A 226,178-nucleotide genomic window follows, 5' to 3' on the forward strand; every position below is an offset into this window, starting at 1 on the left:
GCGCTTCGCCATCCGCGAAGGCGGCCGCACCGTCGGCGCCGGCGTCGTGGCCAAGATCGTCGAGTAATCGACCTTCTTCAGCACACGCTGATCTGAACTAAGCGAAGGCCCCGGAGGAAACTCCGGGGCCTTTTGCTTGGGCGTTATGTCGGCTGGCGGCTTGACGGCGACGCTGTAAGGGCTCAGCACCGACAGACGGTGGGAGCGTACAATTTGGACTGGCGCCGCAAGATCAGAGGCAGTCACGGCGCGCGCTACGGCCTGGCGTTGCTGGCGGCCGTCCTGTCTGTGCTGCTGCGGTTCGGGCTGACGGATCTTTTCCCTCCCGGCTTTCCCTACGTGACCTTCTTCCCGGCCGTGGTGGTCTGCGCCTATTTCCTGGGGCTGGGTCCGGCGATCGTGTGCGCGGGCCTGTGCGGCGTCGCGGCCTGGTACTGGTTCATCCCGCCGTTCGGCGCCTTCGACCTGGGCATGCCGGTCGTCATGACCCTGGTCTTCTACGTCTTCGTGGTCTGGATCGACCTGTTCTTCATCCACGGCATGCGTAAGGCCCTGGACGCGCTGGAGGTCGAACGCGAGCGCTATGCGGCCCTGGCCGACAGCCGCGACCTGCTCTATCGCGAACTGCACCACCGGGTGAGCAACAACCTGCAGGTCGTCGGCGCCCTGCTGCGCCTGCAGGGGCAAGGGGTGACCGACGGCGACGCCAAGCGCGCCCTGGCCGAGGCCGGCGGCCGCATCGAGGTGATCGCCCAGATCCAGCGCGAGCTGCACAATCGCACCGGCGAGCCCGTGCCGTTCCGCGTCTTCGCCGACGCGATCCTGTCGGGCGCGGCCTCGGCCGCCGGCGCCCGCGTGCGCCTGACCCTGGAAGGCGGCGAGCAGCCCCTGCACGCCGACCAGGCCACGCCGGTCACCCTGGTCATGCTGGAAAGCTTCAACAACGCCCTGGAACACGGCTTCGGCGAGGCCGGCTCGGGCCAGGTGTTCGTGCATCTGGACCAGACCGGCGACACCCACGTCCTGACCGTCCGCGACGACGGGGCGGGGCCGCCCGAAGGCTTCGATCCGGCGACATCCAAGAGCCTGGGCCTACGCATCGTCCGCGCCATGGCCCAGCAGCTGAACGGCAAGTTCGAGATGGCGCGGGAAGGGGACTGGACGGTCTGTCGGCTGAGGTACGCGCCGAAGGTGGATTAGATGCTCCCCCGCGGCGCGGGGGAGCATCTCTGTTCCGCTACAGACGATCCACCGGCACCGCTTCGCCGGAACCCTGCGCCTCGCGCGGCGTGGTCAGGCGACCCAGCTTCGGCTTCAGCCACATCTCGATGTCGTCGATGATCTCGTAGACCACCGGCACCAGCACCAGCGACAGCACGGTCGAGGTGATCAGGCCGCCGATCACGGCCACGGCCATCGGCTGGCGGAACTCCGAACCCGTGCCGATGCCCATGGCGGTCGGCAGCATGCCGGCCATCATGGCCAGGGTGGTCATGACGATCGGGCGGGCCCGTTCGTGGCAGGCGTCGATGATCGCCTCGCGCTGGCTCATGCCGTCGCGCTCCTGCTCGATGGCGTATTCGACCAGCAGGATCGAGTTCTTGGCCGCCAGGCCCATCAGCATCAGGAAGCCGATCAGCGACGGCATCGACAGCGACTGGCCGGTGATCAGCAGGGCGAAGAACGCGCCGCCGATCGCCAGGGGCAGGGCCGAGAGGATGGTGATCGGCTTGAAGAAGCTGCGGAACAGCAGGATCAGCACGCCGAACACCAGGCCGACCGCCGAGAGCAGGGCCACCGCGAAGCCCGTGAACAGCTCGACGAAGGCCTCCTGGTCGCCGGCCGTGGCGGGGCCGACGCCGGCGGGCAGCTTCTTCATCGTGGGCAGGTTGCCGACGTCGGTCATGGCCTGACCGAGCTGCGCGCCGTTGTTGAGGTCGGCCTCGATGGTCACCTGCCGCTTGCGGGCGAAGCGGTCGATCTTGGCCGGGCCGGCCTGGAACGACAGGTCGGCCACGGTGTCGAGCCGGGTCGTGCCGCCGCTGGCCGTGGGGACGCGCAGGGCGCCCAGGGCCTCGAGGTCGCGACGGCTGTCGGCCGGCAGGCGCACGCGGATCGGAATCCGGCGCTCGCCTTGCGTCATCTTGGCGACGTTGGCGTCGATGTCGCCGACCGTGGCCACGCGGGCGATGGCGGCGATGTCGGCCGAGTTGACGCCCAGGCGGGCAGCCTCGTCGGCCTTGGGCCGGATCAGGATCTCAGGACCGCTGGGCGGCGAGGACGGACGCGGATCGGCGACGGTCGAGAGCTTCTGCATCTCCTTCTCGATCTGGGCGGCCGTGCGTTCCAGCAGCGGGCCGTCCTCGGCGATCAGGATGGTCTGGACCTCCGAGGTGCCCCAGTCGCCCAGCAGGTTGACGCGGGCGTCGGGGATGTCATGCAGGCCGTTGCGGACCGCTTGCTTGATCTCGGTGACCGTCATGTCGCGATCGCCGTTCAGGACGATGGTGACCGTGGCGTCGCGGATGTCGGCGCCGCTCTGGCCGCCCCAGCCGCTGCCGATGTTCGAGCCGACCTGGGCGAAGACGTGGGCCACTTCCGGGCGCTTGCGGAACATGGTGGTCACCGACTGGACGGTGCGCTCCATGTCGGCCGTGGTCGCGCCGGGCGGGCCCTGGACCTTGAGGTAGTAGTAGTTGTTGTTGGCCGCCGGCTGGAACGCGGTCGGCAGGAAGCCGGCCAGCATGATCGAGCCGACGAAGATCAGGCCGCCGATGATGCAGGCCAGAATCCGGTGGTCCAGCGACCAGTCCAGGACGTTGCGGTAGAAGCCCTTGAACTCCTTGCGCGGGTGTGGGTCCTTGGCGGGCTTCAGGAAATAGGCGGCCAGCAGCGGGGTCAGCAGGCGAGCCACGACCAGCGAGAACAGCACCGCCACGGCGACGGTCAGGCCGAATTCCTTGAAGAACTGGCCAGGCGTGCCGGGCATGTAGGACACCGGCACGAACACCGCGACGATGGTGAAGGTGGTGGCCACGACGGCGAGACCGATGGCGTCGGCGCCCTCGATCGCGGCCTGGAACGGACGTTGTCCGCGCGCCACGCGTTTCTCGATGTTCTCGATCTCGACCACGGCGTCGTCGACCAGGATGCCGATGACCAGGGTCAGGGCCAGCAGGGTCACGACGTTCAGCGAGAAGCCCATGATCGCCATGAAGGCGAAGGTCGGCACCAGCGATACCGGCATGGCGATGGCGGTGATCAGGGTGGCGCGCCACTCGCGCAGGAACAGGAACACCACCAGCGAGGCCAGCAGCATGCCTTCCAGCAGGGTGTGCTCGGTGGCCGCGAAGCTGGCGCGGGTCTCGTCGACGGTCGAGAAGATCTTCACGAACGACACGCCGGCCTGCTTCTGGGCCAGGCCGTCGATGGCCTTCTTGACGTTGTCCTCGACGGCGACGTCGCTCGAGTCGCGGGTCTTCATCACCTGGAAGGCGACGACGGACTTGCCGTCCAGGCGGGCGAAGCCGCGCTGCTCCTCGGCGCCCTGGCCGACCTGGGCGACGTCGGTCAGCTTCACATAGCGGCCGCCGGCGATCGGGATGGTCAGCTGGCGCAGTTGCTCGACCGTGGTCGCCGCGCCCAGCACGCGCAGGGTCTGTTCGCGACCGCCGACATTGGCGCGGCCGCCGGGGGCGTCGACGCTGAAGCTGGCCAGGGCCGTGTTCAACTGCGGCGCCGTCACGCCGAACGACGCCATGCGGTCCGGGTCGATGATGACGTTGATCTCGCGATCGACGCCGCCGACGCGGGCCACCTGGGCCACGCCCTTTTCGCCTTGGAGGGCGCGGGTGACGGTGTCGTCGATGAACCACGACAGCTCGGTCGCGCTCATGTTCGGGGCCGAGACGGCGTAGGTGATGATCGGGGCGCTGGTGATCTCCAGGCGCTGGACGATCGGCTCATCCACCTCGCGGGGGAGGACGGCGCGGGTCTGGTCGACCTTGGAGCGCACCTCGTCGGTGACCTTCTGCAGGTCCTCGCCGAGATTGAACTCGATCGTCGTGGTCGAGGCGCCCTGGACCACCGACGAGCGGATGGTCTTGACGTTGGAGATGCTGGCCACCGCGTCCTCGATCGGACGCGTGACCTGGGTCTCCATCTCGCCGGGCGCGGCGCCGCTCTGGGTGACCGTCACGGTCACGGCGGGGAACTCGACGTTCGGGAACTGCTTGATCGGCAGGGTCAGGTAGCAGCCGATGCCGGCGATCATCAGGGCGATGAACAGCACCGCGACGGGGATCGGGTTCTTGATCGCCCAGGCGGAGATCTTCAGTTCGCCGGTCTTGTGACCGGCATTGTGGGTGTCAGCCATCAGCGGGCCGCCTGCGGGTTCGGGCGCACGACGTCGCCGTCGGTGACGAAGGACGCGCCGCCTAGGACGATGCGCGTGCCGGCCGGCGGGCCCTGGACCAGCTGAGCCCAGCCGCCGCCCTTCTGGCCGACCTTCACCCCGACCATGTGGGCGCGGTTGTTGCTGTCGACGGTCATCACGAACAGGCCGTCGGCCTCGTAGCGGATCGCCGATTCCGGGATGGCGGTGACCGCCGCGCCCGAGGCGCCGAAGCTGGCGCGGCCGAAGCCGCCCGGACGCAGGTCGGGACGCACGGGCAGGCGCACGCGCACCTTGCCCAGGCGATTGGCGCTGTCGACGCGCGGGCTGACCAGGCGCACGACGCCCGAGATCGACTGGCCGCCGGGCAGGCTGACCTGCGCCGCCTGGCCTTCGCGGATGCCGGCCAGGTCGGCCTCGTTGACCTCGGCGTCCAGTTCGACCAGGCCGTCGCGGGCGATGGTGAACCACGGGGTCGTGCCGCCGCCGGCGATCTGGCCGGGCTGCACGCCGCGCGACAGCACCCGGCCGCTGACCGGCGAGGTGATGGTCATGCGCGAGACGCGGGTGCGCAGCTCCTTCAGCGCCGCCTCCTGGGCCTTGGCCTGGTAGCGGCGGGTCTCGATCTGCTCCTGGGACAGGATGCCCTGGCCGTCGAGGCCGTCGACGCGCTTGGCCTCGGCCTGGGACTGGGCGGTGACGGCGGCCTGCTGCTCGACCTGGGCCCGCAGCAGGGTGTCGTCCAGCTGGACCAGCGGCTGGCCGGCGCGGACCCAGTCGCCTTCGTCGGCATAGAGCCGCGCGACGCGGTAGCCGGTCAGCTCCGAGCCGACGGCGGCTTCCTCGCGGGAGACCAGCTGGCCCGAGGCCTCGACCCCGCCGCCCAGCGGCCGGGTCTCGACGCTGCCGATGCTGACCGTGCGCGCTTGCGAGGCGGCGGTCTTGGCGGGGGCGGCTTCCTTGTCCTTCTTGCCGCCACAGGCGGTGAGGCCCACGGCGCTGCAGACCAGGGCGGTGGCGATCAGGTAACGGGTCGTCATCGGGGCGGGTCTCATTGGGCGGAAGGCTTGCCAAGATCGGCAGGCTTGGAGGGGATGCTTTGCGGGGACCAGCCCCCGCCGAGCGCCTTGTAGGTCTGGACGGCGCGTTGCAGCGCCTGGGTCTGGGCCCCGGTCAGGGCCGTGCGGGCCCCGCGCCAGGACTGTTCGGCCTGCAGGGTCGTGGTCAGGTCGGTCAGGCCCATGGCGTAGCCCTTGCGGCTGGCCTCGTAGGCCACGGCCGCGCGACGCTCGCCGGCGGCCAGCAGGGTGACGCGGCGCTCATCGGCGTCCTGTTGCACCAGAGCGCTCTCGGTCTCGCCGAAGGCCTTTTGGACGGTCTGTTCGTAGGTCACGGCGGCCTGCTCGACCTGGGCGCCGCTGACCTTGATGTCGGACATCAGCTTGGGGATGTTCAGCACCGGGATCGACAGGTTGGCGCCCAGGGTCCAGGCCGAGCTGGTGGTCGAGACCGCCGAGCCGGCTTGCAGGAAGCTGGGATTGATCGACTTGGAGATCCCGACGCCGGGCGTCAGGGTCAGGGTCGGGAACAGGGCCAGCTCGCTGATGTTCAGATTGCCCGAGGCCGAGGCCAGTCGGGCGGCGGCCTCGCGGACGTCGGGACGGCGGGCCAGCAGTTCGGCGGGTGCGGCGGCCGGGACCGGCGGCGCCTTGATCAGGATGGGCTCGACCGGCAGGCTGGCCAGCGGATCGACGCCCTTGCCGACCAGGATCAGCAGGCTGCGGCGCGAGGCCTGCAGCTGGGCTTCCAGCTGGGCGACTTGCGCTTGCGCTTGGGCGAGGTCGGCGGCCGTGCGGTCGCCTTCGGAGGTCGGCGACAGGCCCCGGCGGCCCTTCTCGTCGGAGACCTTGAACAGGTTCTCGGCGATCGTGGCGTTGGCCTTGGCGTCTTCCAGCTGCACGGCATAGCCGCGCGCTTCGAAATAGGACTGGGCGACATTCGCGGCGAGCGCGGCGCGGGCGCCTTCGTAACTGAAGCGGGCGGCGGCCAGGTCATTGTCGACCACCCGGCGGGCGGCGCCGCGACGGCCGATCAGGTCCAGCTCCCACGAGACGTCGAAATTAGCGGAGTAGGTCTTGCTGACCCCGCCTTGGGTGAAGCCACCGGCCCCAGTCTGGTCGATGATGTGGGTGTCGGTCCGCTTGGCCGAGCCGGTCAGCGGTGTCTGCGGGATGTAGATCTGGCGGATCTGGCCTTCGCGGACGGCGCGGGCCTCCTCCAGGCGGGCGGCGGCCAGGCGGGCGTCAGGAGCCTGGGCCAGGGCCGTCGTGACCAGATCGTTCAGGACCGGATCGTTGAAGGCGGTCCACCACTGGTCCAGAGCTTGGGAAGCCAGCGGCGTGCCCGCCGGAGCCTCAAAGGCCGAGGGCAGCTTGGCGTCGACCTGACGCGCGGGCGTGGTGCAGGCCCCCAGGCTGAGGCCAGCCAAGGCCAGAAGGGCGAGGCCCGAGGTCGGAAGACGGCGCGGCGGGTGCTGAGGAGGCATCGGGCTCAAGGGTTTTCCGGGGACGCGGGGGGCGGGGTCGTCGCATTGCGGTAGACGGCGATGACCTGGTCCAGGAAGGTCTCGACGACGTCTCGTTCGGCCTGGGTCATGCGGGCGAGGGTCTCGTCCATGGCGTTGATCACCGGCGCGAACTGTTCGAAGGCGCGTTCGATCGAAGCTTCCGTGGGAACGACGAAGATCTTGCGACGGTCGTCGTCCAGGCGCTGCCGCGAGACGTGTCCCGCGCGCTCCAGGCGGTCGACGATCTGGGTGGCGGCGGCGGTCGAGACCTTGAGGCAGCCGGCCAGCTGGCTGGGCGTCAGCGGACCGTCTTTGACCAGGTGCTCCAGGGCCGCCATGTCGGTGACGTTCACGCCCAGGGCCTCGCCGATCTTCTTGCCGATCTCGCGATTCAGCATGGCGATCGCCTTCAGGCGCTGAGCGATGGGATCGCTCGGCACATGGGCGGGTCCCCAGCGTGCATCGGTCAAGGGCGGATCGCAGGTCACGGTCAGAGCGATATTATTAAGCTGCTTAGCAGTCAATCTGCTTAAGTAGTTTTGAGGGGAGGCCTTCCCGGCGCGTGCGCGGCCTGGCGTCCGGCGCGGCGACGAACTCGCGTATCGCCGTTCATCTAGGCGGGTTCGGCGGCGATGAAAGGGGCAGGGCTGCATTCTGTTCCTGGGGAGCGTGGTCCCTGGAACGACGAATGGCGAACCGGTTTTCCGACATCGCCTTGGCGAAATATTCGGTCCGGGGCTCGAAACGCGTGCCGGCGTTGCAGTTTGTTGCGACGGTTGACGCGACGGCAAAACATACCGCATCATCGAAACAGATGTTCGACATATCTTGTCTGCATCCGCCTCGGTTGCGAAACCCAGGCAGTATGCGTGGCTTTTCAAGCGTCCGGCTCCGGGGGAACCAAGGCTTGTCGGCTCCAGAAGGCGCATTACCAGGTTTCGAAAATGAACGCTCCTCGCGGCGCGCCGGCTTCGGCGTGGTCGAGGTCGCGCGCGCCAACGTCGGGAGAACACCGCCCAGCTGAACGAACTCCTGGCCCCGCGCAGACGAGCGGCCAGTCAAAAAAGCAAACCGAGGGAGGGAAATCATGAAACGAACCAGCTTCCTGCGCGGAGGCTCCTGTCTCGCGCTGGCTATCGCGATGAGCAGCGGAGCCGCGCACGCGCAGCAGAAATCCAATGAAGGCTCGACCCAGGTCGAGGAAGTCGTCGTCACGGGCTCGTTCATCCGGGGGACGCCCGAGGATGCCGCGCTGCCGGTCGACGTCGTCAGCGCCGAGGAGCTGCAGAAGCGCGGCTCGCCCTCGACCGTCGAACTCCTGAAGGCGCTGTCGATCTCGAACGGCGTGCTGGGCGACACCAACCAGTTCGACAGCCGCGCCCAGGGCTCGGAAGGCTCGGGCTCGGTCAACCTGCGCGGCCTGGGCTCGCAGCGCACCCTGGTGCTGCTGAACGGCCGCCGCCTGGCGATCAACCCGTTCGGCGCGGCCGGGGCGGGCATCGTCGACACCAACATCATCCCCGCCGCCGCCATCGGCCGGCTGGAAGTGTTGAAGGACGGCGCGGCGGCGACCTATGGCTCGGACGCCATCGCCGGCGTCGTCAACTTCATCACCAAGAAGAACTTCGAAGGCCTGGAAGCGGCCGCCGACTACCGCCACATCGACGGCTCGAAGGGCGACTACGGCGGCAGCGTCACCTGGGGCCAGACCTGGGAGAACGGCAACGTCCTGGCCAGCGTCGGCTGGCAGCATCGCTCCAAGCTCTCGGTCGCCGACCGTGACTGGGCCAACAAGTCGTACCTGAGCAACCCCGAGGCCGGCTGGTCGGCGGCGGGCAACCCCTCGACCTTCATCCCGCTGGCCAACACGACCGCCGGCATGCGCGACCCGGCCTGCGCGGGCCTGGGCGGCTTCCCCGGCTTCAGCGGCCTGACCCCGGTCTGCTACTGGCACTACACGCCGTTCGACAACCTGGTGGAAAAGTCCAACGCGGTTCAGGCCTATGCCGAGGTCAACGCCAACCTGTCGGCCAAGACCAAGTTCCACGCCGAGGTGCTGTATTCCCACACCGACGTGCCCGAGTGGAACACCTCGCCGTCCTACGCCGCCCTGGCCGTGCCGACGGCGGAGGTCGCGCCGATCGCGGCCCTGACCGGCCGCTACTTCGTGCCGGCGACCAACCCGGGCCTGGCGGCCTTCATCGCCGCCAATCCGACCGTGCAGCTGACCAACCTGGCGACGGGGGCGGTGACCACCTCGCCCGGCGCGATCTTCGGCGGCGGGGCGCTGAACGCGGCCAACCGGCCGTTCGGCATCGGCGGCAACCCGCTGTTCGGCTACGGCCCCTCGATCGGCTCGCGCTCGTTCGACGCCTTCCGCGTCTCGGGCGACCTGTCGGGTGAGTTCGAGAACGGCATCGGCTGGGACATCGCCCTGACCTATTCGCAGGAAGTGGGCATCCGCACCGGCTACGACACCCTGGTCAACCGCTTCGCTCTGGCCCTGCAAGGCCTGGGCGGTCCGACTTGCGACACCAACCCGACCACGCCAGGCATCCAGGGCACGCCGGGTGTCGGCGGCTGCATGTATTACAACCCCTTCGCCAGCGCGATCCCGTCCAACGTGATCACCGGCGTGGCCAACCCCGTCTACAATTCGGCGCTGCAGAACAACAAAGACCTGGTCGACTGGTTCTTCAAGAAGCTGTCGACCAAGCAGTCCTCGCGCCTGTTCGTCGGCGAGGCGGTGCTGAACGGCAAGACCAACATCACCTTGCCCGGCGGCGACGTCGCCTGGGCCGCCGGCGTCCAGTACCGCCGCACCTACTTCAAGGCCGACTACAACGACATCAGCAACGCCGCGATCAATCCGTGCGTGAACACCCCCGACTTCGGGGTGACCACCTGCACCGGCTCGCAGCGCAACGGCCCCTTCATGTTCCTCGGCGTCGGCAACGAGGCCGATAACCAGAGCGACGTGATGGCCGGCTTCGGCGAGCTGTCGGTGCCGATCTCCGACGACCTGCAGGCCCAGTTCGCGGCCCGCTACGAAAAGTACGGCAACGGCATCGGCTCGACCTTCAACCCCAAGGCCTCGCTGCGCTGGCAGGCCCTGCCGTGGCTGGCGTTCCGCGGCTCGGCCGGCTCGACCTTCCGCGGTCCGCCGGACCCGCAGACCACCACCACCTCGGTGACCTCGCTGCAAGGCATCCTCGGCGTGTTCCGCGCCGTCGACATCTTCGGCAATCCGAACCTGAAGCCGGAAAAGGCCAGGACCTACAACTTCGGCACGCTGTTCAACGCCGGCGAGTTCAAGGCCAGCATCGACTACTTCTACTTCGACTTCAAAAACCCGATCGTCGCCGAGCCGGTGGCGGGCATGGTCGCCTCGCTCTATCCGAACGGCGCGGCCGGGGCCAACAACTGCGCCGATCCGGCCTATGCGGGCCTGGTGTCACGCTTCACCTTCAACGGCGCCTGCGGCACCCCGACCACCAGCATCGCCCGCCTGCGCACCAACTACATCAACGGCGCGCCGGTGAAGAACGCCGGCTTCGACTTCTCGGCCGAGTACCGGTTCCGTGAGGTGGCCGGCGGCGACCTGACCTTCGGCGGCAACGCCACCTACATCCAGAAGTACAAGGTCGGCGCCACCGTCGTGGAGGGCATCACGGTCGAGAAGGCCTTCGACGCCGTGGGCCTGCTGAACTACCAGACCACGGTCGTGCCGATCCCGAAGTGGAAGGGCGATGTCTTCGCCGAGTGGAACATGGGCCCGCATAACCTGCGCCTCTCGGTCCACTACATCGGCGGCTACACCGACCAGCGCACGGCGCCGTTCGCGGCCAATGCCTATAAGGACACGACGGGCGCGGGCGTCACGGTCAGCGCCGGCAAGAAGATCGAGAAGCAGGTCCTCACCGATCTGGCCTATCGCGTCTTCCTGCCCTGGGACACGACGGCGACCCTGGCGATCACCAACCTGTTCGACAAGGACCCGTCCTACGCCCGCCTCGACCTGGGCTACGACCCCTTCACCGGCGACCCGCTGGGCCGCACCTACAAGGTGGGCCTGCGCAAGAAGTTCTAGGTCCCTCTAGGACGTGAGCAACTGCGGCGCGCTTCCGGAGGAGGAGGCGCGCCGATTTCTTTTGGGCTCAGAAGTCGGTCGCGAGCCGCGCGGCGATGTAGTCGATGAAGGCCCGCCCGGCCATGCGCGCGGCGCGGCCTTGCGGGAAATAGGCGTGGACGGGGATGTCGGCCAGCTTCCAGTCGGGCAGCAGCTCGACCAGGGCGCCGCTCTCCAGCTCCTGGCGGCAGGCCCAGGCGGTCGTCGAGGTGACGCCCAGGCCGCCGGTCACCGCGGCCACCGCACCGGCGGTGTCGTTGGTCGAGATCGACGGCTTCACCTCGGCGACGACGGTTCGCGTCCCGCGCTGGAATTTCCAGGACGAGGCCTGGGCGGCCGCCGGTCCGCCGACGATGCGATGTCGGCCAAGATCGGCCGGGTCCTCCGGCGCGCCGTGCCGAGCCAGATAGTCGGGCGAGGCGACCAGCACCCGACGGATCGTCCCGATCCGACGGGCCGTGCCCGACGCGTCCGGCATGGCCCCGACCCGGATGCCGACATCGACCGCATCGCGCACCATGTCCTGCCAGCGGTCGTCCAAAACGAGGTCGATGCGCAGGTCGGGATGCTGCTCGGCGAAGGTTGAAAGGCGCGGGATGACCACGCGGATGCCCATGGTCGATGGCATGGCCACGCGCAGCAGGCCGCGCAGTTCGCCGGTCTCCCGGATGCTGTTCTCGGCGTCCTCCAGCGCGGCGAGGATGGGCTCGATCCGGGCCAGGAACTCCAGGCCCGCCTCGGTCGGAACCACCGCGCGGGTCGTTCGCGACAGCAGCCGCGCGCCCAGGCCCGCCTCCAGCTCGGCGACCATCCGCGAGACCTGCGACTGCGCCAAGCCGTGCTCGCGCGCTGCCGCCGAGAAGCTGCCCAGCCGCGCCACGCGGGCGTAGAGGCGCAATGTTTGGATATCTTTCATGCTGGATCAGCATAGCTGATAACCAGATATGCCGGCTACTGGCATGGGGCGATCTCGCCCATCTTCATCGCATCGGCGGTTCGAATCCGCCTTCCTAAGAACGATGGAGGCCGTGATGGACTTTCTGGAAACCCTCGCCGGGCGCAACGCCGACTACGCCGAGCACGACTTCGCCGCTGGCCTCAAAATGCTGCCGTCGCGGAAGACGATGATCATCGGCTGCGTCGACCCGCGCGTCGATCCGATGGACATTCTGAAGCTGGAAGCCGGCGAGGCCGCCGTGATCCGTAACATCGGCGGCCGCATCAATCCGGCGGTGTTCGAGACCATGGCGATCCTGGGCGTGGTCTCGCGCGCGGCCGGCCAGCCGGCGGGCGCGGGCTGGAACCTGATCGTCCTGCACCACACCGACTGCGGCATCGTCGGGTGCCATCATCACGCGCCGGGCCTGCTGGCCAAGTACATGTGCGTGGCGGAGGATCAGCTGGAGACCCTGGCCATAGCCGATCCCTATCGGGCGGTGGCCATCGACGTTGCGGCGCTGAAGGGCAATCCGAACCTGCCGGGCGGCTTTACGGTGACGGGCATGGTCTATGACGTCGCCACGGGACGGATCGAGACGGTCGTGCCGCCCGCGCTTCTGCGGCCTTCCTTGTGAGCGGACCTGCGATCGGGCTACCAATCGTCAGCAAACGATCGAAGGTCCGTCCATGTCCAAAGCCGCTCTTCTCGCCCTGGCTTCGAGCCTGATCCTCGCCAGCGCCGCAGCCGCTCAGGACAGTGGGCCGATCGATCCGCAGCGGCTGTCGGAGATCACCAAGGAGCTGGCCTCCGATCGCTTCGCCGGCCGCGCGCCGGGCGGTGAGGGCGAGGCGCCGACGATCGAATATATCAGCGGCCAGTTCAAGGCGCTGGGCCTGGAGCCGGCCGGCGACAACGGTGGTTGGGTCCAGAAGGTGGCGCTGGTCCGTACACGCATCAATGGTCCGGCGACCCTGACGGTGGCCACCAAGACCGGTCCCGTAACCCTGGCCCAGGGCGAGCAGTCGCAGGTCATGACTCTGCGCCCCGTCGACAAGGTCAAGATCGACAAGGCCCCGCTGGTCTTCGTCGGCTACGGCGTCGCCGCGCCGGAGCGGAAGTGGGACGACTTCAAGGGCGTCGACCTGAAGGGCAAGATCGCCGTCTTCCTGATCGGCGACCCGGACCTGGAGGCCGCGCCCGGCGAGCCCGTGGCCGGCAAGTTCGGCGGCTCGGCCGCCACCTACTACGCCCGCTGGACCTACAAGTACGAGGAGGCCGTGCGGCGCGGGGCGATCGGCGCGCTGATCGTCCACGAGAGCCTGGGGGCCGGCTATGGCTGGACGACGGTGAAGGCCTCGAACGGCGAGGGCTACGACATCGTCCGGACCGATCCCGCGAAGGACAAGCTCTTGATGCAGGGCTGGATCCAGCGCGACGTGGCGGTCGATCTCTTCAAGCGTTCGGGCCTGGATTTCGAAGCCTTGAAACGTTCTGCCCGCACCGCCGCCTTCAAGCCGGTGGCCCTGGCGGGCGCCAACCTGTCGGCCGACTACGCCGTCAGCCACCAGGCGATGGACAGCGCCAACGTTCTGGCCCGCCTGCCGGGGGCCAAACATCCGGACGAGACCGTAGTCTATGCCGCCCACTGGGACGCCTACGGCGTCGGTGCGCCGGACGCTCAGGGCGCCACCATCCGTCGCGGCGCCGCCGACGACGCCATCGGCGTGGCCGCGGTGATCGAGGCCGCCCGCGCCTTCACCCAGGGCCCGCGCCCGGAGCGCTCGATCCTGTTCGCCGCCTGGACCGCCGAGGAGCGCGGCCTGCTGGGCTCGGAATACTACGCCAACCATCCCTCCGCCTCGCTGGGCAAGACGGTGGCCAACTACACCTTCGACGTGCTGCAGACCGTGGGGCCGGCGCGCGACGTGGTGCTGGTCGGGGCGGGCCAGAACGTGCTGGAGGACGGCCTGGCCGCTCAGGCCGCCAAGCAGGGCCGGACCATCACCCCGGACGCCAAGCCCGAGCGGGCGCTGTTCTACCGGGCCGACCACTTCTCGCTGGCCCGTCGCGGCGTGCCCGTGCTGCTGCTGATGGGCCTGGGCGGCGGGGCCGACCTGATCAAGGGCGGCCGCGCCGCCGGCGACGCCTGGGTCGCCGACTACACCAGCCGCTGCTACCACCAGCCCTGCGACGCCTGGAGCCCCGACTGGGACCTGCGCGGCGCCGCCCAGGACGTCGCCCTGACCTATGAGGCCGGCAAGGCCTTGGCCAATTCCCGCGACTGGCCGGACTGGAAGGCCGGCTCGGAGTTCAAGGCGATCCGCGCCGAGACGGCGGCGGAGCGGAAGTAGGGGCGTCGTTCACCGCTGGGAGACGGTGTTTCGCCGATAGCCCGTTGGCCGCCTCGTGGCGCGGCTCTAGGGGCTGAGGCGTTCATCGAGGATTTCATGCGTCCCATCATCGCCGCCGTCGCCCTTTCCTGCCTGCTTGTTAGCCCGCTCGCTCACGCCCAGTCCGCCCCCAGGCTCGACCTCGACGCGGCGCTGGCTTCGATCGATCCGAGCGGCGCGGGCTGTGTCGCGGGCGTGGCCCTGCCCGGCGCGGCGCCGGTGATCGTCGCGCGCGGTCAAGCCGATCTGGAGCATGCCGCGCCCCTGACGCCGGCGACGATCCTCGAGACCGGGTCCCTGGCCAAGCAGTTCACCGCCGCCGCCATCGTGCTGCTGGCCCAGGACGGCAAGCTGAGCCTCGACGACGACATCCGCCGCTTCCTGCCCGAGATGCCGGACTACGGCGCGCCGATCACGATCCGGCATCTGCTGAACCACACCAGCGGCCTGCGCGAGCAGTGGAGCCTGCTGGCCCTGACCGGCAACGGTCCCGGCGCCCAGGCCCACACCAACGCCATGATCCTGGACCTGGCCTCACGCCAGAAGGGCCTCAACTTCACGCCGGGCGCGGAGTTCCTCTACACCAACACCAACTACGCCCTGGCGGCGATGATCGTCGAACGGGCCAGCGGGACCAGCCTGGAGGCCTTCACCCACCAGCGCCTGTTCCAGCCGCTGGGCATGGGCCATACGCAGTGGCGCGAGGACTTCCGCACCGTGGTCCCCGGCCGGGCCAGCGCCTATTCGCCCACCGAGACGGGCTTTGTCGCCAACATGCCGTTCACCAGCGTCTACGGAAACGGCGGCCTGCTGACCACGGTCGGCGACCTGCTGCTGTGGAACGCCTTCCTGGACAGGCCCTCGGCCCTGGTCGCGGCCCTGCAGACGCCCGGGCGGCTGAACAACGGCGCGCTCCTGGACTATGGCCTGGGCCTGGAGATCACCCGCGACCACGGCCGCCGGCTGGTGTCGCACAGCGGCTCGACAGCCGGCTACAAGAGCTGGCTGGGACGCTATCCCGACGAGGGCGTGTCCATCGCCCTGATGTGCAACAACGGCGGCGTCGACCCCGTGGCGCTGGGCGAGCGGATCGCCGCCCAGGCCCTGCTGGCCGCCGGTCATGCCCCGGCCGCCGTCTCCGCGCCCAAGGCCGTCGCGGCGGTCCAGGCCCCGAAGGACCTCACGCCCTATCAGGGCCTCTTCCGCGATCCGGTAAGCGGCGACCTGGTCCGGCTGGCGGCGGTCGGCGGGCAGCTGACCCTGACGCGCGGCGCGTCTCAGGCCCTGAAGCCGCTGGGCGAGAACCGCTTCGGGACCGTCGACGGCGGCGTCATCGTTTTCACCGGCAACGGCTTCAGCCTGACAAGGGCTGGCGCTGCCCAGGCCTTCGCCGCCGTGCGTCCCGCCGCCACCGACGCGGCCGTCCTGGCCGACTATGTTGGGACCTATTACAGCCCCGAGCTCGACACCCGGATCATCGTGGAGCGGCAAGGCGACGCCCTGGTCATGCGCCAGCGGTTCGCGGTGGAGTGGCCTCTGACGCCCAGCTTCGCCGACGCCTTCACCACGCGCCTGCGGGGCGTCACGACCTTCGTGTTCGCGCGAGACGCGGAGGGGAAGGTGACGGGCTTCGGCGCCTGGGCTGGCGGGGCGCGGAACGTCGCCTTCGTCAGGCAGTGAGGCCTACAGGAAGTCCAGCATGCTCGGCGGTCCCGCCGTCGAGCCGTCGGCGTTGAACATCTGGGCCAGCTTGTCGCTGGCGGCCTGCAGTTCGACCATCTTGCTGTAGACGGCCGGGGTCCAGCCGGAGGCGTCGCGCTCTTCCGTGGTCATGCCGGCATAGCGGGTGATCATCGCCTTGCCGAAGCCGCCGTCCGCGTCCGAGGCCGACTGGTAGCTGGACTTGATGGCGTCGCTGTCGCGCTGGCGGATCTCGGCCTTGGCCTGGGCGACCTCGTGGCCTGAGAACTGCTCGTCCTTGTTCAGGGCCACGGCTGACAGCGAGCGGTCGTCGAAGCGGCGGAAGTCGATCGCGCCGCTGGTCCCATCCTTGGCGGCGTCGGGCGAGACGGCCAGTTCGTACTGCTTGTCCAGCGCGGTGCGGACGTCAGTAGCCACCTTGCCGAAGTCGCGGGTCTTGGCCCCGGCGACGATGCTGCCGGCCTCCTTCATATAGGCGGCGACGCTGTCGTTCTGGATGCCGGCGGGGGCCAGGCCCGGGCGGGCGATGGCCTGCTTGCGGCCCTCGACCAGGGCGGCGCGCTGGGTGGTCCAGGCGGTGGAGCCCTTCTCCTCGGGGCCGGCGGCGTCCATCTGGTCGAGGGCGGCCTGGTAGAGGCTGGCATAGTCGCCGGTCAGCCGGGCCTGGGCGGCGGGGCTGGCCAGGGCGGTGTCGTGCTGGTCCTTCAAGGCGAGGGCCGCGACGACCTGCTGGTCGATCGGGAACTGGCCGCCCTGGTTGCTGGCCACGGCGTAGAGCGTGCGGCGGTCCATGCTGGAGACGTCGATGGCGGGGTCGCCGTTGTCGAGCGCGTTCTTGGTCCCGGCCGCCTTCAGCAGCGTGGCGATCTGGCTGCGGGCGTCGGAGACCACCGCGTCGGTGGTCCGCGAGTCGGTCTGGGCCTTCAGCGCGGCCTGGGCGGCGGCTGACAGCGTGACGTTGACGGCCGGCGTGTTGATCGTCGGGCTCTGGTCGCGAGGCGTACCGTTACCGGTCGCCTGCTGGGCCCGCTGCGCGGCCGTCTGGCCGGCGGTGAGGCCAGGGGCGTAGTTCGACGAATACGGATTGATCGTCGTCATGGCGGCGGAACTCGAAGCGACTCAGTCACTTGCAGGATACCAGCCGGCCCTAGGGTGCGACCACCCTATGGTTAATAGGTCGCAACCTTTAGGCCTCCCTCGCCCTTGGGCGAGGGTTTCACTAAGCGAGCACGCCCGTCAGCAGCGGCTTGGCGAACAGGTCGGCCGCCTCTTCGCGCTCCAGCCCCGGCACCCAGGCGCCCAGGTTCGCCGCCGCGTTCAGCATCGAGTTGATCATGTGGGCGGCGATGGCGGGATCGATCGGGCGGATCGAGCCGTCGGCGATGCCGTCGGAGATGATCGAGGCGAAGCGCTGCCAGCCGCGCATGTAGCCGTCGGCCATGTCGTTGCGCAGGGTGTCGGGCAGGGCGCCCAGCGACGAGGCCCGCAGCAGCGGCCCGTGCTCGGACAGCTGGTAGCTGGTCAGGCCGGCGGCGGTCGAGACCAGTCGCGTCCAGTTGTCGGCGGGCAGGTCGCGGGCGTCCAGCTGCGAGCGGCGGGTGACGGTGAAGGTGCGCTCGAAGCACTCGGCGACCAGGGCGTCCTTGTCGTCGTGGTGGTGGTAGAACGAGCCCTTGGTCACGTTCAGCGCCGCCGAGATGTCCTCGACCGAGGCGCCGCGATAGCCGCGCTGGTTGATCAGGCGGGTGGCGGCCACGAGGAAGGTCTCGCGCCACTCCAGGCCTTCCGGCGACACGGGGGTCGGGTCGGGCAGGACCTGCGGGGCCCAGCTCTGACCGGCGGCGGGCAGGCCGTTCAGCAGGATGTCGCCCATCCGGTCGCGCACGCGGCCGTAGTCGTCGACGTCGTACCGGCGCAGCCAGCGGCCCGACCAGAACACCTGCTCCATGAGGAGGTGCGTGCGGGCGGTGCGCTGGCGCTTGTCCAGGTGCGCCAGGCTGGGATCGTCGAAGAAGCCGCGCACCCGGCGGAAGAGATCGTTGAAGGCGTTGACCACCGAGGCGCGCAGGGGCTCCTTCAGCGCCTTGATCTCGGCGAAGCTGGTAAGGGGCGTGGCCTCGCCCAGGCGCACCCGGCGGTTCAGGTCGAGATAGAGGTCGAGGAACTTCAGGATGCGGGCGGCGGGCGTGGCTTCGGCGGCGGCCTCGCCGACCATGGCCTCGAAGCGCTCCAGGCCGCGCATGAAGCAGGCGGCGGCCAGGTCGTCCTTCTTGCGGTAATAGTAGGTGACGCTGGTGGTGTTGAGGCCGACCTGGGCGGCGACGTCGGCCAGGGTCATGCCGCGCACGCCCTGGCGGTTCAGGATCGTCGTGGCCGCCGCCAGGATGGTCTCCTTCTTGCGGGCATAGCGTGCTGTCGCCGCCCCCGCGACCCGACCGTCGTCCATGGCAAAAACCCTCAAGTCCACTCGCCTCGGCGGCCGCGCCAGGAACTGGACTATCCAGTCCAATTTAGGCGCGCGGAGGGCCGGCTGAAAGGGCGCTCCGTCCGTCGAGGGACAATTGGCGCTCACGTAGCGTCAGGTTTTGTCAGGAATGTTTCAGGCCGGCGTCTTGTTGCGCTGTTCGCGAGCCATTTCCGCTTCGATCAGCTCAAGAAACCGGCGCCCGACCAGACCGCCGGTCTGGCTCTCGACCTGTTCCAGCACCACCACGTCCGAGGCGATCAGGTCGTTGCGCACGATTTCAGGCGTCGCGGTCAGGGGATAGGCGACGCCGTCGCGGTACTCGATCGGGGCCAGGGTGACGTAGCCGTAGTTGCGCGCCCGGCTGGCCAGGCGCGCCTGGGTGAGGAACAGGGCCAGCGGGTCGAAGAAGCTGTCATTGACGGCGGTGACCGTGAACGCGCCCGAGCCGGGCGGGCCGACCGGATGGGCGGTGACCGCCGGGGCCTTCCAGCCCTTGGGTGGGGTTTGCAGGTTCAGCAGGCTGGAGAGGTCGCGGTCGAGACCCGCCTCGTCCGGGGCTTGGGCGAGGTCCCAGTCCAGGGCGGGCGTTTCGAGCCCCTGACGGTTCAACTCGCCGACGAAGGCCTTGGCCGCCAGCGCGACGCCCAGCTGGTTCCAGTGGATGCCGTTGCGGGGAAACATCTCGTAGCCGAGCTTGCCGCGTTGGGCCTCCAGCGCCGCCCGGCCATCGACCCAGTGGACGCCGGCGGCGGTCAGGGCCTGCCTGGCGGCCGGATAGACGCTGTCGCGCTTGGCCGAGCATGGATAGCTGGCCGGGACCAGGTCCGGGAACCAGGTCGTCTTGATCGGGGCCAGGACGTAGACGAACTTCTGGCCGCGCGCCTCGAACCAGTCCTGGGCGCGGCGCAGGCGGCGGGCGTAGTCGGGCATGGCCGCGACATCGACCTTCAGCTTCAGCCCGCAATGGGCCTCGATATAGCTCTCCTCGAACAGCGCGCCCTTAGCTCCCCGGATGATCGTGCCCGAGGCCATGGACGAGGTCCCGAAGGCGTTCCACTGGGCTTGGTTGTAGGCGCGGACGATGGCCGGACGCTCTGGCAGGGACGCGGCGGCGCGGGCTTCGGCGGCCTTCTGATAGTCGCCCTGCCACAGGGCGGCGGGCGAGAGGGCGACCTTCTCCGGCGGGAGCTGCATGCCCAGCAGGGTGGTGTCGGCCGGACGCTCTTTCAGCGCCGAGGCGCCGATCGCGCCGAGGCCGGCCAGCACGGCCAGGGCCAGGATCCGGGGCGTCCAGGTGAGCAGAGCGCGCATGGCCTAGAACCGGAAATAGAGGAACGGGTTGAACGTCGTCGTCACGGCCTTGGCGATGGCCAGCAGGCCCAGCAGGACGATGAAGACCGACGCGGCGGCGCGGGCGGCGGGAATCGCGGCGGCGCGCTCGGTGAGCTTGCGCACCTGCGGCGTCGCGGCGACCAGGGCGCCCAGCAGGCCGATGGCCAGGGCCGTGGCCTCGTGGCTGCGCACCGCGATGAACTGGCCGTCGAGGCCCGGCTGCGCCATGGCGCCGAGCACGGCGCCCAACTGCGGCAAGCCGTGGCTGCGGAAGATCGCCCAGCCGATCATCACCAGCACCAGCGTGCCGGCGACCCGCATCGGCGGGGGCAGCTTCTCGGTCCATTTCCACCAGCTCTGGCGGTCCAGCACCATGAACGCCCCGTGCCAGGCGCCCCACAGCACGAAGGTCCAGGCCGCGCCGTGCCACAGGCCCGACAGCAGGAAGCAGAGCCACAGGTTCAGATAGGTCCGCGCCGCCCCGTGCCGGTTGCCGCCCAGCGGGATGTACAGATAGCTGCGGATCCAGGTGGTCAGCGAGATGTGCCAACGCTTCCAGAACTCGGTGAAGCTCACCGCGCCATAGGGGTGGGCGAAATTCTCGCGCAGGCGGAAGCCGAACATCCGCGCCAGGCCCAGCGCCATGTCGGAATAGCCGGCGAAGTCGAAATAGATCTGCACGGTGAAGGCCAGCACGCCGATCCAGGCGCCAGCGAAGCCGATGGGGCCGTTGGCCGGATCGAAGGCGCGGTCGGCGACCTGGCCGCAGACGTCGGCGATCAGCACCTTGCGGGCCAGGCCCCACAGGAAGCGCAGGAAGCCCCAGGTGCGATCGTCCCAGTCCGCGCGGCGGTCGCGCAGGGCGTCGTCGATCTCGTGATACTTGATGATCGGCCCGGCCAGGACCTTGGGGAAGAAGAACACGAACAGCAGGTAGTCGTGCAAGCTGCGCGCCCGCTGGCTCTCGCCCCGGCGCAGGTCGACCAGATAGGTGATCTTCTCGAAGACGATGAACGACACGCCCAGCGGCAGGGCCAGGTTCAGGTGTGGGATCGGCGGCAGGACCGGCTGCACCGTGTCGATCAGGAAGTCGGCGTACTTGTAGACGAACAGCAGCAGGATGTTGGCGCTGACGCCCAGGGCCAGCCAGCGGCCGCCCTCCGGTCCGGGCTTGGTGACCAGGTGGCCCAGGCCGTAATCCAGCAGCGCCGAGGCCAGCACCACCAGCACCGCGACCGGCTCGCCCCAGGCGTAGAACAGCACGCTGGCGGCCAGCAGGACGGCGTTCTTCAGGACCTTGGGCGCGATGAAATACAGCAGCAGCGCTGGCGGCAGCACGAAGAACAGGAACAGCGGCGACGAAAAGAGCATGGATCCCCAGGAGTCGCGCTTGCTCGACTTCCCGGCGAGGGTTAGCGGCGCGGCGATGCTTTGGCTAGCGCGGGCGAGCGCCCCCTCCATCTCGCTGCGTATTCGCAGCGATCCACCTCCCCGCTACGCAGGGGAGGAGAAGAGCTCCTCACCCGTGAAACGGGGGAGGTGGCGCGGCGCCGATAGGCGACGTGACGGAGGGGGCGCTCTCCCCGCGCCACACTGTCGAAAAACGGTGTTTCGACCTGGGCGCGAACCGTGCTGTAGATAGCCCATCGGGGCGGGCTCTTCTCAAACAGAGGGAGCGTTCGCGAAAATGTCGGTGATTGAGAACGGATCGGCTGGGACCGGTCTGGCAGCCTGCGTGAAGGGCATCCTGCTGACGCCCTCGGCGGAGTGGGAACGGATCGAGCGGGAGCCCGCCACGATCGGCGGCCTGTATACGGGCTATGTCTGCATCCTGGCGGCGATCCCGGCGGTGGCCGGGCTGATCGGCGGCCAGCTGTTCGGCGTCGGGGCCTTCGGGATCTCGTACAAGCCGCCCATCGTCTTCGGGATCACCACGGCGGTGATGGGCTATGTCGGCTCGCTGCTGGCGGTGTTCGTCCTGGGCTCGGTGATCGACGCCCTGGCCCCCAGCTTCGGAGCCGAGAAGAACCGCGTGCAGGCCTTCAAGGTCGCCGCCTATTCCTACACCGCCAGCTGGGTCGCGGGCATCCTGGGCCTGGTTCCGGCGCTTGGGATTCTGATGCTGCTGGCGGCGCTGTACGGCTGCTGGCTGGTTTATCTGGGCCTGCCGCGCGTGATGAAGGCTCCGGCCGACAAGGCGGCGGGCTACGCCATCGTGACGATCATCGTGGCGGTGGTGATCTCGATCATCATCGGCATGGCGATCGGGGCGGTCACCGCCATGGCCAATCTGGGTGGCGGCCTGGCCGGCATGGCGGCGACGAACAAGGCCGCCAGCAGCCTGGGCGGCACGGTCGAGATCAATGGCCACAAGGTCGACATGGGCCAGATGCAGGCGGCCGCCAACCGCGCCGAGCAGCTGTCCAAGCAGCCGCAGAAGCCCGTCGCCGTCGACGACCTCAAGGCTCTGATGCCCGGCGACACGGCCGGCTATGCGCGGACCAATCTGGAGACCAGCTCCAGCGGCACGGGCGAGGTCCAGATCGGCGTGGCCAAGGCCGACTACAAGAAGGGCGACGCCTCGTTCCAGCTGTCGGTCATGGACCTGGGGCCGATGGGCGCGATGGCGGCCCTGGCCTCGGGCATGGGCGCGCAACAGACCAAGGAGACGGCCGACAGCTACGAGAAGGTCGCCACCATCGACGGCCGTCTGGTCTCCGAGGAATGGAACCGCACCTCGAAGTTCGGCAAGTACTCGGTGGTCGTCGCCGACCGCTTCGCCGTCGCGGCCGAAGGCACGGCCGACAATGTCGACGACCTGAAGCGCGCGGTGCGGGCGGTCGATACCGGCCGGCTGGAAGCCCTGGCCCGCTAGGCCCTAATCGGCCGGGGTCAGCGAGATGTCGACCATGATCTCGGCCGAGATGTCCTCCAGCGCCGTCTTGACCGCCTCGGCCTGAAGGGGCGGCGGCAGGCGCAGGCGGGCGTCCAGGTGGAACAGCGGCGCGCCGGAGTGGGGCTCGACGCTGAGACGGGTGTCGAGGGCCTCGATATTGGCGCCCAGGCCGCTCAGCACGGCGGTGACCTGGTGGACGATGCCGGGCTGGTCCTGGCCGACCAGGCTGAAGGCGACGAGCTGGCCCTCGGGACCGGGCGTCTCGACGGCCGGCGCGATCCGCACCTCGAGCCCTTGGGCGTCCACCGCGCTGACGGCGGCGCGCAGGGCGTCGACGTCGCCAGCCTCGACCAGCACCGAGCCGACATAGAGGCCGCCCAGTTGGCTGAGATGGCTTTCCAGCCAGTTGCCGCCGGCCGACAGCACCGCGCTGGCGATGGCCTGGGTCAGGCCGGGCCGGTCGCTGCCGACAACACTCAGGATCAACAGGGCCATCGGGCGTCTCCGGAAAAGGTGGCCGCAACCAAGCGCATCACGCCTGCTACGGCAATCCCGATCAGGAGGCTTTCAGCGCGGCCGACGGCTCGGCCGTCAGGGCCCGGACGATGGCTTGGGTCAGGGCCAGCGGCGACAGCGGCTTGGCGATCGCCCCATCCATGCCGGCGGCCAGGTAGCTGGCCTGCTGGTGGGCCAGGGCGTTGGCGGTCATGGCCAGGATCGGCATGGCGCCGGCGGGGCCGGGCAGGGCGCGGATGCGTTGGGTGGCCTCGATCCCGTCCATGACCGGCATCTGGATGTCCATCAGGATCAGGTCGTAGCCCTCGCGGGCCGCCGCCACGCCCTGGACGCCGTCCTCGGCGGTGGTCACCCGCGCGCCCATGGCCTCCAGCATGCGGCTGGCGATCAGGCGATTGGTGGCGTTGTCCTCGACCAGCAGCACGCGCAGGCCTTCGAACAGCGGGGTGTCGGCTTCGTCGATATGGGCGGCGGGTGCGGCGCAGGCGTCGGCCTCGACCTCCAGCCAGAACGTCGAGCCCTGGCCCAGTTCGCTCTCGAAGCCGATCTCGCCGCCCATCAGCTCGGCCAGGCGGCGGCTGATCGACAGGCCCAGGCCCGAGCCGCCGAACCGGCGGGTGGTCGAGCCATCGCCCTGCCGGAAGCGCTCGAACAGGCTCTTGCCGGCTTCTTCGTCGATGCCGACGCCGGTGTCGGTGATCTCGAACCGCAGGCGCAGCTTGTCGTCTGTCCGCACGCCCGAGAGCCGCGCCACAACGCCGCCCTGCAGGGTGAACTTCACCGCGTTGCCCAGCAGGTTGAACAGGGCCTGGCGCAGGCGCAGCGGGTCGGTGGCCGCCCAGCCCAGGTCGCCCGGCGCCTCGACACGCAGATAGAGACCCTTGGCCTCCGCCTGCGGCCGCAGCATGTCGGCGACGCCGGCCAGTAGGTCGGCGGGATCGACGGGTTCGGCGGCCAGCTCCAGCTTGCCGGCCTCGATCTTCGAGAAGTCGATGATGTCGTTCAGCAGCTCCGACAGCATCTCGCCGCAGCCCAGGGCCTCGTTCAGCAGGCGGCGGCCGTCGTCGGTCAGCTTCTCGTTCTTCAGCAGGTGCAGCACGCCCAGCACGCCGTTCATCGGGGTGCGGATCTCGTGGCTCATATTGGCCAGGAACTGGCTCTTGGTTTCGGCGGCCGAGAGGGCCGCGTCGCGGGCCTCGACCAGCTCGGTGACGTTCTGGCTGATGCCGATCACGTCCCAGGCGTCGGGGCTGGAGCCGCGCACGCCGCGCCAGCCGCAGTGCATGTGGGCCCACTGGTTGCTGGCCGGATCCAGGTAGCGGTAGTCGATCACCCGATGCTCGCCGGTGCGCAGGGTGTGGGAGAACGCCTCCCAGACCCGCTCGCGATCCTCGGCGTGGATCGACATCGTCATCTCGCTGACCGTCATGATCCGCACCCCGCCCTGCGGCGAGCTGGGCGTGGGGATGTCCTGCTCGAAGACGTAGACGCCCTTGCGCGGGTTGAAGCGCCAGACATAGACGCCGGCCTCGGTGCGGATCAGCTCGTTGGAGCGCTCGGCCTGCTGGCGGGAAATCTCGCGAGCCCGGTCCTCGCTGTGGTCCTTGAAGACGATCAGCAGGCCATCGTCGCCCTCGGCCCCCGGCAGGGTCTTGGACTGCGACCGCACCCACAGCCAGCCGCCGCCCTTGCGGGCCAGGCGGTGCTCGGCGCGGGCATGGCCGACCGTGCGCAGGGACGCGGCGATGCCCTGGATGACCTCGGTGTCGTGCAGGTGGAAGAAGTCGCGGATCGGCCGGCCCAGGGTCTCTTCGGCCGTCCAGCCGGTCAGGTCGGTCCAGGCCGGATTGACGCGGACGATGGCGTCGTTCCGCAGGACGACGAACAGGTCGAGGCTGCTCTGGAAGAACCAGTCAGCGGCCGCGGCTTCGATTGTGGAGGCTGCCTCGCTGTCCAAGGTCTTGCCCATCCCCATTTCCTCGTCTTCAATCGATACTCGCAGGATCGGGTAAAGTTTACGTTGCGGCAAAATGGCCGGCTTCCGAATTCGATCCAACGGTACGCAAGCACGACCGCAAAAGGTCGGAAGGGGAGGCCAGGATTTTGAGTACGCCAGAAGCCGTGGGACTGTCGAGTGATCGACTGAAGCGCATCGATAGCTTCATCCAGTCCAAGTATATCGACACCGGAAAACTGCCCTGCGCCCTGACTCAAGTCTGGCGGCGGGGGCAGCTGGCCTATAGCTCGGTGCTGGGGAGCGCCGATGTCGAGCGGGCAAAACCGCTGCAGGCCGACAGCCTGTTCCGAATCTACTCGATGACCAAGCCGGTCACGAGCGTGGCCTTCATGATGCTGGTCGAGGACGGGCTGGTGTCGCTGGACGATCCGGTGCACCGCTTCATCCCGGCCTGGCGCGATCTGGGCGTGTTCGCCGCCGGGGTCGAGGGCGCGTTCCAGTCCTCGCGCACGGCCGAGCCGATGCGGACGATCGACCTGTTGCGGCACACGTCGGGCCTGACCTACGGCTTCCAGCAGCGGACCAATGTCGATGCGGCCTATCGCAAGCTGAAGCTGGACGGCGTCGACAGCGAGGGCGGCCTGCAGGCCTTCGTCGACACCCTGGGGGCCGTGCCGCTGGAGTTCTCGCCGGGCACGGCCTGGAACTATTCGGTCTCGACCGACGTGCTGGGCTATCTGGTCGAGAAGATCTCGGGGATGCCGTTCGACGTCTTCCTGAAGACCCGCATCTTCGATCCGCTGAAGATGATCGACACCGGCTTCTTCGTCCCGGAAGGCCAGCGCGACCGCTTCACCGCCTGCTACGCCCTGACGCCGTCGGGCCGGATCGTGCTGCAGGACGATCCGGAGAAGAGCAGGTTCCTCAAGGACCCGTCGGTGAAGTCCGGCGGCGGCGGTCTGGTCTCGACCGCCGACGACTACATGCGCTTCTGCCGCATGCTGCTGAACGGCGGCGAGCTGGACGGCGCGCGGCTGCTCAGCCCCAAGACCATCAAGCTGATGACCATGAACCACCTGCCGGGCGGCCAGGAGCTGGTGCAGGCGTCGAAGTCGCTGTTCAGCGAGGCGGTGTTCGAGGGGCTGGGCTTCGGCCTCGGCTTCGCCATGACCGTCGACCAGGCCCGGACCAAGAACCTGGGCTCGCACGGCGAATACTTCTGGGGCGGCATGGCCTCGACGGCGTTCTGGATCGACCCGGTCGAGGACCTGGCGGTGGTGTTCATGACCCAGCTGATGCCGTCTACGTCGTATCCGATCCGGCGGGAACTGCGGACGCTGGTGTATTCCAGCTTCACGGACGCGGCGGGCTAAGACGCAAGAAAACGGCGCGGGAGGCGGCTCCCGCGCCGAGTTGCGCTTTACCAAAGTCCGACGCATTGCGAGCAATACGTCACGCTCGCGGATTTCACCGACTTCGAAACGTCAGGACGCGTGCAAGGCGCGTCCAAAGCCCATGACTTCTCGCGAACGCCCTCCCCAGCGCGGATCATTCTCTCTGGAATTGTAGGTAAATGCGGCGTCGAGCAGCCCCTCGACACCGCATCCACCCCCACGGATGATCTCGGCTGAAACCGTGATTTCGAATTTGTAGTATGCAGCGAAATCCGTCAACGGGCCGTGCTCGATCCGCAGGCGCCGTCACGGAGGTCTGGACATCTTGGCCTGGGCGCAGCAGGCTGCTTCAAACAACCGTTCAAACTACAAAAACAGGGGTGGAAGCCGCATGGCCGCGATCAACGCCGTCACCGATCTTACCGTCGAAGGCGACATCGGCGTCGTCACGCTGAACTCGCCTCCCGTCAACGCGCTGTCGGCCGCCGTCCGCGAGGGCCTGAAGGGCGCGTTCGACGCGGCCATCGCCGATCCGGCCGTGCAGGCGATCGTGCTGATCTGCGAGGGCAAGACCTTCATCGCCGGCGCCGACATCACCGAGTTCGGCAAGGCCATGACCGGCCCCAGCCTGCAGGACGTCCAGAACGTCATCGAGAATTCGCCGAAACCCGTGGTCGCCGCGATCCATGGCACGGTGCTGGGCGGTGGCTTGGAAGTGGCGTTGGTCGCCCACTACCGCGTCGCCGTGCCGTCCGCGAAAGCCGGATTGCCCGAAGTGAACATCGGCCTGCTGCCGGGCGCCGGCGGCACTCAGCGCCTGCCGCGCATCGTCGGTGTCGAGAAAGCGCTGGAGATGGTGACCAGCGGCCAGCACGTGCCGGCCAAGGCGGCGCTGGCCATGGGCCTGTTCGACTCGCTGGTCGAGGAAGGCGCGCTGCGCGACGGGGCCATCGCCTTCGCCCGCGTGGTGCTGGCCGAGGACCGCCCGCTGAACAAGGTCCGCGAGCTGAACGACAAGGTCGAGGCCGCGCGCGGCAAGCCCGAGATCTTCGCCGACTTCCGCAAGGCCAACGCCAAGAAGTTCCGCGGCTTCATGGCCCCGGAGAACAACATCAAGTGCATCGAGGCGGCGGTGAACCTGCCCTTCGAGGAAGGCCTCAAGGAAGAGCGGCGCCTGTTCATGGAGCTGATGACCGGCACGCAGTCGGCCGCCCAGCGCTACGTGTTCTTCGCCGAGCGCCAGGCCGCCAAGATCCCCGACGTGCCGGATGACACCGCCATCATCCCCGTCAAGAAGGTCGGCGTCATCGGCGCCGGCACCATGGGCGGCGGCATCTCGATGAACTTCCTCAACGCCGGCATCCCGGTGACGATCATCGAGGCCAAACAGGAGAACCTGGAGCGCGGCGTCGGGATCATCCGCAAGAACTACGAGAACACCGCCAAGAAGGGCCGCCTGACCCAGGACGACGTCGAAAAGCGCATGGGCCTGCTGACGCCGTCGATGAACCTGGAGGACCTGGCCGACTGCGACCTGATCATCGAGGCCGTGTTCGAGCTGATGGAGATCAAGAAGGAAGTCTTCGGCAAGCTGGACAAGATCGCCAAGCCGGGCGCGATCCTGGCCTCGAACACCTCGTATCTCGACATCGACGTGATCGCCGCCTCGACCTCGCGGCCGGAGAGCGTGATCGGCCTGCACTTCTTCTCGCCGGCCAATGTCATGCGCCTGCTGGAGATCGTCCGGGGCGCCAAGACCGACAAGTCGGTGATCGCCACCTCGATGCAAATCGGCAAGAAGATCGGCAAGGTCGCGGTGCTGGTCGGCAACTGCCACGGCTTCGTCGGCAACCGCATGCTGGCCCAGCGCCAGCGCGAGGCCCAGAAGCTGATCCTGGAAGGCGCCATGCCCTGGGACGTCGACCGCGTGCTGTACGACTTCGGCCTGCCGATGGGCCCGTTCGCGATGAGCGACCTGGCCGGCCTCGACATCGGTTGGGACCCGGCCAAGACCTCGTCCTCGACCGTCCGTGAGGTGCTGTGCGAGATGGACCGTCGCGGCCAGAAGAACGGCAAGGGCTTCTACGACTACGACGAGAACCGCAACGCCAAGCCCAGCGCCGAAGTCGAGCAGGTGATCCGCGACTTCGCCGAGAAGCGCCAGATCCAGCGCCGCGAGATCAGCGACCAGGAGATCCTGGAGCGCTGCCTGTATCCGATGGTCAACGAAGGCGCGAAGATCCTGGAAGAGGGCAAGGCCATCCGGGCGTCCGACATCGATATCGTCTGGATCAACGGCTACGGCTGGCCGGTCTATCGCGGCGGCCCGATGTTCTGGGGCGAACTGGTCGGCCTGGATAAGGTGCTGGCGGGGATGAAGGCGTTCCAGGAGAAGCACGGCGACGACTTCAAGCCGTCGGCGCTGCTGGAGCGGCTGGTGGCCGAGGGCAAGGGGTTCAAGGACGCTTAGCGTCGCCGTTTGATCTCAAAATAGCTTGTCATCCCGGCCGCAGCGAAGCGGAGAGCCGGGACCCAGGGGCCGCCGCACTGGGCTTGGCCCCTGGGTCCCGGACAGCCTCTGCGAGGCTTCCGGGATGACAAGCGTTGTTGCGTTTGAGGAAGTAGACATGACCACCATCGCCGCCATGATCTCCGCCGACTACGGCGTGATGGGCGACATCCTCCGCGCTCGCGCGGAAGAAGCCCCCGACCATCCGGCCGTGATCATGGAGACCGGCGAGGCGGTGACCTACGCCCAGCTCGACGCCCTGACCGATCGCGTCGCCGCCGCCCTCCAGCGTGACGGCGTCAACCCCGGTGAAGCGGTCGCCGTCTGCGCCCTGTCGTCGATCCCCTACGCGGCGCTGTTCCTCGGCGGCCTCCGCGCCGGCGTCGCCGTCGCCCCGATCGCCCCGTCCTCGACGCCCGACGCCATCGCCGGCATGGTCGCCGACTGTGGGGCCAAGCTGTTCTTCCTCGACGCCGGCGTCGAAGAGGCCCAGAAGCCCGCGCCGATCCCGGTCCGCCACATCCGCTTCGACACCGACGCCTTCGACGCCTGGCTGGCCCCCGAGGGCGCCAAGCCCGCGCCCGTCGCCATCGGTCCTGAGCACCCGTTCAACATCATCTATTCCAGCGGCACGACCGGCACACCCAAGGGCATCGTCCAGTCGCACGGCATGCGCTGGAAGCACGTCTTCCGCGGCGACGCGGTCGGCTACGGCCAGACGGCGGTGTCCGTCCTGTCGACCCCGCTCTATTCCAACACCACCCTGGTCTGCTTCTTCCCCACGCTCGCGGGCGGCGGCACGGTCGTGCTGATGAAGAAGTTCGACGCCGGCAAATATCTGGAGCTGGCCCAGAAACACCGCATGACCCACACCATGCTGGTGCCGGTGCAGTACCGCCGCCTGATGGAGCGGCCGGACTTCGACAGCTACGACCTGTCGTCCACGCACCTGAAGTTCTGCACCAGCGCCCCGTTCTCGGCCGAGCTGAAGGCCCAGGTGCTGCAGCGCTGGCCCGGCGGCCTGGTCGAGTATTTCGGCATGACCGAAGGCGGCGGCACCTGCATCCTCATCGCCCACGAGCATCCGGACAAGCTGCACACGGTCGGCCAGCCCGCGCCGGGCCACGACATCCGCCTGATCGACGAGGACGGCGTCCAGGTCGGCCCCGGCGTGGTCGGCGAGATCGTCGGCCGCTCGGCCGGCATGATGAACGGCTATCACGGCCGCCCGGACAAGACCGCCGAGGCCACTTGGACCTCGCCCGAGGGCTGGAGCTTCATCCGCACGGGCGATGTCGGCCGCTTCGACGAAGAGGGGTTCCTGACCCTGATGGATCGCAAGAAGGACATGATCATCAGCGGCGGCTTCAACATCTATCCGTCCGACCTCGAAGCGGTGCTGGTCCAGCATCCGGCCGTGGTTGAGGCGGCGGTGGTCGGGGTGCCGTCGGACGCCTGGGGCGAGACCCCGGTGGCCTTCGTGGCCGTGAAGGGCGGCGCCGACGCCGAGGCGATCAAGACCTTCGTCAACGGCCAGGTCGGCAAGACCCAAAGACTGGCCGATGTGCGGATCGTCGAGAGCCTGCCGCGCAGCCACATCGGCAAGGTCCTGAAGCGCGAACTGCGGGATCAGTGGCAAAAAGAGCCTACCGCCTAGACTTTTTTGCCGCGACGGCGCGCCACATTAGGCCAAGTGGAATCGATGAATACGGTTGCTTAACCATATGGTGCGGCCATGGAGGTCGCCCGGTTCGTCGTGGAATGCGTCCGAAATGCTCCCGAAGCCCGCCGCTGCTCCGATCATCGCTTCCCAGGGGAAGACGTTCGTCCGCGCCTCCGGTGCGCCGATCGACTTCGACGCCGTGGCTGCCGCCCTGGGCGTCGCTGGCCATAGCGCGGACCTCGACCAGCGTCTTGCCGCCCGCTTCGCCCGCCCTGTCGCCATTCGTAGTTTCGCGGACCGTGTCGAGGCCACCGCCGCCGCGCTGAAGGCGCTGGGCGTCCGCGAAGGCGGCGTCTGCGTCGTCTCCGCCCTGGCCGATCCCGAGACCCTGGCCGGCGTCGCCGCGGCCGGCCTCAAGGCCTGGCTGGTCGATGTCGACCCGTTCAGCGCCATGTTCGACACCGGCCACCTGCGCGCCCGCCTGCCCGAGGCGCCCGGTCCGCTGGAAGCCATCGTCCCCGCCGCCGCCCACGGCCGCGCCCCCGACATGAGGGCCTGGGCCGCCTTCCGCGCCGAGACCGGCCTGCCGATCCTGGTCGACGCCGCCAGCGCCTTTGACGTGGTCATGGAGGCTCCAGTTCCGGTCCTGGTCGGCCTGCCGAGCGGGCAGGGCGTGTTCGTCGCCTGCGAGGACGCCACCGCCATCAACGCCATCGAAGCCGCGCCCTTCGCCGGTGAAGACGGCCTGGCCGCCTGGCCGGGCCTGCGCCAGCGCCTGTGCGGCACCGCCCAGCAACTGCGCGTCCTGCTGCTGGACAGCGGCGTCGGCTTCCAGCCGGGCTGGGGCATGAGCTGGATCTCGCAGACCTGCGCCCTGTCCCTGCCGACCGACGACGCCGGCGCCGTGGCTTGGAAGCTCCAGGCGGCGGGCGTGCCCGCCAGCTGCTCGGTGCGCGATCGCTCGCTGGTCGCCGACGACACCCCGACCGCCGACCACCTGGCGGCCTCGACCGTGGTCATCACCCTCGATCCCAACCTCGACATCGAGAGCCTGGATCGCCTGTGCGACGCCCTGCGCGACGCGGTGGCCTAAGGCCACGCAATCGCCTAGTCATTCGGCGCTGATCCTCACGCCGAAGGTTGCGATGGCCGACGAGTCTCAAGAGCTGTCCCTGGACTGGGGCTTCGAGTTGCCCGACGAGGTCTGGGCGCTGCCCGAGGCCGACCAGGACGAGCAGGTCCGCTACAGCGACGACCTCTGCCAATGGGGCGACCGCTTCTTCATCCGCTGCATCCTGCCGGTGCCCCTGAAGGGGACCGACGACTATTTCGGCTGGGGTGCCTGGGCCGAGGTCGAGGCCGAGGTCTTCGAGCGCTATCTCGACCTCTATGACGCCGACGGCCGCGAGGAGCCGCCGCACCCGGCCAAGCTGGCCAACAAGCTCGCGCCCTATCCCGGAAGCACGCTGGGCACCCGCTTGCTGATCCAGTTTCAGGACCCCGACGAACGCCCGACCCTGACCCTGTCGGAAACCGACAAGAGCCGCCTGGCCCAGGAACAACGCGACGGCATCGACGCCGCCCGGCATCGGGAGATCCTGGAAGTCTGCGAGGGCTAGAGCCAGCCCGTCTTCTTGAACCGCCGGTACAGCAGTCCGCAGACCACCACGATCACCGCCAGCACGCCGTAGTAGCCGTACTGCCACTTCAGCTCGGGCATGTGCTCGAAGTTCATGCCGTAGATGCCGGCCACCGCCGTCGGCACGGCCAGGATGGCGGCCCAGGCGGCCAGCTGGCGGGTGATGACGCCCTGGCGCTGCTGTTCCAGCAGGCTGCTGATCTCGAACACGAAGGTCAGCACCTCGCGCAGGCTATCGACCAGGATCTCGGTGCGCTGGATGTGGTCGCGGACGTCGCGGAAATAGGGCCGCACTTCGCTGTCGATGCAGGGCAGCTCGTGGTGCTCCAGGGCGCTGACCACCTGGGTCATGGGCCCCAGCAGCTTCTTGAACTTCATCAGCGCCCGGCGAAGGGTGAAGATGCGGGCGATCTCGGCGCGGGTCAGGAAGGCGTCCAGCGCCCGGCGCTCGAAGCCGATCAGGTCTTCTTCGATCTGGTCGACGATCGGCATGTAGCCGTCGACGATGAAGTCCAGCACCGCGTGCAGCACATAGTCGACGCCGTGGCCCAGCAGGGCCGGGGCGGCTTCCAGCTGGGCGCGCAGCTCGGTGTGGGCGCGGGCCGAGCCGTGGCGGACGGTGATCAGGTGGCGACGGCCGACGAAGAAGTCGGTCTCGCCATATTCGATGCGGTCGTTGTCCAGGTGCGCGGTCTTGGCCACCACGAACAGCTGGTCGCCATAGACGTCGACCTTGGGCGTCTGGCGAGCGTTGAGCGCGTCCTCGATCGCCAGCGGGTGCAGGTGGAAGGCCTGCTGCAGCACGCGCAGCTCGGCCTCGTCGGGTTCCACCAGGCCGATCCAGACGAACTCGCCGTCGCGCGCGACCAGGCTGTCCGGATCGTCCAGGCTGAGCGCGCGGACGGCTTTGCCGGCGATATAGGCGCTGGCGGCGACGACGCTCACAGGGCTAGTGAGCCGCCGCGTAGGCTTCGACCTTGGCCACCCGTTCGGCTTTCTCGGCCTCGGTCAGGAACGAGCCGGTGAAGCTGTTCCTGGCCAGGGTGACGATCTCGTCGCGCGTCAGGCCCACGGCGCCGGCGGTGGCCATGTAGTTCTCCAGCAGGTAGCCGCCGAAATAGGCCGGGTCGTCGGAGTTCACGGTCGCCTTCAGGCCCAGGCTCAGCATCTTCTTCAACGGGTGCACGTCCAGGCTGGGCACGCCGCACAGCTTCAGGTTCGACAGCGGGCAGACCGTCAGGGTGGTTCCGTCGGCGATCAGGCGCTGGGTCAGGGCCTCGTCTTCCAGGGCGCGGTTGCCGTGGTCGATGCGGTCGACCTTCACCAGGTCGATGGCTTCCCAGACATATCCCGGCGGGCCTTCCTCACCGGCGTGGGCGACGATCTTGAGGCCCAGGTCACGCGAGGCCTGGAAAACCCGGGCGAACTTGGCCGGCGGGTGGCCGACCTCCGAGCTGTCGAGGCCGACACCGACGATCTTGTTCAGCCACGGCTTGGCCAGTTCGAGCGTCTCGAAGGCGGCCTCTTCCGACAGGTGGCGCAGGAAGCAGAGGATCAGCTTGGAGGTGACGCCTAGGGTCTTCTCGGCCTCGTCCATGCCGGCCAGCAGACCTTCCATCACGACGCTGAAGGCGATGCCGCGATCGGTGTGGGTCTGGGGGTCGAAGAAAATCTCGGCGTGGGTCCCGCCGTCGGCCGCCAAGCGCTTGAAATAGGCCAGGGCCAGGTCCTTGAAGTCCTCGGCGGTCTGGAGGACGCCCGCGCCCTGGTAATAGATGTCCAGGAAGTCCTGCAGGTTCGAGAAGTCGTAGGCCGCGCGGATCTCCTCGACCGAGGCGAAGGGCAGGGTGATGCCGTTGCGCTGGGCCAGCTCGAACATCAGTTCGGGCTCAAGGCTGCCCTCGATGTGCATGTGAAGCTCGGCCTTCGGGAGGCCGCGGACGAAGTCGATGGAGGCGGTGTCGGTCATGGAGGCTGTTATGAGCCTTCGCCGCTGACGGTTTCAACCGTCTCCTTCTCCCCTTGCGGGAGAAGGTGTCAGCGAAGCTGACGGATGAGGGGTTTCTGGGCGGCGCCGTGCGACCCCTCACCCGACCCGCTGCGCGGGCCACCCTCTCCCGCAAGGGGAGAGGGAAGCTTTGAAGAGTTAGTGCGCGGCGTCCTTGGCCTTTTCGCCGGCCTTCTTGGCTTCGTCGCCGGCCTTTTCGGCGGCGGCGCCCGCGGAGGCGGCGGCGTCGCCGGCGGCTTCCTTCGAAGCCTCGGTCGGGGCGGCGGCCGCGTCAGCCGTGGCGTTGGCGGCGTCGGTGGCGGCTTGCGAGGCGGCGGCGGCCGAGTTGGCGGCGGCGGCGCTTTCGGTGGTGGCTTCCTGGGCCTTTTCGGCCTTGTTCTCGCAAGCCATGACCGTCAGGCCCAGAGCGGCCACGGCCGCGATCGTCACGATACGCATGAGCGTCTTCTCCCAAGTCCGGCCTTGGCGCCGGGTCTGAGAATAATCCGGATGCGCCAGATCGGTTGCGCTTGCCTACATCGGCTGCGGCGCTTTGGGCGGGGCTTCCGGAAAGGGGATGAATTCGTCGTGGTCCAGGTCGGGTAGCTTCATGCGGCCGGCCTTCCAGTCGGCCTTGGCTTGCTCCAGGCGGTCCTTGGACGAGGAGACGAAGTTCCACTCCATGAAGCGCGGGCCGATCGGCTCGCCGCCCAGCAGCATGACGGTCGAGCGTTCCAGGGCCTTGAAGACCACGGTGTCGCCCGGCGCGAAGACGGCCATCTGCAGGGCCGAGAGCTCGCGGCCGTCGACCTCGACCCGGCCGTCGGCGACATAGGCCGCGCGCTCGGAATATTCGGCCGGCAGGGACGCGATCGTGCCTGGCTCCAGCTCCCAGTGGACATAGAACAGTGGCGAGAACACCGGCACGCTGGCCTTGGCGCCGAACGCCTCGCCGGCGATCAGCCGCGCCTTCAGCCCGCCGCTCTCGTAGGACGGCAGCTCGGCCGGGCCTTCGTGGTGGCTGAAGCTGGGGTCGACCTCTTCATATTCCTTGGGCAGGGCGATCCAGGCCTGCATGCCGTCCATGCGGCCGCCCTGACGACGCAGGGTCTCGAAGCGTTCGGAGTGGGTGATGCCCGAGCCGGCGGTCATCCAGTTGACCTCGCCCGGCTTGATCACGGCCAGCGAGCCGACGCTGTCGCGGTGGGTGATCTCGCCCTGGAACAGGTAGGACAGGGTCGACAGGCCGATGTGCGGGTGCGGGCGGACGTCGGCGCTCTTGGGGAAGCCCGGCGCGAACTCGGCGGGACCCATGTGGTCCAGGAAGGTGAACGGGCCGACCATTCGCTTGGCGTGGAAGGGCAGCACGCGGCCGACCTCGAAGTTTCCGATGTCGTGGCGGCGGGCTTCGATGACGAGGTCGATCATGGGTCGGCTCCGGGAAGGAATGAAAGGAGCTTAGCCGGGACCAGACCGCCTCGTCTTGTTCAAAGGCGGCAATGCAAGGTTCGCGTTTTTGAACCCTACAGCGTGTCGGCGGCCTTCTTCAGCGGCAGCAGGGCGACCAGGCTGATCGCGCCGGCGCCGGCGAGATACAGGCCCACGAGCTTCAACCCGCCGTGGGTGGCCAGGGCCTGGGCGATGGCGGGGGTCATGCCGCCCCCGATGACGCCGCCGACATTGAAGGCGATCGAGGCGCCGGTGTAGCGCACCCGGGCCGGGAACAGGCTGGGCAGCCAGGCGCCCAGCGGTCCGTAGACCAGGCCCATGACCACCAGGGCCGCCGACAGGAAGGCGCCGATCAGCCACAGCGAGCCGGCGCCCATCATCGGGGCCAGGGCCGCGCCGGCGACGATGGTCAGCACCGAGCCGGTCATCAGCACCCGGCGCGGGCTGGTCGCGTCCGACCAGTAGCCGGCCCAGACGATGCCGGCGGCCATGAACAGGATGGCGAAGAGCAGCACGCCCAGGAACACCTGCCGCCCATAGCCCAGGGTCGTGACGCCATAGCCCAGCGAGAAGGCGGTGGTCAGGTAGAAGAGCGCGAAGCAGGCCACCACGGCGAAGGTGCCGCCGATGACTTCACGGGCATGGGTGCGCATCAGCTCGGCGACCGGAACGTGGGCCGGCGGGGCTTCTTGCGCGGCGGCCTGGAAGGCGGCGGTCTCGGTCAGCTTCAGGCGGATCCACAGGCCCACGCCCACCAGCGCGGCGCTGCCCAGGAACGGCAGCCGCCAGCCCCAGGCCTGGAACTGCTCGGGGCTCAGGATCGCGCCGAGGATCAGGAACAGGCCGTTGGCGGCGATGAAGCCGACGGGCGCGCCCAGTTGCGGGAACATGCCGAAGCGCGCGCGCCAGCCGGGCGGGGCGTTCTCGACCGCCAGCAGCGCAGCCCCGCCCCACTCTCCGCCCAGGCCGAAGCCCTGGCCAAAGCGCAGCAGGCACAGCAGGAAGGGCGCGATCCAGCCGGCCATGGCGTAGGTCGGCAGGAAGGCGACGGCCAGGGTCGAGCCGCCCATGATCAGCAGCGAGGCGACCAAGGTCGACTTGCGGCCGATCCGATCGCCGAAGTGGCCGAACACCAGCGAGCCCAGCGGCCGGGCGATGAAGGCGACGCTGAGGCTGGCATAGGAGGCCAGCAGTTGCGCGGCCGGCGAGCTGGACGGGAAGAACAGCGGCCCGAACACCAGCGAGGCGGCGGTGGCGTAGATATAGAAGTCGTAGAACTCCACCGCCGTGCCGATCAGGCTAGCGGCCAGCACGCGTCGCGTCGACGCGCCGTTGGCGCTCGATCCGGCCATCTTGGCCTCTCCTCTCGATGTCGGATGTTAAGCGCGCGGCCCCCCGACCGCGCGCCTAGGGTCTCAGCTCAGCGGGCTGACGTACGGGCTGACCAGGCCCAGCGGCACGGCCGTCGAGTTCTTGACGCCGCGGATGACGATGCGGCTCTCGATGTTGGACACCAGGCCCAGCGACAGCAGCTTCTCGCGCAGGAATTCGTCGAAGGCGTGCATGTCGCGGGTGACGATGCGCATCTCGTAGTCGGCGGCGCCGGTGACGGTGGCGCACTGCACGACCTCGGCCCACTTGCCGACCGCCTGTTCGAACGTGTCCAGATTATCCTTGGTCGGAAGGGACAGCTTGACGGTGCAATAGACTTCGAAGCCCAGGCCCAGCTTCTCGCGGTCCAGGATGGTCACGCGACGCTGGATGACGCCGGCGTCTTCAAGGCGCTTGATCCGGCGCCAGCACGGGCTGGACGAGAGGCCGACTCGTTCGGCGATCTCGGCGACAGACAGTCCGGCGTCGTGTTGGATGAGATCGAGGATCTTGGCATCCACGGCGTCGAGTTGTTCGGACAAGAAATTCCTCCCCCAAGTGGGCGTTGACGCTCCAATTTTGCGCAAAGAGGGCCTGAGTCGGGCACGCCTTGGGCAAACAATTTCCGCGCTTCTATAAGATATTGCGTAACGGGCGGGAAGACCCAGGAGGAAAATTTTTGCCATGCGGCACTCGGAAGTCACTCTAGACGACAAATATGTGCTCGAAGATGGCCGCGCCTTCATCACTGGCGTGCAAGCTCTCCTCCGGGTTTTGCTGGATCGTAAGCGTCTCGATCGCCTGGCCGGGCTGAACACCGGCGGCTACCTGTCGGGCTATCGCGGCTCGCCGCTGGGCGGTCTCGACCAGCAGGCCGCGCGCATCAAGAAACTGCTGACCGCGCACGATGTGGTCTTCCAGGAAGGCCTCAACGAGGACCTCGCCGCCACCGCCGTGTGGGGCAGCCAGCAGGCAAATCTGTTCCCCGGCGCGCTTTATGATGGCGTGTTCGGCATGTGGTACGGCAAGGCGCCCGGCGTCGACCGCACCGGCGACGTCTTCAAGCACGCCAATTTCGCCGGGACCTTCCCGACCGGCGGCGTGCTGGCGGTGGCCGGCGACGACCACAGCTGCAAGTCCTCGACCCTGCCGTCGCAATCGGAATTCGCCTTCCAGGACTTCGAGATGCCGGTGCTGTCGCCGGCCGACGTCCAGGAGGTGCTGGACTACGGCATTCTCGGCATCGCCATGTCGCGGTTCTCGGGCCTGTGGACGGGCATGATCGCCCTGGCCGACACCATGGACTCGGGCGTGACCATCGACGTGTCGCTGGACCGCCACCATGCGGTGACCCCCGACTTCCCGTTCCCGCCCGGCGGTCTGGGCATCCGGCAAAAGGACCAGCCGATGGAGAAGGAGCGGCGCATGCGGCTCCACAAGCTCCCGGCGGCCCTGGCCTTCGCCCGCGCCAACAACATCGACCGCGTGGTGCTGGGCGCCTCGCACATCCGTGTCGGCAAGGCCCGCCTGGGCATCGTCTGCCAGGGCCAGGCCTATAAGGACGTGCTGGAGGCCTTCACGGCCATGGGCATGACCTTGCAGGAAGCCGCCGACCTGGGCGTCTCCATCTATAAGGTCGGCATGCCGTGGCCGCTGGAGCCGCTGGGCCTGCGCGCCTTCGCCGCCGGCCTCGAGACCCTGATGGTCATCGAGCACAAGCGCGGCCTGATCGAGCCCCAGGCTCGCGCCGCGCTTTATGATCTGCCCGCACAAGCTCGGCCCCGCATCATCGGCAAGATCGACGAACGCGGCGCGCCGCTGCTGTCGGAACTGGGCGCCCTGTCGGTGGCCGAGATCGCGCTGGCCATCTACGACCGTCTGCCCGACGGCCCGCACATGGAGCGGGCCCGCGCCTATCTGGACCGCGTCTCGGCCGCCGGCGTCGCCGCCGTCAGCCTGGCCGCCGACCAGGCCCGCAAGCCGTTCTTCTGCTCGGGCTGCCCGCACAACACCTCGACCAAGCTGCCCGAGGGCTCGCGGGCTCTGGCCGGCATCGGCTGCCACTACATGGCCGGGTTCAACGACCCGATGACCGACCTCAACACCCACATGGGCGGCGAGGGGCTGACCTGGGTCGGCGCGGCGCCGTTCACGTCGGAGAAGCACGTCTTCCAGAACCTGGGCGACGGCACCTACAATCACTCCGGTTCGCTGGCGATCCGGGGCGCGGTCGCGGCCAAGACCAACATCACCTACAAGCTGCTCTATAACGACGCCGTCGCCATGACCGGCGGCCAGCGCGCCGAGAGCGGCTTCACCCCCGCCCAGATCACCCGCCAACTGGCGGCCGAAGGCGTGACCAAGACCGTCATCGTCGTCGATGAACTGGAGCGCTATCAGGGCGTCACGGATCTCGCCCCCGGCGTCGAGGTCTTCCCGCGCTCGGACCTGATGCGCGTGCAGGAGATGCTGCGCGAGACGCCCGGCACGACCGTGCTGCTCTACGACCAGACCTGCGCCACTGAAAAGCGCCGTCGCCGCAAGCGCGGCTCGATGCCCAAGGCGACCAAGCGCGTCTTCATCAACCCGCTGGTCTGCGAAGGCTGCGGCGACTGCTCGGTGAAGTCCAACTGCGTCTCGGTCGAGCCGCTGGCCACCGAGTTTGGCCGCAAGCGCAAGATCAACCAGTCGTCCTGTAACCAGGACTATTCTTGCGTCGAGGGCTACTGCCCCTCGTTCATCACCCTGGAAGGGGCCGAGAGCGCCCAGTCCAAGAAGACCCCGGCGGCCCTGACCGCCGAGTCGACGCCGCTGCCCGAGTTCGAGCCGCTGACCGGCGTGCGCAAGATCCTGTTCACGGGCGTCGGCGGCACCGGCGTCACCACCGTGGCCTCGATCCTGGCCATGGCCGCCCACATCGACGGCCGCGCCGGCAGCGTGGTGGACATGACGGGCCTCGCCCAGAAGGGCGGCTCGGTGTTCAGCCACGTCAAGATCGGCGAGACCGAGGAGACCATCGTCGGCGGCCGCGTGCCGGCCGCTAGCGCCGACGTGCTGATCGCCTGCGACCTGCTGGTGGCCGCTTCGCCGGAAGGCCTGTCGCTGTACGCCAAGGACCGCACGCGGGCTTTCGGCAACAGTGACTTCGCGCCGACGGCCGACTTCGTCACCAGCCGCGATGTGAAGTTCGACAGCAACGCCATGGCCCGCCGCGTCGCCGGCGCCACGAACACCTTCGACGCCTGCCCGGCCCAACGCCTGGCGGAAACCGAGTTCGGCGACGCCATCTACGCCAACATGATCATGGTCGGCTTCGCCTGGCAGCGCGGGGTGATCCCGGTCTCCAGCCGCGCCCTCTATCGCGCCATCAAGCTGAACGGCGTCGACGCCGAGGCCAACCTTCAGGCCTTCGAACTGGGCCGCCGCGTCGCCCACGACCCCAGCACGATCGCGGTCAAGGAAGACAAGACCCCGACGCCCGAGACCATGCCGCTGGACGAGCTGATCGCCCATCGCATCGGCGAGCTCACGGCTTACCAGAACGCCGCCTACGCCCAGCGCTACGCCGACAAGGTGGCCAAGGTGCGCGCGGCTGAAGCCGCGCTCGGCGGTGAAGCGCTTACCCGCGCGGCGGCGGTCAACCTCTACAAGCTGATGGCTTACAAGGACGAGTACGAGGTCGCGCGCCTCTACACCGACGGCCGCTTCAAGGCCGAGCTGGCCGGGACCTTCAAGGGCGGCCAGGCCAAGGTCTGGCTCTCCCCGCCGCTGCTGGCCCCCAAGGGCCCGGACGGCAAGCCCAAGAAGATCGCCTTCGGCGGCTGGATGCTCGATCTCGCCTTCCCGATGATGGCCAAGATGAAGGGCCTGCGCGGCGGCGCCCTTGACCTCTTCGGCCACACCGAGGAGCGCAGGATGGAGCGCGGCCTGATGGCGTCCTACGAGACGACCCTGGACCGCCTGGCCGCCGGCCTCTCCAAGGAGAGCCTGCCGCTCGCGGTGAAGATCGCCGAGATCCCGCAGCAGATCCGCGGCTACGGCCACGTCAAGGACGCCTCGGTCGTTACCGCCAAGGCGGCCGAGGACAAGCTGTGGGCCCAGTGGGGCGCGGCTTAGGGCTCGAAGGCCTCGTCGTACGCGACGAGGCCCTGCGCCCGTGAGCCTGTCCGCAGGGTGAGGCTCTGGAAGTACTTGGCCGGCGGCCCTGGGTAGACCAGCTCGGGGCCGCTGCGGAACCCGAAGCGGCCGTAATAGGCCGGATGGCCGAGCAGGACGCAGCCCTCGGCGCCGAGGGCGCGCAGGGCCTCCAGCCCGCGCTCGACGAGCTGTCGACCGACGCCGCTTCCCTGGAAGGCAGGCAGGACGGCGACCGGACCCAGGCCGTACCAGTCCTTCGCTTCACCATCGATCGTGACCGGCGAGAAGGCGATATGGCCGATGACCTCGCCGGCCTCCTCGGCCACGAGCGAGACGGTCAGCCGGCGCCTGGTCCGCAGGCGCTCAACGATGGCGGCCTCGGTCCCGCTGGCGTGGGCGGCGCTGGCGAAGGCGGTCTCGAGCACCCGCGTGATGGCGTCATGGTCGGCGGCGGTCTCGGTCCGGATATCCATGCCACCTTGTTAGCCGGTCCGCGGCGCGTCGTCTTGCTGGCGCGCCCTAAGGCTGCTGCGGCGTCGTCAACGCGCTGGCCTCAACCGCGCGCTTCAGCGACGCCCAGTTGAACTGGACGAGGGCGAAGCCGCCCTGGGTCGGGACCTTGTCGTCGGTCTGGGTCGGCGCGGTGAACAGCGGGATCAGCCCGGTCATCGCTGTGATCTGGCTGGGATCGGCGGGGCCGGTCAGCGTGCAGCCGGTCAGCTTCAAGGTCTCGCCGAGCGGGCAGAGTACGGTGGTGCTGGCTGGCGTGGCCGCCGCGCCGCGCACCAGGGCGGCGGTCTCGGCGATGCGCGGCCGCGTGGCCCAGGTGAACTTGTGGACGCCGCAGGTCTGAGCTGGTTCGGCCTTGGTGGGGCAGGGCGCGACGCCCTTGGTGGCCGGCGTCAGCATGACCGACGGATCGCCGGCCAGGGCGTCGAACGGCGGCACGGGCGCGCCCGTCGGGGTCAGCAGCACGATCGGAATGGCCACCACACCGCCCGCCAGCTCGGCCGGATCGTTCTTCTTGGGATCCAGCTTGAACTTCGAGGTCAGCTTCAACGCCGCGGCGCCGAACCCGTAGTCCGCCGGGGCCTCGCCCAGCAGCCGGCAGTCCTTCAGGTCGCCGCTCGCCTGGCTCTGGCACTCGACGATCGCCCAGCCGGCCTTCTCCTCGTGCTGGGCCTTCTGAGGATAGATCGCGGCGATGTCGGCGCCGTTGGGCTTCATGCGCCAGGCTAGGGCGCCCTTTGGGTCGCTGGGAATCGGGTGCAGCGCCTGCGCGTTCGCCGCGCCGCCGAGCAACGCCGTCGCCACGGCGATCAAAACCCAGGATTTCATGACTTCGACACGCCCCCGCGACTCTCAATCTCAGGGTGAGCAGCCACGCATGCGTTTGGCAAGCCGTCTGGCGCGGATGGAGGTTCGTGCTAGGTTCCTCGCCATGAACAAGCCGCCCGTGACCGTGACCCTCACCGCCGAGGACGCCGCCGACCTGCAGGCGCGAGTCGAGCGGGGCGAATTCGCGTCCCTGGACGAGGGCGTCGCGGCCGAACTGGCCGAGCTGAACTACCGCCGCGCGGCCGAGATCGTCGGCGGCCCGGACAAGCTCGAGGCCTTGCTGGACAAGCTCGAAGTGGTCGAGACGCAGGACCCCGCCGACTGGGTCGGCGGCAAGCGCTCGCTGTCCGACATGCTGGCGGACCTGAAGGCGCGGTCTTAAGCCCGCTCATGACCGAGTTCGACTTCGACGCGGTGGTCGTCGGCGCGGGCGCCGTAGGCCTGGCCTGCGGCTACGCGCTGGCCAAGCGGGGCTTGAGCGTCGTCGTGCTGGAGGCCGAGGCGCACATCGGCCAGGGCGTGTCGTCGCGCAATTCCGAGGTCATCCACGGCGGGCTCTACTATCCGACCGGATCGCTGAAGGCGAAGCTGTGCGTACAGGGACGGCGGCTGCTGTATCCGTTCCTCGACGCGCACGGCGTTCCCTACAAGCGCTGCGGCAAGCTGGTGGTGGCGACGTCCGAGGATGAGATCGCCCGCCTCGACGACATCTGGGACCAGGCCCTGGCCAACGATGTCGAGGGCATGGAGCGGCTGACCGGCGCCCAGGCTCGCGCGATGGAGCCCGGCCTCAACGCCCACAGGGCGCTGCTGTCGCCGGAGAGCGGCGTGTTCGCCAGCCACGACTACATGCTGGCCCTGCACGGTGAGATCGAGGCCGCCGGCGGGGCGGTGGTGCTGTCGACGCCGTTCGAGGGCGCGGAGGCGCTGGCGGGCGGCGGTTTCACGGTGCGCGCCGGCGGGGCCGATCCGACCGGCCTGACCTGCCGCCTGCTGGTCACCGCGCCGGGCCTGTCGTCGCAGGACGTCGCCGGCCGCATCGGGGGCTATCCGGCTGACCACATCCCCAAGGCCCACTACGGCAAGGGCGTCTATTTCCGGCTGACCGGCAAGGCGCCGTTCCAGCGCTTGATTTATCCGCCGCCGATCCACGGGGCGCTGGGCACTCACTACCGCAACGACATGGGCGGCCAGGCGGTGTTCGGGCCGGACCTGGAATATGTCCCTGCGCCGAACTATGCGATCGACCCGACCAAGGCCGGCGAGTTCGCGGGCTATATCCGCAAGTTCTGGCCGGGCCTGCCCGAAGGCGCGCTACAGCCCGACTATGCCGGCGTGCGGCCCAAGATCCATGGTCCCGACGAGCCACAGCCGGATTTCCAGCTGCGTGGGGCCGAGGACCACGGGTTCGAGGGCCTGATGGCCCTGTTCGGCATCGAAAGCCCGGGCCTGACCAGCTCGTTGGCGATCGGCGAAGAGGTCGCCAGCCGGCTGCTCGCGGAGCCCGCCGCCTAGCTTCGCGTTGACACCGGATCGGCCCGCGCCGATGGTCCGCCGCGCTCGTATTGCCGCCCCTGGAGTTCGCCTTGACCAACCTGCTGCACGCCATGCTGGGCAAGGGGCTGGGCGGCCTGGAGCAGGTGTTCCTCGACTACCAGCCGATCCTGGAGGCCTGGGCCGCCAAGCGCGGTGGTCGCTGCATCGGCGTGGTGCGCAAGGGCGGCAAGATGGCGACGGCGCAGGCCGGGCGGACCCCGCCGCTGACCGTCATGCCGGCCTTCACGGACTGGGATCCGATCACGCTGGGCGCGGCCCGGGTGGTGGTCCGCTCGGCCAGGCCGGCGATCATCCTCAGCCACGGCCAGCGCCCCGCGCGGCTGTTCGCCAAGGCCGCCCCGGCCGACGTCATCCAGGCCGTCTGCGTGCACAAGCCCAGCTTCGACGTCACGCCCGGGACCCACTATCTCTGCGTCGGCCAGCACCTGGCCAACCTGGCCCTGGAGCGCGGCGCGCCGGCCGATCACGTCCACGTCGTCCAGAACGCTGTCCAGCCGCCCAAGGTCCAGGCCAGCCCCTTCGCCCAAGAGGGCAAGCCGGTGAAGATCGTCGCCGCCGGCCGGCTGCATTCCAAGAAGGGCTTCGACGTCCTGATCCGCGCGGTCGGCAAGCTGCGCGCCTGGGACTTCGACGTCACCTGCGAGATCGCCGGCGAGGGCGACGAGCGCGCCGACCTGGAGGCGCTGATCAAGGAGCTGGACCTCGATCCGTGCGTGAAGCTGGTCGGTTGGAAAGATGACGTCGCCGCGTTCCTGGCGACCGGCGACCTCTTCGCCTTCCCGTCGCACCAGGAGGGCTTCCCGCTGACCCTGCTGGAGGCGATGGCGGTCGGCCTGCCAGTGGTGGCCACCGAGATCGACGGCCCGGTCGAGATCCTCAAGGAAGGCGTCACCGGTCGCCTGGTGCCCGACGACGACCCCGACCGCCTGGGCGAGGCCCTGGGCGAACTGATCAGCGACCGCGACACAGCCAAGCGCCTGGGCGCGGCGGCGCGCGCGTTGGTACTGAGCGAATATGGCCCCGACGAACTGGCGCGGCGCTTGGAAGCAGCTTTGGACGGAATGCTTTCGTAAAGTGCGTCAGGCGAAAGTGTGTTCGGTTTCGCCGCCGGACGCGCGTCAACTCTAAGGCTTGATGCGAAGCGCGCCTGGGAGTATGACCCCCGTCCGTCCTGGCTATGGCTGGGTAGCTCAGATGGTTAGAGCGGTGGATTCATAACCCACAGGTCGGCGGTTCGATCCCGCCCCCCGCCACCAGGACGGAATACTTTCTCCTTACAATTCAACGTCTCGGAACGTCGCTTCAGCGTCGCTCGTTCACGCCCCATGGCTCGTGCGCTGAAAGTCTTCACGTGGTCCGACGGGTTCCACCGCTACACGGTGGCGGCGACGTCGCGGGCTAAGGCTTTGGCGGCTTGGGAGACGGATCGGGATCTGTTCAAGGAGGGCGTGGCCGAGGAGGCGCTAGATGCGCCCGACGCCAAGGCGGCGTTGGCTGCGCCCGGTGCGGTGATCCGGCGGGCCGAGGGTGGGTTGAAGTCGGCGGTGGAGAAACTGCCGAAGCCCAAGCCCAAGGCGAACGATCAAGCCGAGGCTAAGCGGAAGAAGGCGCTGGCCGAAGCCGAAGCGGCGCTCAAGGCGGCCGAGGCCGAGCAGCGTGACGCCGAGGCCGAGCTGGAACGTCGGCGCCGCGACCTCGACGCCGAGGCCGCTACGCTCAACGACTCCTGGGCGAAGCGGCGAGCGGTTCTGGAGAAGACGATCGCGCGTCTGCGACGGTGAGCGTCGCGGCGCCCCGCAAGCCTTGGCCGTTCAGGTAGTCGAGCAACGCCGCCGGATGGTCGGTCTGGACGACGCTGACGCCCTCGGCGATCAGGCCGCCCCAGGCCTTGCCGGGATCGCTCAGGGCATGGCTGTCGCCGGCCGCGTCGCGCAGACCCTTCAGGCCCTTGCCGTTCAGGCTGTTGGTCCAGACGCGGACGTGGGCGGCGCGGGCCGCGTCGCGCACGGCGGTGAAGCCGTCCTTCTTCAGGGCGTCCAGCTCGATGGCGGGGATCGTCCGCGCGCCGGAGGCCTGGGCGGTGGTGATCGCGCGCAGCTGATCCGCGGATCCGCCGCCGACGATCGGCATGAAGGCCAGGTTCTTGTAGAGCGGCTGGTCGGCGATCGGCGCTTCGCCCAGATCGGCTCGAGCCTTGAACAGCACCCAGTCGTCGGCGCCGACGTCGTGCACCACGCGGGCGACCTGGCTGGGCAGCGGGCCGTCTTCCTTCAGGTCGAGATTGACCAGGATGCGGCCCCGCGCGGCCTTCAAGAAGGCGACCAGGGTCGGGGGCGGGGCGTTGGTGGCCTGGCCATCGGCCTTCAGACGCAGGGCCTGGAGCTCGCCCAGGGTCAGGTCCGAGACCTTGCCCTTGCCGGTGGTGGTGCGGTCGACCTTGGCGTCGTGCATGACGACCAGGGCCCCGTCCTGGGTGCGGCGCACATCGATCTCGACGACGTCGACGCCCAGGGCGATGCAGCGCTCCAGGGCGGCGATGGAGTTCTCGGGAACGACGGTCTCCAGACCGCGCGACGGGGCGGCGGCGTGGCAGGCGCGGTGGGCCACCACCATGACGCCGTCGGCTGGATCATAGAGCCGCTGCCGAAGGTCGGCGGCGTGCGCCGAACCGGCCAGAACCGTCAGAGACAGTGCAAACGCGTACGTGGGAAGTCGCATGATCCAATCCCCCGAGCCGAGTGCTGCATCGCTGATTCACGCAACAGGCGTGCGGCAGTTCGGACTCAATGGGATGACGTCGCGGGACGGCGCCCGCCCCACGCTTTCAGGTGCGACAACTTGTCCGGGCGGCCGGGCCTAAACCTTGCGGAAACCGCGCAGCACATTGGCCTCGGTGGAGAGCTGCAGCTTGGCGTAGTCGATGCGCGGCGTTTCCGAGAAGATCAGGTAGTAGTACTTCATCTGCTCGGACCACCAGTAGCCGGGGCAGTTGTCGCCCTGGGTCATCGGCTTGGTGGTGATGTCCTTCAGCGCCGTGTAGCCGTAGGCCGCCTTGCTGGTGGCCTTCATCTCCCGATAGTGGATCGCCGTCAGCGCGCGATAGCGGTCGTCGCGGTCCAGCAGCCACAGGTTCAGGCAGGCGTCGGCATATTCGGGACGCAGGCCGGTGGCCTTGCGGCGCGGCTGGCGAGTGGCGACGTCGATCGACTCCGGGACGACGCCGAAGGTCGCCTGCATCTCGGTGAAGGAGGCGAGGTAGTCGTCGCCTTCCTTCTTGAAGCCGACCTGGGCCAGCAGGCCGGCATAGTAGGCGGCCAGCTCGCTCTGGGACGTGTTCAGCACCGCGCCGGTCTCGTAGTCGACCATGGGGAACCACAGGCGGCCGTCATAGCGCTTGGCCTGGTGGGCCAGCTGGGCGGCGGTGCACTCCTGGGCCCAGCGTTTGCAGTCCTCGTCGCCGAACAGCTCCCAGGCGTCCCACAGATATTCGTAGAAGCTGTCGGCATAGATATCGATGCTGGCGGCGCGGCTGGTCCATTCGCCGGTGCGGGCGTCGATATTGGCGGCCATCAGGCCGATCTTCGAGCGCTTGTCGAGCGCGTGCTTCATCGCCTTCTTGGCGACCTTGAAGTAGCGGTCGTCGCCGGTCAGCTGGCTGAGCACGCCGAACTCGGTGATGTAGGTGCCGATCTCGGCGAGGTTGGTCTCGGGATCGCGGACCGCGCCGGTCTTCAGGTTCACATAGCGCCAGGGCAGGCCGTAGGGCGAGGCGTCGAAGGCCTTCAGCAGGCGGTCGGCCAGGTCCTTGGCTTTCGCCAGCAGCACGGGATCGCCGCAGGCCAGGTGGGCCGAGATCAGGCCGCCGACCAGGCGGATATTGGTCTCGAAGACCTGGGCCTCGCCATTGATGTCGAAGCTGAGCGAGGTCTTCACCCAGTCGACGCCGGCCTGGAACTCGGCGTCCAGGCCCATGATCCACAGGGTGTCCAGCGCCTCGACCAGCGACAGGCCCAGGTCATTGCCCTCGATGAAGAAGCTGCTGGCCGTGCCGCTGACGGGGTTGATCTCGTCCTTGCCCCAGGCCTTGGCGACATAGCCCTGCCAGGCCCACTGGAATTCCTTGCGGACGTCGGCGGCCAGCGCCTTCCAGTCCTCCTTGGAAGCCTTGGCGGCAGCGGCGGCCAGGCCGGGCGCGAGGCCGGCGGCGGCGAGGGTGGCGAAGGCGGTGCGGCGGGTGAGTCGGGCGAGCGTCATGGCGCCAGCCTACCGGCGGTCGAGAATTTCAGCGAGAGGGGGAGAGAGAGCCGGCCGGGATCACGACATCCCGACCGGCGAAGAGTCTAGCGTGTGGGATCCGCGAGAGACTTCTCAAGAACAACGACGTCGCCGTGGGCGAACACCCGCCATAAGCTTGACTAGGCGCGTGCGGTTTCTTCGGGCAGGCGGGCGCGCAGGATGCAGCTGAGGCCCTCGGGCCGGTAGTCCATGGCCGCCGCGCCCTTCAGTTCGCCGCCCAGGCTGCGCTCGATCAGGCGCGAGCCGAAGCCCCGGCGCGTGGGTGCGGTCACCGGCGGGCCACCGGTCTCGGTCCAGGCGACCTCCAGGGCGCGGTCGACCGGCTTGTAGGTCCAGGATAGCGCCACGCGGCCCTCGGCGTTCGACAGCGCCCCATATTTCAGGGCGTTGGTGGCCATCTCGTGCAGGATCAGCGCCATGGTCAGGGCCCCGCCCGGTTGCAGGCGCACGGCCGGGCCGTCGATGGTGAAGCGCGCGCCGGCCTGGTCGAAGGGGCGCAAGGCCCGCTCGACCACTTCCTGCAGCTCCGCGCCGTGCCAGCTCTCGCGGGTCAGGATGTCGTGTACGCCCGACAGGCCCAGCAGGCGCGCCTCGAACTTCTCGAACGCCACCACCGGGTCGGGCTCGTTGCGCAGGGTCTGGGCGGCCATCGACTGGACGGTGGCCAGGGTGTTCTTCACCCGGTGGTTCAGCTCGTTGATCAGCAGGCGCAGCTGGCTCTGGTGGCGAGCCTGGGCGTCCTCTGCCTCCTTGCGGGCGCTGATGTCGCTGATGATCGCCAGGATGTAGGCCGGCGCATCCTCGACGCGGACCATCGAGGCGGTCAGGTGGATCCACAGGTCGCCATTGCCGACCATGAACCGCCGCTCGGCCGAGCAGGTCTCGATCTCGCCGGTCAGCAGGGCCTCGCTGGACAGCAGGGTCTGGTCCAGGAAATCCGGATGCACCAGGCTCTGCAGCGACACGCCGAGCAGGGCGTCGCGGTCGCGCTGCAGCAGGGCGCAGAAGCTGTCATTGGCTTCCAGGATCTCGCCGATGGGGGTCAGGCGGGCCACGCCCATGGCGGCCTGGTCGAACACGGCGCGATAGCGGGCCTCGGCGGCCTCCAGCTTCAGCCGCGCCTCGATATTGGCGGTGACCACCTCGGTGTAGAGGACAAGGCCGCCGACCTCGCCGCTATCCTGGCGCCAGGGGGCCATCGACCAGCGGATCCACTCGGTGCGGCCGTCGCGGTCGATATAGGGGTCGCCCTCGTGACGCATCTCGACGCCCTCGGCGATGACCCGGGCGTGCAGGATGCGCCACTTGTCGGGGATCTCGGGGAAGACCTCGTAGTGCTTGCGGCCGATCAACGGCATGTCCGGCGGCAGGTGCTGGTCGGTCAGGTACTGCCGCGAGGCGGCCAGGTAGCGCATCTCGCTGTCGAAGATCGCGATGCCCAACGGGGCATGCTTCAGCGCCGTGGTGACGCTGGGCGACCCGGACAATGGCGGCGCTTCGTTGATCATCGTTCCTTATGGTAGCGGTCGCGGTCGGCTGACGGGCTGAAATTCCCGTGACAGGCTGTTGGACGAATTGCCGCACCCCTGTCGCACCTAGCCGGCGACCGGAAAAACTCGCGTCTGCTTGACCACGCCATAGGCGAAGCTGGTGTCGATCGAGGCGATGCCGGGGATGGCGTGCAGCTTGCGCCGCATGAAGTCCTCGTAGGCTTCCAGGCTGTCGACGATCACCCGCAGCAGATAGTCGTCGCTGCCGGCCAGCAGGAAGCAGTCCTGGATCTGGTCGATCCGCTGCACCTGGGCCTCGAAGCCGGTGATCAGGTCCTGGCTGGGACTGTTCAGGCGCACGCGGACGAAGACGGTGATCGGAAGACCATAGGCCTTTTGGTCGACCAGGGCGGTGTAGCCGGTGATCACCCCGGCGGCCTCCAGGTTGCGCACGCGGCGCAGGCAGGGGGAGGGCGACAGGTTCACCCGCTCGGCCAGGTCTTGGTTGGTCAGGCGGCCGTCCTTCTGCAGCTCGCGGATGATCTGGCGGTCCTTGGTGTCCACGTGCGGCCTCTTGAGCAGAATCTGCCAAAACAAGAGCTCATCGTGGCAGACTTCGCAATCCATGCCACTGAACTCCGCGCCACTCTCACCCCCAACAGGGAGTGAGACATGCGTAACGACCAGGGCGGTTTCTCCACGCGGGCCATCCATGCGGGCTACGATCCCGCCGACGAGCACGGGGCGCTGACGCCGCCGGTGCACCTGACCTCGACCTTCGCCTTCGAGAGCGCCGAGGCCGGCGGCGAGATGTTCGCCGGCACGCGGGAAGGGCACTTCTATTCGCGGGTCTCCAACCCGACGACGGACCTGCTGGAGCGCCGCCTGGCCAGCCTGGAGGGCGGCGAGGCCGCCGTCGCCACGGCTTCCGGCATGGGCGCGATCACCGCCACCCTGTGGAGCTTCCTGCGGGCCGGCGATGAGGTGATCACCGACCAGACGCTCTACGGCTGCACCTATGTCTTCCTGCGCGACGGCCTGACCCGGTTCGGGGTGAGCGTAAAGACGGTCGACATGACCGATCCCGCCGCGCTCGCGGAAGCGATCTCCGCCAAGACCCGGATCGTCTATTTCGAGACCCCGGCCAATCCGAACATGCGCCTGGTCGACATCGCGGCGATCAGCGCGATCGCCCACGCTCCCAGAGGAAAGGGGGGCGGGGCCAAGGTGGTGGTCGACAACACCTACGCCACGCCAGTCCTGACCCGGCCGCTGAGCCTGGGGGCCGACATCGTCGTCCATTCGGCGACCAAGTATCTGGGCGGCCATGGCGACCTGGTCGGCGGCATCGCGGTCGGCGGCGTCGAGGACATGGCGCGCGTGCGGCTGGTCGGGGTCAAGGACATGACCGGCGCGGTGATGTCGCCGTTCACCGCCTTCCTGGTCATGCGAGGCCTGAAGACCCTGCCGCTGCGCATGGCGCGGCACGGCCAGAGCGCCGATGCCGTGGCGCGCTGGCTGGAGGCGCACCCGGCCGTGGCGTGGGTGTCCTATCCGGGCTTGCCGAGCTTCCCGCAGCGGGCCCTGGCCGAGCGCCAGATGGCCGGCGGTGGCGGCATGATCGCCTTGGAACTGAAGGGCGGCCATGCGGCGGGCGTGTCGATGATGAACCGCCTGACGCTGATCCGCCGGGCGGTGTCGCTGGGGGATGCCGAGACGCTGATCCAGCACCCGGCGAGCATGACGCACTCGCCGTATTCGCTGGAGGAGCGGGCGGCGGCCGGGATCGGCGAAGGGCTGGTGCGGCTGTCGGTGGGGCTGGAGGACGTGGCGGATATCCTGGGGGATCTGGAGGGGGCGCTGGCGGCGGAGAAGGTGGCGGCGCTGGCCTAAAAGATCCTCCCCCGCGATGCGGGGGAGGTGGCCCGGAGGGCCGGAGGGGGCAAGCTGGATGCATGCCGCATTAGCCCCCTCAGTCGCTCCGCGACAGCTCCCCCGCATCGCGGGGGAGCATCTATCCTCCTCAGCAGTCCAGGAACTTCACCTCGTCCGCCGTGTATTTCATGTCGCTCGCCGAGAAGAGCCCCGACAGCCCGAGCAGCGTGCACCGCCCGCGCGTAAGGTACACCGGGATGTCCTGCAGATACCCGCTCATCCGGCCCTTGTCCTGGAACCGCCGCGCGAACGCCTCGGTGTCCAGCAGGCCGTCGATGCGCTCCATCAGCGGGCTGTTGATGTAGACCCCGCCGCGGGCGGCGAACATCAGGGCCGCGTCGCCGGCGAAAGCGCCCAGCAGGGCGCTGAAGATCGACACGGCTTCACGGGCCTTCGTGTCGCCGTCGCGGACGCGAGACAGGATCAAATCGTCGCTGCCGCTGCCACCCAGGGCGGAGTGGATGTCGACGAGGCCCGGCTGCGACAGGAAATGCTCGGCCGAGACGCGGCCGTACTTGGCTTGAAGAGCCTCGAACACCGCGACCTCGCGCGGCTCGGCGGGCGTGAAGTCGGCGTGGCCGCCCTCGCTGACCACCGGCGTCCAGCCGTCGAGACGGTGCGGCGTGAGGGCGGCGATGCCGAGGCCCAGATTGGGGCCGATCACGGCGATCTGGGCGTTCTTGGCCGGCTTGCCGTCGCGGATCAGGGTCATGGCCGAGGGCGACAGGCGCGGCGCGCCGAGCGCACAAGCCGCGAAGTCGTTGAGCAGGGCCACGCGCGGGGTCTTCAGCACCGCCCGCAGCCAGGACAGGGTCACGGTGAAGTCGCCGGCCGTGAGGGCGATGGCGCCGTCGATCTCGGGACCCGCCCCGCACACCGCCGCCCCAACCAGCTCCCCTTGGCCGTCCTCGGCCAAGGCGGCGGCCAGATGCTGCTCCAGTTCGCGCAAGGACCCGCAGGCCAGCTCCTGGTGCGCACGCGGCGGATCGCCAGGACGCACGACCGCCAAAGCCAGGTCGCGCCCGTTCACGTCGGCCAGCAAGACCGATCCCTTAGCCATGTCGTTTCCTCGTGCGGCCGGCTCTTCTGTCCGGCTTCTGATGAATTCTGTTGTACCGGTAACATGGACCAGTAAACGGAAGATATCACTGAAGAACGTCGTTATGACAAGGTTGTCACTACCGAAAGTCAAACCCGCTTCGGGCTTGGCCCCCGTTAACCTTCACTACAAAAATCCTAAATTTAGACGGGCGATTAACCGCGCCGTGCGTTTATCCCCCCATGGCGAAGTACGCGTCAGGCGGCGATCAAGATCGACGGACAGCCGTCCGTATTCAGACTCAGAGGTCCGGCAAGATCCTGTGCGGCGCCTTCGCGTGGGATTGCGTCATCCGTGACCTGTCCAGCAGCGGCGCGCGCATCCAGATGCTGTCCAGCGCCGCGCCCCCCGGAAAGGTGCAGCTGGTCGATCTGGTGGCGGGCCTGGCCCACGACGTCACCGTGGCCTGGCAGCGCGACCGCGAGGTCGGCATGCGCATCGTCCGCACCTACGATCTCAGGGGTCTGGCGCCCGCCGCCGCCGGCACGGCCAAGCGGATCTGGCTGGCCGCGCAGTCCAGCGCCTCCACCGGCTGAAGCCGGCTCCAGACATGAAAAAGACCTCGGCCCGCCGGCCGAGGTCTTCTCATTTTTCGTTCGAGGTCGGCGCGCTTGAGCGGAGCGCGCCTGGTCTCAAGTCCTAAGCGTTCTCGCGGGCAGCTTCGTCGGCCATCGCGCGCACCAGGTCCAGGACCTGGCGACGGACGCGGCCACGGCCGATGCGCGGGAACACCTCGGCCAGTTCCAGACCTTCCGGCGTGGTCAGGAATTCCTGGACCACCTTCTCGGCGTGCTGGGCGGCGTCGTCCACTTCCGCGCCGCTCATCGGGTCAGCCAGGCCGTCGAAGAAGAACGACACCGGGACCTGCAAGGTCTTCGCAATCTCATAAAGCTTACTCGCGCTGACGCGATTGGCGCCCCGCTCGTATTTCTGCACTTGTTGGAAGGTCAGCCCCAGGCTGTCGGCCAGTTGTTCTTGGCTGACACCAAGCAACTTGCGACGCATGCGGACGCGACCGCCCACGTGCAGATCGACTGGGTTGGGGCGTCGGCCTTCGGTTTCTTCGCTCATCTGTATTGCGCCTCCAACGGTTGTTCGTGGAAAATGACACGACCGTGACGTCGGTGGAAGCTGGGGCGTCCAATGCGCGGCGTTACGTCGCGATGGTTTAGCTGGCCTCCCCGATCCGAGGAGACTAGTCGCCGAATAGGCGATTCGCCGCCAACCGAAGGGTGAACCGCTGACGTCCAACGCGAGTAAACCAAAGTCAGTGTGCGATCCGCTCCCTAAAGGAACGGACCGCACGCCGCAAACCCTTATGCGTTAAGGGACGACGGACCGCCGCGACCGGTCCAGATGCGTCGCGCCTCGCCAGAGTTGTCATGCAGGCGGAACAGGGTTTCGGCCGCCAGGGTCTCGTCGCGCTCGACGCCGGCGGTCAGCTGCGGCGTCATGGCGCGGGTCACCTGGCGCTGCACGGCGATGAGGTCGCCGAACGCCATCATGTCCATGGAGTCGATTTCGTAGCCGATCGGCGACTCGCGACCGATCGCCTCCAGCACCCGGTCCAGCAGGTCCTGCGAGACCGCGATCTCGGACCCGGCCACCACGCCGTACTCGTAGGGACGCGGAATGCCGACCAGGCGGGTGTCGATCGGCGAATTGAGAATCCCCGGATAGAGCTGCATGTCGATCATGCCCACGAAGCGGGTGACGTCGTGGCGCAGGGCCAGCTCGAAGGCGGCGGCCCAGCACTCGAACACCCGCTCGCCCCGGCCCGGACCCTTGCGCTTGCGATAGGCCTCGGTGGTGAACAGGCGGCTGGCCTCCCAGACGTCGGCGCCCTTCTTGGGCGTTTCGCCGGGCGCGATCAGGTGAGCGAACTTGTCGGCCAGCATGCAGCGGTCGTCGGTGGGCCGCAGACGCAGGCCGACCTCCAGCTGCAGGGCGTCGTTGAAGCCCAGCAGGTAGATGGCGCGGTGATCGTCGTAGTCGTCGATCTCGCCGCCATCCAGCACGACCAGGTCGACCCAGCCGTTCTTCTCGACGCATTGGCGCCGGCGCTCCTCGTGCATGGCCCAGAGCTGCGGGCCATACAGATGACGGTTCTCGGATGTGATGATGTGGATCATAGGCCGGCCCCCAAAGCTGGCGGAAAAGGAACGGCCTGCATTAGGGGGCATGATCTGGCGAACGGACGATAGGCCAAACGGCCTAGCCCTTGCGCGCGGAGGGTGCTTGCGCGGGGGGCGGGGGTCTGGGTGACGTAAGGAAAACCCTCTCCCATAGGGAGAGGGAGGGGCCCGTCGCGTAGCGATGGGAGGGTGAGGGGTTACGAGGGCTGACGGCGTGCCGGCGCTCCGGCTGACGGTGTAACCCCTCACCCCAACCCTCTCCCTATGGGAGAGGGAGTCAGACCTTCTTCAACAACCCCAGCTCACCGGCCTTCAGCACGGCTTCCTGGCGCTTCACCACGCCCAGGCGCTTCTTGGCGGCCTCGATGTGGTGGTGGACCGTGCGGGGGGAGAGTTCCAGGATCGCGCCGATCTCCCAGTCGGTCTTGCCGCGGCTGGCCCAGTACAGGCACTGGGCCTGGCGCTCGGAGATGATCCCGTAATCGGGATTGTCGTCCTGCATTTCCCAGTGCTTGAGCATGATCGTGCCGAACACCGTGGCCAGGCTGTCGACGACGGCGCGCGAGGTCGGGTCGGTGTCGGGAGCCTCGGTCGACATGCGGATCAGCACTTCCTGGCCGGCGGGGCCGAAGACGCGCACGACATAGCCGTCGTTCATGCCCTGCTCGGAGGCCTCGCCCCACATGGACTGGGCGCGGCCGTCGCCCAGCGGCTTGGCGTCCGACCAGGCGAAAGAGCGGGGCGACTTGAGGAGCAGCTTCACGCACGGATCGTGGACGACGTAGCGTTCGCTCCAGTAGCGCTGGTCCCAGGCGTCGAAGTCGCGACGGCTCAGCGTCGGCGGCTCCTTGCCGTAGTGCTCGGCATTGACCAGGGTGGCGCAGAACCGGTCGTAACCGAAGGCCCCGATCGCCTGGGCGAAGTGAGTCTCCACCTCGTGGGCCGAGCCCAGATGCGGCGCTTGGCTGAGAAACGCCCAGGCCTGTTTTTCCGCCGTATTCAGCACGCACGCTGCTCCGTACTCACGCGAGAGTTCAGGCTAGGCTGGGATGCGCGTCGGCGACAAGCGCGTGCTATCCAGGGTGGCGCCTGTGCGCAGTGTCGAATTGTCGCGGGTGGGGAAGGGGCCTCAGGCGGCCGCTTCCTCGCCTTCGTCCTCGTCGTCGCCCAGCAGGGCGCTGAGCACGGTGGCCAGGCGCTCGGGCTTGATCGGCTTTTCGACCACGTCCTGCATGCCGGCGGCGACATAGGACTGGACGTCGGCCGGGTCGGCGTTGGCGGTCAGGGCCACGATCGGCACGCAGCCGACGCGGCCGCCCATCTCGCGGATGGCGCGGGTGGCGGCGATGCCGTCCATGCGCGGCATCTTGATGTCCATCAGGATCAGGTCGAAGCGGCCGCCCCTGGCCATCTCGACGGCCTCGACGCCGTCGACGGCCTGTTCCGAGGTGCACTCGAACATGTCGCAAAGCGCTTCGGCGACCATGCGGTTGGTGGCGTTGTCGTCGACGATCAGGATATGGGCCGCGCGGGTGGCGACGGCGGGTTCCTCATGGACCTCGGCCTCGGCCGAGGCGGGCGCGACGGTCAGGCCGAAGCCGACGGTCAGGCCGCAGCCGCGATTGGCGTCGGCGTGCAGCGGGCCGCCCATGGCGCGCATGATGCGGTGAGCCAGGGCCATGCCCACGCCCAGGGCCATCTCGTTGCGGTCCTGCAGGCTGGACGGGCCCAGCGGATCGTTGACCCGGGCCAGGCGCTCGTCGGCGTGGCCCTCGGCGTTGTCGCGGACCTGGCCTTCCAGGTGGATCTGATCGCCCTCGGCGCGGGCCGTCAGGCGGGTCTCGATCATGCCGCGGCCGGCGGCCAGGGCGTTCTCGATCAGGATGTCGAACACCTGCAGCAGGCGCTCGCCGTCGACCTCGACCCCGCACTCGGGATCGCCGTCGTACGAGACCAGCAGGGTGGAGCCGCCCTCCTGGGCGCGGCCGGCCCAGCGGGCCTCGACCGCGTCGGCCAGGTCGCGCAGGCGCGTCGGGGCGGGGGTGAAGGGCAGTTGGCCGCGCGTCGAGCGGTGCAGGTCGATGGCCCGGTTCACCGTCGCGCCCATGTCGCGGCTGGTGTCGCCGATGGCGCGGACGAAGGCCGAGGCGTCGGGCGTCAGGCGCTGCTGCTCGAGGCGTTCGGTGATGGCCAGGACGCCGTCCAGGTGCGCGCCGATGTCGACGGCCATGCGCTCGACCATCGCCATGGCCTCGCTGGCCTCGCGCTGGCGGCGGCGGTGGGAGTTGAGCAGCGACGAGAGGCCGCCGACGCCGACATAGCGGCCGGCGGCGTCCACGGCGACATAGGCCGTGCGATAGACCGGGGTCGTGCTGTCGGCGAGATTGACGACGAAGGCGTTGGCGTCGGTGTCGGCGGGCACCGTGCGGGGCGCGGCGTCCATCACCTCGGAGATCGGCTTGTCGGCCAGCTGCGGGCCGGCCACGCGCATCATGCCTTGCAGCACATCGCGATAGACCATGCCGATCGGCGCGCGACTGTCGTCGACGACCGCGATCCCAGGCGTGGCCGGGGCGGCGTCGAACATCGCGGCGACCTCGGCGCAAGACGTGCCGGGCGCGATCGGTTCGCTCAGGTCGATGAGACGGTTCAGCGTTTCCATGCGGCGCTTCGCTGGGACTTTGGAACGTCAACTTGCCCCGGCTCGCCTTGCGGAGTCGTTAAGTTGGGAGCGCTCACAGCGCGGTAATGGCGGGAAATCGCTCATCTTTCCGTCGGGCCGCCGACTCTCGACGAAAAAGAGGGCGGCGGATGGCCCGCCGCCCTCGATATTTCCTTGCCTAACTGGACTTACCAGGACTTGGAAATCGACACGCCGTAGAGGCGCGGCTCGGCGGTGATCACGTTGGTGAACAGACCCGAGCTGTCGTCGGTGGTGTAGGCGTCGACGATCGGCGTCTTGTTGCCGATGTTCTTGACGTAGGCGTCGATCGACACGCCCCACTCCGGCTTTTCGACCTTCAGGGTGATGTTGCCGTTGTCCCAGGACTTCAGGCGGTCGTACTCGGTGTTGTAGACCCGGGCGAACTGGCCGCTCTGGCGGTAGTAGTCGCCGCGCAGGGTCGCCGACCAGCCGCCCGACAGGTCGAAGCGGTACTGGGCGCCGACCGAGGTGGTCCAGTGCGGCGAGTTGGGCAGCTCGTTGCCCGACAGGTTCGCCGCCGTGCCTTCGATCGAGTAGCCCGCGCCGTAGGTGAACAGGCCCGTGCTGTTGGCCAGGAACGCCGCGGTGGGCGCGGGCAGGCCCGCGCCGCCGGCCGCGGCCGGGGTCGACAGGAACGCCTGGTAGGCCGCCGCCCCGGTGCAGGCCCAGGGCAGGGTGGCCCCGGCGCCGGCCGCCAGGATGGTGGCGACGCCGGTGGTGTTCAGCACGCAGTTGGCGCCGACCGACGAGGCCTGCGGACCCACCTTCACGACCGTGTAGGCCGGGTTGGACTGAGTCCGGTTCATGGTGTCGATCGAGGTGACGCCATTGCCGATCTTGGTGTGCAGGTAGCCGATGTTGGCGTTCAGCTTCAGGTCGTGGACAGGCGACCAGATGCTTTCCAGTTCGAAGCCGTAGACCTTGGCGTCGACGTTCTCGTTCACCGAGGTGCGGTTCACGATCTTGCTGATCTGGTAGCCCTTGTAGTCGTACGAGAAGCCCGTCGCGTTGAAGAGCAGGCTGCCGCCCAGCATCGTGTTCTTGGTGCCGATCTCGATGGCGTTGACGAACTCGGGACCGAAGGTCTGGCTGATGCCGATCGCGCCGGCCGGGACGCCCGGATTGATGCCGCCGCCCTTGTAGCCCTTGGAATAGAAGGCATAGAGCAGGGTGTCGTCGGTGAAGCCCAGATGGGCCTTGTAGTCGACGCCGACGCGGCCGGTGGTCTCGTTGAAGCGGGCGCGCTGGTCCGGGTTGGTCGGGTTCAGGGTCAGGCCGTAGCCGGGGGCCAGCAGCACGGTCGAGTAGTTCTTGACCGCCTTCTTGTCGCGGGTCTGGCGCAGGCCGACGGTGAACTTCAGGTCCTCGTTGATCTGGTAGTAGACCTCGCCCATGACCGCGTCCGACACCAGGTTATAGGGCGTGCGGTTGTCATAGTAGTTGTGGCCGTCGCCGGTCGGCGTCGGCTGGGTATCGATGCCGATGCAGTTGGCGGTGGTCGCCGGGTTGCAGGTCGGCGACAGGCCCTTCGACGCGTTCAGCGCCAGTGACGACAGGGTCAGCGAGTTGCCGATCACGTAGTAGTCGGTCAGCGTCCGGTAGGTGAAGTGGATGGCGCCGACCGTGAAGTTCAGCGGGCCGTCGAAGGCCGACTGCAGGCGCAGTTCCTGGCTGAACTGTTCCGACCGGCCCGACGAGACGTCGATGGTCGTGAACTTGTTGGTGTTGCCGACCTGCGGATCGTTGAAGAAGCCGCCCGGAGTGAAGGGCGTGCTGTTGAACGCGATCGGCGAGACGTTCCGGTTGTAGTCCTGCTTCGTATAGACGCTGCCCTTGCTGTAGGCGGTCATCGAGGTGACCGTCAGTTGGTCGGTCAGGTCGTAGTTCGCGGTGAACTGATAGACGTTCGAACCCGACTGGTAGAGCGGATCCAGCGCCGTCTCGATCTCGCGCAGGTTGGTCGAGGTGGTGTCGCCGGCGTTGGCGTCACCCGAGGTGAAGCCGAAGATGTTGCCCAGCAGGCCCGTCAGGGTGCCGGAGGTGTTGACCGTGCCGTAGGCGGCGGGCGCGTACAGCGAGCCGGGCAGACAGCCCTGGGTCAGGTAGCGCTGCGCCGCGCCGGTGGGCACGCCGCCGATCGAGGTCGGGCCCGGATCCTTGGTGCAGAGTTGCTTGCCGGTGCGCGCGCGGTTGTCGTTCTCGTGGAAGCGTTCCCACAGGAAGTTGGTGCGCAGCTTCTCGGTCGGATTGAACATCACCTGGACGCGGGTCGAATAGAGGTCCCGGTCGTCGACGACGTGGCCGTTGAAGGTGTTGGTGACGAAGCCGTCGCGCTTCAGCGAGGTGCCCGACAGGCGGATGGCCAGCTTGTCGCCGAAGATCGGCACGTTGAGCATGCCGCGCAGCTTGACCGAATTGTAGTTGCCGTATTCGGCGCGGAGATTGGCCTCGAACTGGTCGGTCGGCTTGGCGGTGATCACGTTGACCACGCCGCCGGTGGCGTTACGGCCGTAGAGGGTGCCCTGCGGGCCGCGCAGCACTTCGACGCGCTCCACGTCGTAGAACTCGGCCTCGAACAGGTTGCCCGACTGCATGGGGGCGTTGTTCAGGTGGACGCCGACGCCCTGGTCAGCGGAGGCGCCGACGGCCTTGGCCCCGATGCCGCGGATCTGGAAGTTGAAGCTGTTGGTGAAGTTGCTCTTGGCGAAGGTGACGTTCGGGATCGCCTGCTGCAGGTTCGGGCCGCCGTCGATCTTCTGGGCTTCAAGAGAGTCCTGGCTGAAGGCCGACACCGCGATCGGCACGTCCTGCAGCGCTTCTTCCTTCTTCTGAGCGGTGACGACCAGCTCTTCGATGACGGTGGTGTTCTGTTGCGCCGGCTTGGCGGCCTGCTGAGCGAACGCGGGGACGGCGAAGCCGGAGATCGCGACCGCCGAAGCGCCCATGACCAATAGGCTCCGCATACGCAGAGTTTGCGACATTGAATTCCCTCCCTGAACCCAGGCGGCGCCTTATGGATGGAGCCTGCGAGGGTCGATGTTTCCTCGGCGCCGTACTGTTCTCACCACGCGGGCGTACGGCGAACCCATCGCAGCATTCGCGGATTGCATACTTGCGTTTGAAAGCTGTCAACTGGCCTGGGCGTAAGTGAACAGCGATAGGTTACGCCTTTTCACTTTCCGAGAGGTGGTGTTCTCCTGACGCGGGTAAGCTTACGTCGAATTAGAAGGTCGGGTTTGGCGCTTCCGTAACGGAACTTCGTGGCCATGATCGCGAAATGGTCTCGCAATAGCGAGATATGGTCATGGTTCGCGGGCGAAAGACTTCGCCTTGGTTCGTTGTCGGAGTATCGCGCGAGTCGGGCTGTTTCCCGCCACGCTGTTCCGGCCCGGCCTTGCCTCGTGTAGAGGAGGGGCCATGTTCCCCTTCTTTCCCTCTGAGAGGCTCGCATGAGCGAAGCCGCGCTTGTTCTATTCTCCGGCGGCCAGGACAGCAGCGTCTGCCTGGCCTGGGCCCTCGAGCGCTATGAGCGCGTCGAGACGGTCGGCTTCGACTATGGCCAGCGCCACTCCATCGAGATGGAGGCCCGCCAGGACGTCCGTCGCGAAGTCGCCGCCCGCTTCCCGCAATGGGCCGGCCGCCTGGGCGAGGACCACGTGCTGGACATCAAGAGCTTCGGCCAGGTGGCCCAGTCGGCCCTGACCGCCGACCGCGCCATCGAGATGACCGAGCGCGGCCTGCCCTCGACCTTCGTGCCGGGCCGCAACCTGGTGTTCCTGATCTACGCCGCCGCCCTGGCGGATCGCCGGGGCATCGACGCCCTGGTCGGCGGCATGTGCGAGACCGACTTCTCGGGCTATCCCGACTGCCGCCGCGACACTCTGGACGCCCAGCAGCTTGCGCTGAACCTCGGCATGGACCGCAACTTCCGGGTCGAGACCCCGCTGATGTGGCTGACCAAGGCCCAGACCTGGGGCTTGGCCAAGGCGCTGGGCGGCGAGGACCTGGTCAAGCTGATCGTCGAGGAAAGCCACACCTGCTACCAGGGCGAACGCGGCGAGCTGCACGCCTGGGGCCATGGCTGCGGGACCTGCCCGGCATGCGAGCTGCGCGAGAAGGGCTATGTCGAGTGGGACGCGGCCGGCCGCGAGGCGCTGGCGCAGTGACGTACTCGGTCAAAGAGATCTTCCTGACCCTGCAGGGTGAGGGCGGCCAGGCCGGCAAGGCGGCGGTGTTCTGCCGCTTCTCGGGCTGCAACCTGTGGACCGGTCGTGAGCAGGACCGCGCCAAGGCCGTCTGCACCTTCTGCGACACCGACTTCGTCGGCACGGACGGCGAGAACGGCGGCAAGTTCGCCACGGCCGACGACCTGGCGGCGGCGGTCGAGGCCCAGTGGACCGGCGGTCCTGACGACCGCCTGGTGGTCTGCACCGGCGGCGAGCCGTTCCTGCAACTGGACGAGGCCGCCATCGCGGCCTTGCACGCGCGCGGCTTCCAGATCGCCTGCGAGAGCAACGGCACGCTGGAGGCCCCGGCCGGCATCGACTGGATCTGCATCAGCCCCAAGGCCGACGCAGCCGTCGTGCAGACCTCGGGCCAGGAGCTGAAGCTCGTTTTCCCGCAGGACAAGGCCATGCCGGAGCGCTTCGCGGACCTGGATTTCGAGCGGTTCTACCTGCAGCCGATGGACGGGCCGGACCGCGACAGGAACACGCAATTGGCCGTCGCCTATTGCCTTTCGCACCCACAATGGCGTTTAAGCGTCCAAACGCACAAATATCTCGGCCTGCCCTGACGGATAAGGCGCTCGACTTGGTGACAGGGTCGACGCGCTAGAGCCTCCCAGGCCTTAGTCAAAGAAGTCCCTATGAAGCCCGTCTTCGAGATCACGAAGGCTGCGTTCTTCGACGCCGCCCACTACATCGAGCAAGGTCCCGAGGACCATCGCTATCGCAAGCTGCACGGCCACTCGTTCAAGGTGGAAGCCAGCGTGAAGGGCGAGATGCAGGACGCCGGCTGGGTCGCCGACCTGGAGTCGCTCGATGTCGCTTTGAAGGCGGTGGCGGCGGAGCTGGATCACGGCCTGCTGAACGACAAGCCGGGGCTGGAAGTCCCGACCCTGGAGCGGCTGTGCCTCTATTTCGCCGAGCGCCTGAAGGTGCGCTTCCCGGGGCTGTCGCGCGTGGAGCTGTCGCGCCCGACGATCGGTGAGCGCTGCGCGCTGGTGCTGTAGTTTTTAGATCCTCCCTCGCGATGCGGGGGAGGTGGCCCAGAGGGCCGGAGGGGGCTAGCTGGGCCTAGGCCGTGAAGGCCCCCTCAGTCGCTTCGCGACAGCTCCCCCGTATCACGGGGGAGCAGCTATCAGTCCCGCTCCCGATCCTTCTTCCCATCCCCCGGGATCACCGCCTTGCCGGTGGCGACCACGACCTTGCCGGCCCCGCCGACGACCGCGCCGGTGACGCCGATCGCCGTGCCGGCCACGGTGCCGACGGCGGCCGCCGCGAGGCAGCCGGTCTGCGAGAGGGCGACCATCGTCAGGATGGCTGCGACAGGAGCGAGGCGGCGGATGGTCATGGTGAAGCTCACAAAACGCTGTTCACCACGTTCTAGCCGGCGAATGGTTTAAATTCTCCGCGTCGGATGGCCGCGCCCGGCGTCCGGGTCGTCGACATAGAGCGCCGGCTTGTCGTCCTCGCGCCGCCGTTCGCCCTGGTAGCGCGGGTCGTCGCGGCGGCGGCGGTCGGGGCCGAAATAGTCGCCGGCGCGGACGAACGGGCGAGGGTTCTCGATCAGCAGGGTCAGGCGATGGATGACGCCGCGCGCGGTCACCGGCTTGACCAGGAACTCGTTGACCCCGGCGTTGCGCGCCTCGTTGACCCGGCGCTCGGTCGAGTGGCCGGTGATCATCACGATCGGCACGTACGGATTGGGGCTGTCGGCCGAGTTGCGGACCAGCTGAACGAAGTCGATGCCGTCCAGGCCGTTCATCGACAGGTCGGTGAACACCACGTCGATGGCGGTGGAGCGTAAGGTCGCCAGCGCCTCGGCGCCGTCCATGGCCTCGAACACGTGACGCACGCCGATCGCCCGCAGGATCTCGATCAGCAGCATCCGCATGTGCTGGTTGTCGTCGACCAGCAGGATCTTCAGGAGATCAAACCGCACGCGCCGGGCCCCCTCGCCATCGCGTCACGTATCGCAACTTCAGCGTGTGCTCTTCGCGCGCCAAGGGATACGCTGAACGAGGCTTACGCCTGCAAACGTGTGCACGTCAACCCGAAAGCTGAGCTTAATCAGTGCTCAGAGCCCGGAAATGGGGGGTTCTGAGGCTTGACTACGCTGTCAACGACTCGCGCCAGGCGCGAACACGTGTCCGCCGGTCTGGCCGCGATGGCGCAGGAAGGCGTCGGCCAGCACGCAGGCGGTCATGGCCTCGACCACCGGCACGCCGCGGATGCCGACGCACGGATCGTGGCGGCCCTTGGTGCGCAGGTCGACCTCCTCGCCGGCCTCGTTGAGGGTCTGGCGGGGGATCAGGATCGACGAGGTCGGCTTGAAGGCGACGCGCGCCACTACCGGCTGGCCGGTCGAGATGCCGCCCAGCACGCCGCCGGCGTGGTTGGACAGGAACACGGGCTCACCGTTCTCGCCCAGGCGCATAGCGTCGGCATTGTCCTCGCCGGTCAGGGCGGCGCTGGCGAAGCCTTCGCCGATTTCGACGCCCTTGGCGGCGTTGATCGACATCAGGGCGGTGGCCAGCTCGGCGTCCAGCTTGCCGTAGAGCGGCGCGCCCCAGCCGGCCGGGACGCCGATGGCTTCCACTTCCACCACGGCGCCAGTCGAGGAGCCGGCCTTGCGGATGGTCTCCAGGTGCTCTTCCCAGACCGGGATGATGGCGGCGTCGGGCGACCAGTAGGGGTTCTGCTCGGTCTGGGCCCAGTCCCAGTTGTCGCGGTTGATGGCGTGCGGGCCGATCTGCACCAGGGCGGCGCGGATCGACACGCCGGGGATCACCAGCCGCGCCACCGCGCCGGCCGCCACGCGCGCGGCGGTCTCGCGCGCCGAGCTGCGCCCGCCGCCGCGATAGTCGCGCACGCCGTACTTGGCGAAATAGGGATAGTCGGCATGGCCCGGGCGGAAGGCCTGGGCGATCTCGCCATAGTCCTTGGACCGCTGGTCGGTGTTCTCGATCATCAGGCTGATCGGGGTGCCGGTGGTGCGCAGGCCGTCGGTGCGCTCGTCCTCGAACACGCCCGACAGGATGCGGACCGCGTCCGGCTCCTGGCGCTGGGTGACGAACTTGCCGTTGCCGGGGCGGCGCTTGTCCAGGAACGCCTGGATGGCCTCGGCGGTGATGGCGATGCCGGGCGGCACGCCGTCGACGACGCAGCCGAGCGCCGGGCCGTGGCTCTCGCCCCAGGTGGTGACGCGGAACAGGTGACCGAAGGTGTTGTGCGACATGGGCCGGCTTCTAGCGGAAACACGGCCGGGCCGCAAAACGAGGCCGGTTATTGCGCCGGCGCGGCCTCGGCGCGAAGAACCTCCCCCGCAGGGGAGGTTCCCGCGTTCGGTCCGGAACCTATTCGTCGCAGGGGAAGATTTCCTCGGTGTAGTAGGCGCTGGTCACGCCCCAGGTGGTGACCATCGCGCCCGGGGCCGGGCACGGGCGGTACATGCCGCCGACCGGGGTGCTGTGCTCGGGTTCGGCAAAGTAGGTGCGTTGCCAGGCCACCGGCGGCGCCGCCATGGACAGGGTCGGAAGGAAGCTCAGCGCGATCGAGCCGCCCAGAGCGATCGTCGTGGCAAGTTTGCGGATCATCACAGTCTCCACATGCGGCGAGAGCGGATCTCTCGCACAACTTGAGACTGTATCGACCCAAGCTCGCCGTCACGGGGTAAAATTCATAATTCTCGCAAAAGGCGATCTTCAGCTTCGCCGCTTGGCGGCGTCCGACAGGTAGAGCTCAAGATTCGTCCAGCCGTCCTTGCCGATGACGGCCCCGTCGGCCGTCTTCGGATCGAACCCGTGCGCCGTCTCCCAGGCGTCGGGCATGCCGTCGCCGTCGGTATCCTTGGCGGGCTTGCCTGTCGGCAGCACGGGCCAGCCGCCGACGTCTTCCTGGGTGTTGATCACCTTGCCGGTGCGGGTCTTCACGCCGTCCAGAATCCGCTGATCGACGGGATCGCGCCACACCGAGGCGCCGGCGTCGGCCAGCACGCGGGCATAGGCCTTGTCAGCGGGCTCGGGCGTCACCGGGGCCACATCGACCGGCGCGGCCAGGCGATAGCCGGCCGGCTCGGGAATGCTGAACGCCACCAGGCTCCACGGATCGGTCGGGACCACCCCGTCCATGCTGTTGCCGGCGAAATACGCCTTGGCCAGCGCATCGCTTTCCTTGAAGGCGAAGCGCTTCTCGGAGTTCGGGCCGGGCACATAGGCGTTGTCGACGAAGTTGTAGGCCGACAGCGTCGCGGCGTCCGCGTTGTAGCCCGCCCGGTCGTGGCCCCAATTGTAGAAGACGTTCGAGCGGAAATCGAAGAACGCCCCGACCGGGTCCTTGTCCGGCCCCTCGTAGTTCCCGGGCCTGGGCATCCGCGCCATGTGGTTGGCCCACAGATTGTGGTGGAAGCTGATCCTCGATCCGTCGCCGCCCCGGATCAGGCTGCCATAGCCGTGGTCGCCCTTGACGTGGATCGAGTGGGCCAGGCTCTCGGCGATGATCGACCACTGGACGGTGAGGTCATAGAAGCCTTGCCCCGGCTTGTCGTAGCGGGCCGAGGCCGACAGGGTCTCGTCCACCGACCAACTGGCCGAGACGTGGTCGAGGATGATCCGCCGGCCGCCGCTGATCCAGATCGCGTCGCCCTCGACCTTGCTCTCCGCGCCCAGGCGCGAGCGAATGAAGCGGATCACCACGTCGTCGGCGCTGACGATCAGGGTCTGGTCGCGCAGGGTGATCCCGCCGCCCGGCGCGGTCTGGCCGGCGAGGGTGATCTGGCCGTTGCTGATCTTCAGCGGAGTCTTGAGCTGGATGGTGCCGGCGACGTCGAACACGACCGTGCGCGGGCCCTTGGCCTCGACCGCCGCGCGCAGGGAGCCTGGACCGGAATCCTCGAGATTGGTGACCCGCAGCACCGCGCCGCCCCGGCCGCCGGCCGCGAACCGGCCCGCGCCTTCAGCGCCGGGAAAGGCCAGCATCTCCGCCGCGTGGGCGGAGCCGGCGGCGAGGGTCAGGGCGAGGGCTAGGAAACGGCTGAGCATGGCCGCGAAAATGCCGGTGGACGCGATCTCTGTCCACCGGTGTCATTATCGCTGCTGGGCGTCAGGAGCCCGACTTGGTGATGACGTTCAGCACCACGCTGGGCGCGTTGTCGCGCTGGTAGTGGGTGACCTGCAGCTCCTGGATCGAGCCCTTGGACAGGATGGTCGGATCGAAGTCCTTGGGCGGGGCCTTGCCGTCCAGCAGCACCTGGGTGCGCGGCGAGTTCAGCTTGCCCAGCACCCGGACATTGCCGTGATAGACCCAGCCCTGGCCGTCCTCCGGCTTCAGCTTGCCGTCGATCAGCTCGGCATTGGTCACGCGGACATAGTCGGAGTGGATGTCGACATACAGGCCGCGCTCGTCGGTGATCAGGCTGCGGCTGCCGGTGTGGCCGCCGCCGTCCTGATGCGCCAGGGCGATCGAGCCCGTGGCCACGACCGTCACGGCCAGCAGGCCGATCAGGCCCAGCAGCGCCTTGCGGACGAAGGTGGCGGGATCGCGCGGGTCGGTGATGGCTTTGAGGCGCATGAGCGTGGGTCTCCGCCCCTTGCCGGTGAAGGCGGGGTGCAGGGTGGGGGCGGCGCGGGTGCGCAGCACGTCGATCAGGGTCTCGGCATAGGTCCGGCGGACCTCGACGGCGGCGTTCTCCAGCGCCATGGCGTCGGCCAGCTCCTCGCGCACGGCGGCGGCGCGGGTGCGGACGGCGGCGAACGGCGGGGCCATCCAGAAGAGGCCGCCCAGCAGGTGCTCGAACAAGAGCCGCCAGTTGTCGCCGCGCTTCAGATGCGCCAGCTCGTGGGCGCAGATCGGCACGAGGCGGGCAACGTCCAGTCGCGCGACCAGGTCGGCGGGCAGCAGGATGACCGGCGTCGTCAGGCCGGCCAGCAGCGGCTGGTCGATCTCGTCGCTGACCTTCACCTCGGGGCGGCCGGTGTCCATGCGACGGGCGGCGGCGCGGACGGCCAGGGCCAGCTCCTGCGAGACCGGGCGGGCCTTGTCGACGATGCGTTTCAGCTTGGCCCGGCCCATCACCTGGCGGACGCCGGCGACGGTCAGGCCGCCCAGCGCGCTGAGGATCAACAGGCCGGCGGCCATCTCGGCGCTGCCGGCGCTGGCCATGACCCGCACCGAGGCCTCGCTGATCGCGGCCCCGGCGGTGGCCACGGCCGGCGCGGCGAGGGCGGCCTGATAGACCGGGTCGGCGGCCGCTTCGGGCAGGGCCGAGACGCCGACCATCAGCGCCAGCATGGCCGGCGGCAGGACGACCGCGCGGTTCCAGGCCTTGGCCCGGGGCAGGGGATCGCCGGTCAGCCGGTCGGCGGCCTTGCCGAGCAGCCAGCCCAGGCCGCTGGCCGGCCAGGCGGCGGCCAGGCCCAGGGCGGCGGAGGCGAAGAGCGGGTTCATGGGATCACTTCGCGTCGTTTGAGCCTACGGGGCGGTGGTCTTGAGGACGACGTTGACCGTCATCTTGCGATCGATGGAGACGTCGCGGCTGGTCACTTCCAGGCGCTCGATCGCGCCTCGGGCCAGGTCGGTCGGCGTGAAGTCCATTGGAGCCACGCGGCCGTTGAGCTTCAGATTGACCAGCACCGGGTTCAGCTTGCCGCGCACCGTAACGTCGCCGAGATAGACCGTCGCGTTCGAGGCCTGCTCCTGGCGATCGGCCCGGATCTCGATATTGGCCGTGTCACGGTCGTCGACATTGATGTTGATGTCGCGCGCCACGCGCGGGTTGGGCTGGGGATTGGGCCTCGGGTTCGGGCGCGGGTTGGGATTGGGGTGCGGGTCCGGATTGGGATGCGGATCGGGACCGACGCGCACCCGCAGCGAGGTCATCGGCGCCATCGCGGCCACCGGCGCGATCGCTTCCATCGCTGGAGCAGCCGGGAGGGCCGGGGCGGCTTCGGCGGCGGCCATGGCGGGCTCGGCCTCGGCGGCGGGCGTCGCGGCGCGGGCTTCGGCGGCCGGCGCGGCTTCAGCGGCGGGAGCGGCGTCCTCGGCGGCGACAGCGGAGACCGCCTCGGCGACCGCGACGGTCTCTGGCGAAGGCGGCGGGGCCAGGCGGCGGGCCTGCTCGGCCAGGGCCAGCGAGCCGAAGCCCGTGGCGGCGGTCAGAGCGCCGCCCAGGACCAGCACCATGCCGACGCGCAGGGCCGAGGCCCGGCCTTGCGGCTGCAGGATCGCCGACAGCCGCAGGGCGGCCAGGTTGCGGTCGCGACCGGTGAAGGCCGATTGGAACGAGGGTTGGGCGTTCATCCGCAGGGCCTCGACCAGCACGTGGGCATAGTCACGGCGGGCTTCCGGCGCGGCGCCGTCCAGGGCGGTCAGGTCGCAGACGGCCTCGCGGGCGGCCAGCATCCGGCCGCGCATGGCGGCGACCGGCGGGACCAGCCAGAACAGGCCGGCCAGGGCTTCCTCGGCCGGGATGCGCCAGTTGTCGCCGCGACGCAGGTGGGCCAGCTCGTGGCCACAGACCAGCTCCAGCCGGCGCGTATCGGCGGTCTCGGCCAAGGCCTTCGGCAGCAGGATCACCGGACGGCGGGCGCCGGCCAGGAGCGGCTCGGAGACGGCGGCGCTGATCTTCACGCGCGGGGCGTCGACCCGCAGGCGGGCGGCGCGCAGGCGGACGGCCTCGACCAGGGCGTAGTCGTGGCACGGCTCGGCGGCGGCGCGGACCTGGGCCAGGCGACGGCGGCCCCGGTTCCAGCGCCAGCCGCGCGCCAGCAGGCCGGCGGCGGACAGGCCGACCAGGCTCCAGGCCAGGCCGTTGGTCAGGGCGGGCGAGGGCTCCCAGGCCGGGGCGGCGGCGGGCGCTTGCTCGGCCGGCGCGGTCATCTCGACTATGGCCATGCGGACGGGGCCGGGAACGATCGCGGCGGTGGGCGCGGCCTTCTCGATCGGCGCGGGGGCGAAGGTCAGGGCGATGGTGGCGGCCAGGGCCCCGGCGGGCAGGGCGTAGGCCAGGCTCCAGGCGGCGGCGCGCGGACGCGGATCGTCGGTCAGGCGCTCGACCAAGCGGCCCAGGCCCAGGCCCAGGGCGCCGACGGGCCAGGCGGCGATCAGGCCCAGCGCGGTGGAGGTCAGCAGCGGATGCATCACTTGCCCTCTCCCTTCGCGGTGTTGAGCAGGGCTTCCAGTTCCTCGATCTCGGTCTCGGACAGGATCTGGCTTCCGGCGAAGGCCGAGGCCGGCAGGCGGCCGTCGATTTCCAGCAGGCCACGCAGGCGGTTCAGCACGCCGCCGATCACGTCGACCTTGCCGGTCCGGGCCTCATAGACCGCCAGGCCGTGCACCGAGCGGCGGACCAGCAGGCCCTTGGCCACCATCCGCTCCAGCACGGTGCGGGTGGTCGAGGCGCTCCAGCCCAGCTCGGGCTCGATCAGGCCCTGGGCCTCGCGGGCGCTCATCGCGCCGCCGCGCCAGAAGGCCTTCAGCACTTCCAGTTCCAGGTCGGAGGGCTCGGTCATGGGGGCGTGTACCTTGGTGATGTCGCGAGTACGCTACAAATGTCACGAGCTCGCGTCAAGCGTGGTGATCAACGTTCTTCTAGTGACAACCATGGCGATGTGAATTACGCATGTACATCAGATTTACATGCGTGAGTTCGGATATGGCGACGGACCAGGTTCGTATCAGCAAGCTCCCTCTCGAAGGCCGCGCCTCAAGCCGCTGGCGCTGGGTGGCGGTGGGCATCGGCTTCGCGGTGCTGATCGGCGTGGGCCTTGAGGTCATGGCGCGCCACGACCGCGCGGTGCAGGCCCAGCGGGACGCCTTCTGGCGCGTCGAGGGCCCGCCCTGCGCGCCGCTGGAGCCGCTGATCTTCCGCAGCCTGCGCAGGCTGCCGCAAGCCACGCCCTATGACGACACGCTGTTCCGGCGCACGGGCGGGGCCATGACCTGCACGCACCTGATCGACCGCACCGGCGGGCGCAAGGAGCGCTATCCGGTCTGCAAGTTCAACGCGCCCGACTATCTGGTCGTGTCGCTGGGTGGCCGCGACCAGTTCTACGACCTGACGGGCGGGCGCGCCGCCGCCGTCGAGGTGCGCGGCGGCCAGGTCCGCTGCGCGGTGATCCCGCCTTTCCGGATGTAGGCCACTTGCCTCCGCGCCAATCTCATAGCAAGCTATATAGCGCGCTATGAATATGGAGGCGGCGATGGAAAACGATCTGCTGGCGGGGTTTGGCGTGGGCTTCCTGGGCAGCCGGCTCAAGCGCCTGGCCGAGCGGATGCAGGCCGACGCGGCCGAGGTGGCGCGGTCCCTGAACCTGCCGGTGCAGCCGGCCCAGATGTCGCTGCTGATGACCATCCGCCTGCATGGCCCGATCGCCGTGGGGGAGCTCGCCCAGCGCCTGCAACTGGCCCAGCCGACCGTGACCCGGGCCCTGGGAGGGCTGAGCGAATTCGTCGAGGCGCGCCCGATGCCGGGCGACGCGCGCTCCAAGTCGCTGGCCCTGACGCCGGCCGGCGAGGCGCTGATGGTGCGGGTGCAGACCGAGCTCTTGCCGCGCATCGAACCGGCGGCCGCCGAGCTGGTCGAGGGGCTCGACGGCGACTTCATGCAGGGGCTGGCCAAGGTCGAGCAGCGGCTGGACGAGGCCTCGCTGCTGACCCGAATCCAGGCGGCCGGCGCGCCGAAACTGTGGGCCCGCGACTTCTCCGATGACCTGGCGGAGGCCTTCTACCGGATCAACGCCGAGTGGATTCAGGACATGTTCGTCCTGGAGGAAAACGACATCGCCCTGCTGTCAAAGCCGCGCGAGCTGATCCTCGACAAGGGCGGGGTGGTGTTGTTCGCCGAGACTGCCGAGCTGGGCGTGGTCGGCACCTGCGCCCTGATGGTCTCCAAGGACGGCTGGGTCGAGCTGACCAAGATGGGCGTCCTGGCCAGCGCCCGGGGCCTGAAGGCCGGCGAATACCTGCTGGCCAAGACCCTGGAACGCGCTGCCAGCCTCGGCATGGACAAGGTCTATCTGCTGACCAACCGCAAGTGCGCGGCGGCCATCCACCTCTATGAGAAGCTGGGCTTCGTGCACGACGCCGAGATCATGGCGATGTTCGGCGCGCGCTACGAACGGTGCGACGTGGCGATGTCGTATCAGCCGCGCGGCTAGGCTTTGGCGAGGAACCGCTTCGCCAGCCAGCGCCGCGCCGGCTCGTCGTAGAGCTTGAGGCTGGCCCAGGCGATCGTCACCGCCAGCACGAACACCCCGGCCCCGACCAGCGCGCCCTGGGCGGGGCCGATCTTCTTGTCCACGACCCAGCCGGTGTAGATGTAGATCAGCGGATAATGGGTGATGTAGAGCGGGTAGGAGAGGTCGCCGAAGAAGCGGGCGATCCGCACGCTGGGGCCGTCGACATCCTTCTCGCCCGCGCCGATGGCGACGATCAGCGGGAACAGCAGGATGATGACGGCCGCTTCGTAGAGGCCGTTGATCCACAGCCGCTCCTCGCCGCCGAAGCGCGGCAGCGACAGGCCCACGATCAGCAGCAGGCTGCACACGGCGAAGCCGTTCGGGACCTTGATCCGCTTGCCCAGCCGCATCAGCAGCACGCCGGCGAAGAACGGGAACATCACCCGCGTCAGGCCGATCTGGACGCCGGCGGGGTCCAGCGCCCAGCCGCCGATGACGTCGCCGCGCGGGCCGCGCGTCAGCAGGAAGATCAGCGCCGCCGCCGACACCGCCACCAGCGCGCCCAGCCAGCGGTTGGACAGCTTCCGCAGGCCGATCGCGTAGAGGATGTTGGCGATGTACTCATAGAACAGCGACCATTGCGGCCCGTTCAGCGGATAGATCTCGCCCCAGCCGCGCGGCTCGACCGCCGGGGTCACGGGGATCATCACGAAGCCCAGCAGCACCATGACCAGCACCTGCAAGGTCGTGATGTTGGCCAGCTTCGGGAACAGCGAATAGTGCTGGAAGGCGAGCAGGGCCGCGCCGATCAGCGTGCCGACGATGATCATCGGCTGCAGGCGCACCAGTCGCCGCTTGAAGAACGCCCCGACGCTCATCCCGCCCCAGCGGTCGTCATAGGCGTAGGCGACCACGAAGCCCGACAGCAGGAAGAAAAAGTCCACCGCCAGGTAGCCGTGGTTGATGATCTGCTTGTGCGGACTGCCGCCGTTGTGGGCCTCGAACAGGTGGAACACCACCACCATCAGCGCGGCCACCCCGCGCAGGCCGTCGAGGATGACGTAGTGGCTCTTCGCTGGAGCGGTGGCGTCGGTCGAGGTCGCGGCGGCGGAATTCGTCATGCGCAATCAGGGCCTCCCCCGCCCCTTTTCAATATTGGGCGGGAGGCTTGCTGTGTTCGCGGTCGGACGACAAGAGGCTTTCCGTATTTGTCCTAAGGACAAATGCAGCAAGGGCTTAGTCGACCTTGGCGAGCACCGCACGGATCGTCTCGACTATGCGGTCGATGTGGCTCTTCTCCAGGATCAGCGGCGGCGACAGGGCGATGATGTCGCCGGTGACGCGGATCAGCAGGCCTTCGTCGAAGCAGTTCTCGAAGGTCTCCAGCGCGCGGGCGGTCGGGGCGCCGTCGCGGGGCGCGAGCTCGATGCCGGCGACGAGGCCGAGGCCGCGGATGTCGATGACGTGGCGGGCGTCGGCCAGGCTGTGCATGGCCTCCTGCCAGTAGGCCTCCATCGACGCGGCGCGGTTGAAGAGGTCGTCCTCCTGGTAGGTCTCCAGGGTGGCCAGGCCCGCCGCGCAGGCCAGCGGATGGGCCGAATAGGTGTAGCCGTGGAAGAGCTCGATCGGGGCGTCGGCGCCCTCGAGCATCGCGTCGTAGATCTTGGTCGAGGCCGCCACGGCGCCGCACGGGACGGCGGCGTTGGTCAGGCCCTTGGCCATGCAGATCAGGTCGGGCGTGACGCCGAAGCGGTCGGCGGCGAACGGGGCCGAGAGGCGTCCGAAGCCCGTGATGACCTCGTCGAAGATCAGCAGGATATCGTGCTTGTCGCAGATCGCCCGCAGGCGTTCGAGATAGCCCTTGGGCGGCACCAGCACACCGGTGGAGCCGGCCACCGGCTCGACGATCACGGCGGCGATGTTGGAAGCGTCGTGCAGGGCGACGATCCGCTCCAGGTCGTCGGCCAGATGGGCGCCGTGCTCGGGCTGGCCCTTGGCGAACAGGTTGCCCGGCACGCCGTGGGTGTGGGGCAGGTGGTCGACGCCGGTGAGCAGCGAGCCGAAATACTTGCGGTTGGTCGGGATGCCGCCGACCGAGATGCCGCCGAACCCGACGCCGTGATAGCCGCGCTCGCGGCCGATCAGCCGCGTCTTGGTCCCCTTGCCCCGGGCGCGGTGGTAGGCCAGCGCGATCTTCAGGGCGGTGTCGACCGACTCCGAGCCGCTGTTGGTGAAGAAGATGCGGTCGAGGCCCTGCGGGGTCACCTGGGCCAGGCGCGAGGCGAACCGGAAGGCCAGCGGGTGGCCCATGTTGAAGCAGGGCGCGTAGTCCATCTCGGCCGCCTGGCGTTGGATGGCTTCGCGGATCTTGGGCCGATCATGGCCGGCGTTGACGCACCAGAGGCCGGACGTGGCGTCCAGCACTTCGCGGCCTTCGGGGGTCTTGTAGAGCATGCCGCTGGCCGACGAGAGCATGCGCGGGTTGCTCTTGAATCGCCGGTTCGGCGTGAACGGCATCCAGAAGGCGTCGAGGTCGTTGGCGCTGGACATAGGGAGCTCTCCGAGGCGCTTGCATTGTGATCGCAGTTGGGTGTGACTTGGCAAGTCACCTCAATCCGGTAGTTGGGAAAGTGCGCAAACCGCTCGCCGATCAGACAGCCGTCCACGACCAGGTGTACGAGGCGATCCGCCAGGCGCTGATCACCGGTCGCATCGCGCCAGGCAAGGGCGTGTCGTTGCGCAGTCTGGCCGCCGAGCTGGGCGTCAGTCCGATGCCGGTGCGCGACGCCGTCCGCCGGCTGGTCGCCGAGCGGGCCTTGGCGATCAATCCGGCCAACAAGCGGTTGTCCGTCCCTTCCCTGACCGCCGACCGGCTGGAGCAGCTGTCCCTGGCCCGGCTGTGGGTCGAGCCGGAGCTGGCCGCGCGGGCGGCGAAAAACGCCGATCCAGGACTGATCCGCCAGCTGCAGGCCATCGACGCCGATGTCGACGAGGCCCTGCGGCTGGGCGATGTCGACCGCTACATGACCGCCAACCACGCCTTCCACTTCGCCCTCTACGAGCGGGCGGGGGCCGACATCCTGCTGTCGATGGCCGGCGGTCTGTGGCTGCAGGTCGGGCCGTTCATGCGGGTGGTGTTCGGCCGGGTGGGCTCGGACGATCTCGCCGCCGACCGCCACGCCGAGGCGATCGACGCCCTGAAGGCCGGAGACGCCGACGGCGCCCGCCGCGCCATCGCCGCTGACCTTTCCGAAGGCATGGACAAGATGCGCGCCGCGGTAGACGCCGGCCCATAAAGTCGGATGCTTGACACTTCCGGTTCGCCGGAAAACTGTGATCACAATAAGTACGGATTTCCCGCGTGACCCTGCCCGCCGACATCACCGACCGCCTCGCCCGCCTGGAGCTGCCCAGCCGGGCGGTGATCGACGGCGCGCTGGTCGAGGCCGTGACCGGCGCGACCTTCCACAATGTCTCGCCGCGCGACGGCCAGGTGCTGAACCTGGTGACCGCCTGCCAGGCCGAGGACGTGGCGTTGGCCGTGTTCAGCGCCCGCACGGCGTTCGAGGACGGCCGCTGGCGCGACCAGGGTCCGCGCGCCAAGAAGAAGGTGCTGTTCCGCCTCGCCGAGCTGATGGAGCGCGACGCCGAGGAGCTGGCGCTGCTGGAGAGCCTGGACGTCGGCAAGCCGATCAGCGACGCGCGCAATGTCGACGTGCCGCTCGCGATCAACACCTGCCGCTGGTACGCCGAGGCGCTGGACAAGGTCTATGGCGAGGTCGGGGCCTCGCCCGCCGATCGCCTGAGCTACGCGGTCCACGAGCCGTTGGGCGTGATCGGCGCGATCGTGCCGTGGAACTTCCCGCTGCACATGGCGATGTGGAAGGTCGCGCCGGCGCTCGCCATGGGCAATTCGGTGGTTCTGAAGCCCGCCGAGCAGTCGCCGCTGACGGCGCTGAAGCTGGGCGAACTGGCGCTGGAAGCCGGCTTGCCGCCGGGCGTGCTGAACGTCGTCCCGGGTCTCGGCGGCGTCGCCGGCGAGGCGCTGGCGCTGTCCAACGACGTCGACATGATCGCCTTCACCGGCTCGGGTCCGGTGGGCCGCAAGCTGATGGAATATTCCGCCCGCTCGAACCTGAAGCGGATCAGCCTGGAGCTGGGCGGCAAGTCGCCCCAGATCGTCTTCGCCGACTGCCCGGACCTGGACGCGGCCGCCCAGGCCGCCGCCTGGGGCGTGTTCTATAATCAGGGCGAGGTCTGCACCGCCGCCTCGCGCCTGCTGGTCGAGGCCTCGATCAAGGACGAATTCCTCGAGAAGGTCGTGGCTGTGGCCAAGGGCATGGTCGTCGGCGATCCGCTGGATCCGACCACCCAGTTCGGGGCCATGGTCAGCGAGCGGCAGATGAACACCGCCCTGGACTACATCGCCACCGCCGACAGCCAGGGCGGACGGCGGGTGCTGGGCGGCCAGCGCATCCGCCAGGACAGCGGTGGCTTCTATGTCGAGCCGACGATCTTCGATCGCCTGGAGCCTGACCACACCCTGGCCCGCGAGGAAGTGTTCGGGCCGGTGCTGGGGGTGATGAGCTTCAAGTCCGAGGACGAGGCGATCCAGCTGGCCAACGACACCGTCTATGGCCTGGCCGCGGGCCTGTGGACCTCCGACATCAACCGGGCCCTGCGCGGGGCCAAGCGGCTGAAGGCCGGGCTCGTCTGGGTCAATGGCTGGGACGCCTGCGACATCACCATGCCGTTCGGGGGCTTCAAGCAGTCGGGCTTTGGCCGCGACCGCAGCCTTCATGCGTTGCACAAGTACGCCGACCTGAAGTCGGTGTCCGTGACGCTGAGGTAGCCGCATGACCCGCTTGAATCTCGTTGAAACCGAAGCCTTCATCGATGGCCTGTGGATCGAGGGTGACGCCACCTTCGAGGTGCTCAATCCGGCCGACGGGACGGTGATTGCCGAAGTCGCTGACCTGGGTCCCGGCGAGACGCGGGTAGCGATCGAGGCCGCGCATCGGGCCTTCCCGACCTGGGCCGCCAAGACCGCCAAGGAGCGCGGCGCGATCCTGCGCAAGTGGAGCGACCTGATGCTCGCCCACGCCGACGATCTCGCGCGCCTGATGACCGCCGAGCAGGGCAAGCCGCTGGCGGAGTCGAAGGGCGAGGTCAGCTACGGCGCGGCGTTCATCGACTGGTTCGCCGACGAGGCCAAGCGCGGCTACGGCCACACCATCCCGACCCCGATGCCGGGCAAGCGGCTGATGTCGATCAAGCAGCCGATCGGCGTCTGCGCCGCCATCGCGCCGTGGAACTTCCCGATCGCCATGATCACCCGCAAGGTCGGTCCGGCCCTGGCCTCGGGCTGCACCGTGGTGGTCAAGCCGGCCGCCGAGACGCCGCTGTGCGCCCTGGCTATCGCCCGCCTGGCGGTCGAGGCGGGCGTGCCGGCGGGCGTGCTGAACGTCGTCACCGGCAAGGACTCGGCCGGCATCGGCAAGGCGCTGTGCGAGGACGGCCGGGTGCGGAAGCTGTCGTTCACCGGCTCCACGCCGGTGGGCAAGGTGCTGTACCAGCAGTGCGCCGGCACGATGAAGAAGCTCAGCCTGGAGCTGGGCGGCAACGCGCCCTTCATCGTCTTCGACGACGCCGATCTGGAGGCCGCCGTCGATGGCGCGATCGCCAGCAAGTACCGCAACACCGGCCAGACCTGCGTCTGCGCCAACCGCCTGATCGTCCAGGCCGGCATCCACGACGCCTTCGTCGCGCGGTTGGCCGAGAAGGTCGCGGCCTTCAAGGTCGGACCGGGGACGGACGAGGGCGTCGTCATCGGCCCGCTGATCAACGACAAGGCCATCGCCAAGGTCGAGAGCCTGGTGCGCGACGCCGTCGCCGATGGCGCCAAGGTCGTCGTGGGCGGCGATCGCCACGACCTGGGCGGGCTGTTCTACCAGCCCACCGTGCTCAGCGGTGCGACGCCCGACATGCGTCTCTTTCAAGAAGAGATCTTCGGCCCGGTCGCCCCGATCGTGAAGTTCCACACCGAAGAGCAGGCGATTGAGCTGGCCAACGCCACGCCATTCGGCCTGGCCTCGTACTTCTACAGCAAGGACGTCGCCCGCTGCTGGCGGGTGGCCGAGGCGATCGAGGCCGGCATGGTCGGCATCAACGAAGGCCTGATCTCCACCGAGGTCGCGCCGTTTGGCGGCGTGAAGGAATCCGGCCTGGGTCGCGAGGGCTCGTCCGAGGGTCTCGATGAGTACCTGGAGACCAAGTACCTCTGTTTCGGCGGGGTGGCATGAGCGTAGCCGTCGCCGCCCGTAACGGACTGTCCGACCTGATCGCCGCCGAGCGCGCGCGGTTCACGGCCGAGCATCCGCGATCGGCGGCGATGGCCAAGGCCGCGGCCGGCGTCTGGCGCGGCGGCGCGCCGATGCACTGGATGAACGACTGGGCCAGCCCATCGCCGATCTTTGCCGCGCAGGGCGTCGGCGCGCAGGTCACCGATGTCGACGGCAAGCTCTATGACGACTTCTGCCTGGGCGACACGCCGGCGATGTTCGGCCATGGCGACGCCTCGGTGGCCGCCGCCGTCGCCGACCAGATCAAGCGCGGGGCCGGGTTCATGCTACCGACCGCCTCGGCGGTGATCGTCGGCAAGCTGCTGGCCGAGCGTTTCGGCCTGCCGCTGTGGCAGACGGCGACCACGGCCAGCGACGCCAACCGCGCGGCGATCCGCTGGGCGCGAGCGGTGACACAGCGCCCTGTCTTGCTGGTGTTCGACGGCTGCTACCACGGCATGGTCGACGACGCGTTCGTGGTGCTCAAGGACGGCGAAGGCGTGATGAAGCCGGGCCTGCTGGGCCAGGTTCATGACCTGACGAGCACCACCCGCGTCGTGCCCTTCAACGATCTTGAGGCCCTGGAAGCCGCCCTCGCACCGGGCGACGTCGCCGCCGTGCTGGCCGAGCCGGTGATGACCAACTGCGGGATGATCCTGCCCGAGCCCGGCTTCCATGACGCCCTGCGCCAGCTGACCCGCGACGCCGGGACGCTGCTGATCATCGACGAGACCCACACGATCTCGACCGGTCCCGGCGGCTACACGAAGGCCTACGCCCTGGAGCCCGACGTCTTCGTCCTGGGCAAGGCCGTCGCCGGGGGCATCCCCGCCGCCGTCTGGGGCGTCACGGCCGAGCTGTCGGCGCGGATGGACGCGGCCCAGCAGCGGATCGGTCCGGGCCAGTCCGGCATCGGCACCACGCTGTCGGGCAACGCGCTCGCCATGGCCGCCATGCGGGCGATGCTGTCGGAGGTGATGACCGACGCCGCCTACGCCAAGATGCTGGCCGGCGCCGAGCGGTTGGTCGCCGGCCTCAAGGCGGTGATCGCCGCGCGCAAGCTGCCGTGGTCCGTCGCCCACGTCGGCGCGCGGGTCGAGCTGGTCTTCGCCGATCCTCCACCGAAGAATGCCGCCACGATGCGGAAAGCGCTGGACCACCAGGCCGTGGACGCGCTCCATCTGTGGCTGATCAACCGGGGCGTCCTGATCGCGCCCTTCCACAACATGATGCTGGTCTCGCCCGTCACCGACGACGCGGCGATCGACCGGCTGGTCGCGGCCGTGGACGGCTTCGCGATCGCGATGGGGGACGCATGAGCGCCGTAGCCGACATCCAGGAATGCCGCGACTTCCTCGCCGCCCACCCGCAGGTGCGGTTCGTCGACGTGTTCTTCACCAGCATGACCGGCGTGCCGCGCGGCAAGCGGCTGCGGGTGCATGAGCTGGAGGCGATCTACGAGTACGGCCGCTTCCTGCCGGGCTCGGTGCTGGTGGTCGACACCAACGGCGCCGACTGCGAGGACACGGGTCTGGTCTGGGAAGACGGCGACGCCGACCGTCGCGCGCGGCCCGTGCCGGGCACCCTGACCCTGGCGCCGTGGCTGGGTCCCGACGTCGCCCAGGTCATGTTGTCGATGTACGAGCTGGACGGCACGGCCAACGATCTGGATCCCCGCCACGTGCTGCAACGGGTGCTGGACCGCTACGCCGCCGACGGCCTGACGCCGGTCGCGGCGTGCGAGCTGGAATACTACCTCGTCGACCTGCAACGCGGCCCGAACGGCGAGCTGCAGCCGGCCAAGTCGATGCAGACCGGCCTGCGCCCCACCGGCATCCAGGTCTATGGCCTGCCCGAGTTGGAGGCCCACGCGCCGTTCCTGCGCGAGCTGTGGGACACCGCCGACGTGATCGGCGTGCCGCTGGAAGGCGCGATCTCGGAGTTCGCCCCGGCCCAGGTCGAGCTGACCCTGAAGCACAAGCCCGATGCTTTGAGAGCTTGCGACGACGCCCTGCTGTACAAGCGCATGGCCAAGGGCGTCGCCTTGCGACACGGGGTCGAGGCGACCTTCATGGCCAAGCCCTGGGCCGACCGCGCGGGCAACGGCTTCCACGTCCATGTCAGCTTCAACGACGCGGACGGGAACAACCTTTGCGCGGCCGAAGACACCGAGGGCTCGGCGATGCTCAAGCACGCCATCGGCGGCATGAAGGCGCTGCTGGGCGACGGCATGGCGATCCTGGCGCCGAACGCCAACAGCTATCGCCGCTTCAAGGCCAACAGCTACGCGCCGGTCGCCGCCACCTGGGGCGTCAACAACCGCACCGTATCCTTGCGCGTCCCGGCCGGTCCGGCCAAGACGCGCCACGTCGAGCACCGTGTCGCGGGCGCCGACGGCAATCCGTACCTGGTCATGGCCGTGCTGCTGGCCAGCGCCCACCACGGCCTGACGAACAAGATCGATCCGGGCCCGGCGGTGGTCGGCGACGGCTATGCGGCGGCGGCCAAGGAGAAGTCGCGGCTGCCGGCCAACTGGTTCGCGGCGGTGGATCTCTTCGAGAAGTCCGAGGTGCTGCGCGACTACCTCGGCGACCGCTTCGTGGACATGTTCGTCTCGGTCAAGCGTACCGAACAGGCGCGGTTCTTCGAGGTCGTCACCGAGCTCGATTTCGACTGGTACCTGCGTAACGCCTGACAACAACTGCAACGAAACAAGAGGGAGTTTCGGATGAGCGGATACAGGAATGGCGGGGCCTCGCGGCGCTCGCTGCTGACGGCCTTCGGGGCGGCGGCGATCGGCCTCAGCTTCACGGCCTGCGGCGAGAAGCCTAAGGCCACCGGGGCGAACGGCGAAGAGCCCAAGCTGAACTTCTACAACTGGGACACCTATATCGGTGAGACCACGTTGGGCGACTTCAAGAAGGCGTCCGGCGTCGACGTGAACATGAGCCTGTTCGCGACGAACGACGAATTGTTCGCCAAGCTCAAGGCGGGCAATCCGGGCTTCGACGTGATCGTGCCGTCGAACGAGTTCGTCACCCGCATGGGCCAGGCCGGCATGCTCGAGGTGCTGGACCACGCCAAGATCCCGAACATGAAGAACCTGGATCCGTCGTTCCTGAACCCGGACTTCGACCCGGGCCGCAAGTACTCGATGCCCTACACCTGGCTGCTGCTGGGCATCGGCTATCGCAAGAGCAAGGTCCAGGGCGTGCCCGACAGCTGGAAGTGGCTGTTCGACAGCGACAAGTACAAGGGCCACATCGCCCTGCTGTCGGAAAGCGCCGACCTGGTGCGCCTGGCCGCCAAATATCTGGGCCACAGCGTCAACGACATCCCGGCCGACATGCTGCCGAAGATCGAGCAGATGCTGATCAAGCAGAAGCCGTTCGTGAAGGCCTTCCACGACGACAACGGCCAGGACCTGCTGGTCTCGGGCGAGGTCGACCTGGTGCTGGAATATAACGGCGATATCGCCCAGGTGATGAAGGACGACCCGGACCTCGATTTCGTGGTGCCCAAGGAAGGCTCGCTGATCAACAGCGACACCCTGTGCATCCCGAAGGGCGCGCCGCGTCCCAACAACGCCCACGCCTTCATCAACTACCTGCTGGACGCCCAGGCCGGGGCCGAGATCACCAAGACGATCCTCTACCCGACCCCCAACGCGGCGGCCAAGGCGCTGATGCCGGAGAGCTACCGCGAGAACAAGGTGATCTTCCCGCCGGCCGACGTGATGGCCAAGTGCGAGTACGGGGCCTTCGAAGGGGCCGAAAAGGCCAGCCTGTACGAGGAAATCATCACGCGGGTGCGGGCGGCTTAAGGGCTGACCTAGAGGCTCCGCCGCGAAGCGGCGGAGCCTCCACCACAAACGGGGGACCCGGATGGAACAATCCTGGAAACAGGCGAAAGCCGTCTTCGCCGCGGCGCTGGGACCGCCGCTGGTGTGGCTGATGCTGTTCTTCCTCGCGCCCATGGCGATCGTCTGGGCCTACAGTTTCGGCCACAACGCCGGCCTGACCGAGATCGCCATCAGCGGCACGTTCCACAACTACGCCCGGGCGATCGAGCCGCTGTACCTGAAGATCTTCCTGAAGTCGGCCTGGGTGGCGGGGCTGACGACGTTCCTGTGCCTGGTGCTGGGCTTCCCGGTGGCCCTGGCCATCACCTTCGCCTCCGACAAGGCCAAGACCTGGCTGCTGCTGCTGATCATGCTGCCGTTCTGGACGAACCTGCTGATCCGCACCTACGCCCTGATCGCCGTGCTGCGCACCGAGGGCTTCGCCAACCAGGGCCTGGAATGGCTGTGGAAGGGCGGTAGTGGGCTGGCGACGCTGGTCGGGCTCCAGCCGCTCGGCGACTTCCAGCCGCTGGAGCTGCTGCACAACAATTTCGCGGTGATCCTGGGCCTCGTCTACGTGCACCTGCCCTTCATGGTGCTGCCGCTCTATTCGGCTCTGGACCGCCTGGACAAGTCGCTGCTGGAGGCCAGCCTCGACCTCGGCGCCGGGCACATGCGGACCCTGTTCAAGGTGGTCGTGCCGCTGGCCCTGCCGGGCATCGCCTCGGGGATCCTGATCACCTTCATCCCGGCGCTGGGGGCCTATCTGACGCCAGACCTGCTGGGCGGGCCCGACAGCCAGATGATCGCCAACGTCATCGAGCGCCAGTTCAAGCGCGCCAACGACTGGCCCTTCGGCGCGGCCATGTCGTTCGTGCTGATGTACCTGACCTTCATCGCCATCGCGATCCAGGCGGTCCTGGCCAAACGCACGCCGGAGGCCAAGGGATGAGCCGCCAAATCCGAGCCATAGCGCCCCCACCGTCACGATGCGGATCCGCATCGCGCCACCTCCCCCGTTTCACGGGTGAGGAGATGCAGCTTCTCTTCTCCTGCCCCGCTTGCGGGGGAGGTGGATCGGCGCCGATAGGCGACGAGACGGAGGGGGCGCTCTGATGACCAAGAAATCGCCCCCCGGTCCCCTCGAATATCTCCGCCGCTGGCAGATGCAGGCCTGGCTGGCGGCCGTGGCCATCTTCCTCTACGCGCCGCTGATCGCGCTGATGGCGTTCAGCTTCAACGACAGCCGGCGCAACATCGTCTGGAAGGGCTTCACGCTCAAATATTACGACAAGCTGTTCAACGACTCCGCCCTGCTGGAGGCGTTCGGCAACAGCCTGACCATCGCGGCGGTCTCGACCGTGCTGAGCCTGATCCTCGGAGCCTCGGCGGCGCTCGTTTTGTGGCGCTTCCGCTTCCCCGGCAAGACGGCCCTGGACGGGGCGCTGGCCCTGCCGATCGTGGTGCCCGAGATCTGCATGGGCGTGGCCATGCTGGTGTTCTTCGCCCGGGTCATGCCCTGGCCGCAGGGCCTGGCCTGGCCGCTGAACCTGGGGGCGATCATCATCGCCCACGTGTCGTTCTCGTTCCCGTTCGTGGCGGTCGTCGTGCGCGCCCGCATGGCCAGCTTCAACCGCGAGATGGAGGAGGCGGCCCGCGACCTGGGCGCCGGCGAGTTCCGCACCATCCGCGACGTGATCCTGCCGCACATGGCCCCGTCGCTGGTGGCCGGCGCGCTGCTGGCCTTCACGCTGAGCCTGGACGACTTCGTCATCACCTTCTTCACCGCCGGTCCCGACACGGTGACCTTCCCGGTGAAGGTCTATTCGATGGTCCGCTTCTCGGTGACGCCGGAGGTCAATGCGGCCTCGACGGTGCTGATCGTGCTGACCGTGCTGCTGACCGCGGCGGCGCTGAAACTGCAGGGGGACCCGGCCGCCACAGCGGGGCATGGGGCGGGGGACGCTAAATGAGCAAGCCGATCATCACCTTCGAGAACGTCACCAAGCGCTTCGGCAAGCTGGCGGCGGTCGACAACGTCTCGCTGACCGTCGAGGAGGGTGAGTTCTTCGCCCTGCTGGGGCCGTCGGGCTGCGGCAAGACCACCCTGCTGCGGATGCTGGCCGGCTTCGAGACGCCCACCGAGGGCCGCATCCTGATCGATGGCCAGGACATCTCCAACGTGCCGCCCAACAAGCGGCCGGTGAACATGGTGTTCCAGTCGTACGCCGTGTTCCCGCACATGACCGTGGCCGACAACGTCGCCTACGGCCTGGTGGTCGACAAGGTCAGCAAGGCCGAGCGCGACCGGCGCGTCGAGGAGGCCCTGGAGCTGGTGCAACTGGGCGGCTATGGCGGCCGCAAGCCCGACCAGCTGTCGGGCGGCCAGCGGCAACGGGTGGCCCTGGCCCGAGCGCTCGTGAAGCGTCCCCGCGTGCTGCTGCTGGACGAACCGCTGTCGGCCCTGGACGCCAAGCTGCGCGAGCAGATGCGCACCGAGCTGTGCACCCTGCAGGAGAAGGTCGGCATCACCTTCATCATGGTCACCCACGACCAGGACGAGGCCCTGGCGCTCGCCACCCGCTGCGCGGTGATGAGCAAGGGCCTGCTGCAGCAGGTGGCCTCGCCCAACGACCTCTACGAGTTCCCCAACAGCCGGTTCGTGGCCGACTTCATCGGCGGCGTGAACCTGTTCGAGGGCGTGCTGGCCGTCGACGAGCCCAGCCACGCGGTGATCCGCTCGCCGGATCTGCCGGTCGACATCTTCTTGGACCACGGCGTCACCGGCGCGCGCGGCGGCACGGTCTGGGCGGCGATCCGTCCCGAGAAGATCGAGCTGCACAAGAAGGAGGGCGACACCCCGCCGAACCTCGGCGACTGCCCGCAAGGGACCAACGCCATCGCGGGTGTCATCAAGCACGAGGCCTATCTGGGAGGGTCGTCGACCTACGAGGTCGAGATCGCCGGCGGCCGCCGGATCAAGGTCCAGCGCTCGAACCTGACCCGCTGGGACCAGGAGGACTTCAAGCTGGGCGAGACCGTCTGGCTGTGCTGGCACGCCTGCTCGCCGGCGGTGTTGCTCTCGTAACTCCTAAACCGATCATCCCCGCGAAAGCGGGGACCCAAGCCGAGCTGGCGGTGAGTGCTCCAGCGAAACAACAAACACCGCTTGGGTCCCCGCTTTCGCGGGGATGAGCGGATAAGAGTGAAGCAGGGAAAGCCTCATGACCGTCCCGATCCGCAACCACGACATCGCCGAGCTCAAGCGCCTCGACCTGGCCCACCACCTGCCGGCCCAGGCCGACCACAAGGTCATCGCCGAGCTGGGCGGCAGCCGGATCATCACCCGCGCCGACGGGATCTACATCCACGATGGCGAGGGCCACCAGATCCTGGACGGCATGGCCGGCCTGTGGTGCGTCAATGTCGGTTATGGCCGCAAGGAGCTGGCCGACGCGGCCTACGAGCAGATGCTGGAGCTGCCGTACTACAACACTTTCTTCAAGACCGCGACGCCGCCGACCGTGACCCTGGCGGCCAAGATCGCCGAGAAGATGGGCGGCCAACTGAGCCACGTGTTCTTCAACTCGTCGGGATCGGAGGCCAACGACACGGTCTTCCGCCTGGTCCGCCACTATTGGAAGCTCAAGGAGCAGCCGTCGCGGACGGTCTTCATCAGCCGCTGGAACGCCTATCACGGCTCGACCGTGGCCGGCGTCTCGCTGGGCGGCATGAAGCACATGCACAAGCAGGGCGACCTGCCGATCCCGGGCGTCGAGCACGTCATGCAGCCCTATCCGTTCGGCGACGGCTTCGGCGAGGACCCGGCCGCCTTCCGCGATCGCGCGGTCAAGGAGATCGAGGACAAGATCCTGGAGGTCGGCCCCGAGAACGTCGCGGCCTTCATCGGCGAACCGGTGCAGGGTGCGGGCGGGGTGATCATCCCGCCCGACGGCTACTGGCCGGCGGTCGAGGCCCTGTGCCGCAAGTACGGCATCCTGCTGGTCTGCGACGAGGTGATCTGCGGCTTCGGGCGCCTCGGTGAGTGGTTCGGCCACCAGCACTACGGCATCAAGCCCGACCTGATCGCCATGGCCAAGGGCCTGTCGTCCGGCTACCTGCCGATCTCGGCCGTGGGCGTCGCCGACCACATCGTCGCCGAACTGCGCGAGAAGGGCGGCGACTTCATCCACGGCTTCACCTACTCCGGCCACCCGACCTGCGCGGCCGTGGCGCTGAAGAACATCGAGATCCTGGAGCGCGAGAGCCTGATCGAGCGCACCCGCGACGACACGGGGCCGTATCTCGCCAAGGCGCTCGCCTCGCTGAACGACCACCCGCTGGTCGGCGAGACCCGCTCGCTGGGTCTGATCGGCGCGGTCGAGATCGTCCGCGAGAAGGGGACCAACCATCGCTTCCTCGACAAGGAAGGCGAGGCCGGTCCGATCGTCCGCGACCTGTGCATCAAGAACGGCCTGATGGTCCGCGCCATCCGCGACAGCATCGTCTGCTGCCCGCCACTGATCATCACCCACGCCGAGATCGACAAACTTGTCGCCATCATCCGCCAGTCTCTGGACGAGGCCGAGCCCGTGCTGCGCGCCTTGAAACCGGAGGCCGCGGCATGAAGCCCAAGCACAACAAGGCCAAGCGCGAGACGACGTTGAACCGGGGCGTCTCGTCTCTGGAAGAGGCCCAGGCGTGGTTCGCGCGGCAGAGCATCGAGGAGATCGAGTGCGTGGTGCCCGATCTGGCCGGCGTGGCGCGCGGCAAGATCATGCCGGTGCGCAAGTTCCTCGGCACCCCGTCGATGAACCTGCCCCTGGCGGTGTTCTACCAGACCATCACCGGCGACTTCCCTGAGTTCGAGGGCGCGGTCAGCGCGGTGCAATCGGACACCGACATCTTCCTGACCCCGGACTTCGCCACGCTGGCGGCGGTGCCGTGGGCGCAGGACCCGACGGCCCAGGTGATCCACGACGCCTTCCACCCCGACGGCCGCCCGGTCGAGGAGGCTCCGCGCCAGGTGCTGCGGCGCGTGCTGGCGCTGTATGCCGAGAAGGGCTGGGTGCCGATCGTCGCGCCGGAGATCGAGTTCTATCTCGTCGACAAGAACACCGACCCCGACTACCCGCTGAAACCCCCGATCGGCCGTTCGGGGCGTCCGGAGACGGGCCGTCAGGGCTATTCGATCAGCGCCGTGAACGAGTTCGATGCGCTGTTCGAGGACATGTACGAATACTCCGAGCGCCAGGGCCTGGAGATCGACACCCTGATCCACGAAAGCGGCGTGGCGCAGATGGAGATCAACCTCCGCCACGGCAATCCGCTGGAGCTGGCCGACCAGGTGTTCATGTTCAAGCGCACCATCCGCGAGGTGGCGCTGGAGCACGAGATCTACGCCACCTTCATGGCCAAGCCGATGGCCAGCGAGCCCGGCAGCGCCATGCACATCCACCAGTCGATCGTCGACAAGGACGGCAAGAACCTGTTCTCGGACAAGAAGGGCGAGGAGACGGCGCTGTTCCATGGCTTCATCGGCGGGCAGCAGACCTATCTGCCGGCGATCATGGCCATACTGGCGCCGTATGTGAACTCTTATCGCCGGATCGCCAAGGACTCGGGCGCGCCGGTCAACACCCAGTGGGGCTACGACAACCGCACCTGCGGCTTGCGGGTGCCGCCGTCGGACCCGGCCAACCGCCGGCTGGAAAACCGGATTCCCTCGTCCGACGCCAATCCCTATCTGGCCATCGCGGCCTCGCTGGCGGCCGGCTATCTGGGCATGACCCAGGGGCTGACGCCTAGCGAACCGGTCGAGACCGACGCCAGCGTCGCGGGCGTGCAGCTGCCGCGCAGCCTGACGGAATCGCTGAAGCTGTTCGAGCAGTGCGAGCCGCTGGTCGAGATCCTGGGGCCGATCTTCTGCCAGGCCTATGACCGCGTGAAGCAGGCCGAGTACGAGACCTTCATGCGCACCATCAGCCCGTGGGAGCGGGAGTTCCTGCTGCTGAATGTCTGAGCCCTACGGCGCGGGGAACTGGTACGCGGCGACCGCGGCCGGGGTCCCCGCGCTGCCGCCGCTCGACGGCGACGTGACGGCCGATGTCTGCGTCATCGGCGCGGGCTTCACCGGGCTTGGCGCGGCCACGGCGTTGGCGGGGCGAGCGAGTGTCGTCGTGCTGGAGGCCGGCCGAGTCGGCTGCGCGGCGACGGGGCGCAACGGCGGGCAGGTTCATACCGGCCAGCGGCGCGACCAGGCCTGGCTGGAGAAGACTGTCGGCCGCGATGACGCCCTGGCCCTGTGGCGCCTGGCCGAGGACGCTCGGGCGCACTTCCGGACGCTGACCGACACGATCGACTGCGACTGGCGGCCGGGCATGATCCACGCCCGCCACAAGCGCGGCGGCGAGGCCGAGGACGCGGCCTATGCGGCGCTGATGGCCGACCGCTACGGCTACGACCAGCTCGCGTTGATCGACGAGAAGGACCTGGCCTGTGAGCTGGGCACGGACGTCTATCACGGCGGCCTGGTCGATCGCGGCGGCGGCCATGTGCATCCGCTGAAGCTGGCGCTCGGCATGGCGCGGGGGCTGACGATCCACGAACACACCCGCGCCGAAAGCTGGCGACGCGAGGGCTGCAAGATCGTCGTCGAGACCGCGACCGGTCTGGTCACCTGCGACCAACTGATCCTCAGCGGCGACGGCCTGCTGAACGCCATGGCCGGCAAGGCCCGCGCGCGTGTCATGCCGATCAACAACTTCATCGCCGTCACCGCGCCGCTGGACGACGTGGCCGAGACGATCATCCGCTCGAACGCGGCGGTGTCGGACAGCCGCTTCGTCGTGAACTACTTCCGCAAGACCGCCGACGGCCGGCTGCTGTTCGGCGGTGGCGAGAACTATCGACCAGGCTTCCCGTCCGACATCGCGGGGTTGGTCCGCGAGAACCTGGCCAAGGTCTATCCGCAGTTGGCCGACGTCCCGATCACCCACGCCTGGGGCGGGACGCTGGGCATCACCATGAGCCGCATGCCGTTCGTCGGCGAGATCGCGCCGGGCGTGCGCACAGCCTCCGGCTATTCGGGGCAGGGCGTGATGCTGGCGCCCTATATCGGCAAGCTGCTGGCCGACGCGGCGCTGGGCGACCCCGCCGGGGTCGAGCTCCTCTCCCGCGTCCCGACCCCGCCATTCCCCGGCGGCCGCCTGCTGCGCTGGCCGCTGACGGTGGCGGGGCTGAGTTGGTACGCGTTGAGAGATCGGTTGTGATGATCCTCCCCCGCGATGCGGGGGAGGTGGCCCAGAGGGCCGGAGGGGGCTAGCTCTGCCTAAGCCGTACTCGCCCCCTCAGTCGCTTCGCGACAGCTCCCCCGCATCGCGGGGGAGCATCTTCGCACCTGATTGACACCTCCTTCGGGTCTCGCTCTCCTCGTCGCATGGACTCCACGACCGCCCAGCCCGCCCTCAGTCTCGCCGCCGCGCTGGAGCATGCCGAGCGGCTGCTGGAGGCGGATCCGCGGATGGCGGCGGAACAGGCGCGAGCGATCCTGGAGGTCGTGCCGCGTCACGCCGACACCACCCGGGTGCTGGCCGCCGCGCTTCGTCTCTCCGGCGATCCCGAGGCCGCCGCCGCGACCGTCGCGCCGCTGGTCGCCGCCCTGCCGAACCTGCCGCTGGCCCAGCTGGAGCTGGCGCTGAGCCTGGAGCAACTGGGCCGCACGGCCGAGGCTGTCCGCGCCTTCGACCGGGCCAGCGCCCTGGAGCCGCGCCTGTCGGAGGCCTGGCGCGGCCTGTCGGAGAACCTCGACCTGCTGGGCGACAGCGTCGGGGCCGAGAAGGCCCTGGCCCGCCAGCTGCGCGCCTCGACCCGTGATCCGTTGCTGATGGAGGCGGCCACCGCGCTCTCCGACAACAAGCTGGGCGAGGCCGAGCGGCTGCTGCGGGAGCGGCTGAAGGCCGATGCTGGCGACATCGCCGCCATCCGCATGCTGGCCGAGACCGGCGCGCGCCTGGGCCGCTATGCCGACGCCGAAGGCCTGCTGACCCGCTGCGTCGAGCTGGCCCCGAACTTCGCCGCCGCCCGACACAACCTGGCGACCATGCTCTATCGCCAGAACAAGAACGAGGCGGCCCTGGCCCAGATCGAGATGCTGACGGCCAAGGACGGCCGCCATCCGGGCTATGCCAATCTCTACGCGGCGATCCTGGCGCGACTGGGCGAGTACGACCGCGCCATCGCCGTCTACGAGCGGGTGCTGAAGGACTATCCCAACCAGCCCAAGGGCTGGATGAGCTATGGCCACGCGCTGAAGACCGTGGGCCGCCAGGCCGACTGCGTCGCCGCCTATCGCCAGACCCTGGCCCTGCAGCCGACCATGGGCGAGGCCTGGTGGAGTCTGGCCAACCTCAAGACCGTCAAGTTCGGCGACGACGACCTGGCCGCCATGACCGCGGCGCTAGAGGCTCCGGGCCTCGAGGACGAAGACCGCCTGCACCTGCACTACGCCCTGGGCAAGGCGTTCGAGGACGCCGGCCGATGGGACGAGTCGTTTGCCCGCTATGCCGAAGGCGCGGCGATCCGGCGGAAACAGTTGGCCTACGACGCGCAAGAGAACGCCGCCGACACCGCGCGGACCAAGGCGGTGTTCACCCCGGCCTTCCTGGCGGCGCGGGCGGGGCAGGGGTCGCAGGCGCCCGATCCGATCTTCGTCGTCGGCCTGCCGCGTTCGGGCTCGACCCTGGTCGAGCAGATCCTGGCCAGCCACAGCCAGGTCGAGGGCACCATGGAGCTGCCCGACCTGATCGTCATGGCCCGGCGCTTAGGGGGCAAGACCGCCACCCGCGCCGAGTCGACCTATCCCGAGAGCCTGGCCGACCTCTCCGCCGACGACCTCAAGGCCCTGGGCGAGGAGTTCCTGGAGCGCACCCGTATCCAGCGGAAGACCGGCCGACCGTTCTTCATCGACAAGATGCCCAACAACTTCGCGCACGCCGGGCTGATCCATCTGATCCTGCCGAACGCCAAGATCATCGACGCCCGCCGGCACCCGCTGGGCTGCTGCTTCTCGGGCTTCAAGCAGCACTTCGCGCGGGGGCAGGCGTTCAGCTACGACCTGACCGACATCGGCCGCTACTACGCCGACTATGTGGAGTTGATGGCGCATTTCGATGCGGTGCTGCCCGGACGTGTGCACCGGGTGATCTACGAGCACATGATCGCTGATCCGGAGGCAGAAATCCGCGCCCTGCTGGCCCATTGCGGACTACCGTTCGAGGAGGCCTGCCTGTCGCCGCACGAGAACGACCGCGCCGTCCGCACCGCCAGTTCAGAACAGGTGCGCCGCCCGATCTTCAAGGACGCCGTCGAGCACTGGCAGAAATTCGAATCGCACCTGGACCCGCTCAAGCAGGCATTGGGGCCGGTCCTGGACGCTTATCCGAACGCGCCCGTTATTTGACCATCTCAACGCGACCTCCATCGCGCCTTGCCATTTGTGCAACACTTCAAGGAATTGACGCCAAACTGAAATTTCCAATCTTGCCGACGCCTTGAGCCGGGTCGAACCTCGTTCGATCAAAACCGCCAAGGGGAGCGACTGTATGTCGTCGGGTTCGGTTCGTTTGAAGAAGGTCGGCGTCTGCTCCGCCGCCTTGTTCGCCTCTACAATGTTCACTACCGCCGCGTACGCCCAGGCTCAGGCCTCGGCGCCGCAGACGACCGCGCTGGAAGAGGTGGTCGTCACCGCCCAGAAGCGATCCGAGAACCTCCAGGACGTGCCCGTCAGCATCCAGGCGATGGGCGGCGAGAAGCTGGAGCAGCTGCAGGTCGCGGCCTTCGTCGACTATGTGAAGTATCTGCCCAGCGTGTCGTTCACGACCTCGGGCCCGGGCTTTGGCCAGGTCTACATGCGCGGCGTGGCCAGCGGCGGCGACGGCAACCACTCCGGCTCGCTGCCCAGCGTCGGCGTCTATCTGGACGAACAGCCGGTCACCACCATCCAGGGCGCGCTGGACATCCACGTCTATGACGTCGCCCGGGTCGAGGCCTTGGCCGGGCCGCAGGGCACGCTGTATGGCGCGAGCTCCCAGGCCGGCACGCTGCGGATCATCACCAACAAGCCGACGACCAGCGGCTTCTCGGCCGGCGTCGACGTCGAGGGCAACAAGGTCGATCACGGCGGTTGGGGCCACACGGTCGAGGGCTTCGTCAACATCCCGCTGTCGGACAAGATCGCGGTGCGGGCGGTCGGCTGGGACGTCCGCGACGCCGGCTATATCGACAACGTGGCGGGCACGCGCACCTATGATCGCGGCGACACCGACCCGACCAACGACTACACGATCAACAACAAGAGCCGGGTGCGGGACAACTACAACCGCGTCTACACCCAAGGCGGTCGCGCGGCCCTTCGGATCGAGGTCGACGACAACTGGGTGATCACCCCCAGCGTCATGGGCCAGGTGCAGAAGTCGGGCGGCCTGTTCGCCTTCGACCCCAAGGTCGGCGACCTGAAGGTCACCCACTTCTATCCGGAAAGCGCCAAGGACAAGTGGGTCCAGGCGGCCCTGACCATCGAGGGGCAGATCGCCAATCTCGACGTCACCTATGCCGGCTCGTACCTGAAGCGGAACGACGAGACCAACCAAGACTACACCGACTACTCGTACTTCTACGACCAGATGGGCTACGGCTTCTACTGGACGGACAACGCCGGCAACCTGGTGAACCCGTCGCAGTACATCCAGGGCAAGGACCGGTACCGCAAGGAAAGCCACGAGATCCGGATCGCCTCGCCGCAGGACCAGCGGTTCCGCTTCGTGGTCGGCGGCTTCTACCAGAAGCAGAAGCACGGCATCTTCCAGAACTACAAGATCGACGGCCTGGGCAGCGACTTCTCGGTCGAGAAGAACCCGGGCACGATCTGGCTGACGGCCCAGGAGCGTGTCGATCGCGACAAGGCCGTGTTCGGCCAGGCCGAGTTCGACATCACCGACAAGCTGATGCTGACCGGCGGCATCCGCTTCTTCAAGGCCAACAACACCCTGGTCGGCTTCTTCGGCTACGGCTCGGGCTATTCCAGCACCAACGGCGTGGCGGCCTGCTTCAGGGCCGCGACGGTGGCCAACGCGCCTTGCGACAACCTCGACAAGGGCACCAAGGAAAGCGGCAACTCACCCAAGGTGACGCTGACCTACAAGCTCGACAGTTCGAAGCTGGTCTACGCCACCTATTCGAAGGGCTTCCGGCCGGGCGGCATCAACCGCCGCGCCACCCTGCCGCCGTACCATGCCGACTACCTGAAGAACTACGAGGCGGGCTGGAAGACCACCTGGCTGAACAACAGCTTCCGCTGGAACGGCGCGGTGTTCATGGAGGACTGGACCGGCTTCCAGTTCTCGATCCTGGGGGCCAACGGCCTGACCGAGATCAAGAACGCCAACCAGGCCCGGATCAAGGGCGTCGAAAGCGACATCACCTGGGTGCCGGTCCACGGCCTGACGATCAACGCCTCGGCCGCCTATACCGACGCCAAGCTCTCGGCCAACTACTGCGGGGTGACCGACTCCGCGGGCAATCCGGTCACCACCTGCGCCACGCCGCAGGCGCCGGATGGCACCCGCCTGCCGATCACGCCGAAGTTCAAGGCCAACCTGACGGCGCGCTACGACTTCAGCATCGCCGACTGGGACGCCTTCGTGCAGGGCTCGGCCGTCGGCCAGACCAGCAACTGGACCGACCTGCGGATCATCGAGCGCGGGATCATCGGCCAGCAGAAGGGCTACACGACCGCCGACTTCTCGGCCGGGATCGACAAGTCCGACCTGTCGATCTCGATCTACCTGAAGAACGCCTTCGACAAGCGGGCCAGCCTGAACCGCTACGCCGAATGCGCCGAACAGGTCTGCGGGACCCAGTACTACATCGTCCCGAACCAGCCCCGGACCATTGGGGTGAAGCTGGGGAAGAAGTTCTAGTTCAGTGCAAGACCAGGGGCGGCTCGGAAAGGGCCGCCCCTTTTCGTACGCGTTAGGGGGAAACATGGCGTCGTCGAGCGCCCGTCCGCTGGGGCTGTGGATGTGCACGGCGCTGGTCGTCGGCAACATGATCGGCTCGGGCGTCTTCATGCTGCCGGCCTCGCTGGCGCCCTATGGCTGGAACGCCGTCATCGCCTGGCTGGTGACCATCGGCGGGGCCCTGTGCCTGGCCTTCGTCTTTGCCCGGCTGGCCGAGGCCTTTCCCCGCGCCGGCGGGCCGCTGGCCTATACGCAGGAGGCGTTCGGACCGACGGCCGGCTTCATGGTCGCCTGGGCCTACTGGATCTCGATGTGGGTCGGCAACGCGGCCATCGCCACGGGCGGGGTCAGCTATCTGTCGGTGTTCTTTCCGGCCCTCGCCAAGATCCCGGGGCTGGCCGCCATCGTCACGGTCGCCATCGTCTGGGCGCTGACGGCAGTCAACTGCTGGGGCTCCAAGTCGGCCGGGCGGTTGCAGGTGGTCGCCACCATCCTGAAGCTGCTGCCGCTGATCGCCGTGGCCGGCCTGGCCGTCGTCATCCTGGCGCGCAAGGGCGGGGCGGCCGTGACGCCGTTCGAGCCCTCGCAGCTGTCGGCCGGCGGGATCACCGCCGCCGCGACCCTGACCCTGTGGGCTCTGCTGGGCCTGGAGTCGGCCACCGTGCCCGCCGACAAGGTGCACGAGCCGACCCGCACCATCCCCAAGGCCACCCTCTACGGCACGGCGTTCACGGGGCTGATCTATCTGGTCGTCTGCTCGGCGGTGGTGCTGTTGTCGCCCGCCGACCTGCTGAAGAACTCCAACGCTCCGTTCGCGGATTTCGTCGGCTATCACGGCGGCGGCGACCTGCGGCTGGTGCTGGCCGCCTTCGCCGCGATCAGCGCCTTCGGGGCCTTGAACGGCTGGGTGCTGCTGCAAGGCGAGATGCCCTACGCCATGGCCCGCGACGGGGTGTTCCCAGCCTGGCTGGCCAAGGTCGGCAAGCGCGGGACGCCGGTGCGGGCCCACGTGCTGTCCAGCGCCCTGCTGACCGTGCTGGTGCTGATGAACTACGCCAAGTCGATGGCTGACCTCTTCACCTTCATCGCCCTGCTGGCGACGTCGGCCAGCCTGTTCACCTATCTGTTCAGCGCTCTGGCGGCCCTGCGCCTGCAGCAGAAGCATCGGATGGACGCCTCGATGCTCCTGACCGTGCTGGCCATACTGGCGGCGGTCTATTCGGTCTGGACCCTCTATGGCGCCGGGACCTCGGCCACGCTGTGGGGTGTCGTGCTGCTGCTGGCTGGCTTGCCCGTCCGCTTCCTGACCGCCCGCGCGGCGCGTCCCGTTCCGGAGATCGCCTCATGATCGTCGCCCTGCTGCTGGCCGCCCAGATTTCCTACGTCCACGCCGGCAAGCTGGTCGATCCGCAGGCCGGCAAGGTGCTGACCGACCAGCTGATCCGCATCGAGGGCGAGAAGATCACGTCGGTGACGCCGTGGAAGACCACCCCCAAGGACGGCCCGGTCACCGACTGGAGCAAGCTCACCGTCCTGCCCGGCCTGATCGACATGCACACCCACCTGGTCGACCAGGAGCAGACCGAGAACATCGCAGAACCGCTGCTGACCACGGCCGCCTACCAGTCGTTCATCGCCGCCGACCATGCGCGCAAGACCCTGATGGCCGGCTTCACCAGCGTGCGCGACGTCGGCACCTGGCGGGCGTTCGGCGATGTCGCCCTGCGCGACGCGATCAACAACGGCCTGGTGCCAGGCCCGCGCATGTCGGTGGCCGGGGCCTACATCACCGTGCCCGGCGGGGGCGGCGACATCACCGGCATCTCCGACGACGTGAAACTGCCGGCCGAGATGCGGGTCGGCGTGGTCGAGGACGCCGCCGACACCCATCGCAAGGCCGCCAACATCCTGGCCCACAAGGCCGACTTCCTTAAGCTGATCGCCACCGGCGCCGTGCTGACCGTCGGCACCGAGCCGGGCCAGCTCGAACTCTCCGAGGACGAGATCCGCGCCGCCGTCGAGGAGGCCGCCAAGCGCGGCACCTACGCCACCGCCCACGCCCACGGGGCCGAGGGCATGAAGGTCGCCATGCGGGCCGGGGTGCGCTCGATCGAGCATGGCTCGCTGATGGATGACGAGGCCATCGCCATGATGAAGGCCAAGGGCGTCTTCCTGGTCGCCGACATCTATGACGGCGACTGGATCGACGAGTACGGCAAGGCTCACGGCTGGCCCGCCGAGACCCTGCGCAAGAACTACGAGACCACCGAGGCCCAGCGCGAGGGTTTCCGCAAGGCGGTGAAGGTCGGGGTCAAGATCGCCTTCGGCACCGACGCCGGCGTCTATCCGCACGGGCTGAATGGCCGCCAGCTGCCCTACATGGTCAAGTACGGCATGACGCCTATGCAGGCGATCCAGTCGGCGACGACGGTGGCGGCCGAGCTGATGATGAAGACCGGCAAGGTCGGCTGCGACGCGGCCGGCTGCTATGCCGACCTGATCGCCGTGCCGGGTGATCCGCTGGCGGACATTTCCGTGCTGACCAAGGTCGGCAAGGTGATGAAGGGCGGGGCGGTCGTGAAGGACCAATAGGCGGGCGCCGAACCTTGGCGCGGATCATGCATTGTGCATCGCAGCGCATTTTCATTGTGCGATAGCGAAACAACTGTCATGTCGACGTGGTTAGTTCTACGTTGAGTACGTCCAAGGAGGTCTCCCATGACCGAGAACCACTACTACGTCCGCCCGGTCGCCGGTGTGTGGCACGTGACCTGGAACGACTCGGCCGAACTGATCGGCAGCTACTCGTCGCAAGCCGAAGCCGAGGCCCTGGCCCAGCTGCTGGCCCGCCACATGCGCGCCCAGGACCGCAAGGCCCAGGTCCATGTCGACGAGCCGGAAGTGCGCACCCCGTCGTGGGGCCGCAACCGCGCCGCCAACCAAAACGCCGTCGCGGCCTAAGCCAGCCAGCTTCCCAGCGCGCGCGTCACGATCGCGCGCGCGTCCTGCGGGCTGAAGGTCGCCGGGTCCAGGCACAGCTCCAGCCATAGCCCATCGACGCTGGCCGTCAGGGCGATGGCGGCAAGGCGGGTGTCGCTGACACCGGCCTCGCTCAGCAGTTTCTCCAGTCGCGCGCGGAAATCCGCGTAGGACGCCGCATGGATCGCGGCGATGCGCGGCTTGGTCTTCACCAGACTCCAGAACCCGATCCAGGCAGCCAGCAGCTGCGGGTCCAGCACCGGGGCCGCGAAGCTGGCGCCGAGATAGGCCAGCAACCGCTCGCGCGGGGTCGGGCCGGCGGCCTCGATCGCCGCGTCCAGCGCCGCATCGATCCGCTGGCTGACGGCCTCGTAGGCCGCGGCGATCAGTTCGTCGACACCCTCGAAATAGTGGCGCAGCAGGCCCGGCGACACGCCGGCCTCGGCGCAGATGGCGCGGACGGAGGTGCCGCCGACGCCTTCGCGGGCGAGGACGGTCTCGGCGGCGGTCACGAGCGCTTGGCGGCGGACGTCGGCGGTCTCGCGGGTGAAGGCGGCTCGGCTCACCTTCCGCATCCCCAAAGCTTGTCATCCCGGCCGCAGCGAAGCGGAGAGCCGGGACCCAGGGGCAACCGCAGTGCGCCGACCCCTGGGTCCCGGACAGCGCTACGCGCTTCCGGGATGACAAGGATTTGGGCGGGAGTGGAAATCACCACCCCTCCGGCGGCCGGCTCATCCGCGCCTCCGGAACCAGCGCCCGCATCTTCCGGCCGAAGCTGCGCAGGCTCACCTCGCTCGTCGCCAACGGCCCCGCCGTGAACGTCCGCGAGGCCATGCCCTGCTGCACGCGCGCCACCAGCTCGGTGTCCTCGGCATTGACCTGCCGGTTGATGCGCCAGTTCAGATAGCGCGCCGCCTTCATCTCCCGCCGCTCATCGGGCAGGGCGTAGGCGATCTCGCGGATCATGGTCTTTTCGGCCGAAACCGGGATGAACTGCATGAAGTCCACCTGGTCCGGATAGATGTCGAAGGCGAAGTTCGGCCAGAGCTTGAAGTAGGTCCACAGCCGCTTGCGGTCGTCCGGCAGATGCGGGACGTCGGGCAGCAGGTCCTGGTACAGCCGCTCGGACGGGCTCTCGGACGGTTCGTCGATCAGCTGGCCCCACATCTTGTCGACGAAGGTCTTGGCCTCGACGCCGTAGCCCTTGCCGAACAGCCGCGTCAGGCCGGGGTGGGCGACCGGGATGTGCAGGCCGTCCGAATAGTTGTCGCTGATGTTCTTCCAGTTGACCTCGCGCGGCCGCAGGGTGACGCGGCCGAACGGTTGCAGCTCCTCGAAGCGGTAGTGGGCGACCTCGTCCTCGTAGGGGGCCATCATCGTGGCGACGCTGGGGCCCTCACCCTCGATCCGCACGAAGACGAAGCCGCGCCAGATCTCGGTCTCGATCCTGGCCAGGCCCTGCTTGTCCATCTCCAGCGCCGGATAGTCGTCGCGCATCGGCACGCCGATCAGCCGGCCTTCCAGGTCGTAGGTCCAGGCGTGGTAGGGGCAGACGATCCGGCCGCCGCAGCGGCCGACCGGCCCATCCAGCAGTCGCGCGCCCCGGTGGCGGCAGACATTGGCGAACGCCCGCACGCCGCCGTCCTTGCCGCGCAGCACCACCAGGCTCTCGCCCACGAAGTCGAAGGTGTGGAAGTCGCCGGCCTTGGGGATGTCGTTCAGGTGGCAGACAATCTGCCACGACGGCCGGAAGATCTTGTCCTGCTCCTCGCGGAAGAACCGCTCGGAGCCGTAGATCCAGCCGGGCAGGCCCCAGTCGGCCTGCGGGTCCTCGTTGGAGATGGCGGTCACCGCCCCACCACCGACAGCTTCAGCGCCGTGGCGAAGTCCTTGTCGCGCAGGATCTCGCGGGCGGCGTTGCGGCCGGGATTGCCCGAGACGCCGCCGCCGGGGTGCGCGCCCGCCCCGCACATGTAGAGGCCCTTGATCGGCGCGCGGTGGCTGGCGTGGCCCAGGAACGGCCGCGCCGCCCACAGCTGATCCAGCGACATGTGGCCGTGCATGATGTCGCCGCCGATCAGGCCGAACTTCCGCTCCAGGTCCAGCGGCGACAGGATCGTGCGACCCAGCACAGAGGCCTTGAAGCCCGGCGCCCACTTTTCCACGGTGTCGATGATCAGGTCGGCGGCGGCCTCGCGCTCGTCGTCCCAGCTGCGGCCGTTCGGCAGCTCGGGCGCGAACTGCTGGCAGAACAGGCTGGCCACGTGCTGTCCGGGCGGGGCCAGGGTGGTGTCGATGGTCGAGGGGATCAGCATCTCGACGATCGGGGCCTTGCTGATCCCATCGCCCTTGGCGTCGCGATAGGCGGCGTCCATGTAGTCGAGGCTTGGCGCGATCACGATGCCCGACTGGTGGTGCTCGGCGGTGTCCTTGCCGGGCAGGGACGTGAACGACGGCAGCTCCGACAGCGCCACGTTCATGCGGAAGGTGCCCGAGCCGTTCTTGTAGCCGTCGACCGTCTTGCGGAAGTCGGCGGTCAGGGCCGAGGGCGGCACCAGTTTCTTGTAGAGCAGGGACGGATTGACGTTGGCGCTGACGATCGGGGCCATGATCTGGCGACCATCGACCAGCTGCACGCCCACGGCCTTGGCGCCATCGACATGCACGCCCTCGACCGGCGCGTTCAGCAGGATCTCGACGCCCGCCGCCTCGCAGGCCTTGGCCATGGCCTGGGTGATCGAGCCCATGCCGCCGACCGCGTGGCCCCAGGCGCCCTTCTTGCCGTTCACCTCGCCGAAGGTGTGGTGCAGCAGCACATAGGCCGAGCCCGGGCTGTCGGGGCTGGCGAAGTTGCCGACCACGGCGTCGAAGCCGAAGGCGGCCTTGACCGCGTCGCTCTCGAACCAGCCGTCCAGCACGTCGCGGGCGCTCTTGGTGAAGAGATCGAGGAGGTCACGCTTGCGCTGGCGCGACAGCATGGCCAGGCGCCCGCCCTGGCGCAGGCCGCGCAGCAGACCGTGCAGGCCGTCTCCGAGGTTCGGCGGCGTTTCCTGGGCGAACTCGCGCAGCACGTCGCCGATCTCGTCCAGCATGGCGTAGTAGGCCGGCAGCACCTCGGCGTCGCGATAGCTGAACTTGCGGAACTGCTCCTGGGTGCGCTCCAGGCCCCCGCCCAGCTTCAGGTACTTGTCGTCGCTGATCGGCAGGAAGTTGGAGATCGGCCGCTCCAGGAACGTCAGGCCGTAGCCGTGCAGGCCCATGTCGGCGATGACGCGCGGGTTCAGCAGGCTGACCGTGTAGCTGGCCACGGAGTTGCGGAAACCGGGATGGAACTCCTCGGTCACCGCCGCCCCGCCGACCACGCCGCGCGCCTCGCAGACCGTGACCTTCAGCCCGGCCTTGGCCAGGTAGAAGGCGCAGACCAGGCCATTGTGGCCGCCGCCGATGATCACGGCGTCGCGGGTGGTGGTCTCGGCCATTTGGTGTCTCTCCCCAGAGTAGGTGGAGAGGTTGCTATACGATCGTACAATAGGCAAGCGGCCGCGTCTGGGACGCGGCCGCTCCGCCGTCAGGCTGCCTTGACGCTGGGCCGTTCCTGCACGCGTTGACGCCACGCGCTCAGCGCCGTGCAGTCCTCCGGCACGTCGATCTGCGCGAAGCCGGCGAAGACCAGGCCGCCCAGCACGGTGATGTCGGCCATCGAGAACGCGTCGCCGGCCACGTAGGGGCGGTCGCGCAGCACGCCGTCGAAATAGCGCATGCCGGCCACGGCCCGCTCGCCCTGCTTGCGGCCAAAGGCGTCGCGGCCGGTCCAGCCGGCCTTCTTGCCGTCCTCGATCGCCGCGCCCAGGCCCGGGGTGGCATAGTGGAAGTAGTCGGCGACCGCGTCGATCAGTTCGGCCTCGGCGCGCTTCTGCATCATGTGGATCACGGCCTTCTCGCGCGGGGTCGCGCCGGTCAGGACCGGCTTGCCGTCGAGATTGTCCACATATTCGGTGATGGCCGTGCATTCCGAGATGAACACGCCGTCGTCCAGTTCCAGCACCGGCACGGCGCCCGACGGGTTCTTGGCCAGGAAGGCGGCTTCCTTGTGCTCGCCGGCCGGCAGGTCAACCTTCACGAACTCGACCTGGTCGGTCAGGCCCTTCTCGCCCAGGGCGATGCGGACGCGCAGCGGGTTCGGGAAGCCGGGGATGTCGTGGATCTTCATGGGGTCTCTCCTCGTATCTACCTATCGATAGGTAGGTGGCGAGATGGGTAGAGGCTTCCCTTGGTCGGAGTCAACGTCTATCTACTGATAGGTAGGAGTACCGATGAGCACGACCGACACCCGCGAGACGATCATGCAGGCGGCTCAGGCGGCCGTGCAGGCCAAGGGCTACAACGCCTTGAGCTTCCGCGAGCTCGCCAAGGAAGTCGGCATCAAGAGCGCCAGCATCCACTATTATTTCCCGACCAAGGGCGACCTGGGCGGCGCGCTGGCGCGGCGCTACACCGACAATGCGGTCGGCTATTTCGACAAGCTGATCGCCGACGGCGGACCGATCGACGAGACGTTCCGGCGCTATGTGGCGGTGTTCCGGGCGGCGCTGCAGAACGACAACCGCATGTGCCTCTACGGGGTGATGGCCGCCGAGTATGGCGACCTGCCGGAGGCGGTGCGGCTGGAGGTCGACGCCTTCAGCCAGGCCAACGTGGTGTGGCTGGTGAAGCTGCTGGGGCCGAGGCATCCGGAGCTGGACGAGACGGCGTTGCGGGACCGCGCGCTGGCGATCTTCGCGGCGATCGAGGGCGCGCAACTGGTGGCGCGGGGACGCGGGGACATCGCCATCTTCGACCAGACCATGGCGGCCTACAGCGCAGCGGGGCTGACGCCTTAGCGGACGCCAAAGCACCCCTCCCTTGTCATCCCGGAAAGCGCGCAGCGCTTGTCCGGGACCCAGGGGCGGCCGGCACAGCGTTCACGCACCCCCTGGGTCCCGGACAGCCTCTACGAGGCTTCCGGGATGACAAGAATTAGTGAGCTTACCCCCGCTCCGCCTTCCCCCGCGCGGTCAGCCAGTACATCACCGGCGTCGCCACACGGCTCAGCAGCGTACTCGTGATCAGCCCGCCGATGATCGCGATGGCCAGCGGCGAGTACAGTCCCGACCGCTCCAGGGCCAGCGGCAGCAGCCCCCCGATCGCCGTCACGCTGGTCAGCAGCACGGGCAGGAACCGCACCTCGCCGGCCTTCTCGATGGCGTCGTGCAGATTCATGCCCTCGCGGCGCAGCTGTTCGGTGAAGTCGACCAGCAGGATCGAGTTCTTGATCTCGATGCCGATGAGGGCGATCACGCCGATCGTGGCGGTGAACGACAGCGAATAGCCGGTCAGGGCCAGGGCCAGCACCGCGCCGAACACCCCGAACGGGATGATCCCGGCGACCACCAGGGCGGTCTTGAACTTCTGGAATTCCAGGACCAGCACGGCCAGGATCCCGAACACCGCCACCAGCACCGCGGCACCCAGCCCGGCGAAGCTTTCCGACGCGGCCTCGGCCTCGCCGCCCAGCGACAGGCGGTAGCCCGGCGGCAGGGGCAGGTCCTTGTTCAGCCGCGCCAAGGCGTCCTCCGTCACGCCCGAGGCCAGGAAGCCGGTGCGGACATACGAGCTCACGGTCACCGTCCGCTCGCGGTCGAAGCGGTCGATGCGCGAGGGGCTGGACTTCAGGCGCGGGGTGGCGACGGCGTCCAGCGGCGCGGCCATGCCGTCGGCGGTCGGGACATAGACCCCCTTCAATGCCGAGAGCGGATTGCGCGCCGCGCCATCGGCCTGGGCCATCGGCAGCCGCACCCTGACCGCGTAGTCGTCGCCGTCCGGATCGCGGAAGCGGGCGGTCTCCTCGCCGGACAAGGCCAGGCGGGTGATGCGCCGCGTGGCGCCGGCCGGCACGCCCAGGGCGGCGGCCTTGGCTTCATCGACCCCGAGGTCGAGGTCGGTGCGGTCCAGGCGCACGGGGTTGGTGACGTCGCGGGTGCCGGGCGTGGCCTTGAGGATCGCCTCTGCGCGGGCGGCCAAGGCTTTCAGCACGTCGAGGTTCTGGCCCGTGAGGCGCACGGCCACCGGCGCGTCGATCGGCGGGCCGTTCTCGAAGGTCAGCACGCTGATCCGCGCGCCGGGATAGTCGTTGAAGTCCTTGCGCAGGCGGTCGAGCACCTGCTCGCTCTTGCCCGGCTCCCAGCGCTTGAGGCTGACGAACACCTCGGCGAAGGTCGTGGCGCTTTCCCGTTGGCTGCGGTTGTAGAAGATCTGCGGATTGCCCCGGCCCAGATTGGCGGCCTCCCAGGCGACGTCGCGCTCGGCCCGCACCCGCTTCTCGACATAGCGCAGCGCCTGGTCGGTGCGGGCCAGCGATGCGCCGTCGGGGGTCTCGATGCGGATCAGGAACTGCGGCGTCTCGGCGGCCGGGAACAGGCTTGAGCCGACCAGCTTCACCAGCGGGAAGGTGGTCAGGCAGATGGCCAGCAGGATGGCCATGGCGACCCACGGCCGGGCGAGAGCCCGGTGCAGCATCGGCCGGTAGAAGCGGTGGATGCCGTCATTGACCGCCCGCAGCAGGGCGTTGCCCTCGGGGTCCGAATGCTTGTCCAGCAAACGGCTGGCCAGGAACGGGATGATGGTCATCGAGACCAGCAGCGAGGCGGCGATCGTGCACAGCACCGTCACCGGCAGCGACTTGATATAGGCCCCCGACCCGGCCGGCAGGGCCATCAGCGGCAGGAAGGCCAGCATCAGGGTCGCCGTGCAGCCCAGCACCGCCAGGCTGATCTGGCGCGTGCCGTTGATCGCCGCCTCGACCCGGTCCTCGCCCTCGCGCACCCGGCGGGCGATGTTCTCGGTGATGACGATGCTGTCGTCGACCAGCAGGCCCAGCGCCAGCACGAAGCCGGCGATCGACAGCTGGTTCAGGGTGAAGCCGAACGCCTGGAGCAAGGTGAGCCCGATCAGCAGGCTCAGCGGGATCGACACCATCACCACCAGGCCGGCGCGCGGCCCCAGCGGCAGCAGGGTGATCAGCACCAAGGCCAGGGCGATGGCGAAGTCGCGGAACAGGTTGTTCAGCCGGTGCTTGACGTTCTCGGCCTGGACGAAGCCGCGCTCCATCTTCACCCCGGCCGGCAGGGTCTTCTCGTAATCGTCCAGCACCTGTTGCACGCCGGCGGTGATCTTGGCGACGTCCTGGCCGTCCTTCTGGTTGACGGTCAGGAACACGGCGCGCTTGCCGTTGAAGCGGGTCAGGTGGGTGGGCTCGGCCTGGGCCCAGGCGACCTGAGCGACGTCGCGCACGCGGGTGACCTGGCCGCCGATGGCCCGGACCGGCGTGTCGCCGATGGTGGCGAGGTCATGGAAGGCCCCGCCGGACTTGACGTTGAAGCGGCGCTCACCGGCCTGGACGGCTCCGATCGGCGCCTCGGCCCCGGCCGCCTTCAGGGCGTCGACGACAGCGGTGGGCGGCAGGCGCAGGGCCGACAGACGGGCGAGATCCAGCGTCACCTGCACCTCGGACGGCGGCGCGCCCCAGTACTTGGCCTCGCGCACGCCCGGCACCCGGTCCAGCCGCTCGCGCAGGCGGTCGGCGGTCTTCTCCAGCCGGCGCATCGGCAGGATGTCGGAGGTCAGGGCGACCTGGACGATCGACACCTCGGTGGTGCGGATCCGCTCGATCTCCAGCCGCTGGACGCCGGCCGGCAGGTTGCCGCGGATGGCGTTCACCTCGCGTACGACCTGGTCGAACTTGCGCTCGGTGTCGACGTCCCAGGTGAAGTGGACGCGGATCACCGCCGCCCCGTCCACGGCGGTCGACTCGACCTTGTCGATGTCGTCGAGGCCGTCGACGGCGTCCTCGATCGGGTCGACGATCAGCTGCTCGATCTCCGACGGCTCGGCCCCCGGCAGCAGCGCGCGGACGATGACGATCGGCGTCGGGAAGTGCGGGTCCTCCGAGCGCGGCACGTTCAGGAAGGCGTTGACGCCCAGCATGATCAGCAGGCCGAAGGCGACCAGCGTGAACTGCCAGCGACGGACGGCGAAGGTCGCGAGATCGAACGTCACGGCCTTATTGTCCCAGGCGCTTGGGATCGATGACCCGGACGGCCTCGCCGTCAGCGACGAAGCCGGCCCCGGCGGTGATCACCTGGGCGCCGTCGGGCAGGCCCGAGACCAGGGCGTCGTCGCCGTCGAAGCCGCCGAAGCCGATGGCCGTGCGCCGGGCCTTGCCGTGGTCGAACCGGTAGACGAAGGCGCGCTGGCCGGTCGCTTCCAGCACCGCCTCGGCGGGGATGCGGGCATAGGCGCTGGACGTTCCAGGGGCGCGGACCGACAGGCTGGCGTGGGCGACCTGGCCGCTGCGCAGGCTGGGCGGCGGCGCGGAGAGCTCGATCTCGACGCTGATCGCGCCGGTGCGGGTGTCGGCGGCCTCGCCGACGCGGGTGACGCGGCCGGAGAGCGACTGGTCCGCGAGGTCCTCGACCTTCACTTGGGCGGCGTCACCAACTCGGACGCGGGAGGCTTCCCGAGCGGAGAGCGGCAGGCGCAGGACCAGCGGGCTGGAGAGGTCGGCGATCCGCGCCACCACCTGGCCGGCGGCCACGACCTCGCCCGCCTGGGCGCGGCGTTCCAGCACCACGCCTGAAGCCGGCGAGACCAGGCTGGCCCAGCGGCGGTCGAAGCGGGCGGCGTCATAGGCGGCCTGGGCGGCCTTCAGGGCGCTCTGGCGGTCGTCGATGCGCTGGCGGCTGACATAGCCTTTGTCGAAGAGAGCCTTGTCGCGCTCGATGTCGCGATGGGCGCGCTCAAGGTCGGCCACGGTCTGCTGCTGGCGGGCGTCGACCCCGGCCGGATCGATGGCGGCGACCAGTTGGCCGGCCGAGACGCGGTCGCCGGCCTCGACCTTCATGGCGGTCAGGACGCCGGGGATGCGGAACGACAGCGCCATCTCGCGGCGGCGCTCCAAGGTGCCGGCCCCGGTCACTGAACCGGCCGCATCAGGCGCGGCCACCACTGCGGCTTCGACCGGCGTCGGCTGCGTCGCCGTCTCGGTCTTGGGCTTGCCGCCACAGGCCACCAGCGCCGTCGTCATCAGCAGCGCCGCCAGGGGAGGGAGCGGGGTCCGCCACATAAGCTGTTCCAAATCGATCGATGATAAGTTATCAGTGATTGATAGCGATTGCTTGTCAAGCTTGGAGAGCAGTGGTCAACGAACCGAGATGAAGACTCCGCAGACCCGTTCCCCGCGTAAACCCAAGGGCCAGGGCGCCGAGCGCCGCGAGGAGATCCTCGACGCCGCCCAGAGCCTGTTCGCCCAGAAGGGCGTCCACGCCGTCTCGACGCGCCAGATCGCCGAGATCGCCGGCATCTCGCAGCCGGCCCTCTACGCCTATTTCACCACCAAGGACGACATCGCCGCCGAACTGTGCGTGCGGGCCTTCGCGATCCTGGGCCAGCGGATGGACGAAGTCCGCGTGGACTACGTCCCGACGGCGGAGAACTTCGAACGCTGCCTGCGGGTCTATATCGACTTCGGTCTCGACCACCCCGATGCCTACCGCGTGGCCTTCATGCTGGAGAAGAGCGTCGACGGGTCGTTTCTGGAAAAGACTGGCGGAAAGCCGATGGCGGCCGGCAAGCAGGTCTTCGCGGTGTTCGTCGAGATGGTCAGCGAGTTCCACGCGCGGGGCGAGACGGTCAGCGCCGACCCCATGGCCGCGTCCCAGGTGCTGTGGGCCGGGCTGCACGGCCTGGTCTCGCTGCTGATCGCCCGGCCGGAGTTCCCGTGGATCGAACGCGAGACGCTGATCGCCACCCATGTGGCCATGCTGCGTCGAGGGGCGTTGAAGTAAGGCTCCCGCGTCTCTAGATGAGCGCCTCGCTTTTCGAAGGATCCCCCATGGCCAAGCTCCTGCCGCTCCAATCGTTCAGCCTGCAGGAAACCGAGGACGGCTACCGCCTGCTGGTCTCGGCCATCGGCGGCGAGTCGATCTACGTCTCGATCACCGCCGACCAGATGGACGACATCATCGACAGCCTCGAGAACGCCATGGGCGGCGAGGGTGAAGAGGGCGCCGAGGACGACGGGGAGTTCTAACTCCCCGCCGCACATTTCTTGTCATCCCGGAAGCCTCGCAGAGGCTGTCCGGGACCCAGGGGGTGAAGGATCGCGGTGCGCGCCGCCCCTGGGTCCCGGACAAGCGCTCCGCGCTTTCCGGGATGACAAGATGAGTGGCTAATCAGCCCTCGCCGTCGAGGAACAGGTAGATCGCCGCGATCTTGCCCTCGCGGGCCAGGATGAAGTCCACCCCCGCATAGCGCGGCGGCTCCCCGGGTGGGCCCGAGACCCAGGCGACCATGCCGCTGTCGGCGTTGGCCTGGGCCGGACCGGTCTCGGTATAGGCGAAGGTCGGGTGCGAGGCCCGCACCACGCCGGCCATCTCGACGATGGCGTCGCGACCGCGATAGGTCGAACCCTTCGGACCGTGGAACACGACATCCTCGGCGAAGATCTCGTCGGCGACCGCCCGGCGGCGGTCTTCGTCGCCCTCGCCGAACACCTCGTGCAGGTTGCGGGTCAGCAGCTGTTCGATGGTCATCTCACCGCTCCTCAGACCTGGGTCATGCCGCCGTCGACGAACAGCTCGGCGCCGGCGATGAAGCTGGCGTCGCTGGACGCCAGGAAGGTGACGGCCTTGGCGATCTCGCTCGGGTCGCCGACGCGGCCCAGCGGGATCTGGCTGGCCATGAAGTCCAGCAGGCCTTGCTGGGCGACGGCTTCGGGACCGGCCAGCTCGACCAGGCCCGGCGTCTTGATCGGCCCCGGCGAGACGACATTGACGCGGATCTGGCGGTCCTTGAGGTCCGCGGTCCAGCCGCGCGCCAGGTTGCGTACCGCGGCCTTGCTGGCGCCGTAGACGCTGAAGGCCGGCGTGCCCTGCACCGCCGCCGTCGAGCCCATCAGGACGATGGCGCCGCCGTCGCGCAGCAGGGGCAGGGCCTTCTGGACGGTGAAGATCACGCCCTTCACGTTGCGGCCGAAGATGTCCTCGTAGTGCTCCTCGGTGATCGCGCCCAGGGGCAGCATGTTGCCGCCGCCGGCATTGGGCACCAGCACGTCGATGTGGGCGTGGCGCTGCTGGATGGTGTCGTACAGCTTGTCGAGATCGGCCAGCTTGGAGGCGTCGCCCTGGACGCCGGTCACGTCGCCGCCGATCGCCTTGACGGCCGCGGCCAGTTCGGCCTCGCGGCGGCCAGTCACGTAGACCGAGGCGCCCAGTTCGGAAAAGCGCTTGGCCGTGGCCAGGCCGATCCCGCTGGCGCCGCCGGTCACCACCACCACCTTGCCTTCGAAAGTCTTGCTCATCGTCTTTGTCCTTGTTGCGCCGGCGGGGCGTCCGTCGGTGAAAACAGGATGCATCCGGGACGAAAAGCGGAGTAGACGGGTAAATCGGCTCTCAGCGTTCCACTGGTGAGACAATGCCTGTCGACCTCAACGACTACGTCCTGTTCGCCGAGGTGGTGGCCCATGGCGGCTTCGCGGCGGCGGGGCGGGCCCTGCGCCAGCCGAAATCGACCCTGAGCCGCCGGATCGCGGCGCTGGAGGCGCGTCTGGGCGTGCGCCTGATCGAGCGCTCGACCCGCCGCTTCCGCGTCACCGAGGTCGGCCAGGCCTTCCACGAACGCTGCCGCCTCCTGATGCTCGACGCCCAACAGGCCGACGCCGTGGTGGCCGAGGCCCTGAGCGAACCGCACGGCCTGGTGCGGTGCAGCTGTCCGGTCGGTCTGGTCGAGGCGCTGTCGCCGACCTTCCAGGCCTATATGGCGCGCTATCCGAAGGTGCGGCTGCAGATCGTCGCGGTCGATCGGCCCGTGGACCTAATCGCCGAACGCATCGACGTCGCCGTCCGCGTGCGCCTGACCCTGGACACCGACGCGGCCCTGACCATGCGGACGCTGGGCCGCTCGACCCGGATCCTGGTGGCCGACCCGAAGCTGGCCATGCGCTGCGCCGGCCAGCCCTTGTCGGCCCTGGCCGAACTCCCGACCTTGAGCCCCACCGATCAGATCGGCGAGCTGGAGTGGGAGCTTCTCGATCCTGACGGCGAGGCCCGGACGGTCAGACACACGCCGCGTATGACCTGCGGCGACTTCGGCGCCCTGCGCGACGCCGCCGCCGCCGGCCTGGGCATCGCCTTCCTGCCCGACCACGCCTGCCGCGAGCTGCTGGAGGCCGGGCGGCTGGTGCGGGTGTTCCCGGACTGGAGCAGCCGGGTGGGGATCGTGCATGTGGTGTTCACGACGCGGCGGGGACTGCCACCGGCGGTACGGTCGTTGATCGACCAGCTGGCCGACGCGTTCCGGCGCGGCGGGGTCACCGACTAGTCAGGGCCCGCAACTCCGTCAGAGCCCGACCTAGAGACGCCCGCTTGGTCGCCGCGCCCAGCGACACCCGCAACCCTTCACCGACCGCACACGGCGCGCGGAAGGCGTCGGCCCCAACCAGCGCCAGGCCCCGGTCCTTGGCGGCCGGAGTCGCTGTCGCACCCGGCAGCCAGACGTGCAGGCTCTCCGCCCCACCGATCGCCGCCGGCAGTAACTCGGCCGCCAGGGCGCGACGGGCGACCGCTTCCTCGCGGACGCCGTCCAGCACTCGAGCGGCGACACCTTCGCGGATCCAGCTCGTCACCACGGCCGCCATCAACGGCGCGGGCATCTGGGCGATGGCGTGCAGGGCCTCGGCGGCGCCTTCGGCCTGACCCGGCGGGGCGACGATATAGGCCACCCGCAGACCCGGCGAGAGCGCCTTGGCGGTGGTGGCGACGTGGAACACGCCTTCGGGCCACAGGTTGGCCAGAGCCGGCGGCGGCGCGGTCGGCAGCAGGCCGTAGGCGTCATCCTCGACGATCGTCATCCCGGCCGCGCGGGCGATCGCCACGACCGCCTCGCGCCGCGCCAGCCCCATGGTCGCCGCCGTTGGGTTCTGGAAGGTCGGGGTGCAACACAGCAACCGTGGGCGATGCTGCGCCACCAGCCGCGCCAGGGCCTCGGGCTCCAGCCCCTCGGCGTCCATCGGGCAGGCCACGACGGTCAGGCCGCGCCGGGCGGCGGTGGCCAGCAGGCCCGGATAGGCGAAGGCCTCGGCCAGGATCACATCGCCCGGCGTAGTCAAGTGATCCAGCAGCGCCGACAGCGCCGTCTGCGCCCCGCTGGCGACGATCACCCGCGCGGGATCGACCTCGCCCAGGCTCGGGGCCAGCCAGACCGCGCCGGCCGTGCGCTGGGCCAGGGAGCCGGCGCCGGGGTGGTAGGCCATCAAGGTCGCCGGATCGGTGCGGGCCAGGATCGCGCCGGTGGTCTCGCGCAGCAGGGCCGCCAGGTTCAGGCCGGCCGGCGGCGGGGGCAGGTTCATCGACAGGTCGACCAGCCCCGCCTCGTCCTCGATCGTGCGCGAGCGGATGAAGGTGCCGCGCCCGGTGGTCCCCTCGATCAGGCCGCGCTCGCGGGCCAGGGCGTAGGCGCGAGTCACCGTGGTGAAGTCGATTCCGACAAGACGGGCGACTTCCCGCTGTGCGGGGATCTGGTCGCCGGCCTGCAGCTCGCCGTCGGCCACGGCGGTCTCCAGGGCGATGGCGATGCGGCGATAGGCGGGGCCGTCCAGGGCCTCGATGCGACGCAACCACGCAGCGGCCGGATTCGGTGATCCCTTAGTTGCGGACATGGGTCGATTTCCATACATTACTCTCACAATGTATGGATCAATCCTGCGATTGTAGGAAGGGGCCACCGATGGCCGACTATGAAGTTTACGACTCCCCGACGCCGATCGAGGCCGGTTTCAAGTGCTGTTGCCCGCGCTGCGGCGAGGGCAAGCTGTTCCAGGGCTTCCTGAAGCTGGCGCCGAAGTGCGACCGCTGCGGGCTGGACTACAGCTTCGCCGACCCGGCCGACGGCCCGGCCTTCTTCGTGATGAGCGGCATCGGCATCGTGGTGATCGGCATCTTCGCCTGGGTTGAGGTCACCTATCACCCGCCGCTGTGGGTGCACCTGGTGACGGTGTTCCCGGCCCTGATCATCGGCTGCCTGGCCACCCTGCGCCCGGTGAAGAGCTGGCTGGTCGCCTCGCAGTACATCAACAAGGCCGAGGAAGGCCGCTTCGAGAGCCTGGGCCGCCACGACTTCGACTCGCGGCGGCTCTAAGCGGCTGGAGGCTTAGACCCCCAGCGACCCCGCCACCTGGCGCGTGGCCGCGTTCAGGCGGTTCCAGACATTGATCGCCGAGATGGTCAGCAGCAGGCCCGCCAGCGCCTTTTCGTCATAGTGGCGGGCGGCCTCGCTCCAGACCTCGTCCGACACCGGGTCGGCCTTGTCGGCGACGCGGGTCACGGCCTCGGCCAGGGCGAGCGCGGCGCGTTCAGCGTCGGTGAAGTAGGGGGCGTCGCGCCAGCCAGCGACGGTGGCCAGACGCTCGGCGCTCTCGCCGGACTTCACCAGGGCGCGGGCGTGCATCTCCAGGCAGACGCCGCAGCCATTGATCTGGCTGACGCGCAGGTGCAGCAGTTCGTGCAGGCTTTCCGGCACGCCCTCGACATGGGCGGATTTGCCGAGGGCGATCAGGGCCTTCATGGCGTCGGGGATCAGGAAGGCGGGCTGGATCATGCGGGCTTGCATCGAGGTCTCTCCTTGCGGTGTGTTGACGCCGCCGGTCACATCCGGCGGCTTGCGTTCGTCGAAGAGGTGACGAAGCCCGACGGAGCGATGTGACCGATGTCCGAAAAGAATTTCCTCGCCGACCGATTTGAAGCCGATCGCACGCGCCTCCGCGGCGTGGCCTACCGCATGCTGGGCTCGCTGCCCGAGGCCGAGGACGCGGTGCAGGAGGCCTGGCTGCGTCTCTCCCGCGCCGACACGACCGGCGTCGACAACCTGTCGGCCTGGCTGACGACGGTCACCTCGCGCGTCTGCCTGGACATGCTGCGCAGCAAGAAGTCCCGCCGCGAGGACGCGATCGAGGACGGCGCGCCCGAGCCGGCCGTCACCGCCGAGGACGCCATCGAGCGCGAGACGATCCTGGCCGACTCCGTGGGCCTGGCCATGCTGGTGGTGCTGCAGACCCTGACGCCGGCCGAGCGCATCGCCTTCGTGCTGCACGACCTGTTCGACCTGCCGTTCGACCAGATCGCCCCGATCGTCGAGCGCACGCCCGACGCCGCTCGCCAGCTGGCCAGCCGCGCCCGTCGTCGGGTGCGTGGCGGCGATGCCCTGGACGCCGGCCAGACCGTCCAGAAGAGCGTGGTCGACGCCTTCCTGCTGGCCTCGCGCACCGGTGACCTGGCCGGGCTGATGGCGGTGCTCGACCCGAACGTCGTGGTCCGCGCCGACGCCTTCGCCGGCGGCGGCCAGACCCGCGAGCTGCGCGGCGCCGAGAAGGTCGCCGACTTCTACAACGGCCTGGCGGTCTCGGGCCGCACGGCGCTGGTCAATGGCGCGATCGGCGCGGTCGTGGCCCCGATGGGCAAACTCTACGCGGTGCTCGACATCAAGATCGTCGACGGCAAGGTCGTCGAGATCACCGTCACCGGCGATCCGGAGCGCCTGGCCGGGGTGGAGGTCTCGGCAGTCTAGCGTGGAAAGCTGGCCAGGTCGAACAGCGCCGGCGGCAGCATCATCTCGGCCGTCGTCGGCGGCTTGTCGACGACGCTGATCGCGACATAGGTCGTCTGGCCGACCCGGCCGCCCTCGACCATCTTCAGCACCGGGCCTTCGTCCATCCGGCACTCTTTGTGGAAGCCGTCCGAGAGGCCCGGCGCGGTGTCGTACCAGGCGCAGGTGTGGCCCAGGATCGTCTCGTCCGGGAGGTCCAACCGCCGCTCGCCGAGGGACATGACCACGCCCGGTCTGGCCATGATTGAGGCGCTGACGGGAACGCCGTCGCGACCAAGGCTCGCGCGGGCCTGGAAGCCGGCGGAGGCCAGGACGCTGGAAATGTCGCGCGAGCCGTCAGGCCTGCGGGTGTCCGTGTAGCGCCAGTCGCCGCGGGCGCGGATTGTTCGGCTTCCGCCTTCGCTGGACAGGAAGACCTGCCAGCCGTCGTTGGTGGGAGCCGTCGGCGCCCAGGCGCGGGGATCATACGCCGCCGACGGCTGGACCTCGGCTGGCGCCACGGGCGCGCGCGAGACGCTGATCGCCTCGGCCGGATAGCCCAGGTCCGTGCCGGACGTGCTGATCGAGCGGCGCGACAGCTCGACGCCATCCGATGTGACGCAGCCCAGACGGCGATAGGTGGGCTTGCCGTCCTCCAGGCCCCGATAGATGTCCCACTCCTCGCAGCGCTCGCCGGCCACCTGCTGCATGCGGCCCGTCGGAAAGCTGCGGTAGTCGGTAGAGCGGGCGGAGAGATCAGGTCGGGTCAGGCCCAGATAGCCGGCCGTGACATCGACGGCCACGCCGCTGGGGCGGTGGACGTAGCTGCTGCGGGTGACGTCGCCGTCCTGGATATCGATCCGCAGCCACGGGCCGTGCTGGCGAACGGTGTGACGGACGGGGCGCAGCGGGCCGCTTTCCTGCGTCGCCAGCACGACCGTGAAGTCGGCCTTACCCGGCGAGAAGACCCCCGTCAGCCCGGCCAGCCGACTGGCGTCGAGCTGCGGCTTTGGAGCTTGCGCACCCGCCACGCCACCGGCCGCCAGGGCGACGGCCAGGACGAGTGTTCCGATCCGACGCCCCATCCCCGGCGGCTACTTCAACAGCGCCTGACCCCGCCGGGTCAGCTCGTCCTTGATCTTGCCGGCGGCCATGCCCAGCAGGCCGGGCAGGCTGATGTCGAGGCGGGCGTGGTCCTCCAGCACCTGGACGACGCCGGTGATGGTCGAGCCCATGGCCACGGCCGAGAAGTTCAGCACGTCGCCGGCCCAGCTCTGGGTGAAGCCCTTGGCGTCGCCGCCGGGGATCTGGCCGGCCAGCTGCGCCAGGCCCTCTTCCAGGCGGCGCTTGGCCTCGGCCGCGCCCAGCTGGTGGGGGATGTTGATGCTGACGGTCTTGGCCATGGTCGGTCCTCTTGGAAGTGCTCCGGCGGAAACGCGGCCGGAGCAGCCTGGGTTCTATACGTCCGAATCTGGCGCAGTGCACGGCCAAGGTCGTCTTCATCAGATGAGGGACGACATGACCGACTTCGCCATGACCCAGACGTTCAACGCGCGCCGTCCTCGCTTCGTGCGTCCCGGTCGTCCGGGCGGCGTGCTCGGCGCGATCAACTACGCCGGGGTGCTGCTGGTCTGGGCGGTGCTGTTCTTCGTCGATCGCCCGCTGGCTTTGAAAGTGATGGCCGAGCGCCGCGCCGACTCGCCGATCCCGCGTCACTGGGGCTGGTAGGGCGCGGCGAAACGCGGCATCCCTGCGGGCATGTCGATCGCCGTCTCCGCTCGCCCGGTCTCGCATCTCCTGAAGGCCCCGTTCCGCATCTCGCGCGGGGTCAAGACCGCCGCTGACGTGGTCGAGGTGACCGCCTCGGCCGACGACCATATCGGGCATGGCGAGAGCGTGCCCTACGGCCGCTACGGCGAGACGGTCGACAGCGTGCTGGCCCAGCTGGAGCCGGCGCTCGCCTCGGCCGATGTCGAGGTCGCCTGCGCCGCCCTGCCGCCCGGCGCGGCTCGCAATGCGCTGGACCTGGCGCTGTGGGACCTACGGGCCAGGCGAACCGGCGTCAGCGTCGCCAGCGCCACCGGCCTGCCGATCCCGAGCGCCTTGGTCACCGCCGTGACCGTCAGCCTGGATACGCCTGAGGCCATGGCCGAGGCCGCCCGCGCGGTGGCCGACGCGCCGCTGATCAAGATCAAGCTCTCGGCCGAGGACCCCGCCGCCCGCCTGCGCGCCGTCGCGGCCGCCGCGCCGGCCTCGCGCTTCATCGTCGATCCCAATGAGGGCTGGACCTTCGACATCCTGGACGGGCTGAAGGGCCTGCTGGCCGACCTGCCGATCGCCCTCGTGGAGCAGCCGCTGCCGGCGGACGCGGATCACGAACTCGAAGGCTGGGACCCGCCGTTCACCGTCTGCGCCGACGAAAGCGTTCATGTCGGCGGCGACCTCGCCGCGTTGAAGGGGCGCTACCAGGCGGTGAACCTCAAGCTCGACAAGACCGGCGGCCTGACCGAGGCGGTCGGCATGCTGAAGGCGGCGCGGGCCTTGGGCTTCCAGGTGATGACCGGCTGCATGGTGGCTTCGTCGCTCGGCGTCGCGCCGGCGCTGCATCTGGGCGGGGCAAGCGACTTCGCGGACCTGGACGGGCCGTGGTGGCTGGCGGTGGATCATCCTGGTGGGCTGCGGGTGGAGCGGGGGCGGATCACGCCGCCGAAGCCGGGGTTCTGGGGGGATGGGGTAGAAGCCCACGATCTCTGGCTAGACTAGCTCTCCTCCCCCTTTGGGGGAGGGGGACCGCCGAACGGCGGTGGAGGGGCCCTGTGCGGCGGCCAATGCACAGCCGCTTCGCGGACCCCCTCCGTCTCGATGCGTATTCGCATCGATCCACCTCCCCCTAATGGGGAGGAGAGATCAATTGGCGACCGCCGGCGCGATCCGCGTATTGCCGGTATCCACCCTGCCGCCACAGTCCTCGCACCGCACCTCCGGCTCCAGCCGCGCCCCGCAGCGATGCGTCAGGATTTCAGGATTTCCCTCACTTCCAGCCAACCACCGATCGCCCCACGCCATCAGCGCCGCGACTAGCGGGAACAGGTCCCGGCCCTCGGTGGTCAGCCGGTATTCCCACCGCGCCGGCCGCTCCTGGTACAGCACCCGCTCCAGCATTCCCCGCTCCACGAGCCGCGCCAGGCGGTCGGTGAGGATGTTGCTGGCGACCTTCAGTTCGTCCTGGAAGTCCTTGAACCGGCGCACGCCGTAGAAGGCCGCGGCCAGGACGTGGGCGGTCCAGCGGTCGCCGAGCACCTCGATCCCGCGCTCCAGCATCGGGTGCAGGCCTTCGCCGCCGACGTCGTCGGAGCTGGCGCGGCGCGAGTGGCGGGCGCGGGGGGCGGGCTCCAGACCGGCGCCAGGGCCGGGCGAGAGGGTGATGTCGCGCACCTTCACCGCCTCGCCGCAGGCCTTGCAGACCAGGACGGGCTTCAGCGGCTGGCCGCAGGACTCGTGGACGATGCGGTGCGAGGGGCAGTCGGGGTCGAGCCGCCAGCGCATCTCCCAGCCCAGCAGCATCAGGGCGGCGTCGTAGAGGTCGCGGCCCATGGCCGTCAGCCGATATTCGGAGCGCGGCGGGCGGTCCTGGTAGAGCCGCCGCTCCAGCACCCCGCCGGCCTCCAGCCGCTTGAGGCGGTCGGTCAGCAGCGAGCGGGCGACGCCGGTCATCTCCACGAAACCGTCGAAGCGTTTGACGCCCATGAAGGCGGCGTACAGCACCAGCAGGGTCCAACGGTCGCCGATCAGGTTCAGCGCGCGGGCGGCTGAACTGCGGCGGACAAGGGCGGGGGCCTTCTGGGGGACCATGGCGGCTTGGTGGGCCGCTTCGGCTTGGCGAGTCAACTTCGGTTCAAACCGTTGTTCGTCAAAGTCGTGGACTCGCCATAGGTCGCTTGTATAATCGAACTAACTAGACATCGGGAGGTCGGCGCATGGTCTATGTGCTGGGCGGCTGGCAGAGCGACTTCGCCGCCAACTGGAGCCGCGAGGGGCGCGATCTGGCCGACGCCTTCGGCGAGGCCGTGGGGGAGGGGCTGGCGGCCGTCGATCTGGACCCGGAAGACGTCGAGACCGGCCATGTCGGCAACTTCGCCGCCGAGCTGTTCGCGGGCCAGGGCCTGCTGGGCGGCCTGTTCGGCCTGGTCCACCCTGCCTTCGACGGCCTGCCGACCGCGCGGCACGAGGCGGCCTGCGCCTCGGGCAGCGTCGCCATCCTGGCCGCGACGGCCGAGATCGAGGCCGGCCGCTACGACCTGGCCTGCGTCGTCGGCATCGAGCAGATGCGCAACGTCCCCGGCCAGAAGGCCGCCGAGAACCTCGGCAGCGCCGCCTGGGCCGGCCACGAATTCCAGGACGCCCGCTTCCTGTGGCCGCGCGCTTTCTCCGACCTCGCCGACGAATATGACCGCCGCTACGGGCTGGACTACCGGCACCTGATGGGGATTTCCGAGATCAATTTCGCCAACGGCAAGCGCAATCCCAACGCCCAGACGCGCGGCTGGAACTTCGGGCCCGAGGCCTTCACCGTCGACGACGTCGCCAACCCGGTGGTCGAGGGCCGCACGCGCAAGCAGGACTGCGGCCAGGTCACCGACGGGACGGCCGTGGTGTTCCTGGCGTCGGAGAAGCGGGCGCGGGAGTATGCCGACAAGCGCGGGATCGCGCTGGAGAGCATCCCGCGCATCAAGGGCTGGGGCCATCGCTCGGCGCCGCTCAGCTACGCCCGCAAGGTCGAGGCTTCTCGTGACGAGGCGTATGTCTTCCCGCAGGTGCGCCGCGCCATCCTCGAGGCCCGCGCCCGGGCCGGGATCGCGCCGGACGTCTCGGGCATCGACGCGGTCGAGACCCATGACTGCTTTACCGCCACCGAATATATGGCCATCGACCATCTGGGCCTGACCGCGCCCGGCGAGAGCTGGAAGGCCGTCGAGGCCGGCGACATCGCCATGGGCGGCAAGCTGCCGATCAACCCGTCCGGCGGGCTGATCGGGACCGGCCACCCGGTCGGGGCCACCGGCGTGCGGATGCTGCTGGACGCGTGGAAACAGACCTCCGGCCAGGCCGGGGACTACCAGGTCGAGGACGCCCGGACAGTCCAGACCCTGAACATCGGCGGCTCGACCACCACTACGGTCAGTTTCGTCGTGGGGACCCATTGATGCCGTTTCTGACCTTGCTCGCCGTCAACGCCGCCGTGTCGGCGGTGGCCTTCCTGGCGCTCTGGGCCGTGTCCCTGCGGATTCGGGATGTCAGCTTCATCGACGCCTGGTGGGGGCCGAGCATGGCGCTCCTGGCCTGGAGCACCCTGGCGCAGCATCCGGCGACGCCGCACGGCCTGCTGCTGACGGGACTCTGCACCCTGTGGGCGGCGCGGCTGGGCGGCTATCTGTTCTGGCGCTGGCGCAAGCACGGGGCCGACCGGCGCTATGTCTCGATGCTGGCCCACGCCGAGAAGCATCGCGGCTGGAGCTTCGCCAAGACGGCGCTGCTGCTGGTGTTCTCGCTGCAATATGCGTTGGGGTTCGTGGTGGCGTTGCCGGTGCAGTTAGGTCAGCAGGGCGGGGCGCTGGGGCCGTTGGCGATGGCCGGCGCGGCGCTGGCGGTCGTTGGCATCCTGTTCGAGACGATCGGTGACTGGCAGCTGACCCGCTTCAAGGGCGATCCGGAGAACGCCGGCAAGGTCATGGACCGGGGGCTTTGGCGCTACACGCGGCACCCGAACTACTTCGGCGACGCCTGCGTGTGGTGGGGGCTCTATCTGGTCGCGGCCGAGACCGGGATCGGCGCCTGGAGCCTGCCGGGGCCGGTGCTGATGACCGTGCTGCTGACGCGGTGGAGTGGGGTGCCGACGACCGAGGGCAAGATGCGGAAGAGCAAGCCGGGGTATGAGGCTTATGTGGCAAGGACCAGTGGGTTCCTGCCGTGGTTTCCGAAGAAGGCCTGAGCGCTGAGCGCCCCCTCCGTCGCGGCGCGTATTCGCGCCGCGCCACCTCCCCCGTTTCACGCGTGAGGAGGAAGACTGCTGACCCTTCTCCTCCCCCGCCTGCGGGGGAGGTGGATCGCTGCGGATACGCAGCGAGACGGAGGGGGCGCTAAGCCCCCAGCTTCCCAATCAACGCCATCGCCGCCGCCGGATTTCGCACCTTCGCCCCAGCGATGAAGTACGCGAACACATCCCCGCGCTCGGCCCATTTCCGCGCTTGCGTCACCACCCCGTCCAGCTCCTCCGAGCTCATGCCCGTCGGCTCGTCCGGCTTGCTGGACATCAGCCGCGCATAGGTGAAGTCCGCCGTCGGCTGGTCGATGCAGGGCCAGGTCGGCTCCTCGTCGTCGACGGCGTAGACGATGGCCGCGCCGTACTTGGCGGCCAGGTCATAGAACTCCTGGCAGGCGAAGGTCGGGCTGCGGACTTCCAGCGCGTGGCACAATTGCACGCCGCCCTGTTCCTTTGGCAGCAATTTCAGGAAGCCCTCGAAATCTGCCGGATCGAACTTCTTGGTCGCCATGAACTGCCAGTTGATGGGGCCGAGCTTCGGGCCCAGCTCCTCCAGCCCCTGGGACAGGAATTTCTGCAGGGAGTCGTTGTTCTCCGACAGCACCTTGCGATTGGTGCAGAAGCGGCTGGCCTTGACCGCGAACACGAAGTCGTCGGGCGTCTCGTCGCGCCACTTCTGCCAGCTGTTGGGCTTGAAGGTCGAATAGTAGGTACCGTTGATCTCGATGCTGGTCAGCTTGGACGCGGCGTATTTCAGCTCGTCCTTCTGCTTGACGTCATCGCCATAGAAGGTCCCGCGCCAAGGCTCGAACGTCCAGCCGCCGATACCCGTCCGGATCACGCCCTTGGCCATGCTTGTTCCCTTCCTGTTCTCGGCGAACTTAGGGGAGGAATCCCTGACCGTCGAGCGGAGAATCTCTCCTCGTCCTATCGGGCGGGGGCGCCATGCGAGCAGGTTTTGGTCTGCTTGATCCACGCGCCGCCGCCGTCCAGGCAGGCGTCGACGGTCAGCCATTCGCGGACCATGGGGACCACGACAAAGGCGGCGGCCAGGGCGAAGGCGGCCGCGAACCAGATCACCCGCCGGCGCGACATCAGCACTCCACCCGGTTGACCGACAGGCCCACCGCGAGACCGCCCATCGAGGTCTCCTTGTAGATCTCGTTCATGTCCTCGCCGGTGCGCTTCATCGTGGCGATGACCTTGTCGAGCGACACGCTGTGCTGGCCGTCGCCCAGCAACGCCAGGCGAGCGGCGTCGATGGCCTTGATGGCGCCCATGGCGTTGCGTTCGATGCAGGGGATCTGCACCAGGCCGCCGATCGGGTCGCAGGTGAGGCCGAGATTGTGCTCCATGCCGATCTCGGCGGCGTTCTCGATCTGGGCGTTGGTGCCGCCCAGGGCGGCGGCCAGACCGGCGGCGGCCATCGAGCAGGCCACGCCGACCTCGCCCTGGCAGCCGACCTCGGCCCCGCTGATCGAGGCGTTGCGCTTGTAGAGCGCGCCGATCGCGGCGGCGGTCAGCAGGAAGACGCGGATCTGCTCCGGCGTGCCCTTGTGGAAGCGCACGAAGAACCGCAGCACGGCCGGCACCAGGCCCGCCGCGCCATTGGTCGGGGCGGTGACGACGCGGCCGCCGGCGGCGTTCTCCTCGTTGACCGCCATGGCCCACAGGTTGACGAAGTCCATGGCCGCCAGCGGGTCGCTCATCTGGCGCTCCATCCGGCCCAGGATGGTCTGGTGGATCTGGCGGGCGCGGCGCTTGACGCTGAGGCCGCCGGGCAGGACGCCGTCCTGGCGCATGCCGCGATCGATGCAGGCCTCCATGGCCTCGAAGATGCGGTCGAGGCCGGCGTTCATCGCGGCCTCGTCCATGCGGGCGCGCTCATTGGCGGCCATGACCTCGGCGATGGTGAGGTTGGCCTGTTCGGCGCGGTCCAGCAGGTCGGCGCTGCTCTCGAACGGGAAGGGGATGGCCGGGCCGTCTTCGGGCGGGGCGTTGCTGCCCATCTCGAACTCGTCGCGGACGAAGCCGCCGCCGATCGAGAAGTAGGTGCGTTCGGCGAGGACTTCGCCGGCCTTGTCGAAGGCGGTGAAGGTCAGCCCGTTCGGGTGCTGCGGCAGGCGTTCATGGCCCAGCCAGACGATGTCGCGGGCCTCGTCGAAGCCGATGGCGTGGTCGCCGGCCAGGTTCAGGGACTGGGTGGCTTGCGTCTCCAGCAGGGCGCGCTCGCCGGCGTCGGGATCGAGCGTGGCGGGCACGAAGCCCATCAGGCCGAGGATCACGGCGCGGTCGGTGGCGTGGCCCCGGCCGGTCAGGGCCAGGGAGGCGTAGAGCCGGACCTCGACCCGGTGGACGGCGGGGAGTTTTCCGGCGTCACGCAGGCGGCCGATGAACAGCACCGCGGCGCTCATCGGCCCCATGGTGTGGCTGCTCGACGGGCCGACGCCGAGTTTGAAGAGGTCGAAGACGGAGGCGGTCATACACAAACTCCCGCTCATCCCCACGAAAGTGGGGACCCAAGCGGCGATTCAGAATGGGTCCCCGCTTTCGCGGGGATGAGCGGTGTTTAGGTTACTTCCGCTGCGCAGCTGTCTTGTTGCGCAGGGCCTTGAACTCCGAGCCCGCCTGCCACTGCGGCCACACCCGCGAGTTGGCCAGGTCGTGGCCGATCTCGTAGACGAGGCCCAGGTCCATGGCCTGGCCCGACAGGTCCCAGTCGGCCGACCATTCGTCCGCCGGCTGGTGGTAGCGCTTGTCGGTGTAGTCGGCCTCCGCCTTCTCGCCGGCTTCCTTGCCGCCCTTCACCAGGTCGTTGCCCGAGCCGATCGAGATGGCCGGCACGCCGCGCTTGGCGAACGGGAAGTGGTCCGAGCGGTAGAAGTGGCCGGCCTGCGGCACGGGGTCCGGCGTGAAGTAGCGGCCGTGCAGTTTGGCCTTGGCGACCAGCATGTCCTGCAGGTCGACCTTGCCGTCGCCCGACGTGCCGATGTCCTTGGCCGGACCGGCGGCCGACAGGGCGTCGATATTGATGTCGCCGACCGTGGTGGCCAGCGGGAACAGCGGGTTGGCCGAGTAGTATTCCGAGCCCAGCAGGCCCTTCTCCTCGGCGGTCACGGCCAGGAACAGCACCGAGCGTTGCGGCGCGGGCTGGCTCTTGAAGGCGCGCGCCAGTTCCAGGATGGCGGCGATGCCGTCGGCGTTGTCGATGGCGCCGTTGTAGATCTTGTCGCCCTTGGCGTCAGGCGCGCCGACGCCCAGGTGGTCCCAGTGGCCGCTGTAGATGATGGTCTCGTTCGGGAACTTGGTCCCGACGATGCGGCCGGCGACGTTGTGCGAGGTGATGACCTCGTGCTTGACCTTGAAGTCGGCCGAGAAGGTCGCGCCTTTCAGCACCACCGGCTTGAAGTCGCGGGTCTGGGCCTGCTTCTTCAGGGCGTCGAAATCCAGGCCCGACTTCTTGAAGAGGTCGGCGGCGACGTCGCGCTGGATCCAGGCCTCCATCGACGGGTGCGACTTGCCCGGCTCCTTGCGGACGATGTCGAACATCACGTTGGTGTTGGAGTTCTTGACCGTGTTCCAGCCGTACGAGGCCGGGGCCGTCTCGTGGACGATCAGGATGCCGGCCGCGCCCTGGCGAGCGGCTTCCTCGTACTTGTAGGTCCAGCGGCCGTAATAGGTCATGGCCTTGCCGCCGAAGTCACCCGCGCCGGTCTCGAAGTCCGGATCGTTGATCAGCACGACCAGGACCTTGCCCTTCAGGTCCATGCCCTTGAAGTCGTCCCAGTTGCGCTCCGGCGCCTTGACGCCATAGCCGACGAAGACCAGCGGGGCGTCCTTGATCGAGACGCTGTCGACATTGGTCATGGCCGCGCGGATGGCGACGTCGTCGCCTTGAGCCAGGGCCTGCTTGGCGCCGCCGACCGTGACGCTGGCGGCGACCGGGCCGGCCATCTCGAAGCGGGCCAGCGGCACGTTCTGGGTCCAGGCGCGCTTGCCGTCCTTCTGCAGGTCGCCGGCGGGGGAGAGGCCGATGGCCTTCATCTGGTCGACGATGTAGCCGACGGCCTTCTTCTCGCCCTCGGTGGCGGGGCCGCGGCCCTCGAACTCGTCCGAGGACAGCACCTTGATGTGGGCCGACAGCTTGGCGGGGTCGATCTTGGGCGCGTCGGCGGCATGCGCGAGCATGGGCGCGGCGATCAGGGCGGTGGCGAGCAGCAGGCGTTTCATCCGGAACCCTCTTTGGGGGAAATCTTGGCGCGGACCCTAGAGGGAGACCCGGCGGCCGTCCACCGCCCAACGCTCCAGCTTTTCGCCGTCCCAGACGTGCAGGGCGTCATAGAGATTGATGGTCGGATCGCAGTGGCCGGGCTGCAGCCAGGCGATGTCGCCGACGCGGGGCGCGTCGAGCGGCGCGACGCGCTCGGGATCGGCGTCGGCAGCGGCCACGGCCTTGTCGAAGCCCAGCGGATCGCGGCCGCCGGCCTTCAGCACGTCGATCAGGGCGGGGTGGGCGATCATGCCGTGCTCGTCACCCATCGGCCGCCACAGCGAGCCGGGCGCGGCGCCGGCGACGACGCGGGCCGGCGGGCCGTCCATCGACACGGCCTTGAAGCCGGCGTCGCACGTCACGTGGCTCTTGTGGTTGGCCGAGACGACGGTGGCGGCGATGAACAGCGCGGGCTCGAAGCCCCAGTCGCCGTCGGGGCCGCCGCAGGCGTCGTACTCGACGTCCATGACCGCGTAGGAGCCGGCTTGCAGCTCGGTATAGACGCCCGAGGCCAGGTCGAAGGCGTGGGTGCCGGTGCCGCCGCCCGTCACCACCGGCGGGGGCAGGCCGGCGGCGGTCAGTTCGGCGACCAGGGCCTTCAGTGTGGCGTGGGCGGTCTCGTCGGCGGACTTGCGCAGGGCGACGTCGTCCATGTGCTGCAGGTGGCCGAGATAGGCCTGGACGCCCGCGAACCGCAGGCCCGGCGAGGCGTCGGCGGCGCGGGCCAGCCGCAGGGCGTCCTGCGGGTAACAGCCGGCGCGGTGGGTGCCGAGGTCGAGATCGACGACGAGGTCCAGGGTCACGCCGGCCGCGACGGCGGCGTCGGACAGCCGATCGATCTGGCCTTCGTCATCGGCGACCGCGCCGATGGTCGCGCCGGTGCGGGCGAGGGCGGCCAGGCGCGCGGGGCCCCAGGGCGGGACGGGGGCGGTGACCAGGACGTCGGTGATCCCGCCGGCGACATAGGCCTCGGCCTCGCCGACCGTCTGGCAGCACAGGCCGACGGCGCCGCCTTCGACGATCAGGCGGCCCAGGGTGGAGCACTTGTGGGTCTTGCCGTGAGCCCGCAGGCGCACGCCGGCGGCGTCGCACAGGGCCTGCATGCGGGCGAGGTTGCGGGTCAGGGCCTCGCGGTCGACGACGAGGAGGGGGGTCTGGGGGAGGGCGGTCGCGGGCGGCAGGTTCATGTGTTTCCTCTTTGCCGCGATCGTAGCGCCCCCTCCGTCACGCGGCTACGCCGCGCGCCACCTCCCCCGCAAGCGGGGCAGGAGGGAGTGTCTTCTCCTCACCCGTGAAACGGGGGAGGTGGATCGATGCGGATACGCATCGAGACGGTGGGGGCGCTCTACAGCTCGCCTCGCAGGATGCTCGCGAACAACCCCGGATCCACATTCCCGCCCGACAGCACGATCGCGGCCGTCCGACCCTTCAGGTCGATCTTCCCGGTCAGCGCCGCCGTCAGCGCCACGCACCCACCCGGCTCCACGACCAGCTTCAACGTCGCAAAAGCATACCGCATCGCCTCGGCCACCTCGGCGTCGGTCACCGCCACGATGCCCGACAGGTTCCGCTGGTTGATCGGCCAGGTCAGCTCCCCCGGCACCGGCGTCAGCAGGGCGTCGCAGATCGAGCGGGCGTCCTTGTCGATGGTCTCGCGATTGCCGCTCTCCAGCGACCGGCGGGTCTCGTCGAACCCGGCGGGCTCGGCGCCCCAGACTTCCGTGGACGGGGAAAGACCCTTCACCGCCGTGCTCGTCCCGGCAATCAGGCCGCCGCCGCCGACCGGCGACAGCACGCGATCGAGCTCCACGCCCAGCGCCCGGGCCTGCTCGACAATCTCGATCCCCAGCGTGCCTTGCCCCGCGATGATGTGCGGATCGTCATAGGACGGCACCACCGTGCAGCCACGCTCGGCGGCGATCTGGTCGGCGATGGCGACGCGGTCCTCGGTGAAACGGTCGTAGAAGCGGATCTCGGCCCCGAAGCCCTTGGTGCCCGCGACCTTCACGGCCGGCGAGTCCGACGGCATGACGATCAGGGCCGGGATCTCCAGCAGCTTGGCCGCCAGCGCCACGCCCTGGGCGTGGTTGCCCGACGAGAAGGCCACGACGCCGCGCGCCTTCTCCGCGTCGTTCAGCTGGCTGAGGCGGTTGTAGGCGCCCCGGAACTTGAACGCCCCGGCCCGCTGCAGGGTCTCGGGCTTGAGGAAGATCCGCCCGCCCAGGCGCTCGTTCAGCGCGGGGCTCTCGATCAGCGGCGTCTCGACGGCCAGGCCCTTCAGGCGTCCGGCGGCGGCTTGGATGTCGGCGAGGGAGATGGTCATGCCCAGGGTTTAGGCCGTGCGGCGACGCTTTTGAAGCGCTGGGTTCAAGGCCGGCGCCCCTGTTCCAGGGGTGACCCTGGGAAACCCTTTGCGGCCCGCCCCGTTCGAGCGATAAGGACCCTGGGCAATCTGTTCAGGACGACTCGATGAAGACCGCCATGTTCGCCGCCGCGGCCGCTGCCGCGCTGGGGTTCGCCGCCGCTCCCGCCATGGCCGGAGAGGCCTTCGTCGGGGTCTACAAGCACGACGTGACCTTCATTGGTAACCTGGTCGGCCTGGGCGCCGCCGGGCGCGAGGACGGGGCCGACATCCACATCGGCTATCGCACCAACAAGCTGGAAAACCTGACCTGGCTGGGCAAGCCGCAGGTCCACACCATGGTGTCGATCAACACCAAGAACACCTCCAACTTCGTGGCCGCCGGCTTCGACTGGAAGATCGAGCTGGGCCAGCCCGGCGGCTTCTATTTCCGCCCGGGCATGGGCCTGGCCTATACCGACGGCAAGGCCGGCCTGCCGCCCGCCAACGCGCCGGGCCTCAGCCAGGCCGAGATCGATCGCCGCACCTATCTCTACTACCACCGCATCGATTTTGGCTCGAAGGTGCTGTTCGAGCCGGAGCTGGCCCTGGGCTACCAGGTCAACGACAAGGTGTCGGTCGAGCTCAGCTACACCCACCTGTCGAACGGCCAGATCTTCCACCAAGGGAAGAACCAGGGGCTTGACGACGCGGGGGTCCGGCTGGTTTACGCCTTCTGACTTCGCGCAGGTCCGATTTGACGGACAGCGTGTCGCCGCCCAAAACTGAATAAACGTCTGCGGCCGAGTCCTGTCGAAGGGCCGCTGGACGTCACCGGGCAGGTGACAAGGCATATCTCTACCATGGCCAATGTGACCGTCGTCGGCGCCCAGTGGGGCGATGAAGGCAAGGGCAAGATCGTCGACTGGCTCAGCAACCGAGCCGATGTCGTCGTGCGCTTCCAGGGCGGCCACAACGCCGGCCACACGCTGGTGGTGGACGGCAAGGTCTACAAGCTGGCCCTGCTGCCCTCGGGCGTCGTGCAAGGCAAGCTGTCGGTGATCGGCAACGGCGTCGTCGTCGACCCGTGGCACCTGCTGGGCGAGATCGACAAGATCGCCGACCAGGGCGTCAACATCACCCCCGAGCTGCTGATCCTGGCCGACAACGCCTGCCTGATCCTGCCGCTGCACCGCGACCTGGATCAGGCCCGCGAGGCGGCCTCGACCCAGAAGATCGGCACCACCGGCCGCGGCATCGGCCCGGCCTATGAGGACAAGGTCGGCCGCCGCGCCATCCGCGTCGCCGACCTCGCCGATCCCGAAGCCCTGAAGCCGAAGATCGAGCGCCTGCTCAGCCACCACGGCGCCCTGCGTCGCGGCCTGAACCTGCCGGAAGCCAGCGCACAAGAGCTGTTCGACGCCCTGATGGAGCTGGCCCCGCGCATCCTGCCCTACGCCCAGCCGGCGTGGCGGGTGCTGGACCAGGCCCATAAGGCCGGCAAGCGCATCCTGTTCGAAGGCGCGCAAGGCTCGCTGCTGGACGTCGACCACGGCACCTATCCGTTCGTGACCTCGTCCAACACCGCCGCCGGCCAGGCCTCGGCCGGCTCGGGCATGGGCCCGTCGGCGACCGGCTTCGTGCTGGGCATCGTCAAGGCCTACACCACCCGCGTGGGCGAAGGCCCGTTCCCGGCCGAGCTGTTCGACGACGTCGGCAAGCACCTGTCGACCGTCGGCCGCGAGGTTGGGGTCAACACCGGCCGCGCCCGCCGCTGCGGCTGGTTCGACTCGGTGCTGGTGCGCCAGTCGGTGGCCATCAACGGCATCCACGGCGTGGCCCTGACCAAGCTGGACGTGCTGGACGGCCTGGAGACCCTGAAGATCTGCGTCGGCTACAAGATCGGCGACAAGGTCGTCGACTACCTGCCGGCCGGTCTGCGCGACCAGGCCGCCGCCACGCCGGTGTACGAAGAGATCGCCGGCTGGACCGAAAGCACCGCCGGCGCCCGCTCGTTCAAGGACCTCAACGCCAACGCCATCAAGTATGTGCGCCGCGTCGAGGAGCTGATCGGCGCACCCGTCGCCCTGCTGTCGACCAGCCCCGAGCGCGACGACACCATCCTGATGCGCGACCCCTTCCAGGGCTAAGCGCGGAGACCCTTTAGGCGCCGCAACCCACGGCGGGGATGCGGCGCCTAAAAAAGGTGCGACAACCGGTCGCACGGTAAATGCTTGTGAACCTTGTTCCGCGAAGCTCCACCGCGAGAATCACTGCGAAGGGATTGCGGCGTGGGGCTGCGGGACTTCCTTGACGACGGACTGGAGGGCTCGTCGTTAGTGATGAGCCGACGCAGCCGCGTCGCCCGCCTGACCGTCACGACGCTGGTCGGCAGCCTGCTGGCCTTCCACTTCGGCGCGGGTCCCGCGTCGATCTGGGCCGCCGTCAACCTCCTGCTCGAGGGGTGGCTGGTCTATCTGCAATTCACCTTCAAGCCGCGCGAGCACGGCCGCACCAACCTCCTGCTACGCATCGGCCCGGCGACGTGCTTCACGATCGCCTGGTCGGTCATGGCCGGCTGGAGCGCCGTGCACGGCCCGATGTCGATGAAGTTCGCGGCCGTCATCATGCTGTTCGGCCTGGTGGTCGAAGGGCTGAAATACGCCACCGTCAGCTGGACGGCGATGCTGGCCATCCTGCCGGGCCCCTTCATCTCCCTGACCCTGGTGGCGGTGCTGGCGCCGCGCTTCAGCGTCTGGGACAAGGCCGTGGTGCTGGTGACCATGGCCGGCCTGCTGGGCTACGCGATCGACGCCGTGCGCCTGATGCGCGGCTCGGCCAAGGCGCTGGAGAAGGCCGAGGCCGAGGCCCTGGAGGCCAGCCGCGCCAAGTCGGCCTTCCTGGCGATGATGAGCCACGAGCTGCGCACGCCGATGAACGGGGTGCTGGGCCTGGCCCACGCCCTGCGCGGCACCAACCTGGACAAGCGCCAGTCCGAATATCTGGAGATGATCGAGCAGTCGGGCCACGGCCTGATGACCATCCTCAACGACGTGCTGGACCTGTCGAAGATCGAGGCCGGTAAGCTGGAGCTGGAGGTCGCGCCGTTCGACATCCGCAAGCTGGCCGCCCAGATCCGCCTGGTCTGGAGCGAGACCGCGCGGCTCAAGGGCCTGGACCTGACGCTGGAGGTCGATCCCGAGACCCCGGCCTGGCTGTCGGGCGATGCGGCCCGGGTGCGCCAGGTGCTGATGAACCTGGTCTCCAACGCCCTGAAGTTCACCGAGACCGGCCATGTTGTCGTTCGCGTCGGCCCCGTCGAGGACGGCATCGTGCTGACCGTCGCCGACACGGGCCTGGGCATGAGCGACGAGCAGATCGGCCGGCTGTTCACGCCCTTCGCCCAGGGCGACCGCTCGACGGCCCGCCGCTTCGGCGGCACGGGCCTGGGCCTGGCCATCTGCCGACAGCTGGCCCAGATGATGGGCGGCGAGATCGGGGTCGTCAGCACGCTGGGCGAAGGCTCCAGCTTCGCCGTGCGTCTGGCCCTGCCGGCCGCGATCGCCCTGGACGACATCGTCGGGTCCGACGTGGCGCTGGACCTGGCGGGCGTGCGGGTGCTGGTGGTCGACGACAACGCGGTCAACCAGATGGTGGCCCGCGCGATCCTGGAAGCGGTCGGCGTCTGCGTCGCCACCGAGGCCGACGGCCACACGGCTCTTGCTCGCCTGCGGGTCGAGGACTTCGACGTCGTGCTGATGGACGTCCACATGCCGGTGATGGACGGCGTCGAGGCCGTGCGCCGCATCCGCTCGGGCGAGGGCGGCCGGGTAGACCTGCCGGTCGTGGCCCTGACCGCCGACGCCATGGTCGGCGACGCCGAGCGCCTGCTGGCCCAAGGCTTCGACGACGCCCATCCCAAGCCGATCCAGCCCGCCGGCCTGCTGGCCACCGTCGCGGCGCTGAGCCGTCCGGCCGCGCGTTCGGTGGCGCTGAAGGCGGCCAGCTAGCCGTCGATATAGCGGGCCAGCTCGTCCGGCGCGCCGGTGGGGAAGGCCGCCTTCAGGTGCTCCAGGAACGCCGACACCCGGGCGCTGAGCAGCCGCCGTGACGGGTACAGCGCCCACAGCGTGATCTCTGGTCCGGCGACCTCGCCCCAGGACACCAGCCGACCGGCGTCCAGGTCGTGGCTCACCAGCGAGATCGGCAGGCGCGCGACGCCGACGCCGGCCCGGACCGCGTCGCGGACCATCATCAGAGACGACAACCGCAGGACAGGCTCGACGGCTATGCCGTTCCAGGTCTCGGCGTCGCCCCCGGCGCCGCGCACCACCGCCCGGACCGGTGAACCGTCCCGAGGCCGCGCCAGGTCCGGACGGGCTACAACCACCAGCCGGTCGCGCAGGAAGATGCGGCCGATGAGGCCCGCGTCGGGGTTCGGGTTCACCCGGATCACCAGGTCGTAGCCTTCCTCGATCATGTCCACCGGGCGATCGTCGGTGGTCACTTCCAGCCGCACCTCAGGGTAGGCGCGGGCGAACTCGGCGGCGAGGCGGCCCATGGCGGTCTGGGAGAACAGCAGCGGCGCGCTGATCCGCAGGCGGCCGCGTGGCGTGCCGCCGCCGGAGGCGATGGCCGCCGCGGCCTCGTCCAGTTCGGCCAGCAGCGCGCCGGTGCGGGCGTAGAGCGCGCGACCTTCCTCGGTGAGCTTCAGGGTCCGCCCGCGCTCGAACAGGCGAAGATCGAGACTGGCCTCCAGCTCGGCCACCCGCCGCGACAGGGTGGCCTTGGGCCGGCCGGCCTCGCGGGCGGCGCGGCCGAAGCCGCCATGGCGGGCGACCAGGTTGAAGTCGGCGAGGGCCAGCAGGTCCATGGTGTTCCACCAGTGAGACGAGGTGTCCAGATATAGCGGCTATTGGGCCGTGTGTGGATCGATCATTTTCCGGGTGTCCCAACCACTCCAACCCCGGAGATCTTCCCATGACCATCCTCGTCACCGGCGCTACCGGCCGTGTCGGCCGCCACGTCGTCCAGCAACTGATCGATCGCGGCGCCAAGGTGCGCGTCCTGGTCCGCGACCCCGCCAAGGCCGACTTCCCGAACGGGGTCGAGATCGCCAAGGGCGACCTGCTCGACCTCGACGCCCTGCGCGCCGCCTTCAAGGGCGTGCGCACCCTGTTCCTGCTGAACGCCGTGGCAGGCGACGAATTCACCCAGGCGCTGATCACCCTGAACATCGCCCGCGCGTGCGGCGTCGATCGGGTCGTCTACCTGTCGGTGCTGCATGCCGATCGCTTCGTGGACGTGCCGCACTTCGCCGTGAAGTTCGGCGCCGAGCGGATGATCCAGCAGATGGGCTTCTCCGCCACGATCCTGCGCCCGGCCTACTTCATCGACAACGACCTGACGATCAAGGACGTGGTCCTGGACCACGGCGTCTATCCGATGCCGATCGGCGCCAGGGGCGTGGCCATGATCGACGCGCGCGACATCGCCGAGATCGCCGCCATCGAGCTGATCCGCCGCGACCAGGCGCCGGACAAGCTGCCGGTGGAGACCCTCAACCTGGTCGGCCCCGACACGCTGACGGGCGAGAGCGTGGCGGCGATCTGGTCGGACGTGCTGGGCCGCACCGTGATCTACGGCGGTGACGATCCCAGCGGCTTCGAGCAGAACGCAGCGGCGTTCATGCCCAAGTGGATGGCCTACGAGATGCGCCTGATGGCCGAACGCTTCGTCAGCGACGGCATGGTCCCGGAGGCCGGCGACGTCGCGCGCCTGACCGCGATCCTGGGTCGCCCGCTGCGCAGCTATCGCGCGTTCGCGGCCGCCTGATGCTCCGGGCACGGAAGTGGGGATCAAACCCACTTCCGGTTGCGGCCTTGGCCGAACACCGTTCTGGTTAGCGTTTGTTAGCCACCCTGGCTGTATGACGACTTGTCTACACAAGGGGTTTTCGTGTCCGCACTCGCGCGTCGCCGCAAGCTGAAGCCGGTCCACAAGGCCGATCGGATGATGCGCAGCCTGCGCGCCCTGGAGCGCACGGCCTCGACCAGCCGCGTGCTGAACCTGATCGCCGTCGAGGCCGAGAGCCAGCACCGCCCGGAATACGCTCAGGCGCCGATGTTCCGCAATCGCGTGCTGAACACCGCCATCCTGCTCAAGCACCGCCTGCGCAACGACGACATCTACCTGTTCGACGAGGCGCAGCCGACCGCCACCAAGATCATCATCCCGTTCGACCGCCGCGACCTGGGCCTGGGCGGCCAGTCGGTGTTCATCGGCCAGCGCGGCTGGGCCGACCTGGTGGTCGAGGCCTGCAACGCCTCGGGCGACATGAGCCGGGATCTGGCGACCCTGCGGCTGATCGACATGCTGCCGTCGCTGGATCCGTTCCTGCTGCGCGAGCACCTGCGCCGCAACGGCGTGCTGGTCGCCAACTGCTATTTCGCCCTGTCGCACGCCGACCTGGAAAACATGCAGGGCTTCGTGACCATGGAGATCGCCCGGCTGATCGAGCTGGCCTATCGCGGGGCGGGCGGGGCTGGGCGGGCCTATACCGCGCGTCTGGTCGAGGCCCTGCTGTCGACCGATGTCGACGAGCGCCTGGAGCCACTGCGCAAGACCCTGGTCATGGAAGGCGACAGCTTCAAGGAAGGCGTCTTCAGCTGGAAGGGCTTCCTCTATTACAAGTGGATGCTGACCAAGCTGTGGCCGCAGCTGACCACCGTGGGCCAGGAGATCGGCCGCCTGGTGGTGACCGGCAATCGCGACGCCGAGACCGGCCGCTATATCGACGACTCCCGCCGCCGCCTGCAGGGCGGGGTGCTGGTCGAGCGCTCGGCGATCATGCGCACGCTGAAGGTCTATGACGACGCGTTCGAGGACCTGATCGACAACGGCCGCCCGACGGCCTTCCGCGACTTCCTGCTGCGCGCGCCCGAGATGTTCCTGTCGCTGGGCGAGCGGGTCGGGGTGATCTCGCACATCTCCAGCTACTGGCGTTACCGCTTCCCGCTGGGCGAGCCGCTGACGGTCGATGTGGAGGAAGCCATCGACATCCTGCAGGATTTCGAGGCCGGGCTGTCCGTGCCTGTGGCCCTGTAGACACCACGACAAACTGACGCGCTTGATCGCCCGCGATCATAAGCGGATTTTTACAATCTGGGCCTAGGAATGAGGGTCTAGTTTCGAGGAGCTTCGCTTCCGTGTTCGACGGGAACGTCCGCACAATCCAGCGTGTCGCCGCCAAGGTGCAGCGAGTGATGGTCGTCGACCCTAACCCGGCGACGGCCCGTCTGCTGGCCGAACACCTGCGCCCGCTGGGCGGGGTGCAGATCTTCGCCGCGCCGTCGGCGGAGAAGGGCTACGCCATGGCCCGCGCCACCGACCCCCAGCTGATCTTCGTCGAGCACAACCAGGCCGGCGTCGACGGCTTGGCCTTCTGCCGCAAGATCCGCCGCAGCGACCTGATGTGCCGCGAGGCCCCGGTGATCATGTGCACCGCCGAAGCCACCGCCGAGGCCATCTTCGGCGCGCGTGACGCCGGCGTGCACGAATTCATGCGCAAGCCCTTCAACCTGAAGGACCTGGAGCGCCGCCTGGAGGCGGTGACCCTGAAGCCGCGCGACTGGATCGAGGCCGTGGCCTATGTCGGCCCCGACCGCCGCCGCTTCAACTCGGCCGACTACAAGGGGCCGCGCAAGCGCAAGGCCGACGCCACCGGCACGCCCGCCGCGCGCCTGAGCCAGGCCCTGCGCATCGTCAAATCCGCCGCCACCGCCCTGGACACCGATCCGGCCCAGGCCCGCCGCGCCCTCATGGCCCAGGCCGTGGAGCTCCGCCGGGTCGGCGAGTTCGTCAAGGACAGCCGTCTGGTCCAGGCCGCCGCGGCGCTGGAAACCTGCATGGCCGCCGACATGTCGGGCTCGGCCGGACGCCAGGAACTGGTCAAGCGCATCGACGCCCTGATGGGCTTCATGAGCGGCGAGGACACCGGCCGCGCCGCCTGATCCATGTTTCGGCGCTGCAATCTTGGCCGCAATTTCGCCCTGAAAGCTATACCGTAACGTCGTAAGACCGTCGCCCGCGCGCCATGCGTCGGGACTACCAGCCGACCCTGAACCAGACCGCGCATGGGCGCGGCGTAGAGTTCGGGGGTCTCTCATGAACATCCGCAAGACGGCGCTCCTGCGCCGCGTGAGCGCCATGGCGCTCGTCACCATGGCCGTCGCCGGTCCGGCCCTGGCGGCCGACATCAGCGGCCGCGTCGTCGACGCCGGCGGCCTGCCGCTACCGGGCGCCTCGGTGTCCGTGGGCAGCCGCAGCGCCACCGCCGGGCCGGACGGCCGCTTCTCGCTGACCGGCCTGCCGGCCGGCGCCGCCGAGGTGCGGGTGAACTATGTCGGCTATGGCGCCTCGACCACGCCGGTGGCCCTGTCCGACGCCACGACCGCCGAGGTCGAGGTCACCCTGACCCCGCCGGACGCCGTCGCCGAGATCGTCGTCACCGGCCAGCGCGCCGCCGAGCGCCGCGCCCTGCAGACCAAGAAGGTCGCCAACAACTTCGTCGAGGCGCTCTACGCCAACGACGTGGGCAAGCTGCCCGACCAGAACGTGGCCGAGGCCGTGCACCGCCTGCCGGGCGTCACCGTCGCCAACGACCAGGGCGAAGGCCGTTATGTCATCATCCGCGGTGTCGATCCGCGCTACGCCAACGTCACGGTCAACGGCCAGACGGCCGCGGCCCCCGAGCCCGACAACCGCCAGGTCAAGCTGGACGACATCCCCTCGTCGCTGATCGGCGCGGTGACCGTGATCAAGAGCCTGACGCCCGACCTCGACGCCGCCGCCATCGCCGGTCAGGTCGACATCGTCACCCTGTCGGCCTTCGATCGCCACGGCGCGTTCGGCAGCGCCCGCGCCGCCTATGGCCAGTTCGACCTGAACGACAAGAACCCCTACGAGGGCGACCTGACCCTGGGCGGCACGTTCGGCGCGGACAAGGCGTTCGGCGCGGTGATCTCGGCCAACTACTCCAAGCGTCCGGTCGAGTCGCAGAACGTGGCCGGCGCCTCGTGGACCACGGCCGGCGGCTTCGACATCCCGGCCGACTTCGACCAGCGCGACTACAACCTGACCCGCGAGCGCACCGGCGTGGTGGGCAACTTCGACTGGCGTCCGAACGACGACGTGCAGCTCTATCTGCGCACCCAGTACTCGAAGTTCACCGACCACGAGACCCGCGACCGCTTCCGCCTGCCGATCGCCGGCACGATCACGCCGGCCAACGCGACCTCGGGCGCGTTCACCAAGGCCACGGGCACGCGTTACGTCCGCCGCCGCGACGAGAACGACAACACCAAGACCGTCTCGACCGGCGGCAAGTTCAATGTCGGGACCGGCAAGCTCTCCATCGACGCCGCCTATAGCCGCGCCGAGAAGACCGACCCGCTGCGCAGCGAGTTCCAGTTCGCCACCGGCAAGACCCTGACCGGGACCTATGACACCTCGGACGTGCTGTTCCAGGTGACCCCAGGCGCCAGCGCCTTCGATCCCAGCCAGTACGTGTTCAAGAGCGTCAACTACGATCGCCGCGAGGCCGTCGAGACCCTGAAGCAGGCCCGCGCCGACTACACGCTGCCGCTGGACGGCGTGGGCGAGGGCTCGTCGCTGAAGTTCGGCGCCAAGTTCACCGACCGCGACAAGACCAACGACCGCGCGTACACGACCTATGACCCAGGTTCGTTGGCCTTCACCCTGGCCGCCCTGAACCCGCAGTCGCTGGCCTCGACCTATGACGGCCGCTACGCGTTCGGTCCGAAGGTCGACTACACGGCGGCCCAGGCCTATGTCACCGCCAACCCGACGACCCTGAAGCTGAACGCCGCCAAGTCGCTCAGCACCGACCTGCTCAGCGACTACAGCGTCTCGGAAAAGATCTCGGCGGGCTATGCCATGGCCACGCTGAAGCTTGGCCGCGTCACCCTGGTCCCGGGCGTGCGCGTCGAGCACACCGACGGCGACTACACCGCCAAGACGTTCAACAACGCCACCTCGCTGCGCGGTCCCGACGCCACGGGCGGCAACAAGTACACCAACTGGTTCCCGAGCCTGAACGCCAAGATGGACGTCAATGACCGCCTGGTCCTGCGCGCCGCCGCGACCACGGCGATCGGCCGTCCGGACTATGTCCAGTTGGCCCCGGCCATCACGGTCGACGCCACGGCCAACACCGTGACCACCGGCAATCCGGACCTGAAGCCGCTGACCTCGACCAATGTCGACGCCGGTTTCGAATACTACCTGCCGGGCCAGGGCGTCGTGTCGGCCTCGCTGTTCGTCAAGGACATCCAGGACCCGATCTTCACCCGCACCCTACTGAACCAGAACGGGACCTATGGCGGCGTCGCCGTCACCGGCGCGGCGGTCTCGCTGCCGCTGAACGCCACCAAGGCCTATGTCGCCGGCCTGGAGCTGAACGTCCAGTCGCAGCTGAGCTTCCTGCCCGGCGCGCTGGACGGCTTCGGCATCGGCGCGAACCTGGCGCTCATCGACTCGTCGATCAAGGGCGTTCCGGGCCGCCAGGAGTCCCTGCCGCTGGTCCAGCAGTCCAAGGCCGTGGGCACCGCCCAGCTGTTCTATGAAAAGCACGGCCTGACGGCCCGCGTGGCCTACTCCTACCGCAGCAAGTTCCTCTACACCCTGGGCGCGGACGCCAGCTCGGACGTCTATTGGGACAAGCACGGCCAGGTCGACGCCCGCATCGCCTACGCCTTCGGCGACAAGGCTCGCAGCGCCACGGTGTTCCTGGAAGGCTCGAACCTGAACGACGAGCCGTGGCGCACCTTCGTCGGCCAGCCGCATCACCTGGGCGAGAACGAGCGCTATGGCCGCACGTTCCGCACGGGCGTCCAGCTGAGCTTCTAGGGGCTGATGGATCCTCCCCCGCGATGCGGGGGAGGTGGCCCGGAGGGCCGGAGGGGGCTAATGCGGCCGATCTCCAGCTAGCCCCCTCCGTCACTTCGTGACAGCTCCCCCGCATCGCGGGGGAGCATCTACGACCACCAAGAGGCGGCGTCCGAAAGGGCGCCGCCTTTCTTGTGTGTCGAACTAAGGCGGGAACGTGTCAAAATATGTCGTCATTGAGGCGTCATTATTTCGTCGTCGAAAGGATACGCCCCGCCGTTAAGGGCTCCCCCCACTGCTCGACAGTCGCGCGACAGCCGCGACGCACAGGGGGATATTCATGACCATTCGCACCCAGGCGGCGCTGCTGCGCCGCGTCAGCCTTCTTTCGCTCATGCTGGCGACCGTCGCCGGCGCGGCTTACGCCGATGAACCGGCCAAGGCTGGCGAAGACGACACGATCGTCACCGACATCGTGATCACCGGCCGCCGTCCGATGGCCGAGAGCCAGGCCGTGGCGCTGGAGATCCAGCGGAACTCGGACTCGCTGGTCAGCGTGCTGTCGGCCGACGCCGTCGGCGCCCTGCCGGACCAGAACATCGCCTTCGCCATCGGCCGCCTGCCGGGCGTCGCCGTCGAGCGCGACCAGGGCCAGGCCCGCTACGTCAACCTGCGCGGCGCGCCGGTCTACTGGACGACCCTGTCGTTCGACGGCCTCAGCGTCGTCAGCCCCGAAGGCCGCGCCAGCCGCTTCGACAACATCCCCTCGGCCATCGCCAGCCAGATCACCGTCCAGAAGGCCGTCGTGCCGTCGATGCCGGGCGACACGGTCGCCGGCAATGTCGACATCCGCACCCGCCGCGCCTTCGACTACAAGGGCCAGCGCATCAACGGCAAGCTGGGCTGGGGCCGGGTGAAGCTGGGCGGCGGCGACGAGATCGACAGCAGCCTCGTCTACTCGAACGTCTTCGGCGACAAGTTCGGCATCGTGGCCCAAGGCTCGTACTATTCGCGCGAGATGGCGACCGACAACTGGGAAACCGACCCGTATCTCGCCAACACCGTCGACCCGAAAAAGCACTTCGCCCGCGAGCACGAGAACAAGCACTATCGCCTGACCCGCAAGAACATGTCGGCGTCGATCCGGCTGGACTACAAGTTCGACGAGAACAACTCGATCTTCGCCAGCACGATCAACACCTACTACAACGACGACGAGCTGCGCGATAACTTCATCTTCCGCCTGGACCAGGGCACGGACGCGGCGGGCAACAGCTACACCAGCAACGCCTATATCAACGCCACCGACCCGACCTTCGGCACGACCTACGGCGCGCGCATCAACGCCCGCATCGACTACCGCAACACCAAGGAAGCGATGTCGACCAACACGATTGGCGGCGAGCATCGTTGGAACAAGCTCAGCGCCTCGTGGCGCCTGAACTACACCTACACCCAGGACGGCCGCGACACCCCGGTGACGTTCGCCTTCCAGAGCCCGTCCAGCTTCCTGCTGCGTCCGACCGTCGAGTACGATTTCCGCAACGGCGACGTGAACACGGTCAAGCTCTTCCAGACCGGCGGCGTGACCGGCGCCCGCACCCGCGGCGCCCAGGTGACCAACATCGAGGACTTCCAGTTCCCGCTGACCAGCGCCGGCAACCTCAAGGGCGGCGACTTCACCAACGCCCTGACCGCCAAGGCCGACTTCGACTACGAGGCCGAGCTGGGCGGTCACGAGACCAAGATCGAGTTCGGCGGCCTGTGGACCGACCGCACCAAGAAGTCGCGCGAGAGCGCCTTCAGCCAGTCGTTCTCGGGCGCCAGCGCGCCGGCCTGGGCGCAGTTCGCCACCAACATCGGCTATCTGGGCAGCCAGAACCTGAACTACACCTTCCGCTACACCGACAAGGACTTCACGACCAACTACATGAAGGGCCTGGTCACCGCCGGTACGGCGACCAAGACCGACACGACCGCCAACTACTGGCGCGTGGGCGAGACGATCACCGCCGGCTACGTCATGGGCACGACCCGCTTCGACTGGGGTAACATCGTCTACGGCGTGCGCGCCGAGCACATCGAGAACAAGGGCCAGGCCTATGTCGCCTTCCCGGCGGCGGGCGCGACCCCGGCCGGCGTGCGTCTGGTGCAGACCAAGAGCGACGACACGCTGTTCTATCCCAGCGCTCACCTGAACTGGAACCTGCAGGAAGACCTGAAGCTGCGGGTCGGCGTCACGACCTCGGCCTCGCGCGCCGACTTCGACGACCTGCGTCCGAACTTCACCTTCAGCGACAGCAACCAGACGGTCTCGGGCGGCAATCCCAACGCCAAGCCCGAGCGCCAGATCGGCCTCGACACCTATCTGGAATGGTACGCCGGCCACGAGACCTTCGTGTCGGCGGGCGTGTTCTACAAGGACCTGAAGGACGTGCTGGTCCAGACCTCGCGCACGTTCGGCGACAGCTCGCTGAACACCAACGGCGTCGACCGCTCGGGCTATGCCTTCACCGGCATCGACAACGCCGGCGAAGGTCACCTGGAAGGCATCGAGCTGTTCTTCAGCGGCACCGCCAAGACCTTCGTCGAGAACAACAACCTGCCCGATTGGCTGGGCGGCTTCGGCACGCGTCTGTCGGGCACCTGGACCTCGTCCAAGGTCACCCTGCCGGCGGCCGGCGGCGTGCCGGCCCGCAGCATCTCGGTGCTGGGCACCTCGGACGCGGTCTACAACGTCCAGGCCATCTACGAGAAGTACGGCCTGACCCTGCGTCTGGCCTACCAGTACCGCACGCCGTGGGGCCAGTCGGTCGGCGCCTATCGCGTCATCAACGGCGGGATCTATCCGACCGACAACGGCGACATCTTCTGGGATAGCGACGAAGAGATGGACTTCTCGGCCCGCTACCAGGTCAACAAGCACCTGGAAGTGTTCTTCGACGCCAGCAACCTGACCAACCAGGGCGCTCGCCGCTACGGCGACCAGTCGCGCTACCCGATCGAGTACGAGAAGTTCGGCCGCCGCTATGTCGGCGGGGTGCGCTTCAACTTCTAAGGCTGGATAGACGCCAGGCCTGACAGAACCTCCCCGGGGCGACCCGGGGAGGTTTTTGTTTGGCTCAGCGTTTACCGGCCGGGCGCGCGAGCCAGTGGCGCAGGGCGCCGTTGACGGGGCCGGGCGCTTCCATCGGGGTCATGTGGCCCGTCTGCGGAATGACCAGCAGGTGCGAGCAGCCGATCGCCTTGGCCATCTCGCGGTGGCCGGGGGCGGGGGTGATCTGGTCGTTCTCGCCGACGATGATGACCAGCGGCACGCGCAGGGCCCGCAGCGCCGCCTCGCCGTCCTCGCGCTCCAGGCTGTTCTGGCGCAGGAACACATCACGGCCCAGGCGCTGGGTCATGTCGACGATGCGGCCGGTCAGGTCGGCGTCGTCCAGGCGCGAGGCGTCGATATAGGACTTCATGATCGCCTGGCCGATCCCCAGGAACGTCCCGCCCTTGGCGGCGGCCTTGTTCAGCGCCCGGCGCTGGGCGGCGCGTTCGGGGGTGTCGACGCGGATCGAGGTGTCCAGCAGGGCCAGCCGCTCGATCCGCTCCGGCGCGATCCGGGCGATCTCCTGGGCCACGTAGCCGCCCATCGAGAACCCGGCCAGGGCGAAGGTCGGCTCGGCCTTCTCCAGCACGCTGTCGGCCATCTCGCGCAGGGTGGCGTAGGGCGCGAGGTCGGGGACCCAGACGCGGGCGACGTCGGAGAGGCCGCTGATCTGGTCGCGCCACAGCTCGGCGTCGTTGAGCAGGCCGGGCAGGAGAATGAGTTGGGGCAGGGGAGCGGTCATCCGGGCCTTATAGACTCAGAACGGTTCGTCCGTCGTCCGCGCGGCGGCGATGGCCAGCTCGTGGTCCGCCAGCGGCAGCAGGTCGCTGGCGCGCTGGGTGAACTCCAGGCCGTGGGCGTCGACATAGGCGCGGTCGACACGGCCGCCGGGCTTGGGGTCGATGATCTTCTCGCCGTCCCAGAACACCGCATGGCCCGTGCCGGGGATGTCGGGCGACAGCACGCCGACGATGCCGGGGCTGCCCCACAGCATGTAGATGCCGCTCAGCACCATGAAGCCCCAGCCGTGGGCGACGCTGCGCAGGATCGAATGGCTCATCGGACCATGGACCGGGAACGTGGGGTTGTGGGCGACGGCGGCGGCGACCACCTCCTCGTAGGTGCGGCCGGTCAGCATCGCCAACGCGCAGATCATGCAGTCGTCGGGCGTACGCTGCTGGACGGCCGGCTTGCCGGTGTGGGCGCAGATCATGGTCATGGCAGGCGTCCTGTACGGCATCGGGCCCGTAACGAAAAAGGGGCGCCCCGAAGAGCGCCCCTTTCCGTCTCACTCGCGTGAGCTAGTGCTTACGCATCCACCATGTTCTTGGCGATGGCCGCCTCGCGCATGGTCTTCTGCAGCTTCTCGAACGCCCGGACTTCGATCTGGCGCACGCGCTCGCGGCTGACGCCGTATTGGGCGGCCAGTTCTTCCAGGGTGGTCGGGTCGTCCTTCAGGCGGCGTTCCGTGAGGATGTGACGCTCGCGGTCGGTCAGTTCGACCATCGCTTCTTCCAGAAGCGACATCCGCAGCGACTTCTCCTCGTTCTCGGCGACGACGGTCTCTTGCGAGACTTGATCGTCATCGGCCAGCCAGTCCTGCCACTCGCTCTCGCCGTCGGTGCGCAGCGGCGCGTTCAGCGACGCGTCGGGGCCCGACAGGCGGCGGTTCATCGAGATGACTTCGCTGTCCAGCACGCCCAGCTTGGTGGCGATGGCGCTGACCTGGTCAGGATGCAGGTCGCCTTCCTGGAAGGCGGCGATCTGGCTCTTGGCCTTGCGCAGGTTGAAGAACAGCTTCTTCTGCGCGGCGGTCGTGCCCATCTTCACCAGCGACCACGAGCGCAGGATGTATTCCTGGATCGAGGCGCGGATCCACCACATGGCGTAGGTGGCTAGGCGGAAGCCCTTGTCGGGCTCGAACTTCTTGACGGCCTGCATCAGGCCGACATTGCCTTCCGAGATCACTTCGCCGATCGGCAGGCCGTAGCCGCGATAGCCCATGGCGATCTTGGCCACGAGGCGCAGGTGCGAGGTGACCATCTTGTGGGCGGCGGCGGAGTCCTGATGCTCTTTCCAGCGTTGGGCGAGCATGAACTCCTCGTCCTTCGGCAGCATCGGGAACTTGCGGATCTCGGTGAGATAACGCGACAGGCCGCCGTCCGGCGACATCACCGATAGAGAATTCACGGCCATACTTCTTATATCCCCTTGCGTGCGGATCCGCTGCTCAAGTGCGCGCGATCATCCCTCACACGAGGAACTAGATAGTTCGCGAAGCTGCGGTTTGAAGAGCGGTAACGCATTTGTAATGTCCGAGTTGCCCGCTTGGATATTGTACGAATGCGCCGTCACTTTGACCGGGCGCGCGATTGGGCCAATCTTCCCTCGAAATCCAAGGGGGAGTCGCCTCGCATGTTCCGCTTTATCTTCCGCATCCTGATCGCCGCCGCCGGCCTGTGGCTGGCCGCCCGCATCGTGCCGGGCGTCACCGCCGACGGCTGGACCACCCTGCTGATCGCCGGCTTCCTGCTGGGCATCGTCAACGCGATCGTTCGTCCCGTGGTCACGGTGCTGACCTTCCCGCTGACCCTGCTGACGCTGGGCCTGTTCCTGCTGGTGGTGAACGCGGCGATGATCGGGCTGGTGGCCTGGCTGCTGGACGGCCTGGCGGTTCGCGGCCTGCTGGCGGGGATCGAGGCGGCGGTGGTGACGGGGATCGTCAGCTGGGTCGGGCAGGTGGCTATGGGGGATGCGAAGAAGGAGCGGGACTAGCGCTCACCCAACGGCACGCTCGACGCCCGCGATCATCGGCGTAACCTCCGCCCCCGGGAGGAAGCCGAGATGAAGATCAACGGCGTCAATCACCTGGCTCTGGTCTGCCGCGACATGGCCGAGACCGTCAGGTTCTATTCCGAGGTGCTGCAGATGCCCCTCGTGAAGACCGTGGCCTTGCCCGACGGCGGCCAGCACTTCTTCTTCGACTGCGGCGGCGGATCGTGCCTGGCCTTCTTCTGGTGGCCCGAGACGCCGCCGGCCGCGCCGGGAATCGCTTCGGTGAAGAGCTTCCCGGCCGACTCCAAGACCGCCGTGGGCTCGATGAACCACGTGGCTTTCACCGTCGATGAGGCCGACCTGGAAGCCTGCCTGGAGCGCCTGCAAGCGGCCGGCGTCCCGGCCTTCCCGATGGTGGTCAATCACGACGACAGCGAGATGGGCGTAGCGCGCAAGCTGCATCCCGGGGTCTTCGTCCGCTCGGTCTACTTCACCGACCCCAACGGCGTCATGATGGAGCTGGCCGCCTTCACCCGCGACTTCGGGCCGGAGGACGTCAAGCACACGCCGGCCACCGCCATGGTCGAAGCCTGATGCCGCGCCTGCGCGAGGTCCCCCGCGCCGAGGTCACCGACGAACGCACGCTGAAGCTCTACGACCTGCTGTTCGGCGATCGCGATCCCGTCGCGGAGCCAGGCACCGCCACCGGCACGCGCGGCGACTGGTGGACGGTCTTCGCCGGCAGTCCCGACGTCCTGCGCCACGCCGCCCAGGGTTTCGCCCTCTATCGCGACCCGGCCCGCAAGCTGGACCCGGTGCTGCGCGAACTGGCCCAGACCCGGGCCGGCTGGACGCGCGGCAGCCAGTTCGTGTTCTCCCAGCACTGCAAGTCGCTCCGAGGCCTGAAGGTCTCCGAAGAGAAGATCGCCGCCGTGCCGCACTGGCAGGTCTCGGACGCCTTCGACGCCCACGAGCGGGCGGTGCTGGCCTATGCCGACGGCCTGGTCCTGGACGGCGGCCGCATTGCCGACGGGGTGTTCGCGAGCCTGAAGGCCTTCCTCACCGACGAACAGATCCTGGAGCTCACCTACATCACCTGCCTGTACGAAATGCACGCGGTGATGAGCCGAGCCCTGCGCACCGAATTCGACGATCGCCCCGAACCTGTGGTTGAGGTCGCCGCGCCCGACAGGTTCGACGGGCAAGACTTCCTGGATACCGGTAGGTAATGTTCCTGAAGGTCTGAGTAATCACGGTAAAAATCGCCGAAAACACTGTGACAACGTCATGAAGTTTTGGCGAAATGGCTCGCCCAAAGCGACGCTATTAGGACGTCGTTAGCGCAGAGATGGTCCTTCCCTCGGTTGAGTGGAGGCGTAACCATGTTCACCCTGCGGGATACCGTTTCTTCCCTGACCCCCGCGCGTCAGGACGATCTCGGCAAGGCCCTGTACGAGCGGTTCCGTGAGGAGCCCGATACCCTGATCGTCCCGGTCGTCGATGCCGACGACCGTCCGATCGGCATCGTCGAACGCAACGCCTTCTTCCTGCGCATGGCCGCCGAGTATGGCCGCGCCCTCTATGCCAACCGTCCGATCTCGACGCTGATGGACCGCGAGCCGCTGGTCGTCGACGCGGACATGGCCCTGGCCGAATTCACCACCGACAGCCTGTCGTATCGCGCCTCGGACCTGCTGCGCGGCTTCATCGTCACCGAGGGCGGCCGCTACCTGGGCGTCGGCACCGTGCTGGGCCTGCTGCAGGCCGCCAACGAGACCAACCGCCGGGGCGTGGCCGACATCGCCGCCGCCAAGGCCGAGGTCGAGCGCGCTCAGACCTTCATGACCGCCATCGTCGAGGCCATGCCCTCGATGGTGTTCGTCAAGCGCGCCGACGACCATCGCTACGTGCTGCTGAACCGCGCCGGCGAGAAGATGCTGGGCCGGTCGCGCGGCGAGGTGGTCGGCAAGACCGACGCCGACTTCCACGACGCCGAGCTGGCCGCCCTTTATGTCGAGCGCGACCGTGAAGTGCTGGAGTCCGGCGAGGTCCGCGTGATCGAGGAAGACCACGTGCCGCGCAAGGACGGCGGCATGGCCATCCTCCGCACCAAGAAGATCGCCCTGCTCAACGCCGAGGGCCACGCCGAATACCTGCTGGGCGTCTCGGAAGACATCGCCGAGCGCAAGCGCGCCGAGGCCCAGATCGCCCGCCTGGCGCACTATGATCCGCTGACCGAGCTGCCCAACCGCGTGCTGTTCCAGAAGCACCTGTCCGAGGCCCTGGCCCGCCGCGTCCGCACGGGCGACCATCTGGCCGTGCACTTCATCGACCTGGACCGCTTCAAGACCGTCAATGACACCCTGGGCCACCCGCTGGGCGACGCCCTGCTGCGCGTGGCCGCCGAGCGTTTGCGTGGCTGCGTGCGCGAAGGCGACACCGTGGCCCGCCTGGGCGGCGACGAGTTCGCCGTGGTCCAGACCGGCCTCAAGGACATGACCGGCGCCACCCGCCTGGCCAGCCGCATCGTCGAGGCCATGAGCGCCCCGTTCGACCTCCAGGGTCATCAGGTGGTGATCGGCGCCAGCGTCGGCGTCGCCGCCGCGCCCTCGGACGGCGAGGACGCCGACGAACTGCTGAAGAAGGCCGACATGGCCCTCTACCGCGCCAAGGCCGACGGCCGCGGCGCCTTCCACTTCTTCGAACGCGCCATGGACGAACAGCTGCAGGCCCGCCGCGCCCTGGAGCTGGACCTGCGCCGCGCCCTGCAAGCCGGCGAGTTCGAGCTGTTCTACCAGCCGCTCTACAATCTGGGCGACGAGCGCGTCACGGGCTGCGAGGCCCTGCTGCGCTGGCGCCACCCCGACCGGGGCATGGTCTCGCCCGCCGACTTCATCCCGCTGGCCGAGGAGATCGGCCTGATCGTCCCGCTGGGCGAGTGGGTGCTGCGCACCGCCTGCGCCGAGGCCGCCAAGTGGCCGGCCCACGTGCGCCTGGCCGTCAACCTGTCGCCGGCCCAGTTCCGCGATCGGGGCCTGGTGCGCACCGTCGTCTCGGCCCTGGCCGCCTCGGGCCTGCCGGCCCAGCGCCTGGAGCTGGAGATCACCGAGTCGGTGCTGCTGCAGGACAGCCAGGCCAACATGCAGATGCTGCATGACCTGAAAGCCCTGGGCGTGCGCATCTCGATGGACGACTTCGGCACGGGCTACAGCTCGCTGAGCTATCTGCGCAGCTTCCCGTTCGACAAGATCAAGATCGACCAGACCTTCGTCCGCGACATCCTGGAAGACAGCGACGCCATGGCCATCATCAAGGCCGTGCTGGACCTCGGCTCGTCCATGGGCATCGTCACCACGGCCGAGGGCGTCGAGACCCTGGAACAGCTCAACGCCCTGCGCGGCCAAGGCTGCGCCGAGATCCAGGGCTACTACATCAGCAGACCCGCGCCGGCGGCGGAGATCGCCAAGATGCTGGGCGTGGAGCGGATGGAATTCGCGGGCGCGTCGGTGACGGTGCTGCCGACGGAGACGAAGGTGGCGGTGGCGGCTCCTAAAGCCGATCCGGTCCGCCAAGCTTCCTAGCAAACCAAGCTTGTCATCCCGGCCGCAGCGAAGCGGAGAGCCGGGACCCAGGGGCCAATGCAGTGCGGCGGCCCCTGGGTCCCGGACAAGCCCTGCGGGCTTTCCGGGATGACAAGGGTTGTTGCGGTTGGGTCTATTTGACCCGCTTCAGCGCCGCGCCCAGGTCTTCGACCATCTCGGGCGTCGTCGCCCACGAGCACATGAAGCGGACGGTGCCGTCCAGGAAGCGGTAGACGAACCAGCCCTCGCCACGCAGGCGTTCGAGCGTGGGTTCGTCCATCTCGACGAAGATGCCGTTGGCCTCGACGGGGTGCTTGATCTCGAAGGGCATCAACGCGGCCAGCTTCTGCGCCATGGCGTTGGCGTGCGCCGCGCGAGCCGCCCAAGGACCGGTCGAGCCGTCCTCGCCCAGCAGACCCAGCCACGGAGCGGCCAGGAAGCGGCCCTTCGACACCAGCTGGCCGGCGTGCTTGAGGCGGGCGTCCAGGCGGCGGGCGTGGGCGGGGTTGAGGAACACCACGGCCTCGGTCGGGGTCGAGCCGGCCTTGGTGCCGCCCATCACCAGAATGTCGACGCCCATCTTCGCCACGCTCTTCAGGTCGAAGCCTGCGGCGACAGCATTGGCCAGGCGCGCGCCGTCCAGGTGGACGCCGTAGCCCTTGGCCTTCACCGGCGCGATCAGCGACCGCAGGTGCGCTTCCGAATAGACCGTGCCGTATTCGGTGGCGGTGGTCAGGGACAGGGCGTTGGCCGGCTGGTTGTACGAGACCTCGGGCCGGGCCAGGGCCGTTTCCAGCGCCGCCAGTTCGATCTTGCCCGAGGCGCCGGGCAGGCCGATCAGGCCGCCGCCCTGGCTGAAGAAGCCCGGCGCGCCGGTCTCGTCGGTGCAGATGTGGGCGTGCTCATGGGCCAGCACCGCCTCGTGCGGCTGGGCCAGCAGGGTCAGGGCGAAGGCGTTGGCGGCGGTGCCCGAGGCGGTGAACTTGACCTCGGCGTCGGCGTCCAGCAGGGCGCGGATGCGATCGCCGGCGGCCTTGCTGATGTGGTCGGTGCCGTAGCCGGAGGCCGTCCCGGCATTGGCTGCGATCAGGGCCTCCATCACCTCGGGCATGGCGCCGGCGACGTTGTCGGACGCGAAATCGTAGCGGGCCATGCGGGACTCCTGGATGCGGACCAGGCCGGGGATGCCATGGCGAAGCCTCGGCCGTCCAGATGCCTAAGCTGCGCGATCCATGTGGGAGCGGCGCGTGCAACGGCACTTGACTTATGGTTGTGCGTAAAATTACCTAAGATTGCATTATGGGGTTTGCGCTCATGTCGTGCGCGTCCCGCTTCCCTGGAGAGAGCAGATGGGTGATGGAACGACGACAGTGACCCCCGTGACCGTGCCTGTGCCGGAAGGGCCGAAGGAGGTCACGATGGGGTATTTCAAGGGGTGGGATTTCACCAGCTTTGAGCTGGAGCCCTACCCGACGATCAGGCCTGATGGGTCTCTTCCGGAAGTGTATAATTATGTGAACAACGTCATGTTCGGAGGTCAGGCCGACATTCGTGATCGTGACCTGATGAATACGTTGAACGGCTCCGACCCGAACATCGTCGAATATGCCTGGGACGTGTTCGCATACGACAACTACGGCATCTATTTGCAGGCGATCGTGATGAGTGATGGGTCGCGCTGGTTCGACCTAAGCGGCGACGGGCGGCCTGAAACCCACGTCAAGATTGTCGGCGGCGCGTTGGCCTACGACTCCGACCTGAACGGCACGTTCGACACGGTGTTCTGACGGCGCGGGGCGGGCGCCGGCGCTCAGCCGTGCGCTCGCCCCCACGCCCGCACGTCGTCGACGAACAGCCCCGGCTCCTCCATCGCCGCGAAGTGACCGCCGCGCGGCTGGTCGGTCCAGCGGACGATGTTGTAGGCCCGGTCGGCCCACGAGCGGGGCGGGGGCTTGTAGATGCTCTCGCCGGGGAAGTTGGCGAAGGCGGTCGGGGTCTCGCAGCGCTGGCCTTCGGCCAATACGGGGCCGCCCTCCTCCAGCAGGGCGCGGTAGTACCAGGCGCCGGTCGTGAAGCTGCCGGTCATCACATAGAGCATGATGTTGGTCAGCAACTGGTCGCGGGTGAAGACCTGCTCGAAGGGCTTCTCCGACAGGTCGGCCCAGTCATGGAAGCGCTCCAGGATCCAGGTGGCCTGGCCGACGGGGTTGTTGGCGCCCAGCCAGGCCACGGACTGCGGCTTGCTGGCCTGCAGGCGGAAATAGGCGCCCCACAGGTCCATCTGGGCGCCGAAGCCGGTGATCCAGCTGATCTCCTCCGGCGTGGTCGGCGGACCGTGCGGGCGCAGGCCGATCATGTTGAGGTGGATGGCCTTCACACGCGCGGCGTGGTCCAGGCCCAGCCACGAAGTGACCAGCCCGCCCCAGTCGCCGCCCTGGGCGAGGTAGGTCTCGTAGCCGAGCTGGCCCATCAGCGTGTCGAACATCCGCGCGGTGGCCCGCTGGCCCAGCGGCCGCTTGGGCTTGCCCGAGAAGCCGAAGCCCGGCAGCGACGGGATCACCAGGTCGAAAGCGTCGGCCGGGTTACCGCCGTGGCGCGACGGGAAGGCCAGGGGCTCGATGGCGTCCCAGAACTCGAAGTGCGACCCCGGCCAGCCATGGCTGATCAGCAGCGGCCGCTTGCCCTGCGCCTCGCCGACCACGTGGACGAAGTGGATGTCGAGGCCGTCGATCGTGGTGGTGAACTGCGGGAAGCGGTTGAGGTTGGCCTGCGCCGCCGCGACGTCGAACCCGTCGGTCCAGTAGCCGCAGAGGTCCCGCAGGAAGTCGGCGTCACAGCCGTAGTTCCAGCCACCGCCCTCCGGCGCCGGCGGGAACTCATAGGCGCGAATCTGGCCGAGGACCTTGTCGATCGCCTCGCGGCTCCACTCGACCTTGAACGGCGTCACCATGGCGGCCTCCCTGTTTTGAGGGAGCGTCGGCCGGGTTACGCGGCGGCGGTCAAGGCTTGGTTGGGGCTGTCGTTCTGGTAGAGCAGGGGCATGGGCAAGCTCCACGACGAGACCAGCAAGTTCCTCAGCTACGTCCTGCGCCACGCGCCGGAGGCGATCGGCCTCTCCCTGGATCGAGAGGGGTGGGCCGACATCGACGCCTTGATCGCTGGAGCCACAACCGAAGGCCGGGCGCTGGACGCCGAGCTGATCCGCGCGGTGGTCGATGGCAGCGCCAAGAAGCGGTTCGCGCTGTCGGACGACGGCCTCCGAATCCGCGCCGTTCAAGGGCACTCGACCGAGACCGTGGCGATCGCTCGCGAGGCCGTGACGCCGCCGGACGTGCTGTTCCACGGCACCGCCACGCGGTTCCTGGACGCGATCCTGGCCGAGGGATTGAAGCCCGGCTCACGCCATCAGGTTCATCTCTCCGCCGATGAGGCGACGGCGATCGCGGTCGGTCAGCGCCACGGCAAGCCCGTTGTTCTGAAGGTCGATGCCCGTGCGATGCACCAGCAAGGGCATGACTTTCATCAAGCCGAGAACGGTGTCTGGCTGGCGGCCGCCGTACCGCCAGCGTTCTTGAGCCTTTAGGCCGCCGCCGCGAACCGCATCCGCACCTTCGGCCACAGCATGTTCACCGCGAGACCCGTCAGGACCAGCGCCGCGGCGATCAGCTTCCAGGCCGGCAAGCCCTCGCCCAGCAGCAGGGCCGAGGCGCTCATGCCGAACACCGGCACCAGCAACGCCATCGGCGTCACCGTGGCGGCCGGGTGGCGGGCCAGCAGCCAGCCCCAGGCGGCGTAGCCGAACATGGTGTTGCCGACGGCCTGCCAGGCTACGGCGACCCAGGTGCCGAGGCTGGCGCCGGTCACGCCTTTCACGATGGCCGGCCAGCCTTCCAGCCACAGCGACATCAGGAACAGCGGCGGGATCGAGAAGATGCTCGCCCAGACCACATAGCCCAGCATGTTCACCGGCCCTGCCTGGCGCGCGACGATGTTGCCGCCTGACCAGCTGAGTGCGGCCAGCAGGCCCAGCATCACGCCCAAGGGCGTGGCCGCCCCTCCGCCGTGGGCGGCAATGACCACGATGCCGGCGACGGCCAGCAGCAGGGCGGCGATCTGGAAGCCCTGGATGCGCTCCTTGCTGATCCACATGGCCATGCCGATCGTGAAGAACACCTGGGTCTGCAGGATCAGCGAGGCCAGGCCCGGCGAGATCGAGCCCTTCATGGCCACGAACAGCAGTCCGAACTGCCCCGCGCCGATCAGCAGGCCATAGGCGGCCAGATTGCTCCACGGCACGGCCGGGCGCTTGACGATGAACACCATGGGCACCAGCACCATGCAGAAGCGCAAGGTCGCGAACAGCAGCGGCGGCAGGTGGTTCAGGCCGATGCGGATGACCACGAAGTTGGTGCCCCACACCGCCACCACGGCCAGGGCCAGCAGGAAGTGGCGCAAGGGCAGGGGGGCGTGGGTCGGCATGGCGGGTTCCAATCGCAAGCTGGACTAGCCCCGACCTGAACCGTTAGGCCGTAGGTCGCAACGGAAACATTGTCCCCGTGACAATCAGAGCGCGGCGATGCCCAGCCCTTGGACCAAGGTCTGGAAGACTAGCGCGCGCAGCTTGGCCGGGTCGATCGACGGCGCCAGCTTGCCGGTGATCTGCAGCATCAGCATGCCGTGCAGCACCGACCAGAACATGTGGCCGATCAGCTCGGCGTCGCCTTCGATCAGGCGGGCCTGGATCAACGCCTCGACATGGACGGTCATGGTGCGGCGGGCGCGGACGATGGCGGCCTGCAGGTCGGGATAGTCGCCCTCGGTCGGTTGGCTTAGGTCGAACATCAGGCGGTAGGCCTGGGGCTCGGCCAGGGCGAAGGCGATATAGGCCTGGCCGGCGTCGCGCGAGCGGCTCAGGGGATCGGCGGCCGCGGCCATCGCCGCCTCCAGCCGCGCGGCGAAACGGTCGAAGGCGGCGGCGCGCACGGCCGCCAGGATGGCGTCCTTGTCCTTGAAGTAGCGGTAGGGGGTCATCGGGCTGACGCCCAGGGCCTGGGCCAGCTCGCGCATGGTCACGGCCTCGATGCCGCGCTCGGCGAACAGGGTCTGGGCCGCCTCGCACAGGCGGCCGCGGAAGGCTTCGACATCTTCGGACGACAGGACGCGGGGCACTCGAGAATCCCGGTTGACTCGACAATTCGCTTACAACATAAATTTACACTGTAAACAATCATCGTTTCGGAGACCGATCATGGACGGCGATGTGCGTATCAACCCCTTCCTCTCGGGCAATTTCGCGCCGGTGCGCAGCGAGGACGACTTCGTCCTGACGGTCGAGGGGACGCTGCCGGCGGGCCTGCGCGGCACGCTCTACCGCAACGGCCCCAACCCGCAGTTCGACCCGCGCGACGCCAACTACCACTGGTTCGTCGGCGACGGCATGCTGCACGCCTTCACCGTCGAGGACGGCGAGGTGCGCTACCGCAACCGCTGGGTCCGGACCAACAAGTGGCGGATGGAGCACGACGCCGACCGAGCGCTGTGGGGCAGCTGGGGCAACCCGATGACCACCGACCCGTCGGTTCTGGGCGTCGCGTCCGAAGGGGCGATGAACACCAACATCATCCGCCACGGCGGTCACCTGCTGGCGCTGGAGGAGGCCCACGCCCCGTTCGAGATGAGCGGTCCGGACCTGGAGACCCTGGGCGCCTACGACCTGGGCGGCAAGGTCACCGCCCACCCCAAGGCCTGCCCGATCACGGGCGAGCTGGTGTTCTTCGCCTATGCCGACGATCCGATGCCGCTGTCGAACAAGGTCAGCTGGGGGCTCGCCGATGCGAACGGCAAGCTGCTCAAGCGCGAGACCTTCGAGGCCCCGTACTGCTCGATGATCCACGACTGCATCGTCACCGAGCACTACATCGTCATCCCGGTCCTTCCCCTGACCGGCAGCCTGCCGCGCGCCATGAGCGGCAAGCCGGTCTTCGCCTGGGAGCCGGAGGTTGGCGGCCATCTGGCCGTGATCCGCCGCGACGAGGGCGTGGCCAGCCTGCGCTGGATCCCGGCTCCGGCCGGCTACATCTTCCACGTCATGAACGCTTTCGAGCGCGACGGCGCGATCGTCGCGGACGTCATGCGCTATGCGTCGGCGCCGCTGTTCCCCAACGCCGACGGGACCAAGGGCGAGAACGCCGCCGCCAATCTGGTGCGCTGGACCATCGACCTGGACGCCGGCGCGGTGACGGAGGCCGCGCTCGACGACACCCCCGGCGAGTTCCCCCGCTTCGACGAACGCTTCGCCGGCATGGCCTACCGCCACGGCTGGTTCGTGGGCCAGAGCCTCAAGCCCGGCGACTTCCGCTCCAACATCGTGGCCCATGTCGACCTCGTCGCCGGGACGCGGAAGACCTGGACCGTGCCGCAGGGCGACGCGATCTCCGAGGCCGTCTTCACCCATGCCGGGCCGGACGCCGCCGAGGGCGAGGGCTGGCTGACGGCGGTGATCTATCGCCAGGCCGAGGATGTCTCGGAGTTCGTGGTCTTCGACGCCCAGGCGGTGGAGAACGGCCCGATCGCCAGCGCCAGGTTGCCGCGCCGGGTGCCGTTCGGCTTCCACGGCCAGTGGGTGCCGGCCTGACCTCAAACGCACGTTTGACTTGCCGCGCGGCCTCCCGCTAACTCCGTCCAAACAGAGCTGGGAGGCCCGCATGGCCTGGGATTTCGTCGTCGCCAAGACCGACCTGCGCCGCAGCGAATTCCGCGACGTGGAACCGCCGCCGCTGGAGGACGGCCAGGTCCGCCTGGCCATCGAGAGCTTCGCCCTGACGGCCAACAACATCACCTACGCCGTGTTCGGCGAGATGATGAAGTACTGGGACTTCTTCCCCGGTCCGGACGGCTTCGGCCGCGTGCCGGTCTGGGGCCACGCGCGGGTCGAGGCCTCGGCGCATCCGGACATCGCAGTCGGCCAGCGGTTCTACGGCTACTGGCCGATGTCGACGCACCTGACCGTGCAGGCCAAGCCGGGCAAGACCGGCTTCACCGACGTCGCGCCGCATCGCCAGCCGTTGCCGCCGGTCTACAACCAGTACCTGGCGGTCGGCGCGGAGGATGAACTGGAGGCGCACCGGGCGCTGCTGCAGCCGCTGTTCATCACCGCCTTCCTGATCGACGACCAGTTCGACGAGCACGGCTTCTACGGCGCGAAGAGCGTGATCCTGTCCAGCGCCTCGTCCAAGACGGCGATCGGCCTGGCGGCGCTGCTCAAGAAGCGCGGCGGGGTGAAGGTCGTGGGCCTGACCTCGCCGCGCAACCGGGCCTTCGTCGAGGGGCTTGGGTTCTACGACCAGGTGGTACTGTACGACGACCTGGCGACCGCGCCGATCGAAGGGCCGGCGGCGTTCGTGGATTTCGCGGGCGACGCGGCGGTGTTGGCCGGGGTGCACAACCGGTTCGGTGATGAGCTCAAGGCGTCGATCCTGGTGGGTGGCACGCACTGGGAGGCGCCGCGTGGCGGCGGGGCCCTGCCGGGGCCGACGCCGGCCTTCTTCTTCGCGCCTGACCGCGCGGGAAAGCGCCAGAAGGACTGGGGGGCGGGCGGCTTCGAGCAGCGCTACGGCGCGGCGTGGGGTGGGTTCGTGGCCGATGCGCCTCGGTGGTTGAAGGTGGAGACCGGGCAGGGCCGCGAGGCGATGCAGGCGGCGTATCTAGCGCAGGTGGATGGTGGGACGCCGGCGGATGTCGGCGTGGTGCTGAGGCCCTAGGCTGCGGCCTGCTCGGTGTCTTCCAGGCTCACGCCTAGTCGCTCGCGCAACGCCTTCTCGCCCTCCGCCGTCACCCGCACCGCCCGGCCCTTCGCCTCCAGCGCCAGCCACCCCCGCGCCGTCATCGCCTCCAGCAGCTTGACCCCCAGCGGTCCGGCCAAGTGGTGTCGCCGTTCGGTCCAATCCAGGCACTGGCGGGCGATGCCTCTCGGCGAACGCAGGCCATCGATCTCGACGCCCAAGTCCTCGAACCATCGGCGGCCGTCATCCGTCACCGCGAACAGCTTCTCGTCCGCCGGCCGGATCAGCTCGCGCTCGACCAGCGCCTCGCACACCCTCACGCCGAGCCGCCCCGCCAGGTGCCCGTAGCAGCACCGCGCATCCCGCAGCGCCCGGGCCTTGGGCGAGCGCGGAACCTCCAGCGAGCGCACCGGCGCGGCCAGCACCGACAGCGCCTCGATCGCGTGCGCCACTTCGGCCGAGGCCAGGCGGTAGTACCGATGCCGACCCTCGCGCTCGACGGCCAGCAGGCCGCCGTCGACCAGCTTGGCCAGGTGGTTGGACGCCGCCTGGGCCGTGACGCCGGCGGCCCAGGCGAGCGCGCTGGCGGGCTGGGCGCGGCCGTCCTGCAGGGCCTGCAGCATGGCCGCGCGGGTCGGGTCGCCGATCAGGGCGGCGGGGGAGGCGATGTTGGCGTCCATGGTGGTCATCCTAGACCCATCGCGCACCGAATGGTTCATCGCCGCGTGTAGCAATCCGGCGCCAGATCAGGGCAAGTCCACGACCATGAGAAAGCTTACCTGGATCACCGCCGCCGCCAGTTTCGGCTTCCTGGTCACCCAGCTGGACGTGACCATCGTCAATGTCGCGCTGGACGCCATCGGCAAGGCGTTCGACGCCCCGACCGCTCAGCTGCAATGGGTGGTCGACGCCTATGTGCTGGCCCTGGCGGCCATGCTGTTGTCGGCCGGCGCGATCGGCGACCGGGTCGGGCCCAAGCGGGCGTTCATGGCGGGGCTGATGCTGTTCGGCCTGGCCTCGGTCGCCTGCGGCTTCGCGGGGAGCCCGCTGGCCCTGATCCTGGCCCGCGTGGCCCAGGGCGCGGCCGGGGCGCTGCTGATCCCGCCGTCGCTGGCCCTGATCGCCCACGCCGCCCATGGCGACGACAAGGCGCGCGCGGCCGCCGTCGGTTGGTGGACCGCCGCCGGCGGGGTGTCGATCGCCGCCGGGCCGGTGCTGGGCGGCCTGCTGGTCGAGGCGGTCGGCTGGCGCTGGGTGTTCTTCGTCAACCTGCCGCTCTGCCTGGCCGGCGCGGTGCTGACCCAGCTGGTCGCCGCCGAGACGCCGCCCAAGCCGAAGGTCCCGTTCGACATCCCCGGCCAGGCGCTGGCGGTGTCGGCCGTCACCCTGCTGGTCGGCGGGCTGATCGAGGGCGGGCACCGGGGCTGGAGCGGCGCGCCGCTGGCCGCCCTGGTCTCGGGCCTGCTGCTGGCCGTCGCCTTCGTGATGGTCGAGCGCCGCGCCCAGCATCCGGCCATGCCGTTGGCGGCCTTCCGCAAGCGTCCGGCCTGGACCGCCGTCGTGGTCGGCTCGGCGCTGAACTTCACCTATTACGGCCTGATCTTCGTGCTGGGGCTCTACATGCTGCGCGCCCTGCACTGGGGGCCGGCCAAGGCCGGGATCGCCTTCCTGCCGCTGACGGCGACCTTCGTATTGTCGAACCTGGTCAGCGGCGGCCTGGTGGCGCGGTTTGGAGCGAAGACGGTGACGGCCGGCGGGGTGCTGATCGCCGCCTGCGGCTACGCCCTCACCGCGCGGCTTGGGGCGGGGAGCGGCATGCTGGAGATGTTGCCCGGTTTCGCCCTGATCCCCGGCGGCATGGGCCTGGCCATCCCGGCCCTGACCAGCGGCCTGCTGGCCAGCGTCGACCGCCACGACGCCGGCGCGGCCTCGGGGACCTTGAACGCCTGCCGCCAGGTCGGCGGCGCGGCCGGCGTGGCGATCTTCGGCGCGCTGGCGGGCACGGACGTGGTGGCCGGCTTGCGGCTATCGGGGCTGAGCGCGGCGGTGATCCTGGCCGGGGCGGCTATCGTTCTCCTTCTCCCCTTGCGGGAGAAGGTGGCGGCGTAGCCGACGGATGAGGGGTTTCTCGGCGCGGCCGTGCGACCCTCACCCGGCCCTTCGGGCCACCCTCTCCCGCAAGGGGAGAGGGGAAATGAAAAACGCCCGCCCCGGTTTCCCGGGGCGGGCGCTTGATCTTCAGAGCTCAGTTCAGGCTCACACCAGCGAGCCGTGGCACTGCTTGAACTTCTTGCCCGAGCCGCAGGGGCAGGGGGCGTTGCGGTTGGTGCGTTCCCATTCCTCGGGGAGGGACGAGATCGGCAGGGCCTGGCGTTGTTGCGGCGACAGGCCGTCCGGGATGGCCCCGGCGACGGCGGCGTTCTCGCCGGTCAGCGGGTCCAGGTGGACCTCGACCAGGTCTTCCAGCGACGGGTGCGGGATTTCCGGCTCGGCATAGGCGATCTCGACCGTCATCAGCCAGCGGGTGGTGTTGGTGCGGAGATCCCCCAGCAGCTTCTCGAACAGCGAGAAGGCCTCGGTCTTGTACTCGTTCAGCGGATCGCGCTGGCCGTAGCCGCGCAGGCCGATGACGTTGCGCAGGTGGTCCAGGTGCATCAGGTGCTCGCGCCACTGCAGATCGATCATCTGCAGCAGGAAGTTCTTCTCGACCGACCGCATCTGGTCGGGCGTGATGATCACTTCGCGCTCGGCGGCATAGGCGTCGGCGGCCTTGACGATGCGGTCCTTGATCTCCTCGTCGGCGATGCCTTCCTCGGCGGCCCACGTCTCGATCGGCAGGTCCAGGCCCAGGATCGACTGGACGCGTTCCTTCAGGCCCTCGATGTCCCACTGCTCGGCATAGGCCTTGGGCGGCAGGTGGCGGGCGATCAGGTCGTCGATCGTGTCCTGACGCATCTCGGTGATGATGTCCGAGAGGTCGGTCGACTCCATGAACTCCTGGCGCTGCTCGAACACGGCCTTGCGCTGGTCGTTGACGACGTCGTCGTACTTCAGGAGGTTCTTGCGGATTTCGTAGTTGCGCTGCTCGACGCGCTTCTGGGCGGTGGCGATGGCGTTGTTCAGCCACTTGTGGGTGATCGCCTCGCCTTCCTGGACGCCGAAGGTGCGCATGATCGCGTCCAGACGCTCGCCGGCGAAGATGCGCAGCAGGTCGTCCTCGCACGACAGGAAGAACTTCGAACGGCCCGGGTCGCCCTGACGGCCGGTGCGGCCGCGCAGCTGGTTGTCGATGCGGCGGCTTTCGTGGCGCTCGGTGCCCAGCACGAACAGGCCGCCGGCGGCGAGAGCCTTGTCCTTGGCGACGACGATCTCGGCTTCGAGACGGGCGCGTTCCTCGACCTCGTCCTCGTGGCTGATCTCGAGGCCCATGCCCTTCTGCTGCTGGCGCCAGTTGGACAGGCGCATGTCGATATTGCCGCCCAGCTGGATGTCGGTGCCGCGGCCGGCCATGTTGGTGGCGATGGTCACCGCGCCGGGCACGCCTGCGTCGGCCACGATGCCGGCTTCCTGTTCGTGGAAGCGGGCGTTCAGCACCTGGTGCGGGATGCCCTTCTGCTTCTTGCCGTCGTTCTCGAACGAGAAGGTGGACAGCAGCTTGGACAGTTCTTCCGACTTCTCGATCGACACGGTGCCGACCAGGATCGGCTGGCCGCGCATGTGGCAGTCGGCGATCTGCTTGAGGATGGCCTCGTTCTTCTCGCGCTCGGTGCGATAGACCTCATCATCGTCGTCGATGCGCTTGATGACGCGGTTGGTCGGGATTTCCGAGACGCTCATCTTGTAGATGTCGTCGAATTCCTGGGCTTCCGTCGACGCCGTGCCGGTCATGCCCGACAGCTTGGTGTAGAGGCGGAAGTAGTTCTGGATGGTCACCGAGGCCAGGGTCTGGTTCTCGGGCTGGATGTCGGCGCCTTCCTTGGCCTCGATGGCCTGGTGCAGGCCTTCCGACAGGCGGCGACCGGTCATCATGCGGCCGGTGAACTCATCGATCAGGATGATCTCGCCGCCCTTGACGATGTAGTCCTTGTCGCGCGTGTACAGGACGTTGGCGCGCAGGGCCTGGTTGACGTGGTGCACCACCGAGACGTTGGCCGCGTCGTACAGACCCGCCGAGTCCTCGGCCAGGTGGCCGCCCGACATCAGGATCTCTTCGATCTTCTCCTGGCCGTCTTCGGTCAGGATGACCTGCTTCTGCTTCTCGTCGTGGTCGTAGGTGCCCTTGTCGAGGATCAGCTGCTTCACCAGCACGTCGATCGTCTTGTAGAACTCGCTGCGGTCCTCGGTCGGGCCCGAGATGATCAGCGGCGTGCGGGCTTCGTCGATCAGGATCGAGTCCACTTCGTCGACGATGACGAAGTTGTGGCCGCGCTGGACCATCTCCTCGACGCTGTAGACGAGGTTGTCGCGCAGGTAGTCGAAGCCGAATTCGTTGTTGGTGCCGTAGGTGATGTCGCTGCGATAGGCGCGCTGACGCTCACCCTGGCTCAGGCCGTTGACGATCACGCCATAGGAGAGGCCCAGGAAGGTGTAGATTTGGCCCATCCAGTCGGCGTCGCGGCGGGCCAGGTAGTCGTTGACCGTGATGACGTGGACGCCCTTGCCTTCCAGGGCGTTCAGATAGGTCGGCAGGGTGGCGACCAGCGTCTTGCCTTCACCCGTGCGCATTTCCGAGATGCCCGAGAAATGCAGCACCATGCCGCCGACCATCTGGACGTCGAAGTGGCGCATGCCCAGCACGCGCTTGCCGGCTTCGCGGACGACGGCGAAGGCTTCGTTCAGCAGGTCGTCGAGCGTCTCGCCCTTTTCCAGGCGCGCCTTGAACTCGGCCGTCTTGCCCCGCAGGGCCTCGTCCGACAGGGCCGCGTATTCGGCCTCCAGCGCATTGATCTTGGCGACCCGCGCTTGGAAGGTCTTGACCTTGCGTTCGTTGGAAGAGCCGAAGAGCTTTTTGGCGAGACCAAGCATGCAGGGGGAATCCGGTGGCACGGTTTTGACGAGGAGGCCGGCGCTAAGGCTGTGCGGCCTCGACTACGGTAGATGAAGTCGCGCTGGATCAACGGATAAATCCGCTATTCCGGTGCGGCCGGAGACTTAAGCACCGGCCCTCATGGTGTCAACGCGAAGACCCCGGCGTAAGTAAGGCTTTCAACCCCGTTAGTGGCCGTCCTGCCTCAGTTTTCGCGAGGCCGAACGCTTTCGGCGCCGAAGCCGTTTCCACTCGGCGAAAAAGCACGCTAGAGCCCTTTGCAACAAAGCCGGAGATATTGGCCTTGAAGACCACTTTCCGCCTCGCGAGTCTGATCAGCGCCGTGGCCTGTGTGCTGCTGGTGGCGGCCTGCGGCCAGAACAAGGTCGCCGACAAGCCGCCGGAGCCCGGTGACACCGCCGTGGCGCGGGTCAACGGCCAGGTGATCTGGGCGTCCGACGTCAAGCGCGAGGCCGTGGCCCAGGGCCTGATCAGCGAAGGCGAGCCGCTGGACATCTCCAGCGAGGTCTTCCGCCAGCGCCTCGACGAGGTCATCGACCAGAAGCTGCTGGCCTCCGAGGCCGTCAAGCGCAAGCTGGACAAGGATCCCATCGTGCAGCGCCGCCTGGCCGCTCAGCGCGAGCGGGTGCTGGGCGACCGCCTGGTCGAGGGCGTCGTCGAGAAGGCCGTCACCGAGGACGCCATCCGCAAGCTCTATGCAGAGCAGCAGAAGCTTTCGAAGCGCTCGGAAGAGATCCGCGCCCGCCAGATCATCGTCGGCACCCAGGCCGAGGCCGATAGCATCAAGAAGCTCTTGGGCACCGGCGCCTCGTTCGACGCTCTCGCCATGGAGCGCTCGACCGACCAGGCCACCCGCTTCAACGGCGGGGACCTGGGCTATTTCACCCTGGACGTGATGCCCGAGCCCTATGGCGTGGCCCTGAAGGACGCCGCCAAGGGCGCGCTCGTCGGGCCGTTCGCGGCCGAGGGCGGCTGGGTCATCGTCAAGGTCGAGGACAAGCGCACCGAGGAACCGATCGCGCTGGAGGCCGCCCGGCCGCAGATCGTGCGCTTCCTGACGTACGACCAGGTCCGCGACATCCTCGAGAAGCTGCGCGGCTCGGCCAAGGTCGAGATGCTGATCGGCAAGCCCCAGGACGTCTCCGGTACGACCGGCGCCCAGGAGCCGGCCTCGGCCCCGGCGGAACCCCCGGCCGGCGCGCCGGCCTCGGCTCCGCCTCCTCCCGCCCAACCCGCCAAGAAGTAAGAGCGGCCCATGACCAAGACTCCAAAGACTTCGGGCAAACAGGCGGCCGCGAAGGCTCCTGAAGCCGCGCCCACGACGACTGGGCAGAACCCCGTGGCCGCCGCCGGCGCCGCGATCGAGCGCGCCCTGGTCGACCCGCTGACCTCGGCCCTGAAGCGCGCGGGCCTTCGCCGCGCCCAGAAGTCGGCTGGCGAGGTCGCGCCGGTTCCCGCTGCTCCTACGCCCGCCAAGGCGGCCGCGCCCGGCAAGCCGGGTCTGGCCGTCTCGCCCCTGGCCGTGCCGTTCCCGGTCATTCCGCCGATCGCCGGCGTCGAGATCGCCACCGGCCGCGCCGGCTTCTACAAGCACGAGCGGGAAGACCTGCTGCTGATGAGCTTCGCCGAGGGCACCTCGGCGGCGGGTGTCTTCACCCGTCATGGCGTCGGCTCGGCCCCGGTCGACTGGTGCAAGCGCCAGCTGGCCGCCACCGGCGGGGCGGACGTCCGCGCACTGGTGGTCAACGCCGGCTGCGCCAACAGCTTCACCGGCCGCCCCGGCGCCGACGCCGTGCGCCGCGTGGCCACGGCCGTGGGCAAGCGCCTGGACTGCCGCCAGCGCGACGTGATGATGGCCTCGACCGGCGTCATTGGCGTCATCCTGGACGACGCCAAGATCACCGCCCGCCTGCCGGAGGTCGAAGCCCGCCTGAAGGCCGACGCCTGGGCCGAGGCCGGCCGGGCGATCATGACCACCGACACCTTCCCGAAGGGCGCCTATGCCACGACCCTGATCGACGGGCATGAGGTCAAGATCGCAGGCATCGCCAAGGGCTCGGGCATGATCGCGCCCGACATGGCGACCATGCTGGCCTTCGTGGCCACCGACGCGGCCATCGCGCCCGCGGCGCTGCAGACCCTGGTCAGCCTCTACACCCGCACGACGTTCAACTGCGTGACGGTGGACGGCGACCGCTCGACCAACGACACCCTGCTGCTGTTCGCCACCGGCCAGTCGGGCGCGCCCAAGATCCACCGCGCCGGCGACAAGCGCCTGGCCGACTTCCGCGAGAAGCTGGAAGCGGTGCTGCTGGACCTGGCCCTGCAGCTGGTCCGCGACGGCGAGGGCGCGACCAAGTTCGTCAAGATCACCGTCAACGGCGCCGAAAGCCCGGCCTCGGCCCGCAAGATCGCCCGCACCATCGCCGAGAGCCCGCTGGTCAAGACCGCCTTCGCCGGCGAGGACGCCAACTGGGGCCGCATCGTCATGGCCGTGGGCCGCGCCGACGAGCCGGTCGCCCGCGAGAAGATCAGCGTCAAGTTCGGCGACCTCTACGCCGCCCGCGACGGCCTGGTCTCGGCCGAATACGACGAGGCCAAGATGAGCGCCTACGTCAAGAACCAGGAGTTCGAGGTCAGCGTCGACGTCGGCGTCGGCAAGGGCTCGGCCACGGTCTGGACCTGCGACCTGACCAAGCAGTACGTGGCCATCAACGGCGACTACCGGAGCTAAGCCATGACCGACCTCACTCCCGATCAAGAAGCTGCTCTGCTCGAAAACCTCACCCAGGTCTGCCGGAGCGCCGGCTACGTCGTCGAGGCGATCGATCGCGGCCTGGAAGTGTCCGGCGGCGAGGAGGAGGGCGCGTTCTACCTGCTGCCCGACCACGGCTGGCTGCAGGTGCGCTGCCTGGTGCTGGCGCCCGAGGACCTGGACGAGGCCCGCGACCTGACGGCCCTGTTCGAGACCATGGCCAAGGCCCAGTTCCGGATGATCGGCTGCCGCTTCGGCTACGACATCGAGACGGGCCTGTGGCTGGTCGAGGACCTCTATCCGGGCTTCGATCCGGCCAAGGTCCCGGCCGTGCTGGAACAGCAGACCTTCATCTGGGACGCCCTGGAGGACCTGTTCGAGGGCGCCCTGGGCGGCGTCGTGCCCAACGAGGACGCGTTCGACGCGGCCTTTGAGCTGGAAGCGGCCACCCCGCCGAACTAGTCTCGACGCCCTGGCGCCAAAGGGAACCGGCGGTCACGCTTGTCGTTCCTGATCGGTGTTTACTCGCGTGGAGGGCGTTGCGATGTCTCGGAAGCTGTTCGTCATGATCGGAGCGGTGGTCGCCCTGGCGATCGCCCCGACGGCTCACGCCCAGATGAAGCCGCCCTCGAAGCCGGACGAACCCGGCGGCCGCTGGGGCGAGGCCAAGAAGAAGGCCGTCGATATCGGCAGCCAGCCGGCCCGCGACGTCGGCATGTCCAAGCGCGAGATCCCGCCGATCCTGGAGAAGGCCTTCCAGGACCCCTACAGCATCAAGGGCCTGAAGACCTGCGTGGCGCTGGCCAATGAGGTCAAGGCCCTGAACGCGGTGCTGGGCGCCGACTACGTGGTCGGCAACGAATATACCGAGAACCGCAAGGGCAAGCTGGCCGAGGCCGGCGGCAAGACCATCATCAACAGCATCATCCCGTTCCGCGGCCTGGTCCGCGAAGTGACCGGCGCGGCCCCGGCGGATCGGCACATGAACGCGGTGGTGGATGCGGGCTTGGCGCGGCGCGGGTTCCTGCGCGGGGTGCACCTGAAGCAGGGCTGCAAGACGCGGTTCTAGGCGCTGTGCGTCCTTCGAGGCTCGCCTTCGGCTCACACCTCAGGATGAGGAATTCAGAGAGACCCTCATCCTGAGGTGCGCGCTCCTGAGCGCGCCTCGAAGGACGCAGTGCGCTTACAACTTGCTCATGTCTACCACGAAGCGATACCGCACATCGCTCTTGGCCATGCGCTTGTAGGCCTCGTTGATCTGGTCGATGGCGATGACCTCGATGTCGGCGACGATGTTGTTCTCGCCGCAGAAGTCGAGCATCTCCTGGGTCTCCTTGATCGAGCCGATCATCGAGCCGGCCAGGGTGCGGCGGCCGGGGATCAGGGCGAAGGCGTTCAGCGGCACGGGCTCTTCCGGCGCGCCGACCAGGACCATGGTCCCGTCGATCTTCAGGAGGTTCAGGTACGATCCCCAGTCGATGCCGGCCGAGACGGTGCAGATCAGCAGGTCGAATTCACCGGCCAGGGTCTCGAAGGTCTTCGCATCGCTGGTGGCGTAGTAGTGGTCCGCGCCCATCTTCAGGCCGTCGGCCTGCTTGGACAGGGTCTGGCTCAGCACGGTGACCTCGGCGCCCATGGCGTGGGCCAGCTTGACGCCCATGTGGCCAAGGCCGCCCATGCCCAGGATCGCGACCTTCTTGCCGGGACCGGCGTTCCAGTGGCGCAGGGGCGAGTACAGGGTGATGCCGGCGCACAGCAGCGGGGCGGCGGCGTCCAGCGGCAGGTTCTCGGGGATCGACAGGACGTAGTCTTCCTTGACCACCATGTGGTCGGAATAGCCGCCATAGGTCGGCGTGTCCGAACCCGGCTCGAAGCCGCTGTAGGTCAGGACGAGGCCCGGCTGGTACTGCTCGCGGTCCAGGTCGCGGGCTTCCTTGCAGGTGACGCAGCTGTCGACGAAGCAGCCGACGCCGACATGGTCGCCTTCCTTGAACTTGGTGACGTTCGAGCCGACGGCGGTGACCACGCCGGCGACCTCGTGGCCCGGCACGATCGGATAGACGCTCTGGCCCCAGCCGTTGTCGACCATATGGATGTCGGAGTGGCAGACGCCGCAGTACTTGATCGAGATGACGACGTCGTCGGCGTTGGGCTCGCGGCGTTCGAAGCTGAACGGAGCCAGGGGCGCGCCAGCGGCTTGCGCCGCGTAACCTTTAGCGGTGGCCATTCGGAAGTGTCCTTGAATGTGGGGGACGATCGGGGAGGATCGAACGACCGGGTGTTTGCCATGCGCCCGGCGCGCGGCGTTATGCCGATCCTGCAAAGCTCATGCACGATCCTGCAAAAGGCCGTGAGGTCGGTTTTCGCCCCGCCTGCGGAGGCGTAGAGGTGAGGTGTTCCGAAAGCTTTGGAAACCAAGCCCTTGAGCGCCTCCGCCACCGCCGACGTCTATTCTGAGATCGCCGGGATCGTCGCCCGTTACGCCGACGACGAGGCGATCGAGTCGCCGATCGACGGCCTGTTCATCGTCAAGCGCAGCTCGCCCACCCAGCCGCTGCACGCCCACCAGCGGCCGTCCTTCTGGTTGGTCGCCCAGGGCCGCAAGTGCGTGACGATCGGCGAGGAAGAGCTGCACTACGGCGTCGGCGACTGCCTGCTGGTGGCCCTGGACATGCCGGTCTCCTCGCGCATCACCCACGCCAGCGAGGCCCAGCCGCACCTGTGCGTCGGCGTGGAGATCAATCCGGCCCGGCTGGCCGAGCTGATGGGCCGCCTGCCGGCCCGGGCGGTCGTCCCGTGCGACGGCGTGCGCGGCGTCGCGGTTACCCGGGCCGCGCCCGCGCTGCTGGACGCCACGCTCCGCCTTCTCCGCCTGCTGGACCGCCCTCAGGACGTGGTGGCCCTGGCGCCGCTGATCGAGCAGGAGATCCTCTATCACCTGCTGAGCGGTCCGTGCGGCGCCCGCCTGCTGAACATCGCCCTGGCCGAGGGTCAGGGCCACCGCGTCACCCGCGCCGTCGCCTGGCTGCGCCAGCACTTCGCCCAGACCCTGCGCATCGAGGTCCTGGCCGAGCACGTGGGCATGAGCGAGAGCTCGCTGCACCACCACTTCAAGGCCGTCACCGGCATGACGCCGATGCAGTACCAGAAGCAGCTGCGCCTCTACGAGGCCCGCCGCCTGATGCTGGCCGAAGGCCTGGACGTCGGCGCGGCCGGCTTCGCCGTCGGCTACCAGAGCCCCTCCCAGTTCAGCCGCGAATACCGCCGGCTGTATGGCCTGTCTCCGGCCCGCGACGTCGAGGCGCTGCGGGTGCCGATCGCGGCGGAGTAGGGCTGGCGTTGCGCTTGAAGGTTGTCGCGTGGCTCATCTAAGGTTGATTCCAAGTACAGCTTGGGGGCGACCGTGGCGACACCGACTAAACAGGACATCCTGACCGCGATGACCGCCCCTCTGGGCGGTTGGAAGACGTCCGTCGTCACCTACAGCTTTCCCACCTCCGCGAGTACGTGGACGGGTTACTCCCAAGGCGCGGAGCCTTATCGGCCGGAGTTCCGAGGCTTTTCCGCCGCCGAAGCCGACATTTTCCGTACCGCGCTGGCGGTGTACGACAAATTCATCGCGCTGAGCTTCGAGGAGGTTCAGGAACCCGGGGCGAGCGGCGATATCCGCGCCGCGGTGACAGGCAACGCCGGTTCGGGCTCGGTGGGCTGGGCCTACTATCCGGGACCGAAAGCCGTGAGCGGCGATATCTGGATAGGCGCGCAACACAGCGCGAGCTACGAGTCGGTGCTCCAGGTGTTGGGGCCTGCTCTGGGGGTCGTGAATCCCTACGACCTGCCGACGGAATACCGGTCGTGGCCCTATTCCCTCTTCGGCACTTCCATCGTGCGCAACGTCCTGACGGTCTCGCCTACGGGGCAGGCGTCGCTCGAGTCCGTAAAGGCCGGCGAGCCGATGCTGTACGACGTCCTTGTCCTGCAGACCCTGTACGGGGGTGATCCGGAAACCGGCAAGGGCGACACGGTCTATGCGCTGAACGCGCCGAAGACGCTCGGCCAGGTACTCTACGATGCATCAGGTACGGACACGATCGACGCGTCCGCCAACACGCGGTCGTCGACGATCGATCTGGAGCCGGGCTCGTTCTCGAGCATCGGGCAGTACACCGTCGAGGACCAGGCCCGCGACTACAGAGCGATAACGCCGCAGCTCAACTGGAATGGGTGGTTGGCGGACGGCGCAAGCACCTCCCTCTTCAGCTGGACCAACAACGTCTCGATCGCCTTCGGGACGATCATAGAAAACGCGATCGGCGGGGCGGTCGCCGACGTCATCTCGGGCAACAGCGTCGCCAATGAGCTGACAGGCATGGGCGGCGATGATGTCCTGGATGGCCGTGGCGGTATCGATACGGCGATCTTCAGGGGCGTCGCCAATGACTACACCTGGCAGAAAGGCGCGGACGGCAAATGGGTCGTCCGGGACTCGCGCCCCGACCGTGATGGCGTCGACACGCTTCAAAACATCGAGATCCTGCGCTTCGCGGATAAGAGCGTGGTCCTCGCCAGTCTGTCCCAGAAGCTTGAAACGGCCTTTGCGTCGATCCTGCGCGCGGGCAGCGCGTCGAGCGCCTATGCGGGCTTCGCGTTCGACCTGCAGCTGAAGCTTGCTGCTGGCGCGACGGACGCCGACGCCGTCTCGGCCATCGTCAAGGGCGCCGTCGCCACGACGTCGGTCGCATCGATGAGCTATCAATTCTTCACGGGCAAGGTTCCCAGCGACGTCGGCGTCGACTTCCTGATCTCGCCGACCGGCCCCAACACGACCAATCTCAACAGCGCCTACTACGCCAAGTTCGACACGGTGAACCGCTACATCAACTTCGCGGTGAACCTGGGCAAGACCGGCGAGGCCAAGGACAGCTTCCTGGCCAAGTACGGATCGCTCAGCCTGATCGACGCCACCAAGGAGGCCTACAAGGCCATCTTCGGCGCGACCCCGAGCGACGCCAAGGCCCATGCCCTGATCGACAGCCGGGTGGACTATCTCGCCTACTATGGCGGCGATGGTCCCAACGGCATCGGGACCAAGGCGGCGATGGTCGGCTTCCTGCTGGCGGCGGCGGCCACCGAGGACGTCGGGGTGCTGGCGCGTTCCAACGACGCCTGGCTCACGGACCTTTCCGATGGGACTGCGCCTTACGCGGTCAACATCCTCGATCCGGCCCAGGGCTACTACAAGGCCGAGTTCATCTTCGGCGGCGCCTAGCCGCCTTGCGCCCGCTCGGGCGATGGCGTCACATGCCGCCGCGTTGCGTGTTTGGGGGCGGGTTTGACGGAAGCCTTGATCGTTCGCGGCTTGAACAAGACGTTCGCCAAGCCTGCGGTGTCCGACCTCGACCTGACGGTCCATGCGGGCGAGCTCTATGCCCTGTTGGGGCCGAACGGGGCGGGCAAGACCACGACTTTGCGGATGGTGGCGGGCCTGACCCAGCCCGATAGCGGCGAGGTGGCGATCTTCGGCGTCGACGCCCGCAAGGACCCGGCGGCGGCCAAGGCCCTGCTGGCCTGGGCGCCCGACGAGGCGATGATCTACGACAAGCTGACGCCCCTGGAATATCTGGAGTTCGTCGCCGGCCTCTGGAACATCGAGCCCAAGGCGGCGAAGGCCAAGGCCGAGCAGCTGCTGGAGACCCTGGGCCTGGCCAGCGAGGCGCGCCGCCGTTGCGAGGGTTTCTCGCGCGGCATGAAGCAGAAGGTCGCCCTGGCCGGGGCGCTGATCCACGATCCCAAGCTGCTGATCCTGGACGAGCCGCTGACCGGTCTCGACGCCGCCGCCGCGCGCCTGGTCAAGGACATGCTGCAGGCCCGCGTCGACGCCGGCGGCACGGTGATCCTGACCACCCACATCCTGGAGGTCGCCGAGCGCATGGCCGACCGCATCGGCATCATCGCCGGCGGCCGCCTGCTGGCCGAGGGCACGATGGACGAGCTGCGCGGCAAGGCCGGCGAGGCCAGCGGCCGGACGCTGGAGGACGTGTTCCTGCAGCTGACGTCCGAGGCTGTGGCGCCGTGAGCTTGCCCTTCAAGCCGGCCAGCACGCCCTGGCTTCTGGCCCATGAATTGCGCTTGGCCTGGCGGGGCTTTCTCGCGGGCCGCAAGGGCAGGGGACCGGGGGCGCTGATCGCCTTCGTGATCCTGGGCGGGCTGATCGTGGCCGGCGGCGTGGCCATGGGCCTGGCCCTGCGCGGCCAGCAGGTCCCGGTGATCCCGCTGGCGGTGGTTCTCGTTGATCTGGCGCTGGCGGTGATCCTGACCCTGATGCTGTCGGGGACCTTGGCCGGCGCGGCCGACGCTCTCTACGAGCGCGGCGATCTCGATCTGCTGTTCTCCTCGCCGCTGTCGCCACGCAAGGTGCTGTTCGTCCGAGCGCTGGGCTTGGCGGTCAATGCTGGGCTCTGGTTCATGATCCCGGCGGTCCTGCTGCTGACGCCGTCGATCGTGCTGGGCCACCCGGCTTGGCTGGGGGTGTTCGTGGTGCTGGCGGCGGCGGCCCTAGGCGCATCCGGTGTCGGCCTGCTGCTGGCCATGGCGCTGTTCGCCTTGATCGGTCCGCGCCGCACGCGCACCGTGGCCCAGGTGATGGCGGCCCTGATCGGCGCGGCGTTCTTCCTGGCCAGCCAGTACCGCAACCTGATGGGCGAGAAGGCGAGCGAAAGCCTGTTCGCCCGCATCGCCATGGACGCCAAGGATGGCCGCATCCAGCCGCCGCCCTTCGCTGACCTGCCGCTGCGCGCGGCGCTGGGCGAGCCAGTTCCGTTGCTGATCCTGGTCGCGGTCGGCGCGGGGCTCTTCCTGTTCGCCGCCCAGGTGCTGGGCCGGCGCTTCGCCGACGCGGCCGCCGCCACCCAAGGGGCCGAGACCCGCAAGGGCGCGCGCGGTCCGACGCGAGCGTTCGCCGCCGGACCGTTCCAGGCCACGGTGCGCAAGGAGCTGCGCCTGATCAGCCGTGACGCGGCGCTGCTGTCGCAGGTGCTGCTGCGGGTGCTGTACATGCTGCCCCTGGCCCTGGTGCTGGCCCGCAGCGCCGCGCACATGCCAGTCTGGGCGTTGGCGGGGCCGGCCGCCGCCGTGACCTTCCTGGCCGGACAGGTGGCCGGGAGCCTCGTCTGGATCACCGTCTCGGCCGAGGACACCCCCGACCTGCTGGCCATCGCGCCGGCGCCGATGTCGGTGCTGCGCCAGGCCAAGCTGGTCGCCGCCCTCGTGCCCGTCGCCGTGCTGCTGGCGATCCCGATCGGGGTGCTGGCCTGGTACGCGCCGCTGGCCGGTCTGTGGACCGCGCTCGGCTCGGCCCTGACGGCCTGGAGCGCCGGCCTGATCGGCGTCTGGCATCAGAAGCCCGGCAAGCGCGTCGACTTCCGCCGCCGGCGCACGGGCTCGTTGCTGGCGACCTTGGCGGAGCTGATCGTGGCGGCGCTGATCGGCGGGGCGACGGCGCTGGCCGTGGCGGGATGGCTGGTCTGGGCCGTGCTGCCGCTGATCGTGGTCGGGGCGCTGATGATGGCGCTGCGGCGGACGGATGCGCAGATTGGGGCGAGCCTTAGGGCGGCGGCCTAGGCCTCCAGCAACGCCCGGATCCGGCACACCACCCCGTCCGGGTGGAAGTCGATCGCCGCCGAGCCCGACAGCTCCGCCGCCAGGCCGCGTTCGATCAGGCGCGAGCCGAAGCCTCGATCCGTGGGAATGCTGACTGGTGGCCCGCCGCTCTCGGTCCAGGTCAGATCGAGCCGCGCCGCGCCAGGCACCGGCGCCAGGTCCCACGCCACCCGGATGCGGCCCTCCGGCGTCGAGAGCGCCCCGTACTTCATGGCGTTGGTGGCCAGCTCGTGCAGGGCCATCGACAGCGACAGCGCCGTCTTGGGCGACAGGCGGATCGAGGGACCGCTGAGCTCGAACCGGCCGGCCCCGCCGTGCAGGGCGGCCAGACGCGTGGTGACGTCGTGCAGCTCGGCGCCTTCCCAGTTCTCGCGGGTCAGGAGGTCGTGGGCCTCGGCCAGGGCGACGATGCGGCTGGAGAAGGCCTCCTGCGCCTGGTGCAGGGCGCGCTCGCCGGTGAAGCTCTGGGCGGCGATGGCCTGGATGGTGGCCAGGCTGTTCTTGACCCGGTGGTTCAGCTCGTTGACCAGCAGCCGCAGGTGCAGCTCGGCGCGCTTGCGGTCGGTGACATTGACCACGGCTCCGACGAAGCGGTGGGGCTTGCCGTCGTCGCCGAAGAACACCTTGCCCTTCACCCCCAGCCAGCGCTCGACATGGTCGTCGCGGCCGATGGCGCGGTACTCGACGGCGTAGTCGGCGCGCACGGCCGGGTCCATGGCCTGGTCGGTGGCGTCGCGCACCCGGGCCACGTCGGCGGGGTGGATCAGGCCAAAGGCCGTCTCGGTGTCGACCGGCTCGCCCGGCGTCATGCCGAACATCTGGTAGCAGCGGTCCGACCAGGTCAGCGCCCCGCTGTCGAGGTCGAGGTCCCAGGTGCCGACATCGGCGGCGTCGACGGCCTGGCGCAGGGTCTCTTCCTGGCGCAGCTGCAGCTCGATCGCCTCGCGCCGGTCGGTGACGTCGGAGACCACGCCGACGAAGCGCACGCAGTCGGGACCGTCGAAGAACGCCTGGCCGAAGGTCTCGACCCAGCGCAGCGCGCCGTCGTCGTCGCGGCGGATGCGGTAGTCCAGGTTGATCGTCCCCGGCCCGGCCGGATCGGTGGCCGCCGCCACGGCCGCCATGACCATCGGCAGGTCGTCGGGGTGGATCAGCCGCTCGAAGGTCGCCTGGTCCGGTCCGACGCCCGGCCCCAGGCCGAAGATGGCGCGGGCGCGCTCGTCCCAGAAGCGCTGGCCCAGGTGCGGCTTGTGATCCCAGCGACCCATGCCGGCGGCCTGGGCGGCGAGATCGAGGTCCAGGCGGGCGGCGGCCAGCTCGGCCTCGACCTGCTTGCGCTCGGTGATGTCGACGACCACGCCGGTGTTGCGGGCCGGCTTGCCGTCCTCGCCCAGATAGGCGCGGCCGCGCGTATAGACCCAGCGGACCGAGCCGTCGGCCTGCACCAGCCGGTACTCCCCGGAAAAGTCGCCGCCGGTCGCCGCGACGGAGAGGGCGATGTCCTGGACGCGCTTGCGGTCCTCGGGGTGGACGGCGGGGGTGTAGCTCTGCACCGGCAGGCCGGCTTCGGCATATTCGGGCGAGACGTTGTGCATCTCGGCGTAGCGGGCGTCGGCATAGACCTTGTTGGCGGGGATGTCCCACTCCCAGGCCCCGACCACGCCGGCCACCTCGCGGGCCATGTCGTAGCGTTCCTGGGTGGTCTTCAGCGTCCTGCGGTCGGCCACCGACTCGGAGACCTCGACCGCCGTGACCAGCACCCCGCCGACGCCGTTCGGTGCGGTCGCGTCGGGCACGGGGCTGTAGCTGATGGTGAAGTAGCCGGTCTCCTGCGCCCCGCCGCGCGTGACCTTCAGGGGCAGCTTCTCGAACGCGAAGCCGCCGCTGGACCCGGCCAGGATGTCCTCGTGGAAGGCGCGGATCGAACCCTGGAAGTCGGGCGAGGTCTGGTCCAGCCGGGTCCCCAGCGCCTCGGGATGCCGCTCGTGCAGGGCCGGGGCGTAGGCGTCGTTGTAGATCAGGACGAGCTCGGGACCCCAGCGCAGGGCCATGGGGAAGTTGGTCGCCAGGATCATGTCCACGACCAGGCGCAGGCTGGGCGACCAGGCGTCTCGGGGGCCGACGGAGGTCTTGGACCAGTCAAACGCACGCACGCGTTCAGCCATCTCGCCGCCGGCGATTCTGGTCAGCACAGGCGCGGCGCGTGGCTTGCCCTCGCCCATTCGTGGTCCCCCATCCGGTCAGCCGACCGGCCCTTAACCATGGTGGACCCATAGGCAGGCCGGATTCAAGCGTCGCTTTCTTAACCGCACGCACGAAAACGCCCGGAGAACGCGAAAGGTTCTCCGGGCGCAACTCGTTGTTCGGACTAGGGTATTAGTCGATCGGGGACCAGGATTTGGCCGCCGGAGCAGCCGGACGCTTGGGCCCCCGGAACTCGTTCTGGGGACCGCCGGGCTTACGACCCTGGCCTTGGCCGGGACCACGGCCGGCGTTTCCGCCGCGACCCTGGGCCTTCTGGCCTTCCGGACGACCGCCGCCGTTACCGCCGCCGCCGCCGTTGCGGGCGCCGCTGCGGGGCCGCTTGCGGCGCAGTTCCGACGGGACGTCGTTGCGCGGATCGGCCTTGCGGGGATCGACGTACTTCTCGGCCGGCGCCAGCTTGTCGGCGACGGCCGCGGCGGCCGCCAGCTGCTTGTCGTTGCGGCGATCGAAGGACGGGATCGTCTGGCGAGTGGCCTTCTGGATGTCCTTCAGCAGGTTACGTTCGTCATCGGCGCAGAAGCTGATGGCGATGCCGTCCTTGCCCTTGCGGGCGGTGCGGCCGATCCGGTGGACATAGGCCTCCGGCACGTTGGGCAGCTCGTAGTTGATGACGTGGCTGACGTCGTTGACGTCGATGCCGCGCGCGGCGATGTCGGTCGCCACCAGGGCCCGCATCTCGCCGGCCTTGAAGGCGGCGAGGGCGCGCTCACGCTGGCCTTGCGTCTTGTCGCCGTGGATCGAGGCGGCCTCGATGCCGGCGGCGTTCAGGTACTTGGCCACGCGGTCGGCGCCGCGCTTGGTGCGCGTGAAGACGATCGTGCGTTCGACGCCCGGTTCGGCCAGGATCTCGGCCAGCAGCGGACGCTTGCGCTGCGCCTCGATGAACAGCACGCGCTGGTCGATACGCTCGACGGTGGTCGCTTGCGGCGCCACCGAGACCTGCACCGGATCCTTCAGCAGCTCACCGGCCAGCTTGCCGATTTCCGTCGGCATGGTGGCCGAGAAGAACAGGTTCTGGCGGTTCTTGGTCAGCTGGCTGGCGATCTTGCGGATCGGCACCACGAAGCCCAGGTCCAGCATCTGGTCGGCTTCGTCGAGGACGAAGATCTCGGTGCTGGAGACGTTGGCCGACTTCTCGGCCATGTGGTCCATCAGGCGGCCCGGGGTGGCGACGAGTACGTCGATACCGCCGGCCAGGGCCTTCATCTGCGGGCCGTACTTCACGCCGCCGTAGATGGTGTGGACGCTGAGGCCCATGTGGACGGCGTAGGCCTTGAAGTTCTCGGCGATCTGGGTGGCCAGCTCGCGGGTCGGCGACAGGACCAGGCAGCGGAAGCCGCGGCGCGGGGCCGGCTTACGGTCTTCGGCCAGGCGCTGCAGGATCGGCAGGGCGAAGGCGGCGGTCTTGCCGGTGCCGGTCTGGGCGATGCCCAGCAGGTCCTTGCCTTGCAGGATGACCGGGATGGCCTGGGCCTGGATCGGCGTCGGCTCCTTGTAGCCCTTCTCGGCAAGGGCCTTCAGCAGCGGCTTGGCCAGGCCAAGGTCAGCAAATTGCGTCAATGGAATCAGTCTTTCATGCGCCGAATGCAGCCCATGCGTCCTCGCACGGCTGGCCCCTCGGCTGGTCGTCGGGGGAGCGCCCCGCGTGCACGGGCGATCTGATGAGAAAACTCTCAAGGCGCTCGACAGGCTGGTCCGAAAACGGACCCTCACGCGGCTGGAGCGCCAATAGCGTCGAAGAGGACGCGAGGCTCATATCTTATGTTGCGCTGCAAAAGTCAAGGAAGAGCGCCGTTGCGCCTCTTGCCACCTCCGCGTCACCGCGCCACACCCAGCCTCATGACCAAGCCGATCGTCCTCGTCGCCGCCGCCGCTCTGATCGATGTCGATGGGCGGGTGCTGATCTGTCAGCGGCCGCAGGGCAAGTCGCTGGCCGGCCTGTGGGAGTTCCCGGGCGGCAAGGTCGAGCCGGGCGAGACGCCGGAAGAGTGCCTGATCCGCGAGCTGGACGAGGAGCTGGGCATCAAGGTCGCCCAGGCCTGCCTCGCGCCGTTCGTTTTCGCGTCCCACAGTTACGAGTCTTTTCACCTCATGATGCCACTCTACCTGTTGCGTCGATGGGAAGGCCAAGTGACGCGCAAGGAGCATGAGGGCCTGGCATGGGTGAAACCCGACAAGCTTGCGGACTATCCGATGCCGCCGGCGGACGAGCCTCTGGTGGCCTGGCTGCGCGATCTGCTCTGAAGCGGTTCTGGGCCGACGAGTCCGGCGCCACCGCGATCGAATACGGCCTCATCGCCGGACTGATCGCCCTGGTCATCATCGGCGGCATGACGGCGTTCAGCGCCGCCACGAACAAGGCCTTGGGCAAGGCCTCGACGGCCATCGGCACCTGATTACGGCGTAGGCTTTTCGCCCGCCGGCTGTTCCTTAGTGCCCAGCGCATCGGCCAGCCGCATCTTGGCCGAACCCGGCCGCAGCGGCTTCTGCTGGCTTTCGTGCGGCGTCCAGCCCGTCACCGAGACGATCTCGAACGTCGCCGGCACGCGGCCGTCGGCCTCGGCGAAGCGCTCGACATAAAGCTCCATCGCCCGGAACAGCACCTTGCGGGGCAGGGGCTTGCGCGAGCGGTCCAGCAGCACGCTGGTCTCGCCCATGCGGCGCAGGTCCTGCAGCAGCTTGATCGGGTGGGCGTAGCGGACCTTCACGCGATCGACGTCCGCCACCGGTAGCGCGAAACCCGCCCGTTGCAGCAGGCCCGCCGCGTCGATGGCGTCGGCGAACGGCGACACCCGCATCGAGGCGCCGTCCGTCAGCTCGGCCTCGGCGGCCAGCAGGCATTGGCGCAGCTCGGTCAGAGTCGCCCCGCCGAAGATCGCGCCCAGGAACAGGCCGTCGGGCCGCAGGGCGCGGCGGATCTGGATCAGCGCGCCGACCAGGTCATTGGTCCAGTGCAGTGACAGGGTCGAGACCACCAGATCCAGGGTGGCGTCGCCGAACGGCAGGCGCTCCTCGTCGGCGGCGACGCGCAGGGTGTCACGGCCATCCAGCATCCGCGCCGACAGGTCGGTTTCGATCAGGGTGTCGATGTTGGCGCGGGCGTCGCTCTCGGCCAAGGCCTTGAAAAAATGGCCGTTTCTCGCGCCGAGGTCGACGGCGACCGGAAAGCGTCGCAGGATCGTCTCCAGCCGCATGACCACGTCCTGGGCCACGCGGGCCTTCAGGAAATCGGCGGACGCGTAGTCGCGCGCGGCGCGGTCGAGGCGGGCGCGATGCAGGGCGCGGTCGAAGAGCAGGGGGGAGGCGGTCATTGCGCGCGGAACATGGCGACTCCGGACCGTTCTGGAAAGGTCTTGGGCGAAGCGTGCTCGATCTGCTGCTGCCGCCGTCCAGCCTGGACGGCGAGGCGGCGCTGAGCGGCGGGCTGTCGGCCAGCGCCTTCGCCAAGGTGACGTTCCTGGACGACCCCGTCTGCGACGGCTGCGGGCTGGCCATGGCCTATGCCGAGGCGGCTGTGGAGCGCTGTCCCACCTGCCAGGCCAGGCCCCGCGCGTTCCAGCGGGCGCGAGCGGCCTGCGTCTATGACGAGCACTCCCGCGAGCTGATCCTGAAGCTGAAGCACGCCGACCGCACCGACCTGGCCGGCCTGTTCGCGCGCTGGCTGTCGCGGGCCTCGGCCGACCTGCTGGACGAAGCCGACGCGGTGGCGCCTGTGCCTGTCCACCGCAGTCGGATGCTCAGCCGGCGCTACAACCAGGCCGCCGAGATCGCGCGGCCGCTGGCCCGGATGGCGGACCTCGCCTATCTGCCCGACGCCTTGATCCGCAAGCGCGACACCGACAGCCAGGGCGGCAAGTCGGCGACCGGTCGGCGGCGCAATGTGGCCGCCGCCTTCGCCGTCCCCGAGGCCCGCCGCCACCGGGTCGTCGGCCGACGGATCGTTCTGATTGATGACGTGTTGACCACCGGAGCCACGGCCGAGGGCTGCGCGCGAGCGCTTCTGGCGGCCGGGGCCGCGTCGGTGACGTTATCTGTCGTCGCCCGCGTTACAGAAATGCAGGCGCGTCCTATATAAGGACGCACGAGTCCACGAGTCAGAGCATGGCCAAAGTCACCATCTACACCCGTCCGTTCTGCGGCTACTGCGCCCGCGCCCTGTCCTTGCTCACCGACAAGGGCGCCGACTTCACCGAGGTCGAGGCCGGCATGGATCCCAACCTGCGTCAGGAGATGATGCAGCGCTCGGGCCGCACCACCTTCCCGCAGATCTTCGTCGGCGAAGAGCATATCGGCGGCTGCGACGACATGATGGCCCTCGAGCGCGAGGGCAAGCTGGACCAGATGCTCGCCGCATGATCCTCAAGGTCGGTCTGATCCAGACCCGCACCCCCGCGACCCACGCGGCGGCGCTGGCCCATGTCGCGCCGCTGGTCCGCGAGGCGATCGCCGGTGGCGCGCAATTCGTCCTGACGCCGGAGTGCACCAACGTCCTGCAGAGGGATCGCAGCAAGCTGCTGCCGACCCTGACGGCGCTGGACGATGATCCGGTGGTCAATGGCCTGCGCGAGATCGCGGCGCAGACCGGGACCTGGATCGACGTCGGCTCGGCCCTGGTCCGGCGCGAGGACGGCAAGGCGGCCAACCGCCAGGTCGTGATCGATCCGACGGGCAAGATCGTGGCGACCTACGACAAGCTGCACATGTTCGACGTCGACCTGCCGACCGGCGAGACGGCGCGGGAGTCGGCGACCTACACGCCGGGCGAGACGGCGGTTGTGGTCGACACCCCGCTGGCCAAGTTCGGCCTGACCATCTGCTACGACATGCGCTTCCCGGCGCTGCATCGGGCGCTGGCCCTGGCCGGCGCAACGGTGATCACCGCGCCGGCGGCCTTCACCCGTCCGACCGGCGAGGCGCACTGGGACGTGCTGCTGCGCGCCCGGGCCATCGAGACCGGCTCGTTCGTGATCGCGGCGGCCCAGGGCGGCTTCCATGAGGACGGCCGCGGCACCTGGGGCCGCTCGATCGTGGTCGGGCCGTGGGGCGAGATCATCGCCAAGCTTGACCACGACGAGCCCGGCGTGCTGTTGGCCGAACTCGACCTGCCCGCTGCCCTCTCGGCGCGGGCGGCGATCCCGGTCCTCCAGAACGCCCGGCCTTTCGTCGGGCCCTGAAAGCGCGCACCCTCAAGTCCATGATAAAGTACGCGCTCCAGTGCGACGCGGCCCACGAGTTCGAGGGCTGGTTCGGCTCGTCGACGGACTATGACGACCAGTCCGCGCGTGGCTTGGTCGAGTGTCCGCTGTGCGGCTCGCACGGCGTCTCCAAGCAGATCATGGCCCCGGCCGTGGCGGGGACGAAGGCCCAGCGCTCGGCGCCCGAGGTCGACGCCAAGACGCGCGAGATGATGATGACGGCCATGGGCGAGGTCCGCCGGCACGTCGAGGACAACTTCGACTATGTCGGCGACGCCTTCGCCAAGGAGGCTCGCGCCATCCACGAGGGCAAGTCCGAGGAACGCGGCATCTACGGCGAGGCGTCGCCCACCGAGGTCAAGGCGCTGATCGAGGACGGCGTGCGGGTCGCGCCCTTGCCGCCGGCCGCACCGAAGAAGACCGACGTCAACTGAAGGTCTCCCGCTAGGAACGGCAGGACCAGCGCCGCGGTCAGCGACAGACAGCCCGCCGCGATGTTCAGCGCATAGAGGGCCGCGGCGACCGCGTAGAGCAGCCAGCGCTTGTCTTCCGTCCGGGCCACATAGGCCGCCACCGCCGGGGCCAGCAGGGCCAGCTCGTAGTTCATGGCATAGGGCGAGATCAGCAGCGCGCCGCCCAGCAGGGCGATCAGCTGCGCGGGCCAGGCGTCACGACGGAACGCGCTCCAGACCGCCCACACGACCAACGGCGCCAGCAGCCAGGCCCAGGCGCCGTTGACGCCCAGGGCGGCCAGCTTGGCGTAGGGCGTGATGGCGGTGTCCAGCAGGCCTTGCTGGGCCACGACGGCGTTGAAGCGGGGCAGGGCGGCGAACCAGTCGAGCCAGGTCTGCACGCCGAACAGACCGGCCGAGGCCGCGCAGATCAGCAGCCCGCCCGCGCCGGTGAACAGGATTGTCCGCCATTGCCCCTGGGCCGCCAGGGCGATGGGCAGCAGGACCAGAAGCTGCGGCTTGATCGAGGCGGCGATGGCGAGCATCAGGCCCGCGAGCGCCGGCCGGGCGCGGAACGACAGGCCCAGCACCACCAGGCCGGCGATCAGCAGGCTGAGCTGGCCGCAGAAGATCGTGAAGGCCACCGTCGGCAGCAGCACCTGCCACCACGGCGCGCGAATCCTGACCCCGGCGATCGCCAGCACCGCCAGGCTCAACGCCATCAGCGCCAGATAGGCCAGCTTGAACGGCAGCAGGCCCAGGGGCGCGAACAGCAGCAGGGCCGAGGGCGGGTTGATGTAGGGGCGCAGCACGTCGTCCGAGGCGGCGATGCCTTGCAGCGCGCTGAGATACCGGAAGTCGTAGAGCCGCGCGGGCTCGGCTGCCGCCACGCGCCCGCCGTTCCAGATGGCCAGGAAGTCGACGCCCGCCGGCTGGAGGGTCAGGTTGCGCGCCACCAGCAGGCTGAGCAGGGCGAACATCGCCAGCAGCGCTAGCAACAGGACGCGGCGGTTGGCAGGCCTCTGGACGTTGGATTGCGCCATGACCCCCAAGGTCGCGGGCAAGTCTTAAGGGGCCGAAAACACGAAGGGCGCCGGACCGAGGCCCGACGCCCTTTTGTCTATCCGTACCGGCTAGCGGTTAGCGATAGCGGTACTCGTAGTGGCACTTCTTCTTGCCCTTGCCGATCTCGTGACCGGCGACGGCGCCGACACCCGCGCCCAGCAGGGCGCCTTCGGTCTTGTTGCCGTGGCCGGCGACGGTGTTGCCGAGCAGGGCGCCCGACAGGCCGCCGATGATCGCGCCGTTCTTGGCCTTGGACTTGTTGCAGACCAGGACCCGCTCACGGCGGTTCTGGGCTTCGGCGGCGGTGATGGCGACGGAGCTGACGGTGAAGCCGACAACGGTGGCCAGGACGATGGTCTTCAGGCGCGCACGCATGGCGAGCTCTCCAATTGTTTTTGTTTAGATCCCTCGGTGACGTAACGCCCAAGCTGACGGCCGGTTTCCTAATTAGTCGGCCAGCCGACCGTCGAGCTCAGGTCTTACGTTCTGGGGATCATCCATCGACGCGATAACGGCCGTCGGCGTCGGGGCAGACGCGGACATAGCGCTGCTCGACACGGCCGTTGTACTCGGTCGGCGCCGGGGCCAGGCGGCAGCGTTCGCTGGCGGCGGCGTAGCGGCCGTCGCTGTAGCGATAGGGCTGGGTCTGCTCGTAGCTGTAGTAGTTGCCGCGCGTGTCGCACTTGGCCGAGGCGTTGCCCACGGCCGCGCCGACGCCGGCGCCGACCAGGGCGCCCAACACGGTGCCTTCCGGACGGGCGTTACGGGCGGCGACGTTCGAGCCCAGGGCCGCGCCGGCCAGCGCGCCGATCACCCCGCCGACCGTGGCGTTGCGCTTGGCGTCCTGACGGCAGTCGCTGGGGGAGGAGACGTTGGCGCTGGTGTCGATGCTGTAGGCGCCGGCATAGGGCGCGGCGTAGCGCGCGCCTTCGCCCGGGTTGCGGCGGTCATAGGCGCCGTTGCCGTAGCGACGGTCGTAGTCGTCGCGGGCCGAATAGTAACGGTCGCGATCGCGCTCCCACTGCGCGCGATTGGCGTCATAGCCCGAGGCCTGGCTCACCCCGCTGGTGCGGAAGCGGTCGGCGTCGCGCGGGTGGCGGCGGTCATAGGAGCCATCGCCGTTGCGGCGGTCGTAGTCGTAGCGGGCGCGCTCATAGTTGGCGCGGGCCCGTTCGAACTCGGCCTGCTCGGAATAGTACGCGGCGCTGTCGCGGTACTGGGCCGTGCGATAGCGCTCGGCATAGCTGGGATTGCGACGGTCATAGGCGCCGCGGCCGTAGCGGCGGTCATAGGTGTCGCGGGCCTGGATGTAGTTGGCCCGATCACGCTCGTAGGCGTCCTGGCGGTCCTGATACTCGGCGACCTTGTCGTAGTACGAGGCGCGCTGGGCGTCGTAGTTCTGAAGGCTGCGCTGATACGCGGAATCCTGGGCGAAGGCTGGAGCGATCGCGCCGCAAGCCATGGTGGTCGCCAGCAAGGCGGCCAAAGTCTTGGAAGTCATGTGAGTCTCCGTTCCCTCTCGAACGGATCGACGGCCGACCCCCGACAGTTGGGTCGCCAATCCGGGTTCTTGTCCCTGCGGAGGGAAAAGCCCCGGCGGCGGCTAAGTTCCCTGAAGGGTTAATCCGTCAGCCACTCCAGCGCGAAGGCCTGGCCGTTCCAGAGCAGCACGGCCTGCGACGCTTCGGCGTGGCCCAGGGTCAGGTCGCCCTGGCGCACAGTGACCGAGGCGTGAGGGCAGGGGGCGTTGGCCGCGCCCGCGCCCTTGCCGCAGGCGGTCGGCGTGGGGCCGCCGGTCTTGGCCGCGAGCATGTAATCCGGCGGGTTCAGGCCCAACCGCACGCGCTCGGGCGCGCCGGGCGAAGCGCCGCGGGTGACCTGGAGGAAATAGACGTCGCGGCCCTCGCGGACGATCGCGGCGCTGTCGGGCTTACCGTCATGGTCGAAGTCGCCGGACACGGGGGCGGGCAGGCTGGAGGCTGCGAGCAGGGCCAGGAGCGCAATCATCGAACTACCTCACGCGGACAATGTGAGGTCACTGTGACTCAATCTCTGGTGACGGTCATCATGTAGTTGATGTCGACATCGGCCGAGCGGCTCCAGCGGCCGGTCAGAGGATTGTAGGCCACGCCGAAGGGGCCGTGCATCTGAACGGGCTCGCCGGCGAGGAAGGCGCGCAGCTCCTCGGGCTTGAGGAACTGCTTCCACTCGTGGGTGCCGGGCGGCACCCAGCGCAGCACGTATTCGGCGCCGATCTTGGCCAGGGCCAGGGCCTTCAGCGTGCGGTTCAGGGTGGCGACGATCATCAGGCCGCCGGGCTTGAGCAGTCGCGAGCAGGTGCGCAGGAATTCGCCCGGATCGGCCACGTGCTCGATGACCTCCATGGTCAGCACCACGTCGAACGGCCCCGCGCCCTCGGCCAGCAGCTGCTCGGCGGTGGCGGGGCGGTAGCCGATCTCGAGACCCTGCTCGGCCGCGTGGGCGGCGGCGGTCTTGATGTTCTTCTCCGAGGCGTCGACGGCCGTGACGGTGAAGCCTAGCCGCGCCATCGGCTCGGACAGCAGGCCGCCGCCACAACCGATGTCGAGCAGGGAGAGGCCCTCGAACGGCTGGCGCAGATTGCCGTCGCGCTCGAAGCGGGCCAGGGCCTCCTCGCGGATGAAGGAGAGGCGGCAGGGGTTGAACACGTGCAGCGGCGCGAACTTGCCCTTGGGGTCCCACCACTCGGCGGCGATCGCCGAGAAGCGCGCCACGTCGGCGGGGTCGATGCTCCAGGAGGGGGCGGCTGCTTGCGTCATGGGCGGTGTTCTAGAGCAGGGCGACGACGAACTGAACCACCTCTTCGGAAGGAGAAACCGTCACAAACCCTCGCTAAGGGCGACGCTTCGCAGAAACGGGGGTTTCGCCATCTCCGCTCCACCGCCCAACCTGGCCTGGATCGCCGCCGAGGTGCTGCCGCACGAGCCGGACGTCCGCGCCTGGCTGCGCCGCCGCTTTCCGGACGTCGAGGTCGATGACGTGATCCAGGAGGCCTACAGCCGGATCGCCGGCGCGCGGACCGGCGCGGTCAGCTCGGGGCGGGCCTATTTCATCGCCACGGCCCGCAACATCGTCATCGAGCAGATCCGCCGCAAACGCGTGGTGCGCTTCCAGGCGCTGTCGGTGTTCGACGCCGAGAGCCTGATCGACGAGACTCCGTCGCCCGAGCAGATCACCGCCCATCGCCGCCGGCTGGAGGCCGTGCGCGAAGTGGTGCAGGTGATGCCGGCCCTGTGCCGCGAGATCTTCACCCTGCGCAAGTTCTACGGCTATTCGCAGCGCGAGATCGCCGGCCGTCTGGGCGTCTCCGAGAACACCGTCGAAAAGGAAGTCGCGCGCGGCGTCCGGCTGGTGTTGGAGACCGTTTCCGGCGATGCAGGCCAGCCCTACGCCACGACCAGCCGACGTTCGACCCAATGAGCCCTCCCGCCAACGATTCCGACACCATCGACGGCCTGGCCGCCGACTGGGTGGCGCGCGTGGACGCGGGACCGCTGTCGCGCGATGACGCCCAAGTGCTGGACGCCTGGCTGGCCGAGGACCGCCGCCACCACGGGGCCTATGTCCGCGCCCAAGCCGCCTGGGCCCTGGCCGAGGCCCGCACCGAGCCGGCGGCGCCGCCTGTCCGCAAGCCCACGTCGCGCCGCGCCGCCATCGCCGCTGGTCTGGTCGCCGGCGGAGCAGGGCTGGCCGGCCTGTGGACCTGGCGCGTGTCTGAGCGCGTCGTCACGGCCCGGGGCGAGGTGCTGCGCGCGCCGCTGTCGGACGGCAGCCTGGCGGTGGTCAACACCGACTCGCGCCTGGACCTGGCCATCGGCCGCAAGCGGCGTGGCGTGCGCCTGGCGCGGGGCGAGGCCTGGTTCGAAGTCGCCAAGGACCCGTCGCGGCCCTTCACCGTGGCGCTGGGCGACCTGCGGGTGCAGGCGGTGGGCACGGCCTTCTCGGTGCGCCAGCGCGAGGGCGGGGCCGAGGTGGTGGTGACCGAGGGCGTGGTCGCCGCCTGGAACGTCCATGCCGACCGGGCGGTGCTGCGCCTGAACGCCGGCGACAAGGCCTTCCTGTCGTCCGAGCCGCTGCGCGCGCCCGCCGTCGACCGCATCGGCGAGGTCCGGGCCCAGCGCCTGCTGGCCTGGAAGGACGGGCTGATCATGCTGGAGGACCGCACGCTGGAAGAGGCGGTCGCCGAGTTCAACCGCTACAACGACCGCAAGCTGGTGGTCGAGGATCCGGCCCTGGGTCGGCGGCGGCTGGTCGGCGCGTTCCAGGCCAACGATCCCGAAGGTTTCGTTCGTGCTCTGACGAAAATAACCGATGCTCGCGCCGAGGAACGCAAAGGCGAGATTCTGCTCCGCGCCGACTAGCGGAACCATCCACAGGCATTGTCGCAAAAGATTGTTGAAAAAGCCGCGCGGAGAATTTCCGGCGGCTCGTCTCTAGCGGTGAAGAACACTTCATCGCGAGGGGCGTTACCGATGCACTATTCTCGATTGGCCTTGGCTCTTCTGGCGACCAGCGCCGTCGTGGCCGTCGCCGCGCCGGCCCAGGCCCAGGTGCGCAGCTTCAATGTCGCGGCCCAGCCGGCCGCCACCGGCGTGCCGGACTTCGCCCGCCAGGCCGGCGTCCAGGTGCTGGTCGCGGGCGAGGCCGTCGCCGGCCAGCGCGTGGCGGCGGTCAAGGGCGACATCGAGGTCCGCGAGGCCCTGCGTCGCCTGTTGGCCGGGACCGACCTGACCATCGCCTCCGACGATGGCCGCACCATCACCCTGGTGTCTCGGCAGGCTGCGGACGCGGGCCACGCGGTCGACCAGGTCCTGGTGATCGGCCAGCGCCTGTCCGAGCAGCGCTCGATCGACCACAAGCACGACGCCGACGGCGTCACCGACGCCATCTCGGCCGACGAGATGGGCCAGATGCCCGACAAGAACGCCGCCGAGAGCGTCGAGCGCCTGCCGGGCGTGGGCCTCAAGTACGACCAGGGCGAGGGCCGCTACGTCTCGATCCGCGGCGTCGACGGGGCGCTGAACAACGTCACCCTGAACGGCGTCGAGCTGGGCTCGCCCGACAGCAACAGCCGCGCCATCCCGCTGGACGTGGTCAGCGGCCAGCTGACGTCGCGCATCGAGGTAATCAAGGCCGTCACCGCCAACATGGACGCCCAGGCCGTGGGCGGCACGATCAATCTGGTCACCCAGAGCCCGTTCGACGTGAAGGGCGGCCAGATGCTGCGCGCCTCCAGCCAGGTCGGCTGGCAGGAGCTGAACCACAAGACCCCGTTCGCCGGCGAGTTCAATGTCGGCAAGGTGTTCGGGGATACGTGGGGCGTGCTGGTCGGGATCAACTATTCGGACCGCGACTACCGCACCTACGGCCTCTATCCGGACGACTGGCGCGAGGTCCCCGGCGCCACGCGCGGCATGCCGACCAACATCAAATATACGACCTACGACCTGGATCGTAAGCGCCTGGGCGTGAACGGCTCGATCGAGTACCGCCCCAGCGAGCAGGACCGCGTCTACCTGCGGGGCCTCTACAGCTCGTTCAAGGAGAACGAGTACCGCCAGCGCTATCGCCTGGACTTCGCCACCGCCGCCCAGGTCACCGGCAACCTGATCAAGTTCACCGCCGACGGCGTCGGGACCTCGACCGGCGGTGAGCGTCGCCAGGACCTGCGCCTGGACCACAAGGACAAGTCGGTGCTGTCGACCTCGGTCGGCGGCCAGCACGATCGCGGCGCCTGGGACCTCGACTGGGACGTCGCCTACGGCCGCAACGAGCTGCGCAATCCCAACGGCGTGTGGCAGTTCCGCGGCTCGCCGGTCACCACCAATTTCGACATGAGCGACCTGCTCTATACCGCCGTGGCGCAGACCGAGATCCCGGCCTCGGGCATGGGCTTCCGCCAGTACACCTACCAGAACAGCACCGGCGACGAGACCATCTGGGCCGGCAAGCTGAACCTGAAGCGCGCGCTCGCCATCGGCGAGGGCAGCTATGTGCAGTTCGGCCTGAAGTACCGCTCCAGCGAGAAGGTCCAGGACGTCAACATCACTCAGTACGCCCGCGCCTCGGCGGCGGCCAATCGCTTCACCCTGGCCGACTTCGGCCTGCAGGGCGCGGCGACCCGCAGCTTCATCGGCAACCGTATCTACGAGAACCCGGTGACGATCAGCACCTCGATCGAGGACTGGACCGCCCAGAACCTGAACACCGCCAAGTTCCTGATCGACAACATCACCACGCTGTCGAACAACACGCTCAGCGACTACGACGTCCAGGAAGAGGTCATGGCCGGCTACGGCATGGCCAAGCTGGGCTTCGGCAAGTGGTCGGTGCTGGGCGGCGTGCGCGTCGAGCGCACCGCGACCGACGCCGAGGGCTATCGCCTGCTGAACGGCAGCAGCGTCCAGAAGCAGCGCACCAAGAGCGACTATGTCGACGTGCTGCCCAACCTGCACGTCCGCTTCGACCCCAGCCGCGAGGTCGTGGTGCGCCTGTCGGTCACCCAGACCATCGGCCGGCCGCAATATCCGCAGCTGTCGCCGGGCGGCAGCTTCGACGTCGTCGAGAGCCCGATCGTGCCGGGCACGTTCTCGGCCGGGCTGTCGGAGGGCAATGTGAACCTCAAGCCCTACAAGTCGACCAATCTGGACTTCTCGGCCGAATGGTACTTCGCGCGCGGTGGTCAGCTGTCGCTGGGGGCGTTCAACAAGGAGATCAAGAACCCGATCTTCAACTTCAGTGAGAGCTTCCTTGACTACCGCTACGGCGACCGGACCTACACGACGTTCGGCTACAGTCAGCCGCGCAACGCTGACAAGGGCTCGATCCACGGCGTCGAACTGTCCTGGCGCCAGCAGTTCAACATGCTGCCGGGCGCGCTGGGCGGCCTCGGGATCGGGGCCAACGCCACCTTCACCGGCTCGGACCTGAAGGTCCCCGACCGCACCGACAAGCTGCCGTTCCCCAAGCAGTCGAACACCATCTATGGCGGCCAGCTCTTCTATCAAAAGTACGGGGTCCAGGCGGTGCTGGGCATCCACCGCACCGGCGCCTATCTCGACACCATCGGCGAGGACCGGGTCGGCGACACCTATTTCAACACGTACACACGCGTGGACCTGAAGGCGTCGTACAAGATCAACCGTCACATCTCCGTCTTCGTCGAGGGGCAGAACCTCAACGACGAAGTGCTGTGGGAATATCAAGGGAAGCGACCGGATTGGATCATCGGCTACGAGCGCTACGGCGCGACCTGGTACGCCGGCCTGTCGGCGAAATGGTGAGCCTGAAGGCCGCCGCTCTTCTGGGCCTGGCCGTCCTGTCCCTCGCGGGCGGGGCGGTCCAAGCCCAGGAACTCGCTCAGGAGCCTGCCTTGAAGACGGTGGAGACCCGCCGTCTCGACGCCCCCGAGGCCAACCAGGGCGTGGCGGCGGACAAGACGCATCTCTACGCCATCGATAACGGGACCATCGCCCGCTACGACAAGGCCAGCGCCGTCAAGCAGGCCGAGTGGAAGGGCGACCCCGTCCGCTTCAAGCACCTCAATTCCTGCCTGATCGTCGGCAAGGAGCTGGTCTGCGCGGGCTCGAACTATCCCAGCGTGCCGCAGAACAGCGCGGTCGAGGTGTTCGATCCGGTGAAGATGACCCACACGCGGACCATCCCGCTGGGGCCGGGCATCGGCTCGCTGACCTGGGTCGATCGTCACGACGGCTTCTGGTTCGCGATGTTCGCCAACTACGACGCCAAGGGCGGCGAGCCGAACCGCGACCATCGCTGGACCACCCTGGTCAAGTATGACGACCAGTGGCGGCGCGTCGGGGCCTGGGCCCTGCCGGCGGCGGTGCTGGAGCGCATGGCGCCCTACAGCTGCTCGGGCGGCGGGTTCGGCGACGACGGCCTGCTCTACATCACCGGCCACGACCGGCCCGAGATGTACGCCCTGGCCATCCCCACCGAAGGCGGCGCGACCCTGGACCTGAAGGCGACCTTCTCGATTCCGGTCGAGGGTCAGGCCATCGCCTGGGATCCTTTCCAGAAGCGCACGCTGTGGGGCGTCAACCGCGCCACGCGCCAGGTGGTGGCCTTCACGGTTCCGCCGGTCCCGGACGTTTCGGCGTCACGAAAATAACGCTCGGGAGCATTGCGGCGCCGCATCAACGCCGCTAGAAGGCGGCGGCTTGCGCGGGCGGGGGCGATGAACCGGCTTCCGCGCAAGAATTGACCGGTTTTCGAGGTGACAGGCACGTGTCTCGCTTGGTGATGAAGTTCGGCGGCACCTCCGTCGCCGACCTGGAGCGCATTCGCCGGGTGGCGCGCCTGGTCGCCGCCGAGGTCGCGACGGGCAAACAGGTGGCGGTGGTCGTCTCGGCCATGTCGGGCAAGACCAACGAACTGGTCGCCTGGACCGACGGCGCGGGCCGCGCCGCTCAGGGCCTTCCGGAATCCGACGACGAATACGACGCCATCGTCGCCTCGGGCGAGCAGGTGACCGCCGGCCTGCTGGCCATGACCCTGCGCAACATGGGCCACAAGGCCCGCTCGTTCCTGGGCTGGCAGGTGCCGATCATCACGGACGAGGCCCACGGCCGCGCCCGCATCGAGGACATCCCGCCGGCCAATCTGGAAGCCTGCTTCGAGAACGGCGAGATCGCCGTGATCGCCGGCTTCCAGGGCGTGACCCCGAACCAGCGCATCACCACCCTGGGCCGGGGCGGCTCGGACACCTCCGCCGTGGCCATCGCCGCGGCCGTGAAGGGCGCTTGCGACATCTATACGGACGTGGACGGCGTCTACACGACCGACCCGCGGATCGAGAGCAAGGCCAAGCGCCTGGCCAAGGTCAGCTACGAAGAGATGCTTGAAATGGCCTCGCTGGGGGCCAAGGTGCTGCAGACCCGCTCGGTCGAGATGGCCATGGCCCATCGCGTCCCGGTGCGGGTGCTGTCGAGTTTCGTCGAACCGGGCGAAGCCCCGGGCCAAGGTACGATCGTCTGCGACGAGGAAGAAATCATGGAAAAGCGCATCGTCTCGGGCGTCGCCTACAGCCGCGACGAAGCCAAGATCACCCTGCTGGGCCTGCCCGATCACCCGGGCGTGTCCTCGCAGATCTTCGGCCGCCTGGCCGAGGCCAATGTGAACGTCGACATGATCGTGCAGTCGCGCGCCCGCAGCGCCGACACCGCCAACATGGAGTTCACGGTCGGCAAACGTGACGCCGCCCGCGCCGTCGAGATCGTCAAGGCCGCCCAGGCCGAGATCGGCTTCGAGGACGTCGCCGTCGACGAGGACGTCTCGAAGGTCTCGGTCATCGGCGTCGGCATGCGTTCGCACGCCGGTGTCGCCCAGTCGATGTTCCAGGCCCTGGCCGAGAAGAACATCAACATCCAGGTCATCTCGACCTCGGAGATCAAGATCTCGGTCCTGATCGACGCGGCCTATACCGAACTGGCCGTGCGCGCGCTGCACGCGGTGTACGGGCTGGATCAGCTGTAAGGCGCTAAGGCGGAGCGCGTTTGCGCTTCGCCGTTGCCGAAACGTCGTAGTGTGACGTTAAGAAGACGCCGCAGCCTCCGAGAATCGCCATGCCTGACGTCTTCAAGTTCGATCCCGACGCCAAGACCGTCACCTTCCACGGCGACGCCGGGCTGGACCTGCTCTACGACCTGCTGCTGCGCGCCAAGTTCGGCGACGGCTACGAGAAGCCGCTGCTGATCAGCCCGTGGCTGGCGGCGCTGCTGAACCAGCTGGACCAGGCCCTGCCGGACGACGGCCAGTGGTTCCCGGAAAAGCCCGGCCAGCCGATCTTCGACACCGACGACCTGCTGGCCATGGGCGACGCGGTCATCGAGGAAGGCCACACCGTCGGCTGGTGGACCATGACCGAGGCGGAGAAGCGCGCCTATCTGCGCAACGTCGTCGCCGCCCCGCACCCGCTGACCGACCTCGAGGTCGAGTTCATCGAGACCGACATCGACGCCGCCCTGGAACAGGCCCGCAAGCTGGTGGCCGACGCCGACGAGCCCCTGGCCCTGCCGGGGCACGGCTGATCCCGCTATAGTGGGGGTATGGGCCACGACCTGACCGCCCCCGCCGAGCTCTCGTTCCGCCGCTATGGCGAGGACGCGCCGCCGCATGCGCATGGCTTCGACCAGATCGTGCTGCCGCGCCGGGGCGTGCTAGAGATGGAGATCGACGGCAAGGGCGGCCGGGTCGATCCGGGCCGGGCGGCGGTGGTGCCGCCGGGCGTCCGCCACGCCTTCGCGGCCCAAGGCGAGAACCTGTTCGTGGTCGCGGACATCGGCGGGGCGCTGATGGCGCCGTTCGAGCGCCTGCGGGAGCGGCCGTTCGCGCCGGTCACCGGCGCGGTGCGCGGTCTGCTGGACTATCTGGCCGGCGAAGCGCCCGGCGCGATCGAGACCGGCGTCGCCAGCCTCTGGACCCCGCTGCTGCTGCGCGGCCTGTCCGCCGCGCCGATCGCCGTCGATCCGCGCCTGGCCCGGGCCGCCTCGATGATCGAGGCCCGCTACGATCAGCCCCTGACCGTCCGTGACCTCGCCGCCGAGGCCGGCATGAGCCAGAGCCGGTTCTTCGCGCGGTTCGCCGACGCCTACGGGACCACGCCGCACGGCGCGCTGTCCGACACGCGGCTCCGCGCGGCCCAGCGGCTGCTCTCGGACACGTCGCTGTCGATCGCCGAGATCGCCGTGCGCACGGGGCACGGCGATCAGAGCGGTCTCACCAGGCGCATGAGGGCGAGCCTGGGCGTCACCCCCGGCGCCTGGCGAAAGCGGCGCTAGTTCGGATCGAAGGTGATGGTGACCGTATTGCTGGTCGCCGTCTGGCTGGCGGCGTCGGTCACCACGCAAACCCAGCGCGACATCTTCGGCGGGCCGCCCCACGGGCCATCCCAGTAGAAGTTGGTCGACTGGCCGGCCGGGTCGTTGGCGTAGACATAGCCCGTGCCGCCGGTGTGCACCCATTCGTAGCTGTAGGGCGGCGTGCCGCCGCTGACGGTGACGGAGGTGACATCCGTGAGATCCCAGCCGGCGCCGTCTAGCGTGCTGGGCGAGGCGCTGGCGGTGATGGTCCGAGCCTGGGCGGACGTAGCCACCAGCAGCGCGCCGAGACCAGCGGCGCCGAACATCAATTCGCGACGAGACTTCATTCAACCCTCCTGCGGTTACCTAAGGTTGGATGGCGCCATCACTCTACCTTGGAGTCAACCTCTAATAGAGCGGGATTTCCCGCGCGACCTTCGGACTTTCGCCGGCCGCCGTAGCGTCATCCGACGCGCGTTCCGGTTGCCGACCGTGATGCGGCATGGTCCTCTGCGAGCACGAATCCGCAGGGGGTGTCATGCGATCTTTGAAGGGGCTGGGGTTGCTCGGCGTGTCGGTTCTGGTGCTGGCCGGGTGCGGTGAAGCGCCCTCGAAGAGCGCCGGCGAGTCATCTTCGGTTTCGGCGTCCGACTTGAAGCTGAAGGCGGACGGAACCGTGACCGCCGCCAATCTGGTGGCCTACGCCAAGGCCAAGCAGGCTTTCACGCCCAAGGATGAGTTCAGCAAGGGCTTTGACGATTCCGCCCTGGACGGGCGTCATTTCCAGGTTCGCCAGCCGATCGAGAGCGGCGGGGCTGGAGCGATCCGCTACGAATACGATCCTGAAAAGGAAGTCCTGAACATTCGCGTCTATCCCGATACGACGGTTCTGTATCGCGACGCGGGCGGTCCCGGGCCTGACTATAACTATTTCGCGCTGAGCACTGATTTCTCCCAGGGCGAGCCGAAGAAGATGTCCAATGCGTTCGGCGCCGAGCGGGATGTCACGTCGTCCTATTGGACGGAGTTCGGCGTGGGGAGCGTCGGGGACGACCGCATGGGGGTTCTGTCCGTGGACAAGTACGGCTCCTACAACGCCGCCAGCAAGCTCATTCCCATGAAGCCCGACGATGCTCGCGCCGCGACCGCCAACCTCTATGCCGTGATCGAAGGGACCGTTCGCAAATCGTCGGCGGGCCCCATCGTCGATTGCGGGGAGAGCCAGACCCACGCCACCCTGGACAACCCATCCGAGCTGCATTGGAAGGGCTGCGTCATCTCGGCCAAGATCGAGCGCATCCAGGTGATCTCTCCCAAGGCTGGTGTGCTTCTCACCTTGCCGAAGAAGGACGATCGCGGACCTGGCCGCTACGAAGCGGACAACTAGCGCACGGGGAGGATCCGCCAAGCCTGGGGGAGCTTTCGCCAAGCCAGGGGGCGCCGCGCCTGCTAACCCAGGGCCATGAGCACCTCCCGCAACCTCCTTCTGGGCCTGCTGTTTGGCCTGATCGCCGGCGCGTTCTGGGGCGGGGTGTTCCTGGCGCCGAAGCTGCTGGCCGCCTTCACGCCGCTGCAGATGACGGCGGGGCGCTACATCGCCTACGGCCTGGCGTCGGCGGTGCTGCTGGCCCCGTCGTGGAAGACGGTGATGGCCAAGATGACGGCCAAGGACTGGCGGGACCTGGCGGCGCTGAGCCTGCTGGGCAACCTGATCTACTATGTCGGCCTGTCGGTCTCGGTGCAGAGCGCGGGCGTGGCCCTGGCCTCGCTGATCATCGGCCTGCTGCCGGTGACGGTGACCTTGGTGGGCGCCAAGCCGGGGGAGGGCGTTCCGCTGCGCCAGCTGGCCTTGCCGCTGGCCCTGGTGGTGGCCGGCGGGGTCTGCATCAACGTCTCGGTGTTCACGCAGGGCCACGGCGTCGGCATCGGCCGGCAGGTGGTCGGCGTGCTAGGCGCGACCCTGGCCCTGGCGATGTGGACCGCCTATGCCGTCTGGAACGCCCGCCGCCTGGCCGCGACGCCGAAGTTCACCAGCCACGAGTGGTCGCTGCTGACAGGCCTGGCCACCGGCCTGCTGTCGCTGGCGCTGGTGGTCCCGGCCTTCGCCCTCGGCGGCAACGTCCACGCGCCAGCGGCCTGGGGCTGGTTCTGGATCGTCAGCTTCGCGGTGGCGATCGGGGCCTCGGTGATCGGCAACGGCCTGTGGAATGCGGCCAGCCGGCTCCTGCCGCTCAGCCTCTCGGGTCAGCTGATCGTGTTCGAGACCCTGTTCGCGCTGCTCTACGGGTTTTTGCACGAGGGGCGGTGGCCGAGGGGGCTGGAGACGGCGGCGATCGTGCTGATGCTGGCGGGGGTGCTGTGGTCGGTGCGGCTGCATCGGCCGGCCAAGGAAGTGTTGGCGGCGGGCTAACCCCCACTTCCGTTTTCCCCGGCGAACGCCGGGGGCCAGATCCCAGAGCGCTGGGGCTGATGGGAAGAACTCCGCGCCTCTGGATGCGCCTCAACATTCCTCCATCTGGGCCCCGGCGTTCGCCGGGGAAAACGGAGGAGGGGAGGGGCTAAAACTTTTTCTCAACATAAACCGAACCTGAACAGCGCGGTTCAAATCAGGTTCAGGCTGGCCCCTCTAAAACAACTATCAACAGCGCCGCACAGGGCGACGCTTCGAAAGTTAGGAGCCCTGCCATGAAGACCATCGGCAAGTTCACCAAGACCGTCGTCGCCGTCGCCATCACCGGCGCGCTGGTCGTCCCCGCCTCGACCGCCTTCGCCGGCGAGAAGACCAACCGCGCCGTCATCGGCGCCGTGATCGGTGGTCTGGCCGGCGCCGCGATCGGCGACGGCAAGGGCGAAGCGGTCGCCATCGGCGCCGTCGCCGGCGCCGCCCTGGGCGCCTCGACCGGCAAGGACAAGTACGACCGTCGCTATAGCAACTCGTACCGCAGCGCCCCGCGCTACGGCTATGACAACCGCTACAGCAACAGCCGCTACGGTTACGACAACCGCTACGACCGCGGCGGCTACCGGAACGACCACTACGCCTACGGCTATCGCCGCTAGGTCCCCTTTCTAGCCGCTCGAGTTCCGATCCCTCCCCGAGCGTGCAACTGCGCCGCCCCTAACAGGGCGGCGCTTTTTCGTGCCCTCACACCTAATCGCCGTTCGGTTGACCGCATCGACTATCGCGCTGGCGGAATCTGCTGTAGCCCCCATCTTACGAGGCTTGGACCCGGCCTTAACACCTAGCGCTTGAAGCTGGGCTAGACCGGGACCGGATAGGGAGCAGGCGCAGACGAGATGGCGGCATCCGGCATGGCCGTTCGAGGACCCCGCAGCCTGCTTCGGCAGATTCGCGAGGCCATGGCCGGCGGTGGTCCCGCCCAGGCCAAGCTCGACATGGTGGTGCGCACCATCGCCATCTCGATGGTGGCGGAAGTCTGCTCGATCTATCTGCGCCGCGCTTCGAACGACCTCGAACTGTTCGCCACCGAAGGCCTGGCCCGCGAGGCCGTCCACGTCACGCGGCTGAAGCCGGGCGAGGGCCTGGTCGGCGAGACCATGCGCCTGGGCCGGCCGCTGAACCTGTCCGACGCCGCCAGCCATCCGCAGTTCTCGTATCGTCCGGAAACCGGCGAAGATCCGTACCACGCCTTCCTGGCCGTGCCGCTGCTGCGCGGCGGTCGGGCGATCGGCGTGCTGGTCGTCCAGAACCGCACCGAGCGCACCTATGACGAGGAGGAGGTCGAGGACCTCCAGATCATCGCCATGGTGCTGGCCGAGATGGTCAGCTCCAGCGAGCTGCTGGGCGCCGACGAGCTCAAGGACGTCGAGCTGGCGCCGCACAAGCCCGAGCGGCTGAAGGGCTCGCGCTTCGCTGAAGGTCTCGCTTACGGCGTCGCCGTGCTGCACGAGCAGCCGGTCGCGCCCGAGACCCTGCTGTCCGACGACGCCCTGGCCGAGGAGGCCCGGCTCTCCTACGCCATCGAGGCGCTGCAGACCCAGATCGACCAGATGCTGGAAGGCCAGCACGGCCTGGTCGGCGCCTCGTACGAGGTGCTGGAGACCTACCGCCTGTTCGCCCACGACCGGGGCTGGAACCGGTCCCTGAACGAGGCCGTGCGCTCGGGCCTGACCGCCGAGGCCGCGGTCGAGCGCGTCCGCTCCGAGCACCGCGCCCGCCTGGGCCAGGCCCGCGACCCCTATCTGCGCGAGCGGCTGCACGACCTGGAAGACCTCAACGACCGCCTGCTGCGCCACCTGTCGGGCGATGTCCACGCGGTGCGGGTGCTCCCCGACGACGCGATCCTGATCGCCCGGAACCTCGGTCCCGCCGACCTGCTGGAATACGACCGCACCAAGCTGAAGGGCATCCTGCTCGAAGAGGGCAGCGCCGCCAGCCACGCCGGCATCGTCGCTCGCGCCCTGGACATCCCGTGCGTTGGCCGCCTGGCCGGCCTGCGCGACCGCGTCAGCGAGGGCGACCCCGTGGTCGTCGACGCCGAGACGGCCGAGGCCTGGCTGCGGCCGCGGCCGGACGTCATCAAGGCCCTGAAGGCCCGGATGGAGGTCCGCGCCCAGCGCAAGGCCGAGTTCGCCCGCCTGCGCGACACCCCGCCGATCACCAAGGACGGGGCCAAGATCACCCTCCTGATGAACGCCGGCCTGGCCGTCGATCTCGACATCCTGGCCGAGACCGGCGCGGAGGGCATCGGCCTGTTCCGCACCGAGTTCCAGTTCATGGTCGCCGAGGAGCTGCCGCGCCTGGAGGCCCAGACGGCGCTCTACGAGAAGGTGCTGGAAGCCGCCAACGGCATGCCGGTGACCTTCCGCACGCTCGACCTCGGCGGCGACAAGCTGCTGCCGTACATGGAGCTGGAGCGCGAGGACAATCCGGCCCTGGGCTGGCGCGCCGTGCGCATGGGCCTGGATCGCCCGGCCCTGCTGCGCATGCAGATCCGCGCCCTGATCAAGGCCGCCGCCGGTCGCCCCTTGAAGGTGATGTTCCCGCTGGTGGCCAATGTCGACGAGTTCCGCGCCGCGCGCTCGTTCGTCGACCAGGAAGTCGCCTGGGCCCTGAAGCGTGGCCGCCCGGCGCCCGCGCGCCTGGACGTCGGGGCGATGATCGAGGCTCCCTCGCTGCTGTGGCATCTCGACGCGCTGCTGCCGATGACCGACTTCGTTTCGGTCGGCACCAACGACCTGATGCAGTACCTGTTCGCCGCCGACCGGGGTAACCCCAAGGTCTCGGACCGCTACGACCCGCTGTCGCCGGCCGCCCTGCGGGCCCTGAAGACCATCCAGCAGGCCTGCGCCGACACCGGCACGCCGGTGTCCGTGTGCGGCGAGATGGCCGGTCGTCCGCTGGAGGCCTTCGCCCTCGTCGCCCTGGGATTTGAAGGGCTTAGCATGCCGCCGGCCGGCATCGGCCCGGTCAAGCAGATGGTCCTGTCGCTGGATCGCGAGGCCGCCCGGCGCAATGTCGAGGCCCTGCTGAAGGGCTCGGGCGGATCGCTCCGGGGCGAGATCGAAACCCTGGCGCGAAAGCTCTACGTGGCGGTGTGACGAAACCTTGGCCGTTAACCAAGCGTCACCGTTTAGTACATTGAATCCCGCTACTTAGTTTGATATCCACAAACAGTTGTTAAGAATTCCGTGCGATACGGAATCGGGGGGCTCCGCGCTTTCGCGCGCGGCGCGATTTTGGGGGCGTTTAGTCGGTCATGCCGTTGGATACGGGCAACGTGAGGCGTTTGCATCTCGTCACGGACGCGGATGCGGACGATGCGCCGATCGCCGTGGCGCAGCCTTCGCTGGACGAAGGCGCCGACATTGGCCTGGCCCTGAAGGCGGCCCGCGAGTTCCGCGGCCTGACCACCCAGGACGTCGCCGACGGCACCCGCATCCGCCAGAGCTATATCGAGGCGCTGGAGGACATGCGTCTCGAGGACCTGCCCTCGCGTCCGTTCACCATCGGTTATGTCCGCGCCTATGCCGGCCTGCTGGGCCTGGACGCCGAGGCCGCCGTCACCCGCTTCAAGAACGACAGCCCCGATGAAGGCGCCGAGCTGCGCGCCCCGGTCGGCGTGCGCCGCGAGCGCGACCCGCGCCTGGCCCTGATCTTCGCCGGCGGTCTGCTGGTGGTCGGCGCCATCCTGCTGTGGAACGTGGCCCAGCGCGCCATCACCAAGGAAGAGCCGCCGGCCCAGGTGGCCCCGGCCGCCGTCTCGACCCAGGTCCAGTCGCACGCCAGCAACACCCAGGTCGCCCTGGGCTCGCCGCTGCCGGCCCCGGTCGAAAGCACCACGCCCGATCCCTACAAGACCCCCGGTCTCGACGACGCCGCCGCCAACGGCGGTTCGGTCGACGCCGCCAACGCCGCCTCCAAGGCGCGCGCCGTGTCCGACGCCAAGGCCGGCGTCGTCGATCCGGCCAGCCAGTTCGTGGTGGGTTCGCCGTTCAAGCTCAAGGGCCAGATCCTGGGCGCGGCGCCCGCCGAAGCCTCGGGCGTGCTGATCCAGGCCCGCAAGGCCGGCGCCCTGACCGTGCGCCGCGCCGACGGCAGCATCCACATGACCCGCTGGCTCTCGACCGGCGACGCCTATCGCGCGCCGCGCACGCCGGGCCTGATCCTCGACGTGGTCGAGCCGAGCCTGTTCGAGGTCTATTACAATGGCCGCCTGACGGGTCACCTGACCTCGAACCAGACGGCCGTGGCCAAGCTGATCCCGGCGGCCGTGGCGGCTCCGGTGGCGGCGCCCGTGGCTCCGGCTCCGAAGCCCTAATCCTTTTCCGCTCATCCCCGCGAAAGCGGGGACCCAAGCGGATTGTCCGATTTAGGCGTCTGAGGCGAACCCAGGCTCGGCTTGGGTCCCCGCTTTCGCGGGGATGAGCGGGTTTGGTGCGGCAAAGCAAACCTGAGCCCTTCAGTTCCTGCCGCAGAACCTCTAAATTACCCCCATGGCCGCTGATCACACCCACGTCCGTCCCTGGCGCATGATCACGCGCCGGCAATCGCGCAAGATCCGCGTCGGCAATGTCGAGGTGGGCGGCGACGCGCCGATCACCGTGCAGTCGATGACCAACACGCTGACCAGCGACGCCGCCGCGACGCTGGAGCAGATCCGTCAGCTGGAAGAGGCTGGGGCCGACATCGTCCGGGTCAGCTGCCCCGACACCGACAGCACCGCCGCGTTCAAGACCATCGCCCGCGAGGCCAAGGTCCCGCTCGTGGCCGACATCCACTTCCACTACAAGCGCGGCATCGAGGCGGCCCAGGCCGGCGCGGCCTGCCTGCGGATCAATCCGGGCAACATCGGCAGCCCCGACCGCGTGCGTGAGGTCATCCAGGCCGCCCGCGACCACGGCTGCTCGATGCGCATCGGCGTTAACGCCGGCTCGCTGGAGCGCGAGTTGCTGGAGAAGTACGGCGAGCCGTGCCCCGAGGCGATGGTCGAGAGCGCCCTCAATCACGCCCGCATCCTGCAGGACCACGACTTCCACGAGTTCAAGATCTCGGTGAAGGCGTCCGACCCGTTCATGACCGTGGCGGCCTACTACCAGTTGGCCGAGGCCATCGACTGCCCGCTGCACCTGGGCGTCACCGAGGCCGGGGCCCTGCGCACCGGCACGGTGAAGAGCTCGATCGGCATCGGCTCGATGCTGTGGGCCGGCATCGGCGACACCATTCGCGTTAGCCTGGCCGCCGATCCCGTCGAGGAGATCAAGGTCGGCTTCGACATCCTGAAGTCGCTGGGCCTGCGCCACCGCGGCGTCAACATCATCGCCTGCCCGTCGTGCGCCCGTCAGGGCTTCAACGTCATCAAGACGGTGGAGGCGCTGGAAGGCCGCCTGGCCCACATCTCGACGCCGATGTCGCTGTCGATCATCGGCTGCGTGGTCAACGGCCCGGGCGAGGCCCTGATGACCGACATCGGCTTCACCGGCGGCGGGGCCGGGGCGGGCATGGTCTACATGGCCGGCAAGCCCGACCACAAACAATCCAACGAGGGGATGATCGATCACATCGTCGAACTCGTTGAGAAGAAGGCGGCCGAGATCCGGGCCGCTGAAAAGGCCGCCGAGACCCTCGCGGCCGAATAGGGAGTGAGCGACATGCGTCCGATGCTTCAAGGCCTGGCGGCGATCGTGGTTCTGGCGGCGGCGTCGAACGCGCTGGCCGCCACCGCGTCGAACGCCCCCAACCCGAAGGGCGAGGCCAAGCTGGCCAAGCTGCTCGAAGGTCGCGTGGCCGGCAAGCCGGTGTCCTGCATCAACCTGCGGGGCAGCGACAGCAGCCAGATCATCGACGGCACGGCCATCGTCTACAACGGTCCCGGCGGCCGCTACTACGTCAACCGCCCGCGCGGCGGGGCCGACAGCCTGCGCTACGACGACGTCCTGGTCACCCGCACGACCGGCGCCCAGCTGTGCCGGACCGACCCGGTGACCCTGGTCGACTCGCTGTCACGCTTCCCCCGGGGCTTCGTGAACCTCGGCGACTTCGTGCCCTACGCCAAGCCGAAGCCCTGAGCGGTATCGCTACCTTGAGTGTCGTCGCGCGCGCGGAGGTTGACTAACGCGAAGCGCGGGCGGACAGTGCCTTTCTTGGAGCCGAGCGATCCGACATCGTCGGCGGGCGAGAGAGGGAGCGGCGACATGCGTAAGATGCTTCACGGCCTGATCACGGCGGCTATCCTGGCGACGGCGTCCAGCGCCATGGCCGGCGACGAAAGCGGCGAGGCCGGCCTGGATCGTTTGATCAAAGGCCGCGTGGCCGGCCAGCCTGTCGCCTGCATCAACGCCGGCAGGATCCGCGGCATCCAAATCATCGACCGGACGGCGATCATCTACCGGATGTCCAACGGCCAGATCTATGTGAACCGTCCGGCGTTGGGCGCTGCGAACCTGAATAGCGACGCGGTCATCAACACCGCGGCCGTCCAAGGCCCGCTCTGCTCGAACGAGTTCGTGACGTTCTACGACCAGGGCGGCATGGGCATGCGCGGCGTCGCGGCCTCGGTCGCCATGGGCCCGTTCGTGCCCTACGCCCTGGCGCAGCGTTAGGCCGCCCAAGCGTCGATCGCGCGTTTTTTCTGGCCAAGGCGCGCCGTGACCGCTAACGGCGTGGGATGATCGGACCTCATCCCACCGGCGGCTACATCCTGGACGAACTGTCCGTCGGGATGACCGCCGAAAAGCACGTGCCCGTCACCGAAGCGCGCATCGGCCTGTTCGCCGAGGCTTCGGACGACTTCAACCCCGTGCACATGGACGAGGCCTTCGCCTCGAAGACCGCCTATCGCGGCCGCATCGCCCACGGCCTGCTGTCGGCCTCGTTCGGCTCGGCCGTGGTCGGCACCATCCTGCCCGGCGCCGGCGCGATCTATCTGAGCCAGACCCTGGCCTTTCACCGCCCGGTCCGCATCGGCGACGTCGTCACCGCTCGTGTCACCGTCGCGGCCATCGACGCCGAGAGCGCCCGCGTCACCCTGCGCTGCGCCGGCTATGTCGGCGAGGACCTGATCATGGATGGCGAGGCCGTGGTCCGAGTCCCCCGCCGCCGCAAGCCGGCCAAGGCCTAGCGCCGCAGCGCCAGCAGCATCCTGCCGAACGGACGCAGCACCGGCCGAATCCAGGCCGGCGTCCGGTCGCGTAGCCGGGTGGCCAGGGCCATGCCGGCGTCGACTGGCGGCGGCAGGGCGGGCGGGGCCGCCCGCGACGGGACGATCCGCGCCAGCGCCGCCTCATGGGTCGCGCACACGCAGATATTGCCGTCGGCGGTGATGCGGGCCAGCTCCCGGCTCAGGTCGTAGCCGCCCTGGCCGCTCTGGGCGAAGAAGCCGTTGACCGCGCCGAAGAACTCCACGGCCGGCAAGCCCGCATGGGCCAGAACTTCCAGCAGCTGTTCGCGCGAATAGGGCCGCTCCAGGGTCTGGGTTTCCAGCATCACCTTCATGTAGTCGTCGCGGATCGGACCCTGGCGGTTCTCGCTCTCGATGATCAGCACCACGCCGTCGGGCTTCAGGCCCCGCCGGATGTTCTCCAGCGCCGCGATCGGGTCGACGAAGTGGTGCAAGCACGATTCCAGGATCGCCGCGTCGAACGTCCCCTCCAGCGAGGCCGGCAGGGCTTCGCGCTCGAGATCGGCGACCGCGAACATCGCCTCCAGCTGCTCGGCCGACAGGGCCAGGCAAGGGTCATCGGCCAGCCGCTGGCGGGCCAGGGCCACGAACTGGTCGGAGATATCGACGCCGGTGGTCGCGTAGCCCAGCCGCGTCAGCCAGTGCGACACCCAGCCCGGCCCGCACGCCACGTCCAGCACCCGCGCCCCGCGCGGCAGGGCCAGCAGGTGGATCGTGTTGGCGAAGTGGTTCAGGTAGCTGACAACCTCGGCCAGGCTGCCGACCGGATCCTCCGGCGTGATCGCCGCCAGCGGCTTGGTGGCCACGAAGGCCTCGATCTGCTCGCGCGAATACTGCGCGAAGAACCCATCCAGATACCGCCGCGCCCCCTCCGCCCAGTCGAAGTCCGGCAACTCGGCATTGACCTCGGCGAGCAGGGCGTCTCGGGTGCGCATGGTTTCGGTCCCCGGCCCTGCACTTTGGGTGCGATGTCGCCGCCGATCAGGGGGGCGTCAATATCTAGCATGCGAAAGCCGGAGTTCGCGTTCCAGCAGCCTAGGGTTTGGTATGGTTGGGGTTGAGGTCTTCGGCGCGGAAGCCCTTTATTCCGATCACGGTCAGGCCAGGGCCTTCGGCTTCGATCCAAACGGCAAGTCGTATGGAGTTTGCCGTGTTGAAGGCTAGATTGGTCTTGAAGGTTGTTCGGCCGAGACCAAACTCCAAATCTTCGACCCGTATTAGTGGGGAACGGTCGAAAAGCGGGTCCAACCACTGGACTTCGCGACCTGCTCGACGCATTGCCGCTCGGATAATTAGCTGTAGATAGGCTTGGCGAGCTTCACCTAGCGGCTGTGACCCGAAGCGCCGCATCTGCGCAGCTAAGAGGCTCCAGATCGTGACGACCGGGGCGTCGTCAACGCCGAGCATGTCACGCGCGCTGACCCAAAGTTCCCGCGCCCTTATCAACCTGTGGGCGACCCAAGAGACGTCCGACCGCTCACTGGCAACGATCGCCTTCACGGAGGTGAAGTCGAACGCCTTCAAAATCGCGGGACTAGCGGCAGGCGTTCGCCCGGTTGGTAAAACAGAGGCGTCTGAAATAGGAATCTCGTTGTTGGACGCGTCGACGAAAATACGATGTCGGCTGCTCCTATTCTCGGCCACGCGTTCAAGGGCGTTCAGAACTAAACTTGCATAGTTCGTCGTGTGCCTCGTGCGAAGCAGCCCAATCTCGTCACTTAAGTCTACAAAAGCGCTGATGGTCCCCGGAGGCGAGGTGGTCGAACCGGCGCCCACTTCAAACAGCGTGCCGATGGCGGGCGCATCGACAAGAACTTCGCTTTCGGCCTTCTTAAGCTCAAGCCCATATCGCTGCAGGTTTGCCCGCCACAGTCGATCGAAGAGTTGTGCTGCGCCGTCGATCACCGGCCTTGGACCGACGCCCTGGCCTCGCATGAAGAGCGTGGGCGGTCGGTCGTAGATCGTCAGCTGATCCCAATTGTCTACGAGAAGTCGGCACAGAAAGCGTGTTTCAACGGCGATGTCCGACGCCTTTCCTAGGCGTGTCTGGCCATACTCTTGAGTGAAGAACACTGCTTGTCCCATAGCCAGGCCGGGCCAGCGCTTGAACCAACGGACGGGATCGCGTCCCTGAACGATCACCGCCGCCCGCGGCCCGTCCGGATGCATGATGCTAAGGGCGGCTTCCGCGAGCTCCATTTCGCTTTCGAAAGCCAGGACGAGCGCTGGGCGGCCCATGCGTACGTGATCCAAGAACCTGGAAACGCCGAACCTGGAATCACCCTCCGCGCGGAAGATCTGGGGTGACAAACCGCCTAGTCGCTTGTCCACGATCTCGGCGTCCAGCTTTGACGAGAGTACGAGGATCGGCGTGGCTTCAGGCATAGTCGCGCTCGTCAGCTGATCCCGATCAATCAACGTCTCGGCGTCGTGCTTCACGCGCGAGAGGTTCAGGTCGGTGAACACCATGCCCCGCAGGTCCTGCCCGCTTAGGTCGGTTCCATCCAATCGCGTGCCGACATAGGCCGTTCTCGGATCGACGCCGCCGATGCTGGCCAGTTCGCGCAGGTCGTCGGTATTGGCGCGCAGCACCTTGGCCACGCCATCCAACCAGTGCGGCGGCTTGGTCATGTCAGGTGGTCTCTGCGGTGATGGACGCAAGGGTAATGACGGCGAAGCGGTCGTCGTGGTCGTCTCTCAAAAGGCCCTCCTCGAAGAGGCGGGTGCGGATCACCGCCTCAGCGGCGGCCTGCTTGTTGCGTTGTGTGTTGCGGCGCAGGCGATCACCCAAGCCTCTGAGGGTTTTCAGCCGGATATCGGAAATCACCAGATCTTCCCGGCGGCAACGCACCTCGACCTGGATCGAGGGCGGCAGGCCTTTCGTGCGATCGGTACGCGTGTCGATGACTTTCAGGCGCGGAGCTTTGGCGGCGTCCCAAGGGCGGCCGTTGAGTGGAGTGCCGTCGGCCGTCGATACGGTTCAGCGGTTGCGGCCGTCGCTCAGGCTATGCAGCAGGCGCATGTTCTTCACGGCCTCGACCACGGCGATGCGGGTGCGATCGTCTGCTTCCACTCCCGCTTCGGTCTGGGCTTGGGCGCTCGCGCCGAGGCTATTGACGCCAAGTTTGGCCTTGCTGGAGACCTTGGTCTTGGCCTTCTTCTTGACCGTTTGATCGCGGCTCAGCTTGGTCTCGATCTGTGGCGCGTCGCGCGAAACCGAGGAGATGTCGATCGTGGCAGGCTCCGAGGGAGGGACTACGACGATGATCTCGGCCTGGCGCAGTTGCAGCACAAACCAGACCTCGGACTCCACCTCTTCGCCCAGCCGCCCCTTCAGGAAGGCCACATCGACGCAGAGATCGACCTTCTTCTCGGCCTTCGAAAAGGGGGCGTGCCAGGCCTCGAGGGAGACGACCTCGCCCAGCGCCCGTCTGCGATTATCGTTGCTCATTGCGACCTCACGGCGAGTGGCGTGAGGATAGGCGTAGCGGCGGTTTTGGGAAGTGGGCGCTAGCCCGCGACCAGCGCCGCTCGTTCTTCACCCGTCAGCGGCCGCCACCGCCCCTCCGGCATCTCGCCGAGCGTCAGCGGGCCGATCCGCACACGGAACAGGTCGACGACCTTCAGTTCCACCAGTTCGCACATGCGGCGGATCTGGCGGTTGCGGCCTTCGCGCAGGACGATGCGCAGGCGCTGGTCGGAGATGACCTCGACCTCGGCGGGGCGCAGTTCGCGGCCGTCGAGTTCCAGGCCGAAGCGGAGGAGCTCGATCTTCTCTTCCGTCAGCTCGCCCATCACCGCGACGCGGTATTCCTTTTCGAGGTCCGACTGCGGGCCGATCACGGCCTTGGCCACCACGCCGTCCTGGGACAGCAGCAACAGGCCGCGCGAGTCCTTGTCCAGGCGCCCGATCGGCGGCAGCAGGTCGCCCGACTGCGGGATGGGGGCGGGGACGCCGCCCCAGATGTTCTGGCGGGTCAGCAGGCGCGCGGCCGGCACCTGGCCGGGGTCCGGCTGGGACGAGACCACGCCGACCGGCTTGTGGATCATGTAGGTGAAGGTCGAGTCCAGCTTGGCCGTCGCGCGATCGGCCAGGGTCAGTGTCTGGCCGGGCAGGATCTTGCGACCCACATCCTCGACCACTTCGCCGTCGATCGACACCAGGCCGTCGGAGATCAGCTGTTCGGCCTCGCGGCGCGAGCAGACGCCGCTCTGGGCCAGCCACTTGTTGACCCGCTGGGGCTCGTCCTCGTCGTAGGTCCGGGTCCAGGCCATGGCTTAGTTGAAGCTCTCTTCCAGGCTGGCCAGGCGCTCGGCCTGGTCCTCGGCGATCAGCGGGTTGATCACGTCGTCCAGATTGTCGCCTTCGATCACCCGGGCCAGGTTGTAGAGGGTCAGGTTGATCCGGTGGTCGGTCACCCGCCCTTGCGGGAAGTTGTAGGTGCGGATGCGTTCCGAGCGATCGCCGCTGCCGACCTGGCTCTTGCGGGCCTCGGAGCGGGCGCTGTCCAGGGCCTGGCGCTGCATGTCGTAGAGGCGCGCCTTCAGGTTCTTCATCGCCTTGGCGCGGTTCTGGTGCTGCGACTTTTCCGAGGAGGTCACCACCACGCCCGTGGGCAAGTGGGTGATGCGGACGGCGGAGTCGGTCTTGTTGACGTGCTGGCCGCCGGCGCCCGACGAGCGGTAGGTGTCGATCCGCAGGTCGGCGTCCTTGATCTCGATCTCGACGTCCTCGGCTTCCGGCAGCACCGCGACCGTGGCGGCCGAGGTGTGGATGCGGCCTTGGGCCTCGGTGGCCGGCACGCGCTGCACGCGGTGCACGCCGCTCTCGAACTTCAGCCGGCCGAACACGCCATCGCCGGTGATCGAGGCGACGATTTCCTTGAAGCCGCCCATTTCGCCTTCCGAGATGCTGTCGATCTCGACGCGCCAGCCCTGCAGCTGGGCGTAGCGCTGGTACATGCGGAAGAGGTCGCCGGCGAACAGGGCCGCCTCGTCGCCACCGGTGCCGGCCCGGACTTCCAGGATGGCCGAGGCGTTCTCGTCCTTGTCCTTGGGGGCCAGCATCAGGGCGAGATCTCGCTCCAGCTCGGGCAGCTTCTCGTCCAAGGCCTGGATCTCGTCCTTGACCATGTCGGCCATTTCCGGATCGGCGGCCATGACGTCCAGCTCGGCGCGCTCGGCGCTCAGCTTGGCCAGGCGTTCGACGGCCTCGGCGACCGGGCGCAGCTCGGCGTGCTCCTTGGAGAGCTTGACGATCTCGGTCCCGTCGGTGGCCGCGCCCATGCGCGCCTCCACTTCGCGGAAGCGGTCGAGAACCTGGTCGAGGCGGGCCTGGGGCAGTCGCAAGGGTATGGTCGCAATGGCTGAGGGATTGGGTCGGTCTCTCTAGTTCTTTTCACCGGCAAAGGGAATGGAGCGGGGGCGAAACCCGTTTCGGAGATCGTTAGGCTTCACCGTTAGCCCAGGCTTAGCCATTGCCTGCGAAAGGTCCGGCCCAGCTCTTCGCGTCCCTGGACCTCCCGCGATCATGAAGCGTCTCGAAACCCGCCTGTCCGCGCCGTTGGCCGGCATGGCGCTGCTCACCGTCGGCGTGCTGGTGACGGTGCTGTTCATGATCGCCGCCCGCGTCGACCGCGACGCCCTGCTGCACGAGCAGGCCCTGGTCGAGCGCGGCGTCGAGGCCAAGACCAGCGACATCGAGCGCACCATCTCGCCGCAAGTGGTCTGGGACGAGGCCGTCGAGCACCTGGACAACCGCTTCGATCCCGTCTGGGCGCGCGAGAACGTCGGCGCCTATCTGCTGGGCCAGGCAGGCTTCGACCTGATCTTCATCGTCGATCGCGACGACCGTCCCGTGTTCAGCGAGGAGGTCGGCCAGTCGATGTCGACCGCCTATTACGACCGCCACGCGCCGGTGTTCGCGCCGCTGCTGGCCAAGCTGCGAGCGGTGGAGGCCAGGTTGCCGCGCCCGACCGGTCCGCGCTCGGACGGCGGCCTGGTCTCGCGGGCCCGGCATGTCAGCAGCATCGAGGACATCGACGGCGAGCCCTATCTGGTCACCGTCAGCCTGGTGCAGTCCGACTTCGGCAAGGCCCTGGTCCGCCACGACCGCGCGCCGGTGGTGGTCACCGCCCTGAAGCTGGACGCGCTGTTCCTGGAGAACTTCTCGACCCGCTTCCTGCTGGCCGGCGTCCATCTGCACAACGGCGACGCCACCGACCAGGCCGGCGACGCCCACGTCGCCCTGCGCAGCCTGAAGGGCAAGGTCATCGCCACCCTGGACTGGGAGCCGCCGCATCCGGGCCAGGCCCTGCTGCGCAAGGCGGTGCTGCCGATCCTGATCGTGGTCGGCGGCCTGGCCGTGGCCGTGCTGGTCTTCGCCCGCCGCAGCCGCCGCATCGCCGAGGGCCTGGTGGCCAGCGAGGCGCGGGCCAAGCACATGGCCCTGCACGACGCCCTCACGGGCCTGCCCAACCGCGTGCTGTTCGAGGAGCGCCTGCGCCAGGCGATCGACGGGCTGTCGCGGCGTCGCGGGGCCACGGCGGTGCTGGCCATCGACCTGGATCGCTTCAAGGCGGTCAACGACACCCACGGCCACGCGGCCGGGGACGAACTGATCCAGGCCATGGCCAAGCGTCTGTCGGGCCTGTGCCGCGTCGGCGAGACGGTGGCGCGGCTGGGCGGCGACGAGTTCGGCGTGGTGGCGGTCGATCTCGACGCCCATGGCGCCGCCGCCTTGGCCGAGCGCCTGGTGGCGGGTCTGAGCGGTCCCGTCGAGCTGTCGTGCGGCACCGTCTTCGTCGGCGGCTCGATCGGCGTGGCCCTGATCCCCCAGGCCGAGGCCCATGTCGGCGCGGTCGAGGCGGCCCGCCGCGCGGACGTCGCCATGTACCGCGCCAAGGAGGAGGGCCGCGGCCGCTTCTGCTTCTTCGAGGCCGAGATGGACGCGGCGCTGAAGGCCCGTCGCGGGCTGGAGGCCGACCTGCGCCAGGCCATGCGGGACGGCGGCGTCTGGCTCGCCTACCAGCCGCAGGTCGACGCGGTCGGCCAGGTGGTCGGGGTCGAGGCCCTGGCCCGCTGGACCCACCCGACCAAGGGCGCGATCTCGCCGGCCGCCTTCGTGCCGCTGGCCGAGGACTGCGGCCTGATCGACGAACTGGGCCGCCTGGTCATGCGCCGCGCCTTCACCGACAGCCTGCGCTGGAAGGACCTGAAGGTCGCCGTCAACGTCTCGGCCCTGCAGATGAAGCAGGCCGACTTTCCGAAACAGGTGGCCGACCTGCTGCACGAGACCGGCGCCCGCGCCGACGGCATCGAGCTGGAGATCACCGAGGGCGCGCTGCTGGGTGACGACGAGACCACCCACGAGGCCATCGAGCGCCTGCGCGAGATGGGCTTCTCGCTGGCCCTGGACGACTTCGGCACCGGCTACAGCTCGCTGAGCTATCTGCGGCGCTATCCGATCGACAAGATCAAGATCGACCGCAGCTTCATCACGCCCCTGGGCGAGGACAAGGAAGCCGGCGCCGTGGTCCACGCCATCGTCCGCCTGGCCAAGGCCCTGCGCCTGTCGGTGATCGCCGAGGGTGTGGAGACCAATGTCCAGCGCGAGCAGCTGAAGGAGATCGGCTGCGCCCACTCCCAGGGCTTCCTGTTCAGCGCCGCCGTGCCGGCCGACGCCATCGACGCCCTGATCGCCGACGGCGGCCGGGTGAGGCTGACGCAGGACGCCTAGCTGCTGACGCTGATTGTCATCAGTAGCGATTGAAAACTTTCGTGGGGCGGGCTTAAGTCCTCGTCTAACCCGCGCGGGGAGGTCCGGCGGGTTCAGCGAGGAAATTCCCATGTCCGTCACTCTCCAGACCGTCACCGTGACGTCGCTCACGCGCGGCCTCAAGACGCTGCTGTCGCTGCTCGAAAAGGCCAAGGCCCACGCCGAGTCCGCAGGGACCAGCCCCGACGCCTATGTCGAGGCGCGCCTGTTCGAGGACATGCTGCCGCTGTCCGGCCAGATCCAGCGGGCGTCCGACAGCGCCAAGGGCGCGGTGGCCCGCCTGACCGGTCTCGACGCCCCGGCCATGGCCGACGAGGAGAAGACCTTCGCCGACCTGCAGGACCGCATCGCCAAGACCCTGGCCTATGTCGAAAGCGTCCCGGCCTCGGCCTTCGACGGCGCCGAGACGCGCGAGGTCGTGGTGCCGGCGGGGACGTTCACGCTCGGCTTCACGGGCTCGGAATACCTGCTGGAGTTCGTGATCCCGAACTTCAATTTCCACGTGGTGACGGCCTACGACATCCTGCGTCACAACGGCGTGCCGGTCGGCAAACGCGACTTCCTGGGCATCGGCCCGGAGCGCCTGAAGGCGGCCTAGAGCCTAGAACGCCGGCTTGACCTCGATCGAGGTCAGCTGGCGCGGCGCCCGCGAGGGCCTCAGGTCGCCGTCGACGACGAGGCGATAGGGGCCTTCGCGGTCGTCCAGCTTGTGGCCGCCCACGGTATCGGCGACCACGACCGGATTGGCGCGATAGACCGGGTCGGTCTCGGCCAGCGACAGCACGCTGAAAAAGCCGTCCGCCGCGCGGGCGATGACCACCTGGTTCAGATACCGCCCCATCAACCGCTCGCCATGCACCACGCCGGCCTGGGCGAGGACGGCGTCGAGGCGCACGCCCTCGTAGGTGACGCTCGCGCCCTTGACGGTGATGGTGGCCTTGGCGCGGGGCAGGGCGGCGAGGTCCTTGGGCGTCAGGGTGACGGTGTCGCGGCCGGCGACGGTGACCTTGAGGTCCTGGGCGAAAACCGCGCCATGCAGGGCCAGGGCGGTAAGGGCGGCGAGCAGCAGGCGCATGGGGATTCCCTTCGATGCGCCCACTCTATTTCTCCGCTCATCCCCGCGAAAGCGGGGACCCAAGCCGAGTCGGCAGATAGATGCTCGGCCTCGCCCTCTCTCGAAAGTCAGCTTGGGTCCCCGCTTTCGTGGGGATGAGCGGTTTTAGGGGTTAGCCGTGCGATCGCATCGGGGGAGGCGGCGGCACATCCGCCAACGCTTCGAGGCTCGGCGCCGGCTTAGCCCCATGCTCGAAGATCAGCGGATACAGCGACACCACCAGCAGCACCGCCATCACCACATTGAACGTCCGCAGCACCTTCGGCCGATCCAGGAACGGCCGCAGGCCCTGACCAAACCCCGCCCAGGCCGCACTGCACGGCGCGCCGACCAGCATGAAGGTCCCGGCCAGCAGCGGCACGATGGTCCAGCCCGAGCCCTCCGGCGCGTAGGTGGTCACCGCGCCCAGGGCCATGGCCCAGGCCTTCGGGTTTACCCACTGGAACGCCGCCGCCTGCAGGAAGGTCATCGGCTTGCCGAGCTCCTTGTCGCTGACCGAGGACGAGGTGCCGATCTTCCAGGCCAGCCACAGCATGTAACCCGCCCCGACCCAGCGCAGCACCTCGTGCAGCACGGGATAGGCCCGGAACACGCCGCCCAGTCCTAAGCCCATGCACAGCACCATAAAGCCCAGGCCGACGCTGATCCCCAGGATGTGCAGCACTGTCTTGCGGAAGCCGAAGTTCGCCCCGGATGCGAGCAGCATCATGTTGTTCGGCCCGGGCGTGCCCGCGGTCGCGAAGCAGAACAGGACGTAGGCCAGCAGCAGTTCGGGGGTCATCTCCGGTCTCCCATCTTGGGTGTCTCGGTACGGGTTGCCGAGGTGTCACGGTGATGATTTCCATTGTATCGTGAGTCAAATTGCATATTGTCACCATGACAATAAACGAGACGCGCTAACGCCCGTGGCCTGGACGCCGACCCTTCCCGACGGCAGCGCCCCGCTCTACGAGCGGCTGGTGGCGGTGCTGCGCGCCGACATCGCCTCGGGCGTCCTGGCCGCCGGCGTGCGCCTGCCGCCGCAGCGCGATCTGGCCTATCGGCTGGGCGTGGGCCTGGGCACCGTGACGCGGGCCTATGTCGAGGCCGAGCGGGCGGGGCTGGTCAGCGCCCATGTCGGCCGGGGCAGCTTCGTCAATGCGCCAGCCGAGCATCGCTCCGCCGAGCGCGACGGCCCGATCAACCTGGCCCAGAACATCGCCTCCAGCGCTCCGGCGGCCAATCGCCTGGCCGAGGCCATCGCCCGCCTGCGCAAGCGGCCGGACCTGCTGGAACACCTGGCCTACGCCCCGGCGGCGGGCCACGACGTCCAGCGCCGGGCCGGCGCGGCCTGGCTGGCGCGGACCAGCAGCTTCACCCGCATCGACTGGACCCGGCTGATCTGCTGCGGCGGCGCCCAGCAGGGCCTGGCCCTGGCCCTGGGCGCTGTGACCCGCCCCGGCGATACGGTGCTGTGCGAGGCCTCGACCTATAACGGCGTCAAGCTGATCGCCGCCCACAGCGGCTGGCGCCTGCGCGGCGTGGCCATGGACGCCGAGGGCCTGCTGCCCGACGCCCTGGAGGCGGCGGCCCGCGAGACCGGCGCGCGGGTGTTGTCGACCTTCCCCACGCTGCAGAACCCGACCGGGCGGATCATGGGTCTGGCCCGCCGCGAGGCCATCGTCGCCGTCGCCCGCAAGCACGACCTGATCCTGGTCGAGGACGACATCTACGCCGCCTATGCGCCCGGCGCGCCGCCGCCGTTCGCCCTGCTGGCGCCGGAGCGGACCTTCCACGTCTCGGGCGTGTCCAAGACCCTGGGGCCGGGCCTGCGCGCCGGCTTTCTCGTGGCCCCGACCCAGGCGCTGTTCGAGCGGGTGCTGGTCGGGGCGCGGGCCATGACCTATGCGCCGCCGGGCTTTGGCGGGCTGGTGGCGACCCAGTGGATCGAGGACGGCTCGGCCGACGCCATCATCGCCGAGGTCCGCGAGGAGGCCAGCGTGCGCTTAGGGCTGGCGCGCGAGATCCTGGGCGCGGCGATCGAGACGCCCTACAGCGCCTTCGCCCCGCACGTCTGGCTGCCGATGAGCGAACTGGCCGCCGAGCGCCTGGCCGGCCGGGCCCTGCGCGGCGGGGTCGAGGTCACCCCGCCCGACGCCCCGGTGGTCGCGCCGGACCTGGAGACCGGCGTCCGCGTCTGCCTGGGCGCGGTGGCCGACCGCGAGGCCTTGCGTCGCGGCCTGGAGATCGTGGGCGCGTCCCTGTCCAGCGAAGTGGCCGAACATTCGCGCTCGGTGATCTAGCCGCTACCACAGCAGCGTCTTCACCCAGGTCGAGCCGTCCGGCGCGACCGAGACGTTCTTGATCACCACCTGGCTGTCCTTGGCCAGCCAGAAGGTCGTCGGCTTCATCTCGGGGCGGTTGTAGTCGGTGGTCACCACCCAGCAGTCGACCTTGCCGCCGGCCGAGCTGGTCAGGACCTCGCTGCCCGTGACCTTGAAGATGTAGGCCGCCGGCGGGCCGCCGCCCGGATGGTGGAAGACGATCGAGGCCTCGTAGCCCTTGGCCAGCGGCAGTGCCTGGAGGAACTCCATGTCCGTCTCGAAATTGAAGGTCGGCTGCGGCGAGGCCATGTCGTAGGCGGCCTGGCTGTTGCCCTCCAGGTCCTTCAGGCCGACGATCCGGTCGGGCTTGAAGTCGAAGCCCTCGATCTTGGTCACGCCGTCCTTGCCGGTGGTGCGACGCTCGTGACGGTAGGGCCTGAAGGTCCCGAGCTCGAACCAGCTGTCGAGCTTCTTCACGAGGCCCGGCGCCGAGCCGTCCCAGTGCTGGACGATGTGCAGGCGCTTGACCCCGGCCTTGTCGGGCTCGATGCGGATCTCGCGGGTCCAGACGTCCAGCGGCGTGATGGTGTCGCCCATCTGCCGGTAGCGCAGATAGCGGTGGGTGGCGGGCTTGAGCTTGTCGAACCGCGCCAGCGGCTGGCCGACGGGCACGGGCGTGACGGCGGCCTGGGCCGAAGCGGTGAGCGCGACGGCGAGCGCGGCGCCGGCGACGACGCGGGTGATGAACGACATGCAGAGCCCCTGAGCCAAGAACGCCGGCATGTGAAGGCAGGCGCTGGGCAAGGGCTACTTAAGCTTCGGTAATGCGCGGGCCTCAGCGCCCCCTCCGTCACGATGCGTATTCGCATCGCGCCACCTCCCCCGTTTCACGGGGCAGGAGGGTTCAGCTGTTCTTCTCCTGCCCCGCTTGCGGGGGAGGTGGATCGGCGCCGATAGGCGACGAGACGGAGGGGGCGCTTCTCAGAACCGCCGCCGCCCGCTCGGCCGGCGGTCCGGGCGTGACCGGGATCAGCTCGTAGCCCAGCTCGCGATAGGCCTCTTCGTGCACCGCCTCGAACCGCAGGGCGTCTTCCAGGCTGATCCGTCGCGCAGCCGTCGGCGTGATGAAGCCCAGACCTCGCACCAGGAAAACCCGGCGCTGGTAGAGCCCAGCGATCCGCTCCAGCTCGGCCTCAAGCAGCGGCGACACCGGATGACCGAGGAACCGCGCCAAGGCCAAGGCACACACCGGTGAGCGGTCGAAGAACACGACCTCGCCGACGGCCCGCGCCTCGCGCAGCCGCTGCAACCTCACGATCGCGTCCACGAAGTCCGGATCGGTCCACGGCTCGGCCACGCCCTCGGCCTGGGCGAGGGCGATGACGTCCGTCGCGGCCTCTTCGACCACGGCGTGGCCGGCGCGTTCGAGGGCGCGCAGAAGCACGGTTTTGCCCGCGCCCGGGGCGCCGGTCAGGATGTAGCGATGCATGGGGATCCTCATTGAGGTCCCCGGAGGCTAGCGCGCCTAGAGCGCCTTGGCCATCACCACGAAGTGCAGGTCGTCGCGCTGCGGCACGCCGAAGCGTTCGTCGCCATAGGGGAAGGGCTGGGTCTCGCCGGTCAGGGCGTAGCCGCGGCGTTCGTACCAGGCGATCAGGGTGTCGCGCACCGAGATCACGGTCATCTTCATCGACGTGCCGCCCTGGGCGCGAGCGTGGGCCTCGGCGGCCTCCAGCATCGCGCGGCCGATGCCGCCGGCCTGGCGCAGGGGCGAGACGGTGACCATGCCGACATACCAGGCGTCATCGCCGGCCGGCTCGATCCAGACCGAGGCGTGGGGCTTGGCCCCGTCTTCGTCGCGCAGGGTCAGGATGGTCGAGCCCGGCGAAGCGGCCAGATCGGCGCGCAAGGACGCCTCGTCGGTGCGCTGGCCGCCCAGCAGGTAGCTCTCGCTGGTCCAGCCCTTCTGCGCCAGCTCGCCGCGATAGGCCGAGTTCACCAGCAGCGCGATGTCGGCCAGTTCGTCTTCACGGTAGGGGGCAAGCAGGGTCATGGTCACGATCTAGGCGACTAGATGCTCCCCCGCAATGCGGGGGAGCTGTCGCGGAGCGACTGAGGGGGCTAGCTGGAGGTCGGCCGTGCTGGCCCCCTCCAACCCTCCGGGCCACCTCCCCCGCAACGCGGGGGAGGAGCTATTTGCCCCGCACCTTGTTCCAGGCCCCGCCGGTCACGCGACGGACCATGCCGGCCTCGCGCTTGATCATCTCCCAGGGGTGGAAGGCCAGGCCCACCGTGTCGGCCATGGCCGCGCCGCGCGCGCCCATCGGTTGCTCCGGCCCGGTGGTGGAGTCGACGGCGGTCTGGTGCTCGATCTCGGCGTTCAGCTCGGCCCCGACCAGGATGGCCATGATCGAGAACCACACCCAGACCATGAAGGCGATCACCGCCCCCAGCGGGCCATAGGTCGCGTCGTAGTGGGCGATGGTGTTGAGGTAGAACGAGAAGCCCAGCGAACCGAACAGCCATCCCGCCGCCGCAGCGGCAGCGCCGATCCAGATCCACCGCCAGCGGGCCCGCGCCCGGCTGGGGCCGAAGCGGTAGAGCACGGCGAAGGCGATGGCGGTCATGGCCAGCACGATCAGCCAGCGGATCGGGGCCCAGATGGCGTCCAACGCCGAGAGGCGTGCAGCCTTCAACAGAAGCGGCGTGACGATCAGCACGCCCGAGGCCGCCGCCGCGTAGAGCAGCGAGCAGAAGGTGAAGAGATAGCTCTGCAGGGTGCGCGGCACGAGGTGGCGCTTCTCCTCCTCGTCATAGGCGATGTTCAGCCCGTCGAAGAGCGCGCGCATGGAGGCGTTGGCGCTCCAGATCGACAGCAGCAGCGAGAAGCCGAAGGCCACGCCCAGCTTGGCCTGGCCCTGGCTGGCCAGCCGCAGCATCTGCTCGCCGACGATCTGCACGACGCTGGCGGGGAAGACCCCGGCCATGTCGCGCAATTGCTCCTCGACCGTGCGGACATCGGCAAACAGGCCGTAGAGCGACACGAAGGCGCCGATGGCGGGGAAAAGGGCCAGCAGGGTGTAGAAGGTCACGCCCCCGGCCACGGCCGGCAGGCGGTCGACGCCGATCTCGCGCCAGGTGCGCCAGACGATGTCGCGCCAGCCCAGCAGCGGGATGGCCCACGGATGACGGGCCGCCCGGCCCCGCTGCGGTTCGGCCTCGTCGAACTGGGCCGGCGGCATGGCGCGGTCTTCGGACAGCCCCGGGGGCGCTTCGATGTGCTCTTCGGTGGGCTTCTTCGGGAAGGCGAACGGCGCGACGGCCAGCAGCACGATCCACGGCGCCAGATGGTACGGACGCGACTGCAACCACTTCAGGATCGGACGCGGTGATCCGTCGGCCATGAAACGCCCTCCAGGTCAGCAGAACCCGGTTGGGGCGGCGGCGTTCCGTGCAAGCCTTGCCATGAGCTGAGTCGTCCACGATTTTCGCGGGCCATGGACGCCCGCATCGCCTCGATCTACCGCCATCCCGTCAAGGGTTTCACGCCCGAGCGTCTGACCGCCGCCACGCTGGAGGCGGGGGCCTGTTTCCCGTGCGATCGGCTGTACGCGGTCGAGGATGGTCCCAGCGGTTTCGATCCCGAAGCGCCGGCCCACATCTCGAAGATGAAGTTCACGGTGCTGGCCAAGATCCCGGCCGTCGCCAAGGCCCGCACGGCCTATGACGAGGCCACCGGCGTGTTCACCGCCCGCGCCGAGGGCCATGCGGATTTCGCCGGCGACCTGCGCACGGATGCGGGCCGCGCCGGCCTGGAAGCCTGGCTCACGGGCTTGCTGGGCGACGACATCCGAGGGCCGCTGAAGGTGGTCGAGGGGCCGGGCGCCTACCGCTTCATGGACAGCAAGTCGGGCTATGTCTCGATCGTCAACCTGGCCAGCGTCCGCGACCTGGGGCAGCGCCTGGGCATGACCCTGGATCCGCTGCGCTTCCGCGCCAATCTCTATGTCGAGGGCTGGCCCGCCTGGGTCGAGAACGACTGGACCGGCAAGACCCTGACCGTCGGCGGCGCGACCGCCGAAGTCCTCAAGCCCATCGTCCGCTGCGCCGCCACCCACGTCGATCCGACCACGGCCGAACGGGATGTGGATCTCGTGAAGGCCCTGTTCGACAACTACGGCCACATGTTCTGCGGCATCTACCTGAACGTGACCCAGGGCGGGACGGTGGGCGAGGGGGATGGGGTTTCCCTGACCTAACGCGCTACACCGATCTCCCCGGTGTTCGCCGGGGAGATCGGATATTGGAAGCCTCCGATCAACACGCTAAACCCCGATCATGACCCTGACCCTCGTCAAAGCCTGGACCGCCGCCAAGGATCGTCTGAAGGACGCCGGCATCGATCAGCCGTCGATCGACGCGCGCCTGATGCTGGAAGTGGCCGCCAACGTCACCCGCACCGAGATCGTCACCGATCCCTATCGCGAGCTCAGCGCCGAGCAGGAGGCCACGCTGGAGGACTACCTCTCGCGCCGGGCCCGCCGCGAGCCGGTCAGCCACATCATCGGCCGCAAGGGCTTCTGGAAGATCCTGCTGCAGGTGAACAAGAACGTCCTGACCCCGCGTCCGGAGACCGAGGTCATCGTCGACGAGGCGCTGAAGGCCTTCCCGGAGAACATGGCGTTCTCGATGCTGGACCTGGGCGTCGGCTCGGGCACGATCCTGCTGGCGGTGCTGGCCGAGCGTCCGGCCGCCAAGGGCCTGGGCATTGACGCCTCGGCCGAGGCCCTGGCCGTGGCCAAGGACAACGCCGCCAGTCTGGACCTCAACACCCGCGCGGCCTTCCTGCACGGCGACTGGACGGCGGGCCTGGGCGACGGCGGTTTCGACCTGGTGGTCTCCAACCCGCCCTACATCCCCACGAAGGTGATCGACACCCTGGAGCCGGAGGTTCGCGACCACGAACCGCGCCTGGCCCTGGACGGCGGCGAGGACGGCCTGGACGCCTATCGCCTGCTGGCGCCGGAGATCCTGCGGGTGCTGAAGCCGGGCGGCATGTTCGCCGTCGAGATCGGCTTCGACCAGTCCAAGGACGTCGAGGCGCTGTTCAACGCGGCCGGCGCCATGGAGGTCAGAACGATCAAAGACCTGTCGACGCACGACCGTGTGGTGACCGGGGTGAAAAATCCCTTGGAAACCGTGGCGTGAACCGGTAGACGAGTCCTGTCTCCTTCCAGATCGCCAGGTGACGGGAAAAGCAGACGTCGTTGACGTTCGCGAGGCTCCCCTGGCAGGCGCGCCCGGTTCGCCGGTCGCCGCGCCGAAAGACAGGGCGGGGGCTCTACGGAAACCAGCGTCTCTGACACTCACCAGGGTTCGACCCGACAGAGACCAGCAAGGCCGGACGCGCCAGCGCAAGACTGACCTCCGGACAGGTTCAGAAGAGAACATGAGAGATTTCAAAGGCATGAAGCGCCAGCGCGGCCGCAACAATCGCGGTGGCAGCGGCGGCAAGCCTCAACAGCACAACGCCAACCGCGCGTTCGACTCGAACGGCCCCGATGGGGTCAAGGTTCGCGGCGCGGCCCAGAGCGTCTACGAAAAGTACCAGCAGCTGGCCCGCGACGCGACGTCGTCCGGCGACCGGGTGCTGGCCGAGAACTATCTGCAGCACGCCGAGCACTATTTCCGTGTCCTGCGCGCCATCCAGCCGAATCGTCCGGTCAGCGACATCGTCGGCAAGGACGTCTACGCCGCCTACGAAATCGACTTCGAAGCCGAGCCGCCGGAAGAGCCGGAGGTCGTCGAGACCCCCGCTCAGGCCGAGGGCCAGGGCGAAGGCGGCGAGAACGGTGAAGGCGGCGAACAGCGCCGCGACCGCTTCGAGAACCGTGACCGCAACCGCGATCGCGACCGCAACTTCGACAACAACCGCGACCGGGATCGCAATCGCGACGACCGTCCGCGCGACAACAACCAGCAGGGCGAAGGCCGCCGCGACCGCTGGCGTGACCGCGACGACCGCGACCGCAACCGCGATGATCGTCCCCGTGACGACCGCCCGCGCGATGACCGTCCTCGCGACGATCGCCCCCGTGATGACCGCCCCCGTGATGATCGGCCGCGTGACGATCGTCCCCGCGAGGACCGGCCCTACCGCGACCGCGACGACCGTCCCCGCGACGATCGTCCTCCGCGCGATGACCGTCCGGCCGCCGCCGAGGGCGAACAACAACAGCCGCAGGCCGAGGGCGAGGGCCGTGAAGGCCGCCGCCGTGGCCGCGACCGGGATCGCAACCGCGATCGCGACTGGCAGCCGCGCGAAGGCCGCGACCCGCTGGCCGTGATCGAGCCGGAAGCCTCGCCTCTGCCGACCTCCAGCGACAGCCAGGCCAGCGAAAGCTCGCCGGTGCTGCGCGGCCAGGACGGCGCCGTCAGCGAGGCTCCGGCCTTCCTGGGCCGCAAGTCGACCCGCGCCGCCGCTGCTCCCGCAGCCCCGGCCGCTGAAGCCCCGGCCGCGCCGGAAGCCGCCGACGGCGAAGAAGTGAAGAAGCCCCGTCGTCGCCGCGCCCCGCGCAGCTTCGAAGGCGGCGAGGGCGCGCCGACCAGCTCGGAGCCGGAAGAGGCCTGATCGGCCGCTTCACCGCTAAAGACCAAGAGGGAGCCGTGAAAGCGGCTCCTTTTTTCTTTGTCGGCTACCCGACAACGCGTTTCGCGTGAAGTTCTGGCGGAAGAGCAACTTCAGCGATACGGTCAGCCGACAACGTGGCGGAGCCGGACATGGCTGAAGCGCGTAAGCTTACCCCCGAGGAGCGGCGGGCGGCCAAGAAGGCCACGGTCGACGCGCGCTATCGCGCCATCGTCGACACGGCCGTCGACGCCATCGTCGTCATCGACGAGAAGGGCAAGGTCGAGGCGTTCAACCCGGCCGCCGAGCGCCTGTTCGGCTATCCGGCCGAGACGGTGATCGGCCAGAACGTCCGCAAGCTGATGCCCGAGCCCTATCACGGCGAGCACGACGGCTATCTCCATCGCTACCGCGAGACGGGCGAGCGGCGGATCATCGGCGTCGGTCGCGAGGTGGAGGGCCGACGCGCCGACGGCACGACCTTCCCGCTGGAGCTGTCGATCGCCGAGTGGCGCGACGGCGGCCAACGCTTCTTCACCGGCGTGATGCGCGACGTCACCGACCGCAAGCGCGCCGAAGAGCTGCAGCGGCTGATGATCAACGAGCTGAACCACCGGGTGAAGAACACCCTGGCCACGGTGCAGTCCGTCGCCGGCCAGACCCTGCGCAACGCCGACAGCATGGACGAGGCGCGCGAGAGCCTGACCCGCCGGCTGCTGGCCCTGGCGCGCGGCCACGACATCCTGACCCGCGAGAGCTGGGACGGCGCCGAACTGGCCAACATCGTCCAGGCGGTGGTCGCGGCCCATGGCGAGGCCGAGCGCTTCGTCCTGGACGGCCCGACCGTCCGGCTGCCGCCCAAGGCGACCCTGGCCCTGTCCATGGCGCTGCACGAACTGATGACCAATGCGGCCAAGTACGGCGCGCTCTCCAACGAGGTCGGCCGGGTGGTGCTCACCTGGCGCCGGACCAAGGGCGAGGCGGGCGAGAGGCTGTGTCTGACGTGGGAAGAGACCGATGGGCCTGTTGTTTCGACCCCCAGCCGCCAGGGCTTTGGCAGCCGTCTCATCACCGGAGGGCTGGCCCGCGAACTCGGCGGTTCCGTCACTCTCGACTATCCTCCCGGCGGCGTGGTCTGCCAGATCGACGCGGAACTGGGACGAACCGGCGAGTCGAACCGGTTCTTCCGGGGTGCGGCCTGAGGTCCGCCGGATCCTGGTCGTCGAGGACGAGCTGTTCGTGGCCATGCTGGTCGAGGACCTGCTGTCCGACCTCGGCTGCGAGGTCGTCGGCCCGGCGGCCTCGGCCCGCGACGCCGCCGCGACGGCCGAGCGCGAGGACATCGACTTCGCCCTGCTGGACGTCAATCTGGGCGATGGCGAGACGTCCTTCGCCACGGCCGAGATCCTGCGCAAGCGCGGCGTGCCGTTCGCCTTCGTCACCGGCTATGGCGACCAGGGCGTCAGGCCCGACCTGCGCGACGCCCCGGTGCTGGCCAAGCCGATCGACCCGCGCCAGCTGGCCCGGGTGATCGCCCAGGCGCGGGGGAACTAGACGTTCGCCGCCTGGCCGGCTGTCACCGCCGCGCGGATGGCCCGCCAGGTGTCGAAGCTCATGCAGGCGACGTATTCGTCCTGCATCTGCGGCGTGAGGATCTCCATCATCTGGCGACCCTCGATCCACAGCTCGACGACGCCAAACATGCCGCCGCGCTTGCGGTACTTGGCCGGCCAGCCTTCGCGGGCGGCGATGGCCAGCACCGCGTCGGTGTCCAGGTTCGTCGCCATGGCCGCGTGGGTGGCGGTGAACGGGACCTGGCCGGTGGCCTCGCCATAGGCGTCGGCGTCGCCGTCCGCCTCGCGCAGCACGACATCGGCCGGATAGACCTCGATGGCCGAGCCGCGCGCGTCGCCGGCCACGGCGATCCAGCCATTGTCCGACACGGGCGGGAACGGGAAGGCCTCGCCGCCCCAGAACTCGGCGATGACTTCGGCGACGTGTTGCGGATCGCGGGCGGCGATCGACAGGTGGAAGAGCATGGGTATCCCCTTTCTTGATGGCCGCTGAATGCTATGTGGCACAAAAAGTGTCAATCTAAATTTGACACAAAATGTGCCTCGTTCTAGATCGGGTCCATGGATGGTGAGATTCCCAAGGCTTCTGGCGGCCGCGAGTCGCAGAAGGAAGAGATGCGCACGCGCATCGCCGACGCCCTGATCGCGCTGCTGGCCGAGGGGCGGATGGACATCAACCACGACCTGATCGCCGAGCGGGCGGGCGTGGCGCGGCGGACGGTCTATCGCTACTTCCCCGATCGCGAGGCGCTGCTGGCGGCGGGCACCGACCGGGTGCGCGAGCTGGCCGGTCCACGCGTGACGTTCCCGGCGTCCGAGGCCGACCTGACCGACACCCTGCGCGACGTCTATGAGGGCTTCGACAGCATCGCCCCGATCGCCACCCTGGTGCGCTCGACCCCGCAAGGCCGGGCGATGCGGATGGCCAACAACCCCGTGCGCCAGAAGGCCTACCGCGCCGCGACCGCCGACCTGGTCAAGGACCTGCCGCCGCAGGACCAGGACCTGGCCACCGCCGTCATGCAGGTGCTGCACACCACCCCCTGGCTTGAGATGCGCGACCACTGGGGCTTCGACGGCGAGCAGATGGCCAAGGCCACCGGCTGGGCCATGCGCACCCTGATCGCCGACCTGCGAGCGCGGAAGGGAAGGCCGCTGGATGAGTGATCCCTCTCCCCTTGCGGGAGAGGGTGGCCCGCGAAGCGGGTCGGGTGAGGGGTTGCGCTCCGTTATCCGGACAGGTCTTTCGACCCCTCATCCGTCGGCTTCGCCGCCACCTTCTCCCGCACGGGGAGAAGGAAGCTTGGGCGGTTGCGTACAAGCAGTCCGCCGTCGATAACCCTTATGTCGCATCCGCAACACAGCCGAGCTTCATGGCCTTCTTCCGCCGCCTGACCCTGCCGCTCCTGATGGCCGCCGCGTGCGCCGTGTCGGGCTGCGCCTACAACGCCGATCTCGGCCGCGACCAGCTCTTGATCGTCAATGACGACAACCTGGCCGCCGAGGGTGAGAAGGCCTGGGCCGATACGCTGCGGACGGCCTACATCTCCAAGGAGCCGCGCAAGAACGCTCGGGTACAGGCCGTCGGCCAGCGGGTGATCGCGGCGGCGGGCCTGTCGAACCGGCCCTGGGACTATGCGGTGTTCCTGGACGAGGCGCCGAACGCCTTCGTGCTGCCGGGCGGCCATGTCGGGGTGACCGTCGGCCTGCTGACCATGGTCGAGAACGACGACCAGCTGGCCGCCGTGATCGGCCACGAGGCCGGCCACGTCGTCGCCCACCACGCCGCCGAGCGCGTCTCGCAGGAGCGGACCTCGAAGATCCTGCTGGGCATCGCCGGCGCCGCGGCCGGCGGCACCGATTTCGGCCAGCTGCTCAAGCAGCACGGCAACGACGCCGCCAAGTTCGGCGTGCTGCTGCCGTTCTCGCGCAAGCAGGAGCTGGAGGCCGATCGCCTGGGCGTCGATTTCATGGCGCGGGCCGGCTACAGGCCGCGCGAGGCCGTGGCCCTGTGGCGCAACATGCAGGCCCAGGACGCCAAGGCCGGACAGTCCGGCGGCGGCGAATTGAGTTCGACCCACCCCTCCGATGCGCTACGGATTCAGGAGCTGGAACGTTATCTCGCCAGCCGGGGCTGGTAGGTCTTGTGTGGCTCATGAGCCACACCTAAATGCCCCATCGGGACCGGCCGTGCTCAGAAGAGGCGGCCGGTCCAGATCCGCCTAGGAAGGGGACACCTTAGACACATGAATATCGATCTCTATTCGGACCGCGCCAAACAGGCCGTCCAGTCGGCCCAGAGCCTGGCGCTCGCCCGCGGCCACCAGCAGTTCTCGCCCGAACACATTCTCAAGGTCCTGCTCGAGGAGAAGGACGGCCTCAGCCGCGCCCTGATCCAGAGCGCCGGCGGCCGCGCCGATACGCTGGACGGCGGCGTCGAGACCCTGCTGAGCAAGATCCCGCGCGTCGACGGCGCCGGCGGCCAACTCTACATGAAGCCCGACACCGCCCGCGTCTTCGCCGAGGCCGAGAAGGGCGCCAAGGCGGCCGGCGACGCCTTCGTCACCACCGAGCGCCTGCTGATCGCCATCGCCAAGGAAGGCGCGGACGCGGCCAAGCTGTTCAAGGAGGCCGGCGTTTCCGCCCAGGCCCTGGAGACCGCCGCCAACGCCATCCGCAAGGGCCGCACCGCCGACAGCGCCAATGCCGAGGAAGGCTATGAGGCGCTCAAGCGCTATGCCCGCGACCTGACCGCCGCAGCCCGCGACGGTAAGCTGGACCCCGTGATCGGCCGCGACGAGGAGATCCGTCGCACGATCCAGGTCCTGTCGCGCCGCACCAAGAACAACCCCGTCCTGATCGGCGAGCCCGGCGTCGGCAAGACCGCCATCGTCGAGGGCCTGGCCCTGCGCATCGTCAATGGCGACGTGCCCGAAAGCCTGAAGGACAAGAAGCTGCTGTCGCTGGACATGGGCAGCCTGATCGCCGGCGCGAAATATCGCGGCGAGTTCGAGGAGCGCCTGAAGGCGGTGCTGGCCGAGACCACGGCGGCCGAGGGCTCGATCATCCTGTTCATCGACGAGATGCACACCCTGGTCGGCGCGGGCAAGGGCGACGGGGCGATGGACGCCTCCAACCTCTTGAAGCCCGCCCTGGCGCGCGGCGAGCTGCACTGCGTCGGCGCCACCACGCTGGACGAGTACCGCAAGCACGTCGAGAAGGACGCGGCTCTGGCCCGTCGCTTCCAGCCGGTGTTCGTCGGCGAGCCCACGGTCGAGGACACCGTCTCGATCCTGCGCGGCCTGAAGGAGAAGTACGAGGTCCACCACGGGGTGCGCATCTCGGACTCGGCCCTGGTCGCCGCCGCCACGCTCAGCAACCGCTACATCGCCGACCGCTTCCTGCCGGACAAGGCGATCGACCTGATGGACGAGGCCGCCAGCCGCGTGCGCATGGCGATCGACTCCAAGCCCGAGGAGCTGGACGAGATCGACCGCCGCCTGGTGCAGCTGAAGATCGAGCGCGAGGCGCTGAGCAAGGAGACCGACGCGGCCTCCAAGCATCGCCTGGAGAACCTGGAGGTCGAGATCGACGACCTGCAGTTCCGCAGCGACGAGATGACCACGCGCTGGAAGGCCGAGAAGGAGAAGGTCGGCGGCGCGGCGCAAGCCCGTGAAGCCCTCGACCGCCTGCGCGCCGACCTCGCCAACGCCCAGCGCGCCGGCGACTTCGCCCGCGCCGGTCAGATCCAGTACGGTGAGATCCCGGCCCTGGAGAAGCGCCTGGCCGACGCCGAAGCCGGCGAGGGCGAGGCCCTGACGCCGGAAGTCGTCGATGCCGAGCAGATCGCCGCCGTGGTCAGCCGCTGGACCGGGGTGCCGGTCGAGAAGATGCTGGAAGGCGAGCGCGAGAAGCTGCTCAAGATGGAGGACGAACTGCGTGGTCGCGTGGTCGGCCAGGACGAGGCGCTGACCGCCGTGTCCGACGCCGTCCGCCGCGCGCGCGCCGGCCTGCACGACCCGACCAAGCCGATCGGCAGCTTCCTGTTCCTGGGCCCGACGGGCGTGGGCAAGACCGAGCTGACCAAGAGCCTGGCCGAGTTCCTGTTCGCCGACGAGCACGCCATCACCCGGATGGACATGTCCGAGTACATGGAAAAGCACTCGGTCAGCCGCCTGATCGGCGCGCCTCCCGGCTATGTCGGCTATGACGAGGGCGGGGCGCTGACGGAGGCTGTCCGTCGCCGTCCGTACCAGGTCGTGCTGTTCGACGAGATCGAGAAGGCCCACCCGGACGTCTTCAACGTGCTGCTGCAGGTGCTGGACGATGGTCGCCTGACCGACGGCCAGGGCCGCACGGTCGACTTCCGCAACACGCTGATCATCATGACCAGCAACCTCGGCGCCGAATTCCTGGCCAACCAGGAGGAAGGCGAGGACGTGGAAGCCGTCCGGCCGATGGTGATGAACATGGTGCGCGGCCACTTCCGCCCCGAGTTCCTCAACCGGATCGACGAGATCATCCTGTTCAAGCGCCTGTCGCGCGCGCACATGGGCGACATCGTCCGTATCCAGCTGCAACGGGTCGAGAAGCTGCTGACCGACCGCCGCATGGCGCTGTCGATCGACGCCGAGGCCCTGAACTGGATCGCCGACAAGGGCTATGACCCCGTCTACGGCGCGCGTCCCCTGAAGCGCGTGATCCAGAAGGAGCTGATCGACCCGATCGCCCGCAAGCTGCTGGCCGGCGAGATCGAGGACGGCGGCGTCATCGCCGTCGGGGTCGAGAACGGCGCGTTGTCGTTCGGTCGAGCGACCTTGCAGTAAGGCAGAAGGGCCGCTCCGAAAGGGGCGGCCCTTTTTCTTCCGGCCACATCGGGTTATTCCCCCGCATGGCCAAAACCACCAAGCTCACCGTCGAGTTCGACATCGATATCGACGGCAACCCCTATGTCTGGCGCCTGCACCGCCTGCCGCAGTGGAACTACGACCCCTCCGAACGCCACGGCAAGGTGATCGCCGCGCGCCACAAGGAAGGCCAGCGCGAAGCCCTGATCGAGTTCCCGCCCGGCCCCAAACCCAAGTTCAGCGCCCCGCCGCTGAAGCCCTCGCAGATCCCCGTGCGCGTGGTGGCCAAGGCGATTACCTCGGCCATCGAGGCCGGCTGGGAGCCGCTGTCGCGCGGCAAGCCGGTGGTGATCTACGTGGACGAGGAGGGGGCCTGATCTAGCGCCCTATCTCATCGGTTGAGCGCTCGCCTTCAGGTTGGCCCGGGATGTGCATGGTTAACGCCAGGCGTCTCGGCGCGAACGGGGAGGGCGGGCTCGATGAACCGCGTGAGCAATTCCTATCTGGCGATGTCGGTCCTGTTGGGCCAAGGCCAGCAAGGCGTTTCGGGCGACGACACAGCCAACCTGATCCGCAGCGCCGCGTTGCGGACGCCCAAGGCCACGCCGGCCAAAACAGCCGAGCTACCGGCAAAAGCCGCCACGCCCGCGGCGGTGACCGTCTCGCTCAGCCAAGCGGCGCAGGCGGCTCTGGCCAAGGCCCGGGCGGCGGTCCAGGCGCCGGCGACGACTGTATCCACGCCAGTCTCTACCCCAGTCTCCGCCCCAGTCTCTGCCCCAGTCTCTGCCCCAGTCTCCGCACCGTCGCCCGCGCCCGCTGAGGCGCCGGCGGAGGCCACGCCTCCGGCGCCCGAGCCCGTGGCGCAGTCCAGGGCGGAGCGATTGCGGTCTTGGTGGACGCTCGACCCCAAGAGCATCACGGATGACGACAGGGCGTGGCTGATGGGGCAGGCGGAGGCCAAGAACGCCACCCACGACGCGCTGACGATAGTGTACGAACTCGACATGCGCGATTCCGACGAGGTGACGCCGGTCGAGGCGCGGTCGCTTCTGGCGAAGCTGGAGCCGCTGGTGAACGCCGCGCGGCCGGATGAGGCCTACAGCTGGCTGGGCGAGACGATCCAAAGCAAGGTGAACTTCTTGACCGATCGCGCCGCGCGTCCCGACGACTACAGGCCGATCTATCGCGAAATCTATGGCATGCGGCTGCGCTTCTAACGCGCCCGCAGCCCCGCCATCATCACGCCGAACAGCCGTCGCGCGCCGTCCGCCCAGCCGGGTTGTTCGTAGCCCAGGCTGAGGCCGCTCATCAGGCGCAGGATGTCTTCGAAGCCGATGTCGGCGCGGATGTCGCCGGCCGCCTGGGCGCTTTCGATCAGGCGTTTCAGGGCCGGCAGGATGGTCGCGCCGGAGCTGGCGTAGACGCGCGAGCCTTCGCCTGGGTCGGCCTGCAGGGCGGGCGCGACCACGCGCTTGGTGGCCATGTAGTCGATCAGCAGGTCGAGCCAGGCCGCCAGGGCCTCGCCGGCCGGGCGGTTGGCCAGGAAGTCGTCGGCCGCCACCGCCAGCTGGTCCAGCTCCCGCGCATAGACCGCCGCCACCAGCGCCTCGCGGGTGGGGAAGTTTCGGTAGAGCGTGCCGATGCCCACGCCGGCCCGGCGCGCGATGTCCTCCAGCGGCGCGTCGGCGCTGGTCTCGGCGAAGGCCATCTTGGCCGCGCTCAGCAGCAGGTCGCGGTTGCGCAGGCTGTCGGCGCGGGGCTTCCGGGCCCCCTTCTGGATACGGGTCTCAGATTCTTCGGGCATCGATCTTGAAAAGCGGAGGATGCCTCCGGATATATAACCGGAGCCTTCCTCCATTTATCCTCCGGATCGGCTCACACAACAACCCACATCCTTTTGGGGACGAGAGAGTCATGAGCAATCAATTCGGCGCCAAATCCACCACCGACGACGTCCTGGCCGGCGTCGACCTCAAGGGCAAGCGCGTGCTGGTCACCGGCGTCTCGGCCGGCCTGGGCGTCGAGACCGCCCGCGCCCTGGCCGCCCACGGCGCTGATGTGGTCGGCGCGGCCCGCGACCTGGCCAAGGCCGAGGGCGCGACCGCCGTCGTGAGTGAAGCCGCGGCCAAGAGCGGCGGTTCGCTGTCGCTGATCGAACTGGACCTTGCCAGCCTGGCCAGCGTCCGCGCCGCCTCCGACGCTCTGGTCGCCGATGGCCGCGGCTTCGACCTGGTCATCGCCAATGCCGGCGTCATGGCCACGCCGCTGGGCAAGACCGTCGACGGCTTCGAGACCCAGTTCGGCACCAACCACCTGGGCCACTTCACCTTCATCAACCGCATCGCCAGCCTGCTGAAGGCCGGCTCGCGCGTGGTGTCGCTGGCCTCGTCGGGCCACCGCTTCTCGGACGTGAACCTGGCGGACCCGAACTTCGAGACCACCGACTACACGCCGTTCGAGGCCTATGGCCGCTCCAAGACCGCCAACATCCTGTTCGCTGTCGAGTTCGACCGCCGCCACAAGGATCGCGGCGTCCGCGCCGTGGCCGTGCACCCGGGCGGCATCCAGACCGAGCTGGCCCGCCACCTGGACCCGGCCTTCATCCAGGGCATGATCGACAACCTGAACGCCCAGGCCGCCGCCGCCGGCGCCGACGCCTTCGAGTGGAAGACCATCCCGCAGGGCGCGGCCACCAGCGTCTGGGCCGGCGTCGTCGCTCCGGTCGAGGAGGTCGGCGGTCTCTATTGCGAGGACTGCCACGTCGCCAAGCGGGTCGAGGACGCCTCGGAAGTCCGCGCCGGCGTTCGCGGCTACGCCCTCGATCCAGCCAACGCCCAGGCCCTGTGGGCGCTGAGCGAGAAGCTGGTCGGCGAGACGTTTTAAGGAACGATCGTCACCTTCGTAGCCACCCCGGCCGGCGCCGAAAGGCCCGGCCGGCTCACGGGCTGGCCGCCGCCGATCCAGAG

At 68.6% G+C, this 226,178-nt stretch carries 203 protein-coding genes, 1 tRNA gene and 12 pseudogenes (1 of these 216 running past the window's edge); 118 read left to right on the forward strand and 98 right to left on the reverse strand.

Annotated features, from left to right (window positions below; all coding sequences use genetic code 11):
• Positions 1-67: EF-Tu C-terminal domain-related protein (locus AC07NI_RS15215; RefSeq protein WP_143104203.1), on the forward strand; the 67-nt coding region annotated here is incomplete at its 5' end.
• Between the two features lie 146 nt (positions 68-213).
• Positions 214-1,200, forward strand: coding sequence for a sensor histidine kinase (locus tag AC07NI_RS15220; protein WP_494620574.1), 987 nt, complete (start codon positions 214-216; stop codon positions 1,198-1,200).
• Between the two features lie 37 nt (positions 1,201-1,237).
• Here the strand turns inward: AC07NI_RS15220 and AC07NI_RS15225 are convergent, their stop codons facing one another.
• From AC07NI_RS15225 to AC07NI_RS15240, 4 genes are read right to left on the reverse strand one after another with little or no spacing between them, the layout of a single operon-like run.
• Positions 1,238-4,375 (reverse strand): efflux RND transporter permease subunit, encoded by a 3,138-nt coding sequence (locus AC07NI_RS15225; RefSeq protein WP_494620576.1) that lies wholly within the window; start codon positions 4,373-4,375, stop codon positions 1,238-1,240.
• The gene (locus tag AC07NI_RS15230) at positions 4,375-5,448 is read right to left on the reverse strand and encodes an efflux RND transporter periplasmic adaptor subunit (protein WP_494620578.1); all 1,074 of its coding nucleotides are present in this window, start codon (positions 5,446-5,448) and stop codon (positions 4,375-4,377) included. The genes AC07NI_RS15225 and AC07NI_RS15230 overlap by 1 nt, the downstream gene beginning before the upstream one ends.
• Positions 5,445-6,938 carry an efflux transporter outer membrane subunit gene (locus AC07NI_RS15235; protein ID WP_494622230.1) on the reverse strand — a complete coding sequence of 498 codons (1,494 nt, stop codon included), beginning with the start codon at positions 6,936-6,938 and terminating at the stop codon, positions 5,445-5,447. The genes AC07NI_RS15230 and AC07NI_RS15235 overlap by 4 nt, the downstream gene beginning before the upstream one ends.
• 5 nt (positions 6,939-6,943) lie before the next feature.
• Entirely contained in the window at positions 6,944-7,429 is a 486-nt protein-coding gene (locus AC07NI_RS15240; RefSeq protein ID WP_494620580.1) for a MarR family winged helix-turn-helix transcriptional regulator, read from the reverse strand.
• A 255-nt stretch (positions 7,430-7,684) separates the two neighbouring features.
• Here AC07NI_RS15240 and AC07NI_RS15245 point away from each other — a divergent pair.
• Positions 7,685-11,049 (forward strand): annotated as a pseudogene (locus AC07NI_RS15245) (TonB-dependent receptor).
• Between the two features lie 67 nt (positions 11,050-11,116).
• On the opposite strand, the gene AC07NI_RS15250 reads toward AC07NI_RS15245, so the two are convergent.
• On the reverse strand, positions 11,117-12,004 hold the full coding sequence (locus AC07NI_RS15250) for a LysR family transcriptional regulator (protein ID WP_494620583.1): 888 nt from the start codon (positions 12,002-12,004) through the stop codon (positions 11,117-11,119).
• A gap of 115 nt (positions 12,005-12,119) precedes the next feature.
• Here AC07NI_RS15250 and AC07NI_RS15255 point away from each other — a divergent pair, with 115 nt between their 5' ends.
• The 3 genes from AC07NI_RS15255 (at position 12,120) to AC07NI_RS15265 (ending at position 16,098) form a co-directional block, all read left to right on the forward strand.
• Positions 12,120-12,662, forward strand: a complete 543-nt coding sequence (locus tag AC07NI_RS15255; protein ID WP_494620586.1) for a carbonic anhydrase — start codon at positions 12,120-12,122, stop codon at positions 12,660-12,662.
• A 52-nt stretch (positions 12,663-12,714) separates the two neighbouring features.
• The gene (locus AC07NI_RS15260; protein WP_494620588.1) at positions 12,715-14,379 is read left to right on the forward strand and encodes a M20/M25/M40 family metallo-hydrolase; all 1,665 of its coding nucleotides are present in this window, start codon (positions 12,715-12,717) and stop codon (positions 14,377-14,379) included.
• A 96-nt stretch (positions 14,380-14,475) separates the two neighbouring features.
• Positions 14,476-16,098 (forward strand): serine hydrolase, encoded by a 1,623-nt coding sequence (locus tag AC07NI_RS15265; protein ID WP_494620590.1) that lies wholly within the window; start codon positions 14,476-14,478, stop codon positions 16,096-16,098.
• Positions 16,099-16,101: 3 nt separating this feature from the next.
• Here the strand turns inward: AC07NI_RS15265 and AC07NI_RS15270 are convergent, their stop codons facing one another.
• From AC07NI_RS15270 to AC07NI_RS15285, 4 genes are all read right to left on the reverse strand, one after another.
• Positions 16,102-17,217 carry a hypothetical protein gene (locus AC07NI_RS15270; RefSeq protein WP_494620592.1) on the reverse strand — a complete coding sequence of 372 codons (1,116 nt, stop codon included), beginning with the start codon at positions 17,215-17,217 and terminating at the stop codon, positions 16,102-16,104.
• 121 nt (positions 17,218-17,338) lie between these two features.
• Complete coding sequence (locus AC07NI_RS15275) at positions 17,339-18,565, reverse strand: TetR/AcrR family transcriptional regulator (RefSeq protein WP_494620594.1); 1,227 nt, start codon at positions 18,563-18,565, stop codon at positions 17,339-17,341.
• A 153-nt stretch (positions 18,566-18,718) separates the two neighbouring features.
• Positions 18,719-19,897 carry an alginate O-acetyltransferase AlgX-related protein gene (locus AC07NI_RS15280; protein ID WP_494620596.1) on the reverse strand — a complete coding sequence of 393 codons (1,179 nt, stop codon included), beginning with the start codon at positions 19,895-19,897 and terminating at the stop codon, positions 18,719-18,721.
• Positions 19,898-19,900: 3 nt separating this feature from the next.
• Positions 19,901-21,289 carry an MBOAT family O-acyltransferase gene (locus tag AC07NI_RS15285; protein ID WP_494620598.1) on the reverse strand — a complete coding sequence of 463 codons (1,389 nt, stop codon included), beginning with the start codon at positions 21,287-21,289 and terminating at the stop codon, positions 19,901-19,903.
• 316 nt (positions 21,290-21,605) lie between these two features.
• Here AC07NI_RS15285 and AC07NI_RS15290 point away from each other — a divergent pair, with 316 nt between their 5' ends.
• The gene (locus AC07NI_RS15290; RefSeq protein ID WP_494620603.1) at positions 21,606-22,793 is read left to right on the forward strand and encodes a Yip1 family protein; all 1,188 of its coding nucleotides are present in this window, start codon (positions 21,606-21,608) and stop codon (positions 22,791-22,793) included.
• 3 nt (positions 22,794-22,796) lie between these two features.
• Here AC07NI_RS15290 and AC07NI_RS15295 read toward each other — a convergent pair whose 3' ends face one another.
• Positions 22,797-23,309, reverse strand: a complete 513-nt coding sequence (locus tag AC07NI_RS15295; RefSeq protein ID WP_494620606.1) for a glycine cleavage system transcriptional repressor — start codon at positions 23,307-23,309, stop codon at positions 22,797-22,799.
• 61 nt (positions 23,310-23,370) lie between these two features.
• Positions 23,371-25,299, reverse strand: coding sequence for an ATP-binding protein (locus tag AC07NI_RS15300; protein ID WP_494620609.1), 1,929 nt, complete (start codon positions 25,297-25,299; stop codon positions 23,371-23,373).
• Positions 25,300-25,433: 134 nt separating this feature from the next.
• On the opposite strand from AC07NI_RS15300, the gene AC07NI_RS15305 reads away from it, so the two are divergent.
• The 5 genes from AC07NI_RS15305 (at position 25,434) to AC07NI_RS15325 (ending at position 32,472) form a co-directional block, all read left to right on the forward strand.
• Positions 25,434-26,660 carry a serine hydrolase domain-containing protein gene (locus tag AC07NI_RS15305; protein WP_494620611.1) on the forward strand — a complete coding sequence of 409 codons (1,227 nt, stop codon included), beginning with the start codon at positions 25,434-25,436 and terminating at the stop codon, positions 26,658-26,660.
• 412 nt (positions 26,661-27,072) lie between these two features.
• Positions 27,073-29,151, forward strand: a complete 2,079-nt coding sequence (locus AC07NI_RS15310; RefSeq protein ID WP_494620613.1) for a 3-hydroxyacyl-CoA dehydrogenase NAD-binding domain-containing protein — start codon at positions 27,073-27,075, stop codon at positions 29,149-29,151.
• 157 nt (positions 29,152-29,308) lie between these two features.
• Entirely contained in the window at positions 29,309-30,847 is a 1,539-nt protein-coding gene (locus AC07NI_RS15315) for a class I adenylate-forming enzyme family protein (protein ID WP_494620615.1), read from the forward strand.
• A gap of 115 nt (positions 30,848-30,962) precedes the next feature.
• Positions 30,963-31,946: a DegT/DnrJ/EryC1/StrS family aminotransferase gene (locus tag AC07NI_RS15320; protein WP_494620617.1), complete on the forward strand. Its 984-nt coding sequence runs from the start codon at positions 30,963-30,965 to the stop codon at positions 31,944-31,946.
• Positions 31,947-31,998: 52 nt separating this feature from the next.
• Positions 31,999-32,472 carry a DUF2199 domain-containing protein gene (locus tag AC07NI_RS15325; protein ID WP_494620619.1) on the forward strand — a complete coding sequence of 158 codons (474 nt, stop codon included), beginning with the start codon at positions 31,999-32,001 and terminating at the stop codon, positions 32,470-32,472.
• Here the strand turns inward: AC07NI_RS15325 and corA are convergent.
• From corA to AC07NI_RS15355, 6 genes are all read right to left on the reverse strand, one after another.
• Complete coding sequence (gene corA, locus AC07NI_RS15330; RefSeq protein WP_494620621.1) at positions 32,469-33,437, reverse strand: magnesium/cobalt transporter CorA; 969 nt, start codon at positions 33,435-33,437, stop codon at positions 32,469-32,471. The genes AC07NI_RS15325 and corA overlap by 4 nt on opposite strands.
• A 4-nt stretch (positions 33,438-33,441) precedes the next feature.
• On the reverse strand, positions 33,442-34,461 hold the full coding sequence (locus AC07NI_RS15335) for an adenosine deaminase (protein ID WP_494620623.1): 1,020 nt from the start codon (positions 34,459-34,461) through the stop codon (positions 33,442-33,444).
• Positions 34,462-34,638: 177 nt separating this feature from the next.
• Positions 34,639-34,938 carry a hypothetical protein gene (locus AC07NI_RS15340; RefSeq protein WP_494620625.1) on the reverse strand — a complete coding sequence of 100 codons (300 nt, stop codon included), beginning with the start codon at positions 34,936-34,938 and terminating at the stop codon, positions 34,639-34,641.
• Positions 34,939-35,013: 75 nt separating this feature from the next.
• Positions 35,014-35,907: a pirin family protein gene (locus tag AC07NI_RS15345; protein WP_494620627.1), complete on the reverse strand. Its 894-nt coding sequence runs from the start codon at positions 35,905-35,907 to the stop codon at positions 35,014-35,016.
• 95 nt (positions 35,908-36,002) lie between these two features.
• On the reverse strand, positions 36,003-37,280 hold the full coding sequence (locus AC07NI_RS15350) for an MFS transporter (RefSeq protein WP_494620629.1): 1,278 nt from the start codon (positions 37,278-37,280) through the stop codon (positions 36,003-36,005).
• A gap of 63 nt (positions 37,281-37,343) precedes the next feature.
• Positions 37,344-37,841 carry an Lrp/AsnC family transcriptional regulator gene (locus AC07NI_RS15355; protein WP_494620631.1) on the reverse strand — a complete coding sequence of 166 codons (498 nt, stop codon included), beginning with the start codon at positions 37,839-37,841 and terminating at the stop codon, positions 37,344-37,346.
• A 142-nt stretch (positions 37,842-37,983) separates the two neighbouring features.
• Here AC07NI_RS15355 and AC07NI_RS15360 point away from each other — a divergent pair, with 142 nt between their 5' ends.
• A complete protein-coding gene (locus AC07NI_RS15360; RefSeq protein WP_494620633.1) occupies positions 37,984-41,415 on the forward strand; it encodes an indolepyruvate ferredoxin oxidoreductase family protein in 3,432 nt (1,143 codons plus the stop codon).
• Here AC07NI_RS15360 and AC07NI_RS15365 read toward each other — a convergent pair.
• A complete protein-coding gene (locus AC07NI_RS15365; RefSeq protein WP_494620635.1) occupies positions 41,412-41,909 on the reverse strand; it encodes a GNAT family N-acetyltransferase in 498 nt (165 codons plus the stop codon). The genes AC07NI_RS15360 and AC07NI_RS15365 overlap by 4 nt on opposite strands.
• Before the next feature lie 46 nt (positions 41,910-41,955).
• Positions 41,956-42,774, reverse strand: coding sequence for a TonB family protein (locus AC07NI_RS15370; protein WP_494620637.1), 819 nt, complete (start codon positions 42,772-42,774; stop codon positions 41,956-41,958).
• A 103-nt stretch (positions 42,775-42,877) separates the two neighbouring features.
• On the opposite strand from AC07NI_RS15370, the gene AC07NI_RS15375 reads away from it, so the two are divergent.
• The 5 genes from AC07NI_RS15375 to AC07NI_RS15395 all read left to right on the forward strand — a co-directional run bounded on the left by AC07NI_RS15375 (position 42,878) and on the right by AC07NI_RS15395 (position 46,112).
• A complete protein-coding gene (locus AC07NI_RS15375) occupies positions 42,878-43,156 on the forward strand; it encodes a hypothetical protein (RefSeq protein WP_494620639.1) in 279 nt (92 codons plus the stop codon).
• Between the two features lie 8 nt (positions 43,157-43,164).
• Positions 43,165-44,289 carry an NAD(P)/FAD-dependent oxidoreductase gene (locus tag AC07NI_RS15380; RefSeq protein ID WP_494620641.1) on the forward strand — a complete coding sequence of 375 codons (1,125 nt, stop codon included), beginning with the start codon at positions 43,165-43,167 and terminating at the stop codon, positions 44,287-44,289.
• A 71-nt stretch (positions 44,290-44,360) separates the two neighbouring features.
• Positions 44,361-45,404, forward strand: a complete 1,044-nt coding sequence (locus AC07NI_RS15385; protein WP_494620643.1) for a glycosyltransferase — start codon at positions 44,361-44,363, stop codon at positions 45,402-45,404.
• 106 nt (positions 45,405-45,510) lie between these two features.
• A tRNA-Met gene (locus tag AC07NI_RS15390) sits at positions 45,511-45,587 on the forward strand.
• A gap of 69 nt (positions 45,588-45,656) precedes the next feature.
• On the forward strand, positions 45,657-46,112 hold the full coding sequence (locus AC07NI_RS15395; protein ID WP_494620645.1) for a hypothetical protein: 456 nt from the start codon (positions 45,657-45,659) through the stop codon (positions 46,110-46,112).
• Here the strand turns inward: AC07NI_RS15395 and AC07NI_RS15400 are convergent.
• From AC07NI_RS15400 to AC07NI_RS15415, 4 genes are all read right to left on the reverse strand, one after another.
• Complete coding sequence (locus AC07NI_RS15400; protein WP_494620647.1) at positions 46,048-47,049, reverse strand: glycerophosphodiester phosphodiesterase family protein; 1,002 nt, start codon at positions 47,047-47,049, stop codon at positions 46,048-46,050. The two genes, AC07NI_RS15395 and AC07NI_RS15400, sit on opposite strands and share 65 nt — an antisense overlap.
• Before the next feature lie 138 nt (positions 47,050-47,187).
• Positions 47,188-48,585 (reverse strand): glycoside hydrolase family 47 protein, encoded by a 1,398-nt coding sequence (locus AC07NI_RS15405; protein ID WP_494620649.1) that lies wholly within the window; start codon positions 48,583-48,585, stop codon positions 47,188-47,190.
• Between the two features lie 161 nt (positions 48,586-48,746).
• Positions 48,747-50,135: a sensor histidine kinase gene (locus AC07NI_RS15410; RefSeq protein WP_494620651.1), complete on the reverse strand. Its 1,389-nt coding sequence runs from the start codon at positions 50,133-50,135 to the stop codon at positions 48,747-48,749.
• Positions 50,136-50,222: 87 nt separating this feature from the next.
• Positions 50,223-50,681, reverse strand: a complete 459-nt coding sequence (locus AC07NI_RS15415) for an Lrp/AsnC family transcriptional regulator (RefSeq protein WP_494620653.1) — start codon at positions 50,679-50,681, stop codon at positions 50,223-50,225.
• A gap of 108 nt (positions 50,682-50,789) precedes the next feature.
• On the opposite strand from AC07NI_RS15415, the gene AC07NI_RS15420 reads away from it, so the two are divergent.
• Positions 50,790-52,010, forward strand: a complete 1,221-nt coding sequence (locus AC07NI_RS15420) for a methionine gamma-lyase (RefSeq protein WP_494620655.1) — start codon at positions 50,790-50,792, stop codon at positions 52,008-52,010.
• A 130-nt stretch (positions 52,011-52,140) separates the two neighbouring features.
• Here AC07NI_RS15420 and AC07NI_RS15425 read toward each other — a convergent pair whose 3' ends face one another.
• The gene (locus tag AC07NI_RS15425) at positions 52,141-53,112 is read right to left on the reverse strand and encodes a glucokinase (protein ID WP_494620657.1); all 972 of its coding nucleotides are present in this window, start codon (positions 53,110-53,112) and stop codon (positions 52,141-52,143) included.
• Between the two features lie 221 nt (positions 53,113-53,333).
• On the opposite strand from AC07NI_RS15425, the gene AC07NI_RS15430 reads away from it, so the two are divergent.
• A complete protein-coding gene (locus tag AC07NI_RS15430) occupies positions 53,334-53,687 on the forward strand; it encodes a PilZ domain-containing protein (protein WP_494620659.1) in 354 nt (117 codons plus the stop codon).
• A 103-nt stretch (positions 53,688-53,790) separates the two neighbouring features.
• Here the strand turns inward: AC07NI_RS15430 and AC07NI_RS15435 are convergent, their stop codons facing one another.
• The 6 genes and pseudogenes from AC07NI_RS15435 to AC07NI_RS15460 form a co-directional block, all read right to left on the reverse strand.
• Positions 53,791-54,222: a helix-turn-helix domain-containing protein gene (locus AC07NI_RS15435; protein ID WP_494620661.1), complete on the reverse strand. Its 432-nt coding sequence runs from the start codon at positions 54,220-54,222 to the stop codon at positions 53,791-53,793.
• Between the two features lie 245 nt (positions 54,223-54,467).
• Positions 54,468-55,283 carry an acyl-homoserine-lactone synthase gene (locus AC07NI_RS15440; RefSeq protein WP_494622232.1) on the reverse strand — a complete coding sequence of 272 codons (816 nt, stop codon included), beginning with the start codon at positions 55,281-55,283 and terminating at the stop codon, positions 54,468-54,470.
• A 144-nt stretch (positions 55,284-55,427) separates the two neighbouring features.
• A pseudogene (locus AC07NI_RS15445) lies at positions 55,428-55,535 on the reverse strand (hypothetical protein); the annotation flags it as partial.
• Positions 55,536-55,563: 28 nt separating this feature from the next.
• The gene (locus tag AC07NI_RS15450; protein WP_494620663.1) at positions 55,564-56,292 is read right to left on the reverse strand and encodes a helix-turn-helix transcriptional regulator; all 729 of its coding nucleotides are present in this window, start codon (positions 56,290-56,292) and stop codon (positions 55,564-55,566) included.
• A 123-nt stretch (positions 56,293-56,415) separates the two neighbouring features.
• A complete protein-coding gene (locus AC07NI_RS15455) occupies positions 56,416-57,948 on the reverse strand; it encodes a response regulator (RefSeq protein WP_494620665.1) in 1,533 nt (510 codons plus the stop codon).
• Positions 57,949-58,136: 188 nt separating this feature from the next.
• Positions 58,137-60,971 (reverse strand): TonB-dependent receptor, encoded by a 2,835-nt coding sequence (locus tag AC07NI_RS15460; protein WP_494620667.1) that lies wholly within the window; start codon positions 60,969-60,971, stop codon positions 58,137-58,139.
• Positions 60,972-61,439: 468 nt separating this feature from the next.
• On the opposite strand from AC07NI_RS15460, the gene queC reads away from it, so the two are divergent.
• The 3 genes from queC (at position 61,440) to AC07NI_RS15475 (ending at position 63,223) form a co-directional block, all read left to right on the forward strand.
• Entirely contained in the window at positions 61,440-62,156 is a 717-nt protein-coding gene (queC, locus tag AC07NI_RS15465; protein ID WP_494620669.1) for a 7-cyano-7-deazaguanine synthase QueC, read from the forward strand.
• Complete coding sequence (queE, locus tag AC07NI_RS15470) at positions 62,153-62,785, forward strand: 7-carboxy-7-deazaguanine synthase (protein WP_494620671.1); 633 nt, start codon at positions 62,153-62,155, stop codon at positions 62,783-62,785. The genes queC and queE overlap by 4 nt, the downstream gene beginning before the upstream one ends.
• A 72-nt stretch (positions 62,786-62,857) precedes the next feature.
• Positions 62,858-63,223 (forward strand): 6-carboxytetrahydropterin synthase, encoded by a 366-nt coding sequence (locus AC07NI_RS15475; protein ID WP_494620673.1) that lies wholly within the window; start codon positions 62,858-62,860, stop codon positions 63,221-63,223.
• A 128-nt stretch (positions 63,224-63,351) separates the two neighbouring features.
• On the opposite strand, the gene AC07NI_RS15480 is transcribed toward AC07NI_RS15475, so the two are convergent.
• From AC07NI_RS15480 to AC07NI_RS15515, 8 genes are all read right to left on the reverse strand, one after another.
• Positions 63,352-63,564, reverse strand: coding sequence for a hypothetical protein (locus AC07NI_RS15480; protein ID WP_494620676.1), 213 nt, complete (start codon positions 63,562-63,564; stop codon positions 63,352-63,354).
• A 48-nt stretch (positions 63,565-63,612) separates the two neighbouring features.
• Positions 63,613-64,155 (reverse strand): response regulator, encoded by a 543-nt coding sequence (locus tag AC07NI_RS15485; protein ID WP_494620677.1) that lies wholly within the window; start codon positions 64,153-64,155, stop codon positions 63,613-63,615.
• Positions 64,156-64,332: 177 nt separating this feature from the next.
• A complete protein-coding gene (gene aroC, locus AC07NI_RS15490) occupies positions 64,333-65,451 on the reverse strand; it encodes a chorismate synthase (RefSeq protein ID WP_494620678.1) in 1,119 nt (372 codons plus the stop codon).
• A 118-nt stretch (positions 65,452-65,569) separates the two neighbouring features.
• The gene (locus AC07NI_RS15495) at positions 65,570-65,809 is read right to left on the reverse strand and encodes a DUF6289 family protein (protein ID WP_494620679.1); all 240 of its coding nucleotides are present in this window, start codon (positions 65,807-65,809) and stop codon (positions 65,570-65,572) included.
• Between the two features lie 108 nt (positions 65,810-65,917).
• The gene (locus tag AC07NI_RS15500; RefSeq protein ID WP_494620680.1) at positions 65,918-67,252 is read right to left on the reverse strand and encodes a pectate lyase; all 1,335 of its coding nucleotides are present in this window, start codon (positions 67,250-67,252) and stop codon (positions 65,918-65,920) included.
• 61 nt (positions 67,253-67,313) lie between these two features.
• Positions 67,314-68,657, reverse strand: coding sequence for a M56 family metallopeptidase (locus AC07NI_RS15505; protein WP_494620681.1), 1,344 nt, complete (start codon positions 68,655-68,657; stop codon positions 67,314-67,316).
• Positions 68,658-68,681: 24 nt separating this feature from the next.
• Complete coding sequence (locus AC07NI_RS15510; protein ID WP_494620682.1) at positions 68,682-70,349, reverse strand: M56 family metallopeptidase; 1,668 nt, start codon at positions 70,347-70,349, stop codon at positions 68,682-68,684.
• Positions 70,349-70,720, reverse strand: coding sequence for a BlaI/MecI/CopY family transcriptional regulator (locus AC07NI_RS15515; RefSeq protein ID WP_494620683.1), 372 nt, complete (start codon positions 70,718-70,720; stop codon positions 70,349-70,351). Before AC07NI_RS15515 ends, AC07NI_RS15510 begins: the two co-directional genes overlap by 1 nt.
• A 143-nt stretch (positions 70,721-70,863) precedes the next feature.
• On the opposite strand from AC07NI_RS15515, the gene AC07NI_RS15520 reads away from it, so the two are divergent.
• Together AC07NI_RS15520 and AC07NI_RS15525 are read left to right on the forward strand one after the other, a co-directional pair.
• Positions 70,864-71,346, forward strand: coding sequence for a hypothetical protein (locus tag AC07NI_RS15520; protein ID WP_494620684.1), 483 nt, complete (start codon positions 70,864-70,866; stop codon positions 71,344-71,346).
• A gap of 64 nt (positions 71,347-71,410) precedes the next feature.
• Positions 71,411-72,367, forward strand: a complete 957-nt coding sequence (locus tag AC07NI_RS15525; RefSeq protein WP_494620685.1) for a bifunctional helix-turn-helix transcriptional regulator/GNAT family N-acetyltransferase — start codon at positions 71,411-71,413, stop codon at positions 72,365-72,367.
• Here AC07NI_RS15525 and AC07NI_RS15530 read toward each other — a convergent pair.
• Both AC07NI_RS15530 and aptA read right to left on the reverse strand, forming a co-directional pair.
• The gene (locus AC07NI_RS15530) at positions 72,364-73,509 is read right to left on the reverse strand and encodes an acyltransferase family protein (RefSeq protein ID WP_494620686.1); all 1,146 of its coding nucleotides are present in this window, start codon (positions 73,507-73,509) and stop codon (positions 72,364-72,366) included. The genes AC07NI_RS15525 and AC07NI_RS15530 overlap by 4 nt on opposite strands.
• A 115-nt stretch (positions 73,510-73,624) precedes the next feature.
• The gene (aptA, locus tag AC07NI_RS15535; protein WP_494620688.1) at positions 73,625-74,938 is read right to left on the reverse strand and encodes an omega-aminotransferase AptA; all 1,314 of its coding nucleotides are present in this window, start codon (positions 74,936-74,938) and stop codon (positions 73,625-73,627) included.
• A 47-nt stretch (positions 74,939-74,985) separates the two neighbouring features.
• On the opposite strand from aptA, the gene AC07NI_RS15540 reads away from it, so the two are divergent.
• The 7 genes from AC07NI_RS15540 (at position 74,986) to AC07NI_RS15570 (ending at position 83,522) form a co-directional block, all read left to right on the forward strand.
• Positions 74,986-75,684 carry a GntR family transcriptional regulator gene (locus tag AC07NI_RS15540; RefSeq protein WP_494620690.1) on the forward strand — a complete coding sequence of 233 codons (699 nt, stop codon included), beginning with the start codon at positions 74,986-74,988 and terminating at the stop codon, positions 75,682-75,684.
• Between the two features lie 56 nt (positions 75,685-75,740).
• Positions 75,741-77,240: an aldehyde dehydrogenase gene (locus tag AC07NI_RS15545; RefSeq protein ID WP_494622234.1), complete on the forward strand. Its 1,500-nt coding sequence runs from the start codon at positions 75,741-75,743 to the stop codon at positions 77,238-77,240.
• Between the two features lie 4 nt (positions 77,241-77,244).
• Positions 77,245-78,690 carry an NAD-dependent succinate-semialdehyde dehydrogenase gene (locus AC07NI_RS15550; RefSeq protein WP_494620692.1) on the forward strand — a complete coding sequence of 482 codons (1,446 nt, stop codon included), beginning with the start codon at positions 77,245-77,247 and terminating at the stop codon, positions 78,688-78,690.
• Positions 78,687-80,048 carry an aspartate aminotransferase family protein gene (locus tag AC07NI_RS15555; protein ID WP_494620694.1) on the forward strand — a complete coding sequence of 454 codons (1,362 nt, stop codon included), beginning with the start codon at positions 78,687-78,689 and terminating at the stop codon, positions 80,046-80,048. The genes AC07NI_RS15550 and AC07NI_RS15555 overlap by 4 nt, the downstream gene beginning before the upstream one ends.
• Positions 80,045-81,424 (forward strand): glutamine synthetase family protein, encoded by a 1,380-nt coding sequence (locus AC07NI_RS15560; RefSeq protein WP_494620696.1) that lies wholly within the window; start codon positions 80,045-80,047, stop codon positions 81,422-81,424. The genes AC07NI_RS15555 and AC07NI_RS15560 overlap by 4 nt, the downstream gene beginning before the upstream one ends.
• A 33-nt stretch (positions 81,425-81,457) precedes the next feature.
• Complete coding sequence (locus AC07NI_RS15565) at positions 81,458-82,552, forward strand: ABC transporter substrate-binding protein (RefSeq protein ID WP_494620698.1); 1,095 nt, start codon at positions 81,458-81,460, stop codon at positions 82,550-82,552.
• A 61-nt stretch (positions 82,553-82,613) separates the two neighbouring features.
• On the forward strand, positions 82,614-83,522 hold the full coding sequence (locus AC07NI_RS15570; protein WP_494620700.1) for an ABC transporter permease: 909 nt from the start codon (positions 82,614-82,616) through the stop codon (positions 83,520-83,522).
• Here AC07NI_RS15570 and AC07NI_RS15575 read toward each other — a convergent pair.
• Positions 83,464-83,685: pseudogene (locus AC07NI_RS15575) on the reverse strand (hypothetical protein); the annotation flags it as partial. The gene AC07NI_RS15570 and the pseudogene AC07NI_RS15575 overlap by 59 nt on opposite strands.
• On the opposite strand from AC07NI_RS15575, the gene AC07NI_RS15580 reads away from it, so the two are divergent.
• The 10 genes from AC07NI_RS15580 (at position 83,686) to AC07NI_RS15625 (ending at position 97,548) form a co-directional block, all read left to right on the forward strand.
• Positions 83,686-84,543, forward strand: a complete 858-nt coding sequence (locus AC07NI_RS15580; RefSeq protein ID WP_494620702.1) for an ABC transporter permease — start codon at positions 83,686-83,688, stop codon at positions 84,541-84,543. It begins immediately after the preceding pseudogene.
• Complete coding sequence (locus AC07NI_RS15585; RefSeq protein ID WP_494620704.1) at positions 84,540-85,658, forward strand: ABC transporter ATP-binding protein; 1,119 nt, start codon at positions 84,540-84,542, stop codon at positions 85,656-85,658. Before AC07NI_RS15580 ends, AC07NI_RS15585 begins: the two co-directional genes overlap by 4 nt.
• Positions 85,659-85,794: 136 nt before the next feature.
• Positions 85,795-87,198: an aspartate aminotransferase family protein gene (locus AC07NI_RS15590; protein WP_494620706.1), complete on the forward strand. Its 1,404-nt coding sequence runs from the start codon at positions 85,795-85,797 to the stop codon at positions 87,196-87,198.
• Positions 87,195-88,592, forward strand: coding sequence for a glutamine synthetase family protein (locus AC07NI_RS15595; RefSeq protein WP_494620708.1), 1,398 nt, complete (start codon positions 87,195-87,197; stop codon positions 88,590-88,592). The genes AC07NI_RS15590 and AC07NI_RS15595 overlap by 4 nt, the downstream gene beginning before the upstream one ends.
• On the forward strand, positions 88,585-89,841 hold the full coding sequence (locus tag AC07NI_RS15600) for an NAD(P)/FAD-dependent oxidoreductase (protein WP_494620709.1): 1,257 nt from the start codon (positions 88,585-88,587) through the stop codon (positions 89,839-89,841). Before AC07NI_RS15595 ends, AC07NI_RS15600 begins: the two co-directional genes overlap by 8 nt.
• Before the next feature lie 167 nt (positions 89,842-90,008).
• Positions 90,009-92,030, forward strand: coding sequence for a tetratricopeptide repeat-containing sulfotransferase family protein (locus tag AC07NI_RS15605; RefSeq protein ID WP_494620711.1), 2,022 nt, complete (start codon positions 90,009-90,011; stop codon positions 92,028-92,030).
• A 142-nt stretch (positions 92,031-92,172) separates the two neighbouring features.
• Positions 92,173-94,548: a TonB-dependent receptor gene (locus tag AC07NI_RS15610; protein WP_494620713.1), complete on the forward strand. Its 2,376-nt coding sequence runs from the start codon at positions 92,173-92,175 to the stop codon at positions 94,546-94,548.
• A gap of 64 nt (positions 94,549-94,612) precedes the next feature.
• Complete coding sequence (locus tag AC07NI_RS15615; protein ID WP_494620715.1) at positions 94,613-95,935, forward strand: amino acid permease; 1,323 nt, start codon at positions 94,613-94,615, stop codon at positions 95,933-95,935.
• Positions 95,932-97,179: a metal-dependent hydrolase family protein gene (locus tag AC07NI_RS15620; protein WP_494620717.1), complete on the forward strand. Its 1,248-nt coding sequence runs from the start codon at positions 95,932-95,934 to the stop codon at positions 97,177-97,179. The genes AC07NI_RS15615 and AC07NI_RS15620 overlap by 4 nt, the downstream gene beginning before the upstream one ends.
• A gap of 126 nt (positions 97,180-97,305) precedes the next feature.
• On the forward strand, positions 97,306-97,548 hold the full coding sequence (locus AC07NI_RS15625; RefSeq protein WP_494620719.1) for a hypothetical protein: 243 nt from the start codon (positions 97,306-97,308) through the stop codon (positions 97,546-97,548).
• Here AC07NI_RS15625 and AC07NI_RS15630 read toward each other — a convergent pair.
• Positions 97,545-98,132 carry a TetR/AcrR family transcriptional regulator gene (locus tag AC07NI_RS15630; RefSeq protein ID WP_494620721.1) on the reverse strand — a complete coding sequence of 196 codons (588 nt, stop codon included), beginning with the start codon at positions 98,130-98,132 and terminating at the stop codon, positions 97,545-97,547. The genes AC07NI_RS15625 and AC07NI_RS15630 overlap by 4 nt on opposite strands.
• Between AC07NI_RS15630 and AC07NI_RS15635 the strand changes: the two are divergent.
• Positions 98,113-98,226, forward strand: a pseudogene (locus AC07NI_RS15635) (hypothetical protein); the annotation flags it as partial. The gene AC07NI_RS15630 and the pseudogene AC07NI_RS15635 sit on opposite strands and share 20 nt — an antisense overlap.
• Before the next feature lie 48 nt (positions 98,227-98,274).
• On the opposite strand, the gene AC07NI_RS15640 reads toward AC07NI_RS15635, so the two are convergent.
• From AC07NI_RS15640 to AC07NI_RS15650, 3 genes are all read right to left on the reverse strand, one after another.
• Complete coding sequence (locus tag AC07NI_RS15640) at positions 98,275-99,417, reverse strand: aromatic ring-hydroxylating oxygenase subunit alpha (protein ID WP_494620723.1); 1,143 nt, start codon at positions 99,415-99,417, stop codon at positions 98,275-98,277.
• Entirely contained in the window at positions 99,414-101,045 is a 1,632-nt protein-coding gene (locus tag AC07NI_RS15645; RefSeq protein WP_494620725.1) for a phytoene desaturase family protein, read from the reverse strand. The genes AC07NI_RS15640 and AC07NI_RS15645 overlap by 4 nt, the downstream gene beginning before the upstream one ends.
• Positions 101,046-101,134: 89 nt before the next feature.
• The gene (locus AC07NI_RS15650; protein WP_494620727.1) at positions 101,135-101,776 is read right to left on the reverse strand and encodes a glutathione S-transferase family protein; all 642 of its coding nucleotides are present in this window, start codon (positions 101,774-101,776) and stop codon (positions 101,135-101,137) included.
• A 103-nt stretch (positions 101,777-101,879) separates the two neighbouring features.
• On the opposite strand from AC07NI_RS15650, the gene AC07NI_RS15655 reads away from it, so the two are divergent.
• Positions 101,880-102,446 carry a TetR/AcrR family transcriptional regulator gene (locus AC07NI_RS15655; protein ID WP_494620729.1) on the forward strand — a complete coding sequence of 189 codons (567 nt, stop codon included), beginning with the start codon at positions 101,880-101,882 and terminating at the stop codon, positions 102,444-102,446.
• A gap of 145 nt (positions 102,447-102,591) precedes the next feature.
• Here AC07NI_RS15655 and AC07NI_RS15660 read toward each other — a convergent pair whose 3' ends face one another.
• Positions 102,592-105,660 carry an efflux RND transporter permease subunit gene (locus tag AC07NI_RS15660; protein WP_494620731.1) on the reverse strand — a complete coding sequence of 1,023 codons (3,069 nt, stop codon included), beginning with the start codon at positions 105,658-105,660 and terminating at the stop codon, positions 102,592-102,594.
• A gap of 4 nt (positions 105,661-105,664) precedes the next feature.
• Positions 105,665-106,738 carry an efflux RND transporter periplasmic adaptor subunit gene (locus tag AC07NI_RS15665; protein ID WP_494620733.1) on the reverse strand — a complete coding sequence of 358 codons (1,074 nt, stop codon included), beginning with the start codon at positions 106,736-106,738 and terminating at the stop codon, positions 105,665-105,667.
• A 76-nt stretch (positions 106,739-106,814) separates the two neighbouring features.
• On the opposite strand from AC07NI_RS15665, the gene AC07NI_RS15670 reads away from it, so the two are divergent.
• A complete protein-coding gene (locus AC07NI_RS15670; protein ID WP_494620734.1) occupies positions 106,815-107,447 on the forward strand; it encodes a TetR/AcrR family transcriptional regulator in 633 nt (210 codons plus the stop codon).
• 47 nt (positions 107,448-107,494) lie between these two features.
• The gene (locus tag AC07NI_RS15675; protein ID WP_494620736.1) at positions 107,495-107,692 is read left to right on the forward strand and encodes a hypothetical protein; all 198 of its coding nucleotides are present in this window, start codon (positions 107,495-107,497) and stop codon (positions 107,690-107,692) included.
• Positions 107,693-107,834: 142 nt separating this feature from the next.
• On the opposite strand, the gene AC07NI_RS15680 is transcribed toward AC07NI_RS15675, so the two are convergent.
• Positions 107,835-108,194: a nuclear transport factor 2 family protein gene (locus AC07NI_RS15680; RefSeq protein ID WP_494620738.1), complete on the reverse strand. Its 360-nt coding sequence runs from the start codon at positions 108,192-108,194 to the stop codon at positions 107,835-107,837.
• A gap of 11 nt (positions 108,195-108,205) precedes the next feature.
• Complete coding sequence (locus AC07NI_RS15685; protein WP_494620740.1) at positions 108,206-108,961, reverse strand: SDR family NAD(P)-dependent oxidoreductase; 756 nt, start codon at positions 108,959-108,961, stop codon at positions 108,206-108,208.
• Positions 108,962-109,074: 113 nt separating this feature from the next.
• On the opposite strand from AC07NI_RS15685, the gene AC07NI_RS15690 reads away from it, so the two are divergent.
• Positions 109,075-109,980: a LysR substrate-binding domain-containing protein gene (locus AC07NI_RS15690; RefSeq protein ID WP_494620742.1), complete on the forward strand. Its 906-nt coding sequence runs from the start codon at positions 109,075-109,077 to the stop codon at positions 109,978-109,980.
• Here the strand turns inward: AC07NI_RS15690 and AC07NI_RS15695 are convergent.
• Complete coding sequence (locus AC07NI_RS15695; RefSeq protein WP_494620744.1) at positions 109,970-111,334, reverse strand: aminotransferase-like domain-containing protein; 1,365 nt, start codon at positions 111,332-111,334, stop codon at positions 109,970-109,972. The genes AC07NI_RS15690 and AC07NI_RS15695 overlap by 11 nt on opposite strands.
• 50 nt (positions 111,335-111,384) lie before the next feature.
• Between AC07NI_RS15695 and AC07NI_RS15700 the strand changes: the two genes are divergently transcribed.
• Entirely contained in the window at positions 111,385-111,795 is a 411-nt protein-coding gene (locus AC07NI_RS15700; protein ID WP_494620746.1) for a DUF983 domain-containing protein, read from the forward strand.
• A 12-nt stretch (positions 111,796-111,807) separates the two neighbouring features.
• Here the strand turns inward: AC07NI_RS15700 and AC07NI_RS15705 are convergent, their stop codons facing one another.
• Positions 111,808-112,266 (reverse strand): carboxymuconolactone decarboxylase family protein, encoded by a 459-nt coding sequence (locus AC07NI_RS15705; protein WP_494620748.1) that lies wholly within the window; start codon positions 112,264-112,266, stop codon positions 111,808-111,810.
• Between the two features lie 96 nt (positions 112,267-112,362).
• Between AC07NI_RS15705 and AC07NI_RS15710 the strand changes: the two genes are divergently transcribed.
• Positions 112,363-113,220, forward strand: coding sequence for a sigma-70 family RNA polymerase sigma factor (locus AC07NI_RS15710; RefSeq protein WP_494620750.1), 858 nt, complete (start codon positions 112,363-112,365; stop codon positions 113,218-113,220).
• Here the strand turns inward: AC07NI_RS15710 and AC07NI_RS15715 are convergent.
• Both AC07NI_RS15715 and AC07NI_RS15720 read right to left on the reverse strand, forming a co-directional pair.
• Positions 113,217-114,323, reverse strand: coding sequence for a hypothetical protein (locus AC07NI_RS15715; RefSeq protein ID WP_494620751.1), 1,107 nt, complete (start codon positions 114,321-114,323; stop codon positions 113,217-113,219). The genes AC07NI_RS15710 and AC07NI_RS15715 overlap by 4 nt on opposite strands.
• A 9-nt stretch (positions 114,324-114,332) precedes the next feature.
• Positions 114,333-114,641 (reverse strand): polyhydroxyalkanoic acid system family protein, encoded by a 309-nt coding sequence (locus AC07NI_RS15720; protein WP_494620753.1) that lies wholly within the window; start codon positions 114,639-114,641, stop codon positions 114,333-114,335.
• 115 nt (positions 114,642-114,756) lie between these two features.
• Here AC07NI_RS15720 and didA point away from each other — a divergent pair, with 115 nt between their 5' ends.
• Together didA and AC07NI_RS15730 are read left to right on the forward strand one after the other, a co-directional pair.
• Entirely contained in the window at positions 114,757-114,966 is a 210-nt protein-coding gene (didA, locus tag AC07NI_RS15725; protein WP_494620755.1) for a DNA damage-induced SOS-independent cell division inhibitor A, read from the forward strand.
• A 30-nt stretch (positions 114,967-114,996) separates the two neighbouring features.
• Entirely contained in the window at positions 114,997-116,001 is a 1,005-nt protein-coding gene (locus tag AC07NI_RS15730) for a dipeptide epimerase (protein ID WP_494620757.1), read from the forward strand.
• Position 116,002: 1 nt separating this feature from the next.
• Here AC07NI_RS15730 and AC07NI_RS15735 read toward each other — a convergent pair.
• Both AC07NI_RS15735 and AC07NI_RS15740 read right to left on the reverse strand, forming a co-directional pair.
• Positions 116,003-116,068: pseudogene (locus AC07NI_RS15735) on the reverse strand (hypothetical protein); the annotation flags it as partial.
• Between the two features lie 77 nt (positions 116,069-116,145).
• The gene (locus AC07NI_RS15740; protein ID WP_494622236.1) at positions 116,146-117,090 is read right to left on the reverse strand and encodes a winged helix-turn-helix transcriptional regulator; all 945 of its coding nucleotides are present in this window, start codon (positions 117,088-117,090) and stop codon (positions 116,146-116,148) included.
• A 125-nt stretch (positions 117,091-117,215) separates the two neighbouring features.
• Between AC07NI_RS15740 and AC07NI_RS15745 the strand changes: the two genes are divergently transcribed.
• A complete protein-coding gene (locus AC07NI_RS15745) occupies positions 117,216-118,442 on the forward strand; it encodes an acetyl-CoA acetyltransferase (RefSeq protein WP_494620759.1) in 1,227 nt (408 codons plus the stop codon).
• Entirely contained in the window at positions 118,442-119,227 is a 786-nt protein-coding gene (locus AC07NI_RS15750; protein WP_494620761.1) for a DUF1295 domain-containing protein, read from the forward strand. The genes AC07NI_RS15745 and AC07NI_RS15750 overlap by 1 nt, the downstream gene beginning before the upstream one ends.
• 40 nt (positions 119,228-119,267) lie before the next feature.
• Here the strand turns inward: AC07NI_RS15750 and AC07NI_RS15755 are convergent.
• From AC07NI_RS15755 to AC07NI_RS15790, 8 genes and pseudogenes are all read right to left on the reverse strand, one after another.
• Positions 119,268-119,374: pseudogene (locus AC07NI_RS15755) on the reverse strand (hypothetical protein); the annotation flags it as partial.
• Position 119,375: 1 nt separating this feature from the next.
• Positions 119,376-120,131, reverse strand: a complete 756-nt coding sequence (locus tag AC07NI_RS15760) for a DUF72 domain-containing protein (RefSeq protein WP_494620763.1) — start codon at positions 120,129-120,131, stop codon at positions 119,376-119,378.
• Between the two features lie 74 nt (positions 120,132-120,205).
• Positions 120,206-120,373: a hypothetical protein gene (locus AC07NI_RS15765; protein WP_494620764.1), complete on the reverse strand. Its 168-nt coding sequence runs from the start codon at positions 120,371-120,373 to the stop codon at positions 120,206-120,208.
• On the reverse strand, positions 120,373-121,761 hold the full coding sequence (locus AC07NI_RS15770) for an L-serine ammonia-lyase (RefSeq protein WP_494620766.1): 1,389 nt from the start codon (positions 121,759-121,761) through the stop codon (positions 120,373-120,375). Before AC07NI_RS15770 ends, AC07NI_RS15765 begins: the two co-directional genes overlap by 1 nt.
• A 91-nt stretch (positions 121,762-121,852) precedes the next feature.
• Positions 121,853-123,508 carry a M28 family metallopeptidase gene (locus tag AC07NI_RS15775; protein ID WP_494620768.1) on the reverse strand — a complete coding sequence of 552 codons (1,656 nt, stop codon included), beginning with the start codon at positions 123,506-123,508 and terminating at the stop codon, positions 121,853-121,855.
• Between the two features lie 36 nt (positions 123,509-123,544).
• A complete protein-coding gene (locus AC07NI_RS15780; RefSeq protein WP_494620770.1) occupies positions 123,545-124,735 on the reverse strand; it encodes an alanine racemase in 1,191 nt (396 codons plus the stop codon).
• A 37-nt stretch (positions 124,736-124,772) separates the two neighbouring features.
• Positions 124,773-124,909: pseudogene (locus AC07NI_RS15785) on the reverse strand (hypothetical protein); the annotation flags it as partial.
• Positions 124,894-125,871 carry a threonine ammonia-lyase gene (locus AC07NI_RS15790; RefSeq protein ID WP_494620772.1) on the reverse strand — a complete coding sequence of 326 codons (978 nt, stop codon included), beginning with the start codon at positions 125,869-125,871 and terminating at the stop codon, positions 124,894-124,896. The gene AC07NI_RS15790 and the pseudogene AC07NI_RS15785, both read right to left, overlap by 16 nt.
• 146 nt (positions 125,872-126,017) lie before the next feature.
• Here AC07NI_RS15790 and AC07NI_RS15795 point away from each other — a divergent pair, with 146 nt between their 5' ends.
• The 3 genes from AC07NI_RS15795 to AC07NI_RS15805 all read left to right on the forward strand — a co-directional run bounded on the left by AC07NI_RS15795 (position 126,018) and on the right by AC07NI_RS15805 (position 129,899).
• Entirely contained in the window at positions 126,018-126,629 is a 612-nt protein-coding gene (locus AC07NI_RS15795) for an acyloxyacyl hydrolase (RefSeq protein ID WP_494620774.1), read from the forward strand.
• Between the two features lie 123 nt (positions 126,630-126,752).
• Positions 126,753-128,039 carry an adenylosuccinate synthase gene (locus AC07NI_RS15800; RefSeq protein ID WP_454717678.1) on the forward strand — a complete coding sequence of 429 codons (1,287 nt, stop codon included), beginning with the start codon at positions 126,753-126,755 and terminating at the stop codon, positions 128,037-128,039.
• A 192-nt stretch (positions 128,040-128,231) separates the two neighbouring features.
• The gene (locus tag AC07NI_RS15805; protein ID WP_494620776.1) at positions 128,232-129,899 is read left to right on the forward strand and encodes an ATP-binding protein; all 1,668 of its coding nucleotides are present in this window, start codon (positions 128,232-128,234) and stop codon (positions 129,897-129,899) included.
• Here AC07NI_RS15805 and AC07NI_RS15810 read toward each other — a convergent pair.
• Positions 129,896-130,762: a LysR family transcriptional regulator gene (locus tag AC07NI_RS15810; RefSeq protein ID WP_494620778.1), complete on the reverse strand. Its 867-nt coding sequence runs from the start codon at positions 130,760-130,762 to the stop codon at positions 129,896-129,898. The two genes, AC07NI_RS15805 and AC07NI_RS15810, sit on opposite strands and share 4 nt — an antisense overlap.
• 107 nt (positions 130,763-130,869) lie before the next feature.
• On the opposite strand from AC07NI_RS15810, the gene AC07NI_RS15815 reads away from it, so the two are divergent.
• The 5 genes from AC07NI_RS15815 to AC07NI_RS15835 all read left to right on the forward strand — a co-directional run bounded on the left by AC07NI_RS15815 (position 130,870) and on the right by AC07NI_RS15835 (position 139,855).
• Positions 130,870-131,724 carry an SDR family oxidoreductase gene (locus AC07NI_RS15815; RefSeq protein ID WP_494620780.1) on the forward strand — a complete coding sequence of 285 codons (855 nt, stop codon included), beginning with the start codon at positions 130,870-130,872 and terminating at the stop codon, positions 131,722-131,724.
• Between the two features lie 123 nt (positions 131,725-131,847).
• A complete protein-coding gene (locus AC07NI_RS15820; protein ID WP_494620782.1) occupies positions 131,848-132,996 on the forward strand; it encodes a hypothetical protein in 1,149 nt (382 codons plus the stop codon).
• Between the two features lie 158 nt (positions 132,997-133,154).
• Entirely contained in the window at positions 133,155-133,901 is a 747-nt protein-coding gene (locus AC07NI_RS15825) for a response regulator transcription factor (protein WP_494622238.1), read from the forward strand.
• 154 nt (positions 133,902-134,055) lie between these two features.
• The gene (locus AC07NI_RS15830) at positions 134,056-136,818 is read left to right on the forward strand and encodes a TonB-dependent receptor (RefSeq protein WP_494620784.1); all 2,763 of its coding nucleotides are present in this window, start codon (positions 134,056-134,058) and stop codon (positions 136,816-136,818) included.
• 319 nt (positions 136,819-137,137) lie between these two features.
• Positions 137,138-139,855: a TonB-dependent receptor gene (locus tag AC07NI_RS15835; protein WP_494620786.1), complete on the forward strand. Its 2,718-nt coding sequence runs from the start codon at positions 137,138-137,140 to the stop codon at positions 139,853-139,855.
• Between the two features lie 64 nt (positions 139,856-139,919).
• On the opposite strand, the gene AC07NI_RS15840 is transcribed toward AC07NI_RS15835, so the two are convergent.
• The 3 genes from AC07NI_RS15840 to rpoH form a co-directional block, all read right to left on the reverse strand.
• The gene (locus tag AC07NI_RS15840) at positions 139,920-140,636 is read right to left on the reverse strand and encodes an alpha/beta fold hydrolase (protein ID WP_494620789.1); all 717 of its coding nucleotides are present in this window, start codon (positions 140,634-140,636) and stop codon (positions 139,920-139,922) included.
• Between the two features lie 15 nt (positions 140,637-140,651).
• Positions 140,652-141,113: a hypothetical protein gene (locus tag AC07NI_RS15845; RefSeq protein ID WP_494620792.1), complete on the reverse strand. Its 462-nt coding sequence runs from the start codon at positions 141,111-141,113 to the stop codon at positions 140,652-140,654.
• An 89-nt stretch (positions 141,114-141,202) separates the two neighbouring features.
• Complete coding sequence (rpoH, locus tag AC07NI_RS15850; protein ID WP_494622240.1) at positions 141,203-142,099, reverse strand: RNA polymerase sigma factor RpoH; 897 nt, start codon at positions 142,097-142,099, stop codon at positions 141,203-141,205.
• Between the two features lie 210 nt (positions 142,100-142,309).
• Here rpoH and AC07NI_RS15855 point away from each other — a divergent pair, with 210 nt between their 5' ends.
• The 5 genes and pseudogenes from AC07NI_RS15855 to AC07NI_RS15875 form a co-directional block, all read left to right on the forward strand.
• Positions 142,310-142,669, forward strand: coding sequence for a phage holin family protein (locus AC07NI_RS15855; RefSeq protein ID WP_494620795.1), 360 nt, complete (start codon positions 142,310-142,312; stop codon positions 142,667-142,669).
• Positions 142,670-142,738: 69 nt separating this feature from the next.
• Positions 142,739-143,263, forward strand: a complete 525-nt coding sequence (locus tag AC07NI_RS15860; protein WP_494620797.1) for a VOC family protein — start codon at positions 142,739-142,741, stop codon at positions 143,261-143,263.
• Positions 143,263-143,898, forward strand: a complete 636-nt coding sequence (locus AC07NI_RS15865; protein WP_494620799.1) for a carboxymuconolactone decarboxylase family protein — start codon at positions 143,263-143,265, stop codon at positions 143,896-143,898. Before AC07NI_RS15860 ends, AC07NI_RS15865 begins: the two co-directional genes overlap by 1 nt.
• 153 nt (positions 143,899-144,051) lie before the next feature.
• Positions 144,052-146,250: a putative bifunctional diguanylate cyclase/phosphodiesterase gene (locus tag AC07NI_RS15870; protein WP_494620801.1), complete on the forward strand. Its 2,199-nt coding sequence runs from the start codon at positions 144,052-144,054 to the stop codon at positions 146,248-146,250.
• A pseudogene (locus tag AC07NI_RS15875) lies at positions 146,244-146,363 on the forward strand (hypothetical protein); the annotation flags it as partial. The gene AC07NI_RS15870 and the pseudogene AC07NI_RS15875, both read left to right, overlap by 7 nt.
• Positions 146,364-146,383: 20 nt before the next feature.
• Here AC07NI_RS15875 and AC07NI_RS15880 read toward each other — a convergent pair.
• On the reverse strand, positions 146,384-147,403 hold the full coding sequence (locus AC07NI_RS15880; RefSeq protein WP_494620803.1) for a threonine aldolase family protein: 1,020 nt from the start codon (positions 147,401-147,403) through the stop codon (positions 146,384-146,386).
• A gap of 196 nt (positions 147,404-147,599) precedes the next feature.
• Here AC07NI_RS15880 and AC07NI_RS15885 point away from each other — a divergent pair, with 196 nt between their 5' ends.
• Positions 147,600-148,037 (forward strand): hypothetical protein, encoded by a 438-nt coding sequence (locus AC07NI_RS15885; protein WP_494620805.1) that lies wholly within the window; start codon positions 147,600-147,602, stop codon positions 148,035-148,037.
• A gap of 23 nt (positions 148,038-148,060) precedes the next feature.
• Here AC07NI_RS15885 and AC07NI_RS15890 read toward each other — a convergent pair whose 3' ends face one another.
• Entirely contained in the window at positions 148,061-149,200 is a 1,140-nt protein-coding gene (locus AC07NI_RS15890; protein WP_494620807.1) for an epoxide hydrolase family protein, read from the reverse strand.
• A 90-nt stretch (positions 149,201-149,290) separates the two neighbouring features.
• On the opposite strand from AC07NI_RS15890, the gene AC07NI_RS15895 reads away from it, so the two are divergent.
• Complete coding sequence (locus AC07NI_RS15895; RefSeq protein ID WP_494620809.1) at positions 149,291-149,833, forward strand: RNA 2'-phosphotransferase; 543 nt, start codon at positions 149,291-149,293, stop codon at positions 149,831-149,833.
• On the opposite strand, the gene AC07NI_RS15900 is transcribed toward AC07NI_RS15895, so the two are convergent.
• On the reverse strand, positions 149,830-150,729 hold the full coding sequence (locus tag AC07NI_RS15900; RefSeq protein WP_494620811.1) for an EamA family transporter: 900 nt from the start codon (positions 150,727-150,729) through the stop codon (positions 149,830-149,832). The genes AC07NI_RS15895 and AC07NI_RS15900 overlap by 4 nt on opposite strands.
• Before the next feature lie 84 nt (positions 150,730-150,813).
• Positions 150,814-151,419, reverse strand: a complete 606-nt coding sequence (locus tag AC07NI_RS15905) for a TetR/AcrR family transcriptional regulator (protein WP_494620813.1) — start codon at positions 151,417-151,419, stop codon at positions 150,814-150,816.
• A gap of 79 nt (positions 151,420-151,498) precedes the next feature.
• On the opposite strand from AC07NI_RS15905, the gene AC07NI_RS15910 reads away from it, so the two are divergent.
• Together AC07NI_RS15910 and AC07NI_RS15915 are read left to right on the forward strand one after the other, a co-directional pair.
• Entirely contained in the window at positions 151,499-152,884 is a 1,386-nt protein-coding gene (locus tag AC07NI_RS15910; protein WP_494620815.1) for a carotenoid oxygenase family protein, read from the forward strand.
• A 70-nt stretch (positions 152,885-152,954) separates the two neighbouring features.
• Positions 152,955-154,010: a DUF2855 family protein gene (locus tag AC07NI_RS15915; RefSeq protein WP_494620816.1), complete on the forward strand. Its 1,056-nt coding sequence runs from the start codon at positions 152,955-152,957 to the stop codon at positions 154,008-154,010.
• Here AC07NI_RS15915 and AC07NI_RS15920 read toward each other — a convergent pair.
• Positions 154,007-154,711 carry an ArsR/SmtB family transcription factor gene (locus AC07NI_RS15920; RefSeq protein WP_494620818.1) on the reverse strand — a complete coding sequence of 235 codons (705 nt, stop codon included), beginning with the start codon at positions 154,709-154,711 and terminating at the stop codon, positions 154,007-154,009. The genes AC07NI_RS15915 and AC07NI_RS15920 overlap by 4 nt on opposite strands.
• Between AC07NI_RS15920 and AC07NI_RS15925 the strand changes: the two genes are divergently transcribed.
• Complete coding sequence (locus AC07NI_RS15925) at positions 154,710-156,140, forward strand: MFS transporter (protein WP_494620820.1); 1,431 nt, start codon at positions 154,710-154,712, stop codon at positions 156,138-156,140. The genes AC07NI_RS15920 and AC07NI_RS15925 overlap by 2 nt on opposite strands.
• Positions 156,141-156,287: 147 nt before the next feature.
• On the opposite strand, the gene secA is transcribed toward AC07NI_RS15925, so the two are convergent.
• Positions 156,288-159,056 (reverse strand): preprotein translocase subunit SecA, encoded by a 2,769-nt coding sequence (gene secA, locus AC07NI_RS15930; protein ID WP_494620822.1) that lies wholly within the window; start codon positions 159,054-159,056, stop codon positions 156,288-156,290.
• A 299-nt stretch (positions 159,057-159,355) separates the two neighbouring features.
• Here secA and AC07NI_RS15935 point away from each other — a divergent pair, with 299 nt between their 5' ends.
• From AC07NI_RS15935 to AC07NI_RS15955, 5 genes and pseudogenes are all read left to right on the forward strand, one after another.
• Positions 159,356-160,324 (forward strand): peptidylprolyl isomerase, encoded by a 969-nt coding sequence (locus tag AC07NI_RS15935; protein WP_494620824.1) that lies wholly within the window; start codon positions 159,356-159,358, stop codon positions 160,322-160,324.
• A gap of 9 nt (positions 160,325-160,333) precedes the next feature.
• On the forward strand, positions 160,334-161,812 hold the full coding sequence (gene argJ, locus AC07NI_RS15940) for a bifunctional glutamate N-acetyltransferase/amino-acid acetyltransferase ArgJ (RefSeq protein WP_494620826.1): 1,479 nt from the start codon (positions 160,334-160,336) through the stop codon (positions 161,810-161,812).
• Positions 161,813-161,815: 3 nt separating this feature from the next.
• The gene (locus AC07NI_RS15945; RefSeq protein WP_494620828.1) at positions 161,816-162,295 is read left to right on the forward strand and encodes a hypothetical protein; all 480 of its coding nucleotides are present in this window, start codon (positions 161,816-161,818) and stop codon (positions 162,293-162,295) included.
• Between the two features lie 82 nt (positions 162,296-162,377).
• Complete coding sequence (locus AC07NI_RS15950) at positions 162,378-162,902, forward strand: hypothetical protein (protein ID WP_494620830.1); 525 nt, start codon at positions 162,378-162,380, stop codon at positions 162,900-162,902.
• Positions 162,892-162,960, forward strand: a pseudogene (locus tag AC07NI_RS15955) (hypothetical protein); the annotation flags it as partial. The gene AC07NI_RS15950 and the pseudogene AC07NI_RS15955, both read left to right, overlap by 11 nt.
• A 56-nt stretch (positions 162,961-163,016) precedes the next feature.
• Here AC07NI_RS15955 and AC07NI_RS15960 read toward each other — a convergent pair.
• Entirely contained in the window at positions 163,017-164,060 is a 1,044-nt protein-coding gene (locus AC07NI_RS15960) for an NAD(P)-dependent alcohol dehydrogenase (protein WP_494620832.1), read from the reverse strand.
• Between the two features lie 195 nt (positions 164,061-164,255).
• Between AC07NI_RS15960 and AC07NI_RS15965 the strand changes: the two genes are divergently transcribed.
• The 4 genes from AC07NI_RS15965 to AC07NI_RS15980 all read left to right on the forward strand — a co-directional run bounded on the left by AC07NI_RS15965 (position 164,256) and on the right by AC07NI_RS15980 (position 169,453).
• A complete protein-coding gene (locus AC07NI_RS15965; RefSeq protein WP_494620834.1) occupies positions 164,256-165,164 on the forward strand; it encodes an AraC family transcriptional regulator in 909 nt (302 codons plus the stop codon).
• A gap of 72 nt (positions 165,165-165,236) precedes the next feature.
• A complete protein-coding gene (locus tag AC07NI_RS15970; RefSeq protein ID WP_494620836.1) occupies positions 165,237-167,102 on the forward strand; it encodes a hypothetical protein in 1,866 nt (621 codons plus the stop codon).
• Positions 167,103-167,153: 51 nt separating this feature from the next.
• The gene (locus AC07NI_RS15975; protein WP_494620838.1) at positions 167,154-167,909 is read left to right on the forward strand and encodes an ABC transporter ATP-binding protein; all 756 of its coding nucleotides are present in this window, start codon (positions 167,154-167,156) and stop codon (positions 167,907-167,909) included.
• A complete protein-coding gene (locus AC07NI_RS15980) occupies positions 167,906-169,453 on the forward strand; it encodes a hypothetical protein (protein WP_494620840.1) in 1,548 nt (515 codons plus the stop codon). The genes AC07NI_RS15975 and AC07NI_RS15980 overlap by 4 nt, the downstream gene beginning before the upstream one ends.
• Here AC07NI_RS15980 and AC07NI_RS15985 read toward each other — a convergent pair.
• Together AC07NI_RS15985 and AC07NI_RS15990 are read right to left on the reverse strand one after the other, a co-directional pair.
• On the reverse strand, positions 169,450-171,714 hold the full coding sequence (locus AC07NI_RS15985) for a PAS domain-containing protein (RefSeq protein WP_494620842.1): 2,265 nt from the start codon (positions 171,712-171,714) through the stop codon (positions 169,450-169,452). The genes AC07NI_RS15980 and AC07NI_RS15985 overlap by 4 nt on opposite strands.
• Positions 171,715-171,868: 154 nt before the next feature.
• Positions 171,869-173,317 (reverse strand): DEAD/DEAH box helicase, encoded by a 1,449-nt coding sequence (locus AC07NI_RS15990; protein WP_494620844.1) that lies wholly within the window; start codon positions 173,315-173,317, stop codon positions 171,869-171,871.
• Positions 173,318-173,596: 279 nt separating this feature from the next.
• Between AC07NI_RS15990 and mutT the strand changes: the two genes are divergently transcribed.
• Positions 173,597-174,001 (forward strand): 8-oxo-dGTP diphosphatase MutT, encoded by a 405-nt coding sequence (gene mutT, locus AC07NI_RS15995; RefSeq protein WP_494620846.1) that lies wholly within the window; start codon positions 173,597-173,599, stop codon positions 173,999-174,001.
• Positions 173,917-174,153: a Flp family type IVb pilin gene (locus tag AC07NI_RS16000; RefSeq protein ID WP_494620848.1), complete on the forward strand. Its 237-nt coding sequence runs from the start codon at positions 173,917-173,919 to the stop codon at positions 174,151-174,153. Before mutT ends, AC07NI_RS16000 begins: the two co-directional genes overlap by 85 nt.
• On the opposite strand, the gene AC07NI_RS16005 is transcribed toward AC07NI_RS16000, so the two are convergent.
• Complete coding sequence (locus AC07NI_RS16005) at positions 174,154-175,068, reverse strand: methyltransferase domain-containing protein (protein WP_494620850.1); 915 nt, start codon at positions 175,066-175,068, stop codon at positions 174,154-174,156.
• Between AC07NI_RS16005 and AC07NI_RS16010 the strand changes: the two genes are divergently transcribed.
• The 4 genes from AC07NI_RS16010 to AC07NI_RS16025 are packed head-to-tail and all read left to right on the forward strand — an operon-like array spanning position 175,068 to position 177,386.
• Positions 175,068-175,832, forward strand: a complete 765-nt coding sequence (locus AC07NI_RS16010) for a ComF family protein (protein WP_494620852.1) — start codon at positions 175,068-175,070, stop codon at positions 175,830-175,832. The two genes, AC07NI_RS16005 and AC07NI_RS16010, sit on opposite strands and share 1 nt — an antisense overlap.
• A gap of 26 nt (positions 175,833-175,858) precedes the next feature.
• Positions 175,859-176,113, forward strand: coding sequence for a glutaredoxin 3 (grxC, locus tag AC07NI_RS16015; protein WP_494620854.1), 255 nt, complete (start codon positions 175,859-175,861; stop codon positions 176,111-176,113).
• On the forward strand, positions 176,110-176,931 hold the full coding sequence (locus AC07NI_RS16020) for a carbon-nitrogen hydrolase family protein (RefSeq protein WP_494620856.1): 822 nt from the start codon (positions 176,110-176,112) through the stop codon (positions 176,929-176,931). Before grxC ends, AC07NI_RS16020 begins: the two co-directional genes overlap by 4 nt.
• Positions 176,932-176,951: 20 nt before the next feature.
• Positions 176,952-177,386, forward strand: coding sequence for a DUF1178 family protein (locus AC07NI_RS16025; RefSeq protein ID WP_494620858.1), 435 nt, complete (start codon positions 176,952-176,954; stop codon positions 177,384-177,386).
• Here AC07NI_RS16025 and AC07NI_RS16030 read toward each other — a convergent pair.
• From AC07NI_RS16030 to ubiG, 5 genes are all read right to left on the reverse strand, one after another.
• The gene (locus AC07NI_RS16030) at positions 177,284-178,447 is read right to left on the reverse strand and encodes a glycosyltransferase family 87 protein (protein WP_494620860.1); all 1,164 of its coding nucleotides are present in this window, start codon (positions 178,445-178,447) and stop codon (positions 177,284-177,286) included. The two genes, AC07NI_RS16025 and AC07NI_RS16030, sit on opposite strands and share 103 nt — an antisense overlap.
• Before the next feature lie 97 nt (positions 178,448-178,544).
• Positions 178,545-178,844 (reverse strand): YMGG-like glycine zipper-containing protein, encoded by a 300-nt coding sequence (locus AC07NI_RS16035; RefSeq protein ID WP_494620862.1) that lies wholly within the window; start codon positions 178,842-178,844, stop codon positions 178,545-178,547.
• Between the two features lie 118 nt (positions 178,845-178,962).
• On the reverse strand, positions 178,963-179,970 hold the full coding sequence (locus AC07NI_RS16040) for a YMGG-like glycine zipper-containing protein (protein WP_494620864.1): 1,008 nt from the start codon (positions 179,968-179,970) through the stop codon (positions 178,963-178,965).
• Positions 179,971-180,089: 119 nt separating this feature from the next.
• Positions 180,090-180,476 carry a hypothetical protein gene (locus tag AC07NI_RS16045; RefSeq protein WP_494620866.1) on the reverse strand — a complete coding sequence of 129 codons (387 nt, stop codon included), beginning with the start codon at positions 180,474-180,476 and terminating at the stop codon, positions 180,090-180,092.
• A gap of 38 nt (positions 180,477-180,514) precedes the next feature.
• Positions 180,515-181,267 carry a bifunctional 2-polyprenyl-6-hydroxyphenol methylase/3-demethylubiquinol 3-O-methyltransferase UbiG gene (gene ubiG / locus AC07NI_RS16050; protein WP_494620868.1) on the reverse strand — a complete coding sequence of 251 codons (753 nt, stop codon included), beginning with the start codon at positions 181,265-181,267 and terminating at the stop codon, positions 180,515-180,517.
• On the opposite strand from ubiG, the gene AC07NI_RS16055 reads away from it, so the two are divergent.
• The 7 genes from AC07NI_RS16055 (at position 181,266) to AC07NI_RS16085 (ending at position 189,307) form a co-directional block, all read left to right on the forward strand.
• A complete protein-coding gene (locus AC07NI_RS16055) occupies positions 181,266-181,928 on the forward strand; it encodes an RNA polymerase sigma factor (RefSeq protein ID WP_494620870.1) in 663 nt (220 codons plus the stop codon). The genes ubiG and AC07NI_RS16055 overlap by 2 nt on opposite strands.
• Positions 181,925-182,869 (forward strand): FecR family protein, encoded by a 945-nt coding sequence (locus AC07NI_RS16060; protein ID WP_494620872.1) that lies wholly within the window; start codon positions 181,925-181,927, stop codon positions 182,867-182,869. The genes AC07NI_RS16055 and AC07NI_RS16060 overlap by 4 nt, the downstream gene beginning before the upstream one ends.
• Positions 182,870-182,980: 111 nt before the next feature.
• Positions 182,981-185,791 (forward strand): TonB-dependent receptor, encoded by a 2,811-nt coding sequence (locus tag AC07NI_RS16065; RefSeq protein WP_494620874.1) that lies wholly within the window; start codon positions 182,981-182,983, stop codon positions 185,789-185,791.
• A complete protein-coding gene (locus tag AC07NI_RS16070; RefSeq protein ID WP_494620876.1) occupies positions 185,785-186,639 on the forward strand; it encodes a hypothetical protein in 855 nt (284 codons plus the stop codon). Before AC07NI_RS16065 ends, AC07NI_RS16070 begins: the two co-directional genes overlap by 7 nt.
• A 116-nt stretch (positions 186,640-186,755) precedes the next feature.
• Entirely contained in the window at positions 186,756-188,003 is a 1,248-nt protein-coding gene (locus tag AC07NI_RS16075) for an aspartate kinase (protein WP_494620879.1), read from the forward strand.
• An 89-nt stretch (positions 188,004-188,092) separates the two neighbouring features.
• Complete coding sequence (locus tag AC07NI_RS16080) at positions 188,093-188,557, forward strand: hypothetical protein (RefSeq protein WP_494620880.1); 465 nt, start codon at positions 188,093-188,095, stop codon at positions 188,555-188,557.
• 18 nt (positions 188,558-188,575) lie between these two features.
• Positions 188,576-189,307 carry a helix-turn-helix domain-containing protein gene (locus tag AC07NI_RS16085; protein ID WP_494620882.1) on the forward strand — a complete coding sequence of 244 codons (732 nt, stop codon included), beginning with the start codon at positions 188,576-188,578 and terminating at the stop codon, positions 189,305-189,307.
• Here AC07NI_RS16085 and AC07NI_RS16090 read toward each other — a convergent pair.
• Positions 189,304-189,675, reverse strand: coding sequence for a hypothetical protein (locus AC07NI_RS16090; RefSeq protein WP_494620884.1), 372 nt, complete (start codon positions 189,673-189,675; stop codon positions 189,304-189,306). The genes AC07NI_RS16085 and AC07NI_RS16090 overlap by 4 nt on opposite strands.
• Before the next feature lie 191 nt (positions 189,676-189,866).
• Between AC07NI_RS16090 and AC07NI_RS16095 the strand changes: the two genes are divergently transcribed.
• From AC07NI_RS16095 to AC07NI_RS16135, 9 genes are all read left to right on the forward strand, one after another.
• A complete protein-coding gene (locus AC07NI_RS16095) occupies positions 189,867-190,715 on the forward strand; it encodes a hypothetical protein (protein ID WP_494620886.1) in 849 nt (282 codons plus the stop codon).
• A 75-nt stretch (positions 190,716-190,790) separates the two neighbouring features.
• Positions 190,791-191,738 carry a DMT family transporter gene (locus AC07NI_RS16100; RefSeq protein ID WP_494620888.1) on the forward strand — a complete coding sequence of 316 codons (948 nt, stop codon included), beginning with the start codon at positions 190,791-190,793 and terminating at the stop codon, positions 191,736-191,738.
• A gap of 275 nt (positions 191,739-192,013) precedes the next feature.
• Positions 192,014-192,388, forward strand: coding sequence for a YMGG-like glycine zipper-containing protein (locus AC07NI_RS16105; protein ID WP_494620890.1), 375 nt, complete (start codon positions 192,014-192,016; stop codon positions 192,386-192,388).
• 237 nt (positions 192,389-192,625) lie between these two features.
• A complete protein-coding gene (gene ptsP / locus AC07NI_RS16110) occupies positions 192,626-194,890 on the forward strand; it encodes a phosphoenolpyruvate--protein phosphotransferase (protein WP_494620892.1) in 2,265 nt (754 codons plus the stop codon).
• Between the two features lie 158 nt (positions 194,891-195,048).
• Complete coding sequence (locus tag AC07NI_RS16115; RefSeq protein WP_494620894.1) at positions 195,049-196,110, forward strand: helix-turn-helix domain-containing protein; 1,062 nt, start codon at positions 195,049-195,051, stop codon at positions 196,108-196,110.
• A 175-nt stretch (positions 196,111-196,285) separates the two neighbouring features.
• A complete protein-coding gene (gene ispG, locus AC07NI_RS16120; RefSeq protein WP_494620896.1) occupies positions 196,286-197,428 on the forward strand; it encodes a flavodoxin-dependent (E)-4-hydroxy-3-methylbut-2-enyl-diphosphate synthase in 1,143 nt (380 codons plus the stop codon).
• Positions 197,429-197,440: 12 nt separating this feature from the next.
• The gene (locus tag AC07NI_RS16125) at positions 197,441-197,857 is read left to right on the forward strand and encodes a hypothetical protein (RefSeq protein ID WP_494620898.1); all 417 of its coding nucleotides are present in this window, start codon (positions 197,441-197,443) and stop codon (positions 197,855-197,857) included.
• Positions 197,858-197,983: 126 nt separating this feature from the next.
• Positions 197,984-198,391, forward strand: a complete 408-nt coding sequence (locus AC07NI_RS16130) for a hypothetical protein (RefSeq protein WP_494620900.1) — start codon at positions 197,984-197,986, stop codon at positions 198,389-198,391.
• 65 nt (positions 198,392-198,456) lie between these two features.
• Positions 198,457-198,909 (forward strand): MaoC family dehydratase, encoded by a 453-nt coding sequence (locus AC07NI_RS16135; RefSeq protein ID WP_494620903.1) that lies wholly within the window; start codon positions 198,457-198,459, stop codon positions 198,907-198,909.
• On the opposite strand, the gene AC07NI_RS16140 is transcribed toward AC07NI_RS16135, so the two are convergent.
• The 6 genes from AC07NI_RS16140 to prfA all read right to left on the reverse strand — a co-directional run bounded on the left by AC07NI_RS16140 (position 198,906) and on the right by prfA (position 204,318).
• Positions 198,906-199,904, reverse strand: coding sequence for a class I SAM-dependent methyltransferase (locus tag AC07NI_RS16140; RefSeq protein WP_494620905.1), 999 nt, complete (start codon positions 199,902-199,904; stop codon positions 198,906-198,908). The genes AC07NI_RS16135 and AC07NI_RS16140 overlap by 4 nt on opposite strands.
• A 100-nt stretch (positions 199,905-200,004) precedes the next feature.
• On the reverse strand, positions 200,005-201,600 hold the full coding sequence (locus AC07NI_RS16145) for a hypothetical protein (RefSeq protein WP_494620907.1): 1,596 nt from the start codon (positions 201,598-201,600) through the stop codon (positions 200,005-200,007).
• A 1-nt stretch (position 201,601) separates the two neighbouring features.
• Positions 201,602-201,796, reverse strand: a complete 195-nt coding sequence (locus tag AC07NI_RS16150) for a hypothetical protein (RefSeq protein ID WP_494620911.1) — start codon at positions 201,794-201,796, stop codon at positions 201,602-201,604.
• A 153-nt stretch (positions 201,797-201,949) separates the two neighbouring features.
• Positions 201,950-202,420, reverse strand: coding sequence for a hypothetical protein (locus AC07NI_RS16155; RefSeq protein WP_494620913.1), 471 nt, complete (start codon positions 202,418-202,420; stop codon positions 201,950-201,952).
• A 59-nt stretch (positions 202,421-202,479) separates the two neighbouring features.
• Positions 202,480-203,244: a pseudouridine synthase gene (locus tag AC07NI_RS16160; protein WP_494620916.1), complete on the reverse strand. Its 765-nt coding sequence runs from the start codon at positions 203,242-203,244 to the stop codon at positions 202,480-202,482.
• Positions 203,245-203,247: 3 nt separating this feature from the next.
• On the reverse strand, positions 203,248-204,318 hold the full coding sequence (gene prfA, locus AC07NI_RS16165; RefSeq protein WP_494620918.1) for a peptide chain release factor 1: 1,071 nt from the start codon (positions 204,316-204,318) through the stop codon (positions 203,248-203,250).
• A 181-nt stretch (positions 204,319-204,499) separates the two neighbouring features.
• Between prfA and AC07NI_RS16170 the strand changes: the two genes are divergently transcribed.
• Together AC07NI_RS16170 and AC07NI_RS16175 are read left to right on the forward strand one after the other, a co-directional pair.
• Entirely contained in the window at positions 204,500-206,707 is a 2,208-nt protein-coding gene (locus tag AC07NI_RS16170) for a putative bifunctional diguanylate cyclase/phosphodiesterase (protein ID WP_494620920.1), read from the forward strand.
• A 109-nt stretch (positions 206,708-206,816) separates the two neighbouring features.
• Positions 206,817-207,344, forward strand: a complete 528-nt coding sequence (locus AC07NI_RS16175; RefSeq protein WP_494620922.1) for a DUF1993 domain-containing protein — start codon at positions 206,817-206,819, stop codon at positions 207,342-207,344.
• A gap of 3 nt (positions 207,345-207,347) precedes the next feature.
• Here AC07NI_RS16175 and AC07NI_RS16180 read toward each other — a convergent pair whose 3' ends face one another.
• On the reverse strand, positions 207,348-207,821 hold the full coding sequence (locus tag AC07NI_RS16180; protein WP_494620924.1) for a molybdopterin-binding protein: 474 nt from the start codon (positions 207,819-207,821) through the stop codon (positions 207,348-207,350).
• A 151-nt stretch (positions 207,822-207,972) separates the two neighbouring features.
• Entirely contained in the window at positions 207,973-208,641 is a 669-nt protein-coding gene (locus AC07NI_RS16185; protein ID WP_494620926.1) for a LysE family translocator, read from the reverse strand.
• A gap of 124 nt (positions 208,642-208,765) precedes the next feature.
• Here AC07NI_RS16185 and AC07NI_RS16190 point away from each other — a divergent pair, with 124 nt between their 5' ends.
• Positions 208,766-210,142 carry an aminotransferase-like domain-containing protein gene (locus tag AC07NI_RS16190; protein WP_494620928.1) on the forward strand — a complete coding sequence of 459 codons (1,377 nt, stop codon included), beginning with the start codon at positions 208,766-208,768 and terminating at the stop codon, positions 210,140-210,142.
• Between the two features lie 3 nt (positions 210,143-210,145).
• Here the strand turns inward: AC07NI_RS16190 and AC07NI_RS16195 are convergent, their stop codons facing one another.
• A complete protein-coding gene (locus AC07NI_RS16195) occupies positions 210,146-210,916 on the reverse strand; it encodes a DUF3108 domain-containing protein (RefSeq protein ID WP_494620930.1) in 771 nt (256 codons plus the stop codon).
• A 71-nt stretch (positions 210,917-210,987) separates the two neighbouring features.
• Here AC07NI_RS16195 and AC07NI_RS16200 point away from each other — a divergent pair.
• Positions 210,988-211,120 (forward strand): annotated as a pseudogene (locus AC07NI_RS16200) (hypothetical protein).
• Between the two features lie 25 nt (positions 211,121-211,145).
• Here the strand turns inward: AC07NI_RS16200 and AC07NI_RS16205 are convergent.
• The 3 genes and pseudogenes from AC07NI_RS16205 to AC07NI_RS16215 form a co-directional block, all read right to left on the reverse strand.
• Positions 211,146-211,664 (reverse strand): annotated as a pseudogene (locus tag AC07NI_RS16205) (AAA family ATPase); the annotation flags it as partial.
• A gap of 24 nt (positions 211,665-211,688) precedes the next feature.
• Entirely contained in the window at positions 211,689-212,216 is a 528-nt protein-coding gene (locus AC07NI_RS16210) for a GNAT family N-acetyltransferase (protein ID WP_494620932.1), read from the reverse strand.
• 139 nt (positions 212,217-212,355) lie between these two features.
• Positions 212,356-213,567, reverse strand: a complete 1,212-nt coding sequence (locus tag AC07NI_RS16215; RefSeq protein ID WP_494620934.1) for a YihY/virulence factor BrkB family protein — start codon at positions 213,565-213,567, stop codon at positions 212,356-212,358.
• A 93-nt stretch (positions 213,568-213,660) separates the two neighbouring features.
• On the opposite strand from AC07NI_RS16215, the gene AC07NI_RS16220 reads away from it, so the two are divergent.
• The 6 genes and pseudogenes from AC07NI_RS16220 to AC07NI_RS16245 all read left to right on the forward strand — a co-directional run bounded on the left by AC07NI_RS16220 (position 213,661) and on the right by AC07NI_RS16245 (position 218,345).
• Complete coding sequence (locus AC07NI_RS16220; RefSeq protein ID WP_494620936.1) at positions 213,661-214,422, forward strand: MOSC domain-containing protein; 762 nt, start codon at positions 213,661-213,663, stop codon at positions 214,420-214,422.
• 79 nt (positions 214,423-214,501) lie between these two features.
• Positions 214,502-215,371 carry a peptide chain release factor N(5)-glutamine methyltransferase gene (gene prmC, locus AC07NI_RS16225; RefSeq protein ID WP_494620938.1) on the forward strand — a complete coding sequence of 290 codons (870 nt, stop codon included), beginning with the start codon at positions 214,502-214,504 and terminating at the stop codon, positions 215,369-215,371.
• Between the two features lie 37 nt (positions 215,372-215,408).
• Positions 215,409-215,616: pseudogene (locus AC07NI_RS16230) on the forward strand (hypothetical protein).
• Positions 215,613-216,794 (forward strand): DUF4167 domain-containing protein, encoded by a 1,182-nt coding sequence (locus tag AC07NI_RS16235; RefSeq protein WP_494620940.1) that lies wholly within the window; start codon positions 215,613-215,615, stop codon positions 216,792-216,794. Before AC07NI_RS16230 ends, AC07NI_RS16235 begins: the two are co-directional and overlap by 4 nt.
• Before the next feature lie 149 nt (positions 216,795-216,943).
• Positions 216,944-217,993, forward strand: coding sequence for a sensor histidine kinase (locus AC07NI_RS16240; RefSeq protein WP_494620942.1), 1,050 nt, complete (start codon positions 216,944-216,946; stop codon positions 217,991-217,993).
• Positions 217,983-218,345 carry a response regulator gene (locus AC07NI_RS16245; protein WP_494620944.1) on the forward strand — a complete coding sequence of 121 codons (363 nt, stop codon included), beginning with the start codon at positions 217,983-217,985 and terminating at the stop codon, positions 218,343-218,345. The genes AC07NI_RS16240 and AC07NI_RS16245 overlap by 11 nt, the downstream gene beginning before the upstream one ends.
• Here AC07NI_RS16245 and AC07NI_RS16250 read toward each other — a convergent pair.
• Complete coding sequence (locus AC07NI_RS16250; protein WP_494620946.1) at positions 218,342-218,830, reverse strand: hypothetical protein; 489 nt, start codon at positions 218,828-218,830, stop codon at positions 218,342-218,344. The two genes, AC07NI_RS16245 and AC07NI_RS16250, sit on opposite strands and share 4 nt — an antisense overlap.
• Before the next feature lie 96 nt (positions 218,831-218,926).
• Between AC07NI_RS16250 and AC07NI_RS16255 the strand changes: the two genes are divergently transcribed.
• The 5 genes from AC07NI_RS16255 to AC07NI_RS16275 all read left to right on the forward strand — a co-directional run bounded on the left by AC07NI_RS16255 (position 218,927) and on the right by AC07NI_RS16275 (position 224,429).
• Positions 218,927-219,532, forward strand: coding sequence for a TetR/AcrR family transcriptional regulator (locus tag AC07NI_RS16255; protein ID WP_494620948.1), 606 nt, complete (start codon positions 218,927-218,929; stop codon positions 219,530-219,532).
• A 206-nt stretch (positions 219,533-219,738) separates the two neighbouring features.
• Positions 219,739-220,506 (forward strand): M48 family metallopeptidase, encoded by a 768-nt coding sequence (locus tag AC07NI_RS16260; RefSeq protein WP_494620950.1) that lies wholly within the window; start codon positions 219,739-219,741, stop codon positions 220,504-220,506.
• Between the two features lie 105 nt (positions 220,507-220,611).
• Positions 220,612-223,191, forward strand: a complete 2,580-nt coding sequence (gene clpB / locus AC07NI_RS16265; protein ID WP_494620952.1) for an ATP-dependent chaperone ClpB — start codon at positions 220,612-220,614, stop codon at positions 223,189-223,191.
• A gap of 65 nt (positions 223,192-223,256) precedes the next feature.
• Entirely contained in the window at positions 223,257-223,589 is a 333-nt protein-coding gene (locus AC07NI_RS16270; protein WP_494620954.1) for a hypothetical protein, read from the forward strand.
• A gap of 102 nt (positions 223,590-223,691) precedes the next feature.
• Positions 223,692-224,429: a hypothetical protein gene (locus tag AC07NI_RS16275; protein ID WP_494620956.1), complete on the forward strand. Its 738-nt coding sequence runs from the start codon at positions 223,692-223,694 to the stop codon at positions 224,427-224,429.
• Here AC07NI_RS16275 and AC07NI_RS16280 read toward each other — a convergent pair.
• Positions 224,426-225,016 carry a TetR/AcrR family transcriptional regulator gene (locus tag AC07NI_RS16280; protein ID WP_494620958.1) on the reverse strand — a complete coding sequence of 197 codons (591 nt, stop codon included), beginning with the start codon at positions 225,014-225,016 and terminating at the stop codon, positions 224,426-224,428. The two genes, AC07NI_RS16275 and AC07NI_RS16280, sit on opposite strands and share 4 nt — an antisense overlap.
• Before the next feature lie 110 nt (positions 225,017-225,126).
• Here AC07NI_RS16280 and AC07NI_RS16285 point away from each other — a divergent pair, with 110 nt between their 5' ends.
• The gene (locus AC07NI_RS16285; RefSeq protein WP_494620960.1) at positions 225,127-226,095 is read left to right on the forward strand and encodes an SDR family NAD(P)-dependent oxidoreductase; all 969 of its coding nucleotides are present in this window, start codon (positions 225,127-225,129) and stop codon (positions 226,093-226,095) included.
• Here the strand turns inward: AC07NI_RS16285 and AC07NI_RS16290 are convergent.
• Positions 226,092-226,178, reverse strand: the final stretch of a protein-coding gene (locus AC07NI_RS16290) for a glycoside hydrolase family 3 C-terminal domain-containing protein (protein ID WP_494620962.1). It continues 2,529 nt past the right edge of the window; only the last 87 of its 2,616 coding nucleotides appear in the window; its start codon lies beyond the right edge, outside the window; its stop codon occupies positions 226,092-226,094. The genes AC07NI_RS16285 and AC07NI_RS16290 overlap by 4 nt on opposite strands.

Source organism: Caulobacter sp. GW821-FHT10E02 (assembly GCF_059415225.1).

Coding starts and splice junctions, on each gene's coding strand:
- AC07NI_RS15225 (WP_494620576.1), bottom strand. CDS start 4,375: ATGGCTGACACCCACAATGCCGGTCACAAGACCGGCGAACTGAAGATC.
- AC07NI_RS15230 (WP_494620578.1), bottom strand. CDS start 5,448: ATGAGACCCGCCCCGATGACGACCCGTTACCTGATCGCCACCGCCCTG.
- AC07NI_RS15235 (WP_494622230.1), bottom strand. CDS start 6,938: ATGCCTCCTCAGCACCCGCCGCGCCGTCTTCCGACCTCGGGCCTCGCC.
- AC07NI_RS15250 (WP_494620583.1), bottom strand. CDS start 12,004: ATGAAAGATATCCAAACATTGCGCCTCTACGCCCGCGTGGCGCGGCTG.
- AC07NI_RS15255 (WP_494620586.1), top strand. CDS start 12,120: ATGGACTTTCTGGAAACCCTCGCCGGGCGCAACGCCGACTACGCCGAG.
- AC07NI_RS15260 (WP_494620588.1), top strand. CDS start 12,715: ATGTCCAAAGCCGCTCTTCTCGCCCTGGCTTCGAGCCTGATCCTCGCC.
- AC07NI_RS15265 (WP_494620590.1), top strand. CDS start 14,476: ATGCGTCCCATCATCGCCGCCGTCGCCCTTTCCTGCCTGCTTGTTAGC.
- AC07NI_RS15270 (WP_494620592.1), bottom strand. CDS start 17,217: ATGACGACGATCAATCCGTATTCGTCGAACTACGCCCCTGGCCTCACC.
- AC07NI_RS15275 (WP_494620594.1), bottom strand. CDS start 18,565: ATGGACGACGGTCGGGTCGCGGGGGCGGCGACAGCACGCTATGCCCGC.
- AC07NI_RS15280 (WP_494620596.1), bottom strand. CDS start 19,897: ATGCGCGCTCTGCTCACCTGGACGCCCCGGATCCTGGCCCTGGCCGTG.
- AC07NI_RS15285 (WP_494620598.1), bottom strand. CDS start 21,289: ATGCTCTTTTCGTCGCCGCTGTTCCTGTTCTTCGTGCTGCCGCCAGCG.
- AC07NI_RS15290 (WP_494620603.1), top strand. CDS start 21,606: ATGTCGGTGATTGAGAACGGATCGGCTGGGACCGGTCTGGCAGCCTGC.
- AC07NI_RS15295 (WP_494620606.1), bottom strand. CDS start 23,309: ATGGCCCTGTTGATCCTGAGTGTTGTCGGCAGCGACCGGCCCGGCCTG.
- AC07NI_RS15300 (WP_494620609.1), bottom strand. CDS start 25,299: ATGGGCAAGACCTTGGACAGCGAGGCAGCCTCCACAATCGAAGCCGCG.
- AC07NI_RS15310 (WP_494620613.1), top strand. CDS start 27,073: ATGGCCGCGATCAACGCCGTCACCGATCTTACCGTCGAAGGCGACATC.
- AC07NI_RS15315 (WP_494620615.1), top strand. CDS start 29,309: ATGACCACCATCGCCGCCATGATCTCCGCCGACTACGGCGTGATGGGC.
- AC07NI_RS15320 (WP_494620617.1), top strand. CDS start 30,963: ATGCTCCCGAAGCCCGCCGCTGCTCCGATCATCGCTTCCCAGGGGAAG.
- AC07NI_RS15325 (WP_494620619.1), top strand. CDS start 31,999: ATGGCCGACGAGTCTCAAGAGCTGTCCCTGGACTGGGGCTTCGAGTTG.
- AC07NI_RS15335 (WP_494620623.1), bottom strand. CDS start 34,461: ATGACCGACACCGCCTCCATCGACTTCGTCCGCGGCCTCCCGAAGGCC.
- AC07NI_RS15340 (WP_494620625.1), bottom strand. CDS start 34,938: ATGCGTATCGTGACGATCGCGGCCGTGGCCGCTCTGGGCCTGACGGTC.
- AC07NI_RS15345 (WP_494620627.1), bottom strand. CDS start 35,907: ATGATCGACCTCGTCATCGAAGCCCGCCGCCACGACATCGGAAACTTC.
- AC07NI_RS15350 (WP_494620629.1), bottom strand. CDS start 37,280: ATGGCCGGATCGAGCGCCAACGGCGCGTCGACGCGACGCGTGCTGGCC.
- AC07NI_RS15360 (WP_494620633.1), top strand. CDS start 37,984: ATGCGGCACTCGGAAGTCACTCTAGACGACAAATATGTGCTCGAAGAT.
- AC07NI_RS15365 (WP_494620635.1), bottom strand. CDS start 41,909: ATGGATATCCGGACCGAGACCGCCGCCGACCATGACGCCATCACGCGG.
- AC07NI_RS15370 (WP_494620637.1), bottom strand. CDS start 42,774: ATGAAATCCTGGGTTTTGATCGCCGTGGCGACGGCGTTGCTCGGCGGC.
- AC07NI_RS15375 (WP_494620639.1), top strand. CDS start 42,878: ATGAACAAGCCGCCCGTGACCGTGACCCTCACCGCCGAGGACGCCGCC.
- AC07NI_RS15380 (WP_494620641.1), top strand. CDS start 43,165: ATGACCGAGTTCGACTTCGACGCGGTGGTCGTCGGCGCGGGCGCCGTA.
- AC07NI_RS15395 (WP_494620645.1), top strand. CDS start 45,657: ATGGCTCGTGCGCTGAAAGTCTTCACGTGGTCCGACGGGTTCCACCGC.
- AC07NI_RS15400 (WP_494620647.1), bottom strand. CDS start 47,049: ATGCGACTTCCCACGTACGCGTTTGCACTGTCTCTGACGGTTCTGGCC.
- AC07NI_RS15405 (WP_494620649.1), bottom strand. CDS start 48,585: ATGACGCTCGCCCGACTCACCCGCCGCACCGCCTTCGCCACCCTCGCC.
- AC07NI_RS15410 (WP_494620651.1), bottom strand. CDS start 50,135: ATGATCAACGAAGCGCCGCCATTGTCCGGGTCGCCCAGCGTCACCACG.
- AC07NI_RS15420 (WP_494620655.1), top strand. CDS start 50,790: ATGCGTAACGACCAGGGCGGTTTCTCCACGCGGGCCATCCATGCGGGC.
- AC07NI_RS15425 (WP_494620657.1), bottom strand. CDS start 53,112: ATGGCTAAGGGATCGGTCTTGCTGGCCGACGTGAACGGGCGCGACCTG.
- AC07NI_RS15430 (WP_494620659.1), top strand. CDS start 53,334: ATGGCGAAGTACGCGTCAGGCGGCGATCAAGATCGACGGACAGCCGTC.
- AC07NI_RS15435 (WP_494620661.1), bottom strand. CDS start 54,222: ATGAGCGAAGAAACCGAAGGCCGACGCCCCAACCCAGTCGATCTGCAC.
- AC07NI_RS15440 (WP_494622232.1), bottom strand. CDS start 55,283: ATGATCCACATCATCACATCCGAGAACCGTCATCTGTATGGCCCGCAG.
- AC07NI_RS15455 (WP_494620665.1), bottom strand. CDS start 57,948: ATGGAAACGCTGAACCGTCTCATCGACCTGAGCGAACCGATCGCGCCC.
- AC07NI_RS15460 (WP_494620667.1), bottom strand. CDS start 60,971: ATGTCGCAAACTCTGCGTATGCGGAGCCTATTGGTCATGGGCGCTTCG.
- queC (WP_494620669.1), top strand. CDS start 61,440: ATGAGCGAAGCCGCGCTTGTTCTATTCTCCGGCGGCCAGGACAGCAGC.
- AC07NI_RS15475 (WP_494620673.1), top strand. CDS start 62,858: ATGAAGCCCGTCTTCGAGATCACGAAGGCTGCGTTCTTCGACGCCGCC.
- AC07NI_RS15480 (WP_494620676.1), bottom strand. CDS start 63,564: ATGACCATCCGCCGCCTCGCTCCTGTCGCAGCCATCCTGACGATGGTC.
- aroC (WP_494620678.1), bottom strand. CDS start 65,451: ATGTCGCACAACACCTTCGGTCACCTGTTCCGCGTCACCACCTGGGGC.
- AC07NI_RS15495 (WP_494620679.1), bottom strand. CDS start 65,809: ATGATCCGCAAACTTGCCACGACGATCGCTCTGGGCGGCTCGATCGCG.
- AC07NI_RS15500 (WP_494620680.1), bottom strand. CDS start 67,252: ATGCTCAGCCGTTTCCTAGCCCTCGCCCTGACCCTCGCCGCCGGCTCC.
- AC07NI_RS15505 (WP_494620681.1), bottom strand. CDS start 68,657: ATGAACCCGCTCTTCGCCTCCGCCGCCCTGGGCCTGGCCGCCGCCTGG.
- AC07NI_RS15510 (WP_494620682.1), bottom strand. CDS start 70,349: ATGCATCCGCTGCTGACCTCCACCGCGCTGGGCCTGATCGCCGCCTGG.
- AC07NI_RS15515 (WP_494620683.1), bottom strand. CDS start 70,720: ATGACCGAGCCCTCCGACCTGGAACTGGAAGTGCTGAAGGCCTTCTGG.
- AC07NI_RS15520 (WP_494620684.1), top strand. CDS start 70,864: ATGGCGACGGACCAGGTTCGTATCAGCAAGCTCCCTCTCGAAGGCCGC.
- AC07NI_RS15525 (WP_494620685.1), top strand. CDS start 71,411: ATGGAAAACGATCTGCTGGCGGGGTTTGGCGTGGGCTTCCTGGGCAGC.
- AC07NI_RS15530 (WP_494620686.1), bottom strand. CDS start 73,509: ATGACGAATTCCGCCGCCGCGACCTCGACCGACGCCACCGCTCCAGCG.
- aptA (WP_494620688.1), bottom strand. CDS start 74,938: ATGTCCAGCGCCAACGACCTCGACGCCTTCTGGATGCCGTTCACGCCG.
- AC07NI_RS15550 (WP_494620692.1), top strand. CDS start 77,245: ATGACCCGCTTGAATCTCGTTGAAACCGAAGCCTTCATCGATGGCCTG.
- AC07NI_RS15555 (WP_494620694.1), top strand. CDS start 78,687: ATGAGCGTAGCCGTCGCCGCCCGTAACGGACTGTCCGACCTGATCGCC.
- AC07NI_RS15560 (WP_494620696.1), top strand. CDS start 80,045: ATGAGCGCCGTAGCCGACATCCAGGAATGCCGCGACTTCCTCGCCGCC.
- AC07NI_RS15565 (WP_494620698.1), top strand. CDS start 81,458: ATGAGCGGATACAGGAATGGCGGGGCCTCGCGGCGCTCGCTGCTGACG.
- AC07NI_RS15570 (WP_494620700.1), top strand. CDS start 82,614: ATGGAACAATCCTGGAAACAGGCGAAAGCCGTCTTCGCCGCGGCGCTG.
- AC07NI_RS15580 (WP_494620702.1), top strand. CDS start 83,686: ATGACCAAGAAATCGCCCCCCGGTCCCCTCGAATATCTCCGCCGCTGG.
- AC07NI_RS15585 (WP_494620704.1), top strand. CDS start 84,540: ATGAGCAAGCCGATCATCACCTTCGAGAACGTCACCAAGCGCTTCGGC.
- AC07NI_RS15590 (WP_494620706.1), top strand. CDS start 85,795: ATGACCGTCCCGATCCGCAACCACGACATCGCCGAGCTCAAGCGCCTC.
- AC07NI_RS15595 (WP_494620708.1), top strand. CDS start 87,195: ATGAAGCCCAAGCACAACAAGGCCAAGCGCGAGACGACGTTGAACCGG.
- AC07NI_RS15600 (WP_494620709.1), top strand. CDS start 88,585: ATGTCTGAGCCCTACGGCGCGGGGAACTGGTACGCGGCGACCGCGGCC.
- AC07NI_RS15605 (WP_494620711.1), top strand. CDS start 90,009: ATGGACTCCACGACCGCCCAGCCCGCCCTCAGTCTCGCCGCCGCGCTG.
- AC07NI_RS15610 (WP_494620713.1), top strand. CDS start 92,173: ATGTCGTCGGGTTCGGTTCGTTTGAAGAAGGTCGGCGTCTGCTCCGCC.
- AC07NI_RS15615 (WP_494620715.1), top strand. CDS start 94,613: ATGGCGTCGTCGAGCGCCCGTCCGCTGGGGCTGTGGATGTGCACGGCG.
- AC07NI_RS15620 (WP_494620717.1), top strand. CDS start 95,932: ATGATCGTCGCCCTGCTGCTGGCCGCCCAGATTTCCTACGTCCACGCC.
- AC07NI_RS15625 (WP_494620719.1), top strand. CDS start 97,306: ATGACCGAGAACCACTACTACGTCCGCCCGGTCGCCGGTGTGTGGCAC.
- AC07NI_RS15645 (WP_494620725.1), bottom strand. CDS start 101,045: ATGGCCGAGACCACCACCCGCGACGCCGTGATCATCGGCGGCGGCCAC.
- AC07NI_RS15650 (WP_494620727.1), bottom strand. CDS start 101,776: ATGAAGATCCACGACATCCCCGGCTTCCCGAACCCGCTGCGCGTCCGC.
- AC07NI_RS15655 (WP_494620729.1), top strand. CDS start 101,880: ATGAGCACGACCGACACCCGCGAGACGATCATGCAGGCGGCTCAGGCG.
- AC07NI_RS15670 (WP_494620734.1), top strand. CDS start 106,815: ATGAAGACTCCGCAGACCCGTTCCCCGCGTAAACCCAAGGGCCAGGGC.
- AC07NI_RS15675 (WP_494620736.1), top strand. CDS start 107,495: ATGGCCAAGCTCCTGCCGCTCCAATCGTTCAGCCTGCAGGAAACCGAG.
- AC07NI_RS15680 (WP_494620738.1), bottom strand. CDS start 108,194: ATGACCATCGAACAGCTGCTGACCCGCAACCTGCACGAGGTGTTCGGC.
- AC07NI_RS15685 (WP_494620740.1), bottom strand. CDS start 108,961: ATGAGCAAGACTTTCGAAGGCAAGGTGGTGGTGGTGACCGGCGGCGCC.
- AC07NI_RS15690 (WP_494620742.1), top strand. CDS start 109,075: ATGCCTGTCGACCTCAACGACTACGTCCTGTTCGCCGAGGTGGTGGCC.
- AC07NI_RS15695 (WP_494620744.1), bottom strand. CDS start 111,334: ATGTATGGAAATCGACCCATGTCCGCAACTAAGGGATCACCGAATCCG.
- AC07NI_RS15700 (WP_494620746.1), top strand. CDS start 111,385: ATGGCCGACTATGAAGTTTACGACTCCCCGACGCCGATCGAGGCCGGT.
- AC07NI_RS15705 (WP_494620748.1), bottom strand. CDS start 112,266: ATGCAAGCCCGCATGATCCAGCCCGCCTTCCTGATCCCCGACGCCATG.
- AC07NI_RS15710 (WP_494620750.1), top strand. CDS start 112,363: ATGTCCGAAAAGAATTTCCTCGCCGACCGATTTGAAGCCGATCGCACG.
- AC07NI_RS15715 (WP_494620751.1), bottom strand. CDS start 114,323: ATGGGGCGTCGGATCGGAACACTCGTCCTGGCCGTCGCCCTGGCGGCC.
- AC07NI_RS15720 (WP_494620753.1), bottom strand. CDS start 114,641: ATGGCCAAGACCGTCAGCATCAACATCCCCCACCAGCTGGGCGCGGCC.
- didA (WP_494620755.1), top strand. CDS start 114,757: ATGACCGACTTCGCCATGACCCAGACGTTCAACGCGCGCCGTCCTCGC.
- AC07NI_RS15730 (WP_494620757.1), top strand. CDS start 114,997: ATGTCGATCGCCGTCTCCGCTCGCCCGGTCTCGCATCTCCTGAAGGCC.
- AC07NI_RS15740 (WP_494622236.1), bottom strand. CDS start 117,090: ATGGTCCCCCAGAAGGCCCCCGCCCTTGTCCGCCGCAGTTCAGCCGCC.
- AC07NI_RS15745 (WP_494620759.1), top strand. CDS start 117,216: ATGGTCTATGTGCTGGGCGGCTGGCAGAGCGACTTCGCCGCCAACTGG.
- AC07NI_RS15750 (WP_494620761.1), top strand. CDS start 118,442: ATGCCGTTTCTGACCTTGCTCGCCGTCAACGCCGCCGTGTCGGCGGTG.
- AC07NI_RS15760 (WP_494620763.1), bottom strand. CDS start 120,131: ATGGCCAAGGGCGTGATCCGGACGGGTATCGGCGGCTGGACGTTCGAG.
- AC07NI_RS15765 (WP_494620764.1), bottom strand. CDS start 120,373: ATGTCGCGCCGGCGGGTGATCTGGTTCGCGGCCGCCTTCGCCCTGGCC.
- AC07NI_RS15770 (WP_494620766.1), bottom strand. CDS start 121,761: ATGACCGCCTCCGTCTTCGACCTCTTCAAACTCGGCGTCGGCCCGTCG.
- AC07NI_RS15775 (WP_494620768.1), bottom strand. CDS start 123,508: ATGAAACGCCTGCTGCTCGCCACCGCCCTGATCGCCGCGCCCATGCTC.
- AC07NI_RS15780 (WP_494620770.1), bottom strand. CDS start 124,735: ATGAACCTGCCGCCCGCGACCGCCCTCCCCCAGACCCCCCTCCTCGTC.
- AC07NI_RS15790 (WP_494620772.1), bottom strand. CDS start 125,871: ATGACCATCTCCCTCGCCGACATCCAAGCCGCCGCCGGACGCCTGAAG.
- AC07NI_RS15795 (WP_494620774.1), top strand. CDS start 126,018: ATGAAGACCGCCATGTTCGCCGCCGCGGCCGCTGCCGCGCTGGGGTTC.
- AC07NI_RS15800 (WP_454717678.1), top strand. CDS start 126,753: ATGGCCAATGTGACCGTCGTCGGCGCCCAGTGGGGCGATGAAGGCAAG.
- AC07NI_RS15805 (WP_494620776.1), top strand. CDS start 128,232: ATGAGCCGACGCAGCCGCGTCGCCCGCCTGACCGTCACGACGCTGGTC.
- AC07NI_RS15810 (WP_494620778.1), bottom strand. CDS start 130,762: ATGGACCTGCTGGCCCTCGCCGACTTCAACCTGGTCGCCCGCCATGGC.
- AC07NI_RS15815 (WP_494620780.1), top strand. CDS start 130,870: ATGACCATCCTCGTCACCGGCGCTACCGGCCGTGTCGGCCGCCACGTC.
- AC07NI_RS15825 (WP_494622238.1), top strand. CDS start 133,155: ATGGTCGTCGACCCTAACCCGGCGACGGCCCGTCTGCTGGCCGAACAC.
- AC07NI_RS15830 (WP_494620784.1), top strand. CDS start 134,056: ATGAACATCCGCAAGACGGCGCTCCTGCGCCGCGTGAGCGCCATGGCG.
- AC07NI_RS15835 (WP_494620786.1), top strand. CDS start 137,138: ATGACCATTCGCACCCAGGCGGCGCTGCTGCGCCGCGTCAGCCTTCTT.
- AC07NI_RS15840 (WP_494620789.1), bottom strand. CDS start 140,636: ATGACCGCTCCCCTGCCCCAACTCATTCTCCTGCCCGGCCTGCTCAAC.
- AC07NI_RS15845 (WP_494620792.1), bottom strand. CDS start 141,113: ATGACCATGATCTGCGCCCACACCGGCAAGCCGGCCGTCCAGCAGCGT.
- AC07NI_RS15855 (WP_494620795.1), top strand. CDS start 142,310: ATGTTCCGCTTTATCTTCCGCATCCTGATCGCCGCCGCCGGCCTGTGG.
- AC07NI_RS15860 (WP_494620797.1), top strand. CDS start 142,739: ATGAAGATCAACGGCGTCAATCACCTGGCTCTGGTCTGCCGCGACATG.
- AC07NI_RS15865 (WP_494620799.1), top strand. CDS start 143,263: ATGCCGCGCCTGCGCGAGGTCCCCCGCGCCGAGGTCACCGACGAACGC.
- AC07NI_RS15870 (WP_494620801.1), top strand. CDS start 144,052: ATGTTCACCCTGCGGGATACCGTTTCTTCCCTGACCCCCGCGCGTCAG.
- AC07NI_RS15880 (WP_494620803.1), bottom strand. CDS start 147,403: ATGGCCCGCTACGATTTCGCGTCCGACAACGTCGCCGGCGCCATGCCC.
- AC07NI_RS15885 (WP_494620805.1), top strand. CDS start 147,600: ATGGGTGATGGAACGACGACAGTGACCCCCGTGACCGTGCCTGTGCCG.
- AC07NI_RS15890 (WP_494620807.1), bottom strand. CDS start 149,200: ATGGTGACGCCGTTCAAGGTCGAGTGGAGCCGCGAGGCGATCGACAAG.
- AC07NI_RS15895 (WP_494620809.1), top strand. CDS start 149,291: ATGGGCAAGCTCCACGACGAGACCAGCAAGTTCCTCAGCTACGTCCTG.
- AC07NI_RS15900 (WP_494620811.1), bottom strand. CDS start 150,729: ATGCCGACCCACGCCCCCCTGCCCTTGCGCCACTTCCTGCTGGCCCTG.
- AC07NI_RS15910 (WP_494620815.1), top strand. CDS start 151,499: ATGGACGGCGATGTGCGTATCAACCCCTTCCTCTCGGGCAATTTCGCG.
- AC07NI_RS15915 (WP_494620816.1), top strand. CDS start 152,955: ATGGCCTGGGATTTCGTCGTCGCCAAGACCGACCTGCGCCGCAGCGAA.
- AC07NI_RS15925 (WP_494620820.1), top strand. CDS start 154,710: ATGGTGGTCATCCTAGACCCATCGCGCACCGAATGGTTCATCGCCGCG.
- AC07NI_RS15920 (WP_494620818.1), bottom strand. CDS start 154,711: ATGGACGCCAACATCGCCTCCCCCGCCGCCCTGATCGGCGACCCGACC.
- secA (WP_494620822.1), bottom strand. CDS start 159,056: ATGCTTGGTCTCGCCAAAAAGCTCTTCGGCTCTTCCAACGAACGCAAG.
- argJ (WP_494620826.1), top strand. CDS start 160,334: ATGACCAAGACTCCAAAGACTTCGGGCAAACAGGCGGCCGCGAAGGCT.
- AC07NI_RS15945 (WP_494620828.1), top strand. CDS start 161,816: ATGACCGACCTCACTCCCGATCAAGAAGCTGCTCTGCTCGAAAACCTC.
- AC07NI_RS15950 (WP_494620830.1), top strand. CDS start 162,378: ATGTCTCGGAAGCTGTTCGTCATGATCGGAGCGGTGGTCGCCCTGGCG.
- AC07NI_RS15960 (WP_494620832.1), bottom strand. CDS start 164,060: ATGGCCACCGCTAAAGGTTACGCGGCGCAAGCCGCTGGCGCGCCCCTG.
- AC07NI_RS15985 (WP_494620842.1), bottom strand. CDS start 171,714: ATGGGCGAGGGCAAGCCACGCGCCGCGCCTGTGCTGACCAGAATCGCC.
- mutT (WP_494620846.1), top strand. CDS start 173,597: ATGACCAAGCCGATCGTCCTCGTCGCCGCCGCCGCTCTGATCGATGTC.
- AC07NI_RS16000 (WP_494620848.1), top strand. CDS start 173,917: ATGGGTGAAACCCGACAAGCTTGCGGACTATCCGATGCCGCCGGCGGA.
- AC07NI_RS16005 (WP_494620850.1), bottom strand. CDS start 175,068: ATGACCGCCTCCCCCCTGCTCTTCGACCGCGCCCTGCATCGCGCCCGC.
- grxC (WP_494620854.1), top strand. CDS start 175,859: ATGGCCAAAGTCACCATCTACACCCGTCCGTTCTGCGGCTACTGCGCC.
- AC07NI_RS16020 (WP_494620856.1), top strand. CDS start 176,110: ATGATCCTCAAGGTCGGTCTGATCCAGACCCGCACCCCCGCGACCCAC.
- AC07NI_RS16025 (WP_494620858.1), top strand. CDS start 176,952: ATGATAAAGTACGCGCTCCAGTGCGACGCGGCCCACGAGTTCGAGGGC.
- AC07NI_RS16030 (WP_494620860.1), bottom strand. CDS start 178,447: ATGGCGCAATCCAACGTCCAGAGGCCTGCCAACCGCCGCGTCCTGTTG.
- AC07NI_RS16035 (WP_494620862.1), bottom strand. CDS start 178,844: ATGCGTGCGCGCCTGAAGACCATCGTCCTGGCCACCGTTGTCGGCTTC.
- AC07NI_RS16040 (WP_494620864.1), bottom strand. CDS start 179,970: ATGACTTCCAAGACTTTGGCCGCCTTGCTGGCGACCACCATGGCTTGC.
- AC07NI_RS16045 (WP_494620866.1), bottom strand. CDS start 180,476: ATGATTGCGCTCCTGGCCCTGCTCGCAGCCTCCAGCCTGCCCGCCCCC.
- AC07NI_RS16055 (WP_494620870.1), top strand. CDS start 181,266: ATGGGCGGTGTTCTAGAGCAGGGCGACGACGAACTGAACCACCTCTTC.
- ubiG (WP_494620868.1), bottom strand. CDS start 181,267: ATGACGCAAGCAGCCGCCCCCTCCTGGAGCATCGACCCCGCCGACGTG.
- AC07NI_RS16060 (WP_494620872.1), top strand. CDS start 181,925: ATGAGCCCTCCCGCCAACGATTCCGACACCATCGACGGCCTGGCCGCC.
- AC07NI_RS16065 (WP_494620874.1), top strand. CDS start 182,981: ATGCACTATTCTCGATTGGCCTTGGCTCTTCTGGCGACCAGCGCCGTC.
- AC07NI_RS16070 (WP_494620876.1), top strand. CDS start 185,785: ATGGTGAGCCTGAAGGCCGCCGCTCTTCTGGGCCTGGCCGTCCTGTCC.
- AC07NI_RS16080 (WP_494620880.1), top strand. CDS start 188,093: ATGCCTGACGTCTTCAAGTTCGATCCCGACGCCAAGACCGTCACCTTC.
- AC07NI_RS16085 (WP_494620882.1), top strand. CDS start 188,576: ATGGGCCACGACCTGACCGCCCCCGCCGAGCTCTCGTTCCGCCGCTAT.
- AC07NI_RS16090 (WP_494620884.1), bottom strand. CDS start 189,675: ATGAAGTCTCGTCGCGAATTGATGTTCGGCGCCGCTGGTCTCGGCGCG.
- AC07NI_RS16095 (WP_494620886.1), top strand. CDS start 189,867: ATGCGATCTTTGAAGGGGCTGGGGTTGCTCGGCGTGTCGGTTCTGGTG.
- AC07NI_RS16100 (WP_494620888.1), top strand. CDS start 190,791: ATGAGCACCTCCCGCAACCTCCTTCTGGGCCTGCTGTTTGGCCTGATC.
- AC07NI_RS16105 (WP_494620890.1), top strand. CDS start 192,014: ATGAAGACCATCGGCAAGTTCACCAAGACCGTCGTCGCCGTCGCCATC.
- ptsP (WP_494620892.1), top strand. CDS start 192,626: ATGGCGGCATCCGGCATGGCCGTTCGAGGACCCCGCAGCCTGCTTCGG.
- AC07NI_RS16115 (WP_494620894.1), top strand. CDS start 195,049: ATGCCGTTGGATACGGGCAACGTGAGGCGTTTGCATCTCGTCACGGAC.
- ispG (WP_494620896.1), top strand. CDS start 196,286: ATGGCCGCTGATCACACCCACGTCCGTCCCTGGCGCATGATCACGCGC.
- AC07NI_RS16125 (WP_494620898.1), top strand. CDS start 197,441: ATGCGTCCGATGCTTCAAGGCCTGGCGGCGATCGTGGTTCTGGCGGCG.
- AC07NI_RS16130 (WP_494620900.1), top strand. CDS start 197,984: ATGCGTAAGATGCTTCACGGCCTGATCACGGCGGCTATCCTGGCGACG.
- AC07NI_RS16135 (WP_494620903.1), top strand. CDS start 198,457: ATGATCGGACCTCATCCCACCGGCGGCTACATCCTGGACGAACTGTCC.
- AC07NI_RS16140 (WP_494620905.1), bottom strand. CDS start 199,904: ATGCGCACCCGAGACGCCCTGCTCGCCGAGGTCAATGCCGAGTTGCCG.
- AC07NI_RS16145 (WP_494620907.1), bottom strand. CDS start 201,600: ATGACCAAGCCGCCGCACTGGTTGGATGGCGTGGCCAAGGTGCTGCGC.
- AC07NI_RS16155 (WP_494620913.1), bottom strand. CDS start 202,420: ATGAGCAACGATAATCGCAGACGGGCGCTGGGCGAGGTCGTCTCCCTC.
- AC07NI_RS16160 (WP_494620916.1), bottom strand. CDS start 203,244: ATGGCCTGGACCCGGACCTACGACGAGGACGAGCCCCAGCGGGTCAAC.
- AC07NI_RS16170 (WP_494620920.1), top strand. CDS start 204,500: ATGAAGCGTCTCGAAACCCGCCTGTCCGCGCCGTTGGCCGGCATGGCG.
- AC07NI_RS16175 (WP_494620922.1), top strand. CDS start 206,817: ATGTCCGTCACTCTCCAGACCGTCACCGTGACGTCGCTCACGCGCGGC.
- AC07NI_RS16180 (WP_494620924.1), bottom strand. CDS start 207,821: ATGCGCCTGCTGCTCGCCGCCCTTACCGCCCTGGCCCTGCATGGCGCG.
- AC07NI_RS16185 (WP_494620926.1), bottom strand. CDS start 208,641: ATGACCCCCGAACTGCTGCTGGCCTACGTCCTGTTCTGCTTCGCGACC.
- AC07NI_RS16195 (WP_494620930.1), bottom strand. CDS start 210,916: ATGTCGTTCATCACCCGCGTCGTCGCCGGCGCCGCGCTCGCCGTCGCG.
- AC07NI_RS16210 (WP_494620932.1), bottom strand. CDS start 212,216: ATGACCCTGCTTGCCCCCTACCGTGAAGACGAACTGGCCGACATCGCG.
- AC07NI_RS16215 (WP_494620934.1), bottom strand. CDS start 213,567: ATGGCCGACGGATCACCGCGTCCGATCCTGAAGTGGTTGCAGTCGCGT.
- AC07NI_RS16220 (WP_494620936.1), top strand. CDS start 213,661: ATGGACGCCCGCATCGCCTCGATCTACCGCCATCCCGTCAAGGGTTTC.
- prmC (WP_494620938.1), top strand. CDS start 214,502: ATGACCCTGACCCTCGTCAAAGCCTGGACCGCCGCCAAGGATCGTCTG.
- AC07NI_RS16235 (WP_494620940.1), top strand. CDS start 215,613: ATGAGAGATTTCAAAGGCATGAAGCGCCAGCGCGGCCGCAACAATCGC.
- AC07NI_RS16240 (WP_494620942.1), top strand. CDS start 216,944: ATGGCTGAAGCGCGTAAGCTTACCCCCGAGGAGCGGCGGGCGGCCAAG.
- AC07NI_RS16250 (WP_494620946.1), bottom strand. CDS start 218,830: ATGCTCTTCCACCTGTCGATCGCCGCCCGCGATCCGCAACACGTCGCC.
- AC07NI_RS16255 (WP_494620948.1), top strand. CDS start 218,927: ATGGATGGTGAGATTCCCAAGGCTTCTGGCGGCCGCGAGTCGCAGAAG.
- AC07NI_RS16260 (WP_494620950.1), top strand. CDS start 219,739: ATGGCCTTCTTCCGCCGCCTGACCCTGCCGCTCCTGATGGCCGCCGCG.
- clpB (WP_494620952.1), top strand. CDS start 220,612: ATGAATATCGATCTCTATTCGGACCGCGCCAAACAGGCCGTCCAGTCG.
- AC07NI_RS16270 (WP_494620954.1), top strand. CDS start 223,257: ATGGCCAAAACCACCAAGCTCACCGTCGAGTTCGACATCGATATCGAC.
- AC07NI_RS16275 (WP_494620956.1), top strand. CDS start 223,692: ATGAACCGCGTGAGCAATTCCTATCTGGCGATGTCGGTCCTGTTGGGC.
- AC07NI_RS16280 (WP_494620958.1), bottom strand. CDS start 225,016: ATGCCCGAAGAATCTGAGACCCGTATCCAGAAGGGGGCCCGGAAGCCC.
- AC07NI_RS16285 (WP_494620960.1), top strand. CDS start 225,127: ATGAGCAATCAATTCGGCGCCAAATCCACCACCGACGACGTCCTGGCC.